Annotated in this window: 161 protein-coding genes and 13 pseudogenes (1 of these 174 only partly in view); 79 read left to right on the forward strand and 95 right to left on the reverse strand. The window is 61.8% G+C overall.

The genetic code is table 11. The annotated features are described in order from the left end of the window. From EDE08_RS29065 to EDE08_RS29090, 6 genes are all read right to left on the reverse strand, one after another. Positions 1-1,404, reverse strand: the 5' portion of a protein-coding gene (locus EDE08_RS29065) for an MFS transporter (RefSeq protein ID WP_207913125.1). Its footprint begins 222 nt before the window's first position; only the first 1,404 of its 1,626 coding nucleotides appear in the window; its start codon is at positions 1,402-1,404; the stop codon falls past the left edge of the window. A 245-nt stretch (positions 1,405-1,649) separates the two neighbouring features. Further along, entirely contained in the window at positions 1,650-2,018 is a 369-nt protein-coding gene (locus tag EDE08_RS29070) for a hypothetical protein (protein WP_131872148.1), read from the reverse strand. 101 nt (positions 2,019-2,119) lie between these two features. Beyond that, a complete protein-coding gene (locus EDE08_RS29075) occupies positions 2,120-2,443 on the reverse strand; it encodes a hypothetical protein (RefSeq protein ID WP_061882476.1) in 324 nt (107 codons plus the stop codon). Continuing rightward, complete coding sequence (locus EDE08_RS29080; protein WP_131872150.1) at positions 2,440-2,760, reverse strand: YggT family protein; 321 nt, start codon at positions 2,758-2,760, stop codon at positions 2,440-2,442. Before EDE08_RS29080 ends, EDE08_RS29075 begins: the two co-directional genes overlap by 4 nt. Before the next feature lie 202 nt (positions 2,761-2,962). After that, a complete protein-coding gene (locus EDE08_RS29085; protein ID WP_131872152.1) occupies positions 2,963-4,948 on the reverse strand; it encodes a sodium:solute symporter family protein in 1,986 nt (661 codons plus the stop codon). Between the two features lie 2 nt (positions 4,949-4,950). Then, on the reverse strand, positions 4,951-5,238 hold the full coding sequence (locus EDE08_RS29090; RefSeq protein WP_061882699.1) for a DUF4212 domain-containing protein: 288 nt from the start codon (positions 5,236-5,238) through the stop codon (positions 4,951-4,953). 268 nt (positions 5,239-5,506) lie between these two features. On the opposite strand from EDE08_RS29090, the gene EDE08_RS29095 reads away from it, so the two are divergent. The 7 genes and pseudogenes from EDE08_RS29095 (at position 5,507) to EDE08_RS29130 (ending at position 12,456) form a co-directional block, all read left to right on the forward strand. Then, positions 5,507-6,115: a hypothetical protein gene (locus tag EDE08_RS29095; RefSeq protein ID WP_131872154.1), complete on the forward strand. Its 609-nt coding sequence runs from the start codon at positions 5,507-5,509 to the stop codon at positions 6,113-6,115. Between the two features lie 72 nt (positions 6,116-6,187). After that, entirely contained in the window at positions 6,188-8,323 is a 2,136-nt protein-coding gene (locus tag EDE08_RS29100; RefSeq protein WP_131872156.1) for a DUF294 nucleotidyltransferase-like domain-containing protein, read from the forward strand. A 187-nt stretch (positions 8,324-8,510) separates the two neighbouring features. Then, positions 8,511-9,191: a response regulator transcription factor gene (locus tag EDE08_RS29105; protein WP_131872158.1), complete on the forward strand. Its 681-nt coding sequence runs from the start codon at positions 8,511-8,513 to the stop codon at positions 9,189-9,191. A gap of 405 nt (positions 9,192-9,596) precedes the next feature. After that, positions 9,597-9,913 (forward strand): annotated as a pseudogene (locus EDE08_RS29115) (Ohr family peroxiredoxin); the annotation flags it as partial. 35 nt (positions 9,914-9,948) lie between these two features. Next, complete coding sequence (locus EDE08_RS29120) at positions 9,949-10,980, forward strand: alpha/beta fold hydrolase (protein ID WP_131872160.1); 1,032 nt, start codon at positions 9,949-9,951, stop codon at positions 10,978-10,980. Positions 10,981-11,052: 72 nt separating this feature from the next. Continuing rightward, a complete protein-coding gene (locus tag EDE08_RS29125; protein ID WP_131872162.1) occupies positions 11,053-11,616 on the forward strand; it encodes a cytochrome P460 family protein in 564 nt (187 codons plus the stop codon). Between the two features lie 18 nt (positions 11,617-11,634). Further along, positions 11,635-12,456 carry an SDR family NAD(P)-dependent oxidoreductase gene (locus tag EDE08_RS29130; protein WP_131872163.1) on the forward strand — a complete coding sequence of 274 codons (822 nt, stop codon included), beginning with the start codon at positions 11,635-11,637 and terminating at the stop codon, positions 12,454-12,456. A 10-nt stretch (positions 12,457-12,466) separates the two neighbouring features. On the opposite strand, the gene EDE08_RS29135 is transcribed toward EDE08_RS29130, so the two are convergent. Then, positions 12,467-15,976: a PAS domain-containing hybrid sensor histidine kinase/response regulator gene (locus tag EDE08_RS29135; RefSeq protein ID WP_131872165.1), complete on the reverse strand. Its 3,510-nt coding sequence runs from the start codon at positions 15,974-15,976 to the stop codon at positions 12,467-12,469. Positions 15,977-16,281: 305 nt separating this feature from the next. Next, the gene (gene hemA, locus EDE08_RS29140) at positions 16,282-17,511 is read right to left on the reverse strand and encodes a 5-aminolevulinate synthase (protein WP_131872167.1); all 1,230 of its coding nucleotides are present in this window, start codon (positions 17,509-17,511) and stop codon (positions 16,282-16,284) included. A gap of 335 nt (positions 17,512-17,846) precedes the next feature. On the opposite strand from hemA, the gene aroQ reads away from it, so the two are divergent. After that, entirely contained in the window at positions 17,847-18,278 is a 432-nt protein-coding gene (aroQ, locus tag EDE08_RS29145; protein WP_131872169.1) for a type II 3-dehydroquinate dehydratase, read from the forward strand. Between the two features lie 183 nt (positions 18,279-18,461). Here aroQ and EDE08_RS29150 read toward each other — a convergent pair whose 3' ends face one another. From EDE08_RS29150 to EDE08_RS29195, 11 genes are all read right to left on the reverse strand, one after another. Then, positions 18,462-19,523 carry an MBL fold metallo-hydrolase gene (locus EDE08_RS29150; RefSeq protein ID WP_131872171.1) on the reverse strand — a complete coding sequence of 354 codons (1,062 nt, stop codon included), beginning with the start codon at positions 19,521-19,523 and terminating at the stop codon, positions 18,462-18,464. A gap of 236 nt (positions 19,524-19,759) precedes the next feature. Beyond that, positions 19,760-21,916 carry a methyl-accepting chemotaxis protein gene (locus EDE08_RS29155; protein ID WP_131872173.1) on the reverse strand — a complete coding sequence of 719 codons (2,157 nt, stop codon included), beginning with the start codon at positions 21,914-21,916 and terminating at the stop codon, positions 19,760-19,762. 164 nt (positions 21,917-22,080) lie between these two features. After that, positions 22,081-22,806 (reverse strand): outer membrane protein, encoded by a 726-nt coding sequence (locus EDE08_RS29160; protein WP_131872175.1) that lies wholly within the window; start codon positions 22,804-22,806, stop codon positions 22,081-22,083. A 227-nt stretch (positions 22,807-23,033) separates the two neighbouring features. After that, complete coding sequence (locus EDE08_RS29165) at positions 23,034-23,354, reverse strand: helix-turn-helix domain-containing protein (protein WP_131872177.1); 321 nt, start codon at positions 23,352-23,354, stop codon at positions 23,034-23,036. 181 nt (positions 23,355-23,535) lie between these two features. Beyond that, positions 23,536-24,477: an AEC family transporter gene (locus EDE08_RS29170; protein WP_131872179.1), complete on the reverse strand. Its 942-nt coding sequence runs from the start codon at positions 24,475-24,477 to the stop codon at positions 23,536-23,538. 276 nt (positions 24,478-24,753) lie between these two features. Then, positions 24,754-24,963 carry a hypothetical protein gene (locus EDE08_RS29175; protein ID WP_131872181.1) on the reverse strand — a complete coding sequence of 70 codons (210 nt, stop codon included), beginning with the start codon at positions 24,961-24,963 and terminating at the stop codon, positions 24,754-24,756. A 6-nt stretch (positions 24,964-24,969) separates the two neighbouring features. Further along, positions 24,970-25,137, reverse strand: coding sequence for a hypothetical protein (locus tag EDE08_RS38640; RefSeq protein ID WP_165936251.1), 168 nt, complete (start codon positions 25,135-25,137; stop codon positions 24,970-24,972). A gap of 362 nt (positions 25,138-25,499) precedes the next feature. Then, positions 25,500-27,119, reverse strand: coding sequence for an ABC transporter ATP-binding protein (locus EDE08_RS29180; protein WP_131872183.1), 1,620 nt, complete (start codon positions 27,117-27,119; stop codon positions 25,500-25,502). Position 27,120: 1 nt separating this feature from the next. Beyond that, positions 27,121-27,960 carry an ABC transporter permease gene (locus tag EDE08_RS29185; protein WP_131872185.1) on the reverse strand — a complete coding sequence of 280 codons (840 nt, stop codon included), beginning with the start codon at positions 27,958-27,960 and terminating at the stop codon, positions 27,121-27,123. After that, positions 27,957-28,928, reverse strand: a complete 972-nt coding sequence (locus EDE08_RS29190; RefSeq protein WP_131872187.1) for an ABC transporter permease — start codon at positions 28,926-28,928, stop codon at positions 27,957-27,959. The genes EDE08_RS29185 and EDE08_RS29190 overlap by 4 nt, the downstream gene beginning before the upstream one ends. Positions 28,929-29,142: 214 nt before the next feature. Further along, positions 29,143-30,693: an ABC transporter substrate-binding protein gene (locus tag EDE08_RS29195; protein WP_131872189.1), complete on the reverse strand. Its 1,551-nt coding sequence runs from the start codon at positions 30,691-30,693 to the stop codon at positions 29,143-29,145. A gap of 240 nt (positions 30,694-30,933) precedes the next feature. On the opposite strand from EDE08_RS29195, the gene EDE08_RS29200 reads away from it, so the two are divergent. Next, complete coding sequence (locus tag EDE08_RS29200) at positions 30,934-31,269, forward strand: hypothetical protein (protein ID WP_131872191.1); 336 nt, start codon at positions 30,934-30,936, stop codon at positions 31,267-31,269. Further along, entirely contained in the window at positions 31,235-31,720 is a 486-nt protein-coding gene (irr, locus tag EDE08_RS29205) for a Fur family transcriptional regulator Irr (protein WP_131872193.1), read from the forward strand. The genes EDE08_RS29200 and irr overlap by 35 nt, the downstream gene beginning before the upstream one ends. A gap of 9 nt (positions 31,721-31,729) precedes the next feature. Here the strand turns inward: irr and EDE08_RS29210 are convergent, their stop codons facing one another. Next, on the reverse strand, positions 31,730-33,277 hold the full coding sequence (locus EDE08_RS29210; protein WP_131872195.1) for a winged helix-turn-helix domain-containing tetratricopeptide repeat protein: 1,548 nt from the start codon (positions 33,275-33,277) through the stop codon (positions 31,730-31,732). 133 nt (positions 33,278-33,410) lie between these two features. Between EDE08_RS29210 and mddA the strand changes: the two genes are divergently transcribed. Both mddA and EDE08_RS29220 read left to right on the forward strand, forming a co-directional pair. Beyond that, positions 33,411-34,199 (forward strand): methanethiol S-methyltransferase, encoded by a 789-nt coding sequence (gene mddA / locus EDE08_RS29215; RefSeq protein WP_165936252.1) that lies wholly within the window; start codon positions 33,411-33,413, stop codon positions 34,197-34,199. A gap of 91 nt (positions 34,200-34,290) precedes the next feature. Beyond that, positions 34,291-34,713, forward strand: coding sequence for a GFA family protein (locus tag EDE08_RS29220; RefSeq protein WP_036040263.1), 423 nt, complete (start codon positions 34,291-34,293; stop codon positions 34,711-34,713). A gap of 263 nt (positions 34,714-34,976) precedes the next feature. On the opposite strand, the gene EDE08_RS29225 is transcribed toward EDE08_RS29220, so the two are convergent. Continuing rightward, on the reverse strand, positions 34,977-35,201 hold the full coding sequence (locus EDE08_RS29225) for a cysteine rich repeat-containing protein (protein ID WP_131872197.1): 225 nt from the start codon (positions 35,199-35,201) through the stop codon (positions 34,977-34,979). Between the two features lie 414 nt (positions 35,202-35,615). Here EDE08_RS29225 and EDE08_RS29230 point away from each other — a divergent pair, with 414 nt between their 5' ends. Continuing rightward, positions 35,616-35,906, forward strand: a complete 291-nt coding sequence (locus EDE08_RS29230) for a hypothetical protein (RefSeq protein ID WP_131872199.1) — start codon at positions 35,616-35,618, stop codon at positions 35,904-35,906. A gap of 285 nt (positions 35,907-36,191) precedes the next feature. On the opposite strand, the gene EDE08_RS29235 is transcribed toward EDE08_RS29230, so the two are convergent. From EDE08_RS29235 to EDE08_RS29260, 5 genes are all read right to left on the reverse strand, one after another. Continuing rightward, positions 36,192-38,129: a sensor histidine kinase gene (locus EDE08_RS29235; RefSeq protein WP_131872201.1), complete on the reverse strand. Its 1,938-nt coding sequence runs from the start codon at positions 38,127-38,129 to the stop codon at positions 36,192-36,194. Beyond that, complete coding sequence (locus EDE08_RS29240) at positions 38,126-38,809, reverse strand: response regulator (RefSeq protein ID WP_165936253.1); 684 nt, start codon at positions 38,807-38,809, stop codon at positions 38,126-38,128. The genes EDE08_RS29235 and EDE08_RS29240 overlap by 4 nt, the downstream gene beginning before the upstream one ends. Positions 38,810-38,940: 131 nt before the next feature. Further along, positions 38,941-41,709, reverse strand: a complete 2,769-nt coding sequence (locus tag EDE08_RS29245) for a T6SS phospholipase effector Tle1-like catalytic domain-containing protein (protein ID WP_131872205.1) — start codon at positions 41,707-41,709, stop codon at positions 38,941-38,943. A 158-nt stretch (positions 41,710-41,867) separates the two neighbouring features. Next, positions 41,868-42,101: a hypothetical protein gene (locus EDE08_RS29250; protein ID WP_131872206.1), complete on the reverse strand. Its 234-nt coding sequence runs from the start codon at positions 42,099-42,101 to the stop codon at positions 41,868-41,870. Between the two features lie 742 nt (positions 42,102-42,843). Next, complete coding sequence (locus EDE08_RS29260) at positions 42,844-43,146, reverse strand: hypothetical protein (protein ID WP_131872210.1); 303 nt, start codon at positions 43,144-43,146, stop codon at positions 42,844-42,846. A 666-nt stretch (positions 43,147-43,812) separates the two neighbouring features. Between EDE08_RS29260 and EDE08_RS29265 the strand changes: the two genes are divergently transcribed. From EDE08_RS29265 to EDE08_RS29290, 6 genes are all read left to right on the forward strand, one after another. Next, the gene (locus EDE08_RS29265; RefSeq protein WP_131872212.1) at positions 43,813-44,214 is read left to right on the forward strand and encodes a hypothetical protein; all 402 of its coding nucleotides are present in this window, start codon (positions 43,813-43,815) and stop codon (positions 44,212-44,214) included. A 472-nt stretch (positions 44,215-44,686) separates the two neighbouring features. Beyond that, on the forward strand, positions 44,687-47,011 hold the full coding sequence (locus EDE08_RS29270) for a tellurite resistance TerB family protein (RefSeq protein ID WP_245524907.1): 2,325 nt from the start codon (positions 44,687-44,689) through the stop codon (positions 47,009-47,011). Next, complete coding sequence (locus EDE08_RS29275) at positions 47,008-48,321, forward strand: ATP-binding protein (protein ID WP_131872216.1); 1,314 nt, start codon at positions 47,008-47,010, stop codon at positions 48,319-48,321. Before EDE08_RS29270 ends, EDE08_RS29275 begins: the two co-directional genes overlap by 4 nt. Beyond that, complete coding sequence (locus EDE08_RS29280) at positions 48,290-50,524, forward strand: DEAD/DEAH box helicase (protein WP_131872218.1); 2,235 nt, start codon at positions 48,290-48,292, stop codon at positions 50,522-50,524. Before EDE08_RS29275 ends, EDE08_RS29280 begins: the two co-directional genes overlap by 32 nt. Before the next feature lie 26 nt (positions 50,525-50,550). After that, complete coding sequence (locus EDE08_RS29285) at positions 50,551-53,952, forward strand: TM0106 family RecB-like putative nuclease (protein ID WP_131872220.1); 3,402 nt, start codon at positions 50,551-50,553, stop codon at positions 53,950-53,952. Between the two features lie 193 nt (positions 53,953-54,145). Continuing rightward, positions 54,146-54,349 (forward strand): hypothetical protein, encoded by a 204-nt coding sequence (locus tag EDE08_RS29290; RefSeq protein WP_131872222.1) that lies wholly within the window; start codon positions 54,146-54,148, stop codon positions 54,347-54,349. Between the two features lie 147 nt (positions 54,350-54,496). Here the strand turns inward: EDE08_RS29290 and EDE08_RS29295 are convergent, their stop codons facing one another. Next, on the reverse strand, positions 54,497-54,706 hold the full coding sequence (locus EDE08_RS29295) for a MerR family transcriptional regulator (RefSeq protein WP_131872224.1): 210 nt from the start codon (positions 54,704-54,706) through the stop codon (positions 54,497-54,499). A gap of 715 nt (positions 54,707-55,421) precedes the next feature. On the opposite strand from EDE08_RS29295, the gene EDE08_RS29300 reads away from it, so the two are divergent. The 6 genes from EDE08_RS29300 (at position 55,422) to EDE08_RS29325 (ending at position 59,930) form a co-directional block, all read left to right on the forward strand. Continuing rightward, positions 55,422-56,330 (forward strand): SMODS domain-containing nucleotidyltransferase, encoded by a 909-nt coding sequence (locus tag EDE08_RS29300; protein ID WP_283810577.1) that lies wholly within the window; start codon positions 55,422-55,424, stop codon positions 56,328-56,330. Continuing rightward, positions 56,296-56,814 (forward strand): hypothetical protein, encoded by a 519-nt coding sequence (locus EDE08_RS29305; protein WP_131872228.1) that lies wholly within the window; start codon positions 56,296-56,298, stop codon positions 56,812-56,814. The genes EDE08_RS29300 and EDE08_RS29305 overlap by 35 nt, the downstream gene beginning before the upstream one ends. Positions 56,815-56,827: 13 nt before the next feature. Further along, positions 56,828-57,259 (forward strand): hypothetical protein, encoded by a 432-nt coding sequence (locus EDE08_RS29310; protein ID WP_131872230.1) that lies wholly within the window; start codon positions 56,828-56,830, stop codon positions 57,257-57,259. Between the two features lie 6 nt (positions 57,260-57,265). Beyond that, a complete protein-coding gene (locus EDE08_RS29315) occupies positions 57,266-57,826 on the forward strand; it encodes a hypothetical protein (RefSeq protein ID WP_131872232.1) in 561 nt (186 codons plus the stop codon). Positions 57,827-58,071: 245 nt separating this feature from the next. Beyond that, entirely contained in the window at positions 58,072-59,256 is a 1,185-nt protein-coding gene (locus tag EDE08_RS29320; protein ID WP_131872234.1) for an HNH endonuclease, read from the forward strand. A 128-nt stretch (positions 59,257-59,384) separates the two neighbouring features. Next, positions 59,385-59,930: a hypothetical protein gene (locus EDE08_RS29325; RefSeq protein ID WP_131872236.1), complete on the forward strand. Its 546-nt coding sequence runs from the start codon at positions 59,385-59,387 to the stop codon at positions 59,928-59,930. Between the two features lie 21 nt (positions 59,931-59,951). On the opposite strand, the gene EDE08_RS29330 is transcribed toward EDE08_RS29325, so the two are convergent. Further along, positions 59,952-60,947, reverse strand: a complete 996-nt coding sequence (locus tag EDE08_RS29330) for an AbiU2 domain-containing protein (protein WP_131872238.1) — start codon at positions 60,945-60,947, stop codon at positions 59,952-59,954. A gap of 86 nt (positions 60,948-61,033) precedes the next feature. Between EDE08_RS29330 and EDE08_RS29335 the strand changes: the two genes are divergently transcribed. From EDE08_RS29335 to EDE08_RS29350, 4 genes are all read left to right on the forward strand, one after another. After that, positions 61,034-61,627, forward strand: a complete 594-nt coding sequence (locus EDE08_RS29335) for a hypothetical protein (RefSeq protein ID WP_131872240.1) — start codon at positions 61,034-61,036, stop codon at positions 61,625-61,627. Between the two features lie 126 nt (positions 61,628-61,753). Further along, on the forward strand, positions 61,754-62,218 hold the full coding sequence (locus EDE08_RS29340; RefSeq protein ID WP_131872242.1) for a mobile mystery protein A: 465 nt from the start codon (positions 61,754-61,756) through the stop codon (positions 62,216-62,218). Continuing rightward, on the forward strand, positions 62,205-62,804 hold the full coding sequence (locus EDE08_RS29345) for a mobile mystery protein B (protein ID WP_131872244.1): 600 nt from the start codon (positions 62,205-62,207) through the stop codon (positions 62,802-62,804). Before EDE08_RS29340 ends, EDE08_RS29345 begins: the two co-directional genes overlap by 14 nt. 4 nt (positions 62,805-62,808) lie before the next feature. After that, the gene (locus EDE08_RS29350) at positions 62,809-63,996 is read left to right on the forward strand and encodes a restriction endonuclease (RefSeq protein WP_131872246.1); all 1,188 of its coding nucleotides are present in this window, start codon (positions 62,809-62,811) and stop codon (positions 63,994-63,996) included. A gap of 73 nt (positions 63,997-64,069) precedes the next feature. Here the strand turns inward: EDE08_RS29350 and EDE08_RS29355 are convergent, their stop codons facing one another. The 9 genes and pseudogenes from EDE08_RS29355 to EDE08_RS39185 all read right to left on the reverse strand — a co-directional run bounded on the left by EDE08_RS29355 (position 64,070) and on the right by EDE08_RS39185 (position 73,026). After that, a complete protein-coding gene (locus EDE08_RS29355; protein ID WP_245524908.1) occupies positions 64,070-65,284 on the reverse strand; it encodes a YuaX family protein in 1,215 nt (404 codons plus the stop codon). A gap of 152 nt (positions 65,285-65,436) precedes the next feature. After that, positions 65,437-67,884, reverse strand: a complete 2,448-nt coding sequence (locus tag EDE08_RS29360; RefSeq protein WP_131872248.1) for an AAA family ATPase — start codon at positions 67,882-67,884, stop codon at positions 65,437-65,439. Further along, complete coding sequence (locus tag EDE08_RS38645) at positions 67,881-68,057, reverse strand: hypothetical protein (RefSeq protein WP_165936254.1); 177 nt, start codon at positions 68,055-68,057, stop codon at positions 67,881-67,883. Before EDE08_RS38645 ends, EDE08_RS29360 begins: the two co-directional genes overlap by 4 nt. Before the next feature lie 140 nt (positions 68,058-68,197). After that, positions 68,198-68,710: a hypothetical protein gene (locus EDE08_RS29365; RefSeq protein WP_131872250.1), complete on the reverse strand. Its 513-nt coding sequence runs from the start codon at positions 68,708-68,710 to the stop codon at positions 68,198-68,200. A gap of 161 nt (positions 68,711-68,871) precedes the next feature. Beyond that, complete coding sequence (locus tag EDE08_RS29370; RefSeq protein WP_131874994.1) at positions 68,872-69,798, reverse strand: hypothetical protein; 927 nt, start codon at positions 69,796-69,798, stop codon at positions 68,872-68,874. After that, positions 69,785-71,049: pseudogene (locus EDE08_RS29375) on the reverse strand (SAM-dependent DNA methyltransferase). Before EDE08_RS29375 ends, EDE08_RS29370 begins: the two are co-directional and overlap by 14 nt. A gap of 355 nt (positions 71,050-71,404) precedes the next feature. Then, positions 71,405-72,131 (reverse strand): annotated as a pseudogene (locus EDE08_RS29380) (SOS response-associated peptidase). Positions 72,132-72,134: 3 nt separating this feature from the next. Continuing rightward, the gene (locus EDE08_RS29385) at positions 72,135-72,584 is read right to left on the reverse strand and encodes a hypothetical protein (protein WP_131872413.1); all 450 of its coding nucleotides are present in this window, start codon (positions 72,582-72,584) and stop codon (positions 72,135-72,137) included. 46 nt (positions 72,585-72,630) lie between these two features. Beyond that, positions 72,631-73,026, reverse strand: coding sequence for a hypothetical protein (locus EDE08_RS39185; protein WP_245524910.1), 396 nt, complete (start codon positions 73,024-73,026; stop codon positions 72,631-72,633). 144 nt (positions 73,027-73,170) lie between these two features. On the opposite strand from EDE08_RS39185, the gene ku reads away from it, so the two are divergent. The 3 genes from ku to EDE08_RS29410 all read left to right on the forward strand — a co-directional run bounded on the left by ku (position 73,171) and on the right by EDE08_RS29410 (position 75,344). Beyond that, positions 73,171-74,103: a non-homologous end joining protein Ku gene (gene ku / locus EDE08_RS29395; RefSeq protein ID WP_131872415.1), complete on the forward strand. Its 933-nt coding sequence runs from the start codon at positions 73,171-73,173 to the stop codon at positions 74,101-74,103. A gap of 276 nt (positions 74,104-74,379) precedes the next feature. Then, the gene (locus EDE08_RS29405; RefSeq protein ID WP_131872256.1) at positions 74,380-74,883 is read left to right on the forward strand and encodes an NUDIX hydrolase; all 504 of its coding nucleotides are present in this window, start codon (positions 74,380-74,382) and stop codon (positions 74,881-74,883) included. Beyond that, positions 74,880-75,344 carry a metallophosphoesterase family protein gene (locus EDE08_RS29410; RefSeq protein WP_131872258.1) on the forward strand — a complete coding sequence of 155 codons (465 nt, stop codon included), beginning with the start codon at positions 74,880-74,882 and terminating at the stop codon, positions 75,342-75,344. The genes EDE08_RS29405 and EDE08_RS29410 overlap by 4 nt, the downstream gene beginning before the upstream one ends. Before the next feature lie 78 nt (positions 75,345-75,422). Here EDE08_RS29410 and ligD read toward each other — a convergent pair whose 3' ends face one another. Beyond that, complete coding sequence (ligD, locus tag EDE08_RS29415) at positions 75,423-76,370, reverse strand: non-homologous end-joining DNA ligase (protein WP_131872260.1); 948 nt, start codon at positions 76,368-76,370, stop codon at positions 75,423-75,425. A 243-nt stretch (positions 76,371-76,613) separates the two neighbouring features. On the opposite strand from ligD, the gene EDE08_RS29420 reads away from it, so the two are divergent. Further along, positions 76,614-76,802, forward strand: a complete 189-nt coding sequence (locus tag EDE08_RS29420; RefSeq protein WP_131872262.1) for a DUF3606 domain-containing protein — start codon at positions 76,614-76,616, stop codon at positions 76,800-76,802. Positions 76,803-76,827: 25 nt separating this feature from the next. Here the strand turns inward: EDE08_RS29420 and EDE08_RS29425 are convergent, their stop codons facing one another. Next, positions 76,828-77,106, reverse strand: a complete 279-nt coding sequence (locus EDE08_RS29425) for a hypothetical protein (RefSeq protein ID WP_131872264.1) — start codon at positions 77,104-77,106, stop codon at positions 76,828-76,830. Positions 77,107-78,481: 1,375 nt separating this feature from the next. On the opposite strand from EDE08_RS29425, the gene EDE08_RS29430 reads away from it, so the two are divergent. The 5 genes and pseudogenes from EDE08_RS29430 (at position 78,482) to EDE08_RS29460 (ending at position 87,038) form a co-directional block, all read left to right on the forward strand. Beyond that, on the forward strand, positions 78,482-79,444 hold the full coding sequence (locus EDE08_RS29430) for an ArdC family protein (protein WP_131872266.1): 963 nt from the start codon (positions 78,482-78,484) through the stop codon (positions 79,442-79,444). Between the two features lie 96 nt (positions 79,445-79,540). Then, positions 79,541-81,658, forward strand: coding sequence for a ParB/RepB/Spo0J family partition protein (locus EDE08_RS38650; protein WP_165936255.1), 2,118 nt, complete (start codon positions 79,541-79,543; stop codon positions 81,656-81,658). A gap of 184 nt (positions 81,659-81,842) precedes the next feature. Further along, positions 81,843-86,156, forward strand: coding sequence for a strawberry notch-like NTP hydrolase domain-containing protein (locus EDE08_RS29450; RefSeq protein ID WP_131872268.1), 4,314 nt, complete (start codon positions 81,843-81,845; stop codon positions 86,154-86,156). A gap of 203 nt (positions 86,157-86,359) precedes the next feature. Next, positions 86,360-86,794, forward strand: a pseudogene (locus EDE08_RS29455) (TraB/TrbI/VirB10 family type IV secretion system protein); the annotation flags it as partial. A gap of 4 nt (positions 86,795-86,798) precedes the next feature. Further along, entirely contained in the window at positions 86,799-87,038 is a 240-nt protein-coding gene (locus tag EDE08_RS29460) for a DUF2274 domain-containing protein (RefSeq protein WP_131872270.1), read from the forward strand. On the opposite strand, the gene EDE08_RS29465 is transcribed toward EDE08_RS29460, so the two are convergent. Together EDE08_RS29465 and EDE08_RS29470 are read right to left on the reverse strand one after the other, a co-directional pair. After that, complete coding sequence (locus EDE08_RS29465) at positions 87,011-87,976, reverse strand: LysR family transcriptional regulator (protein WP_245524911.1); 966 nt, start codon at positions 87,974-87,976, stop codon at positions 87,011-87,013. The genes EDE08_RS29460 and EDE08_RS29465 overlap by 28 nt on opposite strands. 113 nt (positions 87,977-88,089) lie before the next feature. Next, positions 88,090-89,415, reverse strand: a complete 1,326-nt coding sequence (locus EDE08_RS29470; RefSeq protein WP_131872272.1) for an MFS transporter — start codon at positions 89,413-89,415, stop codon at positions 88,090-88,092. A 108-nt stretch (positions 89,416-89,523) separates the two neighbouring features. Between EDE08_RS29470 and EDE08_RS29475 the strand changes: the two genes are divergently transcribed. Genes EDE08_RS29475 through EDE08_RS29485 form a run of 3 tightly spaced genes read left to right on the forward strand, consistent with a single transcriptional unit; the run spans position 89,524 to position 92,162 of the window. After that, positions 89,524-90,216: a GntR family transcriptional regulator gene (locus EDE08_RS29475; RefSeq protein WP_165936256.1), complete on the forward strand. Its 693-nt coding sequence runs from the start codon at positions 89,524-89,526 to the stop codon at positions 90,214-90,216. Continuing rightward, positions 90,217-90,960 (forward strand): HAD hydrolase-like protein, encoded by a 744-nt coding sequence (locus EDE08_RS29480; protein WP_131872276.1) that lies wholly within the window; start codon positions 90,217-90,219, stop codon positions 90,958-90,960. Continuing rightward, positions 90,957-92,162, forward strand: coding sequence for a pyridoxal phosphate-dependent aminotransferase (locus EDE08_RS29485; protein WP_131872278.1), 1,206 nt, complete (start codon positions 90,957-90,959; stop codon positions 92,160-92,162). Before EDE08_RS29480 ends, EDE08_RS29485 begins: the two co-directional genes overlap by 4 nt. Before the next feature lie 648 nt (positions 92,163-92,810). On the opposite strand, the pseudogene EDE08_RS29495 reads toward EDE08_RS29485, so the two are convergent. The 3 pseudogenes from EDE08_RS29495 to EDE08_RS29505 all read right to left on the reverse strand — a co-directional run. Next, a pseudogene (locus EDE08_RS29495) lies at positions 92,811-93,167 on the reverse strand (IS3 family transposase); the annotation flags it as partial. After that, positions 93,168-94,533: pseudogene (locus EDE08_RS39700) on the reverse strand (IS110 family RNA-guided transposase). 216 nt (positions 94,534-94,749) lie between these two features. Beyond that, positions 94,750-95,025, reverse strand: a pseudogene (locus tag EDE08_RS29505) (transposase); the annotation flags it as partial. Between the two features lie 294 nt (positions 95,026-95,319). Between EDE08_RS29505 and EDE08_RS29510 the strand changes: the two are divergent. Continuing rightward, entirely contained in the window at positions 95,320-95,853 is a 534-nt protein-coding gene (locus EDE08_RS29510) for a DUF1003 domain-containing protein (RefSeq protein WP_131872282.1), read from the forward strand. Positions 95,854-95,921: 68 nt separating this feature from the next. Here the strand turns inward: EDE08_RS29510 and EDE08_RS29515 are convergent, their stop codons facing one another. From EDE08_RS29515 to EDE08_RS29585, 15 genes are all read right to left on the reverse strand, one after another. After that, the gene (locus EDE08_RS29515; protein WP_131872284.1) at positions 95,922-96,974 is read right to left on the reverse strand and encodes a UDP-glucuronic acid decarboxylase family protein; all 1,053 of its coding nucleotides are present in this window, start codon (positions 96,972-96,974) and stop codon (positions 95,922-95,924) included. A gap of 12 nt (positions 96,975-96,986) precedes the next feature. Continuing rightward, positions 96,987-98,111 (reverse strand): CgeB family protein, encoded by a 1,125-nt coding sequence (locus EDE08_RS29520; RefSeq protein ID WP_131872286.1) that lies wholly within the window; start codon positions 98,109-98,111, stop codon positions 96,987-96,989. Then, positions 98,108-99,196 (reverse strand): CgeB family protein, encoded by a 1,089-nt coding sequence (locus EDE08_RS29525; protein ID WP_131872288.1) that lies wholly within the window; start codon positions 99,194-99,196, stop codon positions 98,108-98,110. Before EDE08_RS29525 ends, EDE08_RS29520 begins: the two co-directional genes overlap by 4 nt. Continuing rightward, a complete protein-coding gene (locus tag EDE08_RS29530) occupies positions 99,193-100,323 on the reverse strand; it encodes a CgeB family protein (RefSeq protein ID WP_131872290.1) in 1,131 nt (376 codons plus the stop codon). Before EDE08_RS29530 ends, EDE08_RS29525 begins: the two co-directional genes overlap by 4 nt. Further along, positions 100,320-101,432 (reverse strand): glycosyltransferase family 4 protein, encoded by a 1,113-nt coding sequence (locus EDE08_RS29535; RefSeq protein ID WP_131872292.1) that lies wholly within the window; start codon positions 101,430-101,432, stop codon positions 100,320-100,322. Before EDE08_RS29535 ends, EDE08_RS29530 begins: the two co-directional genes overlap by 4 nt. Beyond that, a complete protein-coding gene (locus EDE08_RS29540) occupies positions 101,429-102,715 on the reverse strand; it encodes a TIGR04295 family B12-binding domain-containing radical SAM protein (RefSeq protein ID WP_131872294.1) in 1,287 nt (428 codons plus the stop codon). The genes EDE08_RS29535 and EDE08_RS29540 overlap by 4 nt, the downstream gene beginning before the upstream one ends. Beyond that, a complete protein-coding gene (locus EDE08_RS29545; RefSeq protein ID WP_131872296.1) occupies positions 102,712-103,776 on the reverse strand; it encodes an NAD-dependent epimerase/dehydratase family protein in 1,065 nt (354 codons plus the stop codon). Before EDE08_RS29545 ends, EDE08_RS29540 begins: the two co-directional genes overlap by 4 nt. Beyond that, on the reverse strand, positions 103,776-104,888 hold the full coding sequence (locus tag EDE08_RS29550; RefSeq protein ID WP_131872298.1) for an NAD-dependent epimerase/dehydratase family protein: 1,113 nt from the start codon (positions 104,886-104,888) through the stop codon (positions 103,776-103,778). Before EDE08_RS29550 ends, EDE08_RS29545 begins: the two co-directional genes overlap by 1 nt. Before the next feature lie 210 nt (positions 104,889-105,098). Then, the gene (locus EDE08_RS29555) at positions 105,099-106,304 is read right to left on the reverse strand and encodes a phosphopentomutase (protein WP_131872300.1); all 1,206 of its coding nucleotides are present in this window, start codon (positions 106,302-106,304) and stop codon (positions 105,099-105,101) included. Continuing rightward, positions 106,292-107,245 (reverse strand): glycoside hydrolase 5 family protein, encoded by a 954-nt coding sequence (locus EDE08_RS29560; RefSeq protein WP_131872302.1) that lies wholly within the window; start codon positions 107,243-107,245, stop codon positions 106,292-106,294. The genes EDE08_RS29555 and EDE08_RS29560 overlap by 13 nt, the downstream gene beginning before the upstream one ends. Next, positions 107,245-108,009 carry a TIGR04290 family methyltransferase gene (locus EDE08_RS29565; protein WP_131872304.1) on the reverse strand — a complete coding sequence of 255 codons (765 nt, stop codon included), beginning with the start codon at positions 108,007-108,009 and terminating at the stop codon, positions 107,245-107,247. Before EDE08_RS29565 ends, EDE08_RS29560 begins: the two co-directional genes overlap by 1 nt. After that, positions 108,006-108,815 (reverse strand): sugar phosphate nucleotidyltransferase, encoded by an 810-nt coding sequence (locus tag EDE08_RS29570; RefSeq protein WP_131872306.1) that lies wholly within the window; start codon positions 108,813-108,815, stop codon positions 108,006-108,008. The genes EDE08_RS29565 and EDE08_RS29570 overlap by 4 nt, the downstream gene beginning before the upstream one ends. Before the next feature lies 1 nt (position 108,816). Continuing rightward, complete coding sequence (locus tag EDE08_RS29575; protein WP_131872308.1) at positions 108,817-109,920, reverse strand: CgeB family protein; 1,104 nt, start codon at positions 109,918-109,920, stop codon at positions 108,817-108,819. Continuing rightward, positions 109,917-110,513, reverse strand: a complete 597-nt coding sequence (locus EDE08_RS29580) for a histidine phosphatase family protein (protein WP_131872310.1) — start codon at positions 110,511-110,513, stop codon at positions 109,917-109,919. The genes EDE08_RS29575 and EDE08_RS29580 overlap by 4 nt, the downstream gene beginning before the upstream one ends. Continuing rightward, positions 110,513-111,613, reverse strand: a complete 1,101-nt coding sequence (locus EDE08_RS29585; RefSeq protein ID WP_131872419.1) for an inositol-3-phosphate synthase — start codon at positions 111,611-111,613, stop codon at positions 110,513-110,515. The genes EDE08_RS29580 and EDE08_RS29585 overlap by 1 nt, the downstream gene beginning before the upstream one ends. 631 nt (positions 111,614-112,244) lie before the next feature. Between EDE08_RS29585 and EDE08_RS29595 the strand changes: the two genes are divergently transcribed. Then, a complete protein-coding gene (locus EDE08_RS29595; RefSeq protein WP_245524915.1) occupies positions 112,245-113,147 on the forward strand; it encodes a glycosyltransferase family 9 protein in 903 nt (300 codons plus the stop codon). A 4-nt stretch (positions 113,148-113,151) separates the two neighbouring features. Here the strand turns inward: EDE08_RS29595 and EDE08_RS29600 are convergent, their stop codons facing one another. Beyond that, positions 113,152-113,934: a Crp/Fnr family transcriptional regulator gene (locus EDE08_RS29600; RefSeq protein WP_131872313.1), complete on the reverse strand. Its 783-nt coding sequence runs from the start codon at positions 113,932-113,934 to the stop codon at positions 113,152-113,154. Positions 113,935-114,206: 272 nt separating this feature from the next. Here EDE08_RS29600 and EDE08_RS29605 point away from each other — a divergent pair, with 272 nt between their 5' ends. Then, complete coding sequence (locus EDE08_RS29605; RefSeq protein ID WP_131872315.1) at positions 114,207-114,413, forward strand: hypothetical protein; 207 nt, start codon at positions 114,207-114,209, stop codon at positions 114,411-114,413. 55 nt (positions 114,414-114,468) lie between these two features. Further along, a complete protein-coding gene (locus EDE08_RS29610; RefSeq protein WP_131872317.1) occupies positions 114,469-116,235 on the forward strand; it encodes an SDR family oxidoreductase in 1,767 nt (588 codons plus the stop codon). Positions 116,236-116,254: 19 nt separating this feature from the next. Here the strand turns inward: EDE08_RS29610 and EDE08_RS29615 are convergent. The 12 genes and pseudogenes from EDE08_RS29615 to EDE08_RS39410 all read right to left on the reverse strand — a co-directional run bounded on the left by EDE08_RS29615 (position 116,255) and on the right by EDE08_RS39410 (position 128,399). Next, positions 116,255-118,653, reverse strand: a pseudogene (locus EDE08_RS29615) (glucose/quinate/shikimate family membrane-bound PQQ-dependent dehydrogenase). 5 nt (positions 118,654-118,658) lie between these two features. Then, complete coding sequence (locus EDE08_RS29620; protein WP_245524916.1) at positions 118,659-119,015, reverse strand: c-type cytochrome; 357 nt, start codon at positions 119,013-119,015, stop codon at positions 118,659-118,661. Positions 119,016-119,047: 32 nt separating this feature from the next. Continuing rightward, complete coding sequence (locus EDE08_RS29625) at positions 119,048-119,683, reverse strand: c-type cytochrome (RefSeq protein WP_131872321.1); 636 nt, start codon at positions 119,681-119,683, stop codon at positions 119,048-119,050. Beyond that, positions 119,683-120,534, reverse strand: coding sequence for a substrate-binding domain-containing protein (locus tag EDE08_RS29630; protein ID WP_131872323.1), 852 nt, complete (start codon positions 120,532-120,534; stop codon positions 119,683-119,685). The genes EDE08_RS29625 and EDE08_RS29630 overlap by 1 nt, the downstream gene beginning before the upstream one ends. Continuing rightward, positions 120,518-122,365, reverse strand: a complete 1,848-nt coding sequence (locus EDE08_RS29635) for a methanol/ethanol family PQQ-dependent dehydrogenase (protein ID WP_131872325.1) — start codon at positions 122,363-122,365, stop codon at positions 120,518-120,520. The genes EDE08_RS29630 and EDE08_RS29635 overlap by 17 nt, the downstream gene beginning before the upstream one ends. 105 nt (positions 122,366-122,470) lie before the next feature. Continuing rightward, entirely contained in the window at positions 122,471-123,259 is a 789-nt protein-coding gene (locus EDE08_RS29640) for a heme-binding protein (RefSeq protein ID WP_131872423.1), read from the reverse strand. A gap of 85 nt (positions 123,260-123,344) precedes the next feature. Further along, positions 123,345-124,268, reverse strand: a complete 924-nt coding sequence (locus tag EDE08_RS29645) for a cytochrome c oxidase assembly protein (protein WP_131872327.1) — start codon at positions 124,266-124,268, stop codon at positions 123,345-123,347. Continuing rightward, the gene (locus EDE08_RS29650) at positions 124,256-124,609 is read right to left on the reverse strand and encodes a hypothetical protein (RefSeq protein WP_131872329.1); all 354 of its coding nucleotides are present in this window, start codon (positions 124,607-124,609) and stop codon (positions 124,256-124,258) included. The genes EDE08_RS29645 and EDE08_RS29650 overlap by 13 nt, the downstream gene beginning before the upstream one ends. Continuing rightward, on the reverse strand, positions 124,606-125,205 hold the full coding sequence (locus tag EDE08_RS29655; protein WP_131872331.1) for a cytochrome c oxidase subunit 3: 600 nt from the start codon (positions 125,203-125,205) through the stop codon (positions 124,606-124,608). Before EDE08_RS29655 ends, EDE08_RS29650 begins: the two co-directional genes overlap by 4 nt. Continuing rightward, on the reverse strand, positions 125,202-127,109 hold the full coding sequence (ctaD, locus tag EDE08_RS29660) for a cytochrome c oxidase subunit I (protein ID WP_207913129.1): 1,908 nt from the start codon (positions 127,107-127,109) through the stop codon (positions 125,202-125,204). The genes EDE08_RS29655 and ctaD overlap by 4 nt, the downstream gene beginning before the upstream one ends. A 2-nt stretch (positions 127,110-127,111) precedes the next feature. Beyond that, positions 127,112-128,122: a cytochrome c oxidase subunit II gene (gene coxB / locus EDE08_RS29665; RefSeq protein ID WP_131872335.1), complete on the reverse strand. Its 1,011-nt coding sequence runs from the start codon at positions 128,120-128,122 to the stop codon at positions 127,112-127,114. Positions 128,123-128,276: 154 nt separating this feature from the next. Continuing rightward, positions 128,277-128,399, reverse strand: coding sequence for a hypothetical protein (locus tag EDE08_RS39410; protein ID WP_283810574.1), 123 nt, complete (start codon positions 128,397-128,399; stop codon positions 128,277-128,279). Positions 128,400-128,609: 210 nt separating this feature from the next. Here EDE08_RS39410 and EDE08_RS29670 point away from each other — a divergent pair, with 210 nt between their 5' ends. Further along, entirely contained in the window at positions 128,610-129,068 is a 459-nt protein-coding gene (locus EDE08_RS29670) for a metallophosphoesterase family protein (protein WP_283810575.1), read from the forward strand. A gap of 39 nt (positions 129,069-129,107) precedes the next feature. On the opposite strand, the gene EDE08_RS39705 is transcribed toward EDE08_RS29670, so the two are convergent. Together EDE08_RS39705 and EDE08_RS29680 are read right to left on the reverse strand one after the other, a co-directional pair. Continuing rightward, positions 129,108-129,449 (reverse strand): hypothetical protein, encoded by a 342-nt coding sequence (locus tag EDE08_RS39705; protein ID WP_502700644.1) that lies wholly within the window; start codon positions 129,447-129,449, stop codon positions 129,108-129,110. Next, positions 129,406-129,621 (reverse strand): hypothetical protein, encoded by a 216-nt coding sequence (locus EDE08_RS29680; protein ID WP_131872339.1) that lies wholly within the window; start codon positions 129,619-129,621, stop codon positions 129,406-129,408. Before EDE08_RS29680 ends, EDE08_RS39705 begins: the two co-directional genes overlap by 44 nt. Positions 129,622-129,939: 318 nt before the next feature. Between EDE08_RS29680 and EDE08_RS29685 the strand changes: the two genes are divergently transcribed. The 4 genes from EDE08_RS29685 (at position 129,940) to EDE08_RS29695 (ending at position 131,912) form a co-directional block, all read left to right on the forward strand. Further along, a complete protein-coding gene (locus EDE08_RS29685) occupies positions 129,940-130,401 on the forward strand; it encodes a DUF2243 domain-containing protein (RefSeq protein WP_131872341.1) in 462 nt (153 codons plus the stop codon). A 16-nt stretch (positions 130,402-130,417) separates the two neighbouring features. Next, positions 130,418-130,582 (forward strand): hypothetical protein, encoded by a 165-nt coding sequence (locus tag EDE08_RS38655; RefSeq protein ID WP_165936257.1) that lies wholly within the window; start codon positions 130,418-130,420, stop codon positions 130,580-130,582. Positions 130,583-130,748: 166 nt separating this feature from the next. Further along, positions 130,749-131,183, forward strand: a complete 435-nt coding sequence (locus EDE08_RS29690; protein ID WP_131872343.1) for an NUDIX hydrolase — start codon at positions 130,749-130,751, stop codon at positions 131,181-131,183. A 414-nt stretch (positions 131,184-131,597) separates the two neighbouring features. Continuing rightward, positions 131,598-131,912 carry a DUF892 family protein gene (locus tag EDE08_RS29695; protein ID WP_245524921.1) on the forward strand — a complete coding sequence of 105 codons (315 nt, stop codon included), beginning with the start codon at positions 131,598-131,600 and terminating at the stop codon, positions 131,910-131,912. 125 nt (positions 131,913-132,037) lie between these two features. On the opposite strand, the gene EDE08_RS29700 is transcribed toward EDE08_RS29695, so the two are convergent. The 3 genes from EDE08_RS29700 to EDE08_RS39205 form a co-directional block, all read right to left on the reverse strand. Continuing rightward, positions 132,038-133,213 (reverse strand): DUF305 domain-containing protein, encoded by a 1,176-nt coding sequence (locus tag EDE08_RS29700; RefSeq protein ID WP_207913116.1) that lies wholly within the window; start codon positions 133,211-133,213, stop codon positions 132,038-132,040. Further along, the gene (locus tag EDE08_RS29705) at positions 133,210-133,389 is read right to left on the reverse strand and encodes a CsbD family protein (RefSeq protein WP_131872345.1); all 180 of its coding nucleotides are present in this window, start codon (positions 133,387-133,389) and stop codon (positions 133,210-133,212) included. The genes EDE08_RS29700 and EDE08_RS29705 overlap by 4 nt, the downstream gene beginning before the upstream one ends. Before the next feature lie 134 nt (positions 133,390-133,523). After that, positions 133,524-133,829 carry a hypothetical protein gene (locus EDE08_RS39205; RefSeq protein ID WP_245524918.1) on the reverse strand — a complete coding sequence of 102 codons (306 nt, stop codon included), beginning with the start codon at positions 133,827-133,829 and terminating at the stop codon, positions 133,524-133,526. A gap of 225 nt (positions 133,830-134,054) precedes the next feature. On the opposite strand from EDE08_RS39205, the gene EDE08_RS29715 reads away from it, so the two are divergent. Both EDE08_RS29715 and EDE08_RS29720 read left to right on the forward strand, forming a co-directional pair. After that, positions 134,055-134,276 (forward strand): hypothetical protein, encoded by a 222-nt coding sequence (locus tag EDE08_RS29715; protein ID WP_131872346.1) that lies wholly within the window; start codon positions 134,055-134,057, stop codon positions 134,274-134,276. A gap of 66 nt (positions 134,277-134,342) precedes the next feature. Further along, the gene (locus EDE08_RS29720) at positions 134,343-135,968 is read left to right on the forward strand and encodes a recombinase family protein (protein WP_131872348.1); all 1,626 of its coding nucleotides are present in this window, start codon (positions 134,343-134,345) and stop codon (positions 135,966-135,968) included. On the opposite strand, the gene EDE08_RS29725 is transcribed toward EDE08_RS29720, so the two are convergent. The 3 genes from EDE08_RS29725 to EDE08_RS29735 all read right to left on the reverse strand — a co-directional run bounded on the left by EDE08_RS29725 (position 135,958) and on the right by EDE08_RS29735 (position 138,313). Continuing rightward, entirely contained in the window at positions 135,958-137,493 is a 1,536-nt protein-coding gene (locus tag EDE08_RS29725; protein ID WP_131872350.1) for an FAD-dependent monooxygenase, read from the reverse strand. The genes EDE08_RS29720 and EDE08_RS29725 overlap by 11 nt on opposite strands. 231 nt (positions 137,494-137,724) lie before the next feature. Continuing rightward, a complete protein-coding gene (locus EDE08_RS29730) occupies positions 137,725-138,060 on the reverse strand; it encodes a response regulator (RefSeq protein WP_131872352.1) in 336 nt (111 codons plus the stop codon). A gap of 64 nt (positions 138,061-138,124) precedes the next feature. Then, entirely contained in the window at positions 138,125-138,313 is a 189-nt protein-coding gene (locus tag EDE08_RS29735) for a hypothetical protein (protein WP_131872354.1), read from the reverse strand. Between the two features lie 192 nt (positions 138,314-138,505). Between EDE08_RS29735 and EDE08_RS29740 the strand changes: the two genes are divergently transcribed. Then, positions 138,506-139,659, forward strand: a protein-coding gene (locus EDE08_RS29740; protein WP_131872356.1) for an IS3 family transposase whose coding sequence is annotated in 2 segments (ribosomal slippage) — positions 138,506-138,755 and positions 138,755-139,659 — 1,155 coding nt in all. Because the reading frame shifts where the segments join, the coding sequence is not laid out codon by codon here. Between the two features lie 27 nt (positions 139,660-139,686). On the opposite strand, the gene EDE08_RS29745 is transcribed toward EDE08_RS29740, so the two are convergent. From EDE08_RS29745 to EDE08_RS29755, 3 genes are all read right to left on the reverse strand, one after another. Then, positions 139,687-139,896, reverse strand: a complete 210-nt coding sequence (locus tag EDE08_RS29745) for a hypothetical protein (RefSeq protein ID WP_131872358.1) — start codon at positions 139,894-139,896, stop codon at positions 139,687-139,689. Between the two features lie 12 nt (positions 139,897-139,908). Continuing rightward, positions 139,909-140,283, reverse strand: coding sequence for a hypothetical protein (locus tag EDE08_RS29750; protein ID WP_131872360.1), 375 nt, complete (start codon positions 140,281-140,283; stop codon positions 139,909-139,911). A 393-nt stretch (positions 140,284-140,676) separates the two neighbouring features. Next, positions 140,677-141,417 (reverse strand): hypothetical protein, encoded by a 741-nt coding sequence (locus EDE08_RS29755; RefSeq protein WP_131872362.1) that lies wholly within the window; start codon positions 141,415-141,417, stop codon positions 140,677-140,679. Positions 141,418-142,166: 749 nt separating this feature from the next. On the opposite strand from EDE08_RS29755, the gene EDE08_RS29760 reads away from it, so the two are divergent. Further along, positions 142,167-143,018: a hypothetical protein gene (locus EDE08_RS29760; protein ID WP_165936258.1), complete on the forward strand. Its 852-nt coding sequence runs from the start codon at positions 142,167-142,169 to the stop codon at positions 143,016-143,018. Then, positions 143,015-144,007, forward strand: a complete 993-nt coding sequence (locus EDE08_RS29765; protein ID WP_131872366.1) for a glycosyltransferase family 2 protein — start codon at positions 143,015-143,017, stop codon at positions 144,005-144,007. The genes EDE08_RS29760 and EDE08_RS29765 overlap by 4 nt, the downstream gene beginning before the upstream one ends. 59 nt (positions 144,008-144,066) lie before the next feature. Here the strand turns inward: EDE08_RS29765 and EDE08_RS29770 are convergent, their stop codons facing one another. Next, complete coding sequence (locus tag EDE08_RS29770) at positions 144,067-144,273, reverse strand: hypothetical protein (protein ID WP_502700645.1); 207 nt, start codon at positions 144,271-144,273, stop codon at positions 144,067-144,069. Between the two features lie 420 nt (positions 144,274-144,693). Between EDE08_RS29770 and EDE08_RS29775 the strand changes: the two genes are divergently transcribed. The 5 genes from EDE08_RS29775 (at position 144,694) to EDE08_RS29785 (ending at position 147,658) form a co-directional block, all read left to right on the forward strand. Beyond that, positions 144,694-145,002, forward strand: a complete 309-nt coding sequence (locus EDE08_RS29775) for a hypothetical protein (RefSeq protein ID WP_131872368.1) — start codon at positions 144,694-144,696, stop codon at positions 145,000-145,002. Between the two features lie 568 nt (positions 145,003-145,570). After that, positions 145,571-145,840, forward strand: a complete 270-nt coding sequence (locus EDE08_RS38900; RefSeq protein ID WP_245524922.1) for a phage integrase N-terminal SAM-like domain-containing protein — start codon at positions 145,571-145,573, stop codon at positions 145,838-145,840. Further along, entirely contained in the window at positions 145,747-146,277 is a 531-nt protein-coding gene (locus EDE08_RS39710; RefSeq protein WP_502700646.1) for a tyrosine-type recombinase/integrase, read from the forward strand. Before EDE08_RS38900 ends, EDE08_RS39710 begins: the two co-directional genes overlap by 94 nt. Further along, positions 146,193-146,435: a tyrosine-type recombinase/integrase gene (locus EDE08_RS39715; protein WP_502700648.1), complete on the forward strand. Its 243-nt coding sequence runs from the start codon at positions 146,193-146,195 to the stop codon at positions 146,433-146,435. The genes EDE08_RS39710 and EDE08_RS39715 overlap by 85 nt, the downstream gene beginning before the upstream one ends. Positions 146,436-146,446: 11 nt before the next feature. Then, positions 146,447-147,658 carry an IS91 family transposase gene (locus EDE08_RS29785; RefSeq protein WP_131872370.1) on the forward strand — a complete coding sequence of 404 codons (1,212 nt, stop codon included), beginning with the start codon at positions 146,447-146,449 and terminating at the stop codon, positions 147,656-147,658. Between the two features lie 380 nt (positions 147,659-148,038). Here the strand turns inward: EDE08_RS29785 and EDE08_RS29790 are convergent, their stop codons facing one another. Both EDE08_RS29790 and EDE08_RS29795 read right to left on the reverse strand, forming a co-directional pair. Continuing rightward, on the reverse strand, positions 148,039-148,767 hold the full coding sequence (locus tag EDE08_RS29790) for a Crp/Fnr family transcriptional regulator (RefSeq protein ID WP_131872372.1): 729 nt from the start codon (positions 148,765-148,767) through the stop codon (positions 148,039-148,041). 159 nt (positions 148,768-148,926) lie between these two features. After that, complete coding sequence (locus tag EDE08_RS29795) at positions 148,927-149,166, reverse strand: DUF6894 family protein (RefSeq protein ID WP_131872374.1); 240 nt, start codon at positions 149,164-149,166, stop codon at positions 148,927-148,929. Between the two features lie 132 nt (positions 149,167-149,298). Here EDE08_RS29795 and EDE08_RS29800 point away from each other — a divergent pair. Next, positions 149,299-150,640, forward strand: a pseudogene (locus EDE08_RS29800) (transposase). Between the two features lie 405 nt (positions 150,641-151,045). After that, positions 151,046-151,825: pseudogene (locus tag EDE08_RS29805) on the forward strand (arginase family protein); the annotation flags it as partial. Between the two features lie 108 nt (positions 151,826-151,933). Here the strand turns inward: EDE08_RS29805 and EDE08_RS29810 are convergent. Beyond that, positions 151,934-153,372: pseudogene (locus EDE08_RS29810) on the reverse strand (IS1182 family transposase). A 764-nt stretch (positions 153,373-154,136) separates the two neighbouring features. On the opposite strand from EDE08_RS29810, the pseudogene EDE08_RS39520 reads away from it, so the two are divergent. From EDE08_RS39520 to EDE08_RS29830, 4 genes and pseudogenes are all read left to right on the forward strand, one after another. Beyond that, positions 154,137-154,472 (forward strand): annotated as a pseudogene (locus EDE08_RS39520) (PAS domain-containing protein); the annotation flags it as partial. A 109-nt stretch (positions 154,473-154,581) separates the two neighbouring features. After that, complete coding sequence (locus tag EDE08_RS39525; RefSeq protein ID WP_349627703.1) at positions 154,582-155,127, forward strand: sensor histidine kinase; 546 nt, start codon at positions 154,582-154,584, stop codon at positions 155,125-155,127. A 557-nt stretch (positions 155,128-155,684) separates the two neighbouring features. Beyond that, entirely contained in the window at positions 155,685-155,885 is a 201-nt protein-coding gene (locus EDE08_RS39215; protein ID WP_131872376.1) for a hypothetical protein, read from the forward strand. 18 nt (positions 155,886-155,903) lie between these two features. Beyond that, entirely contained in the window at positions 155,904-156,194 is a 291-nt protein-coding gene (locus EDE08_RS29830) for a hypothetical protein (RefSeq protein ID WP_131872378.1), read from the forward strand. 92 nt (positions 156,195-156,286) lie between these two features. Here EDE08_RS29830 and EDE08_RS29835 read toward each other — a convergent pair whose 3' ends face one another. Next, the gene (locus tag EDE08_RS29835) at positions 156,287-156,490 is read right to left on the reverse strand and encodes a hypothetical protein (RefSeq protein ID WP_131872380.1); all 204 of its coding nucleotides are present in this window, start codon (positions 156,488-156,490) and stop codon (positions 156,287-156,289) included. 224 nt (positions 156,491-156,714) lie between these two features. Between EDE08_RS29835 and EDE08_RS29840 the strand changes: the two genes are divergently transcribed. From EDE08_RS29840 to EDE08_RS29855, 4 genes are all read left to right on the forward strand, one after another. Beyond that, positions 156,715-157,989, forward strand: coding sequence for an SDR family oxidoreductase (locus EDE08_RS29840; protein ID WP_131872382.1), 1,275 nt, complete (start codon positions 156,715-156,717; stop codon positions 157,987-157,989). Next, on the forward strand, positions 157,989-158,468 hold the full coding sequence (locus tag EDE08_RS29845) for a DUF2269 family protein (protein WP_131872384.1): 480 nt from the start codon (positions 157,989-157,991) through the stop codon (positions 158,466-158,468). The genes EDE08_RS29840 and EDE08_RS29845 overlap by 1 nt, the downstream gene beginning before the upstream one ends. A gap of 165 nt (positions 158,469-158,633) precedes the next feature. Beyond that, a complete protein-coding gene (locus EDE08_RS29850; RefSeq protein WP_131872386.1) occupies positions 158,634-159,086 on the forward strand; it encodes a YidB family protein in 453 nt (150 codons plus the stop codon). A 44-nt stretch (positions 159,087-159,130) separates the two neighbouring features. Continuing rightward, a complete protein-coding gene (locus EDE08_RS29855) occupies positions 159,131-159,394 on the forward strand; it encodes a GlsB/YeaQ/YmgE family stress response membrane protein (protein ID WP_131872387.1) in 264 nt (87 codons plus the stop codon). A gap of 115 nt (positions 159,395-159,509) precedes the next feature. Here the strand turns inward: EDE08_RS29855 and EDE08_RS39530 are convergent, their stop codons facing one another. After that, a complete protein-coding gene (locus tag EDE08_RS39530; RefSeq protein WP_349627704.1) occupies positions 159,510-159,668 on the reverse strand; it encodes a hypothetical protein in 159 nt (52 codons plus the stop codon). A 105-nt stretch (positions 159,669-159,773) separates the two neighbouring features. Further along, positions 159,774-160,229, reverse strand: coding sequence for a hypothetical protein (locus tag EDE08_RS39535; RefSeq protein ID WP_349627705.1), 456 nt, complete (start codon positions 160,227-160,229; stop codon positions 159,774-159,776). Between the two features lie 95 nt (positions 160,230-160,324). Here EDE08_RS39535 and tnpA point away from each other — a divergent pair, with 95 nt between their 5' ends. The 3 genes from tnpA to tnpC all read left to right on the forward strand — a co-directional run bounded on the left by tnpA (position 160,325) and on the right by tnpC (position 162,707). After that, positions 160,325-160,723: an IS66-like element accessory protein TnpA gene (gene tnpA, locus EDE08_RS29865; protein ID WP_131872389.1), complete on the forward strand. Its 399-nt coding sequence runs from the start codon at positions 160,325-160,327 to the stop codon at positions 160,721-160,723. A gap of 26 nt (positions 160,724-160,749) precedes the next feature. Continuing rightward, positions 160,750-161,106, forward strand: a complete 357-nt coding sequence (gene tnpB, locus EDE08_RS29870; protein WP_045004130.1) for an IS66 family insertion sequence element accessory protein TnpB — start codon at positions 160,750-160,752, stop codon at positions 161,104-161,106. A gap of 122 nt (positions 161,107-161,228) precedes the next feature. After that, the gene (gene tnpC, locus EDE08_RS29875; RefSeq protein ID WP_131872431.1) at positions 161,229-162,707 is read left to right on the forward strand and encodes an IS66 family transposase; all 1,479 of its coding nucleotides are present in this window, start codon (positions 161,229-161,231) and stop codon (positions 162,705-162,707) included. Between the two features lie 9 nt (positions 162,708-162,716). On the opposite strand, the pseudogene EDE08_RS29880 reads toward tnpC, so the two are convergent. The 4 genes and pseudogenes from EDE08_RS29880 to EDE08_RS29890 all read right to left on the reverse strand — a co-directional run. Continuing rightward, positions 162,717-163,015: pseudogene (locus EDE08_RS29880) on the reverse strand (phage holin family protein); the annotation flags it as partial. A 622-nt stretch (positions 163,016-163,637) separates the two neighbouring features. Then, positions 163,638-163,832: a Rap1a/Tai family immunity protein gene (locus EDE08_RS39720; protein ID WP_502700649.1), complete on the reverse strand. Its 195-nt coding sequence runs from the start codon at positions 163,830-163,832 to the stop codon at positions 163,638-163,640. 19 nt (positions 163,833-163,851) lie between these two features. Continuing rightward, on the reverse strand, positions 163,852-163,983 hold the full coding sequence (locus EDE08_RS39415) for a hypothetical protein (RefSeq protein ID WP_283810576.1): 132 nt from the start codon (positions 163,981-163,983) through the stop codon (positions 163,852-163,854). 504 nt (positions 163,984-164,487) lie between these two features. After that, positions 164,488-164,769: a helix-turn-helix domain-containing protein gene (locus EDE08_RS29890; protein WP_131872433.1), complete on the reverse strand. Its 282-nt coding sequence runs from the start codon at positions 164,767-164,769 to the stop codon at positions 164,488-164,490. A gap of 58 nt (positions 164,770-164,827) precedes the next feature. On the opposite strand from EDE08_RS29890, the gene EDE08_RS29895 reads away from it, so the two are divergent. The 6 genes from EDE08_RS29895 to EDE08_RS39725 all read left to right on the forward strand — a co-directional run bounded on the left by EDE08_RS29895 (position 164,828) and on the right by EDE08_RS39725 (position 170,406). Further along, on the forward strand, positions 164,828-165,139 hold the full coding sequence (locus EDE08_RS29895) for a hypothetical protein (RefSeq protein ID WP_131872391.1): 312 nt from the start codon (positions 164,828-164,830) through the stop codon (positions 165,137-165,139). A 10-nt stretch (positions 165,140-165,149) separates the two neighbouring features. Then, positions 165,150-165,326 carry a hypothetical protein gene (locus EDE08_RS38660; protein ID WP_165936259.1) on the forward strand — a complete coding sequence of 59 codons (177 nt, stop codon included), beginning with the start codon at positions 165,150-165,152 and terminating at the stop codon, positions 165,324-165,326. Between the two features lie 4 nt (positions 165,327-165,330). Beyond that, positions 165,331-165,936 carry a hypothetical protein gene (locus EDE08_RS29900; RefSeq protein ID WP_131872393.1) on the forward strand — a complete coding sequence of 202 codons (606 nt, stop codon included), beginning with the start codon at positions 165,331-165,333 and terminating at the stop codon, positions 165,934-165,936. An 889-nt stretch (positions 165,937-166,825) separates the two neighbouring features. Continuing rightward, positions 166,826-167,758, forward strand: coding sequence for a hypothetical protein (locus EDE08_RS29905; protein WP_131872395.1), 933 nt, complete (start codon positions 166,826-166,828; stop codon positions 167,756-167,758). Positions 167,759-168,213: 455 nt separating this feature from the next. Further along, positions 168,214-169,755 carry a putative bifunctional diguanylate cyclase/phosphodiesterase gene (locus tag EDE08_RS29910; RefSeq protein WP_131872397.1) on the forward strand — a complete coding sequence of 514 codons (1,542 nt, stop codon included), beginning with the start codon at positions 168,214-168,216 and terminating at the stop codon, positions 169,753-169,755. 435 nt (positions 169,756-170,190) lie between these two features. Then, positions 170,191-170,406, forward strand: a complete 216-nt coding sequence (locus EDE08_RS39725) for a DUF6894 family protein (protein WP_502700647.1) — start codon at positions 170,191-170,193, stop codon at positions 170,404-170,406. A gap of 57 nt (positions 170,407-170,463) precedes the next feature. Here EDE08_RS39725 and EDE08_RS29915 read toward each other — a convergent pair whose 3' ends face one another. After that, positions 170,464-171,276: a nickel-binding protein gene (locus tag EDE08_RS29915; RefSeq protein ID WP_131872435.1), complete on the reverse strand. Its 813-nt coding sequence runs from the start codon at positions 171,274-171,276 to the stop codon at positions 170,464-170,466. Positions 171,277-171,843 lie beyond the last annotated feature (567 nt).

Here is a 171,843-nt window from a genome sequence, read left to right on the forward strand (position 1 = left end):
TTCGACCAGCATCGCCGCGATCGGGCCGTACACCATGGTGACGAACAGCACCAGGATGAACAGCAGGCCGATGATCGCCGCCACCTGCGGACGGAAGATGTCGAGCGGATGCGACATCTTCACGATGCCGGCGTCGCCCGCCTTCGGATAGCCCGCCGCCTGCACCGCAGCGAGAACCGCCGGGTTGCTGTCCTTGGCATTGGCGTAGGGCACTTCCTTGCCGTTGATCACGACCTTCACGCCCGAGCCGGCCGGACCATAGCTGGTCGAGTACTTCACCGATGACTTGGCCAGGAAGTCGCGGGCTGTGTCGCACGGCGTGGTGAACACGCGGGTACCGACCGGGTTGAACAGATTGCCGCAATCGGCAGGATCCGCCACCACCTCGACCTTGGTCTGCTCGATGGCCTTCTCCAGCGCCGGGTTGGCGTTGGTGGTGATCATCTTGAAGATCGGGAAGAAGGTCAGCGCCGCGATCAGGCAGCCGCCGAGGATGATCGGCTTGCGGCCGATCTTGTCGGACAGCATGCCGAACACGATGAAGAAGCCGGTGCCGAGCAGCAGCGACCAGGCGATCAGCAGGTTGGCGGTATAGCCGTCGACCTTCAGGATCGATTGCAGGAAGAACAGCGCGTAGAACTGGCCGGTGTACCAGACCACGCCCTGGCCCATCACGCCGCCGAGCAGGGCGAGCAGCACGAGCTTGCCGTTCTGCCAGTTGCCGAAGGCTTCCGTGAGCGGGGCCTTCGAGCTCTTTCCCTCTTCCTTCATCTTCTGGAAGATCGGCGATTCGTTGAGGCGAAGCCGGATCCAGACCGAGATTCCGAGCAGCAGCACCGACACCAGGAACGGAATGCGCCAGCCCCAGGCCGCGAAGTCCGCTTCGCCGAGCGCGGAACGGGTGAACAGGATCACCAGCAGCGACAGGAACAGACCGAGCGTCGCGGTGGTCTGGATGAAGGAGGTATAGTAGCCGCGCTTGCCGTTCGGCGCATGCTCCGCGACGTAGGTCGCAGCACCGCCGTATTCGCCGCCGAGCGCCAGGCCCTGGGCAAGACGCAAGACGATCAGGATGATCGGCGCCGCGATGCCGATGGTCGCGGCGTTGGGCAACAGGCCGACGATGAAGGTCGACAGACCCATGATCAGGATGGTGACGAGGAAGGTGTATTTGCGGCCGACGATGTCGCCGATGCGACCGAACACGATGGCGCCGAAGGGGCGGACCAGGAAGCCGGCGGCGAACGCCAGCAACGCGAAGATGTCGCGGGTTGCCGGCGGATAGGCCGAGAAGAACTGGGCGCCGATGATGCTTGCCAGCGAACCGTAGAGATAGAAGTCGTACCACTCGAACACGGTACCGAGCGAGGAGGCGAGAATGACGAAACGTTCGTCCTTCGTCATCCCGGCGCCGGCAGATGGTGCCGATGTTGCAGTTACTGTCGTCATTCCGATTCGCTCCCGCTTGTTTTCTTTTCAAGAACCGATCCGCGCCACGCGGGCGCGCCACCAATCGGGGGCGAGCAATTACATGCCTGCTGCATCCGGCCCAATAGTACTTTCGACGCGAATCGGGAGCACCGCGGAGATATCGGACGGGAAATCACGGAGCCGCGAGAGCGAAATACCGTGGGGTCCGCAACCTCAAACTAAAGTCCAAGGACGGAAAAGCTCATCGCGACAATCCACATCACGACGGACACCAGCGCAGACCAGTATGCGAACACCAGATAGGTCTCTCGCATCACCGCTGAGACTGTTTTTTGTGCATGCGGCTGAGGCGGGCGCCTGTCTTTTGGAAGATACAGCCACATCTCGGTGCGGCGGTGGTCTTTGGTCCGCGCTTCCTCCGCTTTCAGGAGAAGCACCAGTGTCATGATCAGGCTCAGAAAGCCTCCCGCCTGAAATGCGGAGCCCGGCAGAAACGAAAGGCCGATCATGACGCAGAATATGGCGAGGGAGGCAAATCCGCACGCGCGCAGGACCGTTTCAAAGGCGATGCGGCGCATTTCTTCCATGAGGAGGGACTCCGTCGCCTGGCTCATTGGGATCGAGAGGATCGGGATGCGGCCTAGGGTAGTCCCTGCGGGGCCTGCCTTCAATGGTTCCCGCCCGCCGTTCAGAGGCCGATGCTGATGAAATTGCCGGCGGCGGGGAGCGCCAGAATGGCCGTGCCGGCCAGCCAGATCCAAAGCGAGACGCCGTTCGACTCCTGTGCGCCGGTGACGCGTTCGTAGATGGCGGCGGGAATGCCGCCCAGGATGACGGTCGCGGTCGAGACCATCAGCGAGGCGAACATCAGCGTCAGCGACATGCTTCCGAACAGAAGAGGACCTGCGAGCGGCTGGACATAGAGCAAGGCGAAGATCAGCCAAAGCTGGTTGAAGAGGCCGTTGATCATTCCGAAGAAGGCAATACCGATCAGGAAGAAGTTGCGGTTCATGATCCGCCTCCCGCAAGTCGCGGCGCGAGATTGAGCACGAGCAATGTGTAGTGGAGCACGATCCGCAACCAGAACATCCAGACGAAACCGAACAACCACACGACGGCTGGAGGAACCGCCTTCGGCGTGACGGTTGCAATGGCGGTGAGCACCGGATCGGTGAAGCGGCAGAAGAAGCGCCAGATATAGTTCGGCGAGTCGGCGTCGACGAAGAGGCCGAGCAGGAAGCGGCCGAGCATGGTGTACATCAGGGCCGCCAGAACGAAGTTCGGCAGGTGAAAATACCAGTATCTGGCCAACGAGTCGGCAATGTCCAAAATCGGTCCTCCTCCGGGCGTCGCGTTGGAAGCAGTATGGTCCTGCGAGGACGCTCGCTGCGTCCACGCCGTCGGGTATTTCTGTGCCAGCCTCCGCACGCAACAATGTCAAGGCAGGCGTTTCGGGGCAAGCGAGCGCTGGCGGTCGCAAACAAAAACGGGGCCTCGCAAGGCCCCGTTTGGCGCAACGTGTCCGATCCGCTCAGGTCGTTTTCTCTTCGAGCACCGTGCGGCCTCGCGGCTTGCGAATCTCGTCGACATAGGCCTGCATTTCCCGCGACGGCGCCCGTCCCAGCAGGCTCACGATGATGATCACCGCGAAGCCGAAGGGCGCACCCAGCAAGCCGCAGGCGATGTTGCTGAGGTTGAACCACCCCACCTTGTTGGCAAGCGGGTGGGCCAGTGTCGGCCAACTTTCCATCGCGTTGGGCAACGCCATGGCCTTGGCGATGTCGACCAGCGGTGCGCCGGTGGCCGGATTGAGCAACGACGTCATACCGAAGTACTTGACGCCCGCGCCTGGGAAGTAGCGCGTGGTCACGAGGTAGAACAGGCAGAGCCCGAACCCGGCGATGATGCCGCAGACCGCGCCCGTGGACGTCGTGCGCTTCCACCAGACGCCCATCACGAGTGCCGGGAAGTTGCCCGCCATCGCCAGGGAGAATGCCCAGCCGACCATGGCCAGGATATCCCCGGGCTTGGTGGCGGCCGTCGCCGCGGCGACCACCGCGACTATCAGCAGGAGCACGCGCGCGACGATCAGCCGGCGTGCCGTCGGCGCGTTCGGATCGATCATCTTGTAGTAGACGTCATGCGACAATGCGTTGGCGATTGCCAGCAGCAGCCCGTCGGCGGTGGACAGAGCCGCAGCCAGGCCGCCGGCCGCGACGAGACCGGAGATGACGTAGGGAAGCCCCGCGATCTCCGGTGTCGAGAGCACGATCACGTCCGTGTTGATGACGAAGTCCTGCAGCCGGACCACGCCGGGGTGACCGGCAACGGCCTTGCACGCGGCAATGACGGCGTCGATGTTGACGGCGTTCTTGCCGCAGATCTGGATCAGCCCGAGTTCGCCCCAGTTGAACAGCCAGGGCCTGATCGCGGACAGATCGCGCCCGATGATGTTCGTGTACACCTCCAGCTTGGAGAACGCTGCGTAGGCAGGCGCCGAGAAGTACAGCAGGAAGATGAACAGCAGTGACCATGCCACGGACTGCCGCGCCTCACGCACCGACGGTGTCGTGAAGTAGCGCATGAGGATGTGCGGCAGCGAGGCCGTGCCGACCATCATGCACAGGATGATCGCAAAGAAGTTCAGCGGACTGTAGTTGATGAAGGGCTGAATGTGCGGCTTGAGGCTTGCTGCCGCCGCCAGTCCGTTGGCGAGCATCTCCTGTTCGCGCGCGGTGATGTCCGCGATCGCATGTCCATAGGTCAGCTGCGGAATCGGTATCCCGTAGATCTTGGTCGACAGGATCACGATCGGAGTCAGGTAGGCTATGATCAGCACGATGTACTGGGCCACCTGCGTCCAGGTCACCGCTCGCATGCCGCCCAGCATCGAGCAGACCAGGATGCCGACCAGTCCTGCGAAAACTGCGATTTCGAACTGCATTCCGAGGAAGCGCGAGGCAATGATGCCCGTGCCGTAGATCTGCGCCGTCACATAGGTGAACGAACAGGCGACGAGCACGACGACGCCCAGCGCCCGGGCGAAATTACCGCCGTAACGGAAGGACAGAAAGTCCGGCACTGTATAGGCGCCGAATTTGCGCAGATAAGGCCCGATCAGGATGGAGACCAGCACGAAGCCGCCGGTCCATCCGAGCACCCAGGCGAGTCCGTCGTAGCCGAGCAGGAACAGCGTGCCCGCCATGCCGACGAAGGACGCTGCCGACATCCAGTCGGCACCCGTAGCCATGCCGTTGTAGAACGCCGGCACGCTGCGGCCTGCCACGTAGTATTCGGACACCTGCGCCGTTCGCGACAGAACGCCGATGATCGCGTAGACCGCGAGCGTGAAGAACACGAACAGGTAGCCGAGAATCTTGTTCGGCACCCCGATGATCTCGAGGACGGCGAGCAGAAGGACAAACGCGACGAATCCTCCGGTGTAGAAGCCGTAGATCCGCCCAAGGTTGCTGAGAAAGTCGGAACCGCCGGTTGTTGTGGCCTGTTGCGTAGCCATGTTCAACCCTCCTGATCGTCTTCGGCGAAGCCGAATTCACGGTCGATCCTGTCCTGCTGTCTGGCGAACACGAACAGGATGACCACGAAGGCGATCAGCGAACCCTGCGCGGCCATATAGAAGCCGAGCGGGAAGCCAAGGATCGGCAACTTGATGGTGTTGAGCGGAACCACGAACATGTGGATGACGTATCCGAACAAGAACCAGATGCCGAGGTTGATCAGCATCAGGCGCGAGGTCTTGCGCCAGTGGGCTTCTTCTCGTTCTCTGAGATTGTGGGAGTCAGGCATGGGCTGCATTTCCTCTGTCAGCACTCCGGCATGCGAGCCGGAGGAATCGAGGGGTTGCATACCCGTCGCTGCGGCCCCCCCTGCCGCCTTCCAACCGGTCTTTCGCCAATTTGGAATGTCGGAGGCTAACACTGGGAGTGCCGAGGTCTTTATAATACTTTCGGAGGGAACCGATGCTGCGGATGCGAACAGCGTCGCGGCCGTTGACAATTCGGGCGCGGCGAGCGCGGGATAGCACGGCGATTCCGTCTGGCAGGATCGGACTGCGATGAAGCTGCTGCAGAAATTCTTTCGTCCCCGGCCGCCGATTGGCGACCGCGAGGCGCTTGCCGACTTCATCGACGCACAATCTGCGTTCATCGTGCAAAAGGGCATTTACGAGTATTCGCGTGCCCGTGCCGGCCATTATTCCAAGGTCCTGTTTGCCGAGGAAGGGTTTGCGCTAGCCGTCGAACGTTCGCGCTGGCAGGCTTATCCGCTCGGACTTGCGATGGTGGGCGAGATGGTCGAGGGGGTATTGCGCCCACATGCCGGCATGCAGCGCCGAGCGGTTCTCGACCAGATGATCCTCGTCGTCCTCTCGGTTTTCGACCGCTATCCAGTGCCGCCGTCGATCGGCGAGGATGGCTGGTTTCAGGCCCGGCGCGAGCTGGAGCAGCGCCTCGACCTCGTTGGCGGGCATGCGCCCAAGCGCGTGATGGACATTCCCGAGCCGCTGGCGGAAACCTATTTTGCGATGATGCCGATCCACGAAAAACTGCGCGGACGGGATTTCGAGACGATACGCAATTACCTGCGCGTCAGCCTTTGCAACATCCATGACGAATTGGTCGATCGTATCGATGCGGCTGCGGTGACCAACACGCTGCTGGCGTAGGATCGCCGGGCCTCTGCCAATGCCCGGCTTGCCGGCCGGCATCGCACGGTCCGGGCCTTCCGAGGGAGGACAATGGATACGACGAGTGGTGCTGCCCCGCTTTTGTCGCTCGACGCCGTTGTCATCGATGCCGAAACGACCGGGCTCGATCCGCGCAAGGCGCGGGTGATCGAGCTTGCCGGCGTGCGTCTATCGGCCGGAAAGCTGGTCGACGGCGGTTCGTTCGTTCAATTGCTGCGGCCGGCCGATCAACCGATCCCCGCGGAGACGACGCGCATTCACGGCATCGATGATGCCACGGTCGCTGAATCGCCGCTGTTCGTGGACGTCTGGCCGCGTTTCGACGCGTTCCTCGGCCGGGCTGTCGTCATCGGGCACATGATCGGTTTCGATCTGGCGGTCCTGAAGCGCGAATGCGATCTGGCGGGATTGCCATGGTCCCGGCCTCGAACGCTCGACACCAGACTGCTTGCGGAGATCGTTGCGCCGGACCTCGGCGGATACCAGCTGGAGAATCTTGCGGCCTGGCTTGGCATCGACGTGGCAGGCCGGCATTCCGCTCTCGGCGATGCGGTCACGACGGCACGGATCTTCCTGGCGCTGCTGCCGAGGCTGCGCGAGCACGGCATCCGGACCGTTGTTCAAGCCGAGCGCGCCTGTCGCGCGCTCACCGCCGTGCTCGACGATCAGGTGCGGATGGGCTGGATCGAGGCGGTCGAGGCGACAGCCCGCATCGATGCAGAACAGACGCTGAAGCGGTTCGACGCCTATGCCTATCGCCACCGCAACCGCGACATCATGCGGTATCCCGCCATTTTCGTCGGTGCGGACGTTTTGGTAGGCGACGCCCTGGCGCGAATGACGAGCGAGAGAATATCGGCTGTGTACGTCGGCGCGCCGGATGCGGCCGCAGACGACGTCAAGGCCGTCGAGGCCGGGATCGTTACCGAGCGCGACGTGCTGCGGGCGATCGCCCGGCTCGGTGCCCCGGCGCTGGAGCTGCCGGTGCACCGGATCATGAGCAAGCCGCTGGCGGCGATTCCCGAGGACGCGCTCGTCTATCGTGCGATTGGCCGGATGAATCGCCTCAAGACCCGTCATCTCGGCGTTGTCGACGAGGCCGGCCGGGTGGTCGGTGCGTTGTCCGCGCGGGACCTGCTGCGTCTGCGGGCGGGGGAGGCCATCTCGCTCGGGGACGAGATCGAGGATGCCGCGGATACGCAGGCATTGGCGCTGGCCTGGGCGAAGCTGCCGCGGGTTGCGGAGGTGCTCCTGGCGGAAGGATTGTCCGGCCGTCAGATTGCGGACGTGATTTCCAGCGAGCTCTGCGCCCTCACCCGTCAGGCCGCCGTGATTGCCGAGCGGCTCATGCGGGAGCGCGGCGAGGGCGGCCCCCCAACGCCATACACGCTGGTCGTGCTCGGGTCTGCCGGACGCGGCGAAAGCCTGCTGGCGATGGATCAGGACAATGCCGTGATCTTCGAGCAAGGCGAACCGGGAGGCGCCGAGGATCGCTGGTTTGAGGCGTTCGGGGCGCACGTTGCAGATATTCTGCACGAGGCCGGCGTGCCCTATTGCAAGGGGGGCGTCATGGCGAAGAACCCGCCGTGGCGCGGCTCGGTTGCAACGTGGCGTGACCGCATCGAGCACTGGGTCTGGCGCTCCAGTCCAAAGGATCTCCTGTCGGTGGATATCTTCTTCGATCTCCGGGCCGTTCATGGCGACGGCAGCCTTGCCGTTTCCGTCAGGCAGGCGGCGTTCGCGGCAGCCGAGGGGCAGGTCGCTTTCGCCAAGCTTCTGGTCGAAGGGATCAGCGTCCCTGCGAGCCTGAAATTCTTCGGCGGCATCCGCACTGAAGGCGGTCGCATCGACCTCAAGGCGGCAGGGCTGTTCGGCCTGGTCGCTGCAGCGCGCGCGATGGCGATTCGCTACCATGTGATGGGCCGGTCGACATCGCAGCGACTCGCGGGTGTAAAGGCCGTGGTTGGCCGTGGCGAGACCGATCTCGATGCGCTCGACGAGGCCCATGGTGTCTTTCTGGAACTGATCGTGTCGCAACAGGTCGCGGATGTGGCGCAGGGGACGCCGCCCTCCAATGCGGTGTCGGTCAAGCGATTGTCGGCCCGTGACCGCGAGCGATTGAGGGCAGCGCTTCAAGCGGTCGCCGTGATCGATGATTTGACCCGAGACCTGCTGTTCAAGGATTGATCAGACCCGCCAGCGACTTTTTGCGCTGCAGCATCAATTGGTTCGCGCGGCTGTGATTAACTGCCTTGCGACTGCGGGCGGAAGGTTGCCTTGCAAGACGGCTCCAGTCAGTGAACAATCGTCAATTGCTGCTTGATCAGCAACGAGTTGAAATTCTTTCCCGATCTTTCGTCGGCCTGCGGAACAGATGACTGCGACAGCCAATGCAAGCACCCACCTCGTCATCGCCGATGACCATCCGCTATTCCGCGACGCGTTGCGGCAGGCGGTGGCAGGTGTCCTCCCGTCGGCCAGGATCGACGAGGCCGGATCCTTCGAGGACCTGACCGGGCTGCTGGAACAGACCTCCGAGGTCGACTTGATCCTGCTCGACCTCTCGATGCCCGGGATCTCCGGCTTTTCCGGTCTGATCTATCTGCGCGCGCAATATCCGGCGATTCCGGTCGTGATCGTCTCGGCGTCCGACGACAGCATCACGATCCGCCGCTCGCTCGATTTCGGTGCTTCCGGTTTCATTCCAAAGCGTTTCGGCGTCGAGACGTTGCGTGACGCCATCCTCAAGGTGATGGACGGCGACGTCTGGGTTCCTGCCGACACCGACTTGTCCGCCGCGGCCGACCCCGACATGACACGCCTGCGCGACCGCCTGGTGACGCTGACGCCGCAGCAGGTCCGGGTCCTCATGATGCTGTCGGAGGGCCTTCTCAACAAGCAGATCGCCTATGAGCTCGGCGTCTCCGAGGCCACCATCAAGGCACATGTCTCGGCCATCCTGCAAAAGCTCGGCGTCGAGAGCCGCACCCAGGCCGTCATCGCCGCGGCGAAGATCGCCGGCGGCCAGTGGACGCAGGGCACGCCGACGGGGTGATATCGGTCGTTTCGGAGCCCTCGGCAAAGTCCTCGAGGGATGATCGGAGCAATCGCTTCGCATCCTCGATCGCGGTGCGCAGCTCCCAGGCTGCGGCGCCTTGGCGGCGGCTCAAACCCAGGGATTACATCAAGTAGATCTCTGATATGGATGCGCCGAGCAGCTGGAGCTGGTTCGGCGCGTCGCGGCGCGCCTCGGCGATCCCAAGGCTCCTGCTCAAGGCCACGCGCGCCGCCTCGCTGCCGCCGCGCGAGGAGGGGAGCAATCGCAAGCCATTCGATCAAGAGGGATATCGCGAGGAAGATCGCGCTGCCGCGGCGGCGAGCGCAATGCCGGTGCCGGCGTCGCCCCCCGCGCCAAACACCAGTCCAGCGTGGCACGCACGTTGTGAAGCGCGGAGAAGTGCTGTCGCCGCCAGGTGGCGCAGGCATCGGCACCAATCCCGAGCAATTGTTCGCAGCCGGCTGGTCGGCCTGCTTCGAAGGCGCGATGGAAATGGCAGCTCGCAAGCGGAAAATCGTGCTTCCCGGAAAAAGTGCGATCGATACGGAAATCGATCTCTTCTCGATGAAGGCACTTATGAGCTTCGGGCGCGCCTCAACGTCAGCCTGCCGGGTCTCGATTGCGAGGCCGCACAGGGCATCGTCGCTGAAGCGCATCAAACCTACCCTTACTCCAAGGCCGTCCGTGGCGACATCGACGTCAGGCTCGCGCTGGTCTGACGCAGCATCATCAACCAGCAGGAGGTTGCAACGCCATGAAGCAGATCATCGATGAGCACCGCCGCCAGTTTCTCGGCATCGCCACAGGGGCCGTCGCCGTCGGCCTCGGCGTGATCGATCTCGCACGCGCCGAGACGGAACCGCTACGATCCTCCGCATCGAATGCGGCCTTCGGGGCGATCACGCAGATCGACGCCGGCGTTCTCAACGTCGGTTATGCGGAGGTGGGGCCCTCGAACGGTCCCGTCGCGATCCTGCTGCACGGCTGGCCCTACGACATTCACGCCTTTGTCGATGTCGCGCCTATCCTGGCGAAGGCCGGCTATCGCGTGATCGTCCCTTATTTGCGGGGCTACGGCACGACGCACTTCCTCTCCAGTGAGACGCCGCGCAACGGCGAGCCTGCGGCAATGGCCGCCGACATCATCGCTCTGATGGACAAGCTCGACATCAAGAAGGCCGTCGTCGCCGGTTTCGACTGGGGTGCCCGCACCGCCGACATCATCGCCGCGCTGTGGCCGGACCGCTGCCGCGCGCTGGTGTCGGTCAGCGGCTATCTGATCTCCAGCCAGGCTGCCGGCAACGCGCCATTGCCGCCGCAGGCGGAGCTGCAATGGTGGTACCAGTTCTACTTCGCCACCGAGCGCGGCCGCGCCGGATACGAAAAGTACACGCACGATTTCGCCAAGCTGATCTGGAAGCTCGCCTCGCCGCAGTGGAAGTTCGACGACGCCACCTTCAATCGCAGCGCGGCGGCGCTCGACAACAAGGATCACGTCGCGATCACGATCCACAACTACCGCTGGCGGCTCGGGCTTGCCCAGGGCGAGGCGAAATACGAGCATCTCGAAAAGAAGCTGGCCGCAGCCCCGCAGATCGATGTGCCGACCATCACGATGGAAGGCGACGCCAACGGCGCGCCGCATCCCGATCCGAGCGCCTATGCCAGCAAATTCTCGGGCCGTTACGAGTTTCGCCTGATCACCGGCGGCATTGGCCATAATCTGCCGCAGGAAGCACCGCAAGCCTTTGCCAAGGCCGTCATCGACGCCGACGGCGGCGCCTGAGGATGTTGTCTGCCTCCGGTCCAGCCCGGCTGGACCGGAGGATATCCGTCGCTCCGAGCCTGTTGAGAGATCATGACCTCGCCCGAGCCCGAAAAGAAAACCTTCGCACTCTCCACGGTGATCGTTCTTGCCGTGGTTCTCGTCGTCATTCTGCTGACTTGCGTGCCGTATCTCGCCACGATCGTCTCGGCGCAGACGCCGGCTGAAAGCACGGCCGCCAACGCCTCGCCGATCTTCGGCGTCACAATCCCCGCCGGCTACAAGCAGTGGGAGCTGATCGCGCCGGCCGAGGAGGCTGCGCCGCTCGACGAACTGCGCGCTGTCGTCGGCGACCAGACTGCCATCGATGCCTACCAGGCCGGCAAGCTTCCGTTCCCGGACGGGACCGTGTTGGTCAAGCGCGCTTGGAAGCGGAAGCAATCACCTGAATTTGCATCCGCGACGATCCCCGGTGCTGCTACGACGGTCCAGGTGATGGTCAAGGATTCCAAGAAATATGCCTCCACTGGAGGCTGGGGCTTTGGCCGCTTCATCAACGGCAAGCCGGTTGACGAGGCCCAGCACCGTACCTGCTGGGGCTGTCACGAAGCCCGTGCCAAGAGCCACGATTACGTGTTCACGCGGCTCGCGCTTTAAGTCCTTTCGGAGACTGGTATGAAGACCTGGTTCATCAGCGGCAGTTCGCGCGGGTTGGGGCGCGCCATCACGGAAGCCGCACTCGTTGCGGGCAACCGGGTCGTGGCCACGGCTCGCAAGCTCGACCCGCTCGAACCGCTGCGCGAACGTTTCGGGGAAAGACTGCGGCTGGCAACGCTTGACGTGACTGACGAAGCGGCAGCGCAAGCGGCGATCGACCTCGCGGTGGAAGCCTTCGGCGGTCTCGACGTCGTCGTGAACAATGCCGGCTATGGCGATCTCGGTTCGGTCGAGGACACCAGCCTCGCCTCGTTCCGGCAGCAGATCGAGGCCAATCTGATCGGCACCATCATCGTCACCAAGGCGGCGATCCCGGTGCTGCGCAAGCAGCGCCGCGGGCACATCATGCAGGTCTCGTCGGTCGGCGGCCGCATCGGCGCGCCGGCCCGCGCGCCCTATTCGGCGGCGAAATGGGGTATCGAAGGCTTTTCGGAATCGCTGGCGCGCGAGATGGCGCTGATCGGCGTGCATGTGACCATCGTCGAGCCCGGCGGCTTCCGGACCGGCTTTGCCCAGACCTCGCATGAGACCGACGAAGGACGTCCGGAGTACGACGCGGTGGTCGGTGCCGCGGTCAGGATGCAGCGCGACTATGATGGCCGCCAGCCCGGCGACCCGGCCAAGGCTGCAGCCGTCGTGTTGAAGCTCGTCGACATGGATCGCCCGCCCTTGCGGATTGCGCTCGGCAGCGACGCCGTGAACGCCATTGCGGCCGCGGACAGGCTTCGTCTCGAGGAATTGGAGCGGTGGCGCGCGCTCAGCGTATCGACCGACTACTGACCCCTGCGCCTCACTCCGCCGCCACCATCTGCTGCGTGCGCCACTGACCCAGCAGGGCACGGAGCGAAGCCGGCTTCACGGGCTTGTTGAGCACCGCGATCTTCTCGTCCCGCGCGGCGACCTGCACGGCGGGGCTGCGATCGGCGGTGATCAGGATCGCAGGGATGGCATCGCCGAAGCGGCGGCGGATCTCGCGGATGGCGGCGATGCCGTTGCCACGATCGAGGTGATAGTCGACGAGCAGGCCGGTGACGCGCCGTCCGGCTGTTTCGATTGCGGCGATCGCGCCTTCGGGGTCGGCGACCGCGATCACCTCGGCGTCCCAGGCCTTCAGGAGCGTGCGCATGCCGTCGAGGATGGCCGCATCGTTCTCGATGCAGACGATCAGTGCGCCCGAGATCGGCGTGCGCGCCAGCGGCGTCGCGCTGGTCACGGCCGCGGTATGGGTGATTGCCTTGGCCGTCGGCACCGTCACGGAGAACACCGAGCCGCCGCTGGCATTGGCGTCGATGGCGATGCCGTGCTTGAGCACGCGTGCCAGCCGCTCGACGATCGATAACCCCAGCCCCAGGCCGCGCGCGATCCGCGCCCCCTGCTCCAGGCGATGGAATTCCTTGAAGATCTCGCCGCGCTTGACGGGGGGGATGCCGACGCCGGTGTCGTAGACGCGGATCTCGAGCGAGGTACCGCGGCGGCGGCAGCCGACCAGCACGCGGCCGCGCGGGGTGTACTTGATCGCGTTCGAGATCAGGTTCTGGAGCAGGCGCCGCAGTAGGAGCCGGTCCGACTCGACCGGCAGCGAGCAGGGCACGAAGGCGAGCTCCAGGCCCTTGGCACGCGCGATCGGCGCGAACTCGATCTCCAGCGACCGCATCAGGTCGCCGATCTTGAAGCTCGAGATCGAGGTCGTCATCGCGCCGGCGTCGAGCCTGGAGATGTCGAGCAGCGCACCGAGAATCTCCTCGATGGCCTGCAGCGATTCGTCGATGTTCTCGACCAGCCGCGTCTCCTCGCCATTGTGCTGGCGCTCGACCAGGCTCGTGACATAGAGCCGCGCCGCGTTCAGCGGCTGGAGGATGTCGTGGCTGGCAGCGGCGAGGAAGCGCGTCTTGGAGATGCTGGCGTCTTCCGCTGCGCTCTTGGCCAGTGCCAGCTCGGAGTTCAGCCGCGTCAACTCCTCGGTGCGGTCGCGCACGCGCTTTTCCAGCGTCGCATTGGCGCGCTCCAGCGCTTCCGCGGCTTCGAAGGTGGGCGTGACGTCGGTAAAGGTGATGACGAAGCCGCCGCCGGGCATGCGGTTGGTGAGCACTTCGATCACCATGTGGCGTTCCGGCAGGCGTTCGAGATAAGGCTCGCTGTCGGTGGTGTAGGCGGCGAGGCGCCGCTCCAGCAGGGCCTCGCTCTCGAGCGGATGCTCCGGATCGCCCACGCCGATGAATTCCAGGATTTCGCGCAGGGGCGTGCCGAACTGAATCAGATGCGGGGGAACGTTGAGGAGATCGCCGAACTGCCGGTTGGAGCAGATCAGTTGCAGATCGGCATCGAATACGGCGATGCCCTGGCGCACGTGGTTGAGCGCGGTCTGGAGGATCTCGCGGTTGAAATGCAGCGCCGCGTGCGAGTCGTCGAGCAGCTTCAGCGCGGCCTTGGCGGAGACCGTCCGCTTGCGCAGCAGCAGCGACATCACGAGGCGGGAGGAGGCGGCGCCGATCGAGGACGCGATCAGGTGCTCGGCGTGCTGCAGCAGCTCGAAATCGGCAGGTGCTCCGGGCTCCAGCCGCACGTTTCGCCGCGCCGAGAATGCCTCGAAGGAATGCCGCGCCCGGTCGGGTCCGAGATATTGCGCCACCGTGGTCTGGATGTCCTGCACGGTGATGCTGGTGCGCCAGCGGCGGAAGCTCGGGGAGATCGGTGCGAGCGTATTGGGCACGAACAGATCGGCCTGCAACAGCTCGATGGACGACGGCTGGCGCGCCAGCGACAGCAGCACATAGGTCAGGATATTGAGCGACAGCGACCAGATGACGCCGTGCATCAGCGGCGGCAGGTCGGCGCCGAACAGCGCCTGCGGCCGCAGCGCCTCGATGCCGAACGGGCCGTGCTGGAGCAGCATGATGCCTGATGTCGAGGAATCCATGAAGCTCGGAATGAACAGCGTGTAGAGCCACACCACAAAGCCCACCAGCATGCCGCCGATGGCGCCGCGCGCGGTCGCGCGCCGCCAGAGCAGCCCGCCGAAGAAGCTCGGCGCAAGCTGGGCGATGGCGGCAAAGGAGAGCAGACCGATGGCCGCGAGCTGGGTATTGCCGAGCGCGCGATAGTAGAAATAAGCCATCACCATGATGGCGAAGATCGCGAGCCGGCGCGAGCGCAGCAAGAAGTTGCTGAAATCGGCGCCGCCGGCGCGCCCCTCCGGCCGGCGTTTCAGCACCAGCGGCACCACGAGGTCGTTCGAGACCATGATGGAGAGCGCGACGCATTCGACGATCACCATCGCGGTCGCCGCCGACAGCCCGCCGACGAAGATGATGACGCTGAGCAGATCGGCGCCGCCTTCCATCGGCAGCGCCAGCACGTACATGTCGGGATCGGCGGCGCCGAACGGGAAGGTCACGAGGCCGGCGATCGCGATCGGGATCACGAACAGATTGATGGCGACGAGGTAGAGCGGGAACAGCCATCGCGCGCGGCCGACCTCGGCATCGGAGGAATTCTCCACCACGCTGACGTGGAACTGGCGCGGCAGCAGCATGATCGCGCACAGCGACAGCAGCGTCATGGTCAGGAAGTTGCCGATCGACGGCGAGTAGTTGATCGCGCGCACCGCTTCCGGCGTCTTCATCGCGCGCTCGATCAGCTCATGCGGCGAGAACATCCAGAAGGTGACGAAGATGCCGGCGGCGAGGAAGGCGATCAGCTTGATGATGGATTCGGTCGCGACCGCCAGCATCAGGCCGTGCTGGTGCTCGGTGGCATCGGTCTGCCGCGTGCCGAACAGCACCGCGAAGGCCGCCATTGACAGCGTCACCATCAGCGCCACGTCGCCGACGATCGGGATGTGGGAGAAGGCCTGGTCCTCGCTCAGGATCGTTTCGAGCGAGGAGGCAACCGCCTTGAGCTGGAGCGCGATGTAAGGCACCGAGCCGATGATCGCCATCAGCGCGACGGTCGCCGCCACCGCCTGGCTCTTGCCGTAGCGGGCCCCGATGAAGTCGGCAATCGAGGTGATGTTGTGGGTTTTGGCGAGCTGGATCACGCGGCGGAGCACGCCGGCCCCTAACCCGATCATCAGGATCGGGCCGAGATAGATCGCGAGGAAGTCGGTCGAGGTGCGGGTAGCGAAGCCGACCGAGCCGAAGAAGGTCCAGGAGGTGCAGTAGATCGCCAGCGACAGCGGATAGATCAGCCCGGAGGCACGACCGCGCCCGGCCGGCGAGCGGCGGTCGCCATGGCTCGCCACCAGGAACAGGAAGCCGATATAACCGAACGCGGCGGCGATCACGCCCCAATCGTGCAGCATGGTGAGCGTGCTTCTCTCCCTGGGCGCTGCCCGCGCCCGTGCTCATTTTCCCTGCAAACCTAGCGCGTTGGACGGTCGCAAGCGACAGCGAAATGCCGGGCAGCGGCGGGAACTGGGGGCGTCGTTAAGGGTGCGGCGCGAGCTGCCAGCTCTCCCTCGCCCCGCTTGCGGGGAGAGGGTGGGGTGAGGGGGGCTCTCCGCGGAGACGGTGGCAGTTGGACTCGCGGAGAGTCCCCCTCACCCGGGTCGCATCTGACCATGCGATCCGGCCTCTCCCCGCAAGCGGGGAGAGGTGAAAGAACAGCCTACTCCGCTGCCAGCGACTTCTCGCGCAGCGGCAGGCCGAGGCGATCCCACACCTGGAGCAGCGCTTCGGCGAGCTGATCGATCAGGCCGTCGTCGTGATAGGGCGAGGGCGTGATGCGCAGACGCTCGGTGCCCTTGGCGACGGTCGGATAGTTGATCGGCTGGATGTAGATACCGTGCTCTTCGAGAAGGAGGTCGGAGGCCCGCTTGCACTTCTCGGGGTCGCCGACGAACAGCGGCACGATGTGGGTGTCGCTCGACATGACGGGCAGGCCGGCGGCATTGAGGATCGCCTTGACGCGGGCGGCGCGGTCCTGGTGGCGCTCGCGCTCCCAGTTCGAGCTCTTCAGGTGTCTGATCGCGGCAGTCGCGGCCGAGCAGACCGCGGGCGGCAGCGCGGTGGTGAAGATGAAGCCCGGCGCGTAGGAGCGCACGGCGTCGATGATCTGGCCATTGGCGGCGATATAGCCGCCGAGACAGCCGAACGCCTTGGCGAGCGTGCCCTCGAGAACGTCGATGCGATGCATGACGCCGTCACGCTCGGCGATGCCGCCGCCGCGCGGGCCGTACATGCCGACGGCATGGACCTCGTCGACATAGGTCATGGCGCCGTATTTCTCGGCGAGATCGCAGATCCTGGCGAGCGGCGCGACGTCGCCGTCCATGGAATAGAGGCTCTCGCAGACGATCAGCTTCGGCCGATTTGGGCCGGCCGCTTTCAACAGCTCTTCGAGATGCGCAACGTCGTTGTGGCGGAACACGACCCGCTCGCAGCCGGACTGCCGGATGCCCTCGATCATCGAATTGTGGTTGAGCTCGTCGGACAGGATCAGGCAGTTCGGAATGAGCTTTGCGATTGTGGGGATGCCGGTCTGGTTCGAGACATAGCCCGAGGTGAACAGCAGCGCGGCTTCCTTGCCGTGGAGGTCGGCGAGCTCGGCTTCGAGCTGGACCAGCGGATGGTGCGTCCCGGCAATGTTGCGGGTGCCGCCGGCACCGGTGCCGACGCGCGTCGCGGTCTCGACCATGGCGCCGACCACCTTCGGGTGCTGGCCCATGCCGAGATAGTCGTTGGAGCACCAGATCACGACGTCGCGCTTGCCCTTGGACGAGTGCCACACCGCGTGCGGGAACCGGCCGGCCGTGCGTTCGAGGTCGGCGAACACGCGATAGCGCCGCTCAGTGTGAAGACGATCGAGAGCGGAATTGAAGAACTGGTTGTAATCCATCGGCAAGACCTGCAACGGAACCCGGCCATGACGGCCGCTCATTTTTTAGAGCTTTTCGAGCTCCAATGTCTATGCGCCAGCACACATTTGAGGCAAGGCGAGCGTGCCAATTGATAACCGCCGATCCGATGGCGATTGTTGATTTGGATCAAGCGCCTAGCACAGGCCTGCCGGCCGCGACCGGCCCGACCGGGGGGAGGCAGGGCTGCTGTGGACATTTTGTCCATGGCGCGCGCACCGTCCATGATGGCCAAGCTGGCTGCACCGACGCCATGCCCTGCCCGGCTGGGGCGGCGCCCCGGTCAGTCGGACAGCCCATGCGAAAGGAAGCCCCGATGAAGCGTGTCATGATCCTCAATGGTCCCAACCTCAATATGCTCGGCATCCGCGAGCCGCATATCTACGGCATGACGACGCTCGCAGAGGTCAATGCGAGCTGCGAGGAGGCTGCCAGCAAGCTCGGGCTCAAGCTCGCTTTCCACCAGTCCAACCACGAGGGCGTGCTGGTCGATCTGATCCAGTCGGCGCGGCAGGATGCCGACGCCATCATCATCAATCCGGCCGGCCTCTCCTTCACCTCTGTCTCGATCATGGACGCGATCAAGATATTCGAGGGCCCGGTGCTGGAGGTCCACATTTCCAACATCCACGCCCGCGACGAATATCACCGCCACTCCAAGATATCGTTCGTGGCGACAGGCGTGATCTGTGGCCTCGGACCGTTCGGCTACATCGCAGCGCTGCACGCGATCGCGAATATGAAATGAGTGGATAGGCAAATGGCACGCCCCGACAACGGTGCGCTCCCTCGCCCGGTTCTTACGGGGAGAGGGTTGGGGTGAGGGGCTGCTTCCGCAATCACGGTCACAGTCGGACTCGTGGAGACTCCCCCTCACCCGGTCGCTTCGCGACCGACCTCTCCCCGCAAGCGGGGCGAGGTGAAGAAAGGCTCACGTCGTCCTGAACTGCAACACGCCGTCCTTGGTCTCCGCCGTCAGGCGGCCCTCGACGATCATGTAGTTGACGTGGGCGACGAGTTCGCCGGCGGCAAAGCCCATCTGGTGCTCGTCCAGCACGTGCTTGTTGAACACGACGGGCACCAGGGCGCGCGAAGTTTGTGGCACCTCGCGGCACGCTTCCGCGATCAGGCGGCAGCGCTCCTCGTGATGGTCGGCGAGCTGCTTGATGCGGGTCTTCAGTCCATAGAACGGCACGCCATGGCCGGGCAGCACCAGCAGATCATAAGGCAGGGTTGTGGTGAGGCTCGCGAGCGAGGCTAGGTATTCGCCGAGCGAGTTCTGGTCGGGCTCGACCGCCCAGACGCTGACATTCGGCGAGATCTTGCTCAGCACCTGGTCGGCGGAGAGGAACAGCTTGTCGTCGGCGCAATACAGCATGACCTGGTCGAGCGCGTGGCCGCCGCCGGTGATCACCTTGAAGCGGCGCGTACCGATCACGACCTCGTCGCCGTGCGAGATGCGGCGATAGGATGGCGGCAGCACCGAGACGCGCTTGAGATAATCCTGGCCGCGCCCGAGCAGCTTCTCGGTCAGCGACTCGTCCATGCCGTGACGGCGGAAGAACAGCCGCTGCGCTTCGCGCCGCTCCTCGGTGCCGCGGTTCTGGTGATAGACCGATTGCAGATATTCGACCTGCGACATCACCAGCGGACAGTCGAAGCGCTCGACGATCCAGCCGGCGAGGCCGACATGGTCGGGGTGGGAGTGGGTGACGATCAGGCGCGTGACCTTGACGCCTTTCAGCGGTCCGTCGAACAGCTTCGTCCAGGCCTCGATCGTCTCCTCGTTGCCGAAGCCGGCATCGATCATCGCATAGCCGTCGCCGTCGGCGAGCAGGTAGATGTTCACGTGGTTGAGGCGGAACGGCAGTTTCAGCCGCGCCCACAACACGCCGGGCCTGATCTCCACGACCTCTTCGGGGCCGGGGTGTTGTTCCCAGGGGTAGCGCAGGGCCTCGGCCGAGGACTGTGCGATGTCGGTTTTTGAGCTCATGCTATCCGCTTAAACCCAGCGCGCGCAGGGCGCCAGCCGAAAAAGCAGGCCTGGCGGGCGCCGCATGGCCGTCATACCGGCCGTGTTTTCCGCCTCCCGGTTTGAAGTCGCCAAAACATGCCGTCATTCCGGGGCGCGCGTAAGCGCGACCTCAGGTGCGCGGTTGCGCATCTGAGAATCCGAAGATCGTGGTGCGGGATCCCGGCGTCGCTGCTTCGAGGTCGCCGGAATGACGATCAGGCCGCCCGCATGTCGTTGAGGAAGGCGTCGATTTCTCCGCGCAGCATATCGGCCTCGCGCCGGAGCGCGTCCGAGGCGCTCAGCACGTCGCCCGCCGCAGCGCCCGCTTCGGCGGACGCAGTGGAGACGCCGACGATATTGCTGGAGACTTCGCTGGTGCCGCCGGCGGCATGCTGGATGTTGCGGGCGATTTCGCGCGTGGCGGCGCCCTGTTCCTCGACAGCGGCTGCGATCGTCGTGGTGACGTCGTTGATCTCGCCGATGATCCGGCCGATGCCCTGGATGGCGCCGACCGCGGAGGTCGTGACTGACTGCATGCTGGCGATCTGGGTGCGGATCTCGTCCGTCGCCTTGGCGGTCTGGCTCGCCAGGCTCTTCACTTCGGAGGCGACCACGGCGAAGCCGCGGCCGGCCTCGCCCGCGCGCGCGGCCTCGATGGTCGCGTTGAGCGCGAGCAGGTTGGTCTGCGAGGCGATGGTCTGGATCAGGTCGACGACGACGCTGATGCGGCTCGCGCTGTCGGCGAGGCTCTGCACGGTGGCGTCGGTCGCTCCCGCTTCGTCGACCGCCTTCTTGGCGATCTCGGCGGAGGTCACGACCTGGCGGCTGATCTCCTGGATCGAGGAAGACAGCTGCTCGGTGCCGGCCGACACGGTCTGCACATTGACAGACGTTTCCTCCGCGGCGGAGGCGACTGCGTTCACGAGGGCGTTGGACTGGTCGGCGGTGTTCGACATGCTCTGCGCGGTCGATTGCATCGAATTGGCCGACTGCGCGAGATTGTCGAGCGCGGAGCGCACCGTGCTTTCGAATTCGGCGATCTTCGCTTCCATGCGCGTGGCACGCTCGGTCTTGGCGATACGGTCCCTGTCCTGCTCGCTCGCCAGCGCGCGGGCCTCGATCATGCTCTCCCGGAACACTTGCAGCGTGTTCGCCATCACCGAGATCTCGTCGTTGTGGTACTTCGAGCGGTAGATGTCGGTTTCGAGGTCGCCGTTCGCGAGCAGCTGCATCGATTGATGCAAGGCGCCGATTCGGCGCAGGATGCTGCGGCCGACATAGAGCCACACGAACAGCGCCGAGCCGACCAGCATCAACGTGCCCATCGCCAGCATGACCGACGTCGCGAGCGAAATCTCCTGCCGCGCCTGGAAGGTCGAGGCGTTGGTCTCCTTCTGCACGCCGTCGACGAGCTGCTGCACGCTGATGCCGAGACCGACATTGAGCTTGCGGGTCTCGTCCAGGATGGTCTGGCCGTAGTCGATGGAGTCGAGCTCCTTCTCGCGCAGATTGAACACGCCGGTCTTGCCGGTGCCGAGCGCGAGCAGCTTTTCCGCCGTCTCGCGCAGCATCTTGTTGCCCTGGTTGTCCGGCAACAGGTCGAGGTTGGAGCGCAGGCGTCCCTGCGCGGTCTTGAACTCCTTCTGGATGTCGTCGAGCTTGTCGCTGGTGTTCGCCGACAGCGCCGCGCTCATGTTGGCGGCGGCGAGATTGCCGCTGGCGACGACGTTGCCGAGCTGACCGACGGTCTGCGCGGCGTCGGTCGCGTCTGCGGCTGAGAGGTCGGCCGAACCGAGGATGGCGTTGATACGGGTCTGCGCGTCCAGCATCGCCGGGCTTGCGGCGCCGACGAACGCGCCCTGCGCGCTGCGAAGGGCATCATATTGCTTGTCGTGGAGGGCCGCGATATCGAGCCGTTCGCGGGCGGCCTTCGCCAGGCTCTGAGCCGCCTCGTTGATGCTCTTCATCGTGTCGCTGAGGCCGGAGACGACGCTCTTGTCGCCGCCGAGCTCGATGATCTCGTTGAGCTTTTGCTGCGTCTGCTCCTGCAATTCCCTGAGCTTCTTGGTGCGCTCGCTCAGGGCTTCCTCGCTTTGCGCCGCCAGCAGGGCAGGCCCCTGGGCCGCAAGGCTGGCGCTCAGTGCCGACAGTTGCAGGCTGGCGGCAAGGCGCGGAATGTCCCGCCCGCTCAGTTCGGTCATGCGCCCGCCGAGATTCTGCAGCGCCAGGCCGGCGCCGGCCGCGATCACGAGGCCCATGCCCGCGATCACTGCGAAGGCCGCGAACAGGCTGCCGCGCACGCCCCATTTCGGCATTTTGAAACGAGGACGGAAACGGCCAAGGAAACGGCCAAGGCCCAGACGGATCGCCATCGAAAATTCCCCCAATGTTCTTGCTTCTGTTTGTGAGCGCAGTATCGGCAGCACCGGTTAAAAAATCGCACTTGGCACAATTGGTTGCGTATGTTCCGCAGAGCGAAAAAAGAAGGGCCGGCAACGAGGCCGGCCCTTCATCGTGATAAGGTTTTGGTAACCGGTCAGTAGGGCCCGACCGCCGAGCCAGCCCAGTTGAAGCGGTAGTTGAGGCCTGCCTTGAAGGTATGGTCGTCGGTGGTGAAGTTGCCGGTGCCCACCAGCGGCCCCGCCGTGAAGTGCGCATCGCCGAAATTGTAGTACTGGTACTCGGCCTTGGCCGACCAGTTCGGAGCGAACATGTATTCCAGGCCGGCGCCGACGGTGTAGCCGTTGCGGTGATCGCCATCGATGATGAAGCCGGTCGGCACGCCGCTCACAGTCACCTTCTCGTTGTTGTCCGAATAGGCGTAGCCGCCCTTCACGTAGAGCAGACCGGGGCCCCAGGTATAGCCGACGCGGCCGGTGATCGAGCCGAGGCCGCGCTGGTCATTGGTATAGGCGATGCCGCCCGGAAACACTGCGCCGACGTTGCCCGTGAGCCAGGAATACTGGCCTTCGACGCCGACCACGAAGTTCGGGTTGAATTGCCAGTCCGCGCCAACCTGCACGCCGCCGAGGAAGCGGCCATTGCCGTTGCTGCCGGTGGAGAGGCCGTTGAAATTGTTGTCGCTGGAGAACGCGCCGCCGACATGGCCGCCGATATAGAAGCCGGTCCAATTGTAGATCGGCGCGGCGTAGGCCGGCGCGGGCGACTTGTAGTAGCCGCGGTTGCCGAGGTCGGCGCCGACGGCCGGCGCAGCCGCGCCCACCGCGAGCAGCGCCACGGTCGCAAACAGAATCTTCTTCATCGTCTTGAACTCCAACACGTAAGGTCCCCGGCAGGCGCGCTTTCCTGCGCCGTCGTTGGTTTTGCAGATAGCTCGCTTTTGATGAAAAATGCAGTCACATGCGTGGCAAAGCGACAGCCAACCTAACTTGTTGGGCTGTAAATGATTTTCGTGCTTAATGGCGGCTTAAGAAGTGGTGAAGGAAGGCTTAACTTCGCACAATCCAGGTAACTTGCGCGCGCCTCTTGTTAGCCAAGACGCCGCCGCACCTCATCGCGCATCTGTTCGCGAAAGGCCGCGCGCTTTGCCGGCCGGTCTTCCTCGCGCACGTCATGACGATCGAAGATGTCGAACTTCTCCAGGATCGGATAGCGCTCGCTCGCCATCGCGAGCACGCGCAGAACCCTGGTCGCCGCCGGCGTTGGGCCACTGACCTCCCAGCGCCGGATGGTGTCGGCGCCACCCTTCTCCGGCAATCCGCAAAGCTTGGCCATATCGGCCGCCGAGAGCTTTCGCTCGAGGGCATCGGAGAGGTCGCTGCGAAGCTGCTTCAGTTCGGGGCCGGTCATGCTGCTCGCGTCCAGGGAAGTGGCTGAACGCAATGCACTAGCGCTGATTCGGGTCCATCCGAAGGCGGCGGTGCGTACCCCGCGCTCCGACTTGAAATTGGCCCTCGGTCGGCATGTCCAACTCGGTCCCCACCTGCAGCAAATACTACGAGATAGAGCGAGGCGGGACCCCGGTGGCCGATCAACCCGCGCCATTCACCAGTCCGGAGAGCAGATAGAGCGCGATCAGCAATGTCGCGACCGACAGCATCGTCGTGATCGAGACCGTGGCCGCAACCAGCTTCTCCTCCACCTTGTGCTCATGCGCGAGGACATACACGGTTTTCGCCGTCGGTACGGCGGCGCAGACGACCGCCGCAACCGTGTACAGAGGGTTGAGGCCCATGACGACGCAGAGTCCGTACACGATGAGCGGCATGACCACCAGTTTCACCGCCGCGAGTGCAAACGACGCTTTCAGGTTAGACCGCAGGCCCTCGACGGACAGGCCGAGCCCGATGGCAAACAGCGCGCACGGCGTGAGCGCGGCAGCGACCATGTTGAGGTAGGCCGCGACCGGCGCCGGAATCGGCAATCCCGCTATCGCCCACGCGAGGCCAATGAACGTCGACAGCACCATGGGATTGAGCAGGATTTGCTTTGCCAGTCCCGTAGAAAGCGCGGACCGCCCGCGAGAATCGCGCTTTTCCAGCAGGATCACCGTGATCGGAAACATCACCGCGGCCACGAACACCGTCGCGACTGCCGCGGGCAGGACGGCGGGTTGGCCGTAGATCGCATGCAGGATCGGCAGCGCGACGAACCCGGTGTTGGTCATCGCGGCTGCCATCCCAAGGATGGTGCTGCTGGCGAGATCGTGTTTGCCGCCCGTGCGGACCGGCAGGAACACCAGGGCGAAGCAGATGAGTGAGCCGCCGCCGAATGCGAGCAGAAAGCGCCATTCCAACAGATTGCACGCCGGCTCCTGGGCGATCGTGACGATCAGCAGCGCCGGCATGGCCACGTTGTAGGCAAAGTGGACCAGGGCATCGGCAAGCGAGCGGGAGAGATAGCCAAGCTCGCCCGCGAGCCAGCCGGTGACGATGATCGCGAATACGGGAAGAACGAGGCTGGCGACCTCCATCCGGCTTCCCCCTCGCTGCCAATGACCGCAACAAGAGGTTACTCCGGGAATGAAGTGACGTCACTGCCCAACGTTCAGCGAGGAGCAGGCTTAGTGGCGTGTCCCGGACGCGCGAAGCGCGAGTCGAGACCCAGGAGCTGCAAGACTCGGCGCTGCGATGGGCCCCGGCTCTGCAGCGTACCGCTGCACCGGACGATGCTTTGCATCGCCGGGGAAGTGCTGCGCTGCGTCCGGGGCACGAGAACGGCTTACTCCGCCGAATCGAGAGGCCCCGGCTTAGATTCCACGGGCGGTCTGTTGGCCGATCACGCAGCGCCATCCAGCGAGTCGCTCGGCCGGATGCTGGTTCATCCATTCGGCGAGTTGCGACGCGCCCATCAGGCAAGACTGCACCGAGATTTGCGCAAAGTCCGATGTGGTGACGATCTGCTCGTGACAATTAGAGGGAGAGGCGAGGCTGCAAAGCACGGCGATGATCTTGATCACGATACGTTACTCCCCGTCGCGGCCGATGAACGTGCGACCGATCGCCGGTTCGTCCTGCGCCTCGCCGGCCGAGTCCGCCGGAGGAAAGATGCTGTCGTAGATGGCGCGCGCCTCCTGGATGAGACGCGCTCGCTCGCGCTCGGACTTTGAGACAAATCGAATGACTTCGCCCATGATGGCTCCCAATCTCAACTCATGAGTCTGTCATGAGATGACGCAAAACATTCAATCTTCATTTATGGTGGCCGCCATCGACCTAGAAGCGGCTTGGCGGTCACGACCGAATAAAAAGCGCGTGACCGCATATCCCAACGTCCCGGTGTTCTTGTTGGGTTGCAAGGCCGATTCACCACTTCATGTCAGTTGCGCAGCTTCAGCAGCCGAGCGGGGGAATGCTTGTGTTGGTCTGTCCTTGCGCCCGTCGGCAAGGAAAGTCTCACGAAGCAAATGCTGCCGGAGCGAATATGTTTCGCCTCTTGCGGCGTGCAAGTTTTTGGAACGATCTCGAACCCCGGTGCATCCGCCCGACCAGCCCCTCAGGCCGCCGGGGCTTGCTCGTTCCGTCCCGGCACCGCCGCGAGCAGCTCGCGCGTATAGGCATGCTCGGGCGCGGCGAACAGTTGGGCGGTCGGCTTCAGCTCGACGATGGCGCCGCGTTGCATCACCGCGATGCGGTCGCAGATCTGGGCTGCGACGCGCAGATCGTGGGTGATGAACAGCATCGAGAGGCCGAGACGCGCCTTGAGGTCTTCGAGCAGCTTCAACACCTGCGCCTGCACCGAGACGTCGAGTGCGGAGACGGCCTCGTCGGCGACGATGATCTCCGGCTCGAGCGCGAGCGCGCGCGCAATGCCGATGCGCTGACGCTGGCCGCCGGAGAATTCGTGCGGATAGCGTTCGAGCGCGCCGGCGTCCAGGCCGACCATCTTGAGGAGGTCGCGGGCGCGGTCGAACGCGACCTTCGGATCGACGCCGGCCGCGATCGGGCCGTCGGCGATGATGTGGCCGATCTTGCGGCGCGGATTGAGCGAGGCGAACGGATCCTGAAAGATCATCTGGATGCGATGACGCTCCGCGCGCAGCGCCTTCCCGGAAAGCGAGGTCAGGTCGGTCTCACCGATCCGCACCGTGCCGCGGTCGGCCTCGATCAGCCGCATCACCAGGCGCGCCACGGACGATTTGCCGGAGCCGGATTCGCCGACCAGGCCGAGCGTCTCGCCCTTGAGGATGTTGAAATTGACCGCGCGCGCCGCATCGACGCGGCGGTCCTCGCGAAACCAGCCGCCCGAGGTGACATAGGTCTTGTCCAGCCCGATCACCTCGACGGCCCTGGCCCGATCGTCGAGAGGAGCGCGCGCCGGCGGATCCATCGACGGCACGGCGGCGAGCAGCGCCTTGGTGTAGTCGTGCTGCGGCGCGCTGAAGACGGTCGCGGCGGGACCTTCCTCGACGACCTTGCCGTGCCTGAGCACCACGACCTGGTCGGCAATGTCGGCGACGACGCCGAAATCATGGGTGATGAACATCACCGCCATGTTGCGGTTGCGCTGGAGGTTCCGGATCAGCTTCAGGATCTGCGCCTGCGTGGTGACGTCGAGCGCGGTGGTCGGCTCGTCCGCGACCAGCACGGCCGGCTCGAGCGCGAGCGCCATCGCGATCATGGCGCGCTGCCGCTGGCCGCCGGAGAGCTGGTGCGGGTAAGCGCGCACGATTCGTTCAGGATCGGGCAGGCCGACTTCGCGTGCCAATGCGAGCGCCCTCGCGCGGCGCTCCCTCGGCGTCAGCAGGCCGTGCGCCTCGAACATCTCCGCCATCTGGTCGCCGATCCGCATCAAGGGATTGAGCGCCGTCATCGGCTCCTGGAAGATCATCGCCAGCCGGCGGCCGCGCAGATCGCGCCAGCCGTCGTCGTCGAGCTTGAGCAGGTCGCGGCCCTCGAACATGATCTCGCCGGCCGTGACGTCGACCGTATCGGGCAAGAGGCCCATCAGCGCGTGCGCGCACATCGATTTGCCGGAACCGGATTCGCCGACCACGCAGACGATCTTGCCGGCCCGCAGGTCCAGCGAGATGCCGTCGACGGCGTACGGCCGCTCGGCGCTCTTGGGCAGCGCGATCCGTAGGTTCTTGATGGAGACGGTGGCGGGGGCGGTCATGTCAGCGTCCCTCGCGCGACAGGCGCGGATTGAGCGCGTCGTTGAGGCCTTCGCCGATCAGATTGAGGCCGAGCACCGAAATCAGGATGGCGACACCGGGAAACACGGTGATCCACCACGCCTGGCGGATCACGGTGCGGCCGGCGCCGACCATGTAGCCCCAGGAAATCAGGTTGGGATCGCCGAGGCCGAGGAACGACAGCGAGGATTCCAGGAGGATCGCGGTCGCCACCATCAGCGAGGCCAGCACGATCACGGGCGACAACGCGTTCGGCAGGATCTCGCGTAGGATGATCCAGCTGTTGCTCTGGCCGGTGACCACGGCGGCCTGGACATATTCGCGCGTGCGCAGCGACAGCACCTCGCCGCGGACGAGGCGGGCCACCGGCGGCCAGCTCACCACCGCGATCGAGGTCACGATCGAATAGATCGAGGGCTGCAGGATCGCCACCAGCACGATCGCGAGCGCGAAGCTCGGAATGGTCTGGAAAAACTCGGTGAAGCGCATCAGGGCGTCGTCGACCTTGCCGCCGAAATAGCCGGCCATGGCGCCGATCGGCACGCCGACGATCAGTGCGACCAGCGTGGAGACGAGGCCGACGAGCAGCGAGACGCGGGCGCCGAAGATCATGCCGGCGAACACGTCGCGGCCGAGCGCGTCAGTGCCGAGCGGCACGGACGAGAGCGTGAAGGGCGGCAGGAACGGCCGCTGCACCATGCGCCACGGCGAGTTCGGGAACAGCATCGGTCCGAATACCGCGACGGAGATCGCAAGCAGGAGGATGACGAGCCCGATGACGCCGCTCGGGCTCTTCAGCATCGATTTCCAGAACTGTTTCATGAGGCGAATTCGATGCGTGGGTCGACCAGCCGGTAGACCAGGTCGGTGATGAGGTTGAAGATGAGGACCATGGCGGAGCAGATCACGAAGACGCCGAGCAGCAGATTGTAGTCCCGCTGCAGCAACGCGTCGTACATCAGGCGCCCGATGCCCGGCCAGGCGAACACGGTCTCGGTGATGACGGCGCCGCCGATCAGCGTGCCCGAATGGACGCCGGCGAGCGTCACGACGGGAAGCAGCGCGTTGCGCAGCACGTGGCGGCGCTGGATCACGGCGTCGGAGAGACCTTTTGCACGTGCGGTCTTGACGAAGTCGAGGCGCTTCACCTCCAGCATCGAGGCGCGCGTCATGCGGGTATAGGTCGCCATGAAGAACAGGCCGAGGGTCATCGCCGGCATGATCAGGTGCTTGCCGACGTCGATCGCATGGGCAAGGCCCGTATAATTGCCGCCGACCGTGTCGTAACCGAAGCTCGGCAACCAATCCATGGTGACCGAGAACAGCAGGATGCCCATCAGCGCCACCCAGAAGATTGGCATGGCGTAGAAGATCAGCGCGAACACGGTGATGGCGGTGTCGAGAAAGGTGCCGGCAAAGCGCGCGGCGAAGGTGCCGAACAGGATCCCGAGCGCGAGCGAGATCGCGAAGGCGGTCAGAGTCAGCAGCAGCGTCGCCGGCAGCCGCTCGCCGATCAGCTTTGCGACCGGCGCCTGCTGGCGGAAGGAGAAGCCGAGGTCGAGCGTCACGACGCCCTTGACGTAGATGAAGAGCTGCTCGGGCAATGGCTTGTCGAGCCCGAACTTCTCCCTCAGCTGCTTGACGAAGACCTGATCGGTGGCCCCGGCTTCGCCCGCCATCACCACTGCGGGATCGCCGGGCGCAAGGCGAATCAGGAAGAAATTCAGGACGACGATCGCGAGCAGGACGATCACGCCCTTCACGACACGCTGAGCAACAAAGGAGAGCATTTAGTGAGACACAATGGTGATGTGACCTGGAGCCACGGAGACGGAGTGACTCCCTCGCCCCGCTCTTGCGGGGAGAGGGTTGGGGTGAGGGGCTTCTCTCCACGCATGAGAATGCTGATGGACCTGTACCCCCTCACCCGCCACGCGCGAGACGATGCTTCGCATCGCTCGGGGCGTGTCGACCTCTCCCTGCAAGCGGGGAGAGGTAAGAGGCTCACTTGTCGAGCCATGCGTCCTTGAAGCCGTCATTGACCCCGATCCCCGTGGTAATCAGGTTCTTGACCTTACAGCGCATGATGGTCGGGAATTGCAGCTCGAGCATCCAGGCCACCGGCACGTCCTCGACCAGGATCTTCTGCGCCTTCTCGTAGATCTCCTTGCGCTTGGAATCCGGCGTCGCGACGGCGCCGTCGGCGAACAGCTTGTCGATCTCCGGATTGGTATAGCCCTCGACGTTGTTGAACATCTGGCCCTTGGCGATGTTGGTGGAGATGTAGTTGCGGCCAACCCCGAGCGCGGGATCGCCGTACTGGTAGAGATAGGTGAAGGCGATGTCGTAGTCCCAGTCGGCGATCTTCTGGTTGCCGCCGGCAACGTCGGTGGCGATCGTCTCGATGGTCATGCCGACGTCCTGGAGGTTCTGCTTCACCGCTTCACCCCAGCGCTGCCAGGTCTCGCCATAGGCGAGCGGCAGCAGGCGGATCTTCTCGCCCTTGTAGCCCGCTTCCTTCAGCAGCGCCTTGGCCTTGGCCGGATCGTACGGATATTTCTTCACGTCGTCGGTGTAGTACTTGATGGTCGAGGCGGACGGGCCGGTCGCGACCTTGCCGAGCCCGTTCCAGATCACGTCCTTGGCGAAGTCGCGGTCGATCGCATACATGATCGCCTGCCGCACCCGCTTGTCCGCGAGCGGCCCCTGGCGGTTGTTCAGCCACAGCCAGGCCAGCGGCGAGAAGAACTCCCAGCCGGCGCCGGTGACGCAGGTGTCCTTCAGCTTGGACAGCCGCGGCACGTCGAAATTCTCGACCGAGCCGCCGGGCAGCACGTCGACCTTGCCGGTCTCGAACGCCACCGAACGCGCGGCGGCATCGGGGATGATCTGCCAGTAGATCTCGTCGATATAGGGCTTGCCCTTCTCGTAATAGTTCGGGTTCTTGACCAGCCGGATGAAGGACCCCTTCTGCCATTCCTTGAACATGAACGGACCGGTGCCGACCGGTGCGTTGTTGTAGGGATTGGTCTTCCAGTCGGTGCCTTCATAGAGATGCTTGGGCACCATCGGCATCGAGCCGACCTCGAAGATGCCGAGGAACGGGCCGAACGGCTGCTTCAGCTTGAAGACCACCGTATGGTCGTCCGGCGCCTCGATCTTCTCGACCTGCGCGAGGTTGGTGCGGGCGCGCGCGTGTGTCTGCTTCAGCATCTCGATCGAGAACAGCACGTCGGCCGAGGTGAAGGGCTTGCCGTCATGCCAAGTGACGCCCTTCCGGAGCTTGAAGGTGTAGGTCTTGGCGTCCTCGCTCACCGTCCAGCTCTCGGCGAGCTCCGGCTGCGGCTCGAGCTTGGGGCTGTAGCGCAGCAGGCCCTCAAAGATGTTGCCCGAGACCATCTGGGTCGGGCCGTTCTGGATCTGCGCAAGCATCAGGCCGGGTGGCTCGGGCTGGATCACGGCATTGATCGTGCCCCCCGTTTTCGGCTCTTGCGCCAGCGCCGGGGCCGTGAGGCCGCAAGCCAGGAGAAGACCAAGCAACACTCGTTTTGACATGTCGAATCTTTCTCAAGCGAGGCCAGCCGTGAACGCTTCGCAACGTCCTGGCGCGCAAAGCGACGGTCGGCCCATCCCAGTCCCCATCCGATATCGAGGCTCACACAGTCTCGTTCGGCGCCGCAAGATGAAAGTCTCGACAGTGTCCGCACAAAAAATGTACAGCGCGTCCTGTTTCTGCCGCGGGTCCTTCTGCGACGTCAGGCTGGCTCGCGCCGGGCGACTAGGGGGCTCGCGGCAATGCCGGTCGTGATTGCACAAGCCTGCGCCTGCGACCAAAAGCATCAGGCCGTCATTTTACATCGAGCGCCCGCTGCAGCGCCGGCAAGCACCTCTGCCAGTTTGTCCGCAGTACGAAATATCGTCCTCGGAAAGGGCCGCGACGCCGCTGGTGAGTTCATGACCGCCCCCGCGATCGGTCAGTGGCGGATCCGCTGCGAATTTGATCCGGATCAAAGCCGAGCCACCGCTTTTGCGATCGAATGGCAACTGGCGGGACGCGGCACTGCGCGTCCCGTTTCCTTGAGCTGTGAGACGATCCATGGACATTCAGGCCACGACGATCCCAGGGGATGACGATAGCGGGCCTGACGTCGCCGGCGTCGATCCCTCGTCGGAGGCGGGCGTGCGGCACTGCCTGCAATTGCTGAACAATGCCGGCCTGCGTCCGACGCGCCAGCGCCTGGCGCTCGGCCAGTTGCTGTTCCTGGGCGGCCATCGTCACGTCACGGCGGAGAGCCTCTACGAAGAGGCGATGGCGACGAACGCGTATCTATCGCTCGCGACCGTCTACAACACGCTGAACCAGTTCACCGAAGCCGGCCTGCTGCGCCGGATCGCGGCCGACGGCATCAAGTCGTTCTTCGACACCGACACGTCCGTGCATCCGCACTTCTATCTCGAAGGCGAGGATATGCTGGTCGACGTTACCGACGGCCTGGCCTTCACAAAAGTGCCCGAGGCGCTTCCCGGCCACGAGATCGCGCGGCTCGACGTCATCGTCCACCTGCGCCGGAGGAGAACGTAGCGCCGCGTTTTAGCGCAAGCCTGCCCGCCGAAATCCCTCCAGATAGTGCTCGCGATCCCCGTCATTGGCCCACGGCAGTTGCGTCGCGATCCAGTGCAGCGAGATGTTCGGTTGGGTGCGACGGAGCTCGCCGAGCGCCGTCTCCGCAAGCACCCCGTCGCCCGTCATGCCGGCGGAGACCGCGAGCACCCGGTAGGCGCCGGTGAGGTCGCCGCGGTGGCGGATCGCCTCGCGCGCCAGCGCGATGGCCTCGTCATAATGCCGCTCGGTGAAGCGGGCATAGGCGGCGATTCCGTGATAGATCGCCAGTGACGGATCGCGCGGTGACAGCCGGATCGCCCTTTGCGCGGCCTCGAACGAATCCCGAGAACGTCCGGCATAGGACAGCGCCAGCGCGTAATAGCCCTGCGCCAGCGAGAAGTTCGGATTGAGCGCGAGCGCCTGCTCGAACTCGGACAGCGCGTCCGCAAGCCTGCGTGTCGAGAAGCAGACGCTGCCGAGCGCGGCATGCGCCCAGGCGTCCTCATGGTCGCAGCGCACCGCGGCGAGCGCGGCGGTTTCCGCGGCAGGGGCAACCGCCGCCAGCTCGGCCCAGCCGAGATGCACGCCGAACATGTCGTTCACGGCCAGCACCGACAGCGCTTGGCCGTAGTTCGGATCGATGGCAATTGCGCGCTCGAGCAGTCCCCGGGCGGCGTCGTGATCCTGCCGGGTCACGCGCCAATAATGCGACAGCGCACGCATCAGCAGGTCCCAGGCGTCCAGGCTCGCGGGCGGCTTGCGATGGGCGCGAAAATTCTCGGCCGCGTGGATCTGCGGCTCGATCGCCGCGGCGATCGCGTTGGTGATTTCGTCCTGCACGGCGAAGACGTCGACGAGCTCGCGGTCATAACGCTCGGCCCAGAGATGATTTCCCGACACAGCGTCGTTGAGCTGCGCGGTGATGCGCACCCTTTTGTCCGCCTTGCGCACGCTGCCTTCGACGACGTAGCGGACGCCGAGCTCCTCGGCGATCTGCCTGATGTGGACCGCGCGCCCCTTGTAGGTGAAGGACGAGTTGCGGGCGATCACCATGAACCAGCGCTGCTTCGACAGTGTGGTGAGGATGTCTTCGCTGATCCCGTCGCCGAAATAGTCCTGCGCGGGATCGCCGCTCATGTTCTCGAAGGCGAGCACCGCGATTCCAGGGCGGTCCGTCACGCGCGGGGGGGCCGGCTTTCCTTCCGTCCGGGCGGGCGAGGCAGCCGCTTCTTCCCGGACCTCGCCGACGAAACGAAAGCCCTTGCGCGGAATGGTCTTGATCAGCCGCTGGGCCGCGCCGTCGTCGCCAATCGCCTTGCGCACGGCGTTGATCCGGCTGTTCAGGGCGGAATCCGAGACGATGCGGTCGCCCCAGATCTGGCTGATCAGGTCACCCTTGCTGACCACACGCGCGCGTTGCGTGACCAGATAAAGCAAGAGATCGAACACTTGCGGCTGCAATGGAACGGCTGCTCCGGCGCAGGTCAATTCGCGCAGATCGCCGTCCAGCACGTTGTTTTCAAAGAAAAATCGCACGTTTCCGTCGTCTCAAGCAAAAATCAAAGTCGTCTCAGGCGAAAATCAACCCTCCGCGAAAGTTCCGGGACGACCGATCCGGCATGGTGCGACGACCAAACTGTGTCGATGTCTCGGCACAACGGAGCATTTCATGACCCAACTTGATCAACAGGTTCATTCTATCGGCCCGGAGGTGACGGGCTCTCGCATTTTCAAGTTCATCGCCTTTCTGTACGGAATTGCGGCATACCTCGTGTTTTTCGTCACCATTCTCTACGCCATCGGCTTCGTCATGGGGGTGATGGTGCCCAAGACCATCGACACCGGAAGCGACTCGTCGACGGTCGAGGCCCTCATCGTCAACCTCCTCCTGATGTCGCTGTTCGCCCTTCAGCACAGCGTGATGGCACGCAAACAGTTCAAGGCCTGGTGGACGCAATTCGTGCCCAAGCCGGTTGAGCGCTCGACCTATGTACTGTTCGCGAGCCTGTCATTGCTGCTCCTGTTCTGGCAATGGCGCCCGCTGCCGTCGGTCATATGGAGCGTCGAGAATCCGGATCTCGCCGTGACACTGGTCACGCTGTCCTTCGCCGGCTGGGTGCTGGTCTTCACCTCGACCTTCATGATCAACCATTTCGAGCTGTTCGGACTGCATCAGGTGACCGACCATCTCGCCGGCAAGGAGGCGGCGCCGCCGCGCTTCAAGACGCCGCTGCTCTACAAGTTCGTCCGCCATCCGATCTATCTCGGCTTCATCATCGCGTTCTGGGCGGCGCCGACCATGACCGCTGGCCACCTGCTGTTCGCGGCCGTGACCACGCTCTACATCTTCGTCGGCATCGCGCTGGAGGAGAACGATCTCGTCGATCTCTTCGGCGAGGAGTATCGGCAGTACAGGCAACGCGTCTCCATGCTTATCCCCTGGCGCCGGTCGGTATAGTCTCGGCCTCGCCCCGCGCGTCCACCGAAAGGAGAACGCGCGGGGCGCCGACGCGCAATGATGATCCCAAAAAAAGAACGGAGACGCCCAAATGAAACATGTCGGAAACTGCTTCTGTGGCGCGGTCACGGTCGAGGTCACGGGTGCACCGGAGGCGATGGGCTATTGCCATTGCCGCTCCTGCCGCTCCTGGTCGGGCGGTCCGGTCAACGCCTTCAGCCTGTGGAAGCCCGAGGCGGTGCGCATCACCGAAGGCGCTCAGAATGTCGAGACCTTCGTCAAGACGCCGCTCAGCCAGCGCAAATATTGCAGGAAGTGCGGTGGCCATCTCATGACCAACCATCCGCCGCTCGGTCTGGTCGACGTCTTCGCCGCCACCATCCCGACGCTCGCGTTCACGCCCGGCGTCCACGTCAACTACGCTGAGACCGTGCTGCCGATGCGCGACGGCCTGCCCAAGCTGAAGGATTTTCCGGCCGAGTTCGGCGGCAGCGGAGAGATGATGCAGGAGTAGCGGCGCCTTCAGTTGAAGGCTCCTCCCTGCGGCCATCCTTCGAGACGCCCGCTTCAGGCGGGCTCCTCAGGATGAGGACGGAGTGTGCGGCAGCAGCTTCAACGGGCGCCCGCGCCGATGAGCCTCATCCTGAGGAGGCGCGTAAGCGCCGTCTCGAAGGACGAGGCGTGCGTTGAGGCCTCTCCCAATGCCGAAGCTCTCTCTCCAGAGGGCGGCAGAGCGCCGCCCTCGCTGCCTTCTCCAATGGGGAGAGGGACGAAAGACTAGCCTCCGCGCGATTCAACGACCTTGCGGCAAGAGTCCGAGAGCTTCGACTTGTTCTCGCGCAGGCAGGCGTTCATCTGCGGCGGCTTGCCGACATGTTCGGCGCAGAATTTGCTGGCGTCGCCGCGGCAGGCCATTTGCTCCTGGATCGATGGGCCGGACTGTGCAGCAGCCGGCAGGGCGGCAGCAGTGAGCAGCAGCGCGGCAAGAACCGAAATTTTCATAAGGCACCTTTCTGGAATCGTGGTTGGTCCCGACCGGGATCACGCGGGCCGGACCATCTCGCGAAGCCCAGGCGTGGGTCCATGCCATGTTCATGGCACCGGCTAATCCTCCCGTCCGGGCAGGGCTATCGCATTTGCACCTTCACCAGAGGTCGTCATGCTCGGGCTTGTCCCGGGCATCCACGTTCTTGTGCTGCGTGGCAAGGCGTGGATGGCCGGGACAAGCCCGGCCATGACGATGTGGAGACTATCGTGCCCAAAAGTGTGCTGCTCATATGCGATAGCCCCGCCCGACCGCGGTACCCCCATCTTCATGGCATGTATCCCAGCGCCGACTTTTGCCATTCAGGCTGCACCTCGGCTGCGAAAACCGGTGACTGCATCGGGACGCCGAACGAGAAGCAGGAGAACAAGATGTCGAAGAGAGCTGGAGCGCTGAGCGCCGGGCTGACGATCGTGGCCCTGGCGGGCGCGGCGATGGTATCGCTGGGCACGAGCCCGGCGCAGGCGGTGGTCTATTGCAAGACCGTCGGGGTGCCCAAGGGCTGCGTGGTGCGGCCGACCACGGCGGTGGTGGTCGCGCCGGGAGCTCCGGTTGCGCGGGCTGCGGTGGCGACCCCCGGTGTCGGCGCGCCCGGCGTCGGCGTGCGCGCAGGTACGCCGATGAATCGCGGCGGTCCGGTCAATCGCGTCGGCGTGCGCTGACTGCTTCTCACCTCGCCCCGCTTGCGGGGAGAGGTCGAATTCGAGCGTAGCTCGAATTCGGGTGAGGGGGACTCTCCACGAATCCCAACTGCCTCCGTCCCCGTGGAGACTCCCCCTCACCCCGACTCTCCCAGCGCGAGCGAAGCTCGTCGCGGCCCCGCAAGCGGGGCGAGGGAGAAAAGTTCGGGCCAGCGGAGCCTGCGGAAGAACCCCCCGTCCTCCGCAGGCAATCACCCGGCCCGTCCCCTCTCTCCGTGCGCCCCACACGTCCGGAGAGGGGGCTTTTCAACCCGCAGCAATGTCGCTATCGGGAAAACGCTGCGGCAATTGCAGCCGCACGCGCGTGCCGGAGGCATCCGAGCTCAGGTCGAGCACCGCGCCGCAGCGCGCGGCACGGCTTCTCATGTTGCGCAGGCCGCGCGCGGTCTGGCCCGCGCCCGCGGCCTCGCAATCGCCGGCCAGCGCAAAGCCCCGGCCGTCATCCGTGACGCTGATCACGCCGTAAGGCCCCTGGCTCCCGTCATGCGTCTCGATGGTGACTGCGACGTGGCGGGCCTGTGCGTGCTTGACCGCGTTGGTCACGGCCTCGTCGAGGATGCGCACGATCTGGATGACGTGCCATGGCCTCAGCTCGGGATGCAGCGGCAGGCCCTGCGGCGTCGCCACGCGCCAGTCGAGCGCGATGTCGTGCGGCCGCAATTGCGCGGTCGCGCGCTCGCGCCAGGAGCCGAGCGCGAGCATCAGGTCCCCGCCGATGTCGTCCATGGAGTCGATGACGAGGCGCAGGTCCTTCAGCGCCGCGCGGGCCGCGTCCGTGATGGTCGCGCCCTCACTGCCGCGCTCGGACAACGCGACGATACTCACGAGTTGCCCGCCGAGGCCGTCATGCAGGTCCCGCATCAGGCGCGTGCGCTCGTTGGCGAGCGCGGCGGCGCGGGCACGCTCCTCCTCGCGGGCGAAGCTCGCCTTCAGCCGTTCCTCGGCTTCGCGCACCCGCGTGACGAGCTGGCCGGCAAAGCTGTCGACCTGGTTCAGCGCGCGGGCAAACCGCCAGGTCAGGCCGGCGCCGATCGCGACCAGCATCGCCGAATAGGACAGGCGCGAGACGAAGATGCGGTCGTTGGTCTCGATCTCGAGCACCGTAAGCATGTCCTGGATCCAGCAGACCAGCACGATGGTCACCGCGCAGCCGATCATGAAGCTCGCCGCGTCCTGCCGCCGTACCACCGCGGCAGCCGTGACGCAGGCCATCAGGAACAGGCAGAGCCCGACGGTGGGAATGCCGAGCACCAGGAAGAGGATCCGCGGCAGCGGCGGGCCCCCGATCAGCCCGACCACGAACACGAGGATGCCGGGCACGAACAGCAGTGTGCCGTAGCGCGGCCAGCGCCAGCCGAAGAACAGCACGCCGAACACGACGACCAGCGCGCTCTCGATCGGCGCGGACGCCAGCAGCACCGCGGCGAGCCGGGATGCGGTGGCCGGCGGCACCGGCGCCTGCGCGAACGCCTGCACCACGCCGAGCACCATTGCCACCGCCAGCACGCCATAGACCGGCTCGCGGCGCCGCATCAGCCACATGATCGCGAGGATGACGGCCAGGATCGCCTGCCAGGCGGAGAACACCACCGGCAGCGTGACGAACAGCAGCGTGCGTGTCTCGTAGGCCGGGCGCAAGGCGGCATCCGGCCCGACATAGACGGTGTCGAGGAAGCCCTTGAGCGGTCCCCACACGAACAGCCGCACCGTGATCTCGTTTCCGCCCTCGCGCAGCAGCGAAGCGGGGATGAGTGCGATCTGCGGCGTGTTGCGGTCGGGCCGGTTGGCATTGGCGTCGCGCCGGGAGTCGAGCACGACGACGCCGTTGACGGCGACCTCGACCGCGTTGCTGAAGCGCGGCAGGAACACCGACCAGCCCGAAGCTGCATCGCTGCTCTGGAAGGTGAAGGCGCCGGTGTAGAACGGCGGGTCTGCCAGGGCGTAGCGCGACGAGGTGAAATGCGGCAGCGTCACGGGGCGCGTGACGCCGTCCTCCCGCAGCGCGAATCCGCCGAGCGCAAAATCCTCGGGGTCGCTCGGCTGGAGCAGCCGCAAGCCGAGAATGGTGGCGATCACGATCAGCGCCTGGAACAGCAGATAGGGCACGAGGCGCGAGGCCAGCAGCCGGCGCCGCACGGGTTTGGCTGGTGCCTCCGTCGGTGCTTTGGCCGCGATCTCGCTCACAGCTTGATCAGGCCCTGCTGCACGGCCTCGAACACCGCTTCGCTCCGTGTGTGCACTTCGAGCTTGCGGTAGATGTTCTTGATGTGGCCCGGCACGGTCTGCCTGGACAGGCCGAGATGGCTCGCGATCTCGGCATAGCTGAAGCCCTTCGCGATGCCCCAGAGGATATCGATCTCGCGCGGGGTCAGCTTCGCCGTGTTGAGCGCTGGCCCCCGCGGCGGCTCCGCCGAGTTCTGCGCGACGCCTTGCGTTCTGCGCACGATGAAACGGGCGATCGAGGCCGAGATCGGCGAATGCCCCGCGACGAGTTCGCGAACGGTCGTGGCGATGTCGGTGGGAAAGGCGTCCTTGAGCAGATAGCCGGTGGCGCCGACCGTGATCGCGGAAATCACGCTCTCCTCGTCGCCGAGTGCGGAGATCACCATGATCTCGGTGTCCGGAAAGCGCTGCCTCATCTCGCGGATCAGCTCGACGCCGTGGCCGTCGGGCAGCCGCAGATCGGTCAGCAGCACGCGCGGCGCGGCGACGCCGAGGGCCTGCCGCGCCTCCGCGAGCGTGCCGGCGCTACGCACCTCGTAACCAGCCTTGACCAGCGCATCCTGAAGCCGCCAGCAGGTCGGCGCGTCGTCCTCGACGAGGAGGATGGTGATGGCTTCACCCGTCTCGCCCTGTTCGGTCATGATCATCGTCCCGCGACCCGCGTGTCCCCCGCGGCGCGAGGCAAGTTTAACCGCAGCGCGGATGCCGCGACACCCATAATCATGGGGGCGGCAAGTCTTGCGGAGTGCGGCGGATCACGCCGGTCATGGCTCTATTTGTTCGCGGGCGAGGACGCCGGCTTGTCGGGGACCGGTAGCCGCTGCACCGTCATCCGCGCCGTGCCACTGTTGTTCCTGTAGTACTGGTCGTCCGGTCCGAAATAGGCGGCGTATCTTGTCGGGAACATCCATCGCAGGAAGCCCGGAAAGATCTGCACGGCGTCGTTGACGTGGAAGAACAGCTCACCGGAGTCCGGTGCCACGAATTCGGCAACCATCCGGTCTGCCAGCTTCTGTGCGTCCCAGACCTTGCGGGCCGTATCGCTCTTCGGAAGCGCATCGAATGTGCTCATCCCGACCACGTCGCTCTTCAGTTTCTTCAGCTTCTCCGTGTCGGCGGGATCTGGCAGCTCCGTCGCATCTTCGAGATGGACGGGATATCTGTTCTTCGACTTGTCGTTGTCCTTTTCCGCGGGAAGGGTCGGATTCATCCGGCGGGGCAGCTCGTCGGAGGACATCGCATTCACGGCTTGCAGCGGTTGGTCGTTCAAGCCCTTCTCGCCGACGCGCACCAGCGGCTGAAACCAGTTCGCGCCGAACAGCCGCCGGAGCGGCAAGGCGAAGTAGTGATGGATTTCGTAGGTCTGGAATCCGTTGACGCCGGTCATGATCGTGCGGTCGAACCATGGGTCTTCCATATCGATCCAGACGCGGTACTTGCGGCCCTTTTCGACCGCGAGCCTGCTCGCCCAGCAGAACTGGTCGACCTTGAATGGCTCGGCCGCCTGCACGGCGTCGTCGCCTACTGGCTTGGCCGGCGCGATATTCGCCGGCACCTTTGCCCCCGTTCTCGTTTCCCTTTCCGCTTTTGTTTCCGGGCTCTCGCAAACCTGTCCCGTCGCGACGCGCCAGGTGAAGAAGCTGCTCGAGCCGATCAGAAGACCCAAGCCATAGATCGCGATGATGGAGACGACCGGAATCACGAACTTGGCGAACGGGAAACGTATCCAGCCGGCATTTCTCTGCATGAAGCCGCCGAATTTGAACAAGAAGTTCAGTCTGCTGAGGTTCTTCACGCTTGCCTTGCGGTCCGGCCGGTACCATGCGAGCCGCGCGCGCTCCTGGATGCCATCGCGCAGCCGGGAGTTCACATGCCAGACGCCCCACGCAAGCAGCACGAGGAGCGAGGTCAGGAAGGGATAGTAAAGCGCGATGTCGAGCCATGGTCCGGCATAGGACGGCAATACGTTCCTGAGCGTGTTGGCGATGGACCCGACCAAGGCGCCGAGACCCCAGTCGATGTCGGTGATGATCCGCAGCACGAGTGTATCGCGCAGGCCGTTATCCACCGACAGTTCGACGATCTTGCGCGCGATCCACGGCCAGGCGACGATCACGCCCGCCATGGCGAGGAGCGAGAAATAGGCGATGCGTCGCCACCACACCGCGCCGTGCGCGAGATTGACCATCTCGGCGTCGGGCGCTGCCATGGCGGTGAAGGCGCCGGCCCCCTCCTTGCTCGCCAGGCTCTTCGCCTTCTTGAGATAAGCCTCCTGCATCGCCTCGTGCGTGCCGCCGTCGGTGAGCTCCTGGATGCTTCCGTCCGGCATCAGCACGCGTGCATTCGCAGGAAGCATGATCGGCGCGTAGTCGTCGCAGCCGAACAACATCCGTTCGACCACCGCGAAGTGCACCACAGGCGGGCCGCCATTCTCCCGGCCACCGATGATCGGACGAGGATCGTATCGGTACAGCACCGCCGCGCCGCTGCGTGAATCATGGCGAGGTCCGATCGCCGACTGATAGGCCTGGAAATGCTCGATGGATCCATTCTGGAAACGAAGCTGCCCACCGAGCTGCTCGATCATCCAGACCAGCGGGACGAAGGACAGGGTGGCTTCCGGATAACCGCCGCCGATATCGGAATGCACGCCGGCGAACCACACCTCGTCCACGATCTGGTGCGTCTCTTTCAGTCTTCTCTGGTCGATGCGCAAGGGGTGGAAGCTGGTGCGCTCGTCATCCAAAGCGAGCGCGTGACAGGCACGTTTCACCGCGCGCGAGAGTTCGTGGTTGCGGAATGAAATCGGCCAGATCGACCAGTCGATCGCCGTGCGCAGTTCCTCGATCGGTACGCCGAACGCCTCGACTGTGTCGAACAGCCCGAGAAATTCGATTTTGACGTTCCTGCGGCCGGCCATCGCCTTGCGGACCGAGCCATAGGAGCGGTGCCTGCAGACGAAATGATAGATGAGGAGAAGCAGGTCGCGAATCCAGCGTGCAATCCAGATCGTTGGAAGGCTGCGATAGCCGACCGACTTCTTGCGGTAGGCCCGCCACGCGGCCATGGCGTTGCGTCCCATCTCGGCATGCGAGAGCGGCTCGCCCTTGATCTCCGCCGGCACCAGCCCCTGGCTTGCGATCAGCGCCGCCAGCGTGCGCGCGGTGAAGGCGCCGCGGCTGAAGCCGAAGATGTAGATCTCGTCGCCCTCCCGCCAATTCCAGCACAGGAAGCGATAGAGTTTTCGGACGTTGGATGGCACGCCGATGCCGGTGGCGCCGTCGAGCGCAGCAAGCGGGGCCCATCCGGCGGTCCCGACGCCCTTGATATAGTAGGCGATCTGGTCCGGCTCGGTGTGGTCGAGCGCCTCATAGAGTCGCCAGACGCTGGATTCCTGCGCGGTGAAGGCGTTGCCCGTCCCGTCGGCAAACAGCACCAACTTGCGCCGCGATGGGGCTGTGGCCGCGCCCGCATTCGAGCCGTCGGGTGCCTCGTGATGTCCAATGGGATCGCCGTTCGGCGCGCCGTCATTGTGCGTCATGGGCTCCTCCGACAATGCGACCGGAGAAGATTCAGGCCCGTTTCAGGCCGCATGCTCCGGTTTCAATCAATGCTTGCGTCACGGAAATAAAGGTGCATCCTGGATCAGGACGCCCTTAGGTAGCAAGCACGATCATGTAACCCTGGCGCTGCCCCGGCCTACGACAGGTCGACCCGTGGCGGCGGATAGCGACGCGCCAGCATGGCAAGCGACAGGTGTCGCTCGTCCTCCGGCAGTTCCAGATAGGCCAGCACGAGCGGCCGCTTCCAGTCACCGACACCGAAATCCATCGCCATCCATTTCTGCGGCTCGGGCCCTTCGAGCCCGCGGACCCAGACGAAATAGCGGGGCAGGTCGTCGGCGTCCGTATCCGTCGTGCGTCTCCTGGCCATCGAAGCTGTCCCGCTGCATCAACATCACTGCCAGAGGATATAGGTCTTAGCCCAGCGAAGTCGAACGCTTGGCGGCGTTCCGCGCAACGTCAATCGGTTGCGCGACGGTCGATCAGGCGCCGCCTTCCCGTGCTCGGGCAGAGTCAAGGGTATGGCAGAAAAGTTCCGATTGACCGAAATTCGGAAATATCGTATGTGTCGCTCACCCCGGCCCAAGGATAGGGGCGTTTCGCGATCGTCACGATACGTGGGCCGGGTGGCGGTGGGTGTGGAGCGCATCGGCGCGCCTGCGATCGCAGGGCGGGTTTGGCCCGTGAGCGGTTGAGCGGCGCGCACACGACCGGTGCGATTCGCGTACGGCAAAAGCGTGTGGTCCTGACGCCCGGGGGCTGTGCGTCAAGGCTTGCGGTGATGTGGCGGCCCGACCGGGTCCGCGCATCGGTCATCCGCAAGGCGACGGGGGCAATAGTGCATCGCTCCCCGGGGAGAGCGCGCCATAAGCCGTCAAACCACTGCGCAGGGAAAGGCCGGGATGTCCAGGCTGCCCTGTATGCCGCTGTGCATCTGTCTTCGCGCAATTTGCGCACAGCGGACCGCGGGTGCCAGCCGGCGCCCGGCCTTCCCTGCGCCCTTTCGAACGAGGGGGCGTCGAGAGAAGCAAGGCTCGGGCGCCATGCGTCGCGAGGCTGTACTGGCGTGTCCCGTTGTTTGAAAGTTGATCTGTGCCAGCTCGTCCTGCCAGTCACCGCCACAAGTCGCAGGTCGCCACGCGATTGATGTCGGCGAGGCGGCGGTCGGCGTTTCCGTGCGGATCGAGGCTGCCGATCAGCGCCAGCAGGCGTCGGTAAGCGCGATCGGCGACGTCGACCGGCAGCGGGGCCTCGTCGAAGGCCTCGACATAGCTGCCGACGAGGCCGCTCAACAGGCAGCATAGTCCGCGCTGGGCGGGATCGTCCCGGCCGAGCGTCTCGAGCTTTTGCTGAAAGGTCTGGAAGGTCCGCAAGCCGTGGTGTTGCTGCGAAAGCCACGCGTGCAGGTCGTTCATGTGAGCTCCTTCGAGTGACGGAAGAAGCTGCCGGTTTATACAGGGGGCATGGGAAGATGGCTAGGGTGGGGGAGATTGAGTGTGTTGAGCCAGTCCGTCTTCGCCAAGAGGCTTCGCCGGACACGCTTCGCCCTTCTTCGGGCTTCGCATGGCCGCGCCACGCGTAGCCCGAAGGGCGAAGCGTGGTGCCCCTGGCCGATAATTGCCTAGAGCCATAACCATTTGAATTTGAAGCCACTTTTATCGTCGATTGCTGCCGATACCAGCACAAATACCAGCAAGTGGCCGTGCTATTAACAGCTAAAAAATTTTTCAGCAGGCTGCCCGGTAGCGGCCATGCCCCATGCCGTTCCGTCGCGACAGTTGTTCCGACTGGAATCGAACCCGGCTCTGACCCGAAATCTCGGAGAGATCTACCGCGAGGTTAAGGGTAGGCTCGCGTCATGCGTGCCCCATCCATTGTCCTTCACGATGCCGAGGGAGAGACCTAATTCGTACTGGACGACCTGGGGGCGACTCGATTGCCGCTCGGAGCGGGACCGACGCCGAGAGCGCTGATCGCGCGACGCAGATTTTCGTACCGCGGTTAGCAACGTGCCGTAGTCGGCGTTCTCGCCAGTGCTGTATGTTTCGAACCGGGGAAGAAGAAAGTCGGTCGGCGGGGCCATGAACGAAAGAATGGGGAAAAGGAAACGCAGGCGTCTCGCCGCCAAGGGATTGCTTCCTTGTAAGAAGCCACCACGCTACTTCCATGGCGGCAACTTCGGCCTACAGATAGGCGAGTATATTTTGCCGCCGTCGGTGACCGACGTACCGCAAAATGGCGATGTTTCGCCAGATATCCGTCGGAACGATCGCATCTACATGGTGAAGCTATTTGACCAAGCTGCAATTTGGGCAGCTCACCACGAATATCCGCGCATTTATGAAGTTGAAGTCGAGTGCGTGGTCGAAGATGATCCTGACGCGCCAGGGACAGCTTTCCAGTGTGAGAAAGCACGCATCGTCAACGTCCACAAGATTCCGCCGGAAATGCTTTTGGCCGCGAGGAAAAGGCTGCTTCTGTGATCGGACAGCTTGCTACGATCCTTACGAGAAATCCGCTCGGGTGACCGCCGATTGGTAGTTCGACTGCGCAAATGCCTCTTCGAAGGGACCATCGAGAGCAAGGCGCATTGAGGAAATCATAGCTCTCGGTCCGTGACGAGCCTAACGGAGACGCGCGCTTGTGGCCCCAGCCGTCAACTATTCGAAGAACTTCGTCTCGAGCTCTTTGATGCTAAGCCACCCACGCCAGTCGTCGGCCGGGCGCCCGTTCGCAGCGTGAATCCAGCCGACAGCGTTTTGACCGTTCGTGAGCAAGCGACTTGCTCCTCCAACGAGGGCGGCGGTATATAGGTAGGGAATTCGCAAGACTGTTTACCGCTAGTTGTGCGGCATGCGAAGGTCAGTCAGGGAGCTGAACGAGCGTTGGAACGCTCGGTTGATAGATGGCATGGGTCGGCGGCGGGGAAAATCGACAAAGGGCGGCGAGGCCGCATTGCTTATCGTCGGGGCGATGATCGCTGCTGCCGTCGCGATCTACCACTTTGTCGTCGAGAACGCCGCTGTGATCGGAGCAGCCGCCATCGTCTGCGGTGGCCTCTATCTTCTGCTGCGCGCTCTCTTTTGGGCCACCCGGCGCGAGGCGCCGCCGAGACCGCCTGCACGCGAGCCAACCTTCAAGAACGACATTCGCCCTTCGCTAGCCGGAGGCAGTCCCTCTCGGCAGGGCAGTGCGCTGGCCCGATGGGTGCACGCCAACGAGCGAGTGACCTTTGGAAAGGTGGAGATCACGGGCGGCCTTTTCTACCTTGGTGATTGCCTCGCCGTGCCCGGCGGTGTGACCGCACAATACGCGATCAATCCCAATCTGTCTGCTCGAGCCCAGCGCGCGGATATTGATGGAAGCTCGATGCCATATTGGCCTTCCTACGCGGAGATGGATCCGGCCGCCCGTCGGGCATTCCTTGAGTGGATGCTCGGAGGTAGGCGGGATCCTGCTTACGGCATTGGGCTCATCTTCATGTTTTTCTATGGGCTCGAGCATCGTATGTTCGTCGAGCGGGGTGATGACGCTGCGTCACTGATCGGCGAGGTCAAGAGGCTTCTCGCGATCTACGGTACGAACGGGTCGTTTCACCATTACGCCAACCACTTTCTCAATATTGCTAACGTTCAATTGGCAGCGCCTATCGATTTGCCTGCACTGTCAGCGGAGCGTGCCGCGAACTCCGAAATGGACCTCGCGACGCGGTTGTATCTCGGTCAAAGACTGTTGGAGGCACCGGTCTTATCGTCGGCAGATGACGCTCTGCGGTGGGTTCTGGCCATGCCGGACACTCATCTCAGAACGCCCGCGGTGCGATGCTTTGACGAGTTTGTCACTCTGTGGGCGAAGCGCTTTGCTCAGCAATATCCGAGCGGTCTTTCCATACGGACGAACAAGCGGATCTCGCTGCAATATCGCGCTGCCAGTGGCGCATTCACCGTCGATGTTCACGGACCGCACGAACAGTATCCTGACGTGTCCGGCCTTACGAAGCAACTCGATGCCTTGCGAACCCTGGTCGAGGACTGCACAGCCGAGCTCGATGGATTCAGCCGCTTCGTCGGGCGCAAACCAAACCTCCGCAATTCCGTCGTGGCTGCGGGACTGTTACCCCCCGATATTTGGCAACAGTCGGGCTCAGCGGCGATCGATGACTTTCGTCGACAGGTCGAGACGGCACTGGGAGCCCAGGGCCGCGCGAGCACCACGGCTCAGATGATCTTCGAGATGGCGGGCTTTGATGTCGCCAGCAGCGGAAAGATCCCCACAGCTGCTGCTGAAGAGTTAGGACGAGCGTTGGATGTGATCGACGTGGCGCTCGAGCCGGACCCTAGATACGGCAGCAGTGTTCCTCGGGCCGACGAACAGGTCTTTATTTTCAGGGCCGCGAATGGTGGCCCTGTCGATCCCTCTCGGCCAGCGTTTCGAGCGGCAAGAACCCAGATCGAAGTCGCGGTGCTGGCAGCCGGCTCCGATGGAGACGCTTGCTATGAAGAGCTCCAGCGTACAATCAGCCGAATTCGGGCCACACCGGACTTGTCCGGCGTGGAGCAGGCACGTCTGATCGCGTTTGCCGTCACGACGTTTAACAGCCCTCCCAAGCAGGCGCGCGTCTTTCGCAAGCTGCAAGAGGTTGGGGAGGCCGAACGTCGGGCAATCGCGGACGCGGCTGTCGCGGTTGTGGGCGGCGGCGCGAGTATCGACATCGGCGAAGTCAAATTCCTGGAACGGCTGCACAAATCCCTCGGCCTTCCAAGCGAGGCGGTCTATCAGAGCCTTCATCGGGCGGCCGCCGAGCGGGTTGATGAGCCAGTCTCGATCAGCGACGAGGCGCGCGCCGCTGGCATCCCCATCCCGAAGGATCCCGCCAAGCCGGCGGAACAGATAGGCGGCGCTGGTATCAAGATCGATGCCGCCAAGCTTGCCCGCACACGTCGAGAGACCGAAGCTGTCGCAGGGCTCCTGTCCGATATTTTCAGCGAGGATGTGGCAGAACCATCGCCTCCCAAGCCTGATGCCAAGATTGCCTGGGAAGGATTGGACAGACCGTATACTGAGCTCGTTCAGCTGCTCGAACAGCGCGGATCGATGCCACGATCCGAGTTCGATTGCCATGCGAGAGACATCGGACTGCTTCCGGATGGGGCTATCGAGCGAATCAACGACTGGTCTTTTGATCGTTTCGATGATGCATTGATTGAAGATGGCGACGTCGTGGTGCTAGCGCCGCACCTCCGTGGACGCCTCTCGGAGATGAAAGACAAGGCTGCATGAACAAGAAGCCGATTAAGCCCAGAGAACGGGACACGATCATACAGGCTCTGTCCGCTGGTGTCGTCCCACGTCTCGGCCTGCCCCACATCCAAGTCGGCCGCGCGGGCGAAATCGGTGCACTGGTGCGCGACATCGATCGGATCGCGGATGGGGGAGCCGCCGTCCGCTTCGTGATCGGTGACTACGGCGCCGGCAAGACGTTCTTCGCCGGCGTCGTGCGCCTCATCGCATTAGAGCAGCGCTGCGTGACGATGCATGCCGACCTGTCGCCCAATCGGCGCATTCATGCAAGCGCCGGTCAGGCGCGCGCGCTCTATGCGGAAGCTGTGAACAACATGGCGACCCGCAATAAGCCTGAAGGTGGTGCGCTGCAAAGTATCACCGAGCGTCTGGTGATGGATGCGGTGAAGGAAGCTGGCGAGAAGGGCGTCGCAGTTGAAGGCCTTATCGACCAGAAGCTCGAGGCGATTACCCAATTCTCAGGTGGCTACGATTTCGCTACGGTATTGAAGGCCTATTGGCGAGGAAGCGAAGAGGCCAACGACGCCCTGAAAGAATGCGCTATTCGTTGGCTCCGCGCGGAGTATTCAACCAAAACGGATGCCAAAAAGGACCTCGGTGTCAGAAGCATCATCGACGACGAAAATGTCTATGAGTCGCTGAAATGTCTCGGCTGCCTGGTGCGGATTGCAGGTTATAGTGGCCTTTTGGTCATGTTTGACGAGATGGCTCATATCTACAAGCTTCAGAATTCCCAGTCCCGCAAGCAGAACTATGAACAGCTTCTCGACATAGTGAACGACTCGCTCCAAGGCATGACCTCAGGAATAGGCTTCATCATGTGCGGTACGCCCGACTTCCTGCTGGACACGCGCCGAGGTGTGTTTAGCTATGAGGCCCTGCAGTCCAGGTTGGCGGAAAACAGCTTTGCGAGCGGCGGGCTTGTTGATTTTTCTGGCCCAGTGATCCGGCTGCAGAGCCTGACGCCAGAAGATCTCTTCGTTCTCCTCACCAACATCAGGTTGGTCTTCGCAAGCGGAGATCCCGCGAAATTCCTGGTGCCGGACGAAGCGTTGACCGCGTTCATGGAGTATTGCAACCGCAAGATCGGTGAGTCCTATTTTCGGACGCCTCGTTCGACCGTGAAAGCATTCGTGCAGATGCTCGCTGTCCTTGAACAGAACCCCGGCGTCAAGTGGCAGGAGTTGCTTGATCGCATACCGATTGCCCCGGATGCTCCGGACGATACGGCATCGAGCGAAGAGAGTGGAGACGGCGATGAGCTCACCAGCCTCCGACTCAACTCTTGAGGGGGCCTACCACAAACTGCACGGGGCCATCCGCCGATGGATTCACGATCAGGGATGGGATGAGCTGCGCGAGATTCAGGCGCGCACAATCTTTGCCGTTCTCGACGATGACCGCGACGTTCTAATTGCTGCAACAACTGCTGCGGGGAAGACAGAAGCGACCTTTCTGCCGATCCTGACCGCGATCGCTGACAGGAAAGAGTTTGGATTCTCGGTCCTGTATATCAGTCCGCTGAAGGCCCTAATCAACGATCAGTTCAAACGTCTCGAGGGACTCTGCGAGAACATGGAGATCCCTGTCGTCAAATGGCACGGCGATGCTCCTCAGGGAGACAAGAAGCGGGCCCTTTCCAAGCCGCAAGGGATCGCGCTCATCACGCCGGAATCGATCGAGGCGATGCTCGCCCGGCGTCCGGCCGATGCAAAACGTCTGCTGTCGTCGGCTGACTTCATCGTCATCGACGAGGTCCATTCGTTCCTTCAGGGACCGCGCGGCCTCCATCTCGCAAGCCTGCTGCGCCGCATCGATGCCATGTCCCAGCGGCCAGCGCGGCGCGTCGGCCTGTCCGCAACCATCGGCGATTTGTTTCAGGCGGCAGCATGGCTCCGTCCAACCTCGCCGGAGACTGTCCGGATATTAGAAGCGAAGTCTGATTCTCCCGAACTCAAGCTGCAGATCCGTGGCTATGTCGAGCCACCCGAGCTTGATGATCCCGATCACGCCGAAGGAGGAACGGACGTCGAAGAAATGCCGCGCAGGATCGCACTCGACGATATCGCGGACCATTTGTTCAAGACCCTGCGAACTTCCAACAACCTCGTCTTCGGAGGTTCACGGCGTACCGTCGAGTCCACTGCCGATCGCCTGCGCAGGAGGTCGGACAAGGCAGATGTGCCGAACGAGTTCTTTCCCCATCACGGCAGTCTTTCCAAGACCCTTCGGGAAGAGCTGGAGGATCGACTTAAGGATGGAAAATTGCCGACGACCGCGATCTGTACCTCGACCCTAGAGCTGGGTGTCGATATCGGATCGGTCAAATCGGTTGCCCAAATCGGGGCACCTCGCTCGCTTTCGTCGCTGAAGCAGAGGCTCGGTAGAACGGGTCGGCGGAAAGGCGTACCGTCGGTCCTTCGTGTCTATGTGCGTGAGCCGAACATTGATCAACGTTCCGGCGTGATCGACCGGCTCAGGCCGAATACCATCCGCTCGGTCGCCGTCATTCGGCTGCTGCTGCAAAAATTCGTCGAGCCGGCCGGCCAGGTGCCGGAGGTCGCTTCAACCTTGATCCACCAGATCCTCTCTGTCATCGCTGAACGGGGTGGGATCAGGGCGCGGCCACTCTACGATCTCTTGTGCGGGGCGGGGCCTTTCGCCGCCATCTCGACCGGAGAATTTGCAGATCTCCTTCGTCATCTCGCTTCCGACACGATCCGCTTCATTGAGCAATCGGGTGATGGCCTGATCATGCTCGCAGAGAAGGGCGAGCAGACGGTTCAATCCCGAAGTTTCTTTGCTGTGTTCGAGTCAGCAGAAGAGTGGCGCTTGACAATCGAGGGCAAGACCCTCGGTACGCTGCCAATATCTTTCCCGGTCCATAAAGACGGTCTTGTGGTGTTTGCGGGCCGCAGATGGATCATCAACGATGTCGACGAAAAGACCAACACCCTCTTCGTGGCCCCGCATCCGGGAGGCGTCGTACCCCGGTTTGAACGTGCCGACGGCGAGCGCCTGCATGACCGGCTGGCTGCCGAGATGCGTAATGTCTATCTGTCCACTGACGAGCCACCATATCTCGACGATAAGGCGCGGGAGCTCTTGGCTGAGGGGCGAGAAACGTTCCGTGAGCTTGACCTCGAAAAGCGAAGGGTCGTCGAAGAAGAGCGTGATCTGCACCTGTTCCTCTGGCGGGGCTCCCAAGCAACCGCTGTGTTTGGAGCCGCGGCGGCCATGGCGGGACTGCCGGGGCAAGTCCATGACCTCGGTCTGACGCTTGCCAAGACAAACGCAACTGAGGCTTTGCCGAAGTTGCGAGGGCTAGGTCAACTTGATCGCACCAGTGCGATTGACGTCTCTGCCTTTGTCGAGAACATCGCCGCCGGTAAATTCCGGGAGCAGGTGCCGGCGACGCTGGCGCGATCTCTATGGGCTAGACAAAACGGCGCGGAAATAGACAATATACCGGAGATTGCAAGCGAGCTGTGATGCAGCGTCAGAATTTGGCGGGGGAAATGCAGAAGTTCGACGCCAAAATCAACCTTAGTGCGGGCGACCTCGTCGGGCACCTGAATTGTCATTATCTGACCAATCTCGACCTCAAGGTCGCTAACGGCGAGTTGGCCGAGCCAAAGATCTGGGACCCCGTCCTCGAAGCACTGGCCGCGCGTGGCGCTGAGCATGAGCAGGGCTATATCGATCATTTGAAATCGGGAGGGCTCGCGGTCACGCAGATCGGCGGGATCGGTGTCGACGGTACGGCAGTGGCAGCCACGCGTGAGGCGATGGCGCGGGGCGATGCGGTCATCGCTCAAGGAGCACTCCAGGTCGGCCTCTGGAACGGGCGGGCCGACATTTTGCTTCGCGTGGAGAAACCAAGTCGGTTAGGTGCGTGGTCTTATGAGGTTACCGATACGAAGCTGGCCCGGGAGACCAAGGGCAACACGGTCCTTCAGATCAGCCTCTATTCCGACATGCTGTCGAACATACAGGGCGTAGCGCCTGTTGCAGCCCATGTCGTGACACCTGGGACGAACTTCGAACCGGAAGCGTACCGGATCGCCGACTATGCAGCCTACTATCGCCATGTGAGAGGCAGTTTGGAGCGAGCGATCGCAGGACCGGCCGGCACTAGCGTCGGCCCCTATCCCGAGCCGATCGATCATTGTGACGTTTGCAGGTGGCGTCGGCATTGCGAAGAAAAGAGGCGAGCGGATGACCACATGTCCCTCGTCGCTGGTATCAGCAAGTCCCAGATCGGCGAATTAGAGAAGCGCGGCGTCGGCACGATGGCGGCGCTCGCAGCCGTGCCCATCCCTCTGCCGTGGCGACCCGATCGCGGGGCCGCGAGCAGCTACGAGAGGGTTCGCGAACAGGCACGGATTCAGGTCGAGGGGCGGACCGCAGACGCGATGTTGCACGAGGTCCTGCCGCTCGAGCCGGGTTTTGGGCTATTTCGTTTACCCGAACCGTCAGCGGGTGACATCTTTTTCGATTTCGAGGGAGATCCGTTTGTCGGTGATGGTGGGCTCGAGTTCCTGTTCGGCTACCTCTACGCCGATGACGGCGGGGTCTGGCAATATACCGGCGACTGGGCGTCCACGCGCCATGAGGAGAGGGCTGCGTTCGAGCGGTTCATTGATTTCGTCGTCGAACGGCAGAAAACCCATCCGAACCTTCACATCTATCACTTCGCTCCCTACGAGCCTGCTGCGCTGAAGCGGTTGATGGGACGGTATGCGACGCGAGAGAATGACGTCGACAACCTTCTCCGTGGAGAGGTATTCGTTGATCTCTATGCAGTGGTTCGCCACGCGATCCGCGCCAGCGTGGAAAGCTACTCCATCAAGAAGCTCGAGCCGCTCTACGGATTCAATCGATCGGTCCCTCTGGAGGAGGTCGGGGTCGTGATGGCGAGAACCCAGGCGCGGCTGGAGATGGCCGACCCCGAGGGCATTCCGGAGGACGATAAGGCGGCTGTCAAAGGTTATAACAATGACGATTGCGCCTCCACGGAGGCGCTGCGGCGTTGGCTTGAGGCCCTTCGAGCCGACCAGATCGCAAACGGGGCGACAATCGCCCGGCCTACCGCGGTGGTAGTTGAACTGAGCGAGGAGCTGACCGCCTGGCAGCAGAAGGTGGCAACACTTTCGGCTCGCCTCCTTGAGGGCGTGCCTGACGACGCCAACGAACGCACGGACGAGCAGAAGGGGCGATGGCTTCTTGCTTCCATGCTGGATTGGCACGGCCGCGAGAAGAAGGCCGTCTGGTGGGAATACTTCAGGCTGCGCGACCTGTCTGCCGACGATCTCCTCCATGAGCGCAGCGGCCTCGCCGACATCGTCTTTCTGGAAGAGGTGCCCGGGAAGGGAAAGGTGCCCACCCATCGTTACCGGTTTGCCCCACAGGATACCGATATTCGCACCGGGGATGACCTCCACACCATCGGGGGTGACAAGTTCGGCAAAGTCATAGCCGTATCACTTGAGGCCAGAACGATCGACATCAAGAAGCGCAAGGATACCGCGGACGTTCATCCGCCAGCGGTCTTTGCTCATAGTTCTGTCGATACTCAGGTACTGGCAGACGCCGTGATGCGGCTTGGCGAGCATGTGGCCGAGCACGGCATCGAGGCGGATGGCGACTATCGGGCGGCCCGCGACTTGGTCTTGGCCGTGGCGCCACGTCTGCAGGGACTGCCACCGCAGCAGGAAGGCGAAGCCAGTCTTGCCGCCGCTATTCGTGTGGCGCTCACGCTCGATCGGAGCGTGTTCCCGCTGCAAGGCCCGCCTGGTGCTGGAAAGACCTTTACAGGAGCCCGGATGATCTGCGGCCTGGCGAAACAGGGAAAGACGATCGGGATTACTGCAAACAGTCACAAGGTCATTCGCAATCTGCTGGACGAGGTGATCAAAGCCGCGGGTGAGGAGCAGCGAGCTATCCATTGCGTGCAGAAGGTTTCTGACGATGAGGACGATCTGCCGAGCCTGACCTTCACCAAGGACAACGGTGAATTTCTCGACGCGCTGGGCGGCACCGCTCAAGTGGGCGGAGCAACAGCCTGGTTCTGGGCCAGGCCGGACGCTTCGCAATGCGTTGACGTGCTCTTCATCGATGAAGCGGCCCAGATGTCCCTGGCAAATGTGCTCGCGGTCTCGCAATCGGCCAAAAGTGTCGTGCTTCTCGGTGATCCCCGCCAGCTCGAACAACCCATTCAGGGAAGCCATCCAGATGGCGCCGATGCCTCGGCGCTGGACCATATCCTTGGACCGCATGCCACGATTCCTGCCGATCGCGGCCTGTTCCTCCCGGAAACCTGGCGGCTGCATCCGACAATCTGCGCCTTCAATTCGGAGCTCTTCTACGAGAGCAGGCTGTTTTCGCGGCCTGGTCTTGAGAAGCAGCAGGTCAAGTCAACAGGAAAGCTCAGGGGAGCAGGCCTTCGCTACCTCCCGATCGAGCATTCCGGCAACCAAAGTTCGTCGCAGGAAGAAGCCGATGCCGTTCGTGACCTCGTGACGAACATCCTAGGAAGCGCCACGACTTGGGTGAACCGGGACGACGTCGAGGCTGTCATCAAACTGAACGACATTCTGATCATCGCGCCCTACAACGCCCAAGTCTTTGAATTGCAAGAGCGCATCCCGGGTGGGCGTGTGGGAACGGTCGACAAGTTTCAGGGGCAGGAGGCTCCGATCGTTATCTATTCCGTCACAACCTCGAGCCACCTCGATGCCCCGCGCGGCATGGAATTCCTCTACAGCGCCAATCGCCTGAACGTGGCGACATCACGTGCGAAGTGCATCTGCGTGATGGTTGCTTCGCCACGTGTCTTTGAAGCGGAGTGCCGGACCCCAAGGCAGATGCAGCTCGCCAATGCCTTTTGCCGCTATTTGGAGATGGCGACGCCAGTCTGATGTCGTTCACCAGATGTCTGTCGGCGAAACACGGACGTGGCAGTGTTTACCCCCGACGATCCCGAGCAAGATACTTACCTTGTTCTGGACGACTTCGGCGGTCGACTCGCGCTTGGCGCGCGACTGACATCGAAAGGCGCTGATCGCGCGCCGCTGATCCGCGATCTGCTACCTCCAATGACGATGGGTCCCAATGTCCGACAACACACTAAACGAGCCGTTGCAGATCTTGGGTTGCGATACTGAGTCCGGCGGCGACCACTACGCGCACGGCCGCTCGAACCGCGTCGATCTGCTCGACGAGGAAGGCGCGTTCGACGGCGATGTAGTGGAAGTCCAATTCGCTCACGACACGGAGAAAAAGCCACGGCGGCGCGACGAGGTGGTGCGGCGCTAGCTTGGCCAGGACGACAAAAATAAGCCCCGCGGATCTGTAAGCCTGCTGCCGATTGGGCTGGATGCGTGCATTTAATGTAGAGTTGGTCTGATCGCCTCGACGGTCTACCGACAGTGCGACCGCCGTCTCGCTGCGGAGATCGCCGGCCTAGCTCGCTCTCGTTTCAACCCTTGGCAGCGAAGCGTGATATTCATCCACACTGTCGAGATCAATCATGGTCTTGCCGCCCATTTTGTAAGCCCTGATCCTCTCGTGGGCGATTAGCTCATAAGCCTTAGTCTTTCCGAATTTGCCATAGCGGCAGCCGTCCTTGAACACGACGAGCCGGCGCCGGTTGTTGCTATCATTGTCAACCATGAGTCCCTGCATGTGCTTCGATGATTTCCCCCCAATCGGATCAAAGCCCCGCTGAGCGAGATGCGCATATCCATGGCGCGACGGTGTCGATGCGGGGCTCGCCAGAAGGCGCTGCCGTTCTGACAGTGACAGGCTCCTGCTGACCCGTTCGACACCATCTGCGCGTGCCCGAGATGCATTGATCTAATTTGTCTGCGATGCCCAACAAAGGGTTCCTGACGCCGCCGCCAAGTCCAGAGCGCTGTAGCGTGCAAATCGGACGGACTCGGATGCGCAGGTTGTGGTCGCTTACGTGGTGAGAGGTTGCGCTGAGAATGTGGAACAGGAGGTCGGTGGTTCGACCCCACCAGATTGTGCCACTCAAATCAATAGCTTAGCTCGAAATCACTATATCGTAGAATTCATTTAGCGGAGGCCATAGCGGAGATTGCGCAGCGTGCCCGCCTAATCGCAAGCAATGCTCGTAGGACTTTTGTTCCTCCCCGGCTTGTACCAAAGCGGGAAGCCACCACATCAGGTATGTGGGGTCACTCAACTTGGAATTTTGGGGCTTTATATGGGGTCTCCGTTTGATCCTCTCTTCGGCAGAGGGCTCAATCAGCCCTTCGGCACGGCGCTGCGAGGAACGTTATTGGGCTCGGGCAGCCCTTACGGTACCATCCTAGGCTCGCCATCAACTGCGCTCTAGCAGTCTGCCGAGCCGCTCCTGCAATGGATTTATGTCCGTGCTCGCTTTCGAGCCTTCATGGACAATCTGGCTATCACCCAAGCTCAGCTCGACGACGGCAATACCAAGCAAGGCGGCGTGCGCGCCTGCCTCAATCGTCACTACTATGACGTCTCCTCCGAGACGGCGAACAGCATTTTGATCGGCTCATGGGGCAAGGCGACCCGAGTTCGGCCATCTCGCGATGTCGATATCCTTTTCTTGCTACCGGCGAGCGTCTACACCCAGTATCAGGCCCGGACCGGCAATCGGCAGTCCGCGCTCCTGCAGGAAGTCAAGAATGTCCTGCTCGGCACCTATTCGCAGACCAGCATGAGGGGCGACGGTCAGGTTGTTGCCATTCCCTTCAATCAAACGCCCATCGAGGTGGCGCCGGGTTTCCGCTGCACCGACGGCAGTATCTTGGTATGCGACACGAACAATGGCGGACGTTACACCATCTCAACCGCGGAGGCCGAAGAGCAGTCGCTCAGTGCTTCCGATAGCTATTGCGTCGGCAATACTCGCGCTCTTGCTCGCATGATGAAACAGTGGCAGCGCGAGCATAATGTGCCGCTGAAGTCCTTCCAGCTTGAGCGGCTGGCCATCGAATTCTTGGGGACATGGTCTAACAATCAGAAAGATCATTTCTGGTACGATTGGATGGTTCGCGATTTCTTCGCGTTTCTGACCGGGCGCGCCAATACCCACATCTTCATGCCCAGTACGGGCGAGATGATCTGGCTCGGTGACGAATGGGTATTCAAGGCGCAACGGGCCCACAAGCATGCCGTGACGGCATGCGAGCACGAAAGAGCGAATACCAGATCCTCGCCGGTGAAGAGTGGCAAGCGATTTTCGGCAGTGCGATCCCGTTATCATCGTGACCGACAAGCTCGTAGAAGCGCTGACGGATGAATGTGAGCGGCAGTTCGAGAATTGCCGCGACACTGCTGTCAGTTTTATCGTTTGGTTAAAAGTTCTGCGCTGGACGCGGATTTTCTTCGTTGTCGCGCCGATCGTCTTCGGCGCCCTGGCGACCTGGAAGCTGCTGGCGGATGGTACCGGGTGGGCGGCGGTCTTTACGCTCCTCGCCACGGTGCTTCCGCCGGTGTTCAAGGCGATCAATCTCGAAGATACCATCAAGGACTATGAGAAGCTGGCGGGCGAGTTCATGAATTTGCGCGAACGCTTCCGGCAGGCGAAGCTTATCGGATCGCAAAAGCCCATCGCTGAATTCGAAGCCGAGGTGCACGCATTAATGGCGCGCATGGAAAAGGCGCGCACTCGCGTGTTAGCTCCGCCAAATTGGTCCTTCAAGCGGGCACGCCAGCAAATCGAGAGTGGGACCTATACGCACGATCACGACTTGGGCCAGCCGCCCGGCTCAAGCTCCAGCTAGAAGGGGTCTCAGGATGGATGCTATCGTTCCTATTGTTGCAGCAGTTGGAGTGGCCATTGCTTTTCTTCAGTGGTGGGCCGCGCGCCACAAACTGAATATCGATCTCTTCGAAAAACGATATCAAGTGTATGTCGATTTGCAGCGGTTCGCAATCGCGGCCCGCGACACCAAACGTGCCGAACTGATCGAGTTTAACGACATTCTAACGCGAGCAAAATTTCTCTTTGGTACTGATATACTGGGCCAGCTCAACGTCATGCACAATTCTATTTGTGGAATAAAAAGCAGCGGCTTTCCCAATGCAGGTTGCGAAATCCTTGAAATTTTCGAGGGAATGGAGCCCATATTTAAGCGCTACATGAGGCTGACCTATAAACTCCCAAGCGCCATCTGGGAGTTTCCAAAAGCGCGTCCGAGAACAATGCACTGGCGGTTCAAAATATGAGCATGCTTGCTGCGCTTCAGCCGAACTGATCGAGTCGACGCGATGCCTGCATGGATCACGGCAATGCCGAGTTGGATAACTCCACTCATCTCGGCCCTAGCGCTTGCAGTCTCGCTGAGCAGCTTTTTTGTTTCTTGGCGAATGTCGCGCCGCACGATCAATGCCGAGCGCGTGACTGCTTGGATCGAATTGGCTGCGACGGGTAGCTCGGAATGGCTGCTGGCCACCGTAAGCGTGAAGAACCCGTCTCATCTCGACATCAAAGTTGAGAAGCTCAGCATTGGTCTTCCCGACTTTCGCCTCGGCGATCTCGGCCAAGCGAGTGTCGATGACGGCATGGGTGGTCGCATTCTGCCGAAAGAGATCACGGTCAAAGATCATCATACGGCGATGCCATTCGAGTTGGCCGTCGGTGCTGGCGAGACGAGTATGGGCAGGTTCTTGATTTACCAGCCAGCGCGGAGCCGAAAGCGGTACGCGAAGGTTGCTGTCATGTACTGGACGATGGAGCCAAAGCCGAGGTGGCGCATTCTGCCGATCACCGTGCGCACGCGACTTGATTTTTAACCGCCCCAAGCGGGCCAGCAGGCATGAATAGTCGGGCCTCTAGGTATCGCTCAACGAAGATCGATGAAAGACCGAAGAGCAGGCATCACAATCTGTGCGGATAGAAACCGATCTCGATCTATGAATACAGCCCTGCGCTGCGATAACCTCCGCTTGATTCTGGCTAGGGAAAAGGCCCGGTGTCAGAACGATGACCGCTCTGATGAGAGGCGAGGGATCGCCCCGACAGAACCCGAGAGACCGATATGAAGACGTGCATCTATTGCGGCCAGAAGAAGGGCGGCAACGAATTTTCCGATGAGCACATTTGGCCGGATGGGCTGGGCGGAGATTTTCTAACGCCGGAGATTTGGCGAACCAATGATGTCTGCCAGCCTTGCAACAGTCTGTCCGGCGTATTTGTCGATGGCTCCTTCATCCGGAGCTGGATCGGAAACGCCGAACGTGCGACGGGAGCTCGTGATTATCTCTCTCCAGAAATAAAAGCCCCGCTCGGCGTGCTGCCGCTTGATTATATAGGCAAACTGCCCGAGGCCGCCACTTCCGAAGACGAAACAGCTGAATTCTGGACAGGTCCCTGCGGTGCGAACGTCGTCCACATTCGCCCGAAGGACAAAGAGGAATTGTGGGCCAACTATGTAGGCGGTGATCCACGGGCAAAGAAAAGGGCAGCGGGACGGGCGTACATGGCCCTAACCTCGCAGGAGCCATTCTGGATTTGGATCAGTCTGTCATCATTCAAGGCTCACTTCAAAAACGCCGAACGCGTCCTCGTCAATATGGAGGTCGCGCAGGGCCTGGAGAAATCATTCAATGCGCTCGACCGCGGAAACCCGGTTCATGACGCAGACATGAAAGTCGTAGACCCGATCTTGGAGGCTGGGCGGAACGGTACGAACTTTCGGGCTCGTGCGACCATACGGCCAGATCTCGGCACGCGTATGCTGGCAAAGCTCGGGCTCGCCCTGGGCTACAAGCTTTTCGGTGCACCGTTTCTTTCGACCGAGTATGCAGGCCAACTACGAAGGGGCTTCCGGGAAGCAGACGTAGCCAAGCGCCGGCAAATCCCGGTGCGTGGCTCCGGCTTCCTGCAAAATGCTGGATTGGGTGGAGCGGAAAGTACCCTCACTTGGACCGGCGGATGGGTGCTTCTAATCAAACGATCAGGCGATGTCATATCGCTGACGGTCGTTGCTCCTTCGGCCAAGTCAATGACGGTGGTTATAAGCGTTGATACAAGTAGTCTTCCTGCTGTTGACGCAGGATATGACGATGGACTCGTCTGGATCACGGTGCCATCGGCCGCGACCGCTATCGGACCCATCCCGCTGCTAGCTTATTTGGCCCACCAACTCGGGGAAAAGGAATGGCCTGCCTTGGCAGCTCTCGAGGCCCGTAGGACCGACCCATCCCGATTGCCTCCTTGCTAGCTTGGCGCGAGGGATGGTCACCCTATGGCCGCCGTTCCGGCCTGGCTGGCAACGGATACCGGTGAGCGCAAGCGAGCAGAGCTCGGGCAGCTACAAAGCCGGCGCGTCCTGTGCTAAGGAGACATCCAATGAAAACCGAGAAAATCAGCTGCCGCTTTATCGGCGACTTCAAGGTCGGCGACAATATGGTCTATAACGCCGGCCAGCTCTGCAAGCTCGCGGAGTCGGGCAGCACGTTCAACAAGCTGATGGTCTTGCAGGCCGGTGCAATTACCGAAGCGGCGCTCTGGGAGATCATTTACCGTGCGCAGAATTTCAACCGCGAGGGTGTGCCGAACATTTCCGAGGAGGACCGAGCGGAAATCGAGGGCAAGAAGGTCGAGCGCTTCAAGGCGATCATTGACGTGATGAAGAAATACAAGATTCTCGATAAGGCCGGTGCCGACATCTACGACGAGTTGGATAAATTGCGCGAGTACCGCAACAAAGTGCATATCCAGCTCGATGTGAAGCTGGAGGGGGTGCCGCGCGACGAGGACAAGGCCTTTACCGATCCAGTGCGTGACTGGGCGCTGAAGCTCAATGTGAAGGTACTCAAGTTCCTGACCGAGAACTTTGCGCGCCCCGTAGATTTGGCGCAGTTCGCGCATAGCATAACCGTGCCCAGCCCCTGACTTGTGGGGTCAGGCACCCGCTTAGGTCCGGGTCAGATCGCGGCCAACATCTTCAAGGCAGGAATCGCTTTCTGAGCTGAGCTTATCCCAGAGGATGTAGGCCTGGTCTACGCGATCGGCGCGCATGACCGGTTGATCGAGTTTTTCAAACTGATCGAACTGTGCGGTTGGCATCAGGCCGTTCAACCGCCCGCTCGCGAACAGAATATAAGCGGACATCGCTTCGGTAACGCGCGCCAGCGCCTTAATCGCCTTGGTTATCTTATTCGTTGTAACCAGCAGATGAGCCACTTCTTCACGTTTCTGCGGTGTGCCGGCGTGGGCAAGATACGCGTGGCTCCATTTCGCGAGTTCGTCCGCGCCGCTATTGTTCAGCCAGCCTTCAACCGTATCGATGAGGGCCAACGGCAATCGATCCTCGCGGTTGCGGTTGGTCGACGCAATGCCTGACAGTCTGTCGAATTGTTCGTGAGCCATTTGCGAGGTGCCCCACGCCTTTGGACCAGATGTATGGCCCCAAAACGCTCCGGAGCCCACGCGTTCCAGCATTTCGTTGTGTTGGACCGCTGCATAGTCGTAGGGCAGCCCGTCGTGGCAGACGTAGTTTTCCCGCGTGAACAGACTGAAATTTCGCCGCACATCCTTGATGAGGCGCCGCAGGGAAATAACATCGGAGCCGCTATCTACGAGACGGCGTATGGCCAGCACTTGCGTTGCGACATGGCCGTTTATGATTGCCTCGGCAACCAGTGAATTGCCAAGGCAGCTGGTCTCATCATCGATGGCGAATTGCGTCAGCGTCCGGAATGAGACGTCCGTCCACACCATTGCAGATAGGGTCTGCCAGATCCCGTGATGTTCGTCCGTATCTATCCAACTCAGCCATACCCTGCGTTTGCCACGATAAGACTCCAGAGCCGGTCTTCGCTCAGGCGGCACATCGCATTGCGATAGCGGCGTCTCATTGTCTTCGGTCATCGGGGCCAGCATATAGCGTGACGGCAGCACGATCATCATCAAAGAGTTCGTTCAAAACGGAGACCAATACCTGCGTACGGCGCTATACTCGAAGAATGCGAATCGAAAGCGCGATAGTGCGAACATTGGCAATTGTGGACAAGGCGCTCCGCAGTGAGTTCGGGGATGATTTTGACAAGCGTTGCCTCTATGCGGCTTTTGCCGTGTTTGCGTTGTTGCAGGATGAAGGTTTCGACGCCCGCCTTGCCGGCGGGGATTTCGTAGCGTTCGTTGTTGCCCGCTCGGGGGAGCGAGCCGGTCTGCAGGGGTTTGGCTACGGTAACGACCAGCCCTCGCATTTCTGGGTCGAGGTTCAGGATACTATTGTCGATCTCGGGCCGCATTATCTGCCGCACGGCTCGTCCTTCGCGGCGGCCGCCATGCCACTGGTGGCATGGCAGCTCTCTGATGGGTTACCGGTGTATCTGCGGTATCGCACGCATATGCGTTACGATCCCGCCGTACAGCTCCAATCCTTTCCCGACGTGATGCCGCGGAAGGATCGCTTCGTTGCCGGATGCCGCGCGAAGTATGCCGCCCAGCGTGGTCAGCCGCGGCTGCCATCCTGGCTGCTGACTGGTCCGGTGGCATTGGAACTGGCGGCGCGTGAGGGGGACGCCTGGGCCAAGAACGCCCTTAGGTTCGCGGCTGGAATTGACAGAAGCCAGCTCCCCTTTTGAATTTCAAAGGTTTATCGAGCAGGCTAGAACCTGATTTTATTAATAGAATATCAGCCTGTGACCTGATATTATGGCAATGAGCCAAGGCTATAACCTGAAAATAGACTTCTGGAATCGGGCTACACTATGAAAATCGGTACACGTCACCGCGCCCGAGAAAGGCTCGACGATCGTCTCCAGGGGCTCAAGCCCGTGGAGCGGTTCCACGCGCCGCCGAAAGGGTGGGTGCGAGCCATCCGTGATGCACTCGGCATGACGGGCGTGCAATTTGCACGAAGGCTCGCTGTCCGTCCGCAGAGCGTCGAGACGTTGGAGCAATCGGAAGAGAGTGGCAGCATTCAGTTGAAGACGCTGCGGCGCGCAGCAGAAGCCCTCGACTGCACGCTTGTCTATGCGCTCGTACCAAACGACTCCCTTGAAGGCGCCGTACTCGGGCGGGCGCGCAAGATCGCAAAGCGCGAGCTCGGCCGGGTTGCGCACACGATGAGGCTCGAAGCCCAAGAGACGGCCGACAGCAACACGGACGAGCGGATTGACGCCTATATCCGCGACAATGTGAAGGAGCGGGATCTCTGGAATGACCGAGACTGATCTGTTTCAGGAGCCGAACGACGCGACGCCGCTCGATCCGGCGCTGCGCGGCGACCTGATTCAGACATGGGTCACAACGCGCGCCGACCTCAATGAAGCCGAGGAAGGAAACATCCTAAAAGGAGCGGTGTGGGGAGGCCGTCGCCGCGGTGGCGCCGAGGCGCTGCTCGACGAAGGCTTTTCGAAGAATCTGCACAAGCAGATGTTCGGCGAAGTGTGGAAGTGGGCGGGAAAGTATCGACAGAAGGAACTGAACATCGGCATCGATCCACATCTGGTTGCCGCCGAAATGCCGGTGATGTTCGATAACGTGCGCTTCTGGGTAGAAAATAAGACCTTCCCGCCCGATGAAATCGCGGTGCGGCTGCATCATCGCCTGACGCAGATTCATGGCTTCCCGAACGGCAATGGCCGGCATGCGCGTATGATGGCCGATTTGTTGATCGAAAAGCTCGGCGGCAAGGCCTTTACTTGGGGCAGCGGCACCATTCACGAAACTGGCGCATTGCGCGACGCCTATGTCGCCGCCCTCCAGGCAGCGGACAATCACGATTTCGCTCCGCTTATGAAGTTCGTGAGGTCGTGAAGGGATGGTAACGAAGTCGATTCCGACGAAAACGACCGGACCTTTGCATTTCGAGGATCTGGAGCCCCACCGGTTTGAAGACTTGGTGCGCCGTCTCCTCTACGATTTCAGGCAATGGCGTGAGCTTGAGGCTACGGGGCGAACCGGGAGTGATGAAGGCTTCGACGCGCGCGGCTATGAAGCTGTGCAAGGTGACTTCGGCGGTGGAATTGATGACGACGACGATGATGATGGCAGCGAGAGCCGAACCGATAGCGACGTAAAGGACCGCGTCTGGCTAATTCAATGTAAACGCGAAAAATCCATTCCGCCGAAAAAGCTGGCGGCATATCTGGATGCGCTTCCTCGCGGCCAACAGCTCTATGGAATCATCTTCGCCGCCGCATGTGATTTCTCCAAAGCAGCGCGCGATGCTTTCCGAACCAGGACCCAGGAGCGTGGATTCCAGGAAGCATATCTTTGGGGCAAGGGCGAGTTGGAAGATATGCTCTACCAACCCAAGAATGACGACGTGTTGTTCACGTTCTTTGGTGTGTCAAAACGGATTCGCCAGCGTTCGCTAAGCGCAGAGGTGCGCCGAAAGCTGGTAGTCAAACGTAAGGTGCAACGATTGCTGCAGAGCATCGGCCTGGAAGTGCTGTTGAGAGACGCCAGCGATGACCGCTATCCATATGCCGATGAAACACAGCGTGAGAAGCTCAGGGCAAGACGATGGTGCATCTATCGGTACGAAGGCTGTCACCATGACGGACTGCACGTCCTAAGACACCGCCATCTCGCATTCATCGATGATGATGGCGTGGCTTGGGATTTTGCCGAATGCATGGACGACTCCGCCCCGCACAAAAATCCCTGGCGCACGGAGGACGACGAGAAACTTATGAATCAAGCCGCGGCCGCACGTGCCAATGCTATGACCATTTGGGACGCGCTGCCGGAGAAAAACAGGGCATGGTTTGAGGAGTACCTGGTACTTCCATACGAATCGGTCATCGACATCGACGACAAGGGCGATGAGTGGTTTGAAGGCCCGCACATTTACGTGGGCGAGTTCGATCCAGTGCGAGGTCCATTTCGTGACTACCGACGAGTGAGGCTCTGTACTATCGGGCAATGGTCGGCGCGGCATGCGGAAGCGAACCCGGAAGCGAGAGTGAAGAAATTTCCTCGCGATGAAGCGCTCGGTCCGTGAACGTGCAACTGCGCGAATATGAATTTGCGATCATTGGCACCCACGCTTGCACTGTCTCGATGCCCGCAAGTAGTTATCTCTTCATAGCGACATTCCAATCAATATCGAATCCCGCAGCCTGCAATTCACGGCTCAGGGCCTGTTTCCACGCGCCGCCGGCATCGAATGGTTCATAGACAACGCCTCCAAAGTCGGAGGGTACCTCGATATCGCCGCGCTTGAGCGCGCAGACGCGTGCTCGTCCAAGGCGGCCGATGAAATACCCTAATTCGAGCAAAACGTTCTGACGCGCGCGGGGCTGGAGATCATCACTGTTCTTCATGCCGCCGATGTCATCTGGCGTCAGCAAAATAACGGCAAAGCCGACTTCGCCGTGTGCTTCAATCTTCTCAATGATGGTGCGGCCTTGGTTGGCCTGTTCGTGCAGAATGATCGCCTCAAACCCGAGCTGTTCAAGAAATCGGGCGACGGACTCGCGCGCGCCCTCATCGTGGCCGTGGACGATGAAGACCTTGCGTGCCGCCGGACCAGAGCGGACCGGCAGCAGAGTGGCTTCTATCGTACCCGTGGCCGTCTTGACATGCTCGATGTAATCCCGCGCAAACGGTACGATCATCTGTGCGGCCATGTTCTGCACATTGGCCGTCAGCTTGTTCCCGGCATAGTAAAACTTGTGCGAGAAATCCATGGCCGCGTCAGGGGTCCGGGCGAATCTGTCGATCAGGAGAATGACCAGACCGAGCTCTTTTTGCTGATCGCTCGGCCATTCCAGCGTGGCGGTACCGACCATGCCGCCTTGTGTCGCTTCTCCTGACTTGATCCAGGCATCGAGATCGACATCCGCAATCAGAGCGCTCGAAATCGGTTCGAGCGTTTCCGAATGAAGCAGGCGCGACAGCTTTTTGATGTGCCGGTCGAACGTATTGAATTCGGCCGAGCGCAGGTCGTTCACGGTGTTTTCGATCTGCCTGAAAATGCCTTGGTCCACATTTCCGCCCACCGTCTTGCCTCCGTCCGTTAGTCTCGCTGCTGCTGCACGCGCTAGAATGTCTTCTTCATATTTCTGCTTGAGCTCAGCCACGAGGTTATCGACCATGGTGCTGCTCCGAAAGCCGCTCACCTTTTGGTCAATCGCCAGTTTCATGTCGGCGATGGCGCGCTCCACGCTCGTTTGATCATAAGGATCAAAGTTGGCCGTCGTGAGCTTCCCGTCGAGCGCTTCGGCGACCTGGCTGAGAAGCGTCATCTCGCGCTGAAGGTCATCTAGTCCCGTGATCTTGAACCCCATGGATGCTCCTGTGAATCACGCCGCAGCATGACCTGATCCCGATATTGAAGGGAGACATCAGCAACTGAACAAGTGAAGGTTTGGTGCTCGTAAGTGATTGTTCCAGACAGAGAATTGCGAGGGTGATAATGTATCTTACGAAAAATACGCGTCTATTTGGGTTTCGATTTGAGATTTAGGGTCACCTTGTTGCAGGCGCAACGCAGAGACTCTGGGATTGGTTTGGGCGAAGCGTAAAGCCACGAGCCGCAGTCATCGCAGCGAAAGCATTCGAGCAGGCTTTTGAACGCCGCGATGACGGGTTCAAAATCCTTTTTGCCGAAATTGGCCCATTCGTTGTAATGCACCGCCTTGTTGACGGCCCACTGTTCAACGCTGCGTGCGCCGTTTGACTCGGACAGCGCCGTCTTGCGACTAAGAGCCTCTTCTTTTGCCGCGGTATTGCCCCAGGATTGGGCGGCGTCCGCAGCTTTGCCGCAGAGTTCTCTCATGCGAACCAGAACGCTCGGCAGGAGTTCACCGAGCTCGTAATTTCCGTCGCTGCGGAATGCCGGCCGCGCCGCCAGCTGGTCTGCAAGGTGCCGAGACGCATATTCAAGATGATGCCGCAATCCATGCGCGGCAGTTTCGACCTTGCCGCGCGAAAGTGCTGCCGCGATTTCATCCCAGATTTCTTCATTTGACTCAACAAGCGGTCCTGTATCAACAGTCCAGCTGTGAAATGCGAGCGATGTCTTGGTGGTGACCAGGCCAGCCGAGCGCATCTGCTCCGCCCAAAGGCGGTCATGAGTCGTAATGATGAACTGGGTGTTGGGGAAATACGATTTTAGCAGCTTGCAGAATTGATAGCGATGTCCGGAGTCGACCGACATGACCACGTCGTCGAGCAATGCAAGCGTGAAGCGATCGCCAAACAGACGCTTCATGAGTGCCAGATAGAGGCACACGCCCATCCCGTCCTGATGGCCTTCGCTGTGATAGGCACCCGGCGGAAACAGGCCGCGCTCGTAAAAATTTACGTTGAAATCCAGCTTGCCCTCGCTTGGTCTGAGCTTTGCCGTGAATTTCACTTCGTCGTCTTCGTTAACAGCCTTATAGTAAGTGCTGAAGTCCTTCTCAACGCTGTCATAGAGCGCATTGAGCTCGGTCTCCATGACATCGCAGTAGGCGTCATAAGCGGCTTTGCCGAGCCTGGCTGCTTTTTGGGCTGCGGTGCCTTTACGCATCGCGTCGCGATAATCATCGAGGCGCAACTGTGCCGTCGTAAGAAAGGTATGCGCGTCTACATGGGCTGTCTGGTCGGGTTTCGCGTCCACGGCCGCTTTAATAGCAACCAACATTGCGGCGAGCTGACCCGGTAGACCATGCCAGCCGCGTTCAAGCCGCGATTTGATGCCGACAAGGCCCTGCAGGTCTGAGAGACCGCCTCTGAGGGTCTCAAGATCCTGCGCCCAGCGATCGAGCAGCAGGCGGGCGGCATCATTGTGCCCGGCTGCGATTTTGGCAACTGGCGCAATGAGCCCGCTCAACCGCGCGCTGTACTGTGCGAGGGTCGAACCAGCGCCGAGCATCTCGGCTTGAAGCTTGGCGGCTTCTCCAGATTTCGACAGCTTCGTTTCCAGATGCTTGCGCAAGTGATCTTCGTCATCCCAGGAGCGATCACAGAGTGGACACTCGGCGCCGTCCAACAGTTCAAGTCCCTTCTCGATCAGAGCGCGGCGCTGAAATGTATCTAGGAGCGAGGGATCGGCTTCAAGACGGGCGATTGCTGCCAGAATGACTGTGGCGGGTTCTGCGCCGGCAGGCCCAATCTTCTCCAAGGCGCCGGAAAGAGCATCAAGATCGCGCAATTGGGATGCCTTGTTGAACTCCGGCAGCTTATCGCCGCCGGAAAGTCCCGCATCGAGCTTGGTATCCGCTGCAAGCGTCGCGATCTCCGGCAGCCCGAGAGCCTTTCGCCGCGCATTGACCGCGCTGAGGAGGTCAGGCGCGCGGAATTCCGCAATCTGCAGGTGTCGCTGCAGCGTGTCCCGACTGGTATCGATCTGTGTCGCCGCGAGCTTTTGTGCGGATTGAAGTCTGTTGGCAGCGGTGTTCAGGGCTGCGCGCGTCTGGCCGATCTCGTCAAGCTTCAAGATCGCCTGAATCTCTTCCGACCGTTTGGTGGGTTCGATCAGGATGAAGCGCAGAATGTCGCGGCGCGACAGTGTGATTTCGGGATGCTCGGCGATTTCGTCGAAGGCCGCCCGGATATCAGGTTCGTTGGGATTGATCGTCGGCTTTTTTGGAGCGGAAACTTTGCGCGTGATGGTCGCCGTCTTCCCAAGTTCCTGGAAATGAACGGTCAGGCTGACGAAGGCCGCGTCCGGAAATTTGGTCTTATCGACATGGGGCCCATGCTCGGCCACGGACAGGCCCTTGGTGCCCGCACCAGTCAGACGACTCATCTTGCCTGTGAGCGCGAACTCGATTGCATCGATCACGCCGCTCTTACCGGATCCATTGGGACCTGATACCGAGAACGTATCCTTGCCGAACGTGATATCCAGCTTGCGGATACCACGTACCTCTTCGATATGGGCGCTCTCGAGCTTGATCATTCGATGTCGCCGGCGTCATCAGACGCGAATACCTTGGCGAAATCGTCGGCTTTAGGCTTCTTATCGGCCGCCAAGAGATCGGTAATCTGTTTGATCTTTCTTGAATCGAAGTCCTCGTCCTCGGCCAATTTGGCGAGGAACTTGTCTGCAATGGTCTTCTGCAACGTGCTCATGAGCCAATGTCGGCGATTCGTAGGTTTTACCGCTACCGAAAAGATATCTTGGTCAGGTTCTGCCGCCATTCGATGATGCGCGGCGCTGATACATCATCACAATACCACAGTGGGCATTAAGGATGGCCGCGGGATTCACGTCAAGCTTCGGATTGGCGAGCTTTGATAAGCATCATGGCGTCGAAGGCAGCGAGTTTGGCCTGGCGGTCAGTCGGGTAGGTCAGCCGAGCATATCGCTCGAAACCGGTTGACGGCTGGCTGATAACACCGCTCCAAGTGTCTCCCTTTCGGAAGACCGCGATGTGAAAGCCGTCGGTGTCGATGAAGAAATTACCATTGACCGACGTTTTCCAGCCTTTGCGATTAGGCCAGCTGCGTCGCCTTGCCGCCGCACCACGCATGGTCTTTTCGCGATTGCGGGCGCCGACCAGATCTTCTTCCATATGTCCGGCACATACGCAGCCGCAACGCAGAATGTTAGGGTAACTGGGATGTTGCATATAATGGACGTAGCGGATGTCCTGCCGCTCGCACATTTCACAGACGGCGTCGGCGGCTCCTAAATCCTCAATATCGATGCACGACCAACCACGATGCGGGACACCACGTTCCGCCCACTTCCCGGACCCGCCGAGTGGACCTTCCTTGGTCATGAGGTTCCAAATATTTCAGTCAAACATCGACCTTGGTCAGACCCAAGACGAATTTGCAGCAGTGACTACAGCTCGCTCGCCGCGAGGCGCGGGCTGAAATCGAGCACGGGCCAGTCCTTGGCTTCGACAGCCTCCCGCGTGAGGGCTGGCGATTCGGGATCCTACTCGAGACGAGCCGTGACGCCACGTTCCGACAACAGCGGCGCGCCATAAACAAAACGCTCCTCGTAACGCTGATAAAGCGTGCGGAAGAAATTCGTCAGATGCAAAGGACTCTCGGGCGGCGGAAACTCCGCAAGTACGCTACCCGCCTCCTCGCCGCGCGGCTCGATAAGTGCCATCGTCATGGCCTCGTAACGGCTGATCTCATCGCGCAAGCCGCGCCGCGACGTCATTTCGCGCAACGCCGCATGGAAGCGGACGATGCCTTCGACCACACTGCCATCCTTGAGGACGGCTATGTCGTTCGCCTTCATGCGTTCAATGCCTTTGGTTGACGCGGGCAATTCCGGGACGTCAGCATCCGATGCGGGCTCCGTTTCCGCGACCGTATCTTCCTCGTCGAGATCAGGTGCCTCGAGCGCGTCCTCGATAGTGCGGTTGGCACGAAGGACCGAGAAATAGCCGACGACCATCGCGGGATAGGTAATATGGAGATTGGTGCACTCGCCGATTGTTTCTTCCATACGGTTGGTCAGATTGCGGAACGCCTTTGTGACACCTTTGCACGACACCGCCAGCACCGGACCGACGTGAAGTTTGTTCACCACCACATCGACATTCTTGGTCTTCAATCCGCCAAGGATGACCTGCTCGCCGGAGCCGCCTCTTTGCGGATCAAAGTGGAGGAGATTACGCGCGCGACCTTTCCGGCCCCTCTTCTGCTCGATCCAAAACGGCGGGCGGGGCGTGATATCATCCGGCGCAAAGCCACCCTCCAGGACCAGCCGGCAGGCAATGTACCAGTGTAGCGGTTTAATGTGCCGTGCGCTCTGCGTCTTGCCCTCATGGGTGGCAAAGGCCTTGAATGCTTGCGGCCCGTTGATCCATTGGCAGGGCGAGGCGTCGTTCTTACTACGCTTCGCCATAGTGCCTCCAGGAGCGCATCGTCTGGATCGCGTCAGCGATCACGTCATTGTCCGCGCGCCGGATGATCGCAGGATCGGGAAGAAGGATTTGCGTCGCTTCACGGGGCTCGAGCTTCAGCATTCCGCCCCCGAGCGGATGGCCCTGGAGTTCGCAACTCAGATGTACGAATGGGCTGCCCCATGATGACAGATAGGGTCTGGCAGTTGCACTTTTGAGGCGGACGCTATGGACCGAGTTGGTGCAGGTGCAATTGGCATCATTGCGCACCAAGTTGGGTTCAAGTCCTGACATGTAGGACAGGAAAAAGTCCGGAACCTCACGTCGGGTACGGAGTACCAGGGATCGCGCACGCGACATTTATACGCCTGCCGGGCAGTCTGGCCGGCCTCTGTGTCTAGGTAGCGCCGAACGGCGCGGGGAACGTCGTCCATTTTTGGCAGTTTGAGCAGCAGAACTGCATCGTCGTTGCGCTTCCATCGTTCCACCACCGATGCTGTCACGCGGGACGGCGGCAGAGCGCGGCCATTGCGGACGGTCGGGTGCAGAAGCGCAGCAGGAATATCCCATTTTTCCGCTTCGCTCGGACGAAGATGAAAAAAGTCGTTGGCCCCACTGACGTAGCCGATGCCAACGGAGGCGAGATCGCCCAGACGCGGCGCTTTATTGGCAAGCGCAATATCGAGGTAGAGATCGCGCATTTGCTGTGAAATTAGGAATGGGCGCAGGCGGCGATTCCAGGCATCGCGCCATTCACGCACGCCAACTGTCACATATTCGCGCGGCGGCCGTGCCGATGGGCGGAAGCTCTCGAGCGCGGAAAAGCGGATATGTTGTGTGGTGGCGCCAAAGCCGTCCGCGTAGAGCAGCCAGCAATCTTCGGAGAGGTCCGGGAAAAGCTTGCTGCGGACCGCTACGACCTGGACCGTCGCAAAATGTCCGACAAGATAATCGAGCAAAGGGGCCGCGTATGGGGCATGACCGATTTCGGCAGGCACGACGAAGGCCATGCGGCCGCCTGGCTTGAGCAGCGCGGCTGCTGCGACCAGAAACGGAGCCGAGGATGCGAGCCCGGAAAAGTCGGCGCCCAGGCGTGTGCACAATTCAAGCGCACGCTTACGCGTTTCGCCGTTGAAGGTCTGGTAACGGATGAATGGCGGGTTCCCCGCCGCGCATTCAAAGCGCTCGGCGGTCTCGCCAGCCCAAGCAAAAAAGTCGCCCTCATGGACCAATGCCCATGGCGCGCGGGCCATAGCGGTCTGTGTGGCATGATAATCCTGCTCGATGCCGACCGCATTGCGGTGGCCGGCAATGAACCGGCCATCACCGCAGGAAGGATCGAGCAGGCGATCTTCCTCGCTGCGAACAGCCCATTTCAGGAGGCTCGTGACGACGGGGTCCGGGGTGTAGTAGGCTCCGGCCTCCTTTTGTGAAAGCCGTGAGGTCACGCGCTTCTCCTACCGATTCGCGCGCCGATTCTACACTGCCAGAAAGACTTTGAGCGGATCATTAGTGCTCCCTCCACCGATCATCGCGTCGGTAGGCGCGTGCGTAGAAAGCGACCAAGTCATGGACAATCTTGCCGCTGACGGCGGCCGGTTTTGCCCGTCACGCCGGCGACCCGGGCAGGTCTTCCTTGATACCACGGGCGACGACCCGGAGCGCTTCGTCCGGAAGCGGTCGCTGCAACTTCAGGGCCTCGTCCACAGGAGCCGTCATCCAGGACTCGACCTCGTCCGGCGTCATAAGGATCACAGGCATGGCCTTTGGATGGACGGCGCCGACTTCTGCGTTTGGCTCCGTTGTGAGGAACGCGTAGAGGTCGTTGGTGGTCTCACCTTCCTTGATCTTCCGGACGGACGTCCAGTTGGTCCAGATGCCAGCGAAGCAGGCCAGGGAACGGGTCTCATCGAGCGCGAACCAAATATCACCGCCCTCGGCCTTGTTGAACTCGCTGAAGGAGTTGAACGGCACCACGCAGCGATTTTCGACGCCGAGCCAGCGGGCCCAGTGTTTGCTCTTCACATTGCGGATGTTGGTCGTCCCGCCATCCGGCTCCATTCTGAGCAATTCCTTGAAATCCACTGCCTTGCCTTTGGCCTGCAGCTTCTCGGCTCGCTTCTTCGTGGCGTCCATCAGCGCTTTTGACGACGACGGCATCCCCCACCGCGCCGTAGCAAGTTCTCGGCCCTCAGCCCCGTTGCGCACGATCGACGCCTTGTAGTCGGGAAACACCCCCCGGCATCGGCGCCAGATTGCCAACGTATCGGTTCACGACGCGGAACAGCGCGCTGATCGCGGCTTGGTTGGTCGTGATCGAATAGAGATTGCACATCGGTCAGGATTCGGTTCGAGGGTGGCGCGGCTGCCACGTCAACTGTAGCAGAGTCGCGGATGGACGCCGGCCCGCCTTGGCGCATTTACGGCAGCGCAGCCGGCTGGCAAGATCATGCACGAACGTGGTCGGCGCGTGCTTCATCGCCGCGAGGTCGACGTCGCTCGGCGTCTTGCAGCGCGCGCACCTGATTTCCAGCCAGGGAAAGCCTCCGTTCACGGCCTGATCGATGGTCGGCGACGGATCAATCGGTTCGCCGTCACTCCACATCCGCTCGTTCCAGCTTTCGCACAGAAGCCTGTCGGCTTGCTGGATCATGGCCTCGCCCTTGGCCCGCATCTCCGCCGATTGGGTCGCCAGCATGTTCGCCATCGCGCGTGCCTTGCCGAGCTCTTTTGCCAGAGCCTTGCGATCGCCGCCCGACAGCGGCTTGGGGTGATACTTCGGGGCCATCCAGACATCCGGGCGCAAAGAGATCGGATCGGCAAATGCAGAACGGCTACGGCGTCTCGAATGCTGGCCAGCACCCGTCTTCTTCATGCCTGCCGGTGCGTTGCTGGCAGGTGTTGTCGAGCAACCGTTGCGCCACGTCCTTCCAGACCGCGTTGGCGCCATACAAGCGGACGGCATCGGCGGTCTGGATTTCCACGGTCCGCTCGCAGCGGCGGCAGGAGACGCGCAGCACGTGGGCCTTAATTTCCGAAAGACGTCGCTGCCGCTTCTGGGCTCCGCTGTCGTCGGCGCGAGGGTCTTTCAGGACCGATTCCCAATAGTCCGCCGGGAGTGGCGCATCTGGAGCCGCCGTGGCGGGGCCCGGTCTACGGGCGGCTTCCGCGGCCAGTTTTTCCATCTGCTTGGGGGGCGGCATACGCCAGCTCGCGGGTCGATCGGTCATTCTGAATTAGAACATAACAAGAACAAATGTCGAGTCCGCTCGGACCCTCATCCTGAAAAAATCATCCTTTTGGAAGGGGCGCGCTGTCGGAACCAAGCCGGCCCGTTCGTCTTGAATCCGGCACCAGTATGGAGTTCCCCCGCGATGGCCCCCCGCGCTAACTGGAAAGGCTTCCTGCGTCTTTCCCTCGTCACCTGTCCGGTAGCGCTCTATCCGGCCACGTCGGAATCCGAAAAAGTCTCGTTCAACCAGCTCAACCGAAAGACCGGCCACCGCATCAAGTACGCCAAGGTGGACGCTGATACCGGTGAGGAGGTCGACAACGAAGACATCGTCAAGGGCTACAAGGTCGACACCGACACATTTATTGAGGTGACGAAGGAGGAGCTCGAGAACGTCGCGCTGGAATCGACGCGAACGATCGAGATCGACGAGTTCGTCGACCGCAACGAGATCGATCCGCGATATCTCATTCGCCCCTACTACCTGCGCCCCGACGGTAAAGTCGGGCACGATGCCTTCGCCGTCATTCGGGAAACCATCCGCGAGATGAACAAGGTCGCGATCGGTCGGGTGGTGCTGACCAATCGCGAACACATCATCGCGCTGGAGCCGCTCGACAAGGGGCTGATGGGGACCTTGCTGCGCTATCCCTACGAAGTCCGTTCTGCGGATGAGTATTTCGACGATATCCAGGATGTCAAAGTCACCAAGGACATGCTTGATCTCGCCAAACACATCGTCAATCAGAAGGCGGGTCATTTCGAGCCGGACAAGTTCGAAGACCAGTACGAAACCGCCCTTATCGATCTCATCAATCAGAAGCGCGCGGGCAAGCCCATCGCCGCGAAAGCGCGTCCTCGAGGTGAGAACGTCGTGGACCTGATGGACGCGCTGCGCAAGAGCATCGGAAGAGAGGGCGCGGCAGCTCCAGCGGCACCCAAGAAATCAGGAAAAAAGCCGCGCAAGGCGGCGGCCGGGCAGAAGGAAATGCTGATGCCGATCACCGGCAAGAAGCCGGCGAAGGAGACCGCGGCGAAGAAGCCGGCGGCTAAGCCGCAGCGGAAGTCGGCTTAGGCGTCGTGAAGTATCCGGTGACGACGGACGGCCACTACTTCGTTGTCCGCGGCAGGCTTTGGCGAATGGCTAATCCCATTTCAACGAGGTCACCCGAGATTATATTGTCGGCCGTCTAGTGGCGGCCCGGCGGGTCGGTGCGCGCGCCAGCAAGGCGGCCGACCGCGAGGCCGAAGCCGCGCTGCATAGGGCCGTGGACGAGGCTAAGCAGCGAGCGCGGTCCAGTATGGCAGGGCGGCTCGCCGGCGCTCGACTGCTCTGCAAAGTAGGAGCGATATGGCTGCGGTGAACAAGACTTCCAGGAGATCGACCTTGAGCGCGGGCATTCTCGCATACCGCAAGGGAGCGCGGGGGCTCGAGGTACTGCTCGTTCATCCCGGCGGCCCGTTCTGGCGCAACAAGGATGATGGCGCCTGGTCCATTCCTAAGGGCGAAATCGATCCCGATGATGCTCCGGAGAACGTCGCTCGACGCGAATTTGCCGAAGAACTCGGCCCGAGCGCTTCGATTGGTCCGCTCCAGCCGCTGGGGGAAGTCCGACAGCGAGGAGGCAAGCGCGTCATCGCATTCGCCGGCGCGGGCCGTTTTGACCCGGCGGCGCTGATCAGCAATACTTTCGATATCGAATGGCCGCCCCGAAGCGGTCGACGGCAGACCTTTCCCGAAGTCGACCGCGCGGAATGGTTCGATATCGAGATCGCGCGGACGAAGATGCTGTCCGGGCAGCTAGAGCTTCTTGATCGTCTTTTGGCGATCGCGGTTGAGAGCGCCGGGAAATGACGTTCAGAATTGGAATCATTTCGGACACGCACGGCCTGTTGAGGCCCGAGGCGGAACGAGGCCTGGCGGGTGTCAATCACATCATCCATGCCGGCGACATCGGGCGCCCCGAGATCGTCAATGCGCTTCGCCGGATCGCGCCCGTCACCGCCATCCGTGGAAATGTGGACAGCGGCGAGTGGGCCCGCGAATACCCCGATACAAGACTCGTGCGCCTGGCGGGAAAGTCGATCTACGTTCTGCACGACCTTAAGACGCTGCAGGCCGATCTCGGCGCCGGCATCGACGTCATTGTCTCCGGACATTCCCACGTGCCGAAGATCGATACGGTCGGTGGCGTTCTCTACCTGAATCCCGGAAGCGCGGGACCGCGGCGCTTCAGGCTGCCGATCACGCTTGCGACGCTCGAAGTCACTTCTCAGGGCATGCAACCGGAAATCCACGATCTTGGAGGGGACTGAGTGCGCTACCGCGCAGGGAATTTACATAGGCGAATGCGCTAATTCGTTCCGCCTGCCGGTTACGCCCGAAGGAAAGCGTTATTTGCGCGGACGTTCTCGCTCACGCACGACGTCCTTCGCCCGCTTGTCGGACCTGAGCCCGAGGTAGACGGGCTGGCGCAGTTCGCCCTTGCTCGTCCACTCCGCAAATTTGACCTCGGCAACCAACGAGGGCTTGACCCAGGTCGTGGCAGCCTCGTCCTTCACTTTGGCAGGGAAGGGTGATCTCGGGGTCGTCAGCTTCATGAGCTTGGTGTGGAGGTCCTCCAGGACCTTGTGGCTGAAGCCAGTGCCAACATGTCCGATATAGCGCCATGTGTCGTCTTCCCGCACGGCGAGGACCAGGGCGCCGAAGTATGGTCTTGTACGCCTCGGCGCCGTGAAGCCCGCGATCACCACCTCCTGCCGCTTTGCTGTCTTGATCTTCAGCCAATCCACCGTCCGGCTTCCGGACGCATACGCGCTGTCGGCGCGCTTCGCCATGACGCCTTCCAAACCCTTCCGCTCGGCCTCGGCGAAGAATTTCGTGCCGCTCGCTTTGCGGTGACGGCTGAAGGTGATCAGCCGGTGACGCGGCAAGATCGCTTTCAGCCGTTCCCTGCGCTCGAGAAGAGGTTGTTTGCGCAAGTCAACTGTGTTCTGAAACATGAGATCGAATGCGCAATACAGGAGCTTCGCTTCATGCCGCAGTGCGTTCTGAAGTAGCTGGAAATGCGAGACGCCGTCCTTTCCGATCGCAACGAGTTCGCCATCGATCACGGCGTCGCCCTTCACGCCTTCCAGCGCTTTGGCGACCTCGATATAGCTGCGGCTGATGATCTTGCCGTTGCGGCTGTAGAGCGCAACCTTGCCCCGCCGGATTTCCGCGATCATCCGGAAGCCATCGTACTTATCCTCGAAAACCCAGTCGGGGTCGTCGAACGGCGCGTCGGTGAGCGTAGCGAGCATTGGCTGTAAGCGCTTGGGCAGGGTCGACGTCCGGCTCATTCAAGGGTCAATCCTTCAGTGCGTGTTGCGTCATGCAGGGACGGCACCTTATCGCTCGAGGTGGCCAGGGCCGGTTCGATGAAGCGGGGAAAGGCGCCTTGACGCCGATAGCCCACCGGCCTTTTACGCTGAACGCCACTGAAGAACTCCACGCTACAGCCGATTCAAATTGGCACAGTTCGAATCGTTCCGGAACCTGCGAATCCTTGTCGCGTTGCTTCGATGTCGCAACAGGAGGCACCAATGGCGGTAGCGAAGAAAAGCAAGACGGCACGCGGACGAAAGCAGGACCGGGCGCGAGTGGCAGGCGGGCAGAACTACGAAGTGCAGTACGAGGCGAAGAAGACCGGAAAGTCGGCACCCGCGGTGAAAAAGGCCGTCAAAAAGGTCGGTAACGCGCGCAAGCGCGTGGAGAAACGGCTGGGCCGCTGAGGCGGAGAAGGGTCGGGGTCGGGGCCTAGAGCCGGTCCTCCTCGTCAGGAGGGCATTCTGGGCAGGTATCACCAATCGAGTCCAGCGCGTCGCGAACCGCGGCCTCCGCTGCTTGAGGGGAGATGCCTGCTGGCGGATCTCGACGGGCGATGTCGAAGGCCCGCTCCCGTGTATGCGGATCGGCGCGATCCTGCATCCAGCCGTGGTCCTCGCATTCGCGGATGGCGCCGGCCTCGTTCAGCACGTTGATCGCCCAACCGCGCAGGGTGCGGATCGCCGGCCGTCTCTGCTTGGTCATCAGCATTGAAAGGTTCTCCCACGCTGAGACGAATCGTTTAGTCCCGCAGACGTTCCCCATCGCTAACACACGACTGGGATTCCGGATCGTGAGATCTCGTTGTCCTTCAAAGGCCGAATTTTCCGCCCGGCCAGGTGCTAGGGTGGCAACAACGAACTGAAGAAACCGTTTTCCGATACTTCAGACGTCTTATCCGCTTTGCGCGTGCGGCTGTCGCCGCACCGGGCTCTCGTGAACCGAGCCGCGCAGCGTCTCGGCCTTGCGGCTTCGATCCCTCGCGCACGAGCAGATCACGCCCTCGCGGGGCAGAAGCGAAAAACCGGACCTTTATGCAGCAGCCACCTGCACAAAGGTCCGGCCTTATCTCAGCGTGCCGCGATACCAAACGGCTGCAAAGGACGCTTCATATCCTTTGGGAAGGTCTCGCTTTTCATCCGGGTTGCGACCCGGAGGTGGCAATAGATCAGTAGCCGATACGGCTACTTCTTTTTCTTTGAAGTCTTCTTCGCCACCTTCTTGGTAGCTGATTTCGTCGTCTTCTTTGCCTTCTTCGCTTTCTTGGCCATGTCGTCCTCTGTAAGAATTAGCTCTCAGTGAACATGCCCACGACGTGCATAGACATGCGCACGAGTGAGACGTTATCACAAAAGCAAAATTAATACCAAGCAGACGTGAAGCCGCATTGAGTCGCTCGCCGGAGGCACTCGCCCTCGGGCCCGCCGTCATTGCATGCCGGCGTCGCTATCACTGCCCTTCGGGTCGGGTGCCTTCTTAACCGGTCTCGCGACTGCACTCGGTCCCAGGTCCCGCCACTACGTGTCGGCGCTATGCTGACCTTCCTGCGGGTGTCTCTTTCGCCGCGTCCGCGAGTGGTCTTCGCTTTCGCTCCGCCCATAGGCCTCTCTTCCACAATTGTGAGACTCCTGTGAAAATGCCGGGCGGTTCTCGTATCATTGCGTGCATCATGTTCGCTCAGGTTTTGGCGCGTGCGGCCAGGGCCGCACCGGGCTCTCGTGAACCGAGCCGCGCAGCGTCTCGGCCTTGCGGCTTCGATCGCGCTAAAGCTTTGGTGCTCCTCGCCGGGGGCACTCGGGAAAGGGGCTCGCCTGCGGCGATCGCTATCACTGCCCCGTTCCCGGGTGCCGCTATTGAACCGGTCTCGTCGCTGCACTCGGACCCGCGTGCCCCTTCGGGTCGCTATGCTCACGCTCTCCGGGTGCCGTTTTCCGTTGAGGCGATGCGCCCTGGCGCACGCCTGATCAGGGCCTGCGGTCCTGAGGCAGATTGCGAAGAGGCTGAGAGTAAGAGTGCAGGCTGGGTTTTTCCGCGACGGGTTACAAGCTGCGAGAGAGGCTCGCGGTGCCCGTCGCGGAGACCCGCGATGTCAAACCCTAATGCCTGCGCGCGCGCCGGCCAGGACCGGGCGAATCTCTATAACGAAATCACCGACAAGATCATCGCCGAGCTTGAGGCCGGACGCGTCCCCTGGGTCCAGCCCTGGGGTACGGCCGCGGCGAAAGCGCCGCTAGCCATGCCGAAAAACGCCTCGACCAACCGGCAATACAGTGGCGTTAACATCCTCATCCTCTGGGGAGCTGTGATCGAACGCGGATTTGCCGGTCAAAGTTGGCTCACGTTTCGTCAGGCGCTCTCGCTTGGTGGCCACGTTCGCAAGGGAGAGCGCGGTACTACTGTTGTTTACGCAGATCGTTTCGTGCCGAATGGCGAAAAGCGCCGCGCCGCCGAGACCGGTGAAGACGCGCAGGCGATTCCATTCCTCAAACGATTTACCGTTTTCAACGTCGATCAGTGCGCAGATCTGCCTCACGAGATTGCCACCGCTGCGCCGCCACCGCCGGCTGGCCTGATTGAACCCACGGTTGACGCCCTGATCAAGGCCAGCGGAATTCCATTTCGAATTGGTGGAGATCGCGCATTCTACGCAACAGCCGAAGACTATGTTCAGGTCCCGCCGCCGCAGGCCTATTTCGAACCCATCAACTGGCACCGCACCGCGTTGCATGAACTCGGTCATGCGACCGGGCATCCCTCGCGCCTCAATCGCGACCAGAGCGGATCCTACGGTACGAAGAAGTATGCCTTCGAAGAGCTGGTCGCCGAATTGAGTTCCGCGTTCAGCTGCGCATCGCTCGGGATCGTCCCCACCGTGCGCCATGCCGACTATATCGGCTCCTGGCTGGAAGTCCTGCGCGAAGACAATCGCGCCATCGTGCGGGCCGCCTCGCAGGCCTGCAAGGCCGCGGACTATTTGCTCGGTTTCGTTCCCGGGTCCATTGAGCCCGCATCGCTGGATTCGGCTATCGCCGATCACGAGGCTGCGTGATGCCTGGCCTCGCGCGAGAGTGAGAGGAGGGGAGCTGTTTGCGACGGGTTCGAAGCCGAGAGAGAGTCTCACGGCCGCCCGTCGTGGAGAGCTAAAATGACGAAAGCCGTACAAAAGATCACGCTGTCGCCTTCCCGGGACATTCCCTTCAACAAGCTCGTGCTCAGCCAGTCGAACGTTCGCCGGGTCAAGGCCGGTGTCTCGATCGAGCAGCTAGCCGAGAGCATCGCGCAGCGGACGCTACTGCAAAGTCTGAGTGTCCGGGCCGTTGTTGATGCAGATGGCAACGAGACCGGCATGTTCGAGGTGCCAGCGGGCGGCAGGCGCTATCGCGCTCTCGAACTCCTGGTGAAGCAAAAACGCATGTCAAAGACGCAGGCGGTACCGTGCGTTGTGCGTGAAGGGGGTATCGCCGCGGACGATTCGGTGGCGGAGAACGATGAGCGGGTCAGCCTGCATCCGCTCGATCAGTTTCGGGCCTTCCAGACACTCCGCGATCTCGGCATGAGCGAGGAAGACATTGCCGCCCGCCATTTCGTGAACCCTGCAATTGTCAAGCAGCGCCTGCGGCTGGCGTCGGTGTCGCCGAAGCTGCATGAGATCTATGCCGAAGACGGCATGACTCTCGAGCAGCTCATGGCGTTCTCAGTCACGGCCGATCACGCCCGCCAGGAGCAAGTCTGGGAGAATGCCAGCCGTTCCGGCTATGACGAGCCTTACCAGATCCGGCGCTTGCTCACCGAGAACACCGTACGCGGGTCCGATCGCCGCGCCCAATTTGTGGGCCTTGATGCCTATCAGAATGCGGGCGGCGGCGTCTTAAGGGATCTGTTCGAGCACGACGACGGCGGCTGGCTTCAGGACGTCGTGCTGCTCGACCGCCTGGTAACCGAAAAGCTCAAAGCCGAAGCTGAGGCGATTGCTGCCGAAGGCTGGAAGTGGATCTCAGTCGCCGTAGAGTTCCCCTACGGTCATACCCAAGGCCTAAGAGAAATCGAAGGCCAACCTATCGATCTTTCGCCCGAGGAGCAGGCCACCATCGATGCTCTCAACGCCGAGCAAGCCAAGCTTGAAGCCGATTATCAGGATGCCAACGAATTGCCCGACGAGGTCGATCAACGTCTCGGCGCAATCGAGTCGGCACTGGCGGCGTTTGAAGACCGACCGATGCTGTATGAACCGACCGAGATCGCCCGAGCTGGTGTCTTCATCAGCATCGATTCCGAAGGACGCCTCTCCGTGGACCGGGGTTACGTCCGGCCAGAGGACGAGGTTCCGGCGAATGATACTGACGTCGGGCAGGACGCCAACGTATCGTCGACTGAAGAGCAGGAACCTGACACTTCAGTTCAGCGCACGATCATCGCAGTCGCAGGTGGCGCTCCTGATGCCGAAGAGGATGATGAGGACGCCGCCAAACCTCTGCCGGATCGGCTGATCACCGAACTGACTGCGCATCGCACGCTGGCATTGCGGAATGGATTGGCAGAAAATCCGCCGATCGCGTTTCAGGCAGTGTTGCATAACTTCGTGCTGACGGCCTTTTACCGGTTCGCGTCCTCCGGGAGCTGTCTTGAGATTGGCCTTCGCACGCCGAACTTCCCAGCCCAAGCGCCAGGGCTGAGGGAAAGCGTCTCCGCTAAGGCTGTCGAGGCGCGACATGAGGCCTGGAAGGCCCGATTGCCGAAGAGCGAGACCGATCTCTGGAATGCGCTGACGGCTCTCGATGGTGGTGCACAGGCGTCGCTGTTCGCCCACTGTGCATCATTTGCCGTCAACGCCGTCTATGAACCAGCCAATCGCTACAATCAGGGGCACGTCTCCGCTCATGGTGTCCGCAGTCGCCTCGACCAGGCTGATGTGCTGGCGCGTGCGGTCGGGTTCGACATGGTGCAAGCTGGCTGGCGACCGACCGTTGACAACTATCTCGGCCGGGTCACCAAGCCGCGCATTCTGGAGGCCGTGCGCGAAGCCAAGGGTGAGTCGTCGGCGCAGCTGATCGACCATCTGAAGAAGGCCGACATGGCCAAGGAGGCTGAGCGCCTTCTGGATGGCTCGGGTTGGTTGCCGGAGCCGCTGCGTCTTGTCGATCCCGATGCGGCGTCACTGGAGCAGGAGGGCGAAGCGGGCCCGCTGCCCGAATTCCTCGCCGATGATGAGGATCAAGAGAACGCCAGCGACAACGATCCGCAACAGCTCGACGCGGCCGAGTGAAAACACAAAGCGGGACGGCTCCGGCCGCCCTGCAGTTGCTTGGGGACCGGTGCACAGTGCCGGTCCCCATTCTTATGGGCGAGGGCTCAGAGGGAGGGCTAGGCCGGGAAGGGTTTGAGCCGTTGGGGCGGAGGAGAGCGCCTGATGGTTCGACCCGTTCCTGCTCTCCGAAAGAAATCCTGCCATGACCGAATCTCTCACCGGCGGCGTCGCCACGCTGCTCTCCATGCATGCCGCTGCAAATCTCACCTCAGCCGCCGTCAGGGCCGCGCGACAGCTTCTGACTGAGCTCGAACGCGGCCGGCGCATCGATGCCGCTGTTCTGCGTAGCGCCATGGAGGCCGCCTTTGGCGCTTCGGACACGGCCGGCGTTTGGAACTGGAAGACCGCCTATGACGTCTGCGAGGCGGCAACAGTTCTGTTCCTTCGCAAGTTCGGCCCGGCCATGCGCGCCAAGGCCGGCTCGACCGTCGCCATGCTGCCGATGCTTGCGAAGGTCGCGAGCTGTTTGCCGACCCATACGCGGCGTTCTGAGGACAGCCAGACGCTTCAGCAATTCTCGACGCCGATCCCGCTCGGGCTGGCGGCATGCGCCGCAGCCGGCATTACGCGGGCCGATCGCGTCCTGGAGCCCTCCGCCGGGACCGGTTTGCTCGCCGTGTTTGCCGAGCTCGCCGGCGGTGCCTTGGTGTTGAACGAGTTGGCCGAGGCCCGCGCATCGCTGCTGGATCATCTCTTCGCGGGCGTTCAGGTCACGCGGTTCGACGCCGCGCAGATCGATGATCACCTCGACGCGGGTGTCACACCTAGCGTCGTCCTGATGAACCCGCCATTCTCCGCGGTGGCGAATGTCGATCGGCGCATGGCGGATGCGACTCTCCGCCATATCGCTTCAGCGCTCGCGCGTCTTTGCGACGGTGGACGCCTCGTCGCCATCGCTGGCGCGAGCTTCGCGCCGGATAACCCGACATGGCGAGATGCCTTTGTGCGGCTCCAGGAACGTGGGCGGGTCGTGTTTTCTGCGGCTATCGGCGGCAGCCTTTACGCCAAGCATGGCACTCGGACGGATACGAGGCTGCTTGTGATCGACAAGCTGCCCGCCGCAGATCCGAAGGCCTTTCCTGCCTCGCCAGGCGTGGCGGCCGATGTCGCGACCTTGCTTGGCTGGGTGAACCAGCATGTGCCTGAAAGGCTGCCCGTCGCCTCACCATCGGAGATCGCTGCTATCGGGCGGTCAGCGACGTCACGGTCGGTCGGCGCCGTTGCACCAATTTCCTCGTCCTCTTCGATAACCGCAGCACCAGAAGGTGTCGAACTTGCGTACGAGACGGTCGAATGGTCGCCGCCGGAAGGCGCCCGGCTGACCGATGCGCTTTACGAGGAGTATGGATTGCAGTCGATCCGTATTCCGGGATCGTGCGCACACCCGACCAAACTCGTGCAATCCGCGGCGATGGCTTCCGTTGCGCCACCGAAGCCATCCTATCGTCCGCACCTGCCGGTCAATGTTATGGCAGACGGAGTTCTATCGGATGCCCAGCTCGAGAGCATCATCTATGCCGGCGAGGCACATTCCGAGTTCCTCGCTCGTTTCTGGACGGTCGACGCGACCTTTGATGTTGTCGCGGCCGCGCGCGAGGACGCAGAGAATGCCGTTCGCTTTCGCCGCGGCTGGTTCTTGGGTGACGGCACCGGGGCGGGCAAGGGGCGGCAGGTCGCGGGGATCCTGCTCGACAACTGGCTCAAGGGTCGTCGTCGTGCGGTCTGGATCAGCAAGTCCGACAAGCTGATCGAGGACGCGCAGCGCGATTGGTCAGCGCTCGGCATGGAGCGGCTGCTTGTCTCGCCTCTGTCGCGGTTTCGTCAGGGCACTCCGATCCGGCTCTCGGAAGGCATCCTTTTTACCACCTACGCTACGCTACGGACCGACGAGCGTGGCGAGAAGCTTTCGCGCGTCAGGCAGATCGTCGAATGGTTGGGCTCGGACTTCGACGGAGTGATCGTCTTCGACGAGAGCCATGCCATGCAGAATGCAGTCGGGGGCAAGGGTGAGCGCGGCGATCAGGCGGCCTCTCAGCAGGGGCGCGCGGGCTTGAGGCTTCAGCACGCCTTGCCGAATGCACGCGTGGTTTATGTGTCGGCGACGGGCGCCACTACGGTTCATAATCTCGCTTATGCCCAACGCCTCGGCCTTTGGGGCGGCGCCGACTTTCCGTTCGCCACCCGTGCCGAGTTCGTCGAAGCGATCGAGGAGGGCGGCGTCGCGGCAATGGAGGTGCTGGCGCGCGACCTGAAGGCGCTCGGACTCTATGCGGCCCGCTCGCTGTCTTACGAGGGCGTCGCGTACGACCTGGTGGAGCACCAGCTTACGCCGGAGCAGGTTCGCATCTACGACGCCTATGCCGGTGCGTTCAGCGTCATCCATAACAATCTCGATGCGGCGATGCGAGCCGCCAACATCACAGGCGCAACAGGAACGCTGAACGGGCAGGCCAAATCTGCGGCACGGTCCGCCTTCGAAAGCGCCAAGCAGCGCTTCTTCGGGCATCTTTTGACGTCGATGAAGACGCCGTCGCTCATCCGATCGATCGAGAACGATCTTGAGGCTGGACACGCCGCGGTCATCCAGATCGTGTCGACGGGCGAAGCGCTGATGGAGCGCCGGCTCGCTGAGATCCCGACCGAAGAATGGGGCGACATCCAGGTCGACATTACGCCGCGCGAGTATGTCCTCGACTACCTCGCTCATTCCTTCCCAATCCAGCTCTACGAACCCTTCACCGACTCGGAAGGCAACCTCTGCTCCCGGCCTGTCTATCGCAACGGCCAGCCGGTCGAGAGCCGGGAAGCCGTCGCACGACGCGACCGCCTCATCGACAAGCTTGCCTCGCTACCGCCGGTACCCGGCGCGCTGGATCAAGTCGTCCAGCGCTTCGGTACCGACATGGTCGCCGAGGTCACCGGCCGCTCGCGCCGCATTGTGCGCAAGCGCGACCGGCTGGTGGTCGAAAACCGAGCCGGATCGGCGAACCTCGCGGAGACTTCGGCCTTCATGGATGACGTCAAGCGGATCCTAGTGTTCTCCGACGCGGGCGGCACAGGGAGGAGCTACCATGCCGAACTGTCGGCTCGGAATCGCCGCCTGCGAGTCCATTACCTGCTCGAGCCCGGCTGGAAGGCCGACGCCGCGATCCAGGGGCTCGGCCGGACCAACCGGACCAACCAAGCGCAGCCGCCCCTGTTTCGTCCGATTGCGACCGACGTGAAGGCCGAAAAGCGCTTTCTCAGCACCGTTGCCCGCCGGCTCGACACGCTGGGGGCCATCACGCGCGGCCAGCGCCAGACCGGAGGGCAGGGCCTGTTCCGGCCGGAGGACAATCTCGAAAGCCAGTACGGCCGCGACGCGTTGCGGCAGCTCTACACCCTCGTGGCGCGTGGCAAGGTCGAGGGCTGCTCGCTCGAGCGGTTCGAGGATGCGACTGGCCTCAAGCTGACGGATACCAATGGGCTCAGGGATGAGCTGCCGCCGATCACGACTTTCCTGAACCGTTTGCTAGCGCTCACGATCAATCTTCAGAATCTTCTGTTCAGAGCCTTCGAGCAGCTTTTGACCGCTCGGATCGAGGGCGCCGTCGCATCGGGTAGCTATGACGTCGGCCTGGAAACGCTCCGTGCCGAGAGCTTCGTCGTCACCGACCGGCGGACGATCTACGTCCATCCCAGCACTGGCGCCGAGACCCGGCTTCTCACGATCACCCAGCGCCAGCGCAATCATCCGGTGAGTCTGGATGACGCTCTTGGTCGTCTTTCCGATCGTCAGGCCGTCCTGCTTGTCAATGAGCGCTCGGGAAGAGCCGCGGTGCAGGTCCCTACGACGAGCGTCATGCTCGATGACGGTGAGATCGAGCGGCGCGTCCGTCTGATCCGGCCAATGGAGCTGCACACGGTCACCTTGAACATGATGGGGGAAAGCCATTGGGTCGAAGCAGATCGTCAGCGCTTCACTGCCGCCTGGCTGACGGAGCTTGCCGAGATCCCAGCGTTCACGGAAAGCACGATCCACGTCGTGGCCGGCTTGCTGCTGCCCATCTGGAAGCAGCTGCCGAATGAGTCGACCCGCGTCTATCGGCTGCAGACCGACGCGGGCGAGCGGATCATCGGCCGCAAGGTCTCGGCGACCTGGGTCACGAACGTCCTTGCGGCTGATGCGCCCGCGTTGACGCCGGACGCCGCCTTTGCCGCGCTGGTAGAGGGACGGACTGTCCTCGAGCTTACGGAGGGACTCCAACTTCGCCGCGTCCAGGTGATGGGTGCACATCGCATCGAGCTGTCGGGATTCAACGACACAATGCGCGATCGCCTCCGTGCTTACGGCCTCTTTGGGGAGATCATCTCCTGGAAGCTGCGGATGTTCGTGCCCACGGACGGCGTCGAGATCCTGTCGAATGTGCTCGACAGCTATCCGGTCGCGCGCATCAGTGAGCGGGAGGCTGCGTGATGTCGCGCGACGCCTCCGAACTGGCACGCCGCCTCGCGCGCGACGCCGAGGCGGTGTGCAGGCACTATCTCTCCCGCGGCAAGCGAGCGGGGCGATACTGGGTAGTCGGCGACGTTCATAACACCCCGGGCCGCTCATTGTTCGTGCGGCTGCAGGAATCGCCGAGGGGACCCGCTGGGAAATGGACCGACGCCGCGACCGCTCAGGGAGCGCGTCTGATCGGCATCTACGATAGCCAGGTCACTTTCGGCCAATCCCGGGTCCTGCTCGTCTGGACCCGGCTGATCCTGCCGAATGGACGTTCTATCGTCCTCGAGCGGCAGCCTGGCGCTGACGCTGCCGGGTACGCAGGCCTCGAGGATCAGGTCGATAATCACTGGGGTGAGCTGTTCAAGGCCGCGGCACTATCAACCTTTTTGGCTGTCGGGACTGAACTCGGCGCCGGGTCGGACACCAACAGCAACGACGGCGCCATCATCCAGGCATTGCGGCACGGCGCCTCGGACTCACTGAACCAGACCGGACAGCAGGTTGTTCGTCGCAGTCTCAACATCCAGCCTACCCTGAACGTACGGCCTGGTTTCCCGGTCCGCGTCCTCGTCAATCGTGATCTCATCCTTCAACCATATAGAGGCTAATGGCGTGCCAAAACTTAAGATCGGGATGGTCCCCGACGACAAACCGGTAAAGGTGAGCGCGGAATTGCCGGCTTCAGTCCATCGGGATCTGGTTGCCTATGCTGAAGCGTTCGAGCGAGAAACCGGTCAGCCGGTGGATGCTAACCGCTTGATCGCGCCGATGCTGGCCCGGTTCATGGCTACAGACAGGGGCTTTCTTCGGTTAAGACGCGGTCATCATCCGAAAACGGACGTCGACGGATAGCGCTCGGCCAGGAGCTCAACGAACCGCCGAAGAGCGGGGTTCTCATTGTTTGCGAGCCAATGAGCATAAAAATCGATTCGGCTCGGGCCGGCCCCGCTTTGTACCTCCCGATAAGTCAGGCCAGCAAGGCTGGCACCAACGTCTGATTCCATCACAAGGCTAACGCCAAGGCCCATGCTAACCAGGCTCTTGACGATGCCGCGGCTCACATCATGCCACTCGATATTCGGGCGTTTCGCGTCCACGGTCAGGTGAGATACCAGCAGGTCTTCTATGTGTGCTCCCGGATCACACATGCTCAGCAGAACCGTTTCATCGCTAAGATCAGTCCAGTAGATGATCTCGCGGGTGGCTAGCTGATGGTCTCTTGGCAACGCCATGAGAATACGCTCGCTCCAGACGGGAAGGCGTCGACTATCTGTAGAAGAATCTGCTCCCGGAATGATTGCAATATCGACAGTTCCGCTCCTGAGCGCATTCACGAGACGAGTGCGCGAGCGCTCCACGGCGGCTACCTCAACTTGAGGTGAGCGCTGTCTGAATTCGACCAGGCTCGCCCTCAGGTTGCCAGCGGAGATTGAAGTGCAAAAGCCGATCGAGAGGCGTCCGGTATCGCCTTGGCCGCTGGCTCGTCCCGTCACAACCAGGGTATCCACTTGTTCAAGGATCATGCGCGCTATTTGCAGGACTCTCCTACCAGCAAATGTCGGAACGACTCCTCCGCGTGATCGTCTGAACAAGGTTACGCCGACAGAGTGCTCGAGCTGACCGATTGAGCGGCTGAGCAGGGAATGGCGAATGCCGAGCGCTTCTGCTGCCTGACGAAAGCTTCCATGATCGGCTGCCGCAACCGCCGAACGGAGATGATGCAGGTCGATATTTTTTGCTCCAGCAATTGGCATATGTTTGTGCGCCTCGCCGCAGCTGTTGGATATCATTCGGCCAACGGCTGCGCGATCCGAACCGCAGGCAGACGGCTTCCCTCGACTCGCCGGGACCCAGAAGGTCCCGGCATCTTTCTGACGGCGTCCAGTCCTGTCGACGCTCCTCTTCAGCCGATCTCTTCGGATAGGGAGCGAGAACGCGTCTCGGGTGCGACGATTGCCGCGATCAGGCTTATCAATGCGAGGCCTGCGAGCCAGGCCGGAGCCGGCCAGTAATTGCCGTCGGCCCATTTCACGAGCGCCGTAGCGATCAGCGGAGTTAATCCGCCGCCGAGTGCGGCTGACAATTGATACCCGAGGGATGCCCCGGTGTAACGAACGCTGGTCTTGAAAAGCTCGGGTCCGAACGATCCCATGATTCCGAACAGGATTCCGTTCGATATTCCTCCGATCGCCATACCTAGGAAGACCAGCGACGTGATCTTCGTGTTCACGAGCCAGAACAGCGGAAAGGCGAACAGAATCGTAAAGATCGCGGACGCCATGAAGACCGGGCGGCGTCCGATTCGGTCGGAGAATGCGCAAACCGGAACAATGATCAACAGCTCGGTGATCGCGAATACCAAGACGCCATTGAGCATGAGCTCCCTCGACAGGCCGAGATTGGTCGAGCCATAGGCGACCATGAACGTCACGTAGACGTAGAAGCCGCCGCTGGTCACGAGAAACAGCCCGCCCGCGAGCAGAACTTCGCGCCACTGGGTGCGCAAAGTTTCCGCAAGCGGAAATGCGGCGATTACGTTCGTACGTTTCGCCTGCGAAAAGGCTTGGCTTTCAGGCATCGAGAATCTGGCGAACGCGCCGACCAACACCAGAACGAGGCTCAACAGGAAAGGCAGTCGCCAACCCCAGGCGGCGAACTGCTCGGTACCCAACATCGCGGTTGTCGCAGCAAAAATCAGCGTCGCGATCACCAGCCCCGCCGGAGATCCCAATTGGGGAAGGCTGCCGAGGAGCCCGCGCCGTGTCTGCGCCTCGCTTTCGGTCATCACCAGCACGGCGCCACCCCATTCGCCACCGAGGCCGATACCCTGAATGAGACGAAGCAGCACGAGAAGGACGGGCGCGAATATTCCGATCGCGTTGTAGTTCGGAAGGCACCCGACGAGGAGTGTAGCCACGCCAGTCAGCAGGAACGTCGCGATGAGCGTCGACTTGCGACCGATGCGATCGCCCATGTGCCCGAAGATGATGGCTCCGATGGGACGGGCGAGAAAGCCGACGGCGAAAGTGGCGAAGGAGAGCAGCGTCCCGGCCATGGGGTCGAAGTTCGGAAAGAACTGCGAATTGAAGACGAGAGCCGCCGCCAAGCCGTAGATCTGGAAATCGTACCATTCGATCGTGGTGCCGACGGTCGCCGCCAAAGCCGTTCGGGAGAGCGATCCGGCCGGCTGTTCGGGCTGGGCAATCGTTGCCTCCGAGATTTGCGTCATATTTCAACTCCTTACGCGCCAACTCGCGCTGTGACATTCCTCTTGATTTGTTATCGATATTAGATTATCGATAATCGAGGATCACGCGATATTGCAGGAATGTCAAGAATGACGCTCTCGGACGCCCTTAGCGGCATCTCGGCCGTGAAGCTCTCAACCTCGGACGTTATCGCCGAGCAATTGCGCCGGGCCATCCTGCTTGGGACGATCTCCGGCGGAGCTCAACTCAAGCAGAACGACGTCGCCGCAAGGTTTGGCGTCAGCGTCGCTCCCGTGCGCGAGGCGCTCCAGCGGCTGATCGCGGACGGGCTGGCAATATTGCATCCGAACCGAGGTGTGACCGTTTCGCCGACCTCGGAGCAGGATTTCCTTGAGATCGCCGAATTGCGTGCACTCTTGGAGCCGCATGCGCTTCGTCACTCTGCTCCTCGTCTCACGAGTGCCGACCTGCAATATTCCGAAGACGTTCTGTCCAAGGCTGCGCAGGCTTCGGATCCGCTCGAACGCGCCAATCTGCACTGGGAGTTTCACCGCAGCTTGTACAAGCAAGCAGAGCGGCCGCGTCTGCTGGCGCAGATCGGCGCCCTTTACCAGGGCATCAACCGCTACCTGCTTCCAGCATGGGCCAATTCCGGCCTCAGCCCCAGTTGGGTCGATAGTCATCTCCTTATCGTCGCGAAAATTCGCGATGGCTACATCGATGAGGCATGCCGCTTGATCGTCGATCAGACTGACGCCTCGACGAGGCGCGTGCAGGCGCATCTGCATCGGAAAGAACTTTCCAAGAAGGAAGAGAAGTAAATGCTGGAGTTCTCGAAATACAAGCTGCTGACGTTCGACTGCTACGGCACGCTGATCGACTGGGATACGTCCATCTCGAACATCGTGCAGCCCTGGCTCGTCGAGATGAGGTCTCAAGTTCCTCCAGACCTGGTCGTCAGCACGTTCGCGCTCATGCAGGCCAAGCATCAGCAGATGCGCCCGACATTGCTCTATCCCGAAGTGTTGCGACGCTCATGGCGGGATATCGAGGAGCAGTTTGGCTGGGACGAAAACCTGGCTCGCGCGGACGAGTTCGCTCGATCAGTGCCATCCTGGCGTCCTTTCGCGGATACGATCGAGAGCCTGCAATACCTCAGCCGACATTTCGCGCTCGGAATCCTTTCGAATGTCGATAACGCTTCACTTTCGGGCACGCTCAGAGCACTGGAGGTGCCGTTCCTGTTTACGGTCACTGCGGAAGACGTAGCTTCCTACAAACCTGGCGAGCCGCACTTCGATGTGGCTTTCCAGGAAGCCGCAAGGCATGGGATCGACAAGAGCGAGATCCTCCACACGGCTCAAAGCAAGCACCACGATATCGCTCCCGGAAATCGGCTCGGTCTGACAACTATCTGGGTGAACCGCCGTCACGGGAAGAAGGGTACAGGCGCGACCTTGGCCGCCACGGCCAACCCATCGTTGACCGTCAACTCGCTCGCTGAACTCGTCGACCTGCATAGATCGGCGCAGGGTGCCTCGCAGCCGGTATCGCTTTCCCAATGACCGTCGATAAGTTTGCCGCGCTCGCAACCGCCAACGCTCCTGGCCAGGAAGTTCGCCAAGCCGTCGACAATGTTGGCAACCTCATGCGCGGCGGAAGGATCGCCGGGCACCCGATCGATTTCTCGCACGGCGACGTCGACGCCTTTGCGCCAACGCCAGGTGCAGCAGAACGGTTCTCGGAGGCGCTGGTTGCGGGAGGACGGCAGGCCTACACTGAGTATCGTGGTTCGGCGGACATCCGTTCCGAGCTGTCCGAAGTGCTTGCAGCGTTCACCGGCGCACCGGTCTCAGCCGATAACGGCACGATCGTCACACCCGGCACCCAAGGCGCCCTGTTCCTGGCCGTCGCCTCGCTGGTGAACGCCGGCGATAAGGTCGCGATCGTCCAGCCGGACTACTTCGCCAATCGCAAGCTCGTCGAATTCGTCGGCGGGTATCCCGTCCCGGTGACGATGGACTATCTGGGCAGCTCGCCGGATTCCGGACTTGACCTCGCGCAGCTCGAGGACGCATTCAAAGCCGGCGCGCGCGTATTTCTCTTCTCGAATCCGAACAATCCGACCGGAGCCGTCTATTCCCGGCGGGAGATCGGTGAGATCGCCCGGCTTGCCGCCGCATTCGACGTGAAGATCATCGCCGATCAGCTCTACTCACGGCTTCTTTATGCGAACCAGAATTACGCGCATATCCGCGCCGCTGGCTTGCCGGAGGACCGTGTCATCACCATCATGGGCCCGTCGAAGACCGAGTCCTTAAGTGGCTACCGACTGGGCATCGCGTTCGGCGCACCTGCGGTGATCGAGCGAATGGAAAAGTTGCAGGCGATCGTCTCGCTGCGTGCCGCGGGCTACAATCAGGCGGTCCTTCGTACCTGGTTTCGCGAGCCAAAAGGGTGGCTTGAGGAACGAATTGCTCGACATCAAGCGATCCGCGACGATCTTCTCGGTCTCTTTCGCGATGGCAGCATGCCTACCCGCGAGCCGCAGGCGGGCAGCTATCTGTTTCCGACGTTGCCTCCGCTCGGGGTCGGACTCCAGGACTTCGTGCGGTTGTTGCGCCATCAGGCCGACGTTATTGTGACGGCTGGAACGGAGTTCGGTCCTTGTCCGAACAACATAAGGCTGAATTTCTCTCAAGATCACACGGCGGCGATGGCCGCAGGGCAACGCATCGTCGAAATGGCGCATCGGTATCGGAAGTGAGGGCGCCGGCGCCGAACGAACGTGGATGCGCGTTCTTCATTCGCCGCGTTCGAACAATTGCACCCATCGAAGCAGCCTTTCCGCATGATTTAAAGGGTGCCTTGGCGAGATTGCATGGTCGTGTCCAGGTTACCCTCACGAAGCGGACCTCGCGACGCTATGAGCTCGGATCGCCGATGGGCCATCAGCGGGCCTTGGCGGCGCAGTAGCGGGGTCTGCTTTATAATCGAAGAATAAGGTCTCACCTAATGGCGATGAGGCAGCCTCAATAAGTACCCAGAGTTTGTTCAGCCCAGATCGGGCCGGCGACCACAATTAGGCGGAATGATGGGGTGCGGGCGCCGGAGGAGCCCATTACTGCGCATTGCGGGCGGGAACTGCCGGCGCTTCGTTCGATCGGAGGAAAGGTTCCGCTTAAGCCGCGTCAAACCTCGGTCGGGGGAACTAAACGCAAGGCAATTCTAGAGGGACCAGCGATCCTCTCGTTTGACCGCTGCGCTCTGGTTAAGGCGTTGCGCTATATCCTCTGCCAATCGGATCGACTGCGCGTTGGCGCCTTTCGTTCCATCTTGGGTGACCAAGGCATTGCCATCGAGCATGAGAGGGAAATCTTCTGGCTGAGCTGCTGCCGGTTTGATGGACACCGGGTCGATCGCCGCTGTCCTTCGGCAAGCGCCGGCGTCGCGGCCGCGCCCGCAAGCCTTGCAGGCGCATTAGTCGTTCGATTTGGTGGAGGCCACAGTCCGCCCCATCGGCAAGCAGATCACGCCACACCCGGCGCGCACCGTAGGTGCGGTCGCTCGCCATGAAGCTTGCCTTCACCTTGCCGCCGAGCTCTTCGTCGCTGCGGGATCTGGCGCTGGGCGAGCGATTCAGCCAGGCATGGAAGCCCGACCGCGACACCCCCAGCGCATCGCATAGCCATGCCACCGGCCAGATCGCCCGGTGCTTCGCGATGAAGACGAACTTCATATCGCTTCCTTCGCGAAGAAGGCTGCGGCCTTCCTAAGAAACAGCCGGATTGGCGTCCCCCGGAATGGCCTGCAACAGGAAGCCTAGCGATTTGGCCCTCCGCTGAAGGTTGGCGACGACGCGGTTGCGATATTGTTGCTCATATTGGGTGGCACCCGGATCCCTGTAGCTCATGCCGTACCGGAGCGTGTTGTAGAATAAAACCGCAATCTTGCGGGCGGTCGCCGTTACGGCCTTCGACTTACCTGCCCGTGAGGACAGCCGACGATAGAATGCTCCCAGCGCTGTATCACTTCGACCGACCGTTGTGGCCGCCAACCGCAACAGCGCGGCTGCCCGACTGGAGGATCGTCGCGTACGCGAAGACAGCACCTTGCCGCCGGAGATCTTGTTGCCCGGTGCGAGGCAGAGCCAGGAGGTGAAGTGCTTGGCGGTCGGCCATGCCCTCAGATCTGTGCCGCACTCGCCGATGAGCTTCAAGGCGAGCGACGGACCCAACCCATGGATTTCGGTTAGATCGACGCCGAGCACACCATACAGCGCGGTCCTGACATCGAACGTGGGTGTGTTGACCTGCTTGGTCTTTACGCGTGGCCTGGGTAACTTTCTGCCCGGTTTTGTCCCTCTGTTGCCCAACGCAGCGATCAAGACTTCGAGCTTGCGATCGCAGTCCAGCATCTTCGCCTGGTAGACGTCGTAGAGTTCCAGCGATTGGGTCAGGGCGAAGACATGTTCATGTCGGTTGTTGTCCACCAGTGCGGCGCGGATCGTCTCTATGGAAGAATGGCAGCGTGCATCCCGGTAGGTCGCCAACACCTCGGGATTGCGTTTGCCCGCAACAATAGCTCGGATGATCCGCATGCCAGTCGCACCCGTGATATCCGAGACCACGTGATGAAGCTGCAGGTTCATCTCCATGGGCCTTCTGCATATGCTGGATATGGGCAGCGGCATATTCCACCAACCGCTCCCGCTGGCGCAAATAGACGCGCAGGGTTGCAATCTCGGCATCAGGTCTGAAGCTGCCGCGTAACAGGCCATAGGAATGAAGCTGGCGCAACCATGCGGCATCGCTGACATCGCTTTTGCGCCCGGGCACGTTCTTTGCGTAGCGAGCGTTGACCAGAATGACCTCAAACCCGCGCTGCTCCAGGATCTCGTAAACCGGGATCCAATAGACCCCGGTGGATTCCATCGCGACACTCGTCACGCCGCAGGCCTTAAACCAGTCTGCCAGATGATGCAGGTCTTCTGTGAATGTGCCGAACGTGCGCACCGGCATATCAGTGCAGGCTGGGTTCACCGCAGCCATGTGCATCTTTGATCCGATGTCGATGGCGGCCGCGCCGACATTGACCGGCTTCAGCTCCGGGCGGTCACCGGTCGTCCTCTTGGGCATAAGCGGGTCCTCCATTTAATGATGGGCAGGAGGGTCTGGGTTATGCCAATCGTCATCTTCCTAATCGGAATCGCCGCCGGAGCAGCGTCACCACTCCCAAGTCCGCATGCACCCATGGACCACGTTTTTTAACGGGGATTTTGCCTCCAATAAGCTGACGGCCGCTACCCTCCCAGCCAAGAAGATAGCACAAGGCTGTTTCTACCCCGCGCAGGTGCGCCACAACGCTGGACAGTTTTTTAGGATATCCCGCTCGGCCTTTAACTTGGCGACCTCACGGCGCAACCGCTCGATCTCCTGCTGCTCCGGCTTCATCTGCCCGTGGCCGGGAAAGGCCTGCACCGGATCGGAGCCGAACTCTTTCACCCATTTGCGCAGAACGTTCTCATGGACATCCAGGTCGCGCCCGGCCTGCGCCACCGACACCCCACGCTCCCTAACCAGCTTGATCGCCTCGATCTTGAACTCGCGACTGAACTTCCGTCTCTTCATCGCCCACCTACGGCTTCATGAAACACCTAATCCCGGTGTCCATCAAACCGGCAGCAGCTCAGTCGGAGACGGTCGGCGCGTACTGCGATCTTTCCAAGGATGGATTTGAGCAAGAGCTCAAGTTATTCCAATTGGTCGGTAGGTCGCGTGTGCACGACGTGTGCTCCGGCACTCTATCTTGTAGCTCCACCTCGCCGAGGTCTTGCCCGCCGGACGTTGGCCGCGGTCGTCATTGCGCGGCATCCGGGCAGCCAAAGTATAGGAACTGCGCGCAGGTGCGCCGGTTTCCACGTCATGAAGAAACCCTTGGCGCCCCATCCACAAGCTGCACCCGGGCTGACGCGAGCGCTTGAGCGGAATATCCACGCTCTGGTCGAACGAAGGAAGCGCGAGCAATCCGACGCGTCCATTCAGCAAAAGGTCGCCGACGCAATAACTTCGTTCACCGGCAGCATGCAGTTTGTTTACCTGCACTCATTTGCTTTTGGATTTTGGATAGCCGCAAACCTTGGATGGCTTCCAGGAGTTGTGCCATGGGACCAGAGCTTTGTAGTGCTCGCTATGATCGCCTCTGTAGAGGCAATCTTTCTTTCGACCTTTGTTCTGATCTCTCAAAATCGTATGGCGGCCGAAGCCGAAAGAAGGGCGGAGTTGGATCTGCAGATCAGTCTCCTCGCCGAACATGAGATCACGAAGGTGGTCGCGCTCCTGAATGAAGTGGCCCGCAAATTGGGGATCGATTCCCAAGAGAACAAGGAGCTTCAGGAAGCCGCTTCAGATATCGCGCCTGAGCGTGTTCTCGACAAGATCGAAGAAAGCAAGAACTGAAGTGGGCGCAACAGCGTTCCTGCCGCAAGACGCCAGAGCCGGAATGAGCGCTTCTGGCTCTCAGCTGGCTATTCGGAGCTGAGCAGGCTGCGCGCCGGCCCCCTCCTTCGCCGCGCGAGAGCCGGCACTGGTGTCGGGGACTCACCCGCAATGCGCAGTGCGAAATAGGCGATCGTAGCTTGGAGACCGTCCTTCAGCGCGACACGCGGTCGCCATCCAAGCAACCGCGAGGCGGTGTCGATGACCGGCTTGCGGCGCTTCGGATCGTCCTTCGGCAGCGCCTCAAAGCGGAGCGGCGCGGCCGACTCGGTATACGTCAGAACCTCGCGGGCGATGGCTTCAATCGTGACCTCGTGAGGATTGCCGAGGTTGCAGGGGCCGGTCACCGATGGGGGGCTTTCCATCAGCAGTTGGAGGCCTCGCACGAGATCGTCAACAAAGCAGAAACTCCGGGTTTGCGTGCCGCTGCCATAGATCGTGATCGGCAGGCCGCGCAGGGCTTGCACGATGAAGTTGGAAACGACACGGCCATCGTTCTCCAGCATGCGGGGGCCGTAGGTATTGAAGATGCGCGCGACCTTGATCTCGGTCCCGTACTTGCGGTGGTAATCAAACATCAGGGTCTCGGCAGCGCGCTTGCCCTCGTCGTAGCAGGCGCGTGGCCCGATCGGGTTGACGTTGCCGAGATAGGATTCAGGTTGGGGGTGCACCTCCGGATCGCCGTAGACTTCGCTCGTGGAAGCCTGCAGGACGCGGGCACCCTTGCGGTGCGCGAGCTCGAGCAGGTTAATTGTGCCCAGCACGCATGTCTTCATCGTGCCGACCGGATCTCTCTGGTAATGCCGCGGCGAAGCCGGGCAGGCGAGGCTATAGACGCGGTCAATTTCCCCTTCGATCTCGATTTCCTCTTGCACGTCATGCTCGATGAAGCGGAAGTTCGGATGGTTCAGGAGCGGCCTGATATTGGCGATTCTGCCTGTGAAGAGATTGTCGAGGCAGATGACGGCGTTGCCACGTTGCAACAACGAATCGCAGAGATGAGAGCCGATGAAGCCGGCGCCGCCGGCGATGAGCACGGTCGGCGAGCGGCGGAGCGTAGGGATACGGGTCTGGAGTGTCATGGCAGGCTCTCTTTAGAGTTCGGCGACTTGAACCGAGCGGCCGGCGGCAGGGCGCGAGGATTTGCGACGGCGGCGTGCGGCTGCTTCGGCGTAGTAACCCTCCAGCTGGCGGGCGCGGTGGTCGGCGGTGTGATCGGTCAGAACGCGCCGGCGTGCGCTCTCCGCAACGGTGCGCCGACGCTCCTCGGGCATGTCGCGCAGGATTTCGATGACGTCGCGCGGGCTCGAGGCCAAAAGAATCTCCCGCGCCGGCGCGAAAATGGTTTCGATGCCCGGCCAGCGGTCCGAGATCACCGGCGTGCCGCAGGCGGCGGCTTCGAACAGGCGAACGCTCGGCGAGAAGCCTAGCGCACGCATGTCGGCGCGAGTCGCGTTCAGGGTGAATCGCTGTTCCGCATAGAACGTCGGGTGCTGCTTCGGCGCAAGGTGCTCGATCCGCAGGACATTGTCGGGCCAGACGATACCAGCGGGGTATTGCGCGCCTGCGACCGCGAACTGCTCTGACGCCAGCGCGCAGGCCGGGGTCAGCAGCAGCTGTTCGAGAATCGGCTGCCGGTCCTCGCTGTACGTCCCGAGATAGCCGAGGGCCCATCGCGCCTCCGCTTGCTGTGGCGCGTAAGCCTCGGTGTCGGCGCTGCAATAGAGAACCCGGGCCATCGGGCTGCCGAACCGCTCCTCGATTATGTCGGGCACGGGACCACCGGCGAACGACAGATAAAGATCGAACCGCGGGATCATCGCGGCTGACAGATAGTCGAGGCCTTGGTCGAGCTTCGCGAGCGTTACGGGTGTGTCGATGTCGTAGAACGCAGTGATTCCACGCGCCTGGCTCGTGATCCACTCGGAGATGGCAATACCGTCGGGCACATAAGAACCGATGATGACGAGGTCGGCGTCCCGGATCAGCTTGCCGAAACGGCGAGGCACGTCCTTCAGAGACTGATAGAGCTCCACCGTCCACGATGTCGGGTCGGTGAGATCGCGATGCTCGCGATACCAGGCGACGTCGCGCTCGAGGAAGGTGACGTGGTGGCCTCGTCGTGCGAGGGCCCCGATCAGAGCGCGATAGGTCGTCGCGTGACCATTGCCCCATGACGATGTGACCGAAAGACCGACGACGACAATTCTCAGGTTCATTCTGCTGCCTCGATGCGCGAGCTGCTTCCGTCGAAGAGATCGTTGAACTGGCGGGCGCGGTGCCGATAAGTGTGTTGGCTCAGGATGCGCGCGCGGGCACGGCTCGCGATCGCGGCGGCACGATCCGGGTTGAGAGCGTCAAGATGACCGGCAATCTCGGTTCCGTTCGCGGCCACCAGCACCTCGCGATCTGGCTCCAGGAAATACTCGATGCCGGGCCATTGATCCGTGATCAGGCAAGCGCCGGCACCGATCGCCTCGAATACCCGCGTCGGCGGCGAGAAGCCGAAACGCGCCATGCTCTCACGATTGACGTTGAGCGTGGCCAGGCCGGAGCCGAAAAACGCGTTGTGCTGGCCGGTGCCGACATGCCCGACTTTGCGGATGTTCGTCGCGGTGTTCTTGGTGTCCCAGCCGGAACCGCCGAGAACAAACTTCTTCTCGGGGAGCGTGCACGCGACGTCGAGAAAGAAATGTTCAACGCGCTGCTCGCGATCTGGCAGGCGATTGGCCAGCAGGCCGAGATCGCAGGTAAACTCGGGTCTGGGCGAGGAAGGAAAATGCGTCTCGGGGTCGAGGGCGTTGTAGATCGGGACGCAATCCCGCGCACCCATGGCGCGATAGGCCGATACGACGCCGTCGCCGCCGCCGTAGGTCAGAACCATGTCGTAAGAGGAAATCGCACGACGCAGATGATGCTCGGCATCGTTTGCCATGGCTTCAAGCGTGGCGGGGGCGTCGACATCCCAGTAAATCCGCATGGTTCGGGAGGGCAGGGCCGCAACCGCGACCTCCAGCTCGGAATCGAAGACGCCGACGCCGCTGGCCTTGATCAGCATGTCGGCCGATCGCGCCGCCGCGTCAAGTGAGCCGCGCCAGCCATCGGCTGTGGCGGGGTAGACGACGACTTTGGCCCATCCGGGATCGGCGATGTCGCGATGGGCCTGCCGCTCGAAGGCGTCAGGTTCGAAGAAGGTGATGTCGTGTCCAAGCGCCGCAATCTGCTTGAGCATGCCGCGATAATAGGTTGCGGCACCGTTCCAGTAAGACGAGACGAGGCTGGATCCGAAGAAGCAGATTTTCATGCGGAGGCTCCGATGTATCGCAAGGGCCGGGACGAGCTGTCGGAGCTCCGAATGTCATCCACGATGTCCACGAGCTGCTGTGCGCGATGACGGCACGTATGGCGCTCTCGGATCGTTCGGAGCCCTGTCGCTACCATGGCGGCTGACAGGTCCCGATCATCGAGAACGGCACGGAGGGAGCGCTTCATCTCGACGCCATTGGCGGCCTGGAGGTAAGCGCCCTCTGGAAACAGGCCTTCCACGTCGGCCCAGGGAGCCGAGATCAGGGGAATGCCGCAGGCGAGCGCCTCGAACACGCGAATGGTGGGGATACCCGGAAGCGACCGCACATAGGGACCGCGGGGGACGTGAACGGTCGCGCGCGCGCCGGCGAAGGCGACCGGCGCCCAGTGCGCCGGCAACCAGCCGCCATAGCGAATGCCCGCGGCCTGGATGGTCTGCAGAGCGACATCGGAGTAACGGACGCCGTAAACGCCAGCACGCAAGCCCAGTTCAGCGACGGGCGCGACCAGAAACTCATTGAGCTCGGCACTGCGCTCGCCATCACCCCAATTGCCGATCCAGACCAGATCATCCGTGCGCTCGACATGCGGCAAAGGATGATACATGGCGGTATCGGCGGCCTCGTGCCAGGTATAGGCACGATCAGCCCAGCCGAGAGTCACATAAATTTGGCGCAGAACTTCGCCAAATGCGAGCACGCCGTCGAATGCATCGAGGTCGAATTGTGCCAGTTCATCCGGCGCAGTGACCGCGCGGTGATGGGTGTCGTGAAACAACAAGGTGAAAGGAGCGCCGTGCGCGCGCTGGGAGCCGATCTTCTCGATCACATCAGGCGAATTCCATTCGTGCACAATCACGAGATCGGCGCCATCAAGAGCTTCGTCGAAATCGAGTGAGGCATCAAAGCGACGAATGGAAACGCCGGGGAAGAGTTGCCCGATGTCTTGTAGCGCCCCACTGCCGCTTTCGCGGATGGCATTCAACCGACTCCAGCCATCAAACGGCTCGAACACGACCACCTCATGTCCGAGCGCGTGCAACTCGCGGGCGTATCCGCGCAGGAAATGAGCGTTGCCGTTGTTCCAGCAGGAGGTGAATGCGTGATAGAACAGGACGCATCTCATGCGCGCACCTCGATCTGCTTGGCTTGGGTTGTCGTGCGGGTGGAAGCGAGCAGTCCTTCATAGAGCGTCTGATAGGCGCTGGTCGTGCGGGCCAGAGAATAGCTCAACGAGTGTTCATAGGCGGCGCGTTGCAGGCGCGTCCTTTCGCGCTCGTCGGCACTGAGTTCGACGAGAATGCGATGCAAAGCCTGACTATCGCTTGGGTCAAAAAGCCGCGCGGCTCCGCTCCACAACTCCCGGAAGGTAGGAATATCCGACAGCACCAGCGCGCAGCCGGCAGCGGCCGCCTCCAGCACGGAAAGGCCGAACGGCTCGTACAGCGCGGGGCTGACAAAGATCGCTGCGTGCTGGAGATGATCGCACAACGCGCCGTGCGATAATGGGCCCAGCCAGGTGATGCCGGCGGGCGGGTTGCCGTCGGTAGGGCCTGCGATCTCGACCGGCCAATCCAGTCCGTGCGCAGCCGCGGCAAGAGCTTCGATATTTTTGGCACGATCCCACAGCCGGCCGGCCGCGAAGATCAGCTCCCGCTTTGGATTTGGCGGCGCGCCAGCCGCAATTCCATTCCAGATCACGGTACCGGGGGAGCGGGGCTGATAGATCTCCACGATGTCATCGTGGAAGGACTGGCTCGGACAAACCCAGGCTTCCGTGCTGTCGAGCGCCGCGGCCACCCATTCCGTATAGCGCATCCAGCGGGGCTCGTTGAGCCAGGCCGAATCCTTGCAGGCTCGCGCCCACGAGTTGACGCAGGAATGCGCCACGAGAATGGTCGGCGCGCGCCACGGCAGCGTGGCCTCCCGGAGACTATTGAGGTGGACGATGTCCGGCCTGAACCGGGCTTGCAAGCCGGCGAGGGTGCGCCTGGCGTGAGGGAAGTCGTGTCCTTCCGGATCCTGCCATTCAAGCGCGAGATCCGTTTCGATCAGCCGGACTCGCGAGTCGCCCAGCATCTCACACTGGTCGGCGCGTGGGGGCGGGCCCATTGTCGCTAGTATCACCTCGGCGCCCGAAGCGGCAAGGCTCGCGGCGAGCGCGCAGGAATAGGTCCATACGCCGCCGACCGTGTCGGTCGTCATCAGGATCCTGATGTCCGCTCCTTTCCTCATGGCGCCACCGGATACTCGAGGGCCTCGAGCGGAATGGGCCGGTCGTTCTGCACGTCGCTGAACTGGTCGAACATTCTCAGATAGTGCTGATGCGCGCGCTCCCAGGCGAAATCGTCGGCTTCGCCCCAGAGCTTTCGGTAGTCGGGCGAGCCGGGATAGGGGTAGAGCGGGACCGGGTCATTGGCCCAGATTCCGGCATCCTGCATCTTGTGGCGCCAACGCTGCACCACAGGGTCGTCGTCTTCGGGAACCTCGATCAGATTGGCCTGTACGAACCGAACGTGGCGGCGGGCTTCGACCAGCCGGTCGGCGAGCTGGTCGGTGGTCATCTTGCAGTTCTTGGCGAGCGCCGCGCGGCCCTCGACGGTGAGGCTCTCGATCCCTGCCTCGATCGAGACGCACCCGGCGCGGCCCAGCAGGGCGAGCATATCCGGTTTCCAGAGATCGATTCGCGTCTGCACGCCGAATCTGAGGCCGCGCGTGCTCAGCCCTTCAAGCAGCTCGGCGTTCGGCAGGAAGATCTCGTCGATGAAGTAGACATATTCGACGCCTTGCCCGCGCAGGCGATCCACTTCGGCGAGGATGGTCGCCGGAGGCCGCTTGCGGTAGGCGTTGCGGAAATTCTCCTTGGCGCAGAACGTGCAATTGTAGGGGCAACCGCGCGACGCCTCGACTTCCGCGCCAGTCCCTGCCGGCTCGGCCTCAAAGCGGTGATGATGGTGGTAATGACGCCGGATCATCTCGTCCGGCCAATCGAGCGCCGGCTGATCCCTGAATTCGACGGCCTGTGGGCCGCCATTGACTCGAACCGAGTCGCCGTCTGCAAAGCACAGGCCGGAAAAGTCGCGCTCGCCATTGGCGAGGCGCAGCAAAGACGCTTCGCACTCGCCCATCACGACGATATCGACGGCGAGCTTCTTGAGAGCCGCCCGCGGCGTCGTCGAGCCGTGCGGGCCGACCGCGATCAGGGTCGGTGCAAGATCCCGCACCGCCAATGCAAGCTCCTGCGGAACGCGTAGTTCCGGCGGGGCGCAGCGCCAGAACAGGTAGGTCGGGGCCGTGGTGATGACGATCAGGTCGGGGCCGAACGCACGCAGCTCGGCTTCGATATCCCGGAACGACAGGCCGAACATGTGCGCATCGAGCAGCAGCGTCCGATGCCCGGCCGCCTTCAGGTAATGCTCGGAGATCCCGAGCTCGAGCGGAAGGTGGGGGGATCGGCAGCCGAAATAGATGCTGCCGCCAAAATCCCAATTCGGATTGATCAGGGCGACGCGCGTCATGCGAGAGCCTCGCGGCTGTCGTGAGCGGCTCCGAAGCGAGTATCCAGCCAGGCGTGGAGAGAGTGAAGACCCTCGGCGATGGAGACCTGCGGCGACCATCCGAGAGCGCTCGACAGCGCACGCGTATCGGTGACGTACCAGGGCTGATCGCCCGGACGCCAATCGGCAAAGCGGTAGGTGACCTCACGGCCGGTCAGTTCCGCAATATGGTCGATGAGCTCGCGAAGGCTGACCGCGTTTGCGGGGCCGCCACCGAGATTGAACACGCGTCCGCGCGCGAGCGCGATCCGGTCAAGCACTGCGAGCCACGCAGCCGCCGCATCCGACACATGCAGGGCGTCGCGAACTTGATGGCCGTCGCCGTAAATCGTGAGTGGCTTGCCGCGGAGCGCGCTCAGCAGGAAATGCGCGATCCAGCCCTGGTCTTCGGTGCCGAACTGGCGCGGTCCGTAGATGCAGCTCATGCGCATCACCACGGTCTGCAGGCCGTAGACCCGAGCATAGTCGTGGACGTACTGGTCCGCCGTTCCCTTGGAACAGCCATAGGGGCTGTAGAAATCCAGCGGTGCGTTCTCGGAGATGCCATCCGCCAGCAGGGGGCTGGTGGGCGTATAGCGGCGGCCGGTGAGCGTAATCTCGCTGTCCTCGATCAGGCGGCCATAGACCTTGTTGGTGGAGGCGAATATGATGGAGGCGCTGCTGTTGTGCAGCCGAACCGCTTCGAGCACGTTGAGGGTGCCGCGTGCATTGATCTCGAAATCGGCAGCCGGGTCGCTGACGCTGTCGGTGACGGCGACCTGTGCTGCCAGATGCAGCACGGCGCGAGCCTCGCGCACGGCATCGATCACGGGAATCGGCTCCCGAATGTCGGCCACCGTAATGGTCACGAGATCACCATATCTGGACTTCAGCCATTGCGCGTTCTCGCGCACGCCGGCACGGGCCAGATTGTCGAGAACCAGAACCCGCTCACCGCGGTTTGCCAGCCGGTCGACAAGATTGCAGCCGATGAAGCCGCAGCCACCGGTGATCAGGACGGGCCTGTTGTCTCGCTCATTCATCACGCGACCAATCCTCGTTGCAGCAGTTCCTGGGTCGCCCGCTCAGCCTGGTCGTCGGCGATTTGGTCCGCGAGATAGTCCGCGAGCTCCTCGAGTCCATCTTTGAAGGCGACGTGCGGCTCGAAGCCGAGCAGATCGCGCGACTTGCCGATGTCGGCGAAGCAGTGCCGGATGTCACCTGCGCGGTACTTTCGCGTGATCTCGGGAGCGATGTCGCCGCGGCCCATGACCTCTGCGAGGTCCTCCGCAACCGACAGGATGGTTCGGCTTTGGCCCGAACCGACGTTGAATACGTCCTGCGTTTGCTCCGCTTCCAGCGCAATGCGGCAGGCGCGGGCAACGTCGTGGACGTGGACGAAGTCGCGCCGTTGTTCGCCGTCCTCGAACACGAGCGGCGGCCGTCCGTTGAGGAGGCGTGCGGCAAAGATCGCGAGCACGCCTGTGTATGGATTCGACAGCGCCTGGCGCGGGCCAAACACGTTGAAGAAGCGCAGCGCCACGGTTGGGATTCCGTAAGCCTTGCCGGTGATCAGGCACATGCGTTCTTGGGCGAACTTGTTCAGGGCGTAGACCGAGCTGAGCGAGGGCAGCTTGCTTTCTGGGGTTGCTGCGGGGATGAGCGGATCGCCTGCAGCGTCGCGCAGCTCCCACTCGCCGCTGCGGAGCTGCTCGATCGAACGTTCGTCGCAGGAAAAGACGCTTTGATCCGGCCTGCGATAGAGGCCTTCGCCATAGATGCTCATGGAGGAGGCGACCACGAGCCGCTCGACCGGACGCTTCGACAGCGCCTGAAGCAGCACAGCGGTACCGAGCTCATTGGTTCGCACATAGGATTCGATGTCGTACATGCTCTGTCCGACGCCGACTGCGGACGCCAGATGCAGGACCATGTCGGCGCCGCGCAGGGCATGTTCTACGGCGACGCTGTCGGTGACGTCACCGACGATGAGTTCGGCATCGTCGGCGAGATAGGAGGGGCGCTGGCGGTTACCGCCGTGGACCTGGGGCGACAGGTTGTCGAGCAGGCGAATCTCGTAGCCGGCGGCGAGCAGCACATCCGCCGCATGAGAGCCGATGAAGCCGGCGCCGCCTGTAATCAATACTCGAGTCATCCATCGCTCCGTACAACTTCAAGACCGACCCTCCCGGGTTCGATCGATGATGTCTGGTGAAGCGCACTTGCTTGGTGGTCGGACGACCCGCGCGCCGGTCACGTTTGGAGTCAGAAGCGATGCAAGGAATGTTCGTTCCTCGAAAATGTACAAACGAATATTTCTCTAACCTGGATCAATAACTCAGGTGAATCGGCGGGCTGCCGTTGGCTAAAAGTGCGCCCCTTGCAGGGCGGCAGGCAGGCCGAGATGCCTTGCCGCGGTCGCGCCGATATCGGCAAAGCCGGTACGCTCGCCGATTGGCGAAGATGATTGCGTCGACCAGGCAAGGATTGGTACCTGTTCACGGGTATGATCGGTGCCGCTCCAGGTCGGATCGCAGCCGTGATCCGCGGTGATGATCAGAAGATCATCGCTTCGCAGGCGGGTCAGCAATTCCGGAAGGCGACTATCGAAGGTCTCGAGCGCCACCGCATAGCCGGCGACGTCGCGTCGATGGCCGTACAGCGTGTCGAAATCGATGAAGTTGGCGAACAGCAATCCCCCGTCGGCAAGGCTCGCCAGCCCTTTGAGTGTGGCATCGAACAGCGCCATGTTACCGTCGCCGCGCATGTTTCGCCCGGTCGCGCGATGGGCGAAGATGTCGTCGATCTTGCCGATCGTCACGATGTCACGACCGTCGCTTGCGGCGAGGTCAAGCATGGTGGTTCCGGGCGGCGGTACCGAATAGTCGCGACGGTGCGCGGTCCGCTTGAAGTCCCTCGCGTTTGTGCCGATGAACGGCCGGGCGATGACGCGGCCGATGTTGAGGGAATCGATCAGCCGCCGCGCAATCGCGCAGATGCCGTAGAGACGTTCGAGGCCGAAAGTCTCCTCATGCGCCGCGACCTGGAACACGCTGTCGGCGGACGTGTAGCAGATCGGCATTCCCGTCCGCATGTGACGCTCGCCGAACTCGGCGATGATCTCGGTCCCCGAGGCGTGGCAATCTCCGAGGATGCCGGGTAGTCCGGCTTGCTCGCAGAAGTCTTTCGTCAATTCCGCGGGAAAGCACGGCCTCGTGCGCGGGAAATAACCCCAGTCGAACGGAACGGGCACACCGGCGATCTCCCAATGGCCTGAAGGCGTGTCCTTGCCCTTCGAAATCTCGCTGGCGCATCCGAATTGCCGGTGCTGCGCTTGACCCTGTAGCCCTGGCGGTACGCGCCCCGTAGCGAGGCGGCAGGCCTCCCCGAGGCCGAGCGCCACGAGATTGGGAATCCGGAGCGGCCCCTCGCGCAGGTTGCTGTCGGCGTGTCCGGCCGTGCAGGCTTCCGCAATGTGACCGACGGTGTCCGCGCCTTCGTCGCCATAACGGGCGGCATCCGGCGCGCCGCCGATGCCGACGGAATCCATAACCAGGATCAGGGCACGCATGTTGGCTCTCTGATCGGAGGATCGGCCGACGCTGGGAAGGATGCAAGACCGGTTTTCGTGCAGTAGCGATCGACCATCGCCGCGCAAAAATCGGCAAATTCGTTCACGTCGAGCGGCGGGCTGGTGTGATGGGGCTCGATGCCCCGATGTTCGGGCGTGAAGCAGAACGTGACCGTAACCTGGAACTCCGCCAACGCCTCCATCTGGCGGTCGAACCAGTCGATGGCATTGGGACGGAAGCTGTCGGCCCATGACAGGCCGGTCCGCAAGTGAGTCGCGCCCAGACGGCGCATCCAGTGCACCGCGTCGTGCAATCGATGATCCTCGAAGTGGAACCATTGGCACAGGCCCATGGCAGGCGCATAGGCGCCAAACACGTCGGCGGCCGCTTTGGGCGTCCCGTCCTCGCGCAGCAGGCCCATGTGGAAATGCCGGTAGTAGGAGGACCCTTCGGCTTCCTTGTGGCGAGTCGTCGCTTCCCAGGCAGAGGGAAGGTCGTAAAGGCTGTACCAATGGATACGCGGAGCACGGCCGATCAGCAGCTCGGCGGTGCGCGACAGGCCCCAGGCTTGCACCTCCTCGGCGCCGAAGGAGGAGACGCCGACCTCCGTCACCCACACAGGCAAGGTGGTGACCGCCTTGATCTCCTCGAGCTTGGCGGGCCACTCGCCGATCTGCCACAGGTTCCAGTCGAGCGGAAAGCCGTGCACGGCGACGGCATCGAAATGGTCGAGCACGCCGCGGCTCTGCATGTTGCGCATGAAGGACGGATCGATCGGCGAGATGCCGCCGAGAACGACGGGAAGTGGAGGCCTCGTGCTGCGGATCGCCTTTCCCGCTGCGGTCGCAAGGTCTGCGAACTTGGCCCAGTCGGGATCGATCAGGAGATCCCAGTGCGACTTGTTGTTCGGCTCATTCCAGATCTTGGCCGCCTCGATCATCAGCTTGTGCTCCGGGATGGATAGACGGGTCCGTCGACTTGTGGCCGTTCCGTCCGCCTGCAGAGATAGACTTCTTCTTCGGGATGCGCGGCGATGGCAAAGCCGGCGCTGCGCAGCATGGCCTCGACGCAGGCCCGGTTCGGCACCCACCAATTGGTGGGATCGTCGGCGTATTTGTGCTCGATGAAGTGCAGCCTGGGATAGCCGGCGGAATCGAACTGGTCGGTGGTCCAGAAATCGTAGTTCTTCTCGACCGCGTCGACATGGCTGGCGCCGCGCTGCATCGACTGGAACAGCAGAAGATCCTTGGCGACGTGCTCGTGGATGAGATCCAGCGCCAGCAGCGGATGACGCAAATGATACAGCACGCCCATGAAGATCACGAGATCAAACTTTTCACGGAGCTGGCCGACATCATAGGCCGACATCCTGCGGAATTCGATCCTGAGACCGTTCACTTCGGCGGCAAAGCGCGCCTGCGCCAGGTATTCCTCGTCGGTGTCGAGCCCGAGCACGCGCTCGGCGCCCCGCCGCTTCATCTCCATGGCATAGAAGCCGGCGTTGCAGCCGATATCGAGCACGGTCTTGCCTTCGAGGCGGTCCGGGATGATCCCCGAGAAGCGCCGCCATTTGACGTTGGGATAGTCGCCGAGAAAGTGGGTCGGTGCGGTCGGCACGCCGTTGAGGTCGAGGTTGTGAAACCACGGGCCGAGCGCGTGGACGCGCCTGCGGATTTCCTCACGCGTGAGCAGCGCTCCAGTCATGCGGTCGCTCCATTGTCCATTGCATGGGTCGGTCGAGGCCCATCGGACGAGGCGCCGGCCCGCAACCGCGACCGGCTGTCGGTGCCGGTGCTCTCGGCCAGAAGCGCCATCGCGGTGCGATAGCCGTCGACGGTCCCGACATCGACATAGGATTCGCCAGCCTTGATCCCGATGCCGAGGCCGCCGGCTCGGAGATAGGCATTGACCAACGTGCCGAAATATTCGTCTTGTTTGTCCCGCTCGTGCCAGAGCCCGTGCAACTCGCGAAAGCCCTGGGCCGACATTCTGAAGGCGCCCCAGATCCAGCGCGATGCCGGGTTCGGCTGCTTAACCTGGATTTCACGCACGCTGTCCCCCTCGAGAACCACAGCATCGAAAAACTCCGGGCGCTCGACCGGGAAGAGCAGGAAGGAGAGGTCGGCCTCGGGCAAGGCCTGCAAAGCGGCCTTTGGAAACCAGACCGTGTCGGGCAGGCCGACGACGACGTCTTCATCATGGCCGACGACGGTGCCGGCCTTGAAGACGGCGTCGCACAGGCCGGAGGCGTCGGGCTGGACGACATAGGCGAGCTGGGCGCTGCCGTAGTGATCGCCGAAATATTCGAGAATGTCGGATTTGCCCGGCGAGATCACGAAGCAGATCTTGTCCGCCCCGCCGAGGATCAGGCGCTCCAGCAGATACTCGGAGACCGCACACGGACGCTCGGTGCCGTCGTCGCGCCGGCTGCCGACGGGCAGCAGTTCCTTGGAGAAAGCCAGCGGCTGGATACGACTGCCGCGGCCCGCGGCCGGAACGATGCCCCACATGTCAGGCCTCCTCGGATTGCTGACGACGCGCGCAGCCGGATACTGACTGCTCGAGCAGCGCCACCAGCTCGCGCGCGCGTTTGTCGGACGTATGCTGATCCATCGTGCGCTCATAGGCGCGCCTGGCGATGGACTGCAGGTCGGGGCTCGACATCGCCAACGCGCCTAAAGTGTCCTGCGCATCTTGGGCGATCAGGATCTCGCTGCCGGGCGTGAAGAACTCCTCGATGCCCGGCCAGTCGTCGCTCAGGAGCGGAACGCCGCAGGCCGCCGCCTCGAACAGGCGGCCGGAGGGGCACCAGCCCATCTCCGCCATGGCCTTGCGCGTGACGTTGAGGGTCATGCGTGAGGACGCAAAGAAAGGCGCATGCTCCGACGGCGGCAGATGCCGCACGAAATAGATGTTGGGCGACCACGGGAAGTCATCAGGATATTGCGCTCCGCCGATCAGGAAACGCAGGTCTTGCCGCGCTCGCGCCGGTTCGACGAAGAGCGCCTCGAGCCCGCGCTGGCGGTCTTCGGAGTAGGTGCCGAGATAGGACAGATCCGCGCGATAGTGCGGCTCGTGCGGCACCGGGCGATGAATATCGCTATCGACGTGGCCGTACAGGGGACGGACGTCGCGGGCGCCGAGCCGGTCGCGAAACTCCTGGACGACGCGTGGGCCGCCGGTGAAGCTGAGGACGAGCGCGAAATCGCGGAGGCCTCGCGTGCCGATATAAGCAACAGATTCTCCCGCCATGAGCCGCGCCAGCGTGATCGGGGTATCCAGATCATAGAAGACGGGGCTGGCGCGACCTTCGGATATGATCAGGTCGGTGGCCGCAATTGCGTCGGGACAGTAGGACGTCACGATCGCGACATCGGCATCCGCGATCTCATTGCGGGCGAGGGAGCGGGTCTCCTCCCAATTCGAAAAAAGCCGCAGTTGCCCGCCGGGCAACTCATTGAAGTCCCGGGCGCCAGCATAGTAGGGCACGTCGCGCTCGAAGAAAATAACAGTATGGCCGAGACGTCCAAGGTGCTTGCAGAGGCCGCGCCAGAGCGTCGCGTGGCCATTGCCCCAGGAGGAGGAGATGGTCAGGCCGAAAATGACGATCTTCACGCCGGCACCCGCTGGTTGATCCCGGTGATCCTGAACCCGCGTCGATCCGCACTGAGGGTGCTGACGCTCGCGGGATCGACCGTGATCGAAAGAAAGTCGTCAAGCCGCATGCGCGCGTAATGCAACAGCGCCGCGCGAATGGGCTCGGCGTGGCTGATTGCGATCACCGAGTCTACGAGAGAATCAGAGCGCAGCTGCTCGAGATGGCGGACGATGCGAGTCTGGAGCGAGCGCATGCTCTCGCCTCCGGGCGGGTGAGTGCTGCCGCGGCGGCTGTTCCAGCGCGACCATTGAGGATCTTCGCTGAGCTGCATGAAAGACCGGCCGGTCCATTCGCCATAGTCGAGCTCGTCGAGAGCAGGAACGATCTCGACGGGCAATCCGAAGCGCGCAGCGAGGATGCTGGCCGATTGCATGCAGCGCCTCTGCGGGCTCGACTGGATTAGCGACGGCCGTGGGGCGAGATTGGCTGCACACCGGGCAATCTCCTCGCAACCGATGTCGTCGAGCGTGACGCCGCACATCCGGCCGCACAGCGTGCGGCCGAGCAGGGCATGGTGGCCGTGACGCACGAGATGAATGATCCTGGCCATCAGCTGAAAACCTTGTCGTCGATGAAGGCGCGCGTCCGCCGTCCGGCCTCCTCGTCGTTGAATTGCTGCGGCGGTGATTTCATGAAATAGCTGGAGGGGCCGGTCAGGGCGCCGCCCTGGCCGCGGTCCATGGCAAGTTTTGCGCAGCGTACTGCGTCGATCACCACGCCGGCCGAGTTCGGCGAATCCCATACCTCGAGCTTGACCTCGGCGCTCAACGGCACGCCGCCGAACGTCGTGCCTTCCAGCCGGATGAACGCCAGCTTCCGGTCAGTCAACCAGGGCACGTGATCGCTCGGCCCAACGTGAATATTGTCGGGGTCCATCGGGACGTCGAACTGGCTGGTGACGGCCTGCGTCTTCGAAATCTTCTTCGATGCCAGCCGCTCGCGTTCGAGCATGTTCTTGAAATCGGTATTGCCGCCGACATTGAGCTGATAGGTGCGATCGAGCCGCACGCCGCGATCGCGGAACAGATTGGCCAGCACGCGGTGCAGGATGGTGGCGCCGACCTGGCTCTTGATGTCGTCACCGACGATAGGAAGGCCCGCATCTTCGAATCTTCGCCGCCAGTCCGGGTTGGACGCGATGAAGACGGGAATGCAATTGACGTAGCCGCAGCCGGCCTCGATGGCACGCGCAGCATACCATTCACTTGCGCGTTGCGAGCCGACCGGCAGGTACGACACGAGCACATCCGTGCGTGACATCGCCAGAACCTCCGAAACGTCGGCTTCGGGTACGTCGGCCACGGGGACGTCATCTTCGAGATAGTGCCCGATGCCGTCCATGACCGGGCCGCGCTCGACGATCACCCCGGTTTGGTCCACCTCGGCGAAGCGATGCGTGTTGTTCGGACGGGCGAAGATGGCATCGGCGACGTCGCGCCCGACCTTGTCGGCGTTGACGTCGAATGCCGATGCGATTTGAATGTCGCTGATATGGTAGCCGCCGAGATCGACGTTCATCAGGCCGGGTACGGGTTCATTCGACTTGGCGTTGCGGTAATAGGTAAGCCCCTGGACGAAGGAGCTTGCGCAATTGCCCACGCCGACGATGCCGACGCGCACGCGACGCCTGTCCTGAAGACGGGAATGCATAGACGAGAAACCTCCGGGAAAGCGCGTGGCGACAGCGTAAGTAGGTCGGCGAACGTGTCGGAAGGTATGTTCGTTCCTGTGCCGGAGCGGCCGCGTGTGCGCAGGGAGCGATTCAGGCAAACAAAATGCAGGGCGATTAACCTGGATTAGAATCGCCGCTCGCATCAACGGAACGAAGATCATCGTTGATGATGATGAAGAAGATGAAGTGGTGGTCACGCGCGTCACGTTGTGCGACGAAGAACAAATCTTGCCGGCTCGCGTTTCACCGCAAATGGCTCCAGCAATGACGGCGTCATTGCCCGGATCTGCACAAGAGTGAGGTGCGACATGACGTCCGGAACGCAAAATAGCGAGGCCGAACAGACCACTGATCACGCCACAATCCGCAATCGGGTCGACGAATCCGGCGGGCAGCCAGCGACGGTCAAAGCGACGGAAGAGGATGGGCACGCCGGCGTCTTGCGGGTCGATTTGGATCCGCCGGATGAGGGACTGAACCGCATCGGTTGGGACGAGATTCTCGACAAATTCGATGAGGCCGGTCTTGCGTTTCTGCACCAGGACCGGACCAAGGAGGGTCAGGTAAGCCGGTTTTATAAATTCGTCCGACGCTAGTGAGGCTTAGGACGTGAACAGCTGGGTCGAAGCCATGCGAGCGGGTCATTTCGCCCGCGCCTGGTCCATCGCTGACCAAGATCTCGCGGTGCTGCAGCATCCGCCCAAACACACGGGCCCGCGTCATGTGCAGCGGATTTGGCGGGGCGAGGCTCTCGCGGGCCGGCATGTCCTGGTCAGATGCTACCACGGGCTAGGCGACACGATCCAATTCCTGCGTTTCATGCAGCCTCTTCGGGACGTCGCACGGAGTGTCACGGTTTGGTGCCAGCCGGAACTTCTGCCACTGACCGAGCGCACGGCAGGCGTCGATAGTGCTCTTGCTCTGCACGACGGCACACCCGAAGCGGATTTCGAGGTGGACATCGAAATCATGGAGGTGCCGCATGCGCTCAAAGTCGGGCGGGAGCAGGTCGCGTGTGGACCCTATTTGACGCTTCCGCCGAGGGCATCGGTGCCGATCGACGGCAACAGTCTGGCTGTCGGCCTGGTCTGGGAGGTTGGCCGCTGGGATAAGCGGCGCGCCGTCGCTCCTTCAGTGTTGCGCCGGCTCGCCGTTCCCGGCGTTGTACTTCATTCGCTGCAGAGAGAGGCGACAGCCGAAGAGCTTGCACAGATCGGTGCTCGCGACGTCAGCACGCCCGATATCGCATCTCTCGGTCATCTTCTTCATGAGCTCGATCTGGTCATTTGCGTCGACACCATGGTCGCGCATCTCGCAGGAGCGCTGAGTTGCGAAACCTGGGTCCTGCTACACGCCGACTGCGACTGGCGCTGGCCTCCGTCAGGGAGCCGCTCCCTTTGGTATCCGAGCCTGCGGCTGTTTCATCAAAGGACGATCGGTGACTGGGAAGGTGTCATCGCGGAAGTGAGATTGGCCCTGCAAGAGCGCGCCAAGTTCAGGAAGAAGGTCTGAGTTGTCAGGCCATCGCCACGGCGGCTTTGGTCTCGTCCGGTTGCGCCGGTCGTGTGCCTCGATCGCGCGGCCGGATACCAAGGTAGGCAGGATCGAACTCCGCCAAGCGGACCAATCCGGGCCAGTCCGTAATCAGCAGGGTCTTACCTTGCCAATTCAACAGGTTGCCGCGCCGCAATTCCTGAATGGTGCGGTTGGCGTGGACGGGAGAGATGCTGCAGGCGGCTGCGAGGTCTGACTGGGTGAAGGGCGACGACAACCGGAAATCCTTGGCGAGCCCGACATTTTGCAGGCGCGTCGTGATCTCGCAAAGCAGGTGGGCCACGCGTGTCAACGCATCCCGGCTGCCGAGATTTATGGTCCAGTTGCGCTGGATAGCGTGGTCACGAAGCAGCATCAGTAGCAGAGTACGGGACAATGCGGGCGAGCGTGTTGATAGCTCGCGGAAGAAGCGATGCGGCACGAGCGCGACGACGGCGGGACCGAGGGCAATGAGGTTGCCGTCGATGCGCGGCCGGTAGAGTGTCTGGAGATCAGCGATGTCGCCGGGAACGGAGATCGACGTGATTTGCCCGCTCGCCCCTTCGGCGTCCTGCCAGGACAGATAACCTTGCAGGACCACGCAGCATTGATGGCTGTCATCGCCGTGGCGCAGGATCGCTTGATGGGAATTGAGGTGCGCGATCGCGCTTGGCATGTCTGCCAGCAGGTCGAGGTCGCTCGCCGTCGCGTCACCGAGACTCGCCAAATGATCGGCGAGCTTGGAAAAGGCAAATCCAGTCTGCATTGGTCTTCCGATCGCCCTCGCCTTCACCAATTGTGACTCAAATGGAAAACGCCGGACAATAACCTGTGATACGATCCATCGATTTCACGCGTAGGCATCAGCGGACACAAAGCAACCTCAGCTTTGATGTTCCCTCTGCGAGCAGGATCAAAGTGCACGCCGCTGCAAACCACCCGCATATTTTTATCGGCAAGTTGCGCTCTTTAACAATGTTAAATCCTTCGTCCTCCCCGTTGCCTTAGTCTGAGGTCTTTCAGGCTGGAGCCGCTTCAATGTTCGACACCGATACAACGGCGCTTTTGCGGGCCGTGCTCGAAGAAGTGTGCGAAAGCATCTCCCGTCGCGAGATTAGTGCCCGGACCTACGTAGCCTCTAAGCTTCTGGAAGCAGCGACAAACGGGCAGACCTCTCTTGAGGACCTCAAGCAGGCCGGTTCCAGGGCTTTGTCCGAGGCCTGCGCCGCGCGGAGGTCAGTGTAAGAGGAACGAGCCTCCTATCCGGGGACTTGAGCAAGGTCTCCACCGGAAAACGCGCATGCACGAATTTGATGGCGCTTCATCGACTGCGACCCTGACGAAGGCCACGAACGACATCTGGATTGTCGACGATCGACCCATCAGTGCAGCGGGCTTGCGTCTGCCAGTTCGCATGACGGTCATCCGGTTGCTCAACGGTGACCTTATTCTGCACTCCCCGGTGCGATATTCGGTAGCTCTGCGCGATGAGCTGGAGCGTCTGGGTCCGATCAAATATCTGATGGCGCCAAACGTTGCGCATTGGATGTTCCTGCAAGCTTGGCAAAAAGAATTGCCCGAAGCACGAACTTTCGCGGCGCGCGGACTTTCGGCGCGGAGGCAGGTTCGCGAAGCAGGCCTCCGTATCGACCGCGAGCTTGGCGCGTCCACTCCTCAAGACTGGGCGGCCGAACTCGAGACGGTGCCAGTCCAAGCCCCGATGTTTTCGGAGGTGGAGATATTCGACAAGCGGAGCCGCACCTTGGTGCTGACGGATCTCGTGGAAAATCTCGATCCTCACCACCTTCCACCCTCGAATCAGGCCGTCGCAAGCCTGCTTGGTATTGCCAAGCCCCACGGAATGGCACCCATCTATTTGCGGATGTTGTTGCGCCTTGGCGGTCGTTCGGTCCAGGCCGCGGCAGAGCGGCTTGTCGGCCTTGCGCCTGAACGGGTTATTTTTGCTCATGGCGACTGGTTCGAAACTGATGGCACCCAGCGTCTCCGCCAGTCATTGCGATGGCTGCTTCCTGCCAGGGCGTCGCGAGCGCCAGCCCGGTCAATGGCGGACACGCGCGTTGTCATCACGGGAGCGTCCAGCGGAATAGGTCGGGCTGCGGCGCTTGCGTTTGCCCGAGAAGGTGGGAGTGTAGTGCTCGCCGCCCGGCGTGGCGAGATTTTGGCGCAGCTCGCGGCGGAGTGCGAGGCGCTGGGAGGCCGCGCATTGGCGGTCCCAACCGACGTCACCGATGCCGACGCGGTGCGACGACTGGCCAGACAGGCGGAGGACGCGTTCGGCGGGATCGACGTCTGGATCAACAATGCCGGCACGGGTGTATTTGGCCCCTATCAGGACGCCGATCTCGCGCTGCATCGCCGGACGATCGAGGTGAACTTGCTGGGCACCATGAACGGCGCCTTTGCAGTCCTTCCGATCTTCCTGCGCCAGAAGCGAGGCATCCTGGTCAATAACATTTCGCTTGGGGGATGGGCGCCGACACCGTTCGCGGCCGCTTACACCGCCAGCAAGTTTGGCCTGCGTGGGTTCACGGCAAGCCTCAGGCAAGAGCTCAGAGCACATCCCCACATCCACGTCTGCGGTGTATTCCCGGCGATGGTGGATACGCCGGGATTCGTCCACGGCGCCAACATGTCCGGTAAGACGCTTGATCCAGGGCCGATGTTGTACCAGTCCGAAGACGTTGCCGAGACCTTCTTGAGCCTGGTCCGCGCGCCGCGCGATGAAGTGGCCGTCGGCTGGCCAGCCCGAGCGGGTCAGATGGCCTATGCGATCGCGCCGAAACTCACCGAAGATCTACTGGGAAGCGCATTCCGGTTCCTGCTGTCGCGGGCGAAGCGCGCACCGATCAGCGAGGGAAGCATGATCGAGGCATCGCCGCCGGGCACGTCGGTCGACGGGGGCTGGCTGGTGCGGAAACAGCTTCCGCCGGCGGGGGTCATCAGCAAAGGGCTTGCTGTACTTGGGATCGCGGCGTGTGCGGCTGTCGTGGTCTCGGCACTTGCACGCCCACGCCGGCAGACAAGGACACAACGGCGCCGAGCGTAGAGGGGCTTACCGACGGGTATCAAGGCAGCGCGTAAGCGCGCACGTAGTCGCCGAGCTTGGTGCCGAACGAGCCGTGGCCGCCATCGACCGTGACGACATATTGCTTGCCGCCTGCCTCATACGTCATCGGCGTGGATTGCCCGCCGGCGGGAAGGCGATCCTGCCAGAGCTGCTTGCCGTCGCGAACGTCGAACGCCCTGATGTAGTCGTCCATCATCCCCGTGATGAAAATGACCCCGCCCGCTGTCACGATCGGCCCGCCCAGCATGGGAACGCCGAGCTTGAACGGCAGCGGGAGCGGCGCCTGGTCGCGGATCGTGCCGATGCGGTGCTGCCACACCACCTTGTGGGTTTTGAGGTCGATGGCGGCGATATTGCCCCAGGGCGGGGCGAGGCAGGGTATGCCGAGCGGGGACAGGAAGATGCCGAGATCGACGCCATATGGGGCGCCATACATCGGCTGCACGCCGAGTTCGGTGCCCGGGGGATGCGCCGCGTTTGGTGCTGCCGGATTGTCTTTTCCGCGCGGCACGAGGCGCGAGATGAACGGAATGGACTGCGGATTGGCGATGGCGATCTGCCGCTCAGGATCGATCGCGATGCCGCCCCACTCGAACATGCCGAAATCGCCCGGGAAGACCAACGTGCCTTGCTCCGAGGGCGGCGTGAACGGCCCTTCGTAACGCAGACGCTTGAATTTGATGCGACAGGCGAGCTGGTCGAACATCGTGCTGCCCCACATCTGCGCATCCGTCAGCATGCCGGGCGGACGGAAGCTCAACTCCGAGAAGGGCTGGGTGGAAGACAACCGGTCGCCGGGCGCGGCTCCCTGCGGTACAGGTTTTTCCGGGGCAGGCACCAGCTGATGGCCGTCGCGGCGGTCGAGCACGAAGATGTCGCCGGTCTTTGCCGGAATGTAGATCGCCGGCGTGGTGCCGCCATTCGAACGCAAATCGACCAGGCTCGGCTGCGAGGGCATGTCCATGTCCCAGAGATCATGGTGCACGTTCTGGAACGACCAGCGCAGCTTTCCGGTGGCGATATCGAGGGCGATCAGCGCTGAATCGTAGCGCTCCTTCTCCGGCGAACGGCCGCCGCCCCAGATATCCGGCGAGCTCGAGCCGAGCGGGACATAGACGAGCCCCAGCGTTTCATCGACTGCCGAGATGCTCCATGAATTCGGTGATCCCGCTGTGAAATGGTGTGAGTCCGACGGCATCTCGTTCGGATCGGGATTGCCGGCATCGAAGGCCCAGATGAGTCGGCCCGAATAGATGTCGAAGCCGCGGATGACGCCCGACGGCACGCGATCGGAATAATTGTCGATGACAGCCCCGCCCACGATCAGGACCTTGTCGGTCACCACGGGCGGCGAGGTGCCTTCGTAGAAACCGAGCGTCTTGATCTCGCTTCCTCCTTGAGGTCGATCTGGCCTTTGTCACCGAAGCTGACGCACGGCGTTCCGCTCCGGGCGTCCAGTGCGAACATCCGGCCGTCATTCGTCGGTACGAAGATGCGTTCCGGACAATCGCCTGGTGCCGGGGTGCCGTAGGCCGTAACGGAGCCCTCCTTCGTCGCGTGATAGGACACGCCACGGCAGGTCATGTGCTGGAAGGCTTTGTTGTGCTGAACCTGCGGGTCGAACTTCCAGCGTAGCTGACCGGTCTTGGCGTCGAGCGCGAACACGATCTGGTGCGGCGAGCAGATGTAGAGGAGGTCGCCGATCTTGAGCGGCGTCGCCTGGTTGGTGATCTCGTCGGGATCATCAGCGCCCTTGTGATCGCCGGTGCGGAATTCCCAGGCGAGCTTGAGATCCCCGGCGTTGGCTGTGGTAATCTGGCTGAGCGAGGAATAGCGCGTGCCAAAACTACTACCGCCATAGGCCGTCCAGTTCTCGCCGGCGATGGGCGGAACTCCATCCGCGGAGGCGATGGCACCCGTCATCTTGCTCTCCGCTATTGTACCGGCTAAGTCGTGGCGATCGCGCGCCAGAGAGAGGCCGAGCACGCCGGCCGCGACGATCAGGACGAACCCGAGCGCCCAGCGCGCGGCCCGCAAATTGGGCGCCAAACGTCGGGCTATGAACGGCAACAGCAGCCAGACGCCGAGTGGCGCAAGGATGTCGCCGCGCGGTGCCAGCGACCAGAAATCGAATCCGGCTTCCCAGATCGCCCACGCCATCGTGCCAAGCAGCAGCGCGGCGTAGATCCAGAGAGCCTCGGCACGACGTCTTATCAGCAGCCACGCCGTGAGCAGCAGCATAATTCCGGCGACGAGATAGTAAGCGGAGCCGCCGAGCATCGCGAGCCACGCACCACCGCCGACGAGGCCCAATCCCATGATGGCGATCATCACGATGGTGACGGCCAGCAATGGCGCATCGCGAAACAAGCTTGCAGGGCGCGGTGTGGGATTCATGTGGTCTACTTCAGCGTATAGAGAAACGCCGCGATGTCGCGTGCGTCCTTCTGCGAAATGCCCATTCTCGGCATGGCGTTGCCGGGCAACGCGCGCTGCGGATCTTCGATCCAGTCAGCCATGTTGTCCGGCGAATTCCGGATGTACCCGGCGATATAGGTGCGCGTGCCGATCCGGTGCAGGGGCGGGCCGACGTTGCCGTCGGCGCCGGCAATCCCGGGAATGTCGTGGCAGCTGCCGCAATGGTAGTTCTTGACGAGATCTGCGCCGCGACGTACGTCGCTTTCCGGGCCGGTCGCCTTACCGGGTTCGCAGGCTGCAGCCGTCATGGCGAGCAGCGAGCCGATCAGCAATCGTGTCATTGGACTGATCATCGGCTGCTCCGCTTCCTCAATCAGGGCTTTTGACCGAAATTGAAGGACTTGGTGGCGGACCACGGGTCGGTCGTCGAGACCTGCTCGCTCGGAACCTGCTCGAGCTCAGGCGACAGTGGGTCCGCCGAGAACGTGCGGCCCCATTGTCGGTTCGGCTCGTTGCTGATCATGCCGATATAGGTGACGAGGTCCCAGATCACGCTGTCGGGCAGCACACCGCCCCAGGCCGGCATGCCATTGGGCCGTCCCTGGTAGATCGACAAATAGATATTTTCGGGCTGCGAGCCGTAGGTGAAGAGATTGTTGCTCAGCGCCGGCCCCATGCCGCCGCCGCCATTCGGCGCGTGGCAGCCGACGCAATTGAAATTGACGAAATAGGTCATCCCGCGCTGCTCGGCATTGGGGTCGCCCTGGACCGGATTCTTGATCACAGGCGGATCCGGCTGCGCGCCCGGGAACAGCGTGGTCACGGGCACCTGCATGAATACGCCCGGCCTGCCGTTGCCAACGCTGCCGCCGAAGTTCGGCCGCGGCGCCAATGTCGGCATCTGTGCCTCCTGCGATTGCGGCAGGGTCTGCTGGGCAAGCAAGGGACTGTTCGGCACCGTCGCCAGCAGTAGCGATAACACGCTCGTACGCAGCGGCAATGCAGACATTACCCGGGTCCTCCTGAAACTGTCACAGGCTCCTCCACCAGGGGCACGCCGTAGCTGCGCAGCAGTGCAGCGATCTCGGATCGATGTGCATCGATGAACGCGTTCAGCTGGTCGCGCAGCGCGTGGTCCCCCTTGCGAACGCCCATCGAAATGGCGAACTGGAATTGTTGGGGTGCGAAACGGTCGCCGTCCCGGATCGGGGTGACCGACAGCGGCACCTTGGAATGCGCGGCGAAATAGCCGCCGAGCGGCCCCCATGCGGCGGCGACGTCGATCTCGCCGTGTTCGACCGCCTCGATCAGGCGTGCAGGCGGATCGGCCTGACGATAGTCGCCATAGATCGAGTATCCCCGGACATTGTCGACGATCCCGAGCTGGCCAAGTGCCTGTGCGGGCGGTGGGTTGTTGCCGTCGTCGCCGACGAGATGCACGCCGATCGTCAGGCGATGCAGGCGGGGATCAAGCAGGGACGAGAGATCGAGATGCTCGTCCTCACGGCTCACGAAAACATAGGTCGAGCGATAATAGGGCTTCGTGGTCTCTACGAGCTCGTAGCCGGCAGGCACGCCCATCACGACGTCGCATTTCTCGGCCCTGAGCGTGTTGCGGATGAAGCCCCGACGCTGTGCCCACCACGTATAGGACACCGACCGTCCCAGCGCCTCGGCCACCATCGAAGCGAGCTTGTTCTCAAAACCGGCTACGGCGCTATTGGAGAACGGCAGATTGTTCGGGTCAGCGCAGACGCGAAGCTCGCCATTCGGCGCGGCGGCTACCGAGGATGCGATCCCGATCGGGCCGGCAAAAGCGAGAGCAACAGTAAGGACGGCCCAATCACTGCGGAGACGCATGGCTGCTGTCCTGATTGCTGGTGCCGCCGAGCTTAAACACCAAAAGCTCACTGCCACCTGCCGTGTAGAATGGCAGGTCCTGCATCGCACCGGTGAAGCCGAGCGCGCCGTTGCGCACGCGCTGATCCACCTCTGCATTCGCCACTACACCAGGCCAGCCGCCGACACCGGAGAGGATCGCGATGTATTGCTGCCCATCGGATCCCCGATAGGAGATCGGCTGACCGATGAACCCGGAGCCCGCGCGAAACTGCCAAAGCAATTTGCCGGACTTCGCGTCCACCGCCTTGAACAGACGGTCCATCGTTCCGTAGAACGCGACGTCGCCCGCGGTCACCAGCGCGCCGCTCCAGACCGGCAGCTTCTCGTGAATCTCCCAGACCTTCTTCCGAGCGACCGGGTCCCACGCCATGAACTCGCCGCGATGGCCGCCTGGGCCGGCATACATATCGACATCGGCGCCGATATAGGGCGTGCCGGCGATGTAGCCGACCTGCGACGCCTTGAAGTTCATGCAGAGATGCTGGTGCGGAACGTAAAGCAGCTTGGTGCGGGGTGACCAGGCGGACGGTTGCCAATCCTTTGCGCCCGGCGCGGTCGGGCAAATGTTCTCGACGGTCTTGCCGACCAGAGGGGTCTTCTCCTCATTGGGGATGATCTTGCCGGTCTTGAGGTCGACACCCTTATAGGCGTTCACGAACTCATAGGCGTCCGCCGAGATCACCTCGCCGGAGGCGCGGTCCATGACGTACATATAGCCGTTGCGTCCGGGGTGGATCAGCACCTTGCGCGGCTGGCCATTGAGCTCGAGGTCGACCAGCACGTTCTCGTTGACTTCGTCATGGTCGAACAGATCGTGCGGGTTGACCTGATACGCCCATTTCGCATGGCCGTTGTCGGGATCCCGCGCGAAGATGGTGGTGCTCCAGAGATTGTCGCCGCTGCGCTGGTTCGCATTCCACGGGCTGGGATTGGCGGTGCCGTAATAGATCAGGTTGAGGTCGGCGTCGTAGGAAATCCATCCCCACATGGTGCCGCCGCCGACCTGCCAGCGGTCGGCGGGCCAGCTCTTGACGCCGAGATCTTTGCCTTTGAGGTTGTCGTAAAAGGGCTTGAAATCGTCGCCGATCAAGACGTCCTTGTCGGGGCCCGTGGCATAGGCGCGCCAGGCGATGGCACCGGTGTTCTCGTCGAGCGCAGTCACCCAGCCGCGAACGCCCATCTCACCGCCGCTGTTGCCGATGAGCACCTTGCCCTTCACGACGACCGGCGCCATCGTGATGGTCTCGCCCTTGTTGATCTCTCCGAGTTTCGTGTGCCAGAGCTCCTTACCGGTCTTGGCATCGAGCGCGACCGAGTGATTGTCCAGCGTATTGAGAAAGATCTTGCCGTTATCGAAAGCGAGCCCGCGATTGACGACGTCGCAGCAGGCAACGCCCGCTGCGGCCGGCTCCGGCTTCGGCGCGTAGGACCATTTCAGCTCGCCTGTCGTGGCATCCAGCGCGAAGACGCGGTTCGGGTAAGGTCCGGCGTAGGGGCTGACCACATACATGGTCCCGTCAACGACCAGCGGGGCGGCCTCCTGGCCGCGATCGGCTCCGACTGAAAACGTCCAGGCAAGTTGCAGGCGTGAGGCATTGCTGGCGTTGATCTGGTCAAGTGCGCTGTAGCGCGTGTTGGCGTAGTCCCGCGCCGCCATCGGCCACTGGCCGGGATCCTTCATGCGGCTGACGAGATCAGCTTGGGCGAGACAAGGCGACAGCAACATGCCGCAGGCGGTGGCCGCACTCAACGTTCCCCACAGCAATCGCCTGAGGCCGAACATTAACATAAGTGAAGATCTCCACGGCTTGACGAGGCCGTGCCGCGTTGCAGGCCGGTTTGCGAACGTACAAACGTCGCACGCACGCTTGGTTCCTAAGTTCCGAGAGTCTGGCTATCTGACGACGTTTCCCGAGACGCCGGCACCAAGATCGACCGCAATCTGGTCCTCCCTGCCGTTGCACTTGGGATGACCGTAGCCCGACGGGCTTTTGCCGTCTGGTCCGATGTCGTAGATGATCGCGTCCTTCATGTTGGGACTGACGCCGGCCGGCACATGATCGAGCCCAAGGAGGTGGCGCACGCGCCAGGCGACATTGTGGTCCGCACAGGAGCTGTCGCCGCTGACGCCGAGCGCACCCGCAATGCCGTTGCCATCGTAGAGGGCGAGCCCACCGCCGAACACGACCACGCCGCCAACGGGTTTGCCGACCATCGGATCTTTTGCCGTGCCGAACTCGTCGGGTGTGCCGGCATAAATGACCTCTGGAGAGGGCGGATTGCTGAGCGCCGCACCAAATAGAAGGCCGCCGGGCTGTGCGCCCGCATAGAGATTGGCAGTGGCCATCGCCTTGTCCTTCAGGCTGAACGCATTCGCAGTGTTGGCTTTCTCGGCGGCGATAGCACGGCTTCCGAGCCACTGATCGTCGACCTTGCTGCCGCTGTAAGCGACGGCGCAAACCACCCCCTGGCGATTGACGACGGCAGCCCATTCATTGTTGTCGAGGCCGCCATTGCTGGGGCCGCCGCCGGGCTTGACACTTTTCTTGAGAATGTCGGCGAGCTGATCATGGTCGACCGGACACGACATTCCCGCGCGCGGCTGATCTTGCGCGATGGCACCTTGCGGCCGCGCAAGGGCGGCTGCGAGCATGACAGTCGCTACGACGGTTCGTTTGCGCATAGGGCCTCCACGGAAATGTCGCGCGTCAACTGGCGAACGTTGCAACACACCTGCGGTTCCTATGTTCACAGTGCCCCCGGATCGTTCAGCCAGCATGGTGAACCGCCGGCATTTGGGAGCGCGCGGGGACAGTGTTGAGCCACCGATAGGCGAAGAACAGCGCAGCGCCGGTGTAGAGAATCCCCATCGGTACCCACATCAAGATGCCCGCGAGTTGCTGATCTTCCAGGGGAGATAAGTCGAACTCGCCGGCGAGAGCGCCCTGGCCGGGAATCCAGACGCGCGTCGACAGCGTCAGCAGCGCTCCGAGCACGCCGGAATGAAGAACAGTGACGAACAGGCATCCGATCGCGATGCCGTCCCGCAGCCGCAGGCTGCGTCCGACGCCGCGGCCATGGAAAAGTACCCACCAGAACAACAGCGCGGTGGCAAAGAAGCTGATGTGCTGGAGGCGATGAATGGCGGTGTTTTCGAGCGCCAACGCATAGAGCGGCGGCGCATGCCAGGCCCAGAGCGCCAAGGCATGCAGGGCGGTCGCGGTGATGGGATGGCTGATGACGGCCCATGGCCGTGCCACAATCGACCAATTCAACAGATGGCCCGCCGCCGGCCGCAGCGAGGCGGGCAGACTCCACATCATCGGCCCATTGATCCGGGCGTAGGCCATCAGCGGCGCGCCGACCAGCATGAGCAGTTCGTGTTCGATCATGTGCGCCGTGAACAGGCGCTCGCCGAGCCAATGCAACGGCGAGGTGAGGGCGAGCGCGACGATCAGCCAGCCGGTCCAGAACGCACCGACCTGACGGAAGCGGACGCCGCGGCCTCCACCCGCATGGCGCCACAGCCGTTGCGTGCCGATGTAAAAGGAGATGCCGACGACATAGAGCGGGGCCAGAAGCCAGGGATCGGAGTTCCAGAGCGAGCCCGTATCGACCTCGGAGATGCCGTGCGCCGTCGCAGGCGCTGCCAGCAGGCCGAGCAGAATTGCCAGGAGGCTCAGCGCAGGCATGGGCTGATCATCAACGAGGCCGCGAGCTGGTTCGCGATGACCAGCGCGAACAGAACGCCGGAGCCGACGCCAACCCAGGCCATGAACGTCCGGGGGCCGCCGCCTCGCACATCGCTCCATTCCGCACCGGCGCCCCGACGGATGGCGCAGGCGGATATGGCCGTGCCTGCGAGGGCGATGCCGGCGAGCACCGCGCTCATGATCGCGCCGCTGAACTTGGTCGATTCGCATGAGAAATGAGCGAGCGCGTAGATCCCCTGCAGGTTGATGCCCCAGGCTAGGGGGCCGAGCGCGACGCCTGCCCAATAGAGTATTTTCGCGTGTCGTGCGGTATCGGTCATAGACGGGGCACCCAGTCGAGTAGCGCGTAGAGCGGCAGCCAGGCAAGCACGACGAAGTTCCAGTAAAACACGTTGTCGGTGACGTCGCTGAACCTACGCGGCTTCGCGTGCAGCGTGAACATCAGTACCGTCAGCACGACGGTGTCGCCGAGATCGGTGACGAGATGGGTCGTGTGTAGCCCGAGGATCAGCCAGACGATCGATCCGTAGGCGGAATTGTCCCAGCGCGTGTTGAGATGGGCGAACTCGAACCCGCGCAACACCAGCAGGGCGATGCCGATCAGCGACATCACGATCAGGCCTGTGCGTACCCTGGCAAGATCCTGCCGGTGTGCCGCGCGGTTGGTCATCTCGTTGGGAATGATGCTCAGGAGATAGATGATGACCTCGGCCGTGCCGGGCCAGAGATCGGGCGGGGTAGCGCCAATCGGCCAGGTGGGATTGACGGCGTAGAGATAAAGATAGGCGCCGATGGCAAGTGCAAACCCCATGCCTTCCAGCGCCATGAAGCCCATGGCGCCCCACCACGGACCGCTTTGCGGACCGTAACCATAGGTCGGCAAGTCACCGACATTTCGAACGATGGTCTGCCTCACTCCTCGTCCTCCTTGTGGCCGGCCGGCCAGAACCAGCCGATCAGGGCGACTGCCATTGGGGGGGTACCCCACAGCACGGCCCACGGCGTGAAGATCGAGCCGATGAAGAACACGGTCGTCGCGATGGCTGTCAGCAGAGGCCAGATGCTCGGTTCGGGCGACGCCTCTCGAATTTGCGGCTCCGCTTCGGCGAGCGACGTCAAGAGCACTTCGCGGCGCTCCGCGCTGAGACCTGCGACCACCGGCAAGCTTTCATTGTCGAACCAAAGGGGATCGCGGTGCTTGACGACGGGAATGCGATCGAAATTCTGCGGCGGAGGGGGTGAGGATGTCGCCCATTCCAGGGTGGAGGCGTCCCAGGGATTGTCGCCCGCGAGCGCGCCGTTGCGCAGACTGTGGATCACGTTAGCGAGCAGCAGCGCGAAGCTGAGCGCGAATATGAGGGCACCGCCGCTCGAGAGCAGATTGAGATGCGCCCAGTCCATGTCGGCGGTGTAGGTGTAGACGCGTCGCGGCATTCCGATCAGTCCGAGGATGTGCATCGGAAAAAACGCGACGTTGAAGCCAACGAAGGCGAGCCAGAAGTTCCAGCGTCCCAGTCGCTCGCTCAGCATCCGGCCGGTGATCTTGGGAAACCAGTAATAGACGGCGCCGATCAGCGGGAAGACGGCGCCGCCGATCAGCACGTAATGGAAGTGGGCGACGACGAAATAGGTGTCATGCACCTGGGTGTCGATCGGCACCGAGGCGACCATCACGCCCGACAATCCACCCATGACGAAGATCACGATGAATCCGATCACGAACAACAGCGGCGTGCGGTAGACCGGCCGACCGTCCCAAAGCGTCGCCAGCCAGCAGAAGATCTGCAGACCGCTGGGAACGGCGATCAGCATGCTGGAGGCCGTGAAAAGCCCGGCGCCGAGCTGGGGCAGACCCGTGACAAACATGTGGTGGACCCACAGGCCGAACGACAGGAAGCCCGTCGCGATCAGCGAGAGGATGACCACGGGATACCCGACCACGGGACGCCTGGCGAACGTCGCGAGGATCGCCGAGACCATGCCGGTGCCGGGGATGAAGATGATGTAGACCTCGGGATGGCCGAAAAACCAGAACAGATGCTGCCATAGCAGGGGATGCCCGCCGGAAGAGGAATCGTAGAAGCGCGTGTTGACGAGGCGGTCGAGGATAAGCGACGTCGACGCGACCATGATGGACGGCATCGCGAACATGACCAGGAAGCTGGTGACCAGCATGGCCCAGACGAAGAGGGGGATACGATCGAGCGTCATGCCCGGCGCGCGCTGCTTGAACACGGTCACCACGATCTCGACCGAGACGGCCAGCGCGGCCACCTCGGTGAAGGTGATCATTTGCGCCCAGACGTCGGGCCGTTTGGTCGGCGTGTACTGCAACGAGGACAGCGGAACATAGGCAAACCAGCCGACATCCGGTCCGACGTTCAGGGCGAAGGAAATCCAGAGAAAGCAGCCTCCGAACAGAAACATCCAGTAACTGAAGGCATTCAGGCGCGGAAACGCAATGTTTCGCGTTCCGACCATCAGCGGCACGAGGTAGACGGCGAAGGCCTCCATGACTGGCACGGCGAACAGGAACATCATCGTCGAGCCGTGCATGGTGAAGATCTGGTTGTACTTGTCCGCCGAGAGGAACGTGCTCTCGGGCTTGGCGAGCTGGACGCGCATGAGCACCGCGAGAAGCCCTCCGAGCAGCAGGAATGCGAATGCCGTGACGATGTAGCGGCGACCGACGACCTTGTGGTCCACCGACATCAGCGCGCCGGAAAATCCGGATGGCGTGCGCCAGATGCTTTCCATACGCGTCGAAAGCTGAAGGCCATTCAGCGCGTCATCACGCAACTCGCGTTGCTCGGCCACCATGCTCACTTGAGCTGCTCCAGGTAATGAATCATCGCGATGAGCTCGCCCGACTGCAGTGGCATCTTGGGCATGTTGCTTCCGGGCTTGATGTGCTGGGGATCGGCAATCCAGGCGCCGAGGGTTGCCGAGGACATCGGCAACGTTCCGGCCGCGATCGTCGTCCTGCTGCCGACATGCGTGAGATCGGGGCCGAGCTGGCCGCCCGCGAGCGTGCCGCGGATCGTATGGCAGAGCGCGCAGCCTCTCGCGCGAAACAGCTGCTCGCCCTGCTTGCCGAGCGTGTCGGTCGGGCTGGTGGCGCTCTGGTTCTCGTGATCCCGCCAGCGCCCGTACTCGTCGGGCGGCAACGCGAGGACCGCGAAGGCCATGTGGGCGTGCTGAAGGCCGCAGAACTCAGCACACTGGCCGCGGTAGACGCCGGGGTTTTTCGCGGTGAATTGAAGCTCGTTCTTCTGCCCGGTGATCAGATCCATCTTTCCGGTCAGGCTCGGCACCCAGAAGCTGTGGATCACGTCGGCGGATTCAAGCTCGACTTTCACCGGCTGGCCGGTGGGAATGCGGATCTCGTTTGCGGTCACGAAGCTCTGATGGGGGCTGTCATCCTCGTAACGGATTTCCCACCACCATTGATGGCCGATGATCTTGAGGGTGAGGGCATGCTCGTCCTTGGCGAACACAGTGCGCTGGCCAGCGTAGCTGACGATCGAGAGACCGAGCACGATGATGAGGGTGACGAGCCCCAACCCGAAGACGACGTAACCGCTGGTCCGTTCAAAGCCCTGATGCAGCGCGAGAGGCTGGTCGGCGTGGCGCTTCCGGCGCAGCAGGCCGATGCACAGGACGACGACGACCGCGGTCCAGATGACGGCTGCGACAATCAGGAAGATGAACAAAGTCTGGAGAATCTGGTTGGATTGAAGTCCCTGCGGGTCGAGCGCCGACTGCCGGCCGGCGCAAGCGGCCAGCGGCAACGTCGCAAATGGCACCAGAGCCGTTCGCATCCGGACAGGCATCGATGTTCGCCGTGCTCCCCTGTTGGAGGGCGAACCGGTCAAACGTATGAAGGTTCCTATAGGTCGTCGGAGCGGTTGGTGTGGAGGGCGCTGTCGGAGCGGTTGGTGTGGAGGGCGCTGGCTTGGTGACGGCGACCCTCCCTTCGGCTCCGGCCTAGAACGGCCATCCTCTGGCCGCGATGAAGATGGCCGCGTCGGCTGCTGCCATCAGCGCCAGCACGATGAGAACGGCGATGATCGCACCGGGCTGCATGATCGCGCGCAGGTCTTCGAGCATCCGTTATCCTTGCCTAGGTGGCTGCGTCGTTCGTCGCCCGTGGCGCTGTACGGCTTCGCGTTCTGAGCCGGCGGACTGTGCTCGCGGGAGCGCGGTTGCCATGACGCTATTGTTGCCCAGGTGGACTCCGGCTAGATAGGCAGTAATGCGAGCGCACTGCCGGGGTTCCTAACCCCTTGGGATTCGCAGTCCGCCGGAGGGGATGCCACTTTGAAGATTGGAGTGATTTCGGATACGCATGGCCTGCTCCGGCCGCAGGTGATGCCCTGCCTCGCCGGCGTGTCGCATATCATTCATGCCGGCGATATCGGTGCCGAGCGCATCCTCGACGAGTTACGCCGGATCGCGCCGGTGACAGCCATCCGAGGCAATGTCGACGTCGGCACCTGGGCGCGCGAGTATCCTGAGACAACGACCGTACGCCTCGGTGGACATGGCTTTTATGTGTTGCATGATCTGAAGGAGCTGGCCGCCAAGCCCGCGCCCAGCGGGATCAATGCGGTGATCGGTGGTCACTCGCATCGGGCGGGCGTGAGGGTGATCGACAGCGTCCTTTATCTCAATCCGGGCAGCGCCGGGCCGAGGCGTTTCAGGCTGCCGGTCACGCTCGCAACCGTCGAGATCGGCGAGGGGGGCGAGCTTCGGCCGGTCATCCAGGCGCTCGATTGATACGCTTGAAAGGTTGGACCGACGGACTTGCCGGCGCGCCTAATGGGTATTCGATTTCTGCCACTTCTCTAGATCGATCGGAGGCCGCTTTGGATCAATCTGATCCTTTTCCGGATTACCCTGCCAGGGTTGGTCGGTTTGGCGATGCGTAGGCATGTCGGTCTGCTGCCGCGGATCGTCGGCCGGCGTCTCTCTTGGATCGTGGTCGACGGACTTTGGTGCCTTTGGCATCGTTTCCTCATTCGGTTGGGAATGCAGGGGCTGTCGCCTGTGCCACCAACCCTCCAGGAAATCGGTCGTTCCAGCCGATGCGAGCTGTGGCGATACCACCTGAACATCACGGCGACGGCTTTGCCGGTGTCCAATCGAGATCAGCGTCATCGTGAGCCTCGGGATCGGGAGCGCACGGTTCGATCTTCAACTCGTCCTCGAGCACGGGGCGTGCGCCGTCGTGTTCGACCAGCCCTGCTTCGTCGGCCTTCTCGAGCGTCTCCTGCTTGGTCGAGAACGTCCGGCTCAGCTTCTCACCATCCTTGAACACGGCATATGGCATGACAACCTCTCTCGCTTCTGTTGGGCCGTTTAAGTAGGGCGCCGGTGTTGGTCGCCGCGGTGTGCTGTGAAGTCCAAGCGTCCCGCCATGTTGCGCCCTCAACATGTGGGCGACAGACGCGTTGGCCGCAGCCTTTGTTCCCAAAGATCCGATCGCGATCTGAATCTGGGACGTCGCGGTCGTTAACGCATGTTTTTGCCGGCGCGCGTACAGATTGCGATCCGTGGGCATCAACGAAGCGGAGGCGCAAAATATAGGAACGTCCGAACAGTGCGATGACTTGCCCCGCATCTTTTGCGCCTTGTGTGAGTGCATCAAATGCAAGACGAGAAGTCCAATGGCTTTCCGACATCCGCAGGCATACTTCTAGGGCTTGGGCTGGGTGCATTCTTCGATGGCATCGTGTTTCACCAGCTGCTGCAATGGCATCATATGTTAAGCGGCTGGTATCCTCTCAACTCTCTCGACAACATCAGGCTCAATACGCTCTGGGACGGCCTATTCCACAGCGCAGCCTACGTTCTGGTGCTCGCGGGCCTCTATTTGCTGTGGCAGCGGGCGCGGAAGGATGGGCTGGACTGGTCGAACGAGCGATGTCTTGGCGCGATGTTGCTCGGTTGGGGCATCTTCAATCTGGTCGAGGGTGTGATCGATCACCAGATCCTGCGGCTGCATCAGGTCAACGAGACGGCGCCAGAGGCGCAGCGGGTGTTTTGGGATATCGGCTTTCTGTTGTGGGGAGCTGCGATGCTGGCCATGGGTGCCAGGCTGGTGCGCTGAGCGCAGGGGAAAGTTCATGGGCAAGGCGATCTACAGCCTCATTAAAAGAACACCGCCGGGGCTCGTGTACGCACTCTTCCTGCTGCTGCTCATGCTCGCCACGGCGCCGGCCTTTCGTATTGTTCTATTCGGGCTTTCGTTGGACGATGTCCTTCAGCTGCGCTGCTTCGGATCCATCTGAGTTTGCGCTTGCTGCTCCAAATGCCGCTGCCCGAAGCGCCTCAATCCCGGCGAGGCCATTTCCGCCCTGCGCCTCAAAATGGTGGAGGATGTCTAATGGGTGCGCCCACGCTGTCCGCAGGAACCATGGCGTTATGCCTTGCTTATCAACCCATTGGAGATACCTGATGGGCAAGAAGCAATTCGCCGCGCTTCCATTTCGTCTGCACAAATCCGAGCTTCACGTGATGCTGATCACGACGAGACGCAAACGCAGGTGGAGTGTCCCGAAGGGCTCTTTGATGCCCAACACGGAGCCGCACCGCACAGCTGCGCTCGAAGCCTACGAGGAGGCCGGGCTCGTCGGTGTGATCGCGAAGCGCGCGTTGGGTAGCTTCAAGCATCGCAAGCGCAAGGGCGAGCGCAAGCAGACCATGAATGTCGCGGTGTTTCCCATGAAGGTGCATGGCCAGGAGCGCTGGTGGCCCGAGAAGGGCGAACGCGATGCGATCTGGGTCTCGGCCAAAACAGCGGCCCGCCTGGTCCACAAGGCCGAGCTCCGGCGGCTCATCGTGCGCTTTGCGACACGGACGGGGAAGGGCGGGCCTTTCCTCAGTCGATGACGGCCGCTTTAGGAACGCGCCGCCGTCATGACCAGACATGACGGCACGTCGCTGAGAACAGTAGGTCGATATGAGCGTTCCTACGTTGGGACTCTGTTTGATATCGTGCTATCGCAGGTTAGTGTCAGGTCCACGTCGGGAACACGCGAGCTCGCAACCATGGCCGAGCGAGCGATCTAGGAACGTTCCTGCCAAGCCGCGTTTGCGGCAAGGAGCTACTCAACCGAAGGACAGCAAATGGCGAATGCAGCTCGCGATACATTCGTGGTTGGACTACACATGCGATGGAGGTGCAGGCGAGGGAGTTGATGGAGCGTCAGTCGGAGCGGCTTGACGAATATCCGGACGTGAAGGCCAAGGGTCGTCGCTCACCTCGAAGAAACCAACGAGCAACTGAGGCGCCTCGAGCAATGCCTGGAGGCCTGTGGCGAGAGCACATCCACCCTCAAGGACACGGCTCAGTCCGTGATGGCCAACACGCAGGCCATGGCGCATTCGGCAGCCAACAACGAGATTCTCAAGAATGCGTTTGCCAATAACGCGTTCGAAAACTTCGAGATCGCCGCTTACAAGTCGCTCATCGCGCTCAGCGGTCCGGCAGGCGTTGCCGAGGCTAAGGAGCCGCTTGAAGCCTCCTTGAAGGAAGAACGGCGCATGGCCGCCTGGATCGATTCAAACGTCGAGAGGGTGACGATGGAGTTTCTGGTCCATCCGCGCCCGGTAGCATAGCGGTCGCCAGGTTCAGACTGTTGCGAGGTGCCCGGTTTCGTTCGGCCCGCCATCCGCCGCATCTGTTTGCTGAAGCCTAAGGGCCTTATGACTTTATCGGCTCGCCGAAGCGAGCTTCCCCGCGCTCAATTGACGTTGTCGGCGAACATGTTGCGGACTGCCGCGGCGACGGCCGCGGCGCCGTCCGCGGCGTGCATCAGCGCGATCTCGCCCTGCTGCTCGTGGCGAATGGCGTGGGCCATGATGCGTAGGCGCGGATCGCCGCGGCTTTGCCACATTCGGTCCGCCATCCTGACCGCGCCGGCATGATGCTTGCTCATCGCCGCTATGAAGGCCGCGTCGAACTGGTCGGACGACGCGGTCTTGACCTGTCGCATGTCGGCCGGCGTCAAGTAACCGGGCATTGCAGTACGTTCATCCGTGCTGCAGTCGGGCATCTCGGTGTCGAACCAGCTCAGCCACCAGTTCTCGAAGATCTGGTTTTCGCCGGTCTGGCTCGCGACCATCAGCATCGCGAGCTTGCGCAGATGCGGATCCTGGGCGCGCTCGGTAGCGAGCCGCGCAAGCTCGATGCCCTGGGCGTGATGCGCGCTCATGTGCCTGATATAGATCTGGTCCGCATCCCTGTCGCGACCGATCCATGGCAGCTCGTAGCCGTGGGCGCCGAACAACGCGACCGTCCCGAGCAGCACGATCACGACAAGCGCGCCGGTGCTCCACGCATTGGTGAAACGAATGTCGCGCACCGGTGCCTGGCCGCGGCGCCAGCGCAACCGCGCGTACAAGGGATACATCATGGCCGAGCAGCCATGGACCAGTAGTCCGATCCAGTAGGGCTGCTGCAGTGTGAACAGCGGCTGCCAGAACGGAAGCAGTGGCACCAGCACGAACCATTCCAGGCTCGAGGAGAACAACGCCCAAGGCAGCGCCAGCAGCAGGATCATCAACGGTCGCAGATCCGCGGTCCAGCGCCCGAGCACCCCGAAGAAGACCAGTGCCCAGGAGAAATCCGCCCATTGGTGAAAGGCGATGCCGGTGAGGATCGCGCCCCACGACGGCTCCGCGCTGAGCGCCCAGTCACGCGCGGGAATGGCCGCGACCGTCATCCAGTCGACCGCGGCATCGCGGCCGATGCGGGCGGCGAACAACTGGCTCAGAAGCGTCGAGAAGGTGCTGCTGATCAGGCCGAGTTCGGCGGCGGCAATCCAGCGCGAGCACCGCTGCCGCTCCCTGGGCCGCAGCGTGTCTCCGCCGGCAGGCCGCGCTGTATCGGAAGTGGCGGATCGTGGCTCCGCGTTCACGTCGGCTGCTTGGGCTTCTTCAGCGGATCGATCTCGCCCGGCGCATCCTGTTCGTCGCGTCCGCGCTCCGCCTGGGCCTTGCCTTCATCGTGCAGGGTCTGGTCGCCGATGATCTCGCCGACGGCCTGCCTGGTCTTGCCGACGATCCGGTGTTGAAGTCTCGTCGTCTTGCTCATGAGCTGCCTCCGGGCTCACGCCGCCAACCCCGGCGCGGGGCAGTGCTGGGGCCGCGGCTTCGTGCGGTTCGCCTCCGGCAGCGGGATGGCGGAGGCGTGGATCAGACGTTCTGATGCGCGGATGGTTCCTGCGGTCACCGCGCTTCAATCGCAACGATCACGCCTTCGTTGCCGCGGAGCAGGATAGCCGCGTCGAGCAGCGGTTCGGACGGCCGGTCGAGATGCGTCGACATCGACAGGCGGTCGCGACCGAAGCGGGGCTCAAATGTCCGCAGCCGCACCTCGTCCGGCCACTGATCCGCATCCACGGCAACATGGTGGCCGCAGTGGCAGTAGACCAGGACGCCGCGCAAGCCCATCTCGCGCATCCGGCCGAAGGTGATCTTCATCGGCCGGCCGTCAACATGCGTGGGCGTTGGGCGTCGGGCGGGGTGGGGCATGGCGGAGCAGAGAAGTGGTGGGCGTACCCCCAAATTGATTTCCGCGGAGGGAGGTTGGAGGCAAGCCGCTAGCCCTAGCCGGTCCCGTGACACTGGGGTCAAAACGTTGGTCAAGGACCAGCGGGCCGCCCTCAGAAAGTATTTTGAAATACCGAAATTCCGCTTGCTCCGTCGGGCAAAACAGTGGTTCATAGGGCGCTGGTTCAGTAATGAGGATCAGCGCATATGGCCGATGAAATAGAGGCCTCTTCCGAGCTCGCAAAGATTGCAAAGCTCAATGGAGACTTCAGGAGGAACTACGGCGCACTGCTGGGCGCGTTCCTCTATTTGCGGTCGATCAGCGCGGCCCGCCGTGCATCGAGTTGGGGCGGATTGATCGTGGCCCTTGCGACAGCCATTCTGACCTGGGTGGTGAAGTATGGGTGCTCGTGGAGTAGCCCGTCCTAAGACGTGAACTTCACGCCGCTCGCTGGCCGTCGTAAATTGCCTAGGCGCAAGGTGAGGCGACGTCCGATGATCAACGCGCTCATTCCGCACAAAGTCTCTTTACCCAAAGCACAGCGGACGCTCTGCGCTGCGCAATACGTTAGAATGTCGACGGACCACCAGCGCTACTCGATCGAAAATCAAGCTGCGGCGATTGCGACCTACGCGCAAGCGCGCGGACTAGAGATCGTGCGAACTTATCGCGACGACGGCGAAAGTGGTCTCGGGATCAGAAACAGACCGGGTTTGACCAGTTTGATTACGGACGTCCGTCAAGGCCGCGTGAATTTCGATCACATCCTCATCTACGACGTCAGCCGCTGGGGGCGCTTTCAAGACATTGATGAAAGTGCTCACTACGAATTTATCTGCAGGGAAGCAGGAATGACCGTTTGCTATTGCGCAGAGCAATTTGAGAACGATGGGAGTGTCATTTCGGGCATTATTAAGAACATCAAACGGGTGATGGCAGCTGAATACAGTCGAGAACTTGGGGTCAAGGTACACACTGGCGCGTGCCATCTCTCAAGGCTTGGCTTTCGACAGGGCGGCCACCCGAGCTTCGGACTTCGCAGAGAACTGATTGATGAAAACGGCCGATCCAAAGGAATAATGGAGACCGGACAATGGAAGTCGCTTCAAACCGACCGCGTTATCCTACGTCCAGGACCGCAACACGAAATCGAGATGGTGAGGCTAATATTTGATTTTTTCGTAAAACGTCATCTTACCGAGACGAAGATTGCGCGGGAGCTCAATCTTGGTGATGCCCGCAATCGGGGACGGCCATGGACCTTCGCCCAAATCCACTACCTGCTACAAAACGACAACTACATTGGCACCAATCGTTACAATCGCCATAGTGCGAGACTGCGAACAGTCCGAAAAGAAAATCCTCCGGCAGATTGGATCAAGAAGGAAGACGCTTTCGAGCCAGTAGTCGACAAGGAAATTTTCGCGAAGGCGCAGCAGATACTTGAAGATAGACGACACTGCTGGGGGGTGTCCGATGAGGAAATGCTCAAGCGATTGAGGGTCTTGCTTCACCGAAGAGGGCGGCTGAGTAGGGACATTATCAATGAGACAGAGGGTATACCTAGCTCGGTAGCATACCTGACGCGTTTTGGCAGCTTGAGGGCGGCTTATCGCCTGATCGGCTACAGTCCTAAGCGAAGCTACGAGTACGTCGAGTCTCGAACCGTTCGCCGCGATATGGTCAAAGCCCTAGCCCGAAAGATCGCGGCGTGGCTCGCCAAATCTGGCGAGGATGTCAGGCTCAATCAAGCTCATCAGATACTCAAGATTCACGCCGTCGCAATATCCTTTCGCGTGGCGCGCAGTCGGCTTTCTCATGGTGCGACACATCCGAGTTGGGTCATCATACGTGGCCGGCATCTTCCTCCCGGCCTGGTCGTCGTGGTCAGATTGAATGAGGGTAATCGAGAGATAAAGGACTACCTCCTGATGCCTGCGTCTCAATTGGTTGGTCGCGAGTTGCGTTTCAGTGAGAGAAACCAGGAGCGTTTTGGGTTGCGACGATATGGGACTGCCGCCGGAATAATGGAAACGATCAAACGACGTTTAAGCAACTTGGCTTTTCTGACCAAGCCGACGGCATCTGATCTGGATCGGTCCACAGAAACTACGCAGTAGTGATCGGTCCGAACCAGGCAGTCAACGCCTCCGCAAGTCCCCGCTCGCTCCCATCTCCTACCCAGGCCACATGGCCGTCCGGCCGCACTAGCACGGCGGCGGGCGCGGCGACATCGCCGATGGCCGGAAGCTGCCATGGGCCGTCATAGTCGCCGTCGACTACAGCGATGCGATCGGCCCAGGGCGTTGCCCTGACGCTGCTGCGCTGTCCGAAACTGAGCAGCACGCCGCGCGCGCCGTGCAGCAGCGTGAACAGTTTGAGCGGCCGGCCGTCAACCATAAAATCGAGATCGGGCATGCGGCGTCCGAGCAGCGCGTGGTCTGCGCCGAGATCATAGCGAATGTCGAGCCCGCTCATCATCGCGCCAAGACGGTGTCGCGGCTCGTCCATGGCGAGCAGCTCGGAGATCACCTCGCGCGCGGCCTTGCGGCCGTCGTCGCCGCGGCGGAGTAGGGCGATCTGCGCCATGGTGTTTTTCAGCACGCGCGCGGCCACGGGGTGGCGCTCGTCGTGATAGGTGTCGAGCAGGCTCTCGGGCGAGATGCGCTTGACCACCTGCGCCAGCTTCCAGCCGAGATTGACCGCATCCTGCACACCGAGGTTAAGGCCCTGGCCGCCCACGGAGTGGTGGATGTGCGCGGCATCGCCGGCGAGCAGCACGCGGCCCTTGCGATAGGACTTCGCCTGCAGGGCGGCATCGGTGAAGCGGGAGATCCAGGCGGGGTTCTGCAGACCGAAATCGGTGCCATAGACTGCATTGAGGGCCCCGCTGAGATCGCGCAAGCCCGGCTCGCCGCTGCGCGCGAGCGTTGCTTCCGTCACGACGACCAGCACGCGCCCGCTCTCGGTCTTGCTGAGTCCATGGAAGCCGAGCGCGTCGTGGCGCAGGCCGAACCTAGGGGCCTCGCGCATCTCGACCTCGGCCATGAGATTGCTCAGCGTCGGCTCGAAACCGGCGAAGTCGATGCCGGCCGCCTTGCGCACCACGCTGCGGCCGCCGTCGCAACCGACGAGATAGTTTGCGCGCAGCACCTTGCCGCCCGAGAGCGTGACGTGGACGCCCGCCTCGTCTTGCGCAAAACCTGATACCTCGGTGTCGCGATAGACCGCGACCCCGAGCTCGGTGGCCCAATCGGCCAGGATGCGCTCGATGTGGGCCTGTCGCAGCGCGAGCCCGTAGGGATACCGCGTGGGGAGGTCGCTGATGTCGAGCCTGGTCCAGGCGAAACCCGCGAGCTGGGTGATCTGGCCCTCGCGCAGGAAGCGATCGGCGATGCCGCGCTGATCAAGGATCTCGAGCGTTCGCGCATGCAAGCCGCCGGCGCGGGTCTCGACCAACGCTTGATCAGCGCGCCGCTCGATCACGGCCACGTCGATTTTGGTGAGCGCGAGCTCGGCGGCCAGCATCAATCCGGTGGGGCCGCCGCCGGCGATGAGGACGGCATGATCGGCGCTCGCCGCGGCGCGCGCGCTGGTGCGATGGGCCTCGTGGTTTGAACGCGACTTTGGAAGCAATACGGGCATGTGCCCCCCTCAATGTCGTTGGCTGGGTCACGGGTTCTACGGCAGGAACAGGGGCTTGAAGCAAGCCCGTTGCGCGCCACATATCAAACTGGGAGGAAGGGCGCGCCTTCTTCCGCGTTCGCCGCGACGGGCAAAACACCGGCACAGTGGCATCATCGAAAGAGTTCGGTTCAGCTCGCGCGGGAACATCCGCTGCGGGCTTTTCTTTTGGCAGCTGTCTTTTGCCTGCGTTCAGCTGATCCGCTTCATGACGCCGGCGAGTTCCTCGAACGAGAACGGCTTCCTGATCATCGGGAGGCCACCGCGCCGGGGCTCGCGGCCGGACAGTTGCAGCACCTTCAGCTTAGGACGGACGCGTCTGGCTAACTCGGCCAGCTCATGACCGTCCATGCCGGGCATGCTGATATCGGTGATGAGAATGGAGATGTGTTCGTTCTGTTTAAGCCGGTCGAGCGCGTCCGCGCCGCTTTGGGCGCGGATGACTTGGCAACCGAGACCCTCCAGCATGTCCCCGATCGCGTCAAGGACTGCCGGCTCATCATCAACAACCAGAACAGTTTCGCTCATCGCGCGAACGTTCCTTCAACCACGAAAATCAACGCGCTTCTCGCCAGATAGGTTCCAAGCCAGCCTAATCATCCCTAGACAAATCGCCGGGCTTGGTGGGGATGTCGATAGTGCCGCCTTCTCCGTGCAGGAGGTCGCGACCTCCGTCCTTAAACTCTTCGGACTCCTCGATGATCGACTCCTGAGATGCGCCTTTGCGGTCGATGTTAGGTTTTGCACGGGACTTATTGCGCGATGGATAGGGTGTTGTCATGGCTCGATCCTCGAGATCATTCAATGTTTGCTCGGCCATTTCGTTCGGTCAGATGACGCGTTCAGCTATACTTGAGGCTTCATAAGTTGCCGCGGAAGCACGAGCACTACATTGATCTGGCGATTGAGGATTGAGCTGCTGCCGGTTTGATGGACACCGAGATTAGGTGTTTCATGAAGCCGGAGGTGAGCGATGAAGAGACGGAAGTTCAGTCGCGAGTTCAAGATCGAGGCGGTCAAGCTGGTTAGGGAGCGTGGGGTGTCGGTGGCGCAGGCCGGGCGCGACCTGGATGTCCATGAGAACGTTCTGCGCAAATGGGTGAAAGAGTTCGGCTCCGATCCGGTGCAGGCCTTTCCCGGCCACGGGCAGATGAAGCCGGAGCAGCAGGAGATCGAGCGGTTGCGCCGTGAGGTCGCCGAGTTAAAGGCCGAGCGGGATATCCTAAAAAAGGCCGCAGCCTTCTTCGCGAAGGAAGCGATATGAAGTTCGTCTTCATCGCGAAGCACCGGGCGATCTGGCCGGTGGCATGGCTATGCGATGCGCTGGGGGTGTCGCGGTCGGGCTTCCATGCCTGGCTGAATCGCTCGCCCAGCGCCAGATCCCGCAGCGACGAAGAGCTCGGCGGCAAGGTGAAGGCAAGCTTCATGGCGAGCGACCGCACCTATGGTGCGCGCCGGGTGTGGCGTGATCTGCTTGCCGATGGGGCGGACTGTGGCCTCCACCAAATCGAACGACTGATGCGCCTGCAAGGCTTGCGGGCGCGGCCGCGACGCCGGCGCTTGCCGAAGGACAGCGGCGATCGACAGCTCGAGGCCGTGCCGGCGAACCTCCTTGACCGGCAGTTCATTGCCGAGCAGCCGAACCAGAAGTGGATCGCCGACTTTACGTATCTCTGGACGGCCGAGGGCTGGCTCTACGTCGCAGCAGTGATCGACCTGTTCTCACGCCGGGTGGTGGGTTGGTCGATGAGCGCCGCCATGACAGCTCAGTTGGTGACCGATGCCCTGCTGATGGCCGTCTGGCGACGCGGCAAGCCGGAAGCACTGTTGCACCACTCCGACCAGGGCAGTCAGTACACCAGCGAGCAGTTCCAGCGTTTGATGGCCGACCACGGCATCGTCTGCAGCATGAGCCGTTCCGGTAATGTCTGGGACAACGCGGCGATGGAGAGCTTCTTCTCGTCGCTCAAGACCGAACGGACGGAAGGCAAAACCTACAGGACCAGAGACGAGGCACGAGCCGATGTGTTCGACTACATCGAACGATTTTACAACACGATCCGCAGGCACTCGACCATCGGCTATCTCAGCCCGGTTGAGTTCGAGCGCAAAGTGGGATTAGCTTAACTCGGTGTCCATCAAACCCGCAGCAGCTCAGATCTTCGAGGCAACGATGGAGATGTGAAGCGCGAACTCGTCTTCCATTTCTGCCGCCGCATCTTCGTCTTGGGCGTAGACGTAAAGGACATCGCCATCCACTTCGTCGAACCGGACGGCTCGAAAGAGTCGATCGAACCGGTCTGCACCGACAATCAGCGCCATTCGGGCAGCTATCGCCTGGTCTTGGATTTCGGTCACAATCATGGCTAGACGAGCCTAATTTCCGCTACCATAGTCCACTGGAAAGACTTGGTAGAATTGGCCCGGCATGGCCTGCGTGAACACAATCTCCAATGCCACGATCTCCCTATATCCCTTGATTTGGTCGCCGGTATTGATGAGGTCGACCGCGGTAAGCCCTTTGCCGGTGTCAAAGTTGGAGGCGGGTGCACCGGGAATGCGGATGAGGCCATTCATGGCTGGCCCTCGGGTCTGAATGGCGACCTTGATCTGTGGCGCCGCTCGGACGGAGAGTCGCTCCGACCGGAAGTCGATCCGTTGCCATTGATGGAGATCTCCTGCGACTTGCGACCCATACACGGGCTCCGTCGTTGGATCGATGGCGGCGTGAGTAGGGACGTCGAGCGTCATTAGCCCGATCAAGAGTGCGACTAGGCCCGACCTAACGAAGAACTCGCGCCAGCGGCTACTACCGACTTGCGGTACCTTTGGCAGCATGCGAGCGATCCATCAATGACTGGATAGTTGCTCCTTTGACCGCAGCATCATCCGATCCCGTGGCAACGTTCTCGGGTGTACAGTGTGTGGACGGCGGATAGCCACATTGACGCGCAAGCGCCTCCCAGCCGACGCACTTTCCAGACTGGTTCCGATATCCTGGGCCACCATTGTCTCCGCACGCCGCAACTCCAGGCATGCATGCGCTCGAAAGGAAAGCGGCGGCAACAGCAAATATCTTTAGAGAGCGTACCATGCTATCCGAGCGACCAAACGATCGCACGCTGCCTCATGTTGTTCACCTGTTCAGGCTCCGGCTCTGCTCTGCGAAACATCGATAATATGCCGGTCGGGGCCCACCGTAATGACGATCGTGTAAGACTTGGGTCCTCCGTCACCCTGATCGGTCGGCGGCGCAAGGTGAAGTTGACCCCCGTACCATTCGCCGGGCAGGAGCGTATTGTCCTTGATCACCGCTTGCTCGAGCACGGCCATGTTGCGCTGGCCTGTTTCGATAGTGGCAGAGATCATCGCTTCATTTTGAGCAGCCGCGTTGCCTTGAGCAATTGCCGCCGCCGTCGGGCTGTAGAACGTGCCCGTGCGCCCGCTAGGCGTGGTGTAGTGGCCATAGCCAGCCTGGGAGGCGCTATATGCATTGGCGCCGGCCGCGACCTCTGTGAGGAGCGCGGCTGCAACCTGGCGGTTTCTTTCCTCCTGAACCAGCATCTCGTATGTCACGACCTTCATTTCGAAGTCCGATCCCGCGGCGTGTTGGACCGCTTCGACCTGTCCGACCCGAAACTCGACAGGTTGGCGGCTCATATTGTTTATGCCCACCACGAAGACGGGCCGTCCGTTCGCTTGTAGCTGACGGGCTGCCGGTCGAACCAACACCAAGGAGTTTTTCTGTCGGGAGACGAGGGCGGGCTGCCCGTCCCGCATGAGAGCTTGCTGCTGCGGATTAGATGCCTTGAACGAAACCGTCTCCCCGGCTGTCATGCAGCCAGCCAGCGTGGCGCAGGCGGCCGCCATCACCAAAATGCGCATGCTAAAAAATCCCCCGTCGAAAGCACCATGCAAGCGCAACTGCTGCGGGAGAGCAAGTGGAGTCTGCGCGCGCGGACGGAATCCGCTGTCAAAAAGGCCTAAGCAGAGCCCGCATACTAAGCCGCCCGCGCGATATCTGCGGAAGGGCGGGCCTCCAAGGAAGGAGGTAGACGCCCGGCGGTAATCTTGGCCTCAAGCTATTCGCAGAGGCGGCGGGTAGGGTTCGGAACAGTTTACCATACGAAAATCCGAATTGTTTCGTGAACGGTAATGCGGCCCGTGCTGTCCCGGCGCGACGGGTAGTTTCTATTTCCTGCTGCCACGTTGAGTCGCGCGGTATGCGCAACTTGTCTCAAGAACGCCTGAATCGAAAGCATCCCGGATGTGCTCCCACGTCCTTTCGTGAGAGATCACCCGGTCCAAGTTCGACATCAACAAAAAGTAAACTGGTTGCAATGCAGCAACCAAAAGCCCGGCCAGAAGTATGGCCCTTTCATTCTAAGAATTTCTGGATCACTGGCGGGGACCGCTTCACAGACTGCTATTCGCTCGGGATAGGGCTCCAGCCAGGTGTTGACGCGGGCGCCGCTGGAATCACGGCTTCTAGACCCGTTTCTGAGCGGCATTCCTGTGATGACCTAAAGGCGGCCGCTGCTGACCCAACGTCCGTCACATGGCACCGGTACTCTCGCTATTGGCAAGGCTACCGGCTCTACGGCGCACCGCTGGCGTCGGCTGTTCCGATCCTGGTGCTCAAGCTTCTAAATCTGCTCGTTCTGCTGGTTTTGGCTGTCTTCTTCTGTTCTGAAGCGGCCAAGCTGATCGGTGTGGCCGCGACGATTGGACTATGCGCGCCGATGTTATTCATGTCGGACTTCGTGCGCATCTGGCAAATCACGCCACATGCCGTTAGTACGGGCGTTATCCTTGGGGGCGCCGCCATCTTCGCCGCCGCGATCAGGAAGCGGGCGGCGGACCTTGTCTTGATTGTGATGGCGGCCGCCTTCGGCACACTTTTCAATTTCGTCGACTTCTTGGTCAACCCGCCGTGGATGCCGATGCTATTGGCGTTCTTTCTTGTCGCGGCTGGTCGCGGCGCTCCGATCGCTTTGATCTGCGTCGCGACTTGGTTTTCGGCCTATGGCGCTACCTGGGTAGCAAAATGGGTGGCAGCCTTTATCGTCGAGCCATCGTTCGATATTAAGACTGACGTCATCGATACCGCCCTGTTCAGGATTAGTGGTGCCAACGTCAAGGTATGGCATTTCCCACTTGCGGCGACGGCTAAGGTCTTCACCAACGCATTCTTGAGTTGGGGGATGCTGATACTTCTGCCGGTACTGTTGATCTTCCGCTTACCACTGCGGCGACCTCCACTGTCGTTGGCTTGGCCGGCTCTGATCCCTATCGTGTGGTTTGAGATTTTGAGCAATCACAGTCAGATCCACGCGTTTTTTGTATCGAGAAGCGCAGCAGCGGCGATCGGCGTTGTAGCGGCCGCGGCCCTTATGGCGGCCCGCGTGACGGACGTTAGGCAGATCTTCGTAGCGGCGCGCCGATGGTCGTCGCGAGACGGCTTTCGAATGCGAGAGATTCAATGAGCCTCTCACAGCTCAAGATCGCCGTCTTGGTGCCATGCCACAATGAGGAGGCGACCGTCGGCACGGTCGTGAGAGATTTCCGTAACGCCTTACCCGGTGCCGAAGTCTACGTCTACGAGAACAACTGTGCTGATCGCACTGCGGCGATGGCGGTGGAGAGCGGGGCGGTGGTGCGCAGTGAGCGCGCTAAGGGAAAGGGACATGTGGTCCGGCGGATGTTTGCCGACATTGAGGCCGACATCTACGTCCTTGTCGATGGCGATGCTACCTATGACGCATCCAGCGCACCGTACCTCATTCATAAGCTCATCGCCGAACAGTTAGATATGGTGGTTGGCGTTCGTGTGGATCAATCCGAGGCAGCGTATCGGCGCGGCCACCGGACTGGGAACCGGATGCTGACAGGCCTTCTATCGCTGATCTTCGGCCGAGCCTTCAAAGATATCCTATCAGGCTATCGCGTCTTTTCACGTCGGTTCGTGAAGTCCTTTCCAGCGCTGTCGAACGGATTCGAGATCGAGACCGAGTTGGCCGTGCATGCGTTGGAATTGTCGCTGCCAGTTGGAGAGCTCGAGACGCTCTATTTTGCGAGGCCTGTCGGGTCGCGTTCTAAGCTCAACACCTGGAGAGATGGGCTCCGTATCGTTGCCACGATGCTGAAGCTATACCGGTCGGAGAGGCCCCTTCATTTTTTTACCTGCATCGCCGCAGGGCTCGCAACAATGTCGATTGGGTTTGCCGTACCGATCATCATCACGTTCCTGGAAACCGGATTGGTGCCGCTGCTCCCCACGGCGGTATTGTCAATGGGACTGATGATCATGGCCATGCTGTCGATTTCTTCGGGCCTGATCTTGGATACCGTCACCCGCGGTCGTCGCGAGATGAAGAGGTTGGCATATCTGGCCCTCGGCGTGCCGGCGTCCTCACGTGCCGCCAGGCTGATTAGTCTGGAGAGTCCAGGCGAGATAGTCTGCCTGCGGTCTTGAAAGCCGTCACTCCTTTAGGATGGGGCGCGACTCCTCGGCTCTCCGCCAAAGGGCCAGGTTCAGGTGAGCTGGGTCGCGTGGTTCTCTTGGGTGCAGGACACGTCGCTTGAGCCTGAGCCGGTTAACGTGTCTAGCTTTGATTGCTCCTCGCTCAGGCGCCTTTCGACGAACTGCCGCTCGAACTCCGTCAGAGTGGTTTGCAATAAGAAGCGATAGCGTTGAATATTGTTGCGATGTGCACGGGCCAATTGGTCGTCAATCATCATTGTCGTCTTCCTGTGACTGACATACCAATCCATTCATCATCTGCTTTGGTGGGGCAGGCGATCGAGAATCATAGCAAGACGTCGCAGGAGTGAAGTGTCCTCGCCCGCGCTTCCCACGGTAGTGAGCTTTTCTTTCCCGATCTGTGAACTAGTTCACAACTGCCATCGATCGTGCCCCGCAATCGTCTGCCCGGATTCGAAATCCTGCTTTCTGATGCGGGGTGACAATATCCCGAGTGCGATGGAGTTGATTGTAGATGGGAAGGTGAGGCTCCGAGGCTTGAGGACCTGAGGATTCAATGCGGCATATGGCAGTTGAAGCTGAGGCCGGGGCATAGTGCCGTCGGAAATTTCCAACCCATTTGGCATTGCCCAACCTGGTAACGTTCGAAAACATGCCGGATCATTGAGGACGTTCCCATGGGACTTTCTATCCGCTTCTACCTTTTCGCTGAGGATGGGTTTCAGGCGATCTCGCAGCGCGTGATGATGGGCTTGATCCGCGGCAAGGACGCAATGCCGCAGTACGCCGGTACAAGGCAGAAGGTCGCTGACGTGATCCTTGAGAGCGAAGGAAAGAAGCCGGCTCGCATCGAGCGGACACAAGGAAGCTATCTGACGTTCGACGAGAACGGGCTCGATGAAGTCGGCGAAGGGCGCGTTCGTCCGATCGCCTTCCGTTTCCGGCCTTGCAACGCCACTGACCAACTCCACCCAACAAAGAGGTAGATTCGAGTGGTTTGGAGTTGATTCGTTCCGGCGATGACGGCGAACCATTTAGCGGGCTAGGCAGGCGTCGGTACTAGCGGCTAAAAAGATAGGGCCACCTTCGCGGCGGCCCTTGGGAAGTTTGAGTGGCTCGGACAATACTAAGGTTCACAAATGCCAGCCCCGGGATCCAAACAGCTAAGGATACAAACACGTGACCCGGATGCAGCATGAAAGCAGCCGATTGTTTCAGCAGTATTTCGTCTCGGCATGGAATTGTTGTTCCGCGTAAGGAACTAAGGCGTGTTCTCAAAAATGAACTGTCCGCCTGCCGTCCGGTTTGCCGCCAACATCAGTCGAAGAGCAGCTGGCCTTCGAGGTCGCAGATGGGCCACCGCACAAAGTCGCTGCGCTCCAGCCCGCTGCGCGGGGGCAAGAGCCGAGAGAGCGGTAGTCAGTCGAGAGGATCCCAATAGCCGTTGGAGAGCTCCGTCCTGAGAATCGAGGTGTCGTCAACCTCACCCAGGATGGAGCTCCCATGAGCGAGACCAATGTCGTCAGTCCGCTGCGTCAGCGTATGATCGAAGATATGACTGCGCGCAAGCTCAACCCGCACACGCAACGCAGCCACATCCAAAGTTGCAAGCGGTTCGCCGCCTGGCTCAAGCGCTCACCCGATACGGCGACACCCGATGAAGTGCGCCATTTTCAGCTGCACCTGATCGAGGGTACCAGCATCTGCAACCGTAATCGGATCATGACCGGGTGCGGTTCCTGTTCCGCGTCACGTTGCGCCGTCACGATTTGGCGGCCGAGGTCTGGCACATCAAGGAGCCGCAGAAGCTGCCGCCGGTGCTGAGCCCCGAGGAGGTCAAGCGTGTCCTGACGATGGCGACGAGCCTGAAGGCGCAGGCGATGCTGACGCTGGCCTATGGCTGCGGTCTGCGTGCCGGCGAAGTGGTGCGGCTGCGCGCGGGCGACATCGATAGTGCGCAGATGATCATCCGTATCGTGCAGTCGAAGGGCCGCAACGTGATGCTGCCGTCGGAAGTCCTCGACCTGTTGCGGCAGTGGTGGAAGGTGCGACCGACCAGGCATGATGCCGGCGTCGCGCCGGAACAGCGCTGGCTGTTTCCCGGCCGCAGTCAACATCGGCCGCTGACCACGCGTCAGTTCAGTCGGCTGTTCAAGGAGGCGGTCAAAGACGGAGGATTGCGCAAGGCGCTCTCTCTCTCCACACGCTCCGGCATAGCTTCGCGACCCATTTGCTCGAGCGCGGCACCGACATTCGCGTGATTCAAGCGTTGCTCGGACACGACAAGCTCGAGACGACGGCCCGCTACACCCGCGTGGCGACAGGGATGATCGCCAAGATCGAGAGCCCACTCGACGGCCTGCATGCACCGCGGCGTAGGCGAGCGAAGCGGGCCACCACGGAGCCGCCGGCGCTATAGCGCCGCCGGCTATGGTTCGACCAGTTCTGGAACTCGCGGACATTCTCCGCGATCACGGCCCAGCGTGGCGCGAGGCCAATCGCGGGCATGTCAGCCTCGACCAGTTGAAGGTGATGAGTGCCATCGAGCGCTGCCGCACGGCGGCGCTCGGCGGGCATGTCGCACGCTGCGAGAACGTAGCATGCGGCCATACGGAGATCGCCTATAACTCCTGCCGCAACCGGCATTGCCCGAAGTGCCAGGCTGCGGCGTCACGCCGATGGCTGGCCGACCGCGAAGCGGAGCTGTTGCCGGTGCCGTACTTCCACGTCGTGTACACGCTGCCGAGCCAGCTGCGCGACATCGCTTACCAAAACAAGCGCGTGGTCTATGACCTGCTGATGAAGGCGGCGGCCGAGACGACGCTCGCCATCGCCGCTGACCCCAAGCGCCTCGGCGCACGGATCGGTGTCACGGCCGTGCTGCACAGCTGGGGCTCGGCGCTCACCCACCATCCACACGTGCACATGATCGTGCCGGGCGGAGGGCTGTCGTCCGACGGCGCACGATGGGTCACCTCGCGCTCCAACTTCCTCGTCCACGTCAACGTGTTGGCGCGCCTGTTCCGCGGCAAGATGCTGGCGATGCTCATGGATGCGCACGACGCCAAACAGCTGACGTTCTTCAACACCCATGCCGGGCTCAATGACATGAAGACGTTCAAGCGCTTCATCGCGCCGCTGCGGCGCATCAAGTGGGTGGTCTATTGCAAGGCGCCGTTCGCAGGACCCGAGCAGGTGTTGCGCTATCTTTCCCGTTACACCCATCGGGTCGCCATCTCGAACCGCCGCCTCGTTGCGGCCGACGACAACGCCATTGCGTTCCGCTGGAAAGACTACCGCATCAACGGCACGGACCGCTGGAAGACCATGCGGCTTCACCCGCACGAGTTCATCCGCCGCTTCCTGATGCACGTGCTGCCCAAGGGCTTCCACCGCATTCACCACTACGGGCTCTTTGCCAACGCCAACCGCGCCGAGAACATCGCGACCGCCCGCGCACTCCTCAATGTCACCCCGCCCGCCGCCGACCCGCAAGAGCAGCCGAATAGCGCGACGGATGCGCCACGCGTGCTGCCTTGCTCATGCCCTTGCTGCGGCGCCCGTATGATCGTGATCGAGGTGTTCGCGCGCGGCTGTCAGCCGAAGTGGCGTCCTACGCCGAATAAGATCGACACCTCATGACCCAGGCCTCCCGTCGACCTCCCAGCTTCCCGCTCCGATGGCGCTGGCTCCACGCCGGCAGCGCCCGCTCTCGATCCAACGGTCATCAATATCGTGAGAGCTTGTTGATGCACTCCGAGCAGTCGCTGAGACACCTATTGCATGCTCCCGACCTCGCCCGCGACCCTATCCGCAAGTCGCATCCTGCCTCCGTCGCGTCCACCATCGAAATCTGCGCCGCCATCAAATCCCCATAGCGCTCGCTGCCCAGCCGGTGCCAACTTCCCGCGACTTCGTGCCTTGGCGCTTTTTCGACGCCGGTCAGTTGAGCGGCCGGAGCCCCATCGCGGCGTCCAAAAACCTGCACACAAGCGGAAGCGCACTGAAGGGCGCATCTGTCATCAGATCGATGGACGCTGGTGCAGGTAGATCTTTTCGAACTGGCCAACTTCCTCAACTTTGGCTTGGTCAAGCAAGTGGAAAGTTCTGCGCTCGGTCGCGACGATTCCTTCTTGGCGAAGTTGTTGGAGAGTTCGGTTGACGTGCACCACGGACAGGCCGAGGCAGTCTGCCAGCTCGATTTGCGTGATTGGCAGCTCAAACGACCCGTTTAGCGTCCGCCCGATTAATGCGAGGCGCTCGTGGAGTTCCGCAAGCATGTGTGCCATTCGAGCGCGCGCTGGCCTGCGGCCGACATTGACAATCCATTCCCTGAAGATTGCGGAATCGACCAACGTCTCACGCCAAAGCGCAGCCGCCACGTTCGGACGCATTTTGATCAGTTCACGTAACGCATCGTGTTTGATGAAACCGAGCGTGCATTCTGTGAGCGCCGTTAGGTCATGGTCCATGACGTGCAAGTGAAGGCTTTGAAGGTCCGGGATTTCTCCCGGAATATGGAGTGACAAAATTTGCCTTTGTCCGTCTGGCGTTAGCTTCGACCGGAAGGCAAATCCATCAACGATCAGGCAGGACTCCGAAGGGCGGTCACCGTCGCGCACAAAGCGGTGCTGCGCAGCGACACGCTTGTTACGGATGGAAAGCTGTTGAATCGCCAAGATGTCGTCCTGGTCGAGCCGATTGACCTTGCTAAGCTTCTGAACGAGTGTAGTCGTCAATGTCCCAGGCATCACACCAATCCGGGCTTGAGGAAGTTGAGCCGGAAAGGGAAGTCGCCGCTCCGGCCGCTCAGGCGGGAGCGCAAAACTCTTACCCACGGCGCCATAGGGTCTCAGCCGATGATAGAGGGTAAGTACATGGTAGGGGGGAAGGTTCCAAACTTAACTATGTTAATCCAGTCGGATATGTTCGATCTCGAAGCGTAAGGCAATCCGCAGAACCGGGCCCAGATCATCACGAACTTCGATCGCAAGCGTTCTGATGACAGAGCCAGGCAGCACATCCTTGGCAAGTTCGGTCAATGCCGTCGTCGCCTGGGCCTTCACATCGTCCAAGGAGGCGAAGTCAAGGCCGTCATGGTCGGCGATGAAGATATCGTTGTCTCGTGAGTCGAAGTAATAGCGGGGCATCTTCCACAATCAGGAACGCTCACGTCCGTTCCTAGCCTTCGTCCGCTTTGGGTTGATTCTGTTGAAAAAGGCAGCGGTTGCGACGCAGAGGTATCAGTGATTCAGTCTGTCTAATTGGCAGGACTGAAGATCATGATGGGGCATCGGCAAGTCGAACAGGCTGCGTTGTTCTATGAGTTCTCACTCGAAAGGCACATCCCTGCCGACTACTTGCTCCGGTCGATCGATAGATTTGTCGACCTTGAACAGATTAGGCCGGACCTGGCGCCGTTCTACAGCAGTATTCTTCGATCGATCCCGAGCTGATAATCCGGATGCTCCTGATCGGCTACTGCTTCGGCATCCGGTCGGAGCGGCGCCTGTGCGATGAGGTTCACGTCAATTTGGCCTACCGGTGGTTCTGCCGGCTCGGTCTGGATGGGGCGGTGCCGGATCATTCGACCTTCTCCAAGAACAGGCATGGCCGCTTCCGGCAGAGCGATCTCTTCCGTCGCGTGTTCGAGAGCGTGTTGCGCGCTGCATCGAGGAACGACTGGTCGGCGGTGAAGGATTTGCAGTCGATGCGAGCCTGATCAAGGCCGATGCCAATCGGCAGAAGGCGATCGAAGGCGATAAGGGACTTCCGCCGGAGGCTGTCGGCCGAGCGATCGATGAGTATCTGGCTGTCCTCGATGATGCCGCTTTTGGAGCCGCGACCGAGGTCACCCCGAAGTTCGTGTCGCCCTCCGACCCGGCGGCGCGCTGGACGGGGGCGCACGGCGGTCAAGCCTTTTTCGCCTACTCGACGAACTACCTGATCGACATCGAGAACGCGATCATCGTCGATGTTGAGGCAACGACGGCTATCCGGCAGGCGGAGGTATTGGCCGCAAAGCGCATGATTGAGCGCTCGCTGGAGCGGTTTGATCTCTATCCGAGCCGGCTCCTCGGTGACAGCGGCTATGGCTCGGCCGAGATGCTCGCCTGGCTGGTCTATGAGCATGGCATCGAGTTGAACGTTACCGTCTTCGACAAGTCGGCGCGCACAGACGGGATCCTCTCGCGCGACGACTTCACCTATGACCATACTGGGGACATCTATCGTTGTCCTGGTGGCAAAGTTCTTACCACGACCGGAACGTTGGTGAATGATGGTGCCACCATTTACCTCGCCAGCAAGCGCGATTGTGATCTATGCGCATTGAAGGCTCGGTGCTGCCCCAAGCAGGCATCACGGAGAGTGCCGCGTTCAATCTACGAGGGCGCTCGCGACATGGCGCGCCAAATCGCGAGATCGTGGGAGGGAGGCACCTCGCGCCGGCTCCGCAAGAAAATCGAGATGTTGTTCGCCCACCTCATGCGCATTCTCAAGCTCGACCGTTTGCGTTTACGAGGTCCAAACGGCGCGCGCGACGAGTTCATCCTCGCAGCCACCGCCCAGAACCTTCGAAAGATGGCCAAGCTGATCCCGATGCCCACCCCGAGGCTCGCATAGAGGCCGGTAGCGGTTCGGCCACATCGCGACGGAGCCATTACAACGAAATACTGCCGGCCTTTTTCAACGGAATCGGTCAAAATGCGAAGAACTCAGGTTGAGCAAATCTGGGCCGCTCTAGCTCATCGAGCGGACCACCGACCAGCGTGGCGCAACTTCGCCGATGGGCCAACTGCCGACGTCTCAAGGAAACAGTCGCAGCCATCGGAACTTGATCAAGCGACCCAGATTGAAAAGGGCGCGTAGACGACCCGGATACTGGCAATGCATCCCAAGGTGACTTTTCTGGGTGTTGAGTCTTGTGACTTAACGACCGCCCTGCCTGTGGCCGATGTGATCTTGTTCGGCGCATCCGATGCTACGCCGCACGCTTGAGGCCAGACCAGCCATTCCGCCAATGCGCCCCACTTCATTCGTCGCGCGCTGAGTCACTATGAGAGCGATCTTAATCGGTGGGATTTTGATCAAGAAGCGGAGCTGCTCGCGCCAAGTAAATTGAACGTGTTGGATGGTGGAAACCTTGTGACGGATCCCATGACGCCTGAGAACAACCGCGACGCGATCAGGACGACCACGCAAGCAGTCCTTTCGGCCGGCGCGGTTCCGATCCTGCTAGGCGGCGATGACTCCGTTCCGATACCATTCTTCGAAGCATTCCGTGAAAGCAAAGGGCTCACAATCTTGCAGATCGACGCCCATCTTGATTGGCGTGATCAGCGAAATGGATCGGGCTATACATTTTCGAGTACGATGCGACGAGCCAGCGAATTGCCCTGGGTCAAGCGCATCGTGCAGGTTGGATTGCGCGGCATTGGCGGCTCTGGTCGTGCCGAATATGACCACGCAAAGGCGTGGGGCGCGAAGATCGTCACCGCAAGAGATATTCGGCTTCATGGGATCGCAGGCGTTCTTGAACTGATAGAGGACGACAGCGAGTGCTTGATTACAATAGATTGCGATGGTCTCGATCCATCAGTCATTCCAGGCGTACTCATACCGCAGCCAGGCGGATTGTCCTATTTTGATGTGATTGATCTCATGCGGGGGGTCGCGTCAAAGTGCAGAATAGTCGGGCTGGACATCGTTGAGTTCGTTCCCGAGCGCGACGTGCAAAATCTGGGAGCGATTGCTATCGCACGGATTCTCTGCAATGGCCTCGGTTGCATTCGGAAGCGAGCCATATAGCCACTCCTTTTGTCGCCATGCCCAGTTGCCGCTTTCGTCTGCTATGGGTCTTGGTCGTGTAAAAACTCTATTCCGGGGAAGCCGGGAGAAGGCCGGACCGGATCGACCTCAGGCCGCGATCGCGGCCATCAACGGCTTGGTCCCAACGATGTTCATAACCCGAGTCAGATTGTAGGCGAGGACCGAGAGGGCCATTTCGGCAGTTACTTTTGGGAGGGGTTTTGGTCAGGAAGTGCGCCGCACCAGCGCGCTTTCATAGTCCCGAACGGATGCTCGACGGTCTCGCGACGTAGTCGCATGGCGAGCGGGTTCGCATCGAGCCGCTGCTGCACGGCGTCGAGCAGATGCTCGTGTTCCCATCGCGTGATCCGTCGCTCGGACCAGGGCGTGCACTGGGATTTGATCGAACAATCCTTGCAGGCGTTGGTCCAGTAGCGCCGCAGCATCTTGTCGGCTTCTTCGTTTGTATAGCGATACGGAAACCGCTCCCCGGCCGGACAACGATAGGCGTCGTCCTCCGGCAAATACACAAAGTCCTGCTTGCCGAAGCGTCCATCCGACTTGGCGCCCGAAGTCATCGGCTTGGGCAGAGTTACCGTGACGCCGGCCTCGTGGCAGGCGAGGATCTCCGGGCTGCTGAAGTAGCCGCGGTCGGCAACGGCCGCGAGGCTCTCGGTCTGCAATACAGCCTTTGCCTGCCTGGCCATATTGGCGAGTTGCGCCCGATCCGAGCCGCTGTTCGTCACCTCATGAGTAATGATCAGGTGATGATCGGTATCCACGGCGACCTGCACGTTGTAGCCGACGACACCCGAACCGCGGCCGCTGGTTGCCATCGAGCGGCTGTCGGGATCGGTCAGAGATACCTGCTGGTCGGGCGAAGCCAGCATCTGCTTCTCGTAGACGGCAAGCTTGCCCATTTGCTCCTTCACCTTCGTCAGCTTCTCCTTGAGCCTTGTCACTTTCGCGGCCAGCGCTTGGGTCGGCTCTTGCCGGTCGGCGGTGTCAAGCTGGCTCAGATAGCGGGCGACGCTCTCTTCCAGTTGGGCACGCCGCCGCTCCACCTTTGCCCGCGTAAAGTTCCTGTCCCGGTTGTTGACGGCCTTGAACTTGCTCCCATCGATGGCAACGCTTGCGGTCGCGAGCAGACCCATCTCACGGCAGAGCTCGACAAAACGAGCACAAACTTTGCGCAGCCCAAGGCCGTTGTCCTACGGAAGTCCGCGATCGTCTTGTGATCAGGCACAAGCCGGCCCAGCAGCCACATCACCTCGACATTGCGCCCGGCCTCTCGCTCCAGCCGTCGGCTCGACTGCACCCGATTCAGGTAGCCGTAGATGTAAAGCTTCAGGATAACCGAGGGATGGTACGACGGCCGTCCGGTCGCCGCCGGGTCCACTCCATCGGAGCCCGTTTCCGCCAAATCGAGCGCATCGACAAACACGTCAATCACCCGAACCGGGTTGCTCTCGTCAATGAAATCATCGAGGGCATTCGGGCAGCAGCGTCGATTGCCCACGATCCGCCTCTTCAATGAAGCGCCTCATCAATTCTCTCCCGAGAATCATCGAGAGAATCATAACAGCGCAATCGCGTTTTCACACAGCCAGGGTCAATCGCGTCGGTCCGGCTCGACCAAACCTGCGTCCGGTTCCCCCCCACGACCGACTTAGAGGAGTCGAGCGGAGTCCGTCGCGATGGGCCACAATCGGACTTGTCGTGCATAAAAGAGGCCGCGAACTTAGCGAGCCCTACCCACTCCGGCGCTGCTGCTCCAGCGCCCGCAGCGTCTTCCCCGCTCGATCTAGAACGGCAGTGCTTTTGGCGAGAACGGAGTAGCTGCTAGCCAGAGCTTCGAGTTGGGACCGTGCGACTGGGTCGCGAGCGGCATTCGCAGCTCGGGCGAAGCGGTCAGCATGCGCCAAGTAGTCCGCGGCCGTCATCGTGGGCGCCAAACAAACGCGGGTTCAAAGCGTTCCTACGGTGGGCTTGGCAGGGCCCAAACTTCCTCGCGACAGCCATAGGGTCGATAGATTGGCACTAGGCCGTCGCGCTTCACGTCCAGGATAGACATCGTGTAGCGAGAAGGCATTTTGCACTTCGGACATGGCGGCCCAGCTGCGGGGGCAGAGGCGACGACGGCTCAGATTCCCTAGTTTCGGACACGACCCACCTCTGCAAAGGCGAGTTCCTATGTACCAAAGTGGACATATGTCTCTCAAACCCTGGCCAAGCGACTAACCTAATTCCGTTTGTGAACGACTGCTCGCCATACTAGCCTAGTGGAAACTCCCGAGGTGCGACCGGTCAGATGAACCTTGAAGACTTGTACCGGCTTCTGCGCAGCGAGCACGTCCAGGCGCAGGGGATCGTTGACACACTTGAAGAGCCCCTCCTTGTGCTTGACCAGGGCGGTTGTGTCCTCACCGCAAATCGTGGGTTCTACGAAACCTTCAGGGTGGCTCGGGATGACACCGTCGGACGCAGTCTATTCAGCCTTGGCGACGGTCAGTGGGACATACCCGAGCTGAAGCGCCTTGTGGGCGAGATCATACCCCGGACTACCGCTATCGTTGGTTATGAGGTGACTGCCGATTTCCCGACGATCGGTCCGCGTACAATGCTGGTCAGTGCGCGTCGCCTCGTTCACCCTGACAATAACAGCACGAGCATCCTCATCCTGTTCGAGGACGTGACCGAAAGGCGGCACAGCGAGGCCCAAAAAGACATTCTCCTCGCCGAAACGCGCCATACGGATGAAGAACCTGCTCGGGATCATTCGCTCTCTGGCCAATCAGACCGATGTGGAAGGCCGGTCAGCCAAGGAGTTACGCGATGCTTTCTTGGGACGGCTCCAAACTGTGTCCGAAGCCGAGACCCTCGGGCTGGCCGGCGGCACCGAGACCGATCTGAGTGTTCTGGTGGAGCAGTCGTTGAAGGTCGCGAGCCCGGAGCAATGCCGGCTGGTGGCGGGGCCAGCAGTTCGGCTCAGACCACGGCAGGTCGTGCCGATGAGCCTCATTCTGCATGAACTCGTCACCAATGCCTTCAAATATGGTGCTCTCTCCAAGCCCGGAGGGCTGATACACCTCAGCTGGCGCACCTCGGACGATCAGGGCAAATCCTTGCTGCACATCGACTGGCGAGAGGAGAACGGCCCACCCGTCACGCAGCCAACTCGCTCCGGCTTCGGCTCCAAGCTGATCGAACTCAGCGCCACGCAGGACCTACGCGGCTCCGTGGAACTGAAGTATGAGCCAGCCGGTTTGAGGGTGTACATCACCGCGCCTGTGGAGGCTTGAACCCTGAGGCCCAATTGCACGACGCTCCCCAAATCCTGGTTGTCGAAGATGAGTACCTCATCGCACTGGAACTCGAAAACCAGTTGAGAGCGGCCCGATGCGGCCATCCTCGACGTCAACCTTGCCGGGGATTGGGTCACCCCGGTAGCCGAAGTGCTCAAGGCGATGTCCGTACCCTTCGTTCTTGCCAGCGGCTACGTGACTGCCGATCTCAAAGGCGTCCCATTATTGCGCGATGCAGCCAATGTCGGGAAATCGTGGAGGTCCGAATATCTGATCAAGACCCTCCAGAGCACCTTGGACCGGACGTAGGGAATCTTGCTGCGAGGCTGGTGGGATCTTCATCTCAATCGACAATCCTGGCTCTGGGTCACCGGCCGCTTATCACTGGCTCGAAGCACATCGGAGTCGGGCCACCTGTTGCGCCTCGCTGCAACCCGGCGAGAACTGGCATCTGGCGCCAGAGCCCCCCTCTAGATCCGACGCATTCTAACATGCCTGAACCTCAGACCGGCAAACTCGACTAGAATGCGACTTTCCCTGATTGGGGGCATCTCATGTTCGACACGGCAACGACCGCGGTTTTGCGCGCGGTCCTCAATGGAGTACGCGAAAGCGTCTCGCAGCGCGAGATTGGTGCACGCGCTCACGTCGCATCGAAGATTCTGGAAGCAGCATCCAGAGGCGAAGTTTCTCGCGAGGGGCTTAGGCGGGTTGGCCGGGAAGCCTTGTCGCGCGCGCCCACGATGTGGCGCTGATCTGATCCGAAGTGGGGCGTGAACTTCCAGGTTACGGTCCTGAAGATCCTCGTGGCCTACCCCGACCGTTTTGCCGTCATGGCGGACCTCAAGAGCGACATGGCCATCCCGGCGACCGGCGGACGCGACTGGGCGGACCGGACCACGTGGGGCGCGGGTCGCCGACACGGTTGGAGCGGCACAAGGCGGGTGAGCTACCGTTCGGTTCGCCTGGCTGAAGAGGTGCCTCGCGCCAAGGCTGCCGGTCGAGACCCCTTCTGGGCTTCAGCTAAGCACGCATGCACAGCCGCTTTCAGTGAAGTGACGTAATCTGCACCGAGCCGCCGCTTGTTTCGCCGCTCGGCGCGTATGCGACGCCAACGAAGCAGAGATTCAATACGCCCGTGTAATGTAGCCTACACTCAGCAGGTCAAACCGGCAGCCGCGCCAAGCTCCAGCTCCAGCGGATCGCGCTCACCGCGCAGACTGAGACAAAGCAGATTGAGCGCAACCTGACGCCTGTTGCGAGGCGTGCGCATTCGGCTCGGAAGAGAGTCGACGACCAGATCGTAGATCGCTCCAAGTAACGACAATTCTTCAGGCGAAAGAACATTCCCTCCGAGCATCTCAATATGTCCACTGTCCCATCTGATGTCTCACCTCAATCACACGACCGTAGAGCGGGCGTTATCATTTGAGACTTTCGCATTGCGTTTCTACATCCACGGTTGGCCGCTACCACTTGTGTTAAGGAACGAGCCTCCTGTTCCACTCCGAGGAACGATTGTGTCTGCGTTGCTTTGTCGTTCGCAGAGTTCTGGTCGCCAAGGCTGCCATGGAGGACGATTGAATGCGCATCCTTCTGGTTGGGGGTACAGGGCTCATCGGGTCGGCCATCCACGCCAAGCTGTCCGCGGCAGGACATCATTGCATCCTGGTGTCGCGTCATCCGGCGGCGGCGAGCGATCAGCGCCACATCACGCTCGACGTCGCCCGGGCTACGGACGTGTCGAAATGGACGGGCCTTCTTGCCGGAATCGATGCCGTAATCAATGCGGCGGGCGCCTTGCAGGGACAGGACATGCGGGGCGTTCATGTCGCCGGAAGCGCGGCGCTCTACAGCGCCTGCGAAAGCGCAGGCGTCCGCCGCGTCGTCCTGTTCTCGGCCATCGGCAGCAATGTCGATGCCCCCAGTGATTTTTCTCGCACCAAGCGGGAGGGCGAAGCCGCCTTGATGGCGCGCGACCTCGATTGGGTCGTCCTGCGACCCTCCGTCGTGGTTGGTCGCGCCGCCTATGGCGGCAGCGCGCTGTTGCGCGGGCTGGCGGCCCTGCCGGTTCTTCCGGTCATGCCCGACACGGCGGCGATTCAACCGGTGCATCTCGACGACGTCGTCGAGACCGTCCTCTTCTTCCTGCAGCCCGGCGCGCCTTCGCGCGTCGCCATCGATCTGGCCGGCCCGCGGCAGATCGCCTTCAGCGACGCGGTCGCGCTGTTTCGGGCCTGGCTGCGCTGGAGGCCGGCGTACCGCCTGCAACTGCCCTCCTGGGTGGCTTCAGCCGCTTACCGGGCGGGAGACGTTGCGCAGATGCTGAGATGGCTAACGCCCGTCAACACGACGGCACAAGCGGAAATGCGCCGCGGAGCGACCGGCGATCCCGAGCCCTGGCGTCGGTTGACCGGCACTCCACCGCGCGATCTCGAAGCCGCGCTCGCGCGCGAGCCTGCGTCGGTACAGGAGCGCTGGTTTGCACGGCTGTATGCGCTCAAGCCATTGATCTTCGGCATCTTCGGCGCGTTCTGGATCGCCACAGGCATCATCTCGCTCAGCGCGGGCTGGAACATTGGCATGTCGTTGCTGCTGGAAGGCGGGCTGCAGGGCAACGTCGCGGCGGTCGTCGTCACCGCAGGCGCGCTCGCCGACCTCGTCATCGGCCTTGCCATCCTCTCGCGGCCTCTGAGCCGCTACGGGCTCTGGGCAGCACTGATCATCTCGCTCACCTATGCCGTGATCGGCACCGTCCTGGTGCCGCGGCTGTGGGCCGATCCGCTCGGCCCGATGCTGAAGATCTGGCCGGTGATCATGCTCAACCTGGTCGCCATGGCGATCCGCGAGGATCGCTGATGCTCTACTTCCTCGTGAAGATGGCGCACATCATCGGTGCCGCCGTGCTGCTCGGCACCGGGGCCGGGATCGCCTTCTTCATGCTGGTGGCACATCTGCGCGGCGACCCGCGCGAGATCGCGGGCGTCGCGCGGACAGTCGTGCTGGCCGACTTCCTGTTCACGGCGAGTGCCGTGATCCTGCAGCCGATCACGGGGACATGGCTCGCCTGGTCGAGCGGGTACTCCCTCGGCGAGGGCTGGGTGGCGGCGTCGATTGCACTGTATCTCGTGACCGGCGCTTTCTGGCTGCCGGTGGTCTGGATGCAGATGCAGATGCGCGATCTCGCCGTCGCAGCGGTCGCCAGCAACAGCGAGCTGCCCGCCCGGTATCACCATCTCTTCTGGTGGTGGTTCACCTTCGGCTTTCCGGCGTTTGCAGCCGTGCTGATGACCTTCTGGCTGATGATCGCCCGCCCGGCCGTTCCATTTTGGGATTAGGCCGGTCCACTCCAGCTTGATGGGCTGCTCATTGCGCCCGTTTCCAAATGTCCCGGGCCGGATTCGGCAAGCTGAAAGGCAAGCTTCAGGAACAGAACCCGACTGGCCGAGTTCGACCTGTTTAGCGCTACCGAGACCTGTTTAGCGCTACCAAGGAGTAACACGATGAGCCGCGGAATGCCGTCGATGACCGCACTTCTCGGACTGCTCGCAATCGCGGGGTATCAGAATCGGGACAAGCTGGCGGAGTTGCTCAGAGGCCCGGGGGCCGGATCCCTCGAACCGGCCAGCGCCCAGCAACCGCTCGGGGGCCTGCTCGGAAATCTGACGGGCATGCTGAGCGGGGCAGGTGTTGGAGGACTGTTGCAGGGAGGAATTGGCGAGCTTCTGGAGAAATTCAACGAAAACGGCCACGGCAATGCGGCCCGGTCGTGGGTCAGCTCGGGGCCGAACAAAGATATCTCGCCCCCGCAATTGCGGGAAGCGATCGGGCCCGACGTGCTCGACAAGCTCGAGAAGGAGACCGGGCTTTCGCAACAGGAAATTCTCGCGAGGTTGTCGCGCGAGCTGCCGCAGGCGGTCGACAAGTACACGCCGGAGGGGCGTTTACCGAGCTGACGGCCTTGTCATTGTCGCCATTGATTGATCAGAAGGAGTGGAGAATGAGCATTATTTGGACGATCGTTATCGGCTTCATCGCCGGCGTCATCGCGAAATTCATCATGCCGGGTGACAATGAACCCTCCGGGTTCATCCTCACGACGATCCTGGGCATCGTCGGTGCCTTCGTTGCCACTTACCTTGGCCAAGTCCTAGGCTGGTACCGTCCCGGAGAGGGGGCCGGGCTGGTCGGCGCGGTCGTCGGCGCCATCATCGTCCTCTTTGTGTATGGTCTGTTCGCCGGACGACAGCGGCGCGCGATCTGAAGAGCAGCAGGCCCGTCCGTAGCTACGTGCGTGCGAGCCGGTGCCAACATCCCAGCGAGCGAAGGGGCGCGCCATTGACGGCGAGCGTGCCCCTCGCCTTCGTCTCAAGGAAACTTCACGTCCACACGGGCAGCCGTTGCAGCGTCCATGCCGGCTTGCTTGACCTATCAACAACTTCTGCGCCGGTGTCGCTGATTTCTGCGACGACCGTATCCGAGGCTTCGCGCAGGGCCTGCGAGACCGCCCCGGCGCGCCGATTCAGGTCGGCCTTCACATCGTCGCTGACGTCGCCGATATATCTGTTTTCGAGCTGGGACGCGCGGAACGCGCCTGCAACGGCTGCACCGATCGCGACCCCTACGACACCGAGGACGAGGGGTTACCGTTCAAGCATATCGGTGAGTGACGATTTCGCGCTGTCGATCGCTTCTTGATCCGGGAAAGAATTGCCGAGCTTGCCGAATTGCTCCTGCGCGAAGGCGACGCCCTCGTCGAAGCGATCGCGGATGCTCTCGGCAGTTCCCGAGACCGCGTCGGAAGCGGCAGCTTTTGCGCCGCGAAACGCTTCTCCGACGCCGTGCGAGTCGTCGTCCATTTCAGGCGCGGTCGGACGCGCTACGGTCTGCTTGATCGCAGACGCCGCCGACCTCACACCACGCGACCCGGCCTCGGCGACGGGTGCGATAGCGTCGGCAGCCGAACGCGCCGCACTCTTCAGCGTCTGATCGCCGGTCAGCAACCAGAGCGCGCCACCTCTGATGAGCGCGGCGGCAAGCGGGTTTTCCCGGGCGGCGGTCACCAAACTGTCCATAAAGCTGATTTTTGTGCTGCTCATCGCACCATTCCCTTGTAGGCGCTGTTCAGCGGCCACCTACCGGATGACGGTGTGATCTGCGAGTCTGCGGATCGGTTTCGACCGTTAAGCTTAGAATGGACACAGTGCATACTGCTATCACGGAGCCGGTACGGCGGCTTGAAGTCTTCACTGGAGCCGGTCGTCGGCGGAAGTGGAGCGACGAGGACAAGGCACGGATCGTCGCGGAGATCGTGACGAGTGGCGACTCGGTGTGTTCGGTGGCCCGACGGCATGGATTGTCGCCTCAGCAATTGTTTGGTTGGCGCCGCCAATTGCGAGAAGCGGCAGGCGGTCATTCCGAAGAGGACGAAGTTCAGTTTGTGCCGGCGTTGGTGGACGCCGTGGTGCCGGCGCCCGCTGCTCGCCCGGAGCGCAAAGTGGTGCGCAAGGCAGATAGCGGGATCATCGAAATCGAAGTCGACGGCATCACGATCCGGGCCGGTCGTGGTGCGGACCCAACGATGATCGCGTAGATCGTCCAGGCGCTGAAGGCGAGTCGGTGATCGGTCCGTCGGGTGCGGTCCGGGTGATGGTGGCGACCAAGCCGGTAGACTTCCGCAAGGGAATGGAGGGGCTTGCGACCTTGGTGCGCGAGAGCATGGGGGCTGACCCATTCTCGGGTGCTGTCTATGTGTTCCGGGCCAAGCGGGCTGACCGGATCAAACTGGTGTTCTGGGACGGAACGGGTCTGTGCCTGTTCGCCAAACGGCTCGAGGATGGGATCTTCCGCTGGCCAAAAATCGAGGACGGCGTAATGCGTCTGTCGGCGGCGCAATTGTCGGCACTGTTGGAAGGGCTCGACTGGCGGCGTGTCCACGAGGTACGGGAGACGCCGGCGCCAACGCAAGCCGGATAGTCGTTGGTAGCGCCGCGGCGAAGTGAATCAGGGGCGTCGAGCGCGTCGCCAGATGACGGCGAATATGCTCTGAATTGGGTGTGAACGAAGCCCTGCCTGACGATCCCGAGACGCTAAAAGCGATGCTGCTCGCCGAGCGATGCGAGAGCGAGCGGCTGCGTCAGATCATCAAGGAATTGCAACGGCATCGGTTTGGCCGGCGGGCAGAGACGTTGCCCGAAGATCAGATGTTGCTGGGCCTGGAAGACGTCGAGCAGGTCGCCGCGTACAGCGAGACAGCACATGACGTCAGTGCACCCGAAGGCCCTGAGGCGCGGGGTCGCAAGCGCCGCGGCAACCGTGGTGCCCTGCCGGCGCACCTGCCGCGGATCGAGGTCGTCGTCGATATCGACAATAAGTTCTGCCCCTGTTGCCAGGGCGAGTTGCATCGGATTGGCGAGGATAGAAGCGAGCGGCTGGACCTGGTCCCGGCGCAGTTCCGGATTCTCGTCACCCGGCGTCCCAAATACGCCTGCCGGGCTTGCGAGGACGGCGTCATGCAGGCGGCGGCCCCGGCCAGGCTGATCGAGGGCGGGTTGCCTACCGAAGCCACGGTCGCCCAGGTCCTGGTCTCCAAATATGCCGATCACCTGCCGCTCTACCGGCAGGCGCAGATTTACGCCCGCCAGGGCATTGAGCTCGATCGTTCGACGTTGGCGGACTGGGTAGGACAGGCAGCCTTCCATCTGCGTCCCCTGCATGAGCGCCTCCTCGGCAAGCTCAGGCAACGGCCAAAGCTGTTCGCCGACGAGACGACGATGCCAGTGCTCGATCCCGGCCGTGGGCGCACCAAGACCGGTCAGCTCTGGGCCTATGCGGCGGACGATCGGCCATGGGGCGGCGTCGATCCGCCGGGCGTCGCCTACGTCTATGCCCCCGATCGCAAAGCCGACCGACCAATCGCCCATCTGGCAGGCTTCAAGGGGATCCTCCAGGTTGATGGCTATGCTGGCTATAGCAGGCTCGCCGAGCGTGGCAACGTTCAGCTTGCATTCTGCTGGTCGCACATGCGGCGTAACTTCTACGAACTGGCCACCCCCGGTCCCGCGCCCATTGCGAGCGAGGCGCTCAAGCATATTGCCGAGTTCTATGCCATCGAGAAAGACATCCGCGGCCGCAGCGCGGAGGAGCGTCGTCTTGCTCGACAACAGAAAAGCCGGCCGCTGGCGGAAGCCTTCGAGCGGTGGCTCCGCGCCAAGCTGGCGCTGATCAGTCAAAAGGGCAAGCTGGCCGACGCCGTCCGTTATGCGCTCTCACGCTGGGAGGGGCTGACGCGCTTCATCGATGATGGCCGCATCGAGCTCGACAACAACGCCGTCGAGCGATCCATCCGCCCGATTACGCTGAACCGGAAGAATGCACTGTTCGCAGGCTCCGACGGCGGCGCCCAGCACTGGGCCATCATCGCCTCTCTGGTCGAAACCTGTAAGTTGAACGACGTCGATCCGCTTACCTGCCTTACCGACGCTCTTACCAGGATCGTCAATGGTCATCCGAATAGCGAGATCGATCAGCTGCTGCCCTGGGCCTATCGCGCGCAATCCCTCAAAGCCGTGGCCTGAGAACGACGCTTACATTCCCTTCACGGTTTCCTTGTCCTTTTCGAGTTGGCCGATCGTTTCCTGGGGGGCCAGCTGACGCGCATCAAGCCGCTTGATGCCGATTGCGACCAGCACGGCGGCGATCGCCCCGCGATGATTGCCGAAGTCAGATAAGAGACGGGCTGCGACCATCCCGCCGAGATCAATGCGGCGGACAGAGCAAAAAGCGCCATCACGATCGCCGGGATCACCAGAACGGCGCCACCCACGATCAAGCCCAGCGCGCCGCCAATCTTCTGAAGCTTCTCGCCAACCTCCGCTTTGGCGAGGAAAGGCGGTAGCGCTCCAGTGACTCGAACCCCCGACGTGTGCCTGGACAGAAGCCCTTGGAACCCGAGCCGACTGGATTGAGGTCACGCTGCCCGCCGAAAGCTTTCTTGCTCCTCGCCGAGATTGTTTTGCTTCGATCGGAATTTGCTCACAGCTCTTCGGCTCGCCCGATGACCGAGCCAATCGATCAGAGCTCCCTGTTCTGTGCACAACTTACCGAGTGCGGAAAACACGACGGTACTGATAGCTTGTTGCTGGCTGCGCAGATGGTCCTCAACTAGCTTGTGTCGAGTGACATAACGGCACTATTTCCATCGGTCTCGGCTTGTCCGGCCTTTCCGTATACCGACTACCCGCAGGACAGCCGCCGGCTGTATTGGAATTGGGCACCTTGCCGTGAATCGTGGGTTTGACTCCCACTCTCTCCGCCAAGTTCAGCACCTAAGCAACTGATTTCAATAATGATTCCAAAAATGGAAAATTCGTGCCCCTACTTGTGCCCTATATCGGTTTGGCGGTGCTCCTTTTGCACTGCCAAAAATCGATAACGGGAATGTGAGCGTCGCCGAATATTGTTCGGGTCGGTACAAAAAGCCGACGGTGCGAATGGGGTGCCTCTGCCTATCGGTGCGCGCACGGCCACGCCGCCTTGCTCGCAACCAAAGCAAGAGTCGCGTAGCTCTGATGCATTTGCGATGGGTTGTTGTCGATCCATCGCGTAATCACCAGGATGATCGTAGCGCTGTCCGGTACGCAAACCCTCAGCGGCTCCTGATAATACTTTCCGAACTGCTTCAGCATTAATGCCATCCCCATACAGGCTCCGCCGAAGAAGTCAGTGGAACGCTGAAGGACCGCTGCCCTGCACTTGGGCTGCCAAAAATTGGCGCTGTTCGTGTCCTCTTCGCTGAATGCAGCGAATGGCCAAAACAGTGATACCAGCAGGATCAAAATCCACTTTGGACATTTTACCACTCCGCTAGCTGGAGGGTCCCGTCGATGATGGCTTTCGTGGTTTTGTCGCTGTTAGGCCTGTCGCCGCTTCTTGCTGCTTCCTCTGTCCGGCTATTGCCGCAAGTTCAGCCTGCTTAGCCGGCGCTTGATCTTCCTGGACCAACAAATAGCCCTTCTCCGCCATGCACCCGCGCTGCACCGTATCTGCGGCAGCCGATCGTTCCGTCGCCGCCGCTATGCCGGCCATCCCGCCTCCAGCAACGGTTACACCCGATAGGCTAGCCTTATTGCGCTCTCCCAAACAGGCGGTGCTATCCAGCTCGAATTGGGTCTGAAGAGATGGATTGTCGATTGCGCGCTGACCATCTGCGCGAAGCCAAAGCATCTTTGGTGCGGCGGCACAGCCAACCAACACAGCGCAAAACGCCGCAAGGATTAAAGTACGCATCTCCCCCCGAAATCGGGATATCCAAGCGCAACTTTCGAGCGAGGGCAAGACGCGGCTCAACATTTCAACTTAGGATTCGGCGCCTGTTGTGCGGCGTTTGCCGGATCGCCTTTTGAGCCTGACCCCAGCACCGCCACCGTTCTCCGGGATGAACTCGACGCCGGCCTTTTCGAGGGCAGCCACAAGCGCGTCACCGGTCTCGGCCCTGCCGCCAACGTCACCATCCGCAGCTTCCAATCTCTTGACGGTCGGAACCGATACGCCTGACTGATTGGCTAGATCATCCTGCGACCAGCCGAGCAAAGCCCTGGCCGCTTTAATCTGCCGAATTGATACTTTTAGTATTGAAATAGGCTTCGTCCTTGTGAGATACTTTTAGTATCAGATAACAGGTCAACGAGCAACCCAGATGAGCAACAGCACCTCCACGGTGAACGGCGAAGCTATGCCTTCAACCATCGTCATGGTTCGTGAGCCCTTTTTGGTTGCCAAGCCGCGATCGTCGGCCAACGCGCTCCGCTCCAAGATCATGATCGAGGCCCACGCCCGCGCGAAGGCCGACTATGCCGATGAACTGTCCTGCCGCGGTCGCGCCCATCACGTGAACCGCCCCTACAGCTATTACCTCGGCCTGCAGATGCGCAGCGGCTTCGCTGAGGCCCGCGTTGCGCGGACTGACATGGCGCCGGCCTTCGAGCTGCCCGCTCAGCGCTGGGCCTGAGGAGGCCCCCATGATCATCGAGACCACCGCCAACCAATTCTACCGCGTCACGGAGACCGGAAACCCGGACCTCGCTCACGTCTGGAATGGCGTGCAGGTCAAGCGCTCAAAGGGTGCTTGGGTCGACAAGGCCAAAGCCCGCATCGAGCTCGTCCGCAAGGCCGGCTCCAAAATCGTGGAGAAGTAGACCGATGCTTTCCCCTGTCACCAATACCTTCCGCGTTCGCGTTCCAGCTCGCCTGCTCCTCAAAGGCGACGTCATCAGCTCCGGTGAAACCGTGATTGCTGTGGAGAGAGGTAGCCGCACGCCTAGGGGCAAAGTTGAAGTCCTGCTGGAAAAGAGTGGTCGTCGCCGACTCGCCCTGTGGGGCGCGGGCACGACGATCAATGTTCAACGGGAGACCTCGAATATGACTACCGTACCAGCCACACAGGACACGTCCGCAATTCCGCTCTCTGACCGCTTGCCGACCTTTGATGAACTGGCAACCTTCGACGCGGGCGCAGCATGGGACCGGCTCTCACCGGAGCAGCAACGCACGATCGGCATGCTGGCGTTGCGCTTTGGCACCGTTGGCCAGTGCGAGGAATTTTATCACGAGACAATCGAGAGCGTCCGTAAGGGCTTCATGTCGAGCCATTGGACGCCCCAGGTTCAAGCAACTGCGGTTTGGCCGCGCTTGCATGTCCAACTGATCGCCAGCGCAGCGCAGGAAGCGTTCCAGTCGCTCTGCGATCACTTCGATCCCCTTTGGCCGGAACTGTTCGGCTGGCAAGCCAGAGATGAGGTGAAGTAATCGGCCTGCCATGACTCGCGACGGCTGAGCGAGGGCGGAACCATCCGCTCGGCCCGCGCACTTCACCCCACCACATGACAGCAGGATGACGCCAGCAAAGCCAGTACCGACGCGGACGATTGCGGCGCCCGCGTCGGCTTCACCACCGATTTTCAACCCGGATAGGATTTTCACGATGGCAATGGAAGCCAACTCCCAAAATGAGCAGAGTGCAATCAGCAACGTCATTGCATTCCGCCCGACGCGCCCGGCGCTGCCGACCATCTCGTGCAACGATACCGTCTATGTCCCTCGGAGCGCTCAGATCCGAGAATACACTACGGAGAGCGCGCGAAACCTCTTTCTGCGCCAAGAGCGTAGAAGGTCATGGCACATCGGAATGCTGCGGGTGGGCTACTATCGGGCAGCACTCGACATGGAGCACGCTATAGGCTGCATGCATTACTGGAAAGGGCCGGAGGCCCGCCATCATCCGAACTACGACAAGGCTGCTCGCGACGAGATTTCGCGCCGCCATCGCAGAGCAAATGCTGCGCCCGGCTTCAAGATTGTCCGATGTCGAGTGGAAGCGGAGACAGCTCGGCCAGAACCGGTTCAAATATTCCGGGCTGAGCGAGGAACGCGCTCGGCAGGCTATCAGCGAAGATATGGCATTTCTGGATGCCCATCCTGTGAAGAAAGCCAAGCGTGTCTAAGCCGGCCGGCGGCTCGGCTGACACGGGGGCGCCGCGAGGCGTCCCCGTTGCGGCTCACCGGCTTTAAGACTCATCACGAGCCTACGGGACTGCGCTTTTCTGATGGCGCGGCGTGCCGTCGGTAAGCCCCGACTCAGGCGGTCAATCAGCCGCCGGCGCTTCTGCCGGCATCACCCAATGAGAAAGGCTTGGCTATGAACATCGAACAGCAAACAAGCGCTCAGTGTGCGAGTGCTGCACCGTCAAAGAGCGGTGAGCAGTTTCTCTCCAATGTCTACGCGTCGCGCAGGGGCCGCTCCCCGAGCGAGCCCAAGGGAATGGCAAACGCTGACACCGTCATGGCTCGCCTTGAGAGTGGCCTGCCGTTGAAGGACGCGTTGATGCCCGGGGCCTCCTATGACGGTTGGCATTCTCACTGCAAGCTGTTTCCGGAATGGGCGGCGAAAGCCAAAGCGCTGGTGGAGCGCAACGCCGAGGCGGGCAAGGTGAGTAAGCTCGAGAAGTTAGGAGTTTTCCGCAAGCGCGCAATGACGCACTGCAAGCGCGGGCACGAGTTCACGCCTGAAAATACGCTGCTCAGGAAGCTGGGTCGCGAATGCAAAGCCTGCAAGATCGAGCAGCTTACCACTAGGGGGCCATCGCTAAGTCCCGCGCAGAGGGCAAAGGTTATCGAGGCCATGAGACGCGGCCTAACGTACTGGGCCATGAGAAAGCTAGTCGATATGAACGCATTCTATCGCACTCGGCGTCGCGACCCAGAGTTCGATGCCATTTGCCGCGAGTGGGCGTCAGGCGCCCGTAAGCGGATGCTCAGGCGCAAAGTTGCGAAGAACGGTCGTCAACAATACGAATGGATCTTGGCACTGATCCCGCAGCATCTGCCGCGAGATCATAAGGACGAGATCGTCGGGTTGGTGATCGAGGCGCACAAGCGCCGAACCTTCCGGAAAAAGCCGTTCGGCATTAGGCGCACCAAAGAGCGGATGAAGGAATTTGTCTCAGAGTTTTACAGGCAGAACCCCACGCAGGCTTACGGCGGGATAGACTCGCCTTGGTCGTTAGATGCGCCTATCGGTCGCGAGACGGATACCAAGCTTGGCGAGACCGTTTCGGAAGGGCTCTGGTAGAGCTCCCGCACTCCGTCAGCCTCAACCGTCCAAACTTACTCTTCACATCCGGGCACTGGCCTGTCGGCCAGTGCCTCACGCCGGTCTTTCAGTTCCGAGACACGATGGTGTCTCGCATTGTATCGCATGGCGCTCCGTGGCGAGGCCGCCGCCACGGGATACGGGAGTGTGCATGGCGGCGGCCACTGACCGGCACCACTGGGACGGCCCGGCCGGCTGGCCATCCTATCGAGCTCGTGGGGCCTGTCCACCTCAGCCGGCCCGCCGTTCAGAATCGCGCGCGTTGTGGCCTGGACGATCGCAAACATACGGGAGTGATCGTTCAACTCATTGCTAACCATCCCAGTCGCGGGCCGTATTTGCCCGGCTTTACTCGACCCTGTTTGACGGTTCTCCTTACGCTTCGGCTGCATCGCCAGCTCAATTGCGGGTAGGAAAAGTTTTTGAAGCCTGGGATGAAGGGCGTAATCGCAATGGTTCGAGTGTACAGATACCTTCTGCAGGATGGGATCTTTCTCCTCGCTTTGGCTTTCATTGGCCTCGGCATAGTCGTGAACTTCGAGGTGTTTACCGGCGAAGCACAGATGACCACGGCATTAGTCCAGTTTGATGAGGCTCTCGCTGTTGGTCTCGTGGTTTGCTTCGGTCTATGTTGGCGTCTGTTTGCCGCACAGCGGCGCGAGATGATCCGACGCGCGAAGGCGGAGCGCCGAGCTCGGGAGCTGGCGCATCTAGACCTCCTCACTGGCCTTCCCAATCGCCGCCAGTTCGACAAGGATCTGAAAAGTGCCATTGCGGCTCCGCCGAGCGCGGAAGCGATTCATGCAGTATTCTTGCTGGATCTGAACGGCTTCAAGCGCATCAACGACGTGTACGGACATCATGTTGGCGATGATGTCCTTCAGCAAGTGGCCCTCAGATTGAATGCGGCCGTGCGACAGGGTGATCTGGTCGTCAGATTCGGCGGGGATGAGTTCGCCATTCTTGCGCGGCAGCTTAGCAGTGCCGAACAAGCAACGAGCATCGCGCGTCGAATCATAGCCGAGATCGAAGCTCCCCTGCGAATTGGCAATATCGAGCACAAGATCGGTATTGGGATCGGCATCTCGCTCTTTCATGACAGGAGAGACGAACCAGCAGAAGTGGTGCGACGTGCCGACGTCGCACTCTACAGGGCAAAAGCAGAGCACCGCTCGGCAATGCGCTTCTATGATGAAGAGATGGACGCGCGACTGCTGGAGCGAGATCAGATCGAACGTGACTTACGCGTCGCCGCGCTCAATGGACAGATCCATCCATTCTATCAGCCAATCGTGGATCTGCGAACCAACAGAGTTACCGGATTTGAGGCGCTTGCGCGGTGGTTCCACCCTGATCGCGGCGAAATTACGCCAGACCGCTTCATTCCAGTAGCGGAGTCGTGTGGTTTGATCGATAAATTGTCTATCGACCTTCTACGCGAGGCCGCCAAAACAGCGACGTCATGGCCGGCGGACGTCTATCTTTCCTTCAACATCTCCTTACACCAGCTGAAAGACCGCACATTCGGGCTCAAAGCGTTGCGTGTTCTGGGAGAAATGGGGCTTGCTCCGCAACGCCTGGAGATTGAGCTCACCGAATCTGCATTGGTGCAGGATCTCGAGGGGGCGCAGGCGGTACTCGGAACGCTTCGGGACGCCGGCGTGAGAGTTGCGCTGGACGATTTCGGGACCGGCTATTCCAGCCTTTACCACCTGCGCAACTTCCAAGTCGACCGGATCAAAATTGACCGAAGCTTCATCAGCGACGTCGCGGATGCGCCAAACTTCGTTCGTGCCCTATTAGGGCTGGGCCGTGGATTGGGGTTAGCTGTGACCGCAGAGGGCGTTGAGCAAGTTCATCAAGCTGAAGTGCTGCTAGAGCAAGGCTGCGAGCAGGCGCAGGGTTATCTTTTTAGCCGGGCTGTGTCTGCCCATGAGACAACCAAGTTCGTTCAGCTCGGCCGGAATGCCGCCTAAATCTAACTTGCTCCGTCGTTCAACGCATGGTCCCATATCTGAGCGTCGCATCTGCATTCGTAGAGGCACTCGGACCCATATGGCCGCGGATTGTTTTTCACAAGGCGTGGCCATCCCTCGCGCCGAGGGCACCTGAACTCTCGACGCCTCATCCGCCTACACTAAGAGACAACCCTTCGAACATCAAAGACATCGTTCGCTCAGTTGCAAGACGAATACAAACGAGACCGCCATCTTTGGCTATCCCTCGCGAGCGCAAAGAAGCGGGTCTGATCGACCTTGGCTATCTGCTACAGACGCCGCGGCGAGCGGCGGATGGCGATCTCTCCAGAAGAGATCGTCGTCGGCAGTTTGACGTTCCTGCATTCGAGCGCATTCTTTTTGTGCAATCCAGGCGCGCGGGGGTTCTGGCAAGCTATTTGCTAATCACACAGGATGCCCAACTTCCACTTCAAGCTCACGGATACCAGGATTGTCTCGGATCACGGCGTTCACGATCTGGCAGACAACACCTCAGCTCAGATTGAGGCAATCGAACTAGCTCGCTCGTTGCGCGCGACACGGCCGGAATTGGCAGGCCGCGGCTGCTCCGTCTCAGTCGTTGACGAAACCGGCAAAACGATCTGCCTCATCCCTATTGATGATATCTGATGCACAATCCTCCAGCGCGCCGCGGGCCAAACGCAGACGTCGCTGGCAGTTTCGATGTTAACGCCATTCGATTTCATATGCATCAATGGGCTGCTGAAAGCCTTTGAGATGGTGGGCGCCCAAGCTTGACACTTGCACGCGATCCTGGATGCAATCCTGCACAGCCTTTGACACCAGAATGGCATCGGGTTTGGCCAACTGACACAAACGAGCAGCCAGTTGAACGGTCGCACCGAAAAGGTCATTGCTGTCAGCAATCGGCTCGCCGACATCGATGCCAATTCGCACCTGAAGCTTCTCCTTGCTCGCCAGATTGAAGGCTTCAAATGCGCGCTGGATGGCGCGGGCGCATTGCACGGAGGCAGATGCGTCGGCAAAGGATGCCATGATACCGTCTCCAGTATGCTTCACCACATGACCTCCCTCGTCCTTCAAGGCCCGGCGCACCAGCGCGTCATGAGCCCGAACCATCTCCACTGAACGGGCATCGCCAAGTCGCTCTGTCATGCTGGTAGAGCCAACTATGTCGGTGAACATGATAGCTCGCAGCGCCGAATCGAATTTGACATCGTCTGCCCCGCCGCTAGGTGCCGGGTCGGACACCCTTCCCAGAAAAGCCTGGACCGCCGAGAGGTCTACTTCGATGACATCTTTCGCTACGTCGCCGTGAGCTTCGTCATGAACCCTCATCGCCGTTCGGATATCCGGTGCGTCAATGAGACAGAAGCCCGTACCGCGCGATTCATCAAACCAGTACGTTAGAAAACGAACGCCGTATCGATCTTGCACTTCCAAATCTTTGCGATGGGCCTCGGCGATATCGGCAGCGGTCAGCCCCGAGAGATCATGTCGGTCAAGGAAAATTGGCATCGGCAGCACCGTATCCAATTCTTCGAAATATGGCCTGAAGTCTGCACCAAGCTTGGAGTACCGAAAGTGCCAATCCCTGCGTCCTGATATCAGCTCGGGCCACATGGTGCCTATGATAGCCCATGTGACGACTCCATGGCGGACCTACCACAAGAGCCCACCCGATGATCGCCCGCTCTATACCCGGCGCTGAACGATCCAGCACGTACCGGGGAAGCGGGCGGGACTTGAAGACTTGCCTGGCTCAGGTGCCAAGCGCCGAAGGTGGCCGCTGTCCAGCTCTATGACGATCCGACAGGCTGAAGAGTCACTCACCAACGTCTTGAGGACCGTTCCGTCTCCTAGAAGAATCGGCAGGTCCACGCCACGAGGTGGGACAGTCTGGCCTTTCGCGGCGGAGATGAGCCATACCGATGCACCGGTCTCAAGCGTCCAATGATGCGTGTGCGCCGACCAATTCAACCGCATTCCTCGATCGTGTCCCCTGGCGTGGTGTAGCTGGCGGCGGGTTACCGCGTTCTCCGGCGAGAGCCGGGCTGGTCAGCTGGCGATAGCCTGAAGGCTGAC

The organism is Bradyrhizobium sp. R2.2-H, from assembly GCF_004346455.1.
GTDB lineage: Bacteria > Pseudomonadota > Alphaproteobacteria > Rhizobiales > Xanthobacteraceae > Bradyrhizobium > Bradyrhizobium diversitatis.

Coding starts and splice junctions, on each gene's coding strand:
- EDE08_RS39215 (WP_131872376.1), top strand. CDS start 155,685: ATGTTCGACACGGCAACGACCGCGGTTTTGCGCGCGGTCCTCAATGGA.
- EDE08_RS29090 (WP_061882699.1), bottom strand. CDS start 5,238: ATGCCTGACTCCCACAATCTCAGAGAACGAGAAGAAGCCCACTGGCGC.
- EDE08_RS29835 (WP_131872380.1), bottom strand. CDS start 156,490: ATGCTCGGAGGGAATGTTCTTTCGCCTGAAGAATTGTCGTTACTTGGA.
- EDE08_RS29610 (WP_131872317.1), top strand. CDS start 114,469: ATGCACGAATTTGATGGCGCTTCATCGACTGCGACCCTGACGAAGGCC.
- EDE08_RS39410 (WP_283810574.1), bottom strand. CDS start 128,399: ATGCTCGAAGACCTGCGCGCGATCATGCAGCCCGGTGCGATCATCGCC.
- coxB (WP_131872335.1), bottom strand. CDS start 128,122: ATGCCTGTCCGGATGCGAACGGCTCTGGTGCCATTTGCGACGTTGCCG.
- EDE08_RS29190 (WP_131872187.1), bottom strand. CDS start 28,928: ATGCTCTCCTTTGTTGCTCAGCGTGTCGTGAAGGGCGTGATCGTCCTG.
- EDE08_RS29230 (WP_131872199.1), top strand. CDS start 35,616: ATGTCGAAGAGAGCTGGAGCGCTGAGCGCCGGGCTGACGATCGTGGCC.
- EDE08_RS29420 (WP_131872262.1), top strand. CDS start 76,614: ATGGCGGTAGCGAAGAAAAGCAAGACGGCACGCGGACGAAAGCAGGAC.
- EDE08_RS29430 (WP_131872266.1), top strand. CDS start 78,482: ATGTCAAACCCTAATGCCTGCGCGCGCGCCGGCCAGGACCGGGCGAAT.
- EDE08_RS29795 (WP_131872374.1), bottom strand. CDS start 149,166: ATGCCCCGCTATTACTTCGACTCACGAGACAACGATATCTTCATCGCC.
- EDE08_RS29185 (WP_131872185.1), bottom strand. CDS start 27,960: ATGAAACAGTTCTGGAAATCGATGCTGAAGAGCCCGAGCGGCGTCATC.
- EDE08_RS29765 (WP_131872366.1), top strand. CDS start 143,015: ATGAGCCTCTCACAGCTCAAGATCGCCGTCTTGGTGCCATGCCACAAT.
- irr (WP_131872193.1), top strand. CDS start 31,235: ATGGACATTCAGGCCACGACGATCCCAGGGGATGACGATAGCGGGCCT.
- EDE08_RS29560 (WP_131872302.1), bottom strand. CDS start 107,245: ATGATCGAGGCGGCCAAGATCTGGAATGAGCCGAACAACAAGTCGCAC.
- tnpC (WP_131872431.1), top strand. CDS start 161,229: ATGCTGCTCGCCGAGCGATGCGAGAGCGAGCGGCTGCGTCAGATCATC.
- EDE08_RS39205 (WP_245524918.1), bottom strand. CDS start 133,829: ATGCCCCACCCCGCCCGACGCCCAACGCCCACGCATGTTGACGGCCGG.
- EDE08_RS29895 (WP_131872391.1), top strand. CDS start 164,828: ATGAGCAACAGCACCTCCACGGTGAACGGCGAAGCTATGCCTTCAACC.
- EDE08_RS29525 (WP_131872288.1), bottom strand. CDS start 99,196: ATGAAAATCTGCTTCTTCGGATCCAGCCTCGTCTCGTCTTACTGGAAC.
- ctaD (WP_207913129.1), bottom strand. CDS start 127,109: ATGGTGGCCGAGCAACGCGAGTTGCGTGATGACGCGCTGAATGGCCTT.
- EDE08_RS29840 (WP_131872382.1), top strand. CDS start 156,715: ATGCGCATCCTTCTGGTTGGGGGTACAGGGCTCATCGGGTCGGCCATC.
- mddA (WP_165936252.1), top strand. CDS start 33,411: ATGACCCAACTTGATCAACAGGTTCATTCTATCGGCCCGGAGGTGACG.
- EDE08_RS29250 (WP_131872206.1), bottom strand. CDS start 42,101: ATGGCCAGGAGACGCACGACGGATACGGACGCCGACGACCTGCCCCGC.
- EDE08_RS29690 (WP_131872343.1), top strand. CDS start 130,749: ATGGGCAAGAAGCAATTCGCCGCGCTTCCATTTCGTCTGCACAAATCC.
- EDE08_RS29085 (WP_131872152.1), bottom strand. CDS start 4,948: ATGGCTACGCAACAGGCCACAACAACCGGCGGTTCCGACTTTCTCAGC.
- EDE08_RS38645 (WP_165936254.1), bottom strand. CDS start 68,057: ATGAGCACGTTGCAGAAGACCATTGCAGACAAGTTCCTCGCCAAATTG.
- EDE08_RS38900 (WP_245524922.1), top strand. CDS start 145,571: ATGACTGCGCGCAAGCTCAACCCGCACACGCAACGCAGCCACATCCAA.
- EDE08_RS29320 (WP_131872234.1), top strand. CDS start 58,072: ATGAAGACGTGCATCTATTGCGGCCAGAAGAAGGGCGGCAACGAATTT.
- tnpA (WP_131872389.1), top strand. CDS start 160,325: ATGGACACAGTGCATACTGCTATCACGGAGCCGGTACGGCGGCTTGAA.
- EDE08_RS29410 (WP_131872258.1), top strand. CDS start 74,880: ATGACGTTCAGAATTGGAATCATTTCGGACACGCACGGCCTGTTGAGG.
- EDE08_RS29545 (WP_131872296.1), bottom strand. CDS start 103,776: ATGAATGAGCGAGACAACAGGCCCGTCCTGATCACCGGTGGCTGCGGC.
- EDE08_RS29220 (WP_036040263.1), top strand. CDS start 34,291: ATGAAACATGTCGGAAACTGCTTCTGTGGCGCGGTCACGGTCGAGGTC.
- EDE08_RS29620 (WP_245524916.1), bottom strand. CDS start 119,015: ATGACACGATTGCTGATCGGCTCGCTGCTCGCCATGACGGCTGCAGCC.
- EDE08_RS29730 (WP_131872352.1), bottom strand. CDS start 138,060: ATGAGCGAAACTGTTCTGGTTGTTGATGATGAGCCGGCAGTCCTTGAC.
- EDE08_RS29265 (WP_131872212.1), top strand. CDS start 43,813: ATGAACGAAAGAATGGGGAAAAGGAAACGCAGGCGTCTCGCCGCCAAG.
- EDE08_RS29365 (WP_131872250.1), bottom strand. CDS start 68,710: ATGACCAAGGAAGGTCCACTCGGCGGGTCCGGGAAGTGGGCGGAACGT.
- EDE08_RS29790 (WP_131872372.1), bottom strand. CDS start 148,767: ATGCCTGGGACATTGACGACTACACTCGTTCAGAAGCTTAGCAAGGTC.
- hemA (WP_131872167.1), bottom strand. CDS start 17,511: ATGGATTACAACCAGTTCTTCAATTCCGCTCTCGATCGTCTTCACACT.
- EDE08_RS29275 (WP_131872216.1), top strand. CDS start 47,008: ATGAACAAGAAGCCGATTAAGCCCAGAGAACGGGACACGATCATACAG.
- EDE08_RS29160 (WP_131872175.1), bottom strand. CDS start 22,806: ATGAAGAAGATTCTGTTTGCGACCGTGGCGCTGCTCGCGGTGGGCGCG.
- EDE08_RS29345 (WP_131872244.1), top strand. CDS start 62,205: ATGACCGAGACTGATCTGTTTCAGGAGCCGAACGACGCGACGCCGCTC.
- EDE08_RS29555 (WP_131872300.1), bottom strand. CDS start 106,304: ATGCGTGCCCTGATCCTGGTTATGGATTCCGTCGGCATCGGCGGCGCG.
- EDE08_RS29570 (WP_131872306.1), bottom strand. CDS start 108,815: ATGTGGGGCATCGTTCCGGCCGCGGGCCGCGGCAGTCGTATCCAGCCG.
- EDE08_RS29070 (WP_131872148.1), bottom strand. CDS start 2,018: ATGGAAGAAATGCGCCGCATCGCCTTTGAAACGGTCCTGCGCGCGTGC.
- EDE08_RS29350 (WP_131872246.1), top strand. CDS start 62,809: ATGGTAACGAAGTCGATTCCGACGAAAACGACCGGACCTTTGCATTTC.
- aroQ (WP_131872169.1), top strand. CDS start 17,847: ATGAAGCGTGTCATGATCCTCAATGGTCCCAACCTCAATATGCTCGGC.
- EDE08_RS29600 (WP_131872313.1), bottom strand. CDS start 113,934: ATGCAGACTGGATTTGCCTTTTCCAAGCTCGCCGATCATTTGGCGAGT.
- EDE08_RS29705 (WP_131872345.1), bottom strand. CDS start 133,389: ATGAGCAAGACGACGAGACTTCAACACCGGATCGTCGGCAAGACCAGG.
- EDE08_RS39525 (WP_349627703.1), top strand. CDS start 154,582: ATGAAGAACCTGCTCGGGATCATTCGCTCTCTGGCCAATCAGACCGAT.
- EDE08_RS29425 (WP_131872264.1), bottom strand. CDS start 77,106: ATGCTGATGACCAAGCAGAGACGGCCGGCGATCCGCACCCTGCGCGGT.
- EDE08_RS29845 (WP_131872384.1), top strand. CDS start 157,989: ATGCTCTACTTCCTCGTGAAGATGGCGCACATCATCGGTGCCGCCGTG.
- EDE08_RS29355 (WP_245524908.1), bottom strand. CDS start 65,284: ATGGGGTTCAAGATCACGGGACTAGATGACCTTCAGCGCGAGATGACG.
- EDE08_RS29645 (WP_131872327.1), bottom strand. CDS start 124,268: ATGCCTGCGCTGAGCCTCCTGGCAATTCTGCTCGGCCTGCTGGCAGCG.
- EDE08_RS29510 (WP_131872282.1), top strand. CDS start 95,320: ATGAAGAAACCCTTGGCGCCCCATCCACAAGCTGCACCCGGGCTGACG.
- EDE08_RS29295 (WP_131872224.1), bottom strand. CDS start 54,706: ATGGTTGACAATGATAGCAACAACCGGCGCCGGCTCGTCGTGTTCAAG.
- EDE08_RS39720 (WP_502700649.1), bottom strand. CDS start 163,832: ATGGGGATGGCATTAATGCTGAAGCAGTTCGGAAAGTATTATCAGGAG.
- EDE08_RS39415 (WP_283810576.1), bottom strand. CDS start 163,983: ATGTCCAAAGTGGATTTTGATCCTGCTGGTATCACTGTTTTGGCCATT.
- EDE08_RS29905 (WP_131872395.1), top strand. CDS start 166,826: ATGAACATCGAACAGCAAACAAGCGCTCAGTGTGCGAGTGCTGCACCG.
- EDE08_RS29915 (WP_131872435.1), bottom strand. CDS start 171,276: ATGCCAATTTTCCTTGACCGACATGATCTCTCGGGGCTGACCGCTGCC.
- EDE08_RS29225 (WP_131872197.1), bottom strand. CDS start 35,201: ATGAAAATTTCGGTTCTTGCCGCGCTGCTGCTCACTGCTGCCGCCCTG.
- EDE08_RS38650 (WP_165936255.1), top strand. CDS start 79,541: ATGACGAAAGCCGTACAAAAGATCACGCTGTCGCCTTCCCGGGACATT.
- EDE08_RS39725 (WP_502700647.1), top strand. CDS start 170,191: ATGCCCAACTTCCACTTCAAGCTCACGGATACCAGGATTGTCTCGGAT.
- EDE08_RS29735 (WP_131872354.1), bottom strand. CDS start 138,313: ATGACAACACCCTATCCATCGCGCAATAAGTCCCGTGCAAAACCTAAC.
- EDE08_RS29750 (WP_131872360.1), bottom strand. CDS start 140,283: ATGACGCTCGACGTCCCTACTCACGCCGCCATCGATCCAACGACGGAG.
- EDE08_RS29585 (WP_131872419.1), bottom strand. CDS start 111,613: ATGCATTCCCGTCTTCAGGACAGGCGTCGCGTGCGCGTCGGCATCGTC.
- EDE08_RS29260 (WP_131872210.1), bottom strand. CDS start 43,146: ATGAACGACCTGCACGCGTGGCTTTCGCAGCAACACCACGGCTTGCGG.
- EDE08_RS29625 (WP_131872321.1), bottom strand. CDS start 119,683: ATGTCTGCATTGCCGCTGCGTACGAGCGTGTTATCGCTACTGCTGGCG.
- EDE08_RS29285 (WP_131872220.1), top strand. CDS start 50,551: ATGCAGAAGTTCGACGCCAAAATCAACCTTAGTGCGGGCGACCTCGTC.
- EDE08_RS29635 (WP_131872325.1), bottom strand. CDS start 122,365: ATGTTAATGTTCGGCCTCAGGCGATTGCTGTGGGGAACGTTGAGTGCG.
- EDE08_RS29755 (WP_131872362.1), bottom strand. CDS start 141,417: ATGCGCATTTTGGTGATGGCGGCCGCCTGCGCCACGCTGGCTGGCTGC.
- EDE08_RS39185 (WP_245524910.1), bottom strand. CDS start 73,026: ATGACCGATCGACCCGCGAGCTGGCGTATGCCGCCCCCCAAGCAGATG.
- EDE08_RS29680 (WP_131872339.1), bottom strand. CDS start 129,621: ATGCCATATGCCGTGTTCAAGGATGGTGAGAAGCTGAGCCGGACGTTC.
- EDE08_RS29195 (WP_131872189.1), bottom strand. CDS start 30,693: ATGTCAAAACGAGTGTTGCTTGGTCTTCTCCTGGCTTGCGGCCTCACG.
- EDE08_RS29540 (WP_131872294.1), bottom strand. CDS start 102,715: ATGACGCGCGTCGCCCTGATCAATCCGAATTGGGATTTTGGCGGCAGC.
- ku (WP_131872415.1), top strand. CDS start 73,171: ATGGCCCCCCGCGCTAACTGGAAAGGCTTCCTGCGTCTTTCCCTCGTC.
- EDE08_RS38660 (WP_165936259.1), top strand. CDS start 165,150: ATGATCATCGAGACCACCGCCAACCAATTCTACCGCGTCACGGAGACC.
- EDE08_RS29370 (WP_131874994.1), bottom strand. CDS start 69,798: ATGGCGAAGCGTAGTAAGAACGACGCCTCGCCCTGCCAATGGATCAAC.
- EDE08_RS29720 (WP_131872348.1), top strand. CDS start 134,343: ATGATCAACGCGCTCATTCCGCACAAAGTCTCTTTACCCAAAGCACAG.
- EDE08_RS29850 (WP_131872386.1), top strand. CDS start 158,634: ATGAGCCGCGGAATGCCGTCGATGACCGCACTTCTCGGACTGCTCGCA.
- EDE08_RS29280 (WP_131872218.1), top strand. CDS start 48,290: ATGAGCTCACCAGCCTCCGACTCAACTCTTGAGGGGGCCTACCACAAA.
- EDE08_RS29240 (WP_165936253.1), bottom strand. CDS start 38,809: ATGACCGAACAGGGCGAGACGGGTGAAGCCATCACCATCCTCCTCGTC.
- EDE08_RS29605 (WP_131872315.1), top strand. CDS start 114,207: ATGTTCGACACCGATACAACGGCGCTTTTGCGGGCCGTGCTCGAAGAA.
- EDE08_RS29105 (WP_131872158.1), top strand. CDS start 8,511: ATGACTGCGACAGCCAATGCAAGCACCCACCTCGTCATCGCCGATGAC.
- EDE08_RS29465 (WP_245524911.1), bottom strand. CDS start 87,976: ATGATATCCAACAGCTGCGGCGAGGCGCACAAACATATGCCAATTGCT.
- EDE08_RS29900 (WP_131872393.1), top strand. CDS start 165,331: ATGCTTTCCCCTGTCACCAATACCTTCCGCGTTCGCGTTCCAGCTCGC.
- EDE08_RS29685 (WP_131872341.1), top strand. CDS start 129,940: ATGCAAGACGAGAAGTCCAATGGCTTTCCGACATCCGCAGGCATACTT.
- EDE08_RS29100 (WP_131872156.1), top strand. CDS start 6,188: ATGGATACGACGAGTGGTGCTGCCCCGCTTTTGTCGCTCGACGCCGTT.
- EDE08_RS29580 (WP_131872310.1), bottom strand. CDS start 110,513: ATGGCCAGGATCATTCATCTCGTGCGTCACGGCCACCATGCCCTGCTC.
- EDE08_RS29385 (WP_131872413.1), bottom strand. CDS start 72,584: ATGGCCCCGAAGTATCACCCCAAGCCGCTGTCGGGCGGCGATCGCAAG.
- EDE08_RS29650 (WP_131872329.1), bottom strand. CDS start 124,609: ATGACCGATACCGCACGACACGCGAAAATACTCTATTGGGCAGGCGTC.
- ligD (WP_131872260.1), bottom strand. CDS start 76,370: ATGAGCCGGACGTCGACCCTGCCCAAGCGCTTACAGCCAATGCTCGCT.
- EDE08_RS29715 (WP_131872346.1), top strand. CDS start 134,055: ATGGCCGATGAAATAGAGGCCTCTTCCGAGCTCGCAAAGATTGCAAAG.
- EDE08_RS29290 (WP_131872222.1), top strand. CDS start 54,146: ATGTCCGACAACACACTAAACGAGCCGTTGCAGATCTTGGGTTGCGAT.
- EDE08_RS29475 (WP_165936256.1), top strand. CDS start 89,524: ATGACGCTCTCGGACGCCCTTAGCGGCATCTCGGCCGTGAAGCTCTCA.
- EDE08_RS29565 (WP_131872304.1), bottom strand. CDS start 108,009: ATGACTGGAGCGCTGCTCACGCGTGAGGAAATCCGCAGGCGCGTCCAC.
- EDE08_RS29165 (WP_131872177.1), bottom strand. CDS start 23,354: ATGACCGGCCCCGAACTGAAGCAGCTTCGCAGCGACCTCTCCGATGCC.
- EDE08_RS29245 (WP_131872205.1), bottom strand. CDS start 41,709: ATGACGCACAATGACGGCGCGCCGAACGGCGATCCCATTGGACATCAC.
- EDE08_RS29530 (WP_131872290.1), bottom strand. CDS start 100,323: ATGAGATGCGTCCTGTTCTATCACGCATTCACCTCCTGCTGGAACAAC.
- EDE08_RS29855 (WP_131872387.1), top strand. CDS start 159,131: ATGAGCATTATTTGGACGATCGTTATCGGCTTCATCGCCGGCGTCATC.
- EDE08_RS29450 (WP_131872268.1), top strand. CDS start 81,843: ATGACCGAATCTCTCACCGGCGGCGTCGCCACGCTGCTCTCCATGCAT.
- EDE08_RS29485 (WP_131872278.1), top strand. CDS start 90,957: ATGACCGTCGATAAGTTTGCCGCGCTCGCAACCGCCAACGCTCCTGGC.
- EDE08_RS29910 (WP_131872397.1), top strand. CDS start 168,214: ATGAAGGGCGTAATCGCAATGGTTCGAGTGTACAGATACCTTCTGCAG.
- EDE08_RS38655 (WP_165936257.1), top strand. CDS start 130,418: ATGGGCAAGGCGATCTACAGCCTCATTAAAAGAACACCGCCGGGGCTC.
- EDE08_RS29480 (WP_131872276.1), top strand. CDS start 90,217: ATGCTGGAGTTCTCGAAATACAAGCTGCTGACGTTCGACTGCTACGGC.
- EDE08_RS29745 (WP_131872358.1), bottom strand. CDS start 139,896: ATGATTGTGACCGAAATCCAAGACCAGGCGATAGCTGCCCGAATGGCG.
- EDE08_RS39535 (WP_349627705.1), bottom strand. CDS start 160,229: ATGAGCAGCACAAAAATCAGCTTTATGGACAGTTTGGTGACCGCCGCC.
- EDE08_RS29125 (WP_131872162.1), top strand. CDS start 11,053: ATGACCTCGCCCGAGCCCGAAAAGAAAACCTTCGCACTCTCCACGGTG.
- EDE08_RS29200 (WP_131872191.1), top strand. CDS start 30,934: ATGCCGGTCGTGATTGCACAAGCCTGCGCCTGCGACCAAAAGCATCAG.
- EDE08_RS29155 (WP_131872173.1), bottom strand. CDS start 21,916: ATGGCGATCCGTCTGGGCCTTGGCCGTTTCCTTGGCCGTTTCCGTCCT.
- EDE08_RS29360 (WP_131872248.1), bottom strand. CDS start 67,884: ATGATCAAGCTCGAGAGCGCCCATATCGAAGAGGTACGTGGTATCCGC.
- EDE08_RS29640 (WP_131872423.1), bottom strand. CDS start 123,259: ATGCGCAAACGAACCGTCGTAGCGACTGTCATGCTCGCAGCCGCCCTT.
- EDE08_RS29535 (WP_131872292.1), bottom strand. CDS start 101,432: ATGAGGAAAGGAGCGGACATCAGGATCCTGATGACGACCGACACGGTC.
- EDE08_RS29405 (WP_131872256.1), top strand. CDS start 74,380: ATGGCTGCGGTGAACAAGACTTCCAGGAGATCGACCTTGAGCGCGGGC.
- EDE08_RS29325 (WP_131872236.1), top strand. CDS start 59,385: ATGAAAACCGAGAAAATCAGCTGCCGCTTTATCGGCGACTTCAAGGTC.
- EDE08_RS29515 (WP_131872284.1), bottom strand. CDS start 96,974: ATGACACTCCAGACCCGTATCCCTACGCTCCGCCGCTCGCCGACCGTG.
- EDE08_RS29135 (WP_131872165.1), bottom strand. CDS start 15,976: ATGCTGCACGATTGGGGCGTGATCGCCGCCGCGTTCGGTTATATCGGC.
- EDE08_RS29170 (WP_131872179.1), bottom strand. CDS start 24,477: ATGGAGGTCGCCAGCCTCGTTCTTCCCGTATTCGCGATCATCGTCACC.
- EDE08_RS29775 (WP_131872368.1), top strand. CDS start 144,694: ATGGGACTTTCTATCCGCTTCTACCTTTTCGCTGAGGATGGGTTTCAG.
- EDE08_RS29095 (WP_131872154.1), top strand. CDS start 5,507: ATGAAGCTGCTGCAGAAATTCTTTCGTCCCCGGCCGCCGATTGGCGAC.
- EDE08_RS29120 (WP_131872160.1), top strand. CDS start 9,949: ATGAAGCAGATCATCGATGAGCACCGCCGCCAGTTTCTCGGCATCGCC.
- EDE08_RS29470 (WP_131872272.1), bottom strand. CDS start 89,415: ATGACGCAAATCTCGGAGGCAACGATTGCCCAGCCCGAACAGCCGGCC.
- EDE08_RS29130 (WP_131872163.1), top strand. CDS start 11,635: ATGAAGACCTGGTTCATCAGCGGCAGTTCGCGCGGGTTGGGGCGCGCC.
- EDE08_RS38640 (WP_165936251.1), bottom strand. CDS start 25,137: ATGGGCGAAGTCATTCGATTTGTCTCAAAGTCCGAGCGCGAGCGAGCG.
- EDE08_RS29180 (WP_131872183.1), bottom strand. CDS start 27,119: ATGACCGCCCCCGCCACCGTCTCCATCAAGAACCTACGGATCGCGCTG.
- EDE08_RS29310 (WP_131872230.1), top strand. CDS start 56,828: ATGGATGCTATCGTTCCTATTGTTGCAGCAGTTGGAGTGGCCATTGCT.
- EDE08_RS39705 (WP_502700644.1), bottom strand. CDS start 129,449: ATGACGCTGATCTCGATTGGACACCGGCAAAGCCGTCGCCGTGATGTT.
- EDE08_RS29770 (WP_502700645.1), bottom strand. CDS start 144,273: ATGATGATTGACGACCAATTGGCCCGTGCACATCGCAACAATATTCAA.
- EDE08_RS29725 (WP_131872350.1), bottom strand. CDS start 137,493: ATGCCCGTATTGCTTCCAAAGTCGCGTTCAAACCACGAGGCCCATCGC.
- EDE08_RS29520 (WP_131872286.1), bottom strand. CDS start 98,111: ATGAACCTGAGAATTGTCGTCGTCGGTCTTTCGGTCACATCGTCATGG.
- EDE08_RS29075 (WP_061882476.1), bottom strand. CDS start 2,443: ATGAACCGCAACTTCTTCCTGATCGGTATTGCCTTCTTCGGAATGATC.
- EDE08_RS29785 (WP_131872370.1), top strand. CDS start 146,447: ATGGTTCGACCAGTTCTGGAACTCGCGGACATTCTCCGCGATCACGGC.
- EDE08_RS29550 (WP_131872298.1), bottom strand. CDS start 104,888: ATGACTCGAGTATTGATTACAGGCGGCGCCGGCTTCATCGGCTCTCAT.
- EDE08_RS29630 (WP_131872323.1), bottom strand. CDS start 120,534: ATGCGTCTCCGCAGTGATTGGGCCGTCCTTACTGTTGCTCTCGCTTTT.
- EDE08_RS29330 (WP_131872238.1), bottom strand. CDS start 60,947: ATGATGATCGTGCTGCCGTCACGCTATATGCTGGCCCCGATGACCGAA.
- EDE08_RS29340 (WP_131872242.1), top strand. CDS start 61,754: ATGAAAATCGGTACACGTCACCGCGCCCGAGAAAGGCTCGACGATCGT.
- EDE08_RS29150 (WP_131872171.1), bottom strand. CDS start 19,523: ATGAGCTCAAAAACCGACATCGCACAGTCCTCGGCCGAGGCCCTGCGC.